This window comes from Streptococcus sp. STR1/CE/0325, assembly GCF_055386095.1.
The window spans coordinates 1,477,994-1,680,000 of sequence record NZ_AP045018.1 but is presented as its reverse complement, the minus strand read 5'-3'; the positions used below and the strand labels follow the sequence as shown (position 1 = coordinate 1,680,000).

Sequence of the window (202,007 nt, the reverse complement as noted above, 5' to 3'; positions counted from 1 at the left end):
ATGGAGGATTACCCAAGTCCGGCTGAAGGGAACGGTCTTGAAAACCGTCAGGCGTGTAAAAGCGTGCGTGGGTTCGAATCCCACATCCTCCTTTAGAATAACGCGGGATGGAGCAGCTCGGTAGCTCGTCGGGCTCATAACCCGAAGGTCGTAGGTTCAAATCCTGCTCCCGCAATTTGGCTCGGTAGCTCAGTTGGTAGAGCAATGGATTGAAGCTCCATGTGTCGGCGGTTCGATTCCGTCTCGCGCCATATTTTGTTGATAAGCGGGTGTAGTTTAGTGGTAAAACTACAGCCTTCCAAGCTGTTGTCGCGAGTTCGATTCTCGTCACCCGCTTTGAACATTGGTTCATATTGCCAAGCAGATATGCTTGGGCGCGTAGCTCAGGTGGTTAGAGCGCACGCCTGATAAGCGTGAGGTCGGTGGTTCGAGTCCACTCGTGCCCATTTTTATAATAATGGAGAATTACTCAAGAGGCTGAAGAGGACGGTTTGCTAAATCGTTAGGTCGGGTAACTGGCGCAAGGGTTCGAATCCCTTATTCTCCGTAATTTGAACGAGTTTATCTTTATAGAGGTAGCTCGTTTTGTTTTACGAATAGATAGTTGGAAGTGGTGTGTCGATGAAACGTGTGAGATGGTCCCGATTGCTGGTTGCAGTGTTAATTTCAATAGTATCCTGTGTTGCGATACTTTTTTTTATATCGAAAATCAACAAAAAAGTGCTGCCGGTTTTTAATCCTGTGAGAGAAGTAATGGCTTCTGTTGATCAAGTGATTCTTTCTCCTTTTACAGGAGTGGTTCACTTGAATAAGGATATTGAGGATTTAATCGGGGCTTATCAAGAAAATCAAGACTTGAAAAAAACCTTATCTGGCTTAAATTCCCAAAAAGCTAAACTCGATAGTTTGGAAGCAGAAAATAAAGCCTTGAAAGAAACACTAGACTTAAAAACGCGTTATGCTAGTTTATCTTCTGTTGCTGGAGAAGTAACTTTGAGGCAGTCAGCCTTATGGTTGGATCGTTTAACAATCAACGTTGGGCGTTCAAAGGGAATTGAAAAAGGGATGTTAGTCTTATCCAATCAAGGGTTAATAGGTCAGATTAGTCTTGTCAATGAAAATAGTAGTCAAGTGACCCTTTTGACCAATCAAGAGAAGAAATTAGCTATTCCAGTAAAGATTGAATCGGAAGGACGTATTATTTACGGATCTCTATCGTCTTACGATGAGGAGAAAGAGGCTTTTGTTATTACAGAGTTAAATAGTTCGGAAGAGATTAAGGAAAAAGCAACGGTGAAAACCAGTGGTCTTGATGGAGATACAGCAGCCAATGTTGAAATTGGTCAAGTTGAGGCAGTCGAGGATAAAGGTGGTTTGTTAAATCGAAAGGTTTATGTTAAGCCTTTGGCGGACTTTACCTCTATTCAATACGTTTTGGTGTTAGGAAAGTAGAGAGATGTGGATTAAAAATAAATGGTTACATGCTGCTGTTTTACTGATTTTATTGATTGGTGATGCCCATTTGTCTTCTTTTTTTAGCCGCCTTGTTCACTTGAATTACCGTTTCGTGGTCTATCTGTTGTTGATGGTTTGGCTGTATGATATGAAATACTTTTCTTTCAAGAGCGTTATTGTGACTTATACCTTACTGGGATTACTATATGATATTTATTATTTGAACCATTTAGGTGTTTTGAGTTTCCTATTTCCAATGGTTTCGATTTTGGCAAAGCTAAGCCCTTTAAGAGGGGTTAGGTATAATCTTTACTCGACCACCCTATTGCTTATATTGACCAACTTTTTCTTTGAACTAGGACTATATGGCTTGGCTTGGTATTATCAGTTAACCCTCTATCCTTTCTTTGCTTTTATTACCTATGAGGTATTTCCTAGTTTATTATTGAATAGCTTCTTTTATCTGTGTTTCTATCGTTTCTTATCTCAATCTTATGAAAAGAGGATTACTTAGTTTTATCACGGAAGTGTAATAGTAGCGTAACATAGGATTGGAAATTTTTTGCTATAATAGTAGGTGTCTTATCAAAGAAAGTGAGAGTAATTTTAACATGAAAAAACGTATTTTATCAGCTGTATTAGTAAGTGGGGTGACCTTAACAGCGGCAACTGCTGTGGCTCATGCCGATGATTTTGATTCAAAAATCACTATCCAAGATAACTTGATTGCTAATTTGGCTAGCCAACAAGCGCTTGTTCAAGATCAAGCAGCAAATGTTCAATCTCAATTGTTGAGTCTTCAATCAGAGCAAGAACGTTTGACTTCTGAGACAGAACGTCTTCAAGAAGAGTCTGCGACCTTGACAAAGCAAATCCAAGACTTGTCTAACAAGATTGTTGCTCGTAATGCTTCTCTTAAACAACAAGCACGTAGTGCACAAAAGAAGAATACTGCAACCAACTATATCAACACGATTCTTAATTCAAAATCAATTTCAGAAGCGATCAACCGCATCGTAGCAATCCGCGAAATTGTTGTGGCAAATGACAACATGTTGGCCCAACAAAAAGCTGATAAAGAAGAACTTGAAGCAAAACAAGCTGAAAATGAAGCAGCTAAAGCAACAGTTGCTGAAAACCAAGCAGCGATTGAAGAAAATGCAGCTGTGTTAGCTAGCCATCAAGAAGAATTGGCAGCAGCCCAAGCTAGCCTTTCTGATGAAATGGCATCTGCTCAAGCTCAAAGAGATGCTCTTGCTTCCCAAAAAGCAGCAGCAGAGCAAGCAGCGGCAGAAGCAGCTGCAGCAGCACAAAGGCAAGCAGCGGCAGAACAAGAAGCAGCTAAGAAAGCTCTTGAAGCAGCTGCAACACCGGAAGCAGCAACTCCTGCGGTTACAACAGAACCTCAAGCAACAAAAGAAATGTTGGAGCGTCCAGTTGATACCGTAGAAGCAGCAACTCAAGCTGAAACAAGTGTTGCTCAAGAAGTGACTCCAGCATCAGAACCAGTTGTTGCTGAAAGTGTAGCTCAACCAGCAGCAGAGCCTGTTGTGGCAGAATCCGTTGCTGAGCCAGTTGTTACAGAGACTGTTGCACAACCTGCAGCCCAAGCAGCGCCACAAGTTTATGATACCAACAATACCTACCCAGTTGGTCAATGTACATGGGGTGTTAAAGCCTTGGCATCTTGGGTTGGTAACTATTGGGGAAATGCTAACCAATGGATTGCCAGTGCACAAGCTGCTGGTCATTCAGTAGGGACAACACCAGTTGTTGGTGCTGTTGCAGTATGGCCTTATGATGGTGGTGGCTATGGCCACGTCGCTTATGTGACAGCCGTAAACAGTTCAACTAGCATCCAAGTTATGGAATCAAACTACAATGGTATTCAATCTATCGGTAACTACCGTGGAGACTTCAATCCAACCAACCCAATCTGGGGTGGCGGTACAGTAATGTACATTTATCCATAAGATATGAGAGAAAGATAGGGTTTCCCTATCTTTTTTGCTTCTTTCACAAAGATTGTTTGAAAAAAACCTAAAAAAGGGTTAGAATAGTAAGTGAAGAAAACTTTGGAGGAAATCATGTCTTATTCTAATTTAAAATTATTTGCGCTGTCGTCAAATAAGGAGTTGGCGGAGAAAGTGGCAGAGAAAATCGGCATTGAACTGGGAAAATCAACGGTTCGCCAATTTTCAGATGGAGAGTTGCAGGTTAATATTGAGGAATCCATTCGCGGTAGTCATGTGTTTATCTTGCAATCAACCAGTTCGCCAGTTAATGATAATCTCATGGAAATCTTAATCATGGTGGATGCCTTGAAGCGTGCTAGTGCTGAAAGCGTTAGTGTGGTGATGCCTTATTATGGTTATGCAAGACAAGATAGAAAAGCGCGTTCTCGTGAGCCGATTACTTCAAAGTTGGTAGCAAATATGTTACAAGTAGCAGGTGTGGATCGTTTAGTCACAGTTGATTTGCACGCAGCTCAAATCCAAGGTTTCTTTGATATTCCAGTGGATCACTTGATGGGGGCTCCTTTGATTGCGGATTATTTTGTGCGTCGTGGCATGATGGGAGATGGTTATGTCGTAGTCAGTCCTGACCATGGTGGCGTGACGCGTGCGAGAAAGTTAGCGCAATTTTTAAAGACACCGATCGCCATTATCGACAAGCGTCGTAGTGTGGACAAGATGAATACCAGTGAGGTCATGAACATTATCGGAAATGTGGAAGGCAAGACCTGTATTTTGATTGATGACATGATTGATACAGCTGGAACGATCGCTCATGCTGCGGATGCTTTAGCAGAAGCAGGTGCGGTTAAGGTGTATGCGTCCTGTACCCACCCTGTTTTGTCGGGGCCTGCTTTGGATAATATTCACAATTCAGCCATTGAGAAGTTGGTGGTGCTTGATACCATTTATCTTCCAGAGGAGCGTTTGATTGAGGAAATCGAGCAAATCTCGATTGCGGACTTGATTGCAGAGGCGATTATCCGTATTCATGAAAAACGCCCACTCTCTCCTTTGTTTGAGTTGGCTGAAGCCAAATAGAGAAGTTAAGTAAGGCGAATTTGCCTTACTTTTTGTGATAATAAGACGATGAAAACAGTTGAAACGAGGGGGTTGGTCCTCTATAACCAAAATTTTAGAGAGAGTGATAAATTAGTTAAGATTTTTACTGAAAAAGCAGGGAAACGCATGTTTTTTGTCAAGCAGGCCAAGCAAAACAAATTGACACCGGTCATTCAACCCTTGGTGGGGGCGGATTTTATTGTTACCTTGAATGAAGATGGCTTGTCCTATATTCAAGATTATAGGGAGGTTCAGGTTTTTCCGAACATTAATCAGGATTTGTTTTGTCTTGCTTATGCGACTTATGTTTGTGCGCTTTCGGATGCCGCTATAACGGACAGGGTCAATGATCCTCATCTTTTTCAATTTGTGGTTAAGACCTTGGAATTGATGGAAGAAGGGCTGGACTATGAGGTGCTCACCTTGATTTTTGAGGTACAGATTTTGGAACGTTTTGGGGTGAGTTTGAATTTTCATGAGTGCGCTGTGTGCCATAGGACCGATCAAGCTTTTGATTTTTCCTTTCAGTACTCAGGAGTGCTATGTCCTAGTCATTATGACCAAGATCCAAGACGCAGCCATCTCCATCCCAATAGTGTGTATTTATTAAATCGCTTTAAGGAAGTGCGCTATCAGGAGTTGAGTTCCATTCGCTTAAATGAGGGCTTAAAAGCAGAGTTGCGTACCTTTATGGATGGGATGTATGATTATTATGTCGGTATTGAGCTAAAGAGTAAGCGGTTTATTCAAAGTCTCAAAGATTGGGGCGAGGTGCTGAAAACACCTGAAGATAAGTAAAGGCTAAGCCTTAATTAAGAGATGGTTAAGAATTGGATAAAAGATAGCTAAGGTCTTTCTGGTAAACTGGTTTTAGTAAAAAATAAGACTTGTATTAAAGGAGAGACTTATGAAACAAACACCCAAATCATACCCATCAGATGCTTTTCGGAAGTTTTCCATCCGTAAAGTGGGTTCTGTTGTTGGTTCGGTCGTAATCGCCAGTGGTTTTTTGGTTCTTTTGAATAGCCCAGTTGCTCAAGCGAACGAAATGACGGCTGCTGACTCAACTGCTATGATGCAACAAGAAACGCAACCGACTTCTGATACTTCTATGACGACAACTGCTTCAGCTATGGAACCTCAAGCGACACCGATGACCAGTGAGAGCGCTGTTCAGCAAGCGGTAGCGGATGGGGTCAAAGCGGAAACGACAGTCCCATCAGAGTATTTGGCTAATGCGCAATATCCTGGCCCTTTTACAGCTGGGGTCAACCAAGTGATTCCTTATCACGCCTTTGGTGGGGATGGGATGCTGACGCGTCTTCTTCTCAAAGATAGTGATCAAGCGCCTTGGTCAGATAACGGCAAGGATCAAAACGCACCACTACTTCCTGTGGAAGGCTTGAGTAAGGGAGATTATTTCTACCAAGTCGCTCTAGACGGTAATGCAGCAGGTAAGGAAGATCAAGCTCTCTTGGATCAACTAAGAGCAAATGGAACCAAGGATTATCAAGCAACTGTGCTAGTTTATGGTCAAAAAGGTGGTCAGGCTGATCTCAATCATGTGGTCGCAAATCGGGCGGTAGTCCTACATATACAAGGAGTGACTCAACCAGAAGCTATTGAAAATGGTGTAGCCACTAACGTGAAAGACCAAATCGATGTTCCCGCCGCTTATCTTGAGCAGGCACAGGTCCCTGGACCTTTCCTAGCTGGTGTGGATAGTGTTATCCCTTATGAATTCTTCGGTGGCGATGGCATGTTGACGCGCCTGCTTCTTAAATCTAGTGACAAGGCGCCATGGTCAGACAATGGTAGCGACCACAATGCGGCACTTGAATCAGTGGCTGGTTTGACCAAGGGTCAATATTTCTACCAAGTGAAGCTAGCCGGTCTTGAAGGCTTGATGGGTCAAGACTACCTCAACCAACTTCGCAACAACGGTACTATGGACTATGATGCGACCATCGAGGTTTATGGTAATAAAGATGGTAAAGCTGATACATCGCATGTTGTGGCTAGCCGCATGGTGAAGGTGCATTTCAATGGTTTGACTTCACCAGCTGCTATTGAAAATGGTGTAGCCACTAACGTGAAAGACCAAATCGATGTTCCCGCCGCTTACCTTGAGGAGGCACAGGTCTCAGGTCCTTTCCTAGCTGGTGTGGATAGTGTTATCCCTTATGAATTCTTCGGTGGCGATGGCATGTTGACGCGCCTGCTTCTCAAATCCAGTGACAAGGCGCCATGGTCAGACAATGGTAGCGACCACAATGCGGCACTTGAACCTGTGGCAGGTTTGACCAAGGGCCAATATTTCTACCAAGTGAAGCTGGCCGGTCTTGAAGGCTTGATGGGTCAAGACTACCTCAATCAGCTTCGCAATAATGGTAGCATGGACTATGATGCGACCATCGAAGTTTATGGCAATAAAGATGGTAAAGCTGATACATCACATGTTGTGGCTAGCCGCATGGTGAAGGTGCATATAAACGGTAAAGAACATGCTGTGGGACAAGCCTTGACCATGGAAAAACCAAAATTTGACCTTGGTTCATTAAAAGACATGTCAGAAAAGCATCATCACATGATGATGTCAGAGCAACCACAAAAAATGATGCTTGATAAAATGCCAATGGAACGCCATCACATGATGGCAGCTCATCACGATCAGATGATGAAGCATCAAGAGATGAAGATGCTCCCTCAAACAGGTGATAAATCATCGGCTACGAGCGTCTTTGGTGTACTGGCACTGGGATTGGCAGGCTTGTTTGGATTCTCCTCTAGCGTTAAGGCTTCTCGCAAGGACTAATCGACTTCATCATTTCTTCCTTTTCGTACACAGATGAACACTAAAACGTTTTCTCTTTAGTTGAAACCCTGTCCTTGTCGTGATATACTAGACCAATAAAAGAGTCTCAAATAGGTCCTCAGTGCCATGTCGGTCATATACCCCCGTAATGAGATTATGGGGGTATATTTGTTCTAATAGAAAAAGGGGAGGGAAAAAGATAATGGGAAAGACGATTTTACTGGTCGATGATGAAATCGAAATCACAGAGATTAACCGCAGGTATTTGCTTCAAGAAGGGTATAGTGTTTTGGTGGCTAGTAATGGTCAAGAAGCCTTGAAGTTGTTTAAGGAGCAGGTGGTTGACTTAATCATTACAGACATCATGATGCCTGTAATGGATGGTTATGATCTCATGAGTGAGGTGCAAAGCCTTGAGCCAGATCAACCGTTTTTGTTTATCACGGCAAAAACGACAGAGCCAGATAAGATTTACTCGCTCAGCATGGGGGCAGATGACTATATCACCAAGCCCTTTAGCCCTAGAGAGTTGGTGTTACGGGTCAATAATATTTTGCGTCGTATTCATCGCCATCAAAAGGTACTAGATAGCCTACGTCTAGGAGATTTGCAGATGGACCGCTCTAGTCGGGCGGTATGTGTGGGAGAACAGGTCCTCGAGTTGACCAATAAGGAGTTTGATTTGCTCTGGCTTTTGGCAAGTCATCCAACGCGTGTCTTTTCAAAAACGGAGCTATATGAGCGGGTTTGGCAAGAGGACTACATGGATGATACCAATACGCTCAATGTGCATATTCATGGTTTGAGAGCAGCTCTGACGAAGTACCGTTCGGATCAAACCCCGACGATTAAGACCGTCTGGGGTCTCGGCTATAAGATGGAAGAATAAAGAATGAAGTTAAAGTATATAATCTTGATGGGACACTTGGTGTCGGCTTGTTTGACGATTTGTCTGGTCTTTTGGGCGGTTCATCGAATGTTGTTGCTAGAAACTGGTGGGCGCGTGGTGATTCTCATCACGATTTTAGCCAGTCTTTTGGGTGCTTTGGTGAATCTGTTCTTGCTTAAGAATGTTTTTCGCTCCTTAAAGGTCATTCAAAACTTGATTGAAAATATTCCCGATAAAAAGTTTGAAACGGTGGATCAGATTAGAACGCCGATTGAATTTCGAGAATTTGCCAAGGCTTATAATAAGATGGCGGTGGATTTGAAATCGACTTTCACGTCCTTAGAAGAAAGTGAGCGGGAGAAAAATATTATGATTGCCCAGCTCTCTCATGACATTAAAACGCCCATTACCTCTATTCAAGCAACGGTGGAAGGGATCATTGATGGGGTGATTGTCGAAGATGAGGAACACCACTATCTCAAGACTATTAGTCGGCAGACCAACCGCCTCAATAAACTGGTTGAGGAGCTGAATTATCTGACCATCAACACCATGGAAGATCGGGCGGATGAGACGCAGGAAGTCATTTTTTTGGATCGATTATTGATTCAACTCATGTCCGAGTTTCAGGTCTTGATTGAAAAAGAACACCGAGATGTGCATATTCAAATTGAGCCAGAATCGGCTAAAATTGTAACCAACTATCATAAACTCTTGCGCATCATGCTCAATCTCGTTAACAATGCGTTTAAGTATTCCGATCCAGGGACTAAGCTGGATATTAGGGCGATTGAAAAAAGCAATCAGCTGGTCATCACGGTGGCAGATGAAGGGCAGGGCATTAAACCTGAAGACTTGGATCAGATTTTCAAGTGCCTCTACCGTGTGGAGTCGTCACGCAATATGACAACTGGTGGGCATGGCTTAGGGCTTTATATCGCCAAGGAGCTGGCTCAACAGTTAGGGGGAGATATTACGGTTAAAAGTCGCTATGGTGAAGGGAGTAGCTTTTCCTTGATCCTTCCCTTGGAACCCTAGGAGTTTAAAATAATTGAAAGGAGGGCTTTGCCCTCCTTTTTGGTTCTAAGAGGTGAAAAAAGAAGGAAATCGTGCTATAATAGGGCAAATATCGTCTTGCTAGTCTGTTTTTATGCCTTTGGTTGTGCCTTTTGCCTAACTTTAGTGGGGGCTGTAAGGATGCGATCTTCTCCTAAAAGCAGATGGCAAGGACTAAAAAGGACGAGGAGAATTGAGATGAAACGGATTGCAATCGATGCGATGGGAGGAGACCATGCGCCTAAGGCGGTGATTGAAGGGGTCAACCGTGCCCTAGCGGAGTTTTCAGATATTACTATTCAGCTATATGGAGATGAGGAGAAGATTCGCCCTTACTTAGAAGCGAATGAGCGTGTGACGATTCATCATACCAAGGAAAAGATTGATTCAGATGATGAGCCAGCCAAAGCCATTCGCAGGAAAAAAGAAGCCAGCATGGTTTTAGCTGCCCAAGCGGTTAAAAATGGTGAGGCAGATGCCGTGCTTTCGGCTGGAAACACGGGTGCTCTTCTGGCTGCTGGTCTATTTATCGTGGGTCGCATCAAAGGAGTGGAGCGTCCTGGCCTGCTTTCCACCCTTCCAACGGTTGATGCAAGAGGGTTTGATATGCTGGATTTGGGTGCCAATGCGGAAAATACCGCCAAACACCTCCATCAGTATGCCATCTTGGGATCTTTCTATGCTAAAACCGTGCGTCAGATTGAACGCCCGCGTGTGGGACTTTTGAATAATGGAACAGAAAAAACCAAGGGCGACCCTCTCAGAAAAGAAGTCTATGACTTGCTAGAAGCAGATGAGCGTATTTATTTTGTAGGCAATGTCGAATCGCGCGATCTCATGGCTGGGGTGGCCGATGTGGTGGTGACCGACGGCTTTACTGGAAATGCTGTCCTAAAGGCGATCGAGGGAACAGCAAGTAGTTTGATGGGGCAAGTCAAAACAGCTCTCCTGTCAGGAGGTGCTTTGTCCAAGTTAGGTGCTTTTCTCCTAAAAGACAATCTCACCGCTCTCAAACAACAACTAGACTACACCAGTGCAGGAGGTGCTGTCCTCTTTGGGGTCAAGGCCCCTGTTGTCAAGGCGCACGGTTCTAGTGACGCTAGAAGCATTTACTACACCATCAAACAAACCAGAACCATGTTGGATAAAGGAACGGTCGCGCAGTTGGTAGATGCCTTTGCTGAAGGGGAATAAGAGATGGAAAAAGCAGCATTACGCCAGCAGTTGCTAAAAACTCTAAAAGAGCAGGACGCAGCCATCAAACGAGCGCGTGATTTGAGTTTGTATGAACAGTTGGTGCAAGAGCCCTTTTATCAAGAGGCGCGCGTGGTGGCAACCTACCTGCCCTTTCCTTTTGAATACCAAACAAAGTATCTCTTAGAACAGGCCCAAAAAGATGGCAAGATAGTTGTTATCCCCAAGGTTCTTTCTAAGGGGCAAATGGGCTTTTTCCCTTATGTGGAAGGAGATGTGGTGCGTTCTTCCTTTGGTATTTTAGAGCCGCGCTCAGACGAGGAAGTGGAGAAATCTGCCATTGATCTGATCCATGTGCCCTTGCTTGGAATCAATGACAAGAATTTTAGAATCGGCTTTGGTGGTGGCTTTTATGACCGTTATTTAGCAGATTATCGAGGCATGACGGTTTCGACCATCTATCCTTTTCAGCTTGTTTCTTTTGAAGAGGAGAGCTATGACATGGCAATTAGAAAGGTACTCATCAGTGATTAAAGAGTTGAAACAATACCCAGCCACGCGTTTTTTATTGGGCTTGACCATCCTCATCTTTTTCTTGATGCAGGTGACTTATCTTGGACAAGCGACATCAGCACAGGTTGTCTATCAATTTGGTGGCATGTATGGTTTGGCGGTAAAGGCTATGCCAGATCAGTTGTGGCGCTTGATTACCCCGATTTTCGTTCATATCGGCTGGGAGCATTTTTTATTGAATAGTGCCACGCTTTACTTTTTGGGGCGTTTAGCTGAGCCGATTTGGGGCTCGGCTCGCTTCTTGGGGCTCTACCTCCTTGCAGGTATCTTTGGTAATCTCATGACCCTTCTGTTCACCCCTGATGTGGTGGCGGCTGGCGCATCAACGTCTTTGTTTGGTGTCTTAGCGGCTTTGGTGGTGCTGGGTTATCATTCTAAAAATCCATATTTGCAACAGCTCGGCAGGACTTATCAAGCCTTTTTGGTCATGAATCTCTTGTTTAACCTCTTTATGCCCAATGTCAGCCTAGCAGGGCATCTGGGTGGCTTAGTTGGTGGTGGGCTTGTGGCTTTATTTTTGCCCAATAAAGCTGTCCCATTTTCTCCTAGAGATCGCCTTTTAGGGTTGGTGGGTTATGTAGGTCTGTCGCTTCTATGCCTTTATCTGGCTTTTGGATGACAATTAAACATTAGCTCCTTGTGTGAGCTAATTTTTTTGTCTTTTTGAAACTAAAATCAGAGCAGGCTCCTCTTGTTGAAACCGATTTCAAAAAGAGGTATAATGAAGGAGCAAAAGGTTTTAGACAAAGGAGAAAAGATCATGACCATTTTAGCCATTGATATTGGCGGAACAGCCATCAAGTATGGTTTGATTAATGAAGAGGGGACCATCTTAGAAAAACATCAAATGCCGACAGAAGCTCATCTGGGAGGCCCTGCTATTTTGGCTAAGGTTTGCCAGTTGGTGGAAGACTATCAAGCAAAAGAAAACCTAAGAGGAGTGGCCCTATCCTCTGCTGGGATGGTGGATCCGATTAAGGGAGAGATTTTTTATTCTGGACCTCAAATCCCTGATTATGCTGGCACGCAGTTTAAGCGGGTCATCGAAGAAGGTTACGGTCTAGCTTGTGAGATTGAAAATGATGTCAACTGTGCTGGTCTGGCTGAGAGTGTTTCTGGCAGTAGTCAAGATGCACCTGTCGCCCTTTGTCTGACCATCGGCACAGGTATCGGGGGTTGTCTGACCATTGACCAAAAGATTTTTCACGGTGGCAGTTTCTCAGCTTGTGAAGTGGGTTATATCGCCCTAAAAGATGGGACTTTTCAAGATTTAGCTTCTACGACCGCCTTGGTTGCTGATGTAGCAAAGAGACACCAGGATCCTGTGGAGAAATGGGATGGCAAGCGCATTTTTGAAGAAGCCAAGGCTGGCAATCTCATTTGCCAAGAAGCGATTGCGCGTTTGGTGGATTATTTGGCTCAGGGCATTGCGACCATCTCTTATGTGGTCAACCCTAATATGGTGGTGCTAGGCGGTGGTATCATGGCGCAAAAAGATTATCTGAAAGAGCCTTTGACGGAGGCTTTGCAGCGTCATCTGCTTCCAAGTCTATGTGAGCGCTTGAGCTTAGCTTTTGCCCAACATGAAAATACAGCTGGAATGCTTGGAGCTTACTATCATTTTAAGTCCAAACATCCAAAAGAATGACAGCTTGTCAAAAACATCAGTAAGGAGAATATCATGATAGAAACCTTATCATTAGAGCAAATGCGGACCTATCTGGGAAGAGATAATCTACCAGAAGATATGGATGCCTTTTGGGAAAAGCAGTTAGAACAAGTGAAAAACCTTCCGTCTTATCAACTGGAGGAGCAGGACTTTCATCTAGGGGAGACCAGAGCTTATTGCTTGACCTTTTCTGGTGTCAACCAAGGGCAAGTCTTTACCAAGTGCCTGTTTCCAAAATCAAGTGATCCTGTGCCTGTTATTTTTCAGTTTCACGGTTATGGCATGCAGAGTCCTGCTTGGTCAGAGCTCTTAAAGTTTACCACAATGGGCTATGGAGTGGTGGCCATGGATGTCAGAGGGCAGGCAGGAAAATCTTTAGACCATGGTCAGTTTGATGGCTGGACGCTGAAAGGACAGGTCATCCGAGGTGCGACAATGGGACCGGAGCACCTCTTTTACAAGGATGTGTTCTTAGATGTTTATCAGTTAATCGAGCTAGTGGCAAGTTTTGACTGGGTCGATCAGGATCATCTCTTGTCTTACGGCTTTTCTCAAGGTGGAGCTCTAGCCCTCGTGGCGGCTGCTCTTTCTCCACGTATCAAAAAGGTAGTCAGTGTTTATCCGTTCTTGTCTGACTTTAGGCGGGTCATGGAGCTTGGCAATCACAGTGAGTCTTATGATGAACTTTTTCGGTATTTTAAGTATGTGGATCCTTTTAGGGAGACCGAGGACAAGGTCTTTGACACATTAGCTTATATTGATGTGAAAAACCTAGCTCACCGTATCCAAGCATCAGTCTATATGGTGACAGACTTAGAGGATAGGACTTGCCCGCCATCAACCCAGTTTGCCATTTATAACCGTTTGTTGGGTGAAAAGGATATGCTTGTCCTTCCTGATTACGGACATGAATCCTTGAGTACCAAGGTGCCAGACTATTTGTTTAATGTCTTGACAGGCAGTCAGATTAGACCTTAAAAAAGTAATAAAAGAAGCTGGATTCCAGCTTCTTTTATTAGTCTTTATTGTCTTCTTTTTCTAACTTTTTCCCCAGTTCGATGATATAGTGTTTGAGGTTGTCCTTGACCTGAGGATGTTTGAGGGCGTAGTCAATGGAGGTGGTCATAAAGCCAAACTTGTCTCCTACATCATAGCGGCTACCAGTAAAGACACGGGCAAAGACACGTTGGGTCTTGTTGAGGGTATCAATGGCATCGGTCAGCTGAATTTCTCCCCCTGCTCCTGGTTTTTGGGTTTCTAGGATGGTGAAAATCTCTGGCGTGAGCAGATAGCGACCAATGATGGCAAGGTCGCTCGGTGCATCTTCTGGCTTAGGTTTTTCCACAAAGGTTTCAACACTATATAGTCCATTGACCCCTTCACCTTGAGGGGCGATAACCCCATAAGCTGATACTTCTTCATGAGGGACAGGCATAACGGCGATGGTTGAGGCGTGGGTAGCCTCGTAGTCATTGATGAGTTGCTGGGTGAGTGGTGTAGCCTTGTCATCTGTGATGTCCATAAGATCATCACCCAGCATGACCACAAAGGGTTCATTCCCCACGAAAGCCTTGGCTTGTAGCACCGCATCTCCTAAGCCTCTGGGATGGCTTTGACGGATAAAGTGCAGGCTGATGCCGGTCGTTTCATCCACCAGTTTTAAGAGATCATTTTTCCCCTTTTCTTTGAGGTTATATTCCAACTCAAAGTTGGAGTCAAAGTGATCCTCAATAGAGCGCTTGGACTTTCCCGTTACGATGAGAATGTCTTCGATTCCTGATTTGAGGGCTTCTTCAACGATAAACTGGATGGTTGGTTTGTCAACGATAGGAAGCATTTCCTTAGCCAGTGCCTTGGTAGCAGGCAAGAAACGGGTGCCTAAACCAGCAGCTGGGATAACAGCTTTTCTAACTTTTTGCATCATAGTAACTCCTTTTTCTTAGTGCCACTCGTTTTCAGAGCGAACTTCATTGGACATCATTTCAAGGATGCCCTCTTTGAGATCAGCCCCCTCATAAATGACACGGTAGAGGGCAGTGGTGATGGGCATATAGACACCCAGTTCTTGGGCTAATTCGTAAGCAACCTTGGTAGTGGAAAGGCCTTCAATGACCATGCCCATATTGGCCTTGATGTCAGAGAGAGCTTGCCCTTGCCCCAGTGCGTAGCCCGCTCGCCAGTTTCTTGAGTGGATGGAGGTTCCCGTGACGATGAGGTCTCCCACACCAGACAGCCCACTATAAGTCAGAGGATTGGCACCGAGGGCGACTCCTAACCTTGTGATTTCAGCCAGACCACGGGTGATGATGGCTGCCTTGGCATTGTCCCCGTAGCCGAGTCCTTTTAGGATACCTGCTCCTACGGCAATGATGTTTTTCAAAGCGCCAGCCGTTTCAACACCGATGACATCCGTATTAGTATAAAGCCTAAAATACGAATTACTAAAGAGAGCTTGAGCGTATTTGGCAGCCTCTAGATCTTTTGAAGCGGCGGTAATCAAGGTGATGTCTTTTTTGATGGTCTCTTCGGCATGGCTAGGACCTGACACCACAACGATTTCACTACGCAAGTTGCTTGGGATTTCTTCTTCCAAAACCGTAGATAGGCGCGCGTGACTGCCCGGTTCTAGTCCTTTTGAGGCGTGCATGACATAGACGGGGTGGTCGAGACACTCAGCCACCTGCCTTGCGACCTCCCGCATAGCCTTGGTCGGAACGACAAATAAGATGCCATCCACACCGTCAAGGGCTGCTTTGATGTCTGTAAAACCTTTGATATCTGAATTGAGGTGAGTATCTTTGATATAGTGGTGGTTGGTGTGATGCGTGTTGATTTCTTCGATTTGTTTGGGGTCGTGTCCCCATAAGCGAACGTCATGTCCGTTGTCACTAAGGACTTGAGCTAGGGTCGATCCCCAAGAACCAGGTCCTAGGACGGCAATGTTTTGTTTAGACATTTGCTTCTCCTTTTCAAACGATTGTAACGGTTTCATTATATCATAATTTTACCAATAAGGCAGGATATAGTATAATAAAAATCAGAAACGAGGTAAGACATATGAACAAAATCAGAGGATTTGAATTAATTACAGCCTATAAAGGTAGAGAGGACTTATTGCCAAAGCGGGCTACCAAGCAAGCGGCTGGCTATGACCTAAAGGTAGCAAAAGATATGACTATCGCTCCTAAGGAGATCGTCCTTGTCCCTACTGGGCTAAAGAGCTACATGCAAGAAGGCGAGGTCTTGTACCTGTATGATCGTTCCTCTAATCCTAGAAAGAAAGGCCTGGTCTTAATCAATTCGGTTGGGGTGATTGACGCTGACTATTATAATAACCCTAATAACGAGGGACATATCTATGCTCAAATGCAAAATATCACGCAAGAACCGGTGACCCTTGTAGCAGGCGAGCGCTTGGTACAGGCTGTCTTTGCTCCTTTTTTACTAGCAGATGGGGACGAGGCATCAGGTGAGCGCTTGGGCGGTTTTGGATCGACCGGACACTAAAGTAAAGGAGAATTATGGCTAAAAAGAAAAAATCCACCTTTATCTGTCAAGAATGTGGTTACCATTCGCCCAAATATTTGGGACGCTGTCCCAACTGTTCTTCTTGGTCCTCTTTTGTAGAAGAAGTTGAGGTCGAAGAGGTCAAGCATGCCCGCGTTTCTTTAACGGGTGAAAAGACTCGTCCTATGAAACTTCATGAGGTCGAAGCGCTAGATGTGGCAAGAACCAAGACGCAGATGGAAGAGTTTAACCGTGTTCTCGGAGGAGGGGTGGTGCCAGGGTCACTAGTCCTTATTGGAGGAGATCCAGGGATTGGAAAATCCACCCTTCTTCTCCAAGTTTCCACCCAACTGGCTGAAAAAGGCACGGTCTTATATGTTTCAGGAGAGGAATCTGCCCAGCAGATTAAGCTCAGAAGCGAACGCTTGGGTGAAGTGGATGACGAATTCTATCTCTATGCTGAGACCAATATGCAAAGTATCCGCCAAGAGATTGAGCAGATTAAGCCTGACTTTCTCATCATCGACTCCATCCAGACCATGATGAGTCCTGAAATTTCTGGGGTACAAGGCTCTGTCAGTCAGGTTAGAGATGTGACGGCTGAGCTGATGCAGCTGGCTAAGACCAACAATATTGCTATCTTTATCGTGGGGCATGTGACCAAAGAAGGTACGCTTGCTGGACCACGGATGCTAGAGCATATGGTGGATACGGTGCTTTATTTTGAAGGGGAGCGCCACCATACCTTTCGGATCTTGCGAGCGGTCAAAAATCGCTTTGGATCGACCAATGAAATCGGGATTTTTGAGATGCAGTCTAGTGGATTGGTTGAGGTGCAAAATCCCAGTCAGGTCTTTCTAGAAGAGCGCCTAGACGGGGCGACTGGGTCAGCCATTGTCGTCACTATGGAAGGCACCCGTCCCATCCTAGCTGAGGTTCAGGCCTTGGTGACACCGACCGTTTTTGGCAATGCCAAGCGTACAACGACAGGGCTTGATTTTAACCGAGTGAGTCTGATTATGGCAGTCTTAGAAAAGCGGTGTGGACTGTTATTGCAAAATCAGGATGCCTATCTCAAGTCAGCCGGTGGGGTTAGACTGGACGAGCCAGCCATTGACCTTTCTGTTGCAGTTGCTATTGCTTCAAGCTACAAGGAAGAACCGACCAATGCGCAAGAAGCCTTTATCGGAGAGATTGGCTTGACAGGAGAGATTAGGCGTGTGACCCGTATTGAGCAACGCATCAATGAGGCCTCAAAATTAGGCTTTACTCGCATTTATGCACCTAAAAATTCCCTACAAGGATTGAAGATTCCAAAAGGCATTGATGTGGTTGGTGTCGCGACCGTCGGAGAAGTTTTGAAGAAAGTTTTCGGTTAGGACTTGCTAAAAGTGCGCAGTCATGGTAAAATCATTGTATTATAAAAATAAAACAAAGGAGAAAAAGAATGGCAGATAATCGAATGCAATTTTCTATTGACAGCAACATGCAGTTTCCCTTAGTTGAGATTGCTCTAGAAAGAGGGGAATCGGTCTATATTCAGCGTGGCAGCATGGTCTATCATCACCCAGATGTGAGCCTCAGTACAGCCCTTAACGGCAGAGGTAGTGGTCTTGGGAAGCTAGTTGGGGCGATTGGTCGCTCTCTGACTTCTGGCGAGTCCATGTTTATCACCCAAGCTGTGTCCTCTAGTGATGAGGGCAAGCTCGCCCTTGCTCCTAGCATGCCAGGGCAGATTATTGCTCTTGAGTTAGGCGCTCAGCAGTACTACCTCAATGATGGTGCTTTTTTAGCTTTGGACGGTTCTGCCCAATACCGCATGGAACGTCAAAGTGTGGGACGCGCCCTCTTTGGTGGTCAAGGTGGTTTCTTTGTCATGCATACAGAAGGAAATGGAACCCTGCTTGCCAATAGCTTTGGTTCGATTAAAAAGCTCAGTCTTTATAACCAAAGCATGACCATTGATAATGCCCATGTGGTGGCGTGGAGTGATACCTTGGACTACGATATTCATCTGGAAAATGGCATGTGGCAATCTTTTGGAACAGGTGAAGGCATTGTCAACACCTTTAGAGGGACGGGTGACATCTATGTGCAAAGTCTGAACTTGGAAACCTTCGCTGAGCGAATCAGTCATTATATTCATACTTCTTCTAATGGATAAGTCAAGACCAATCAGTGGCCCTTTCGGTCACTGTTTTTTTTCTTGCATGCAAAATACCAGACAAGAAAGCAAAAATGATTGAAAAATCATGAAAACTAATGCTTTTATCCTAAAATTTTGCAGAAATCTGTTAAACTAGGTTTAACAATCATGACAAGTAAAGGAGTTTTTTGTGTTTAAAAAAGGATTAACCGGTTATCAGCTCAAATATCTTGGCGCTTTCTTGATGGTGTTAGACCACATCCATCAAATGTTTGTATCCCAAGGTGCGCCCATGTGGTTGACCATGCTAGGACGTTTGGTCATGCCTATCTTTCTTTTCATGTGTGCAGAAGGCTACCACTATACGAGGAGTAAAAAAGCCTATGCTAAGCGCCTTTATATCGCCTTTGTTTTGATGGGGATTGGCAGTCTTTTGTTGCAGCGTCTCTTTGTTTCTGACAATGTGTTGATGAATAACGTGTTTGGAACCATGTTTTTATCTGTTGTGGCCATGTATGGCGTGGATTTGCTTCGTGAAAAGAAAATTGCCAAAGGCCTAGGGATCTTGCTTCTTCCTGTCTTGCCAATTTTCCTTCTTTCTTTATCTAGCCTTCATCCTATTTTTATCTATTCCTTCTTATTTCTTCCATCTTATTTGACGGTTGAAGGTGGTATTCTCTGTGTGGGCTTAGCGGTCTTGTTCTATCTGTTTAGGGGCAATCGCTTGGCGCAATTTATTAGCCTAGCCCTTGTCGCCCTTATTTCGACTGGATTTGATTTCAGCCAGCTCTTTATTGCTAATATCCAGTGGATGATGGTCTTTGCGATTATTCCGCTTTATTTCTACAATGGTCAGCGTGGTAAGGGAAGCAAGTATTTCTTTTACATTTTTTATCCTGCGCATATCTATTTCCTCTACCTTTTGGCTTACTTTTTACAGAAATAATCAAAGTCTTGTTCCTGCTAAAAAGGAACAAGACTTTTTCTTGATTTTTTGGTATAATGAGTAGCGAATACGATTTTAAAAAGACAATAGGAGACAAGATGGAAAAAGCCATTCGTGTGCGCTATGCACCAAGTCCAACAGGACTCTTACACATCGGAAATGCAAGAACAGCCCTATTTAACTACCTCTATGCCCGCCATTATGGTGGTGATTTTATTATCCGGATTGAGGATACCGATAGAAAACGCCATGTGGAGGACGGTGAGCGTTCTCAGCTAGATAACCTGCGCTGGCTTGGGATTGATTGGGATGAAAGTCCAGAAACTCACGAGAACTACCGCCAATCCGAGCGCTTAGACATTTATCAAACCTATATTGATGAACTCCTTGAAAAAGGGCTAGCCTACAAGTCTTATGTGACCGAAGAAGAGTTGGCAGCTGAGCGTGAACGCCAAGAAGCAGCGGGTGAAACACCTCGCTATATCAATGAATTCCTAGGCATGACCGAGGACGAAAAAGCAGCCTATATTGCTGAGCGTGAAGCAGCAGGTATCATCCCAACCGTGCGTCTCAAGGTCAAGGAAGATGCCATCTACAAATGGCAAGATATGGTCAAGGGTGAAATCAGCTTTGAAGGTGGCAATATCGGTGGCGACTGGGTTATCCAAAAGAAAGATGGCTATCCAACCTATAACTTTGCGGTAGTGGTGGACGACCATCTCATGGCTATTTCTCATGTTATCCGTGGGGATGACCATATTGCCAACACACCAAAACAACTCATGGTTTATGAAGCGCTAGGCTGGGAAGCGCCAGAGTTTGGTCACATGACCCTCATCATCAATAGCGAGACAGGTAAAAAGCTGTCTAAGCGGGATACCAATACCCTTCAATTTATCGAAGACTACCGTAAAAAAGGTTATTTGCCTGAAGCGGTCTTTAACTTTATCGCTTTACTCGGTTGGAATCCTGGTGGCGAGGAGGAGATTTTCTCTAAAGACCAATTGATTGAGTTGTTTGATGAACACCGTCTTAGTAAGTCACCAGCTGCTTTTGATCAGAAAAAAATGGACTGGATGAGCAACGACTACATCAAGCACGCAGATACGGATGTGATTTTTGAGTTGGCAAAACCTTATCTGGAAGCAGCTGGTCGCTTGACAGACAAGGCGAGAGATATGGTGGCGCTTTATCAACCACAGATGACAGCTGCTGATGAAATCGTGCCCTTGACTGATTTGTTCTTCACTGATTTTCCAACATTAGACGAAGCTGAAAAAGAGGTGATGGCAGCAGAGACTGTTCCTGTGGTACTTGCTAGCTTTAGGGAAAAATTAGCTGCCCTATCCGAAGAAGATTTTACCGCAGCAGCCATTAGCCCACAGATTAAGGCTGTCCAAAAAGAGACTGGAATCAAGGGTAAAAATCTCTTTATGCCGATTCGGATTGCCGTATCAGGTGCCATGCACGGTCCAGATCTCCCCAATACTATCTATTTGCTAGGCAAGGAAAAATCTCTATCTCACTTGGATAAGGTGTTAGAGCAACTAGAAAAATAAGATCAAAGGGTTGAGGATTGCCTCAATCCTTTTTCCTTGCCCTTATTTGTGCTATACTATGAAGAAAGTGGTGGATGAAAGGGCGCAGAATGAAAACATTTCAGATTTTTCCTCAAAATGGTCGAGTGGTGTCTATGGTGCTGATTGGGATTGGTGGTGCGATTGACCTCTTTTCTCATCAGCATATCGGGTCTTTGGTTGCGACACAGACGGGAAATTTGGTCTTATTGATTGCAGATAGTTCAGCGCATCATTTTGGCTCAGTCTGGATTCATTGTTGGTCTATTTTTTGTTTTTCTCTAGGCTTTCTTTTTGGCCTATTGACCAAGGATCACCTACCGCCTGCTTTTGGTCAGTTGTTTTCAGTTTTTCCCTTACTTCTGACTAGCTTTGTGCTCCCTCTTTTTCCTAAGGTGCTGCTGACCTGGATTGTTCTATTAGCCTTTAGCACAGGTCTTTTTATGCAGGCTTTTACCAATAGTAAGGTCGAATCTCATGCCTTTACCATCATGATGACGTCTGGGAATTTTCGTAAAATGCTTTTGAGCTGGTATTTATATCTGACCAAGGGACACAAGCAAGACGCCCTCAAACGTCAGGCGCTCAATTATAGTTTGATTGTCACAAGTTTTATTTTAGGGGCTTTCTTATTAGCGATTTTCAATGTCTTTTTTGGTGCGAAAAGCCTTTGGCTTGTGAGCTTAGCTTTGCTGTTTGTGATCCAAAATGATTGGCGTTCTTATCTAAAAACAAGAAAAAGCACTTGTGACGAGGCCTAGTCCCTAGTCATAGCTTGCCAAATCAGTGAAATCATGGTAAAATGAAAGTTACGGAGGCGTTATGGCACAGAAAAAAGCAAGTTTAGCCTGTGCGGTTTGCGGCAATCGCAACTACTCGATTAAGGTGAGTAGTAATCCCAAACCCACTCGCTTAGCAGTAAATAAATTTTGTAAGTATTGTAAACAATATACCGAACATAAAGAAACCAGATAGAAAAGGAGATTGCCTTGAAATTTAGTATTTTCAGTGTTTTGAGACACACCACATGGCCCAATCGTAAGCAGCGGTGGAAAGACTTTATCTCAGTTATCCAATATACCGCCTTTTATACCTTGATTATCTATGTTTTCGACAAATTATTGTCACTAGGGATTTTGGAATTAATCAGTCGATTTTAATCAAACGATAAAGCAGAAAGGATAAAAAATGTTAGATAGTTTTGATAAGGGCTGGTTTGTCCTTCAGACCTACTCTGGATATGAAAACAAGGTCAAAGAAAACCTCTTACAACGTGCTCAAACCTACAATATGTTAGACAATATCTTGCGCGTGGAGATTCCGACTCAGACCGTCAATGTAGAAAAAAATGGAAAAGTCAAAGAGGTTGAAGAAAATCGTTTCCCTGGTTATGTCCTCGTTGAGATGGTCATGACTGACGAGGCTTGGTTTGTGGTGCGTAACACCCCAAACGTCACAGGATTTGTCGGCTCACACGGAAACCGCTCTAAACCAACCCCGCTCTTGGAAGAAGAAATCCGCGCTATCCTCTTGTCTATGGGACAAACGGTTGACATTATTGACACCAACATTAAAGCGGGTGACATGGTTCAAATCATCGATGGTGCCTTTATGGGACAAGAAGGACGTGTCGTTGAGATTGAAAACAATAAAGTGAAGATTATGATTAACATGTTTGGTTCTGAAACCCAAGCAGAGCTTGAGCTTTATCAAATTGCAGAAATTTAAGAGAGAAGCAGGCGACTAGCCTGTTTTTTGATGGAAAAGTTTAGAAAAAATCATTGACTTTTTCGAGTGGATTTGATAAGATATTAGTCGGTACTTTTTACTTTTGGTCTCTCAAGAGTGTACAGAGACGTGCTGACAAATGTTGCAAAAGTACACGCCATTCTAGGCAGTCACCATGTGCTAGAATAACCAAAAATAAAAAATTTACAGGAGAAAGTAGATGCCTACAATTAACCAGTTGGTTCGTAAACCACGCCAATCTAAGGTAGAAAAATCTAAATCACCAGCGCTTAACGTTGGTTACAACAGTCTTAAACGTGTTCCAACCCGTGAAAACTCTCCACAAAAACGTGGAGTTGCGACTCGTGTTGGTACCATGACACCGAAAAAACCTAACTCAGCCCTTCGTAAATTTGCCCGTGTACGTCTTAGCAACTTGATCGAAGTAACAGCTTACATCCCAGGTATCGGCCACAACCTTCAAGAACACAGTGTGGTTCTTATCCGCGGTGGACGTGTAAAAGACCTTCCAGGGGTACGTTACCATATCGTTCGTGGTGCACTTGATACAGCAGGTGTTAACGATCGTCGTCAAAGCCGTTCTAAATACGGTACAAAACGTCCTAAAGGATAAGAAGGGAGATAAGAGAACATGAGTCGTAAAAATAGAGCGCCTAAGCGCGAAGTATTAGCAGATCCACTTTACCACTCAACATTGGTGACACGTCTTATCAACCGTGTCATGCTTGATGGAAAACGTGGTGTTGCAGCAAGCATCGTTTACGGTGCCTTTGAACAAATCGCAGAAACAACAGACACAAACGCACTTGAAGTTTTTGAAACAGCTATGGAAAACATCATGCCTGTTCTTGAAGTTCGTGCTCGTCGTGTCGGTGGTTCTAATTACCAAGTCCCAGTTGAAGTTCGTCCAGAGCGTCGTATCACCCTAGGTCTTCGTTGGTTGGTGAACGCTTCTCGTCTTCGTGGTGAGCACACGATGAAAGAACGTTTGGCAAAAGAAATCATGGATGCGGCTAACAACACTGGTGCAGCTGTCAAGAAACGTGAAGACACGCATAAGATGGCAGAAGCTAACCGTGCCTTCGCACACTTCAGATGGTAAGATAAGATGTGAGGGCGTTAAAAAAGTGAAAAGAATTTTAGGAAATCTGATGACGAAGCTTTCGCTTCTAAGAAGATTTATCTAAATTCCGAGCTTTTAGCCCGAACTCAATTACCTGAGGTGTGAGCTGCGGTTTTGACTACCTTAGAAATAATTTTCACTCACATCTCAATTTACGGGTAGGTCTTGCCTATCCGTTTTTTACAAATTATGTTATAATAGCACATGTAAACAAAAATTTATTAGGAGAAACACATGGCACGCGAATTTTCACTTGAAAAAACTCGTAATATCGGAATCATGGCCCACGTTGATGCGGGTAAAACCACAACAACTGAGCGTATTCTTTACTATACTGGTAAGATCCATAAAATCGGTGAAACCCACGAAGGGGCTTCCCAAATGGACTGGATGGAGCAAGAGCAAGAACGTGGTATCACCATCACGTCTGCTGCGACAACAGCGCAATGGGATGGTCACCGCGTTAACATCATCGACACCCCAGGGCACGTGGACTTCACTATCGAAGTACAACGTTCACTTCGTGTCCTTGACGGTGCGGTAACCGTTCTTGACGCTCAGTCTGGTGTAGAACCACAAACAGAAACTGTATGGCGCCAAGCAACTGAGTACGGTGTTCCTCGTATTGTATTTGCTAACAAGATGGATAAAATCGGTGCAGACTTCCTTTACTCTGTCTCTACTCTTCACGATCGTCTTCAAGCAAATGCACATCCTATCCAACTTCCAATCGGTTCTGAAGATGACTTCCGCGGAATCATCGACCTTATCAAGATGAAGGCTGAAATCTATACCAACGACCTTGGTACGGATATCTTAGAAGAAGATATCCCAGCTGATTACCTTGAACAAGCAGAAGAATACCGTGAAAAATTGGTAGAAGCTGTTGCTGAAACAGATGAAGAACTCATGATGAAATATCTTGAAGGTGAAGAAATCACTAACGAGGAATTGAAAGCTGCTATCCGTAAAGCAACCATCAATGTTGAATTCTTCCCAGTTCTTTGTGGTTCTGCCTTCAAGAATAAAGGTGTTCAAATGATGCTTGATGCGGTTATCGACTACCTTCCAAGCCCGCTTGATATCCCTGCGATTAAAGGAATCAACCCAGATACAGATGAAGAAGAAACACGTCCTGCTTCTGATGAAGAGCCATTTGCAGCACTTGCCTTCAAGATCATGACAGACCCATTCGTTGGACGTCTTACTTTCTTCCGTGTGTACTCAGGTATCCTTAACTCTGGTTCATACGTGATGAATACATCTAAAGGTAAACGTGAGCGTATTGGACGTATCCTTCAAATGCACGCCAACAGCCGTGAAGAAATCCAAACCGTTTACGCTGGTGACATCGCTGCAGCTGTAGGTCTTAAAGATACAACAACTGGTGACTCTCTCACTGATGAAAAAGCAAAAATCATCCTTGAGTCTATCAACGTTCCAGAACCTGTTATCCAACTCATGGTTGAACCTAAGTCTAAAGCAGACCAAGACAAGATGGGTATCGCCCTTCAAAAACTGGCTGAAGAAGATCCAACTTTCCGTGTTGAAACCAACGTGGAAACAGGTGAAACTGTCATCTCTGGTATGGGTGAGCTTCACTTGGATGTCCTTGTTGACCGTATGCGTCGTGAGTTCAAGGTAGAAGCAAACGTCGGTGCGCCTCAAGTATCTTACCGTGAAACCTTCCGTGCGCCAACTCAAGCCCGTGGATTCTTTAAACGCCAATCTGGTGGTAAAGGTCAATTCGGTGACGTTTGGATTGAATTCACTCCAAACGAAGAAGGAAAAGGCTTCGAGTTTGAAAATGCTATCGTCGGTGGGGTTGTCCCTCGTGAGTTTATCCCAGCTGTTGAAAAAGGACTCATCGAGTCTATGGCTAACGGGGTACTTGCAGGTTACCCAATCGTTGACGTCAAAGCAAAACTTTATGACGGAAGCTACCATGATGTCGACTCATCTGAAACAGCCTTCAAAGTGGCAGCATCTCTTGCCCTTAAAGAAGCAGCTAAGACTGCACAACCAGCCATCCTTGAGCCAATGATGCTTGTAACGATCACTGCACCAGAAGACAACCTTGGTGACGTTATGGGACACGTGACAGCTCGTCGTGGACGTGTAGACGGTATGGAAGCGCGTGGTAACACTCAAGTGGTTCGTGCCTTTGTCCCACTTGCTGAAATGTTCGGTTATGCGACTGTTCTTCGTTCAGCAACTCAAGGACGTGGTACTTTCATGATGGTTTTTGACCATTACGAAGACGTACCTAAATCAGTGCAAGAAGAAATCATTAAGAAAAACAAAGGTGAATAATCACCGATGGGGAAGGTTTGAAACCAAATGGTTTCAAACCTTTTTTGTTTTCGAAAAATGAAAGGGTTTCCCTAGACAAAAACAGTTGCTTTTTTTTAGAAATCAAGATATAATAGTCATGTTGAAAGGTTGGTTTGTGCTTTTTCAAGTTAATCTTTTCACAAATAATAGGATTACCCTAAATTATAATTGGATTTTCATAAGGAGGAAATCACACATGGTAGTTAAAGTTGGTATTAACGGTTTCGGTCGTATCGGACGTCTTGCATTCCGTCGTATCCAAAACGTAGAAGGTGTTGAAGTAGCACGCATCAACGACCTTACAGATCCTAAGATGCTTGCTCATCTTCTTAAATATGATTCAACTCAAGGTCGTTTCGACGGTACTGTTGAAGTTAAAGAAGGTGGATTTGAAGTTAACGGTAAATTCGTTAAGGTGTCTGCTGAACGTGACCCTCAAAACATTGACTGGGCAACTGACGGTGTAGATATCGTTCTTGAAGCAACTGGATTCTTCACTTCTAAAGAAAAAGCAGAACTTCACCTTCATGAAAATGGAGCTAAGAAAGTTGTGATCACTGCTCCTGGTGGAAACGATGTGAAAACAATCGTTTTCAACACTAACCAAGATATCCTTGATGGTACTGAAACAGTTATCTCAGGTGCTTCATGTACAACAAACTGCTTGGCACCAATGGCTAAAGCTCTTCACGATAACTTCGGTGTTGTAGAAGGATTGATGACAACTATCCATGCTTACACTGGTGACCAAATGCTTCTTGACGGACCACACCGTGGTGGTGACCTTCGTCGTGCTCGTGCAGCTGCAGCAAACATCGTTCCTAACTCAACAGGTGCTGCAAAAGCAATCGGTCTTGTTATCCCTGAATTGAACGGAAAACTTGATGGTGCTGCACAACGTGTTCCTGTACCAACTGGATCTGTAACAGAACTTGTTGCTGTTCTTGAAAAGAACGTAACAGCAGAAGAAATCAATGCTGCAATGAAAGCTGCTGCTAACGAATCTTACGGATACACTGAAGATCCAATCGTATCTTCTGACATCGTTGGTATGTCATTTGGTTCACTCTTTGACGCAACTCAAACAAAAGTACTTGACGTTGACGGTAAACAATTGGTGAAAGTTGTATCATGGTACGATAACGAAATGTCATACACAGCTCAATTGGTTCGTACTCTTGAGTACTTCGCTAAATTGGCTAAATAATTGTAATGAATAAGGAGAGGTGCTAGCATCTCTCTTTTTTTGTTTTCTAAAAAAGAGAGAACATATTTGGTGCTTTCTCAAGAGGTAGAAGAGGGCGTGGTGGAAATTAGCCACTAGAATGACTGATAACTTCTCATTTTGTCAACACCTCTTGACTTTCTCTGAGACTTGCCACAGTTGGGTCTGCCACTGCCCTGATGAAAATGGTGATGAGTAGGGTAGTGTCAATCTCTCGCCAGTTGCTGTGGAATAAATCAACCCCAACTGCTGGGTTATCTGTTTTCCTTTCATAAGATTTTTCAATAATTATTGTTTAACTTTTTGCAATCAATACACGTCGTAATTGGAGTATATTCAAAGAAATAATCAGAACGACCTGTCATTCTGTTTTTACCAGTATACTGGAGGATTGAGTGGACGGTTAGAAAGGTTATCATGGAGTGATTATAAGTTCTCTACCAAAGTGTTTTCATATATCAGACAATAGTATCAATATTTCGCAGTTTGCGCCTATTTTTCTAGACGGTAACAGATTATAATAAAAGTATCAAGCAAATAGGAGTAATAGCATGCGTAAAATTATTTTTTTAGATGTCGATGGTACTCTGGTGGACTATCACAATCGCATTCCAGCATCAGCCATTCAAGCCATTCAGGAAGCTCGTCAAAACGGTCATCTAGTCTACATTTGTACCGGTCGCAGTCGCTCGGAAATTCAGCCGGAACTGTGGGAAATTGGCTTAGATGGTATGATTGGTGGGAATGGTTCTTATATCGAACATCAGGGGCAGGTCATCATGCACCAACTCATCTCAAAAGAAGACAGCAAGGCGATTGTCGACTGGCTTCATGAGCGTGGGCTGGAATTTTACCTAGAAAGTAATAATGGTCTCTTTGCCAGTGAACATTTTCGTGAACGAGCAAGAGATGTCCTTAAACAATATGCCCTGTACAAGGGCAAGACAGCAGAGGAGGTTGCTCATCAAGAAGCAGAAGATGTCATGCACGGTATCGTCTATGGTGGGGAACTTTATCGATCTGATCTCAACAAGGTCAGTTTTATCCTTGACTCCTATCAAGACCATTTAGACTCAAAAGAAGCCTTTCCTCACTTGGTTACAAATACTTGGGGAGGTCGAGGAGAGTCTGCTCTCTTTGGCGATTTGGGAGTAAAGAACATTGACAAAGCTCATGCGGTAGAAGTCTTGCTCCAGCATCTAGGAGCTAGTCAGGCGGACACCATCGCCTTTGGAGATGCCAAAATTGACATTCCAATGTTAGATTATTGTGACATAGGAGTAGCAATGGGAAATGGCGGAGCAGAAATCTTAGCCATGGCAGATATGACTACAGAGGATGTAGAAGAAGATGGTTTATATCATGCCTTTGAACGCTTGGGTCTTTTATAAAAGTAGACCAAAATCCTAGAGGTGAAAAGTTTCTTTTTCCGTAGTGTTAAGGAAAAACATGGCGTTAACATCTTACACGAAAAGCAGTATAATGAAAGTATCAAACTCAGGAGGATAAAAGATGTCTACATTTAAAGATGGATTTTTATGGGGTGGAGCGGTTGCTGCTCACCAACTAGAAGGAGCTTGGCAAGCTGGTGGCAAAGGCATCAGCGTGGCAGATGTCATGACCGCAGGACGACATGGTGTAGCCCGTGAGATAACAGCAGGCGTGCTAGAGGGAAAATACTATCCCAATCATGAAGCGATTGACTTTTATCATCGGTATAAAGAAGACATTGCACTCTTTGCAGAGATGGGCTTTAAGTGTTTTCGTACCTCGATTGCGTGGACACGCATTTTTCCAAAAGGAGATGAGGTGGAACCCAATGAAGCGGGGTTACAATTTTACGATGACCTGTTTGATGAATGCTTAAAACACGGTATTGAGCCTGTCATCACCCTTTCTCATTTTGAAATGCCCTATCACCTCGTCACGGAATATGGTGGCTGGAAGAATCGAAAATTGATTGATTTTTTTGTCCGTTTTGCCGAGGTTGTCTTTACACGCTATAAAGATAAGGTCAAGTATTGGATGACCTTTAATGAAATCAATAATCAAGCCAATTATCAAGAAGATTTTGCACCTTTTACGAACTCAGGAATTATTTATCAAGAAGGGGACAATCGTGAGGAAATCATGTATCAAGCTGCTCACTATGAACTGGTTGCTTCTGCTCGTGCGGTTAAGCTAGGACATGAAATCAATCCAGAGTTTCAGATTGGCTGTATGATTGCTATGTGTCCTATCTATCCTGCAACGTGCAATCCTAAGGATGTATTGCTAGCTCAAAAGGCAATGCAAAAACGCTATTATTTCGCAGATGTGCATGTTCATGGATATTACCCAGCTCACATCTTGAAGTACTGGGAGAGAAAAGGCTTGGAAATAGATGTGACTGAAAAAGATAAGGCGGACTTGCTAGCAGGTTGTGTTGATTATATTGGCTTTAGCTACTACATGTCCTTTGCCATTAGCTACCATAGAGAAAATCCCCACTACGATTACCTAGAAACAGAAGATTTGGTAAGAAATGAGTATGTCAAAGTGTCCGAGTGGGAATGGCAGATTGATCCTGAAGGTTTACGTTATGCTTTGAACTGGTTTACAGATATGTACCACTTGCCACTGTTCATTGTCGAAAATGGTTTTGGAGCCATTGATCAGCTAGAAGCAGATGGTATGGTGCATGACGATTATCGGATTGACTATCTAGCATCTCATATTGCTGAGATGAAAAAAGCGGTGGTAGAAGATGGAGTGGATTTGATGGGCTATACCCCTTGGGGCTGTATTGACCTCGTATCTGCAGGAACTGGGGAAATGAAAAAACGGTATGGCTTTATCTATGTTGATAAGGATGATGCAGGTCAAGGAAGCTATGCTAGAAGTCCGAAGAAATCCTTTGCTTGGTATCAAAAAGTCATCGCAACAAATGGGGAAGTGTTATGATTGGATTTGTAGCGGCCTGTTTGACAACCTTTGGTTTTGTACCGCAGGTTATCAAGGTGATACGGACAAAGGATACCGAAGCGATTTCTCTTGGTATGTATAGCATGTCCGTTACGGGAATTGGGCTGTGGCTCGTTCATGGAGTGATGATAGGAGATATTCCATTGATTTTGGCAAATGGTATCTCTCTTATCTTGTCTGGTACCATCTTGGTCTATAAGCTTAAATACCATTAATTGCTCAAAGAGGTTGAACAGACGAATTCAGCCTCTTTCTTTGTTTTCATCTTTAAAAAACGAATACGGTTACAATTTACGATTTCTTTTCCGTAGCACAACGGAAAAAATTACTATGGAGATAGGAAGCGTTTTCCTTTATAATAGAATTATCAAATAAAAAGGAGACCGATTATGGCAAAAGCACTGATTATTTGTGCAGCAGGCATGTCATCGTCATTGATGGCAAAGAAAACAACAGAATTATTTAAAAGTCAAGGAGTTGACATTGAAGTAGATGCCATCAATGCAACAGAAGGATCTAAAGCGATTGCTAGTGGGGATTTTGATTTATACTTGGTCAGTCCACAAACCAAGATGTACTACAAGCAGTTCGAAGAAGCTACTCAAAAGGTTGGGAAAAAGATTGCCCAGATTCCTCCACAAGCCTATATTCCGATTCCGATGGGAATTGAAAAAATGGCGGCATTGATTTCTGAAAATATTGGGTAAATAAGTCGAGTTGGTGTTACAATAGGGAATATCACACTATTTGGAGGCGGTAAATGCTTAGTCAAAAAGAGCAGCAGATTCTTCATTATCTGATTGAAAAAAAGGAGTCTTATACGACTAGTCAGGAGTTAGCAGACCACCTATCTTGCTCAGATAGGACAGTGAGAACCTATTTGAAACAGTTAAATATACTTATACAAGCAGGGGGAGTAACCTTGACTTCTAAACAGGGACGCGGCTATCGTTTGGATACAGTAGATCCTCCTGCTTTTCAGAAGTGGCTAAAAGAGGCGACATCTTCTTCGGTTGTACGCGATAGCTATGACCGCTATCATTATATTGTGAATAAGCTCTTGTTTGAACAGAGAGAATTGTACCTCGATGATTTAGCAGAGGAATTGTTTATCAGCCGTTCGACCCTATCTCAGGAATTAAAAAAGATTCGCAAGGATTTGGAAGACTACCATCTCCTTGTAAAGAGTAAGGCGAACAAGGGAATCTATATTTCTGGTGATGAGCGAGACAAGCGCCGCTTCATTATGCATCATCTCTTTCGTGGGAACTTTTTTAAGACGATGCACAACTATATTGATAGCGACATCTTTCAGCCAATCATCAGTCTAGAAGAGCTGACCCTCATCGTCTTGGATGAATGCTACGGAGCTCAACTCAAACTATCTGATTTTGTGATTCAAAATTTAGTGGTTCACATTGCCCTTGCCTTACGCCGTATTCAGCAAGGCTTTCAGATATCGCCAATTCAGGAGGTTCATTCTGGTCTGTATCAGACAGAGCAAGAAACGGCTGGCAGGATTTTACACCGCATAGAAAAAATAACCGGTATCAAATGTCCCAAGGCAGAGACAGACTATATTACCCTGCACTTTGTGTCAAAGGGGACAGCAAACGTGGCGCGAGAACAGATGGATGCTAGCAGCGAAGTGCGCAGGCAGCTGATTACGGCTTTGGAGACTTCTCCCAGCGTGGAAGTCTATCGTTTTTATGAAAATAATCAGTTGTTAGAAGGTGTCGTCACTCATCTGATGACCATGCTAATCCGCCTACAGACCAAGGTTCATTTTGACAATCCTTTGAAAGAAGAGGTTCGTAAGCAGTATAGTCATGTGTTTGAACTAACCAGTAATCTCTTGCAGGAGATGCCGATGTTTGAGAGCTATGTCATTTCTGATGATGAAGTGGCTTATGTAGCCTTGCATTTTATGGCAGCGATGGAGAGTGTAAAAGAGAGACAAAAGTATCACATTCTTGTGATTTGTGCGACAGGTTACGGCAGTGCACAGCTGTTGCGCAATCGGATTGAAAGTGAATTGGGCGGTATCGTTCATATCGAAGACGTCATTGGCTACTACGACTTGAGCGATGAGCGGTTGGAAAATATTGATTTTATCATTTCTTCCATTGACCTATCTAACTTGGTCTTTAGCGTTCCTGTCTTTACTGTCAGTGTCTTTTTCACCTCTGATGAGGCAAACCAGATTAAATGTTCTATCAAACAACTTCGTTTCCCACAGGGTATTTCTAGACAAGTTCACTCTCAAGATAAATGGACTGTGGAACAGTTATTTGATCAGTATTTTTCAAAAGACTGTTTTATTCGCTTAGAAGAAGGCGAAAAATCAGAAGTTTTATCCCAGCTAGCTTGTTGTCTATCGTCCGAAGAGGAAGTGGGCTTTTCAGACCTTCTCTTAGAGTACATGAAGCACCGTGAACAAATGAGTTCGGTCGTCTTTAGTCCAACTATTGCAGTTCCTCATCCTATCAAGCCGATTGCAAAACAACATCGCATTGCGGTAGCTGTGGTTTCAAAAGGACTTGACTGGAATCAGCAAGTAAGTCAGATACAGTTAATTTTCTTGTTATCACCGTCTATCTATGAAAATGAAGGAATGGAGCGGTTAACCGCCCAACTGATTGACCTACTAGACGATGATGTCTTACAAGAAAAAATGGTAGCTAGTCAATCTTTTGAAGAATTTAGAGAATTATTTTTACAGATTGGAGGAAACAGATGAATCCGGAAGAATTACAAGTAGTTGCCTTTCAAATTATCCTGCACAGTGGTACAGCTCGAACAGAAGTTCACGAGGCTTTTGCAGCTATGCGTGCACATGATTATAATCTGGCGAGTGAAAAATTAGAAACAGCAAATGCAGAATTGGTAGAAGCGCATCATGCTCAGACGAAGCTACTTCAAGATTATGCGAGCGGGGTTGAGATTGCAATTGAGATTATCATGGTACATGCACAAGATCATCTTATGACGACCATGACACTAAGGGAAGTTGCTCTTGAGATGCTGGAATTGTATAGACGGATTGACTAAAAGGAAGGGATGGAGATGGTAAAAAAAGAGCGAAAGACGCTAGCAGACTATCGAAATGAAAATATCCTAAAGAACATGTATTATAGTCGGTATTTTATAATCCGATATGTGACAGCTGCCTTATTTTTTGCTAATCTCTACTGGGTTATGGCCTTTATTGTATCATCGCCTAAACCTGCGATTATTCTTCCTATCTTACTAACATGTATCGCAGCTTCGGGGATGTGGGAGCAAAGTCGCATGTTTACCACCAAGCAAAAAGAGCCTAGAAGGACACGGCTGGTCTATCAGGCAACGCTTGTTACCAATAGCTTCATTCTCGTTTTGCTCTTTGTAAATAGCTATCAATCCTATTACCCTTTCTTGGCTAGCTCACAACAAGTCAGGATTATCTTGTTTCTTGTTCTCACGTTTGGACTTGGCTTATCCATCTTTATTCTCAAGCGATTAGATAAGATTGGTAGGGGTAGAGATAGACAGTATCTTCGTATTCAACACTATCTGACAACAATGAAAAACAAATAAATAAGGAGAAAATGATGTTTGAATTTTTAGAAAAAAACCTCATGGGACCAATGGGGAAAATATCTCAGTACAAGTTTGTTCGAGCGATTACTGCCGCTGGTATGGCGAGTATTCCTTTTACAATTGTAGGTTCTATGTTCCTGGTATTTAATATCTTGCCCTTGACCTTTTCTCATCCTGTTTTTGTAGAATTTTTCAATAACACCTTTGCAAAATTCTCAGATCTCTATATGTTAGCAAATGCGGCGACAATGGGGATTTTGGCTCTTTACTTTAACCTAGCTTTAGGCTATGAATTTACCAAAATCTACGCAGAAGAAGACGGCTTGAACTTAAGTCCTCTAAACGGGGCCTTGCTTTCTTTGTTTGCCTTCTTCATGACTCTTCCACAACTCGTCTTTCAAGATGGCGCTATTTCATTGGTCAATGATGTCAAAGGAGCTGTTATCAATGGTTGGGCGATTGGAGGCTCTGGTGTAAGCCGTCTAGGGTCGGTTGGGATTTTTACTGCGATTATCATGGCAGTTTTAGCTGTTCAGCTCTACCGCCTTTGTGTCACTAAAAACTGGGTTGTTAAGATGCCTGAGTCTGTCCCAGAAGGTGTATCTCGAGGTTTCACAGCCTTGATTCCAGCCTTTGTCGTCGCATTTGCAGTACTTATCATCAATGGTATCTTTGTTGGTTTTGGAACAGATATTTTCCAAGTTGTTGCCATTCCATTTGGTTTTGTGGCAAATATTACCAATTCATGGCTCGGGCTTATGGTCATCTATTTCCTTATCCAATCACTCTGGATTGTTGGGATTCACGGTGCTAATATTATTTTTGCCTTTGTAACACCGATCGCCTTGGTCAATATGGCTGCAAACAATCAGGGGGCTCATATTCCACTTGCAGGGGAATTCAGCAACATGTTCGTGACTACAGGAGGATCAGGAGCAACACTTGGGCTCATCATTTACTTGGCTTATATGTCAAAAGCAGAACAGTTAAAAGTCCTTGGTCGAGCTTCGATTGCACCAGCAATTTTCAACATTAACGAGCCAATCATCTTTGGTCTTCCGATCATTTACAACCCTGCCCTTGCTATTCCATTTTTCCTTGCGCCAATGGCCTCAGCAACAGTCGGTTACTTTGCCATTAAATTAGGATTGTGTCATCCAGTTGTTGCGCAAATGCCATGGCCATCACCAGTTGGTATCGGTGCCTTTATCGGTACAGGGGGTGACTGGAGAGCAGCAGTTGTCGCACTGGTTTGTGCTGTTGTTGCCTTTCTTGTTTACTTCCCGTTCATCAAGATGTATGACGAAAAACTCTATAAGGAAGAACAAGGCTTGGTGTAATAGAAATCGAGCAGATCTAGAACAGCTAGATCTGTTCTTTTGCTCTTATTATCAGCTGTCACATAAGTCTTGCAAAGCTGCTTTTAATCTGATAAGATAGGGAAAGATTGTGGCAAAAGTGATTCATAAGGAAAGGAAAAATCAAGCACAGTATATCTGTCTGAATAGCTAAGTATTTGATTTTTCTGAGGATAAAAGAAGGAATATACGGTTGATATAGAATGCGTATCGAAAAAGTTTACAATAACAATGTCGTCCAAGTCATCGACTCGCAAGGACGGGAGTTAATTGTCATGGGAAAAGGCTTGGGTTTTCAGAAAAAAGTTGGAGAAGATGTTGATTCAAGCAAGATTGAAAAGACTTTTGTACTTCAACATGATTACCAGATGAACGATTTGGCCAATCTTTACCTGACTATGAAAGCAGATGAACTAGAGGTTGTCAATGACGTGATTGCTCAAGCAGAAGAAGTCTTAGGTATCCAATTTGATCTATCTCTCTATGTTGCTTTGGGAGACCATTTGGCTTATGTCTTTGAGCGAAGCCGTGAGGGTATTGTCATTGAAAATCCCTTATCATGGGAGGTTCGCAAGTTTTACCCTAAAGAATACCGGCTAGGTCTGTGTTCTTTAGACAGGATACGAGAAAAACTTGGCTTGGAATTGGAAACAGCAGAGGCGGCCTCAATTGCTTTGCACCTGATCAATGCCCAAAAGAATGGTGCATTTGGAAAGGAAACTCAGACGGTTGGTAAGATTGTCACGCAAATTTTAGATATTGTGCGCCTTCACTTTGGGTTTATAGTAGATGAGGATGATACCAGCTATCACCGATTTATTACCCATCTTCAATATTTTGCGCAGCGAGTGGCAAGTGAAAGGGCTGAAGGAGGAGATGATGCGTTTTTGTACGAACAAGTTCAGGCAAATTATCCAGATGCTTTTGCGTGTACAGAGAAAATTAGGCAGTACATTAGTCAGGTCTATGATTTTCAGATGTCAAGTGATGAACAAGTCTATTTGACGATTCATATTCATCGTTTGAAGATGAGTTCGAAAAATTAAAAAAGATGTAGAAAACGCTTGCAAGATGAGCCAGAGTATGATAAGATAGACTTATCAAAAGGATTGTTACTGAATAAGCAGGCAAAACCTAAATATATACAAGACATTACAGGTGGTCAGTCTATCTGGTGGTGTTGCGTGTATGTTTGGGTTTTTCTGTTTGTTTGGAAAAGAAAGGAGTCTCAAATGGCAAAAGATTATACAGAGTTAGCAACAGACATTGTTGCTCATGTCGGTGGCAAGGATAATATCAGTAGTCTGAAACACTGCGTGACCCGTCTTCGTTTTGGTCTCAAGGACGAAAGCAAGGCAGATACAGCATATTTGAAAGCGCGTGACGGTGTTGTGACGGTTGTTCAAGCAGGAGGTCAGTATCAGGTAGTCATCGGAAACCACGTTCCAGATGTCTATGCAGCTGTTCAAAAGGTAACAGGAATAGCTGGAGATGGGAGTCTGGATATTGATGAAGGAGATGTTCCAAAAGGTAATCTGTTTGACCGCTTTGTTGACTTGGTGTCAGGAGTTTTTCAACCTTTTCTTGGCGTATTAGCCGCAGCAGGTATTATCAAAGGAGTGGTTGCAATTTTGACAGCTACGCTTGGCTGGAACAATACAAATAGTGCAATCTATGCGATTTTAAACACAGCAGGTGATGGTTTTTTCCAATTTTTGCCGATTGTACTAGGTTATAATGCTGCTCGTAAGTTTAAAATGAATGAATTTACGGGAATGGCGATTGCTATGGCTTTGGTGTACCCAGATTTATCTGCGACGGTTGCTGGTTTGCAAGAAGCAAGGCTCAATCATGTCTTTGGACTTCCATTCGTCCTACCGACAGCAGGTAGTTACTTGTCAACGGTTATTCCCATCATTTTAGCGATAGGAGTGGCTTCTCATATTGAAAAGTTTATGAAGAAAATCACTCCAGATGTCGTTAAGCTCTTCGTCGTACCTTTTGTTACTCTTTTGGTGACAGTGCCTTTGACCTTCTTAGTAGTTGGTCCTGTTGCCAACTATATTTCTGACTTACTGACAGCAGGTTTTACTGCCGTGATGAACTTTAGCCCACTTGTATATGGTCTCTTGCTTGGTCTTTTGTGGCAAGTCATGGTGATGTTTGGTCTTCACTGGGCATTAATTCCAATGGCAATCTTAGAATTTTCACAAAACAGTTCTTCTGTCATTCTTGCTGCTGCCCTTCTTCCTTGTTTCACTCAAACAGGTGTGCTAGGGGCAATTATGCTAAAAACAAAAGAAGCTAAAGTAAAGTCTGTCGCTATGCCAGCTTTCATCTCATCTATTTTTGGAGTAACAGAGCCAGCTATTTACGGAATCACCCTTCCGATGAAAACACCATTTTACATTTCTTGTGTTGTATCTGCAGTAGTCGGAGCTTATGTGCAGGCAATCGGATTGACAACTTACGCTTTTGGAGCGATGGGAGTCTTTCTGTTTCCAGGCTTTGTTAGCCCAGAGGGCAATTTTTCCAATCTAATTGTTAGTTTGATTGGAACTGCTATTGCGATTATTGCTTCCTTTGCAATTCAGATGGTGCTACCTGTTCCCTATCTCTACGGAGAACCAACTGAAGCAGTTACTTCTCGGGAAGTCGTAGATGCAGCTCCAGCCCTAAAAGAAGTCCATCAAGAAATTATCGCAAGTCCTCTAGTCGGTAAGACCATCAAGCTAGAAGATGTTCCAGATGAAGTGTTTGCTTCAGGAGCAATGGGAAAAGGAATTGCGATTGAACCGACTGAGGGTGTGGTGTCAGCACCAACCAATGCAGAAGTGGCCCTCGTCTTTCCAACAGGGCATGCTATCGGTCTTCGGACAGAAAATGGAGCAGAGTTGCTTATTCATATCGGTATGGATACTGTTTCTCTTGAAGGAAAAGGGTTTAAAACCTTTGTCAAGATTGGGGATAAAGTGACCGCAGGACAAAAGCTACTAGAATTTGACCTCCATCAAATCAAAGAGGCAGGTCTTCCTATCGTCTCTCCTATCATCGTCACCAACACAGCTGATTACGAGGATATCTTAGTGACCCAAGAAAGTCAGGTGAAGGGCGGGGACTATCTTATGACAACGCTCCATACTCTTTAGACATAACCTTGCGTCTTGAGTGCTGATAGATAGGATGATTGATCCGAAAACAGATAAAAGTGACTAGCTAGTCACTTTTTGTTTATCTATACTTGTTCATGTTCATGATTAGACTTTTTACCCAGTGATGATTTAAGGGTGGATAAAAGCCTGATCTTGTGCTGGAATACCATCTTGGTCGCTTTGATATCGTTCCGCAGTGACTGTTAGCTGGTATTTGTTTCGTAGTTTTAAAATGTCCTGCATCATAGGTGAAGCATGGTGGTGGTCTAAAGCAGCTTGGTCCACCCAGCTATCTATCAGCAAGATACTATCAGGGTCATCTAGTGGGACAAAGTATTGATAGCGGCTGTTTCCTGCCTGTTTTCTAATGCGCTCTACAAGGCCAGATGTTTCCATTTCTTGAGCAAAAGCAAGGGCATTTCCCTTGGGACCGGTATAGTAAAGGTGCATCGTAATGGTCATTCTTTTCCTTCTTTCTAAAGCCTTTAGGCTGTTACATAGGACTCATTTTTGCGAAATTGTTTGCGGTATTGAGTCGGGGTCAGGTGATAGTAACGCTTGAATTGTCGGTTAAAGTTCGAGAGATTATTAAAACCAACCTGATGGGCGATTTCAAGAATCGGTTTGAGACTGGTCGTGAGTAAGTTGCAAGCTGCTCGTAGTCGCACGCGGATAATAAATTCCATGCAGGACGTTCCAGTATGCTGTTTAAAGACGCTCATAAAATGGGTTTTACTGTAGCCCATATAGTCTGCCATATCTTCAATAGACAGGTTGTCAGTATAGTGATGGTGGATATGATCAATCAAGCCTCGAAGAGTCTCGTTTTTCCGATATAAGTCATCCGTATGCTTTTTTAAGATATAATGGTGCTTGTATAGGAGGTAGAGCAGTTCAAACAGTTTGCTTTTGAGCAGGAGATCAAAGTAGCGCTCCTCTTTTGGTTTCATCTGAAAGAGGGTAAAGAGGCAACTTTTAATTTCTTCGTAGCCCTCCTGATGAGGTTGGATACGATTTACAAATTTGAAAACATCTGTTTGCAAAGGCTGTAAGTAGAGCAGATTCGTCTGATCTACTGTTGATGCTCCCAGCAGATCGAGGTGAAAGAGGATAGTATCTGTTTCATGTTCCATGTTATTAATGGGATGAATGGAATGCATGGCATTTGGACGCATCAAAATAATATCACCTGCAGTGCTATCAAAATAATCATAGTCGATATGATAGCGAGCGCTTCCTCGGTGAACATAGTTAATTTCAAGCTCATTATGCCAATGGAACAAGACGTCAGGAAAACCATTTTGAACGATGATATGCTCCTGTTTAAAAGGGAGCGACTGACTATCGTAATCAATCTGGTGTTGAAAAAATTGGTCTGTCAAATATTCCTTCATAAGAAACTCCGAATCATAGGATAGTATCATTATAGCATATTATTTGAGAAGAAAAAATCGTTTACAGTCGGTATACTAAAGTTGTTAAAAAAATAAAGTAAAAGGAAGATGTACAATGGCAAGATTTCCAAAAAATTTCCTCTGGGGAGGAGCGATTGCAGCTAATCAGGCTGAAGGGGCTTATAATGAAGATGGACGCGGCTTAGTTCAAACAGATGTCACGACAGGAGGGAATGTCCATACTCCTCGCTATACGACCTATATTGGTAAGGACGGGAAACCAGGAAAGGTACCATCTATGGGGCATACAGGTAAGATTCCAGAAGGAGCAGAATTTGCTATTTTAGATGACTATCACTACCCAAATCATCAGGCAGTTGATTTTTACCACCGCTATAAAGAGGATATTAAGCTCTTTGCGGAAATGGGCTATTCTGTTTTTCGTTTGTCCATCTCATGGGCACGCATTTTCCCGAATGGAGATGACCTAGAGCCGAATCAAGCAGGGCTTGATTTTTACCGTTCGGTTTTTGAAGAGTGTCGCAAGTACGGTATTGAACCTCTTGTTTCTATCTGGCACTTTGATACACCGCTTTCCTTAGAAAGCCGCTACGGTGGGTGGACTAACCGCAAACTAGTTGATTTTTACGTCCGCTACGCTGAGACGATTTTTAAGGAATACAAGGGCTTGGTCAAATACTGGATTACCTTTAATGAAATCAATAATACGATTATGTTCCTTGATTTGTTCGATGAAGATTTGACTGACGCAGACTATCAAGAAGCCTATCAACATTTGCATCACCAGTTCCTCGCATCAGCCAAGGCGGTTGCCCTTGGACATGAGATTGATGCTAATTATCAATTTGGCAATATGATTTGTGGCATCACCTTCTATCCAGGAAGCAGTGACCCTTCTGATATTTTGGAAAATCTGCATAAATGGGAACAAAACATTTATTATTGTAGCGATGTTCAGGCCAAGGGGCGCTACGGTAGCTATGCTAAACGTTTGTGGAAAGAACACAATGTTGTCTTGGAAATGGCTGAAGATGATTTGGAAATCTTAGCGAAAGGAAAAGTTGATATGTACACCTTCTCATATTATATGTCAACAGTTGTCACCACTCACGCAGTAGAAGATAAGGTATATGGGAATTTTTCTATCGGTGCTAAAAACCCATATTTAACATACTCCGAATGGGGGTGGGCTCAAGATCCGACAGGTCTACAGTATTATCTTGAGAAAATCTACGATCGCTATGAAATTCCAATTATGATTGTCGAAAATGGTCTAGGAGCTCTGGATACAGTAGAAGAAGATGGCGCTATCCATGATCAGTACCGGATTGATTACCACCGTGCTCATATCAATGCCATGGCGGATGCAATAGCTGACGGAGTGGATTTGATTGCATATACCACTTGGGGCTGTATTGATATTGTTTCTGCTGGGACAGGTGAAATGAGAAAACGTTACGGTTTTATCTATGTAGATATGGATGATGAAGGCAAAGGAACACTTGCAAGGACACCAAAAGATTCCTTCTATTGGTATCAAAAAGTGATTGCAAGCAATGGAGAAGATGTAGAATAAGAAAGGCGGCTCTCAGCCGTTTTTCTTGCAGGAAAGTAAAATTAGGAAAAGCAGATGACAAAAACGATTTATTTAATGCGTCATGGTGAAACTTTATTTAACACTCAAAAACGTGTGCAGGGCTGGTCAGACTCTCCTTTGACAGAAAAAGGGAAAGCTCAGGCGCAAGCGGTGGGTCAATATTTTCAAGACCAAGGTATTGTCTTTACCAGTGCTTATTCTTCTACGCAGGAGAGAGCAACAGATACTTTGCAGTTGGTGACAGATGCTCCCTACAAACAATTAAAAGGGCTAAAAGAGATGAATTTTGGAGTCTTTGAGGCACGAGAAGAAGCGCTCCTTCCAAAGCATCGTCCAGGAGCGCGCTCTTTTGAAGATTTATTAGTTCCTTATGGTGGTGAGGATATTCGAGCAGTGGGTGAGCGTGTGAGAGAGGCTGTTCTTTCTGTAGTGGAAACTGACTCGGCAGATCCTATATTGATGGTGAGTCACGGTGCTGCAATATGGGGCTTGATACAGGTTTTGGATATTTCGTTTCCGCCAGGTGTTTTTCTGGGGAACTGTGCCATTTGTCAACTGGTTTATGAGGAGGGCGGACTTCGGCTGATTCGTCTGATTGATTCTGCTCATGATTTTACAGTCTATACGATAGAATCAGGAGATAAAATATGACCTATCTTTATTTAATGCGTCATGGTCAGACACGTTTTAACTTGCAAGGCCGGATACAAGGAGCTTGTGATTCTCCCTTGACAGAGGAAGGAAAAAAGCAGGCTCGAGCAGCTTACCAGTATTTTCAGGAACAGGGAATTTCGTTTGATCGCATCTATTCTTCCACGCAAGAACGTGCCTGTGATACGGCAGAACTAGCCTCAGGACGAACAGATTATATCCGATTAAAAGGTTTGAAAGAACAGGATTTTGGAGTTTTTGAAGGACAGCCAGAGTATCTCAATCCGCCCTTACAGGGAGATATTGGCTACGGAGACTATTTCGTGACGTTCGGTGGCGAGTCTTATAAAGAGGTTCGGTTACGAATGGCAGATACAATGAGGATGATTTTAGAGGCAAATCAGCATCAATCAGTTCTCGTAGTGAGCCATGGTGCTGCAATCGCCCAGTTTTTTAGGCACGTATTGACAACATATCCAAGAGTACGCATGCGAAATTGTACCATTTTGTGCTTTACCTATGAGGCAGGTCAGTATGATTTGCAAAGCATAGTGGATCCGGTGCAAAAAGAAATACTATATGAGAAGCATTAAAAAGCAGATGAACGATAGAAAGAGGAGACACAAATGACAAGTAACGGATTTCCAAAAGATTTCTTATGGGGTGGTGCGACCGCTGCCAATCAGTGTGAGGGAGCTTATGATGCAGACGGACGGGGTCTAGCCAATGTGGATGTGGTTCCGATTGGAGAGATTCGGTTTGATGTGATTACAGGCAAGCGCAAGATGTTGGATTTTGAGGAGGGCTATTTCTACCCTGCCAAGGAATCCATCGATATGTACCACCGCTATAAGGAAGATATCGCTCTTTTTGCGGAGATGGGCTTTAAGACCTATCGGCTTTCTATCGCTTGGACACGGATTTTCCCTAAAGGCGATGAAGAAACCCCTAATGAAGCAGGTCTCATCTTCTATGAAAATCTTTTTAAAGAATGTAGAAAGTACGGAATTGAGCCTCTTGTCACCATTACTCACTTTGACTGTCCGATTCACCTCATCAAGACCTACGGAGGCTGGAGAAGTCGTCAAATGCTCGTCTTTTACGAACGCTTGTGCAGGACGCTCTTTACCAGATACAAGGGCTTGGTCAAGTACTGGCTGACCTTTAATGAGATTAACATGATCCTTCATGCGCCGTTTATGGGGGCAGGCTTGGTCTTTGAAGCAGGCGAAGATGAGGAGACCATCAAGTATCAGGCGGCTCATCACGAGCTAGTTGCTAGTAGTATCGCAACCAAGCTGGCTCATGAGATAGATCCTGAAAACAAGATTGGCTGTATGTTAGCAGCAGGGGATTACTATCCCTACACGCCAAATCCGAAAGACGTCTGGCGTGCGCTTGAGTTAAACCGTGATAATTACTTTTTTATCGATGTCCAAGCAAGGGGAGAATATCCAAACTATGCTAAAAAAGCTTGGGAAAGAAAGGGTATCAAGGTCGAGATGATCCAAGAAGATTTAGAGCTGCTCAAAAACTACACGGTTGATTTTATCTCTTTTTCTTACTATTCCAGTCGGGTGGCGTCTGCTGATCCTAAGGTCAATGAAGAGACCCAAGGCAACATCTTTGCCTCAGTGAAAAATCCTTACCTAGATGCTTCTGAATGGGGCTGGCAGATTGATCCCTTGGGACTACGCATTACCTTAAATACTATCTGGGATCGCTATCAAAAACCCATGTTTATCGTGGAAAATGGCTTAGGTGCGGTCGATACCCCTGATGAGAATGGCTATGTGGCAGATGATTACCGCATTGATTACTTAAGAAGTCACATCAAGGCCATGCGGGATGCCATCAACCTAGACGGGGTGGAGCTCTTGGGCTATACCACTTGGGGTTGTATCGATTTGGTGTCAGCAGGGACTGGCGAAATGAAAAAACGCTACGGCTTTATCTATGTGGATAGGGACAATGATGGACGTGGCACTCTCAAACGCAGCAAGAAAAAATCCTTTGACTGGTATAAAAAAGTCATCGCAAGTCAAGGGAAAGATTTGGAGTGAAAAAGTAAGAAAATGATGTTTTTTGTGAAAAAATTCCTTAGTTATGATATAATGGGAAGGTACAAAATAAAAAAGGAGTTTTGACACATGGCAAAAATGACGGTCAAAGATATTGATGTAAAAGGGAAAAAAGTTCTCGTGCGCGTGGACTTTAATGTGCCCCTCAAAGATGGTGTGATCACAAATGACAACCGTATCACAGCAGCTCTTCCAACTATTGAATACATTTTGGAAAATGGTGGACGTGCGGTGCTTTTCTCTCACCTTGGACGTGTGAAAGAAGAAGCAGACAAGGAAGGGAAATCACTTGCGCCTGTTGCAAAAGCCCTTTCTGAAAAACTTGGAAAAGATGTTGTTTTCCTTCCAGGTGTGACACGTGGTGCTGAACTTGAAGCAGCCATTGATGCGCTTCAAGACGGTCAAGTCCTTCTTGTTGAAAACACACGTTTTGAAGATGTGGACGGCAAGAAAGAATCTAAAAATGATCCAGAACTTGGAAAATACTGGGCAAGCCTTGGTGATGGCATCTTTGTCAATGATGCCTTTGGTACAGCTCACCGTGCGCACGCATCAAACGTGGGTATCTCAGCTAACGTTGAAAAAGCAGTTGCTGGTTTCCTTCTTGAAAACGAAATTGCTTACATTCAAGAAGCAGTTGACAATCCAGTTCGTCCATTTGTTGCTATCCTTGGTGGTTCTAAGGTTTCTGACAAGATTGGTGTCATTGAAAATCTTCTTAAAAAAGCAGACAAGGTTCTTATCGGTGGTGGGATGACCTACACTTTCTACAAGGCACAAGGTATCGAAATCGGAAACTCTTTGGTGGAAGAAGACAAACTTGATGTGGCTCGTGAGCTTTTGGAAAAAGCAGACGGTAAGCTCATCCTTCCAGTCGATTCAAAAGAAGCAAATGCTTTTGCAGGTTACACGGAAGTTAAAGATACAGAAGGTGAAGCCATTGACCCTGGTTTCCTTGGTCTTGACATCGGTCCAAAATCTATCGCTAAGTTTGACGAAGCATTGACAGGTGCTAAGACTGTTGTCTGGAATGGACCTATGGGTGTCTTTGAAAACCCTGACTTCCAAGCAGGAACGATTGGTGTGATGGACGCTATCGTGAAGCAACCTGGTGTCAAATCTATCATCGGTGGTGGTGACTCAGCTGCAGCTGCGATCAACCTTGGTCGTGCAGACAAGTTCTCATGGATCTCTACTGGTGGTGGAGCGTCTATGGAACTCCTTGAAGGAAAAGTGCTCCCAGGGCTTGCTGCATTGACAGATAAATAAAATCTGTTACAATAGAACAAACGAGAGGCTTGAAGAAGCCTCTTAATTTTATAGCAGAAAAGGAGATTTTGTGTTTAAAAAAGGTTTTTATCGGCAGATTTATCGGGAATTGGACAAGGTTTTGGGCTTGTTTTTCTTCCTCTTTACCTTGACTGAGGTGGTTTTTCTTCCTCTTACGACGTGGTTGTCTGCGTTTTTATTGCAACAAACGGGTCATTTATTTTTATCTTACACCAATGCGTTTGCAGTATTAACCGCTAATCCTCTGATTACCTTAGGTTTTATAGGACTTTTCATCGTCAATCTTCTCTTTGCTTATTGGCAGATTGGCTTTGTCTTTCTGGCTTTTAGGCGACTCTATCAGGGATATGAGGGGTCAGTTGCCTCTTTTTTAAGGGAGACCTTGGTGCGGAGTTTGAAGGTTATAAGGCAGGTGAGTCTTGGTAAGATGGTCTTTACCTTCTTTTATGCTAGCTTACTCTTTCCTTTTATCAGACGGATGTTGAAGGTCGCTTACCTCAATAAGCTCTTGATTCCAGAGTTTATTCTGACCTTTTTGCAGCGTAATCTTTGGGTAGCTCTTCTTTTTGCGGTCTTGACCGTGGTTTTGATTTATCTATCTGTGCGCTGGTTTTTCACACCCTTTGTCCTCTTTTTTGAGGAGACCAGTCTTGCCCAAGCTATCAAAAAAAGTGAGACCCTGACGCAGAACAAACGCTTTAGGCTCTTTCTCCAACTGAATTGGCTAGGGATTAAGGCGATCGTATCTTATGTGATGATGGTCTTTGTCATCGTGGGTCTTCAGTCCTTGGCAGATGAATTGCCTAATCTTTATGCTTTTTTCTTTGGCTTGGTCAATTATGCTCTCTTGCGCTTTTTAGCTTACGGTATGATGACCTATGTCTTGTTTCATGTGCTTTACTTTTATGAGGGCAAACTCCCAGATTTGTCTAGCACCAAGCGTCCTAAGAAGGGCTTACGTTTCTTGGTTTTGGTGTTGAGCAGTCTTTGGTTTATGGCAGAAGGGGTGCTTTACTTGCGTTTGCCGAGTGTGCTTTCTTCGCTAGATTTGCCCCTAACACGTCAGCCTCTAGCCATTTCCCACCGTGGGGTGGACCATGAAAACGGGGTGCAAAATACCCTCCCTTCGCTAAAAGCGACCGCTAAGGAAAAACCAGACTTGATTGAGATTGATATTCAAGAGACCAAGGATGGTCAGTTTGTCATGATGCACGACCCTAATCTCAAGGCCTTAGCTGGTGTGGATGCCAAACCCCAAGAGTTGACGCTTTCTGAGTTGACGGAGCTTTCGGTCAGTGAGAACGGTCATACGGCTAAGATTCCGAGTTTTGATGCTTACCTAAAGACGGCGGATAGCTTGGGACAAAAGCTCTTGATTGAGCTAAAGACCAGTTCCAAGGATTCGCCTGAGATGGTCAAGCACTTCTGGCAGCGTTATGGTGAGAATATTTTGAAACGAGGGCATCAGATTCATTCCTTGGATTACAAGGTCATTGACCAGCTCCATCAGTTGGGTGTCAAAGCCCCAGTCTTTTTCATCCTGCCTTATAATAGCATCTTCCCACAGACTCCTGCGACGGGCTATACCATGGAGCATTCGACCTTGGATGAAAACTTTATCCTCCAAGCAGCACTTGAGCAAAAGCAGGTCTATGACTGGACCATTAATGATGAAGAAACCATTCAAAAATCTCTCGACTTGGGAGTAGATGGCATCATCACGGATGAACTCAGCTTGGTGCAAGAGGCAATCAAGGAGGATCAGGCGCACAAACGCTACCATGATGTGTTGAGAAATCGGGCGGTTGTTTTATTTGGCCTTTAGGAGAAAAGTTGGACCTTTCGTCCAGCTTTTTTTAGATTTGAGGAGAAATGATTGGAAGCGATGACACTTTTAGGATATAATGGAGAAAAGAAAGAGGAGGCTGGGCTGCCATGCGGGTTTGGGAATTGATGGAAAAAGGTGAGGCTTTGGAGTACCAGCTCTTTTTACAGTTGAGAGAAGGTGGTGAGCTATCTTTCAAGATGTTGGGAGAAAAAACAGGGCTATCGCGAGCGACCTTGGTCAAATACTTAAAAAGCCTCCAAGAGAGGCTGGCAAATGAAGCATTGGACTGCACGCTCACTCTAGAGGATGAAAGGGCGTGCTTGGTCTTGGGTCCTGCTTTGGAGCTTGAGGCGGTAATCGCTGGTCTTTTAGAGCAGTCGGTCAAGTATCAGATCTTGCTGGTCTTGTTTGAGCAAGGTCAGCTTAATATACCCGATTTAGCTCTGGAGCTGTCCTTGAGTGAGGCGACCTTGAACCGTCACCTCTATGGTCTTAATCAGCTTCTTGCGGAGTTTGGTCTTGGGATTAGCAAGGGGAGATTACGAGGCGAGCCTTTTCAGATGCGCTATTTTTACTATCTCCTTTTTTTGAAAACCAAGCGGCAAGAAGATCTGGTAGCCACCTTTGGTCTGCTTGGTCAAGAGCAGGTTGCTAGCTTGTCCCAGCTTTTGGGGGTGGAGGACTTTACGGACTATCAGATTTTGCGCTTATCCCTGTTTCTGGCTATCGGAAAAAAAGGACAGCCAGACTCTTCTCAGACGCAGGTATCTCGTCTCCTTTTTTCCTATCCGTCCAATGGTTTCTACCAGCGTTTGAGATTGGCGGCAGTTGATTTGGCTGAGTCGTCTGTTGAGGAACTCTTTATCTTTTTGGTGTCCATGCAGATGCTTCCTAAGGAAACCATGGCTTATGTGCTAGGTTTTGGCGGGCCCCTGCAGCAAGAAACGACTCAAGCAATTTTCCGCTTGAAAGAGGCTGGTTTTATCAAAGGAGAGGTCAGTGATCAGTTGACCTATGGCCTCAGCCAGATTATGGCACACTTGCTCTTTTACCAAGGTTTTTTGATTCAGAGCCTTGAGGAAGAGGATTGGAACAGCCCTCTGCTCTCGACTTTTTTGAGAACGGATGTCAAGCTCTTGGTTGATATGATTTTGAAAGAGAGTAAAAAATCAGGAGCTTTGGCATCTGTCTTGCGGCTTGATTTGGCGCTCTTGCTGGCGTTTGCTTCAACGAGTGAGCCGAGGCACTTGCGAGTTGGTCTTGATTTTGGCGAATACATCACCCAGTATGGTCTAGTACATCAGATTTTATCGCATCAGTTGGGGTATGATCGTCGCATTGAGCTCTTGGCTTATGAGGAAAATGCAAGCTATGATGCCATTTTGACCCATCATCATCGCAGTCACTATCAGACGGATTTGGTCTATCGGTTGACAGGGTCGGTTAATCGGGGCAATCTAGTAGAGTTTGTGAAAAAAATAAAAAGCATAATTGACTAAAAAGCCCAGTAATTGGGCTTCTTTTTTTGCTCTCTCAAAAATTTCACAAACTTTAAAAAACTTGATAAGTCTTTTTGGAGAAAATAAGGTATAATAGAATCAAATGAGAAACCGCTTTCTCAAATAAAATAAGGAGTGACCCACATGGCACAAGAAAAATACATTATGGCAATCGACCAAGGAACAACCAGTTCTCGGGCGATTATCTTTAACCACAAAGGGGAAAAGGTAGCGAGTTCGCAAAAAGAATTTCCGCAAATCTTTCCTGAAGCAGGTTGGGTCGAGCACAATGCCAACCAAATCTGGAACTCAGTGCAGTCTGTTATCGCAGGTGCCTTTATCGAAAGTGGCTTAAAACCGACGGATATTGAGGCGATTGGGATTACCAACCAGCGTGAAACCACAGTGGTCTGGGATAAGGAAACAGGACTTCCTATCTACAACGCTATCGTTTGGCAGTCTAGACAAACAGCTCCTTTGGCTGAGCAGTTGAAACAAGAAGGTTACGCAGACTTTTTCCACGAAAAGACGGGTCTAGTGATTGATGCGTATTTCTCAGCTACCAAGGTGAGATGGATCTTGGACCATGTCCCAGGTGCCCAAGAGCGTGCTGAAAAAGGTGAGTTGCTCTTTGGAACTATTGATACTTGGTTGGTCTGGAAGCTCACTGACGGCAAGGTACATGTGACCGATTACTCCAATGCGGCGAGAACCATGCTCTATAACATCAAGGAACTCAAGTGGGACGATGAGATTTTAGACTTGCTCAACATTCCAAAAATCATGTTGCCAGAAGTGCGTCCTAACTCAGAAGTTTACGGCAAGACGGCTGCCTTTCATTTCTACGGTGGTGAGGTGCCTATTTCTGGGATGGCAGGAGACCAGCAGGCAGCACTATTTGGTCAGTTGGCTTTTGAGCCGGGTATGGTTAAAAATACTTATGGGACAGGCTCGTTCATCATCATGAACACAGGTGAAGACGTGCAAATGTCACAAAATAATCTCTTAACCACCATTGGTTATGGTATTGATGGCAAGGTTTATTATGCCCTTGAGGGATCTATCTTTGTGGCAGGAAGTGCCATTCAGTGGTTGCGTGACGGCCTTCGTTTGATTGAAACGGCGCAGGAAACACAAGCCCTTGCTGAAGCTTCTCACAACAATGATGAGGTCTATGTGGTGCCTGCCTTTACAGGTCTTGGTGCCCCTTATTGGAACCAAGAAGCGCGTGGTGCGGTCTTTGGTTTGACCCGTGGCACCAGCAAGGAAGATTTTGCCAAGGCGACCCTCCAGTCTATCGCCTACCAAGTGCGTGACATCATTGAAACCATGCAGTTGGATTCCGGTATTGACATCTCAACCCTCAAGGTAGATGGTGGTGCTGCCATGAATGCTTACCTCATGCAGTTCCAAGCGGATATTTTGGGTATTGACATCGCACGCGCTAAAAACTTAGAGACGACAGCACTTGGTGCGGCCTTTTTAGCAGGACTTTCTGTGGGGTATTGGGAGGACTTGGAAGAATTGAAGAGCCTCAATGCGACAGGTGCTTTGTTTGAAGCTAGCATGAACCAATCGCGCAAGGAACAACTCTACCGTGGTTGGAAAAAAGCGGTGAAGGCAACTCAAGTGTTTGCTGAGCAGGATTAGAAAGTAGGACAGCATGGAATTTTCAAAAGAAACCAGACAGTTAGCACTGGACAAGATGAAGGAGCGAACCCTTGATTTGCTCATTATTGGCGGAGGGATCACAGGAGCAGGTGTGGCCTTGCAGGCAGCAGCTAGTGGTCTTGAGACTGGCCTTATTGAGATGCAAGACTTTGCCCAAGGAACCAGCAGCCGCTCGACCAAATTGGTTCACGGGGGACTACGTTACCTCAAGCAATTTGACGTGGAAGTGGTGGCAGATACCGTGGGTGAACGTGCTGTGGTGCAACGCATCGCCCCTCATATTCCAAAACCAGATCCTATGTTGTTGCCTGTTTATGATGAACCAGGTAGCACCTTTAGTCTCTTTCGCTTGAAGGTAGCCATGGATCTTTATGATCTCCTAGCTGGAGTGGATCACACGCCACTTGCCAATAAGGTCCTCAGCAAGGAAGAGGTTCTAGAGAGAGAACCAGACTTAAAGCAAGAGGGCTTAGTTGGTGGTGGTGTTTACCTCGATTTTAGAAATAACGATGCAAGGCTGGTGATTGAAAACATCAAACGTGCCAACCAAGACGGAGCCTTGATTGCTAGCCATGTCAAAGCGATTGGCTATCAAAAAGACGAAGCAGGCAAGATTACCGGTGTTACTGTTTATGACCAGCTCACAGGAGAGACCTTTACCATCAACGCGCGTGTGGTCATCAATACCACTGGACCATGGAGTGATGAGGTGCGCTATCTAGGAGCAGGAGCAGATCATCCAAGACAACTGCGCCCCACCAAGGGAGTTCATTTGGTGGTAGATCGCAACAAACTCAAGGTTTCTCAACCGGTTTACTTTGATACCGGTTTAGGAGATGGTCGGATGGTCTTTGTCCTTCCGCGGGAAAACAAGACCTACTTTGGCACGACAGATACTGATTATCACGGGGATTTGGAAAATCCAACCGTAACTAAGGAAGATGTGGATTACCTGCTTTCTATTGTCAATAACCGCTTCCCAGACGCTCATCTTAGCGTTTCTGATATTGAAAGCTCTTGGGCAGGTCTTCGTCCCCTCCTTTCAGGCAATAGTGCTTCTGACTATAATGGAGGCAATAGTGGCAAAATCAGCGATGACAGCTTTGAACAGTTGATCGCCACCGTCAAGGATTATCTCGATGACAAGGTCAAACGTGAAGATGTCGAACAAGCTGTGGTCAACCTTGAAGACAGCACTTCTGAAAAAGTGCTCGATCCTTCTGCGGTTTCCAGAGGCAGCAAGCTCGATGTCGATGACAATGGTCTAGTGACGCTAGCAGGGGGTAAGATTACAGACTACCGCAAGATGGCAGAAGGAGCCATGCAAAAAATTATTAGCATCTTGTCTGAAAACTATGGACGTGACTTTAAGCTCATCAATTCTAAGATTTACCCTGTTTCAGGAGGGGAGTTGAATCCAGCTGCAGTTGATGCCGAGCTCGAAACTTACACGCAGTTAGGGCTTTTGAATGGTTTGACCATGGAAGAGTCTGCTTACCTCGCTAACCTCTATGGTTCCAACGTGCCAAAAGTTTTTGCCCTTGCACGAAGTATTGAGCAAGCCCCAGGGCTTAGTCTAGCCGATACGCTTTCTCTCCACTACGCTATGACCCATGAAATGGCGCTCACACCAGCTGACTTCCTCCTTAGACGAACCAACCACATGCTCTTTATGCGCGATAGCTTGGATGACTTGATCCAACCCGTCGTGGATGAAATGGCTGCTTACTACAAGTGGGACGAGGCTGAAAAAGCCCGTCAGCTAGAGGACTTGAAAGATGTTCTCGCGCAAAACGACCTCAAAGCCATCAAGGAAGGAGTATAAAATGAAAGAATTGATCGGTGAATTTTTAGGAACCCTACTGCTTGTTTTACTAGGAAATGGAGTGGTGGCAGGTGTTGTCCTTAATAAGACCAAAAACCAAAATGCTGGTTGGATTGTCATTGCAACAGGTTGGGGCTTGGCGGTTGCCATTGCAGCCTTTGTGGCAGGAAACTTGGGACCAGCCCACTTCAACCCTGCCTTTACCTTGGCGATGGCCATGACAGGTAAACTAGCTTGGTCTTCGCTTGTCCCTTACATCATTGCCCAATTTTTAGGAGCTATGGTAGGGATGGTCTTGGTTTACCTCATGTACAAACCACACTATGAGGCGACAGAAGATCCAGCTTCTATCCTTGGGACTTTCTCAACAGGGCCAGCGATTCGTGATACCACCTCCAACCTTTTGAGTGAGATTTTTGGGACCTTTGTCTTGGTGCTTGCTCTTATTGCCTTTGGCAAGTACGATATGCCAGCAGGGCTTTCGACCTTTGCAGTAGCAGCGCTCATCATCTCGATTGGTCTCTCCCTAGGTGGAACGACGGGTTACGCTCTCAATCCAGCCCGTGACTTGGGACCAAGATTGGTGCATCAGTTCCTTCCGATCACTCACAAGGGAGATTCAGACTGGTCTTATGCTTGGATTCCAGTGGTTGGACCAGTGATTGGGGCAGTGCTTGCGGTTTTGGTTTCCAATGCTATTTTCTAAAATATGAACAGGGAGTTTGGAGCAGGTTTGCTCCAAGCTCTTTTTTGTTGTTGAAGAGGCTTGCATTTTTCTTGACAAGGCTTTTTGATAGGTATATAATTTATATATAAAATAATAATATATAAAAATTAAACATAAGGAGGGTCTTATCATGAAGCTAGAATGTCAGCAAGTGAGCAAGTCTTATGGGACAAAACAGGTGCTTGGTCAGCTCTCGTTTCAGCTTGAAACTGGGGTTTATGGGCTTTTGGGGCCAAATGGGGCAGGAAAAACCACACTCTTACACTTGATTTGTGGTTTGCTTACTCCTTCATCGGGTCAGATTCGATTAGAAGAAGCAGGGAAAGATTTGACTATTCAGCCTGTGCTGGGATTTTTACCTCAACATTTCTCCTACTATCCTCAGTTTACAGGAATGGATTTCTTGCTTTATCTGGCAAACCTCAAAGGAATGTCACCAAAAGAGGCCGAAAGTGAGGCAGCTGAACTCTTGAAGCTGGTTGGGCTAGAGAAGGTTCAAAACAAGAAACTCAAGACCTATTCTGGTGGCATGAAACAGCGGCTCGGCATTGCCCAAAGTTTGCTCCATGATCCCAAGCTCTTGATCTTAGACGAGCCGACAGTGGGGCTTGACCCTAAGGAACGGATTCGCTTTCGCAATCTCATCAGCCAGCTAGGGAGGGATCGGATTGTCCTCTTGTCCACCCATATCGTCTCAGACTTAGACGCGATAGCTAAGGAGATTTTGATTTTAAAAGACGGTAAGATTGCTAGGCAAGCGTCAGCCCAGGTGCTTCTAGAAGAGCTTGAGGGCAAATGTTGGGAGGTCGTGTTAGAAGAAGGTGAAGCCTTATTAGACCCTTCAGCTATGGTGGTCAATGAACGTCTTCAGACGGAAGGCAGGTGCTTGCGCTTGATCAGTGAAGCAAGACCCAGTCCTAAGGCAAGGACCGTATCACCCAGCTTGGAGGATCTTTATCTCTATTATTTTAAGGAGGAGGTATAGTTATGATGCCCCTGTTAGGTTTTGAAATCAAAAAATTGTTAGGAAAAAAATCAGTGCTGGCTGTCTTTGTGGTTCTTGCTTTAGCCCTCTATGGTCTCCTTTATATCTGGTTTTATAGTAATCCTGTTCTGGTCGGCAGTAAAACCAGCCCCTATCACGGGACAGCTTCTGTGAGGCTCAACCGTCGGATTGCAGAAGAACATTCAGGTTACTTGTCTGATGACCTGATTAGACGTATCATCAAAGATTACACAGACAGGCGCTTATCTGGAGAAGATGTCTTTGATGGTTTTGGTTTTGATGTGACGAGAACCTTTGCGCTGGACTATCTAAGGGATTTTCCCAAGGACAAGGCTAGCGTGGATGTGGCTCACATTAAAATCGCAAGTAGGGAAGACGTGGGCTCAGCCTTTCCTTTAAAGGAGTTGAAACTGGGCAATTTCTATCCTTGGAGTCAGCTTATCGGACTGTTAAATGATTCTTTTAGTCTGGTGCTTCTCGCTATCACCTTTATCCTAGCCCCCGTTTTTTCAGGAGATAAGGCAAGGCAGCTAGAGGGTTTACTCTTTTCTACCTTAAAAGGACGAGACCAACTCACACGGATCAAATGTGGGGTAACTTTTTTAGTTGGAACAACGCTTTTTGTCGTCACGCAAGGAGTGATGGTTCTTGCTTTTTCTCAATTCCTTGGCTTTAGAGGCTGGGATACCAGTGTGCAGCTCAATCTCGCTTGGTTATCGCCCGTTTCTAATATTATGGCCTTTCCCGTTCACTTAAATCTATTGCAGGTGACCATGGGGATGTTGGTTATTCAAGCCCTTAGTTTGTGGCTGGTTTTAAGTGTGTTGCTTTTCATCTCTAGTCGTAGCAGGAGTAGCCTTCTCGTCTTTGCGCTCTCAGCTGGTATTCCTTTTGGTATGAGCTTCCTTCTTCAAGTGACGCAAACAGGCTTCTTTAACAAACTCCTCATGCTCTTTGCTCCTTTGACCGACAGTACGGATACTTGGTTATTGCATTTGGCAAATAGCAGTGGCGCTTTCTTCCCTTCATTTTGGGTCAATCTCAGTTTTCTCCTTTTGGTCAGATTAGCCTTGATCCCGCTTTTCCTCTTTTTGACCTACCGCACAATCCAGAAAGCTCAAGTCTAGTGTCTTTCACTCCTGCTTGCGCAAGGGTGATGAGGTGTTCTTTGCGAGTTTGAAAAACGAATGAAGAACCCAATCACTTTCTGCGTCAGTCGTTTATGCGACAATCAGATAGAGGTTGATTCATTTTTGTCTCAGCCTCTTTTTTGTGTCTTTTTTCTCATGCTAAAGCCTGAAAGTTGTGATAAAATGGTACAGTAAGAAAGGAGACTTATGTTTCAATTCAAGCAACTGTTTAAACAATTTAGTTTTGATAAATCACAATTTAAATTAGGTCTAAGGACTTTTAAGACCGGCTTATCGGTATTTTTGGTCTTGCTGTTGTTTCACTTTTTGGGCTGGGAGGGCTTACAGATTGGGGCTTTGACGGCTGTTTTTAGCTTACGCGAGGATTTTGATAAGAGCGTTCACTTTGGCTTATCTCGTATTTTAGGCAATAGCATCGGCGGCTTTTTCTCCCTGCTCTACTTTTTAATCAACCAAGTGTTTGGAGAGCATTTTATCTTAACGCTCTTTCTCATTCCTATCTTTTGCATGCTGACCATCATGACCAATGTTGCCATGCACAACCAAGTTGGGGTGATTGGTGGGGTGGCAGCCCTTCTCATCATTACCTTATCGATTCCAGCTGGAAATACGATTTTGTACGTTTTTGCTCGCATTTTTGAAACCTTTGTTGGGGTTTTTATCGCTATTTTGGTCAATAGCGATGTGGATAAGGTTCGGAAATTCTTACAAAAAAGATAAAAGCAAGGGTTAATGTTAGATTACCTGACATAAATACTTGACAATCGTTTTTGATGGTTCTATAATAAAAGAGAAAGGAGGTCATCATGCAGGAAAAAGAATTACGGCGCAATCTTGCCATTTTCCCCATCGGTTCGGTCATGAAGTTGACAGACTTGAGCGCTCGCCAGATCCGTTACTACGAGGAGCAAGAACTCATCTTGCCTGAACGCACCAAGGGAAACCATCGGCTCTATTCGTTAAATGATATGGACCGCTTGCTTGAGATCAAGGATTTCCTCTTTGCTGGGCTCAATATATCTGCTATTAAACGCCACTATGATAAGGAAAAACAAAAACAACTTGAGCACAAGCGTCCCCTGTCAGAAGCCGATGTTCGGCATGTCTTGCAGGATGACTTCCTCAAACAAGGTGGTTTTTCTGCACCAACCATTGGTTTTAGAAATTCACGGTTGGGCTAGTTGAAAGGAATAAGGAGCAAGAAATGGTAACAGCAAGCCAGATTCGTCAAGAGATCAAAGAGAAAAATGTCACATTTTTACGATTGATGTTCACAGATATTTTAGGTGTCATGAAAAACGTCGAGATTCCAGCGACCGATGAACAGTTAGACAAGGTCCTCTCCAATAAGGCCATGTTTGACGGGTCATCCATCGAAGGATTTGTCCGCATTAATGAGTCTGACATGTATCTGCGTCCAGACCTTGACACTTGGATGGTCTTTCCTTGGGGGGACGAAAACGGCAGTGTCGCAGGTCTTATCTGTGATGTCTATACGACGGAGGGCGAGCCTTTTCAAGGTGACCCACGTGGCAATCTCAAACGCATGCTCGCCAAGATGGAAAAAGCAGGCTTTAAGTCCTTTAACCTTGGACCAGAACCAGAGTTTTTCCTCTTTAAATTAGATGAAAATGGCAATCCAACGCTGGATGTCAATGATAAAGGTGGCTATTTTGACCTTGCTCCAACAGATCTTGCGGACAACACCCGTCGTGAGATTGTCAACGTCTTGACCCAAATGGGCTTTGAAGTTGAAGCTAGTCACCATGAAGTGGCAGTTGGTCAGCATGAGATTGACTTTAAGTACGATGAAGTCTTGCGGGCTTGTGATAAGATTCAGTTGTTTAAGCTAGTGGTTAAGACCATCGCACGTAAGCACGGGCTCTATGCGACCTTTATGGCCAAGCCAAAATTTGGCATCAACGGCTCTGGCATGCACTGCAATATGTCCCTCTTTGACAAGGATGGCAAAAACGCCTTTTACGATCCAGAAGATCCACGAGGTATGGAGCTATCTGAAACGGCCTACCATTTCCTTGGAGGTCTCATGCAACACGCTTATGGCTATACCGCAATTACCAATCCAACGGTCAACTCTTACAAGCGCTTGGTGCCAGGCTATGAAGCGCCAGTTTATATCGCTTGGGCAGGACGCAACCGTTCACCTCTCATTCGTGTCCCAGCTTCTCGTGGCATGAGTACCCGTCTGGAGTTGCGCTCTGTTGACCCGATGGCCAACCCTTACTTGGCTATGGCAGTGCTCTTGGCAGCAGGTCTTGATGGCATTGCCAATAAGACTGAAGCGCCAGCTCCGGTTGAGAGCAATATTTATGTCATGACACCAGAAGAACGCCGTGAAGCTAGCATTCTTGATCTGCCGTCCACCCTTCACAATGCCCTCAAGGCTTTGTCTAAGGATGAGGTCATCAAGGAAGCCTTGGGACAACACATTTATACCAATTTTGTGGAAGCCAAACGCATCGAATGGAAGAGCTACGCAGCCTTTGTCAGCCAATGGGAAATCGATAATTATTTGGAAATGTATTAAAAATGAAGAACAAGCTATTCTTAGAGTAGCTTGTTTTTTAGCGTCAGATGGTAAGCAGCTAGCAGGAAAAGTTAAGACATAAGATGAAACGTGACTTTTGTCATCTTTTCTTTTGACAAAATTATCTAGTGAGGACGACCCCAAAAAGGTAAACTAAGACTATCAAAAGAAAGGATGTCCCATTATGAAAATCCATATCCCGTTGCGCTCTATTATTTTAGGCATTGTCTTTACGATGGTAGGTGTTTTTGCCTATTATTTCCACTTTTTCTTAGACTTTACTCATCTGATGGATCTTTTGATCAACATGATTGTTCAAGTTTGTGTGTTTGTTTTTATCTTATGTCCTTTATTGGTTCGTATCTACAAGGAGATGTTCCATCATCAATAGATTTTGGTGATGATGGTGAAAAAAGGTTAAGATTTTTGTTTAAAAAGAGGCTGGATGGAGTGTTTTTTAGAAAAAAAACACTCAAAAAATGAACGATTTCTCACTTTCTCTCTCAAATATTTGGTATAATAAAAGGGTAACGCTATTATTGGAGGTTTAGGATGGCCATTTCATCTAAAAAGAGATTGTTGAATCGTTTGCTCATTGCTTCAGGAATTTTAGCCACAGGCTTCTTGGCGCAAGGTCGTGTTCTAGCAGATAGCCAAGAGCTAGCGCAAGGAAATCAAGCCCCTCAGGACACGCAAGCGCTGATGGAAACACAGCCAGCTCCCAAGGTCAATGCTGCTCAACCAGCTGACCAACTTCACTTAGAAGGCTTGGTTATCAGTGATACCAATGTCTGGGGTGGCGGGAGCTTCTTTGTTGAAACGCCAAAAGGCAGCGGTGTTTTGGTCTATCCCAAGGGGCAACTCGCGGTTGAAAAAGGAGACCAAATCGCCCTCAATGGTCAGCTCGAAACCTACAACGGCGCCCCTCAAGTCACTAAGGTTAAAAATCTTGAGGTGAAGTCCAAGGGCAATCCTGTCGAGGCCAAACCAACTGAGATTTCAGCCATCAATGCGGACAATCAAGGAACCTACATTGCCCTAGATGATGTCACGGTTTCAGACTTGAAGGCGGTCGGTAAGTATCAAAGCACCAGCTTTCTTGTGACGGATAAGAGTGGTAATCAGCTCCCTGTCTTTTTGGATAACCGCAGTGGTGCCAGCTATCCGGACGTGACGGCAAAGATTGCAGAGGGTAGCCGCATCAGCATCAAGGGGATTCCCTATCCCAATAAAGGCAAGATGGAGCTAAAACCCTACACGCTTGAGGACATTATCCCTCTCACGGCAGACATCACGAAAAAAGAAGAACTGCCAAGCCTTAAAATCGGTACTATCCAAGGGGAAGGACACCGCTCGCCTTATGAGGGCAAACGGGTCCGTCTAGAGGAAGTGGTCGTGACCAAGCTAGATGGTAAAAAAGGCTTCTACATCCAAGATTTACAACCAGATGGGAATGACCTCACCTCAGATGGTCTTTATGTGACCAGTAAAGAGCCTGTGGCTGTTGGGGACAAGCTCATCTTGGAAGGCGATGTCCTTGAGCTAACAGGCGAGGGCTATGCGGATAAGGACCAGACTGATCTGACCATTACCCAGTTAAAACCCAGCCATGTCGAAAAAGTCGGCACAGCTAGCCTGCCTCTTGCTGTGCTCTTAGACCATGACCGTCTCATTCCTCGTAAGAATATCGATGATGATGGGCTCACCCAGTATCAACCTGATCAAGATGCGATTGATTTCTGGGAGAGCTTAGAGGGCATGCGAGTGGCTATCGAAAAACCGCGTGTACTAGGTCCGCAGCTCCACGGGGAAATCTACGTTTTACCGCAGAGCTACCACGAACAGCCCCTTAATAGTGCTGGTGGTTTGAGTCTAAACCCAGATTATCCCAACACAGAAGTGGTCGGTGTTCTCGTTGGCGATCGCAAATACCGTGCCAAGGCTAAGGATTATTACGATGCCAATATCGAGGGCAATGTGACTTATAGCTACGGTGCTTATAAGGTAGATGCCGCAGGACTTCTTCCAGAAAAGAAAGACGGAGGTCTCACTCGCGAAACGTCCACCTTGCTACCAGCTGAGCATAAGCTCTTGATTGCTTCTTACAACATTGAGAATTTCTCTGCTAACCCATCTGCTAAGGAGACACCAGAGGAGAAGGTCGAAAAGATTGCTAAATCCTTTATCCAAGAAATCCACAATCCTGATATTATCACCCTGATTGAGGTCCAAGATGATAATGGCGGTATTGATGATGGAACGGTTAGTGGCGTAAAGAGTGGCGAACGCTTGGCAAACAAGATTGTCGATCTGGGTGGCCCTCATTATCGCTATATCGAGGTTGCCCCTGAAAATAATCAGGATGGTGGGAAACCCGGAGCCAATATCCGTGTGGCCTTCCTCTACAATCCAGAGCGCGTGACCTTGGTGGGCAAAGAAGCAGGTGCAAGCACTGAAGCTGCTCACTTCACACAAGGTCATTTGGACAAAAATCCATCACGGATTGATCCGACCAACCCTGCCTTTAAAGATGTGCGCAAATCCCTTGCAGCGGAGTTTGAGTTCCAAGGGGAGCATGTGGTGGTCATCGCCAACCATCTCAAGTCTAAGCGTGGGGACGATTCCCTTTACGGGGCGCACCAACCAGCCGTGGAGCATTCGCAAAAAGAACGGATCGAACAAGCTAAAATCATCCATGATTTTGTGCAAAGTGGCTTGGTCCAAAACCCTGATCTCAAGTTTGTCTTGACCGGTGATTTTAACGATTTTGAGTTTTCAAAGACCATCCATGCGCTAGAAGGTGGGGAGTTGACCAGTCTTTTGCCATCACATGACTTTAGCGATCGCTATTCTTATTTCTTCCGTGGCAATAATCAAAGTTTGGACGATATTTTAGTGTCCAACAATTTGCTTGATAAGGCAGCGTTTGATGCAGTCCATGTCAATGCTTCCTTTATGGCAGAAGACGGTAGAGCATCCGACCACGATCCTTTGGTGGTACAGTTGGACTTTACCCCAGCCCCAGTCGTGGAGGATAAAAAAGAAGAGCCAAAAACACCAAATACACCAGAGGAGCCCCCTCATCTTCCTCAAACTAACCAAGCAAGCGAGCCTGAGAAAGACTCAAATGACAAGCAAACACCAAGTGTGTCTCAGCCAGTCGTGATTTTCACCCCAGAGAAAAAAGACAACAAGACCGGCAGAAAAGAAAGTAAAAAAGAAGCTCTCTTTTCAGCTCCTTCATCTGTTGTTTCACCTTCTGTTTCAGTAGAAACAGCTCAAGAAAAAGCCTTGCCAAAAACAGGTGAAAACACCTCTCTTATGCTGATGGTGCTAGGCTTGAGCCTTAGTTTGTCAGGTGCCGTCTTGCTTAGAAAAGAGCAAAAATAGTGGGGATTTTTCCTAACCTAATCCTTAAAAGAAGATAGCTTTTGCCTATCTTCTTTTTGAATGTCACAAGAAGGGACACTTCCTTGTTCAGAAATTGCGCTTTTTTTCACAGACGAAATCGGTTACAATGAAAAAGTAAGAAATGAAAGTAAGGAGTTTCATATCATGGTCAATTATGATAGTAAAGAATACTTAGACAAGGTGGACGCTTGGTGGCGTGCTGCCAACTACATCTCTGTGGCGCAAATGTACCTCAAAGATAATCCCCTTCTTCGTCGTCCTATCAGCCAAGAGGACGTCAAGGTTCACCCGATCGGACACTGGGGAACCATCGCTGGACAAAACTTTATCTATGCCCACCTCAACCGTGCCATTAACAAATACGATTTGGACATGTTCTACATCGAAGGACCGGGTCACGGTGGTCAAGTCATGGTGTCCAACTCATACATTGACGGTTCATATAGCGAGCTTTATCCAAATATCACGCAAGATGAGGAAGGACTAAAAACCCTATGTAAGATCTTCTCCTTCCCAGGAGGAATCGCCTCTCATGCGGCACCTGAAACCCCAGGTTCGATCCACGAGGGTGGAGAACTCGGTTACTCCCTCTCTCATGCCACAGGTGCGATTTTGGATAATCCAAATGTGATTGCAGCAGCCGTTGTCGGAGACGGAGAGTCTGAGACAGGACCTTTAGCCGCTGGTTGGTTCTCAAATACCTTTATCAACCCTGTCAATGATGGTGCAGTTCTTCCTATCCTCTACCTCAATGGAGGTAAAATCCACAACCCAACCATTTTAGAGCGTAAGACAGATGAAGAGTTGACCGAGTATTTCAACGGTCTTGGCTGGAAAGCCTACTTTGTGGAAGGTTCTGACCCTGCCGTGGTTCATGGACAGATGGCTGAAACCATGGATAAGGTGATCGAAGAGATCAAGTCCATCCAAGAAGAAGCTAGAAAACACCCAGCAACACAAGCGACTCAACCAAAATGGCCTGTGTTAATCGTTCGTATTCCAAAAGGTTGGACAGGACCAAAAGAGTGGAATGGCGAGCCAATTGAAGGGGGATTTCGTGCTCACCAAGTCCCAATCCCAGTTGAAGCGGGTCATATGGAACATATCAATCATTTGACCGACTGGTTAGCGTCTTATCGTCCCGAAGAACTCTTTGATGAAAAAGGTTACGTCAAAGAAGAAATCCGTGCTATTTCACCAAAAGGTGAACGCCGCATGTCCATGAACCCAGTTACCAATGCAGGTGTCGTGAAGAAGATGAATCTCGCTGACTGGAGAAAGCACGCCATCGATACCACAAAACCAGGTAGCGTCATGGCTCAAGACATGATCGAGTTTGGTAAATACGCCGCAGACTTGGTTGAAGCCAACCCAGACAACTTCCGTATCTTTGGGCCAGATGAAACCAAGTCCAACCGTCTTAACAATGTCTTTAAAGTGACGGATCGTCAATGGCTTGGTCGTCGTGATGAGAGCTATGATGAGTGGATCTCACCTGTTGGTCGTGTCATTGATTCTCAATTGTCTGAACACCAAGCAGAAGGCTTCCTAGAAGGGTATGTCCTCACTGGTCGTCATGGTTTCTTTGCCTCTTATGAGTCTTTCCTACGCGTGGTTGACTCTATGATTACCCAACACTTCAAGTGGTTGCGCAAGTCTAAGACCCATGCGCCTTGGAGAAAGAACTACCCATCTTTAAACCTCATTGCAACCTCAACTGTTTTCCAACAAGACCATAACGGCTACACCCACCAAGATCCAGGACTTCTCACACACTTGGGTGAAAAACGTCCTGAGTTTATCCGTGAGTATCTCCCAGCCGACTCTAACTCTCTCTTTGCAGTCATGGAGCATGCTCTGGCTGATGAGGACAAGGTGAACCTCATTGTCACCTCCAAACACCCACGCCCACAATTCTACTCTATCGCAGAAGCGGAAGAACTGGTGCGTGAAGGCTACAAGGTGATTGATTGGGCATCCAGCGTTAAGGAAGGCGAAGAGCCAGACTTAGTGGTGGCAGCAGCAGGTACAGAGCCGAACTTAGAAGCACTTGCTGCTATTAGCATTCTTCACAAGAACTTCCCAGATATGAAGATTCGCTTTATCAACGTGGTGGATATCTTGAAACTCCGCTCTCCTAAGGTGGATCCACGTGGTCTATCTGACGCTGAGTTCGATGCTCTCTTTACCACCGATAAGCCAATTCTCTTCTGCTACCACGGCTATGAAGGCCAAATCCGTGACCTCTTCTTTGACCGTCACAATCACAATGTTTACATCCATGGTTACCGTGAAAATGGTGACATCACCACACCATTTGATATGCGTGTTCTTTCTGAAATGGACCGCTTCCATGTGGCAAAAGACGGTGCGCTTGCCGTTTACGGTGAAAAAGCAGCTGACTTTGCAGCGAAAATGGATGAAACCGTTGCTTTCCATAACAGCTATATCCGTGAACACGGGGATGATATCCCAGAAGTACGCGATTGGACATGGGAAAATATTAACGAATAAGACTGAAAAATGCTGAGCACCTTCCCTTTTGGGAGGGTGTTTTTCTGAATCTTTTTCTGAAAAAATCTGTGAATGTTTTAACAAAAAAGAACGTTTACGATTTAGAAAGTAGTTTCAAAAGAAAAATAAATTGGTGAAAGAAGAAAAGTTAATATTTATTTAAAAAAGAGAAAAACTTCACAAGCATTTTATTTGACAATTTAATGTTTTAAATGCTAATATGCTGGGCTCTGACAAAGTTGTATAGACCAATTAGGAAAAAAAGAGAAGTTTTCGATTTTTAAGATAAAATGGGTTATTTTTAAAAGACATTAAATTTTCAAGACAAAACGAACGTTTTTTGTTATAATACGAAAATTAGTCGGTTTTTGACTATTGTCAAAGGCTATCATTTGGTGTATAATGAGTGCGCATTATTCATATCTTAATATGATGTTCATACTTTATGGTTTGGATAAGGAAGGTATGATAGTATTGTTTGCTGTCCCAGAAAATCAGTTTTCAAAGTACACCTTTTCAACAAAAGGAAGAAGGGATCAGACAGTCATAATGCTAGTAAAACCAGCCCTGCTGTGAGCTGTCTTAATTTATAATGCGAACAAATGATGATGGACAAAAACGAAAAACGGCACTCGTTAGTCCCATAGCTGGAGAATAGAAAGGTGGTCAAGCAAGTAACGTCGCATTCTAGAAATTAATGTATATATATCCAAAACGTCACGATATATATATATATATATATAATGGAGGAAATATTGTGTATTTTAATCGTCAGAATACAAGTCTAAAGAATTGGAAAATGAAGAAAAAGGGTAAGCACTTTATTTTTGCTTGCTCGCTTATGTTAACAGGGGTGATGATGAGTCATCATGCAGTGGTTAGCGCCGATGCGCAAACCCCAGAAACAACGGCAACCCCAGCTCCAACAACGGATCTGTCCAGTCAGGAAAACGGCACTTTACCTGCTGAGTCAGCAACAACATCAGAAGCCTCAAGTGAAGTGGCGGCAACATCGGCTGTTGAAGCGACTTCAGAGGCAGCTTCACAAGAAACATCTAACACAGAAACTTCTGCTACGTCAGAAAGCAGTGCTCCAAGTCTTGCTTCAGAGAGTACGGCAACTTCACAAGCAAGCACCAGTGAGCCAACTAGCCCAACCTCATCCGCTGCTTCCACAGGTAAGGCAACCTTCTTTGCAGCAGATGACACTGCTCCAGCTGCTCCAGCCGTAACGGTCAGCAACTGGAATGCCTTAGTTAGCGCCCTTTCAAGTGGCAATAACGCCATCAACGTTAATGGTAACATCACAGCCACAGGTAGCGGTAGCATTAATGGCTACAACAAAACCGTTACCATCAAGGGTAAAGATGGCGCAAGCATTGACTTTGGCAACCACTATCTCACAGCAAGCGGTAATGGTCTTAATATCGTCTTTGATAACCTCACCCTTACAACCGGCAATGCTAAGGGTGTGATCGACATGACAGGTACATCAGATAGTACCGTTACTTTCAAAGATGTTAAACAATCTGGTACCTCTCTTTACGGTGGTGGCGCAAGCGCAGCTGTCGTCATCGATGGAAACACCACCTCAACTGTTAACAATGCTAGTGCAGGAAGGGTTAACACCTATGATGCAACTAGCCGTGAAGCTAACATTCATAGCGCTAAGTCTGTCACAGTAGCCCAAGGTGCGACCTTTACCCTTAACCGTTCATCTATTGGTGATGGGATTAATTTGCAAAGTGGCTCTACTGTGAAAGTTTCTGATGGTGCAACGATGACCATCAATATGAACACATCTAAGAGTACCCAATCAAACCGTTACCATAATGCAGGTATCTTTATGGATAATGGTGGTTATGTGGAAACGGGTCGTGGCTCAACGCTGAATATCAATGGTGATGTCGGACAAGGGATTTCCATTGGTGCTAAACGTCCAAATGATGCTATCAGCGATACTGATCGTTATGGTGGATACACTGTTGTACGAAGTCGTCAGAATGGCCCTGCTAAAGTTTCTATCGGTGAAAATGCCACCTTTAATTTCACTGGTCGTGATGGGATTATTCTGGGAAATAACTCACAATTTGTGACAGGTGAAAACTCAGTTGTTCATTTCAATAATGAAGGCCGTGGTGTCGCACTTGATCTTGCTAACCAATCAAATATCACGATTGGTAAGCACTCTGAAGCTATTTTCCAATCTAATGGTAAAACAACAAAAAATGGGGTGCCATCAGGTTCATACGATGGGTATAATTACATTGGGGTAAATGAAGGTGGTACCATCACGATTGATGAGTATGCGACTTTCCGCGTCATCATGACAGGTCGTGGTGATAACGCTTGGGATGATGTGGTGTCTTTAGACTCACAGCAATCAAATACTGGAGCAGCCTTTACCTCCAAAAAAGGTGCAATTGTCGACATTCGTGACGATAATCGCAACTTCTATGCGGAGTTAATCTCTTTCCCTCTTGGAACTTCAAATGGTCGAATTGATATGGACCAACCACTCTATGTTAACCTTCAACGTTATACAGCTGGAGGGGATACAGTTGGTTGGATGCCAGTTGGTGGACAACATATCCTTGAAACATCAAATAAATACACTGCTAACTTGCTCTATATTTCTGGAACTCAAGGCAGCGTACATATTGGTGGTACAGATTATGTTGTTTATCAAAATATCAAGTCAGATGACACTAAGCAACTATGGCTCAATGTTAATGATGTGACCTACAAAAAAGAAGGTTTCCAAAGTATTCCAAAAACTAATAATGGTGCAAATCCTGACGTTTCTATTTCTGGACCAGAGTTTACAGCAGGTGTTCTTGCTAATAATATTAATGATATTAATGCACCAGTTCGTAACAATGCTTATGGTATTTCATCCATGCGTGCGGGTCACCAAATCTGGTTCCCACACGGTACAGAAAATGAAGCACGTGCAGAACATACTAATACCATCACTTATGTCTATGAAGATGGCCGTCCAGTTTTAGATGCGAATGGTAAACCACTCAAGGTGGTCCAAGAGTCAGACTGGAAGCGTGACATGAAACTGGATATTACTCGTGATGATATTCAAGATATTCAGAATTATGCTAGAAATCATAATGCTGATGAAGTTCTTGATTATATCAAAGATAAATACACTGTAACAACAGATACAGGATGGACAGTTGCGAAAACGGTTGGCACAAATGGCACTTATGATGCAGTCGCATCACCAGTGATTAGTGGTTACACCGCAGAAATTAAGTCAACAAATGCTAATGGTGTGAGCGTCGGCTCTTCTGCGACTAGCGTTAAGGCGAACTTGTCTGCGTCTAACTTTACTGAAACCGTTGTGTCAAACGGTCGTCTGACTGAGGCTTACAAAAACAGCAACACAACTGGCGTTCCTGCTAACTATGAAACGGTTGTTGTTTATAAGCAAGATAAGCAAAAAGCGACCATCAAGTATGTGGATCAATCCACTGGTCAACAACTCGGTGCACTCGATACGGTAGAAGGTAAAGCTGGCGAAACCATCAGTTATAACCCACAAACTCGTATTAGTCAATACGAAAATCAAGGTTATCAACTGGTTTCAAATACCTTCCCAAATAATCCAAGATTTGATAATGTCACTGACACAGACAACAACATTTCTCAAAATTATGTTGTTACTTTGACACCAAAAATTGAAGAAACCGTTGTTTCTAAACCAATTACCCGTATCATTGAATACAAGTATCAAAACGGTACAAAAACTAGTATCCCAGATAACACACAAACGGTTATCTTTGAGCGGACAGATAAGACCAACCAAGTCACTAAGCAAAAGACAGAAGGAACATGGACAGCTAGAGGTCCACAAACGAGCTTTACTGAGGTAGCTTCTCCAGTTCTGACAGGTTATGTAGCGGATACGAAGCAAGTTCCGTCTGAAACGCCTCAAGCAACAGATGCTAATAAAACTGTAACCGTCACTTACAAGCCACTTGGTTCATGGATTCCAAAAGTTCCAGAAGGAACAACACCAGTCGGTTCTCCTGACCCAGTCAAGTATCCAAACAATCCACAAGATCCAACCAAGACTGGTACGCCGACCAATGTGATTCCGTATGTACCAGGTTATACCCCAGAGGGACCAAATGGTAACCTCACACCTAAGAATCCAAACAATCCTGCGGATGGTTACAACCCACCAAGCGTCCCAGCTGATCCAACCAAGGATACGATTATTAACTATGTAGCAGGTGAAGCGAAGGCGAAAATCGTTTATATCGATGGTGGCGTAAATGGTACCAAACTTGGTACACAGTTGGCTGCTGATGAAGTAAACGGTAAGACTGGTGAGGTTATCTCTTACAGCACAAAAGCAAGAATTGATGATTACAAGTCTAAAGGCTATGAGTTGGTGTCAGATGGCTTTACACCAAACACCAAGTTTGATGCCCAAGACGATGCGACAACGCCTTCTCAAGTCTTTGAAGTTGTCTTGAAACAAAAACAAGAAACGACTCAAGAAACCAAGGACGTGACCCGCACCGTTCACTACCGTTACCAAGGTGGGGACAAGGATGGGCAAGAAGCTCATGCGGATGCTAAGGAAACCCTTCATTTCACCCGTACCAACACGACGAACCTCGTGACTAAAGCAGTGACAACAGGCCCATGGCAATCGAATGACACAACCTTTGACAAGGTGACAAGCCCTGTCATCACAGGCTACTTTGCTGATAGCAAGGAAGTTCCTGAAAAGGCAAATGTGCAAGCAACGGATGAAAATAGTGAAGTAACCGTTCACTACAAACCGCTTGGTTCATGGATTCCAGAAATCCCAGCAGGTACGACTCCAGCAACGTCAGGAGATCCTGTCAAATATCCAAATGATCCGCAAGATCCAACCAAGACTGGTACGCCAACCAACGTCATTCCTTATGTTCCGGGCTACACGCCAGTTGGCAACTTGACGCCTAAGGATCCAAGCAACCCTGCTGCTGGTTACAACCCACCAAGTGTCCCAGCCGATCCAAGTCAAGACACCAAGATTCCTTATGTGGCAAATACGGCTAAGGCAACCATCACTTATATCGATGGTGGTCTAGATGGCACAGGAACAACTGTTCTTAAGACCGATGAGGTAACTGGTAAGACTGGTGAAACCATTCCTTACTCAACAGCTGATAAGATCAAGGAATACGAAGCCAAGGGTTATGAGAAATTCTCAGATGATTTCCCAAGTGGCGCAACCTTTGACAATCAAGACGACACCACAAAGGTTTCTCAAGCCTATAAGGTAGTCTTGAAACAAGCGACAACCGTAGTGCCACCAACGGATCCAAAAACACCGGGTGAGCCAATCAATCCAGCCAATCCAGATGGACCAAAATGGCCTGCTGAAACCAGCAAGGATAGCCTCAACCATGATGTGACCCGTACTATCCACTACAAGGAGCAAGGAACAGAAACGACTCTGCACGCAGATGCGACCGACAAGGTATCCTTTAGCCGCAGCGTGACAGTTAACAAGGCAACTGGAGCGGTCGTTAGCACCACTGAATGGCAAGCTAAAGATGGCGACACAACTTTTGATGCAGTGACATCACCAATCATTAAGGGTCACTACCTCGTTAATAGTGCGCAAGCAACGATTCCAGCCTCTACTGGTCTAACAGCAACTAGCCCTAACGAGGAACAAACGGTTTACTACAACAAGCTAGCTAGCTGGATTCCAAAAGTACCGGGTCAAAATACGGATCCTAAGATTCCTTATCCAGACCCAACACCAGACAATCCAACTAAGCCAGGAACACCGACTGAAGTCGTTCCTTATGTTCCGGGTTATACACCAGTTGACCCAGAAGGCCAACCACTTAAACCAGTGGATCCAAGCAATCCAAATAAAGGCTACACGCCACCAACACCAGCTGATCCGGGTAAAGATACCGAAATCCCTTATGTGGCTGATGAGGCCAAAGCAACCATCACCTACATTGACGGCGGTGTGGATGGTAAGGGCACTAAGGTGCTCAAGACCGATGAGGTGACAGGTAAGACTGGTGCGGTTATTGATTACTCAACAGCTGCGTCAATCAAGTCTTATGAAGAACAAGGCTATGAGTTGGTATCAGATACCTTCCCTAAAGCAGCAACCAACTTTGATAACCAAGACGATAAGAATGGGGCAACCCAAGCCTATCAAGTGGTCTTGAAACAACGCACACAAGATGTGCCACCAAGCCCAACACCAAACTGGCCTGATGGTGTCGCAGATAAGGACAAACAAGACCTTGTTAAGGACATCAACCGTACGGTTCACTACAAGTACAAGGATGGTTCTGAGGCGAAACCAGATGTCAAAGACACGGTAACCTTTGAGCGTCACGCGACGGTGAACTTGGTGACCAAGGAAGTGACCTTCGGTGAGTGGACAGCTAAGAACAACGATACGACCTTTGATAAGGTGGATAGCCCAGTGATTACCGGCTACTTGGCTGATAAGAAGGACGTACCAGCCCAAGAAGGCGTGAAACCAACCGATACGGATAGTGAAGTAACCGTAACTTATACCCCACTTGGACACTGGGTACCAGAAGTGCCAGCAGGAACCACTCCAGCAGCACCGATTCCATATCCAAATGATCCAACGGATCCAACTAAACCAGGTGAGCCAACAGAAACCATCCCATATGTGCCAGGTTACACACCTAAGACACCAACGGGAGATGACCTCACACCTAAGACGCCAACAACGTCTGGCTACAACCCACCTGCTATCCCATCTGATCCAAGTGTGGATACTAAGATTCCTTATGTAGCTGATGAAGCAAAAGCTACCATCACTTACATTGACGGCGGTGTCGATGGTAAGGGAACTACGGTTCTTACGACTGATGAGGTCAAAGGTAAGACAGGTGAAACCATCTCTTATTCAACCGCTGATCGCATTAAGGAATATGAAGCCAAAGGCTATGCCCTTGTTTCAGATAACTTCCCAACCAAAGCGACTGCCTTTGATGATAAGGATGATACAGCTGGCGCAAGCCAAAGCTATCAAGTCGTCTTGAAACACACCACCACTGATGTGGATAAGGACAAACCTCAAACACCAGGCACCCCAATCAACCCAGCTGATCCAAATGGACCAAAATGGCCAGAAGAAGTCGCTCAAGTGACGAAGCCGGTGACCTCAACCATCCATTATCAAGATGAAAAAGGCACGAAACTGGCTGATGATAGTGTGCAAACGGCTGAATGGAACCGTACGCTCACGGTTGATAAAGTAACTGGTAAAGTCTTGACATCAAGTGACTGGAAGGCTGATAAGACTCAGTACGCTGAGGTCAAATCCCCAGTGGTTAAAGGATTCTTTACTGAAAAACCAAGTGTAGCCGCTAAGACCGTCACCCAAGAGAACTTGAGTGAAACAGTGGTTTATAAACCACTTGGTAAGGTTATTCCTATCTATGAAGATGGTACGGAAATCCCTGGAGCCGATCACCCAACCTACAACCAAAATCCAAACGATCCAACCAAGGCAGAACCAACACCAAGTCCAGTTGTGCCAGACTACACGCCTAAGATTCCGATTGTGACACCAGAAGAGCCAGGTGCTGATACTAAGGTTATCTACACTAAGAATGCACATCCTCAAAACGCTGTTATCCGTTACATTGACGAAACAGCTGGTGGCAAGGAATTGGCTAAGGATACCGTCACAGGTGAGGCAGGAACTAAGATTAACTACCTCACTGCACCTAAGATTCAAGCCTTTGTTGATAAAGGTTATGAATTGGTGTCAAATGACTTTAGAGAAGATAAAGAACGCTTTGACACAGATGACAATAGCGATCAAACCTTCACGGTAACCCTAAGACATGCGTCAGAAACCGTTACTCCTGAAAATCCTAAGACACCAGGTACGCCAATCAATCCAAATGATCCAGAAGGTCCAAAATGGCCAAAAGAAGCTGGTCAAGTGGTTAATGATGTGACCTCAACTATTCATTACCAAGATGAAAAAGGAAACAAGGTCGCTGATGACAGCGTGCAAAATGCCAAATGGACTCGCACAGTAACCGTTGACAAGGTCACAGGTGAAGTGAAAGCGACCACACCTTGGACGGCTGATAAGGCCAAGTACGCAGAAGTGGCTTCTCCAGTTGTCAAAGGCTTCTTCACGGACAAGGCAAGCGTTCCAGCTAAGGATGTGACCCAAGAAAACTTGAGTGAGACAGTTGTCTATAAACCACTCGGTAAACTCATCCCTGTACTTGAAGACGGTACGCCAATCAAGGACGCACCAACCCCAACCTACAATCAAGATCCAAAAGATCCAACCAAGGCTGGTGAGACTCCAAGTCCAGAAGTTCCAGACTACACACCAAGCAAGGAAACTGTTACACCACAAGATCCTGGTAAGGACACCCCAGTGGTTTACACCAAGAATGCGCACCCACAAAAGGCTGTGGTACGCTATGTGGATACCACAACCAACACTGAGCTTGATCATGTGGACTTGAGCGGTGAAGCAGGCACTAAGATTGACTACACGACGGCTGCTAAGATTGCAGAGTATGTAGCTAAAGGTTATGTCTTCACATCCAGCGACTTTAAGGACGGTGAGGCAAACTTTGACACAGATGACAAAGTGGACCAAGTCTTTACTGTAAACTTCACTCATGCGACTGAAACAGTAACGCCTGAAAATCCTAAGACCCCAGGTACGCCGATTAATCCAAATGATCCAAATGGACCAAAATGGCCAACTGAGGCTGGTCAAGTGGTTAATGACGTCACTTCAACTATCCATTACCAAGACAAGTCTGGTAACAAGGTGGCAGAAGATAACGTTCAAAATGCCAAGTGGACACGCACGGTAACAGTAGATAAGGTCACAGGAGTGGTCACTGAAACAACGCCTTGGACGTCTGATAAGACAACCTACGATGCGGTCAAATCTCCGATTGTCAAAGGTCACTTCACAGAAACAGCAAGTGTTCCTGCTAAGGCTGTAACACAAGAAAACTTGACGGAGACGGTTGTTTATACACCATTTGGTAAGATTATCCCAATCTATGAAGATGGTACGGAAATTCCAGGGGCAGATCACCCAACCTACAACCAAAATCCAAATGATCCAACCAAGGCGGGTGAAACCCCAAGTCCTCTTGTGCCAGATTACACACCTAAGGTACCAATCGTGACACCAGAAGAACCAGGGGCAGATACTAAGGTTATCTATCTCAAGAATGCTCATCCGCAAAATGCTGTTATCCGTTACATTGATGAAACAGATGGTGGCAAGGAGCTTGCAAGCGACAAGGTGACAGGTGAAGCAGGTACTAAGATTAACTACCTCACCGCACCTAAGATTGCAGAGTTGACAGCTAAGGGCTATGAGCTTGTGTCAAGTGACTTTAAGGAAGGAAAAGAACGCTTTGATACGGACGACAATACTGATCAAACCTTTACCGTCACCCTAAGACATGCGACAGAAACCATCACGCCTGAAAATCCTAAGACCCCAGGCACGCCAATCAATCCAGAAGATCCAAATGGACCAAAATGGCCAGCAGAAACGGCTGAATCAGCTGTCAAGAAAGACGTGACCTCAACCATCCATTACCAAGATAAAGATGGTAAGCCAGTAGCTGAGGACAATGTTCAAACCGCAAACTTGACACGCACTGTAACGGTCGATAAGGTCACAGGTGAGGTGAAATCAACCACCCCTTGGACACCGAATAAGGCTAAGTATGATGAAGTGGCTTCCCCAGTGGTTAAAGGCTTCTTCACAGACAAGCCAAGCGTGCCAGCTAAGGACGTAACAGAGGACAACCTCACTGAAACGGTGGTTTATAGCCCACTTGGTCACATTATCCCAGTTGACCCAAGCGGCAAGCCAATTCCAAATGCGCCAACCCCAACTTACAACCAAGATCCAAAAGATCCAAGTAAGACAACGCCAACCCCAACGCCATCTATTCCTGGTATGACCCCACAAGTACCAAGTGTCACACCAAATAAACCGGGTGAGGATACCAAGGTTATCTACACACCAGTTGCCAACCCTCAAAAAGCGGTCATCAACTATGTGGATAGCGAAACGGGTGAAACCATTAAGACAGATGACGTGACAGGTGAAGCAGGTAGCCCAATCAACTACGCAACCGCACCTAAGATTGCTGAGTTGGTTGAAAAAGGTTATGTCCTTGTATCCAATACCTTCAAGGATGGGGCTGAAAACTTTGACAACGATAAGGATGTGGATCAAACCTTCACCGTAACGCTCAAGCATGCGACTGAGGATGTGACACCAAACAATCCTAAGACTCCAGGTACGCCAATCAATCCAAATGATCCAAACGGACCAAAATGGCCGACTGAGGCTGGTCAAGTGATTAAAGACGTGACCTCAACCATCCATTATCAAGATAAGGATGGCAACAAGCTCGCTGATGACAATATTCAACGAGCAGAGTTTACACGCACCGTAACAGTTGATAAGGTGACAGGCGCTGTTAAGGCAACGACACCTTGGACGTCTAACAAGGCTAAGTACGATGAAGTTACATCCCCAGTGGTGACAGGCTTCTTCACGGATAAGCCAAGCGTGCCAGCTAAGGACGTAACAGAGGATAACCTCACTGAAACAGTGGTTTATAGCCCACTTGGTCACATCATCCCAGTTGACCCAAGCGGCAAGCCAATTCCAAATGCGCCAACGCCAACTTACAACCAAGATCCAAAAGATCCAAGTAAGACGACGCCAACGCCAACACCAGCTATTCCTGGTATGACACCAGAAGTGCCAAGTGTGACACCAAATAAACCGGGTGAAGACACTAAGGTCATCTACACGCCAGTTGTAGCAGATCAGCAACGCGCAGTGATTCGTTACGTTGATAAGACAAACGGTCAACTCCTTGCAGAAGATACCGTTACAGGTGAATCTGGTCGTCCAATCAACTACACCACAACCGCTAAAGTGGCTGAGCTTGAAGGCAAGGGTTATGTGCTTGGTTCTTACGACTTCCACAATGGTAAAGAGGTCTTTGACAACAACAGTAGCATTGACCAAATCTACACGATTGGCTTTATCCACGGGGAAGAAACCGTCACAGAACGCAATCCTAAGACACCGGGTACGCCAATCAACCCAAGTTACCCAGAAGGTCCGAAATGGCCAGCTGAAGCAGCTGAATCTCAAGTGAAACATGTGGTGACATCTACTGTTCACTATGTTGATAAGGCTGGTAAGACCTTGGCAGCAGATAGCGTTCAAGAAGCTAAATGGACGCGTATGGTAACGGTTGACAAGGTGACAGGAGAAATCATTGACCAAACAGACTGGAAGGCAAATAAAGTGTCTTATGACAAGGTTGACTCTCCAGTGGTCAAAGGCTTCTTCACAGATAAGCCAAGTGTTCCAGCTAAGGCTGTCACTATGGACAATCTGGAAGAGAATGTGGTTTATAGCCCACTTGGTCACATCATTCCAGTTGACCCAAGCGGCAAGCCAATTCCAAATGCACCAACGCCAACTTACAACCAAGATCCAAAAGATCCAAGTAAGACAACGCCAACACCAACACCAGCTATTCCTGGTATGACCCCACAAGTACCAAGTGTCACACCAAATAAACCAGGTGAGGATACTAAGGTCATCTACACGCCAGTATCTAACCCACAAAAAGCGGTGATCACTTATGTGGATAGCGAGACAGGTAAGACCATCCAAACGGATACGGTGAATGGTGAAGCAGGAACAGCTATCTCCTACACGACGAAAGATAAGATTGCTGAACTTGAGAAGAAAGGTTATGTCCTTGTATCTAATACCTTCAAGGACGGGGCTGAGAACTTTGATAACGATAAGACTGTTGATCAGACCTTTACCGTAACCTTCAAGCACGGTGTTGAAACGATCACCCCTGAAAATCCTAAGGAACCAGGAACACCAATCAATCCAGAAGATCCAAATGGACCAAAATGGCCAGCGTCTGTCGGACGTGTGTCTAAGAAAGTGACCTATACCCTTCACATTGTTGATGCTTATAACGATGAAAAACTAAGAGATGACATCGTTCAAGAAGCGGAATGGAGCCGTTCTATCACGGTGGATAAGGTTACAGGTAAGATTATTTCTAAGACCAACTGGTCACCGGATAAGAAGCACTATGACGCAATTTCTCTTCCAGTGATTAAACGTTACTTTGAAGCGGATATTAGTCCATGGTCTAGAAGCCGTAGCCTTGATGATGCTGATTACGACTATGACTTGAGCAAGTGGGGCTTCACCGAAGATGATCTTGACAGTCTGGATAACCTGCAAGATGAAGAAACGGAAGCAGTGCCAGAAAGTGGTCCAAGAAATCGGGCGACAGATGAGGAGATTACCTTCTTTGAGCCTAAACTTGAAATCTCAGAAAGACGTGTCCTTCCATTTAACATCAAAGAAACGGTTTACTATGCTCCAATTGGTCATGTGATTCCAATCTTTGAAAATGGTGAGGAAATTCCAGGGGCACCAAAACCACGCTATATTCAAGATAAGGAAGACCCACGTAAGGTATTGACTACTCCAGTTCCTGAAATTGAAGGCTACACGCCAGAAGTAAGCAGCGTTGATCCAGAGTACCCAGGAGATGATACCCCAGTTATCTATCGTAAGAATGCTAACCCACAAAATGCGGTGATTACTTACCTTGATACCACAACTGGTCAACCAATTCAAGTGGATAAGGTGACAGGTGAAGCTGGAACGGCTATCGGTTATACAACAGCTGATAAGATTAAAGCGTTGATTGAGAAAGGTTATGTCCTTGTATCCAACAACTTCAAGGATGGCGCTGAAAACTTTGACAACGATAAGACTGTTGATCAAACCTTCACAGTTTCCTTCACTCACGGATCAGAAGACGTGACACCTGAAAATCCTAAGGAACCAGGAACGCCAATTAATCCAAATGATCCAAATGGACCAAAATGGCCAGCTGAAGCAGGTCAAGTGGCAAAAGACGTCACCTCAACCGTTCACTTTGTGGATGAAGCAGGTCATCAGCTTGCTACGGACAATGTTCAGTCAGCCAAATGGACACGGACAGTCACGGTTGATAAGGTGACCGGTCAAGTCATCTCAACCACACCATGGGCGTCTGATAAGACCGAGTACAGCATGGTTAAGGTACCGGTGGTGAATGGCTACTACGCTGATAAAGCACAAGTCGCATCTAAGACGGTTACCCAAGATAACCTTGAAGAAAGTGTGGTTTACCATAAGATTGGTCACATCATCCCAGTGGATCCAGAAGGAAATCCAATTCCAGATGCTCCAACACCAATCTACACCAACGATCCAGAAGATCCAACTAAGGTTATTCCAACGCCAGTACCGTCTATCCCAGGTATGACACCAGAAGTACCAAGCGTGACACCAAATCACCCAGGTGAAGACACCAAAGTTGTTTATACGCCAAATCCAAAACCAACGCCAGAACAACCAAAAGAACCAGAACAAAAACCAATGGTTCATAAACCAGTTGTTCAAGACAAGCAATTACCAGAAACATCTGCCAAAGATTCGTCTATCTTGAATGTGGCTGGTATTGCAGCTCTGATTGGTGTCGGATTGCTCGCTCAAAAACGCAAGAAAGAAGACGAAGCCTAAGATTTTCTTGCAAGAAGAGCAAAAGACACCTTTGATGTATGATGAAAATGGGTAGGTGTCCAGACACGAGTGGTGAAAAATCGTGATAGTAGTAAGGTATGAGTGACACTATTTTTCACGCCGATAAAGACCTAGTTCAATTTGAGCTAGGTCTTTTTGATATGGTATAATAGAAAAAAAGGAGAGAGAATCATGAAATTACATACTTTAGGGTCTTGGGGAGGCTATCCTTTCCAAGATGCAGGAACGACCAGTTTTTTAATCACCAGTCAAGACGGCTTTACGCTTTTGATGGACGCAGGAAGTAGAGCTGTCAATGAACTTGAAAAAGTCCTATCTCCCATGGATTTGGATGCGGTTATTATCAGTCATTACCATCCGGATCATGTGGCGGATTTGGGGGTTTTAGGTCACTACCGCTTGCTCTATCCTAAGAAAGAGAAAAAGGTGTTACCTGTTTATGGTCATGATGAGGATGCCGTTCGCTTTGGTCAAATCACCATGCCAGGGGCACTAGATGGGCATGCCTATGATGTGGCTTCTGGCACGTCTATTGGCCCCTTTGATATTACCTTTATCAAAACGGTGCACCCTGTGGTCTGCTATGCCATGCGCATCACAGAAAGACAAACTGGTCAAGTCCTTGTCTTTACAGGAGATACCGGTTATTTTGAAGGCTTAGCTGACTTTACTAGAGATGCTGACCTTTTTCTTGCTGACGTTTATCTCTTTGAAGGGCATGAAAATCATCCCGCCCACCTGACCAGCAAGGAAGCTGGGGAAATAGCCAAAGAAGCTGGCGTGAAACGCTTGGTCCTCACGCATCTGCCACAATTTCCAGATGAGGGCATGGAGACTAAGGATCATCTAGAGGTGCTGAGACAACAAGCGCAAGTCTATGCTGGGGTTATTCCAGTGGACTTGGCACTTCCTCATAGGGAGTGGGACTTAGGAGAAGGTGCTCAATGATACTCACCCAAGAACAAAAAGAAACCTTCATGCGAGCTGCTCTTGTTGAAGCGAGAAAATCCTTAGAAAAAAATGAAATTCCCATTGGTTGCGTCATTGTCAAAGATGGTGACATCATCGGACGAGGACACAATGCCAGAGAAGAGGAGCAGCAAGCGATCTTGCATGCGGAAATCATGGCCATTCAAGAAGCTAATCGCCACATTGGGAATTGGCGCTTGCTGGATTGTCAGCTTTTTGTCACCATCGAGCCTTGTGTTATGTGCAGCGGAGCCATTGGTCTAGCGAGACTACCAGAAGTTTATTATGGCGCAAAAAATCCCAAGTTTGGTGCGGTGGCTAGTCTCTATGAGATTTTGACCGATACTAGACTCAATCACCGAGTAGTAGTGGAATCTGGTATTTTAGAAGAAGAGTGTGCTAGCATCATGCAGGATTTCTTTAGACAGCGCAGGAGTCAAGGCAAGTAGGTTTTGACTTGCAAATGAGCTAAAATATGCTATAATAATAAATGGAGCAACGATTGTGCGTAAAGCGGGTCAGGGGAGGAATCCAGCAGCCCTAAGCGTTCCAAGCGTGTGCTCTTTTTTTATCAAAAAAATGAAAGAATCAACCATGACAGAAGAACAAACCGATCTGGTTTACGGCGTTCATGCCGTCAAAGATAGCCTCAAGGCAAAAATGGGGCACAAATTATTTATCCAAGAAGACTTGCATAGTCAGCATGTTAAAGAGATAAAGCAACTCGCACAACAGGAAAAGGTTGCAATCTCCTTTGTGCCAAAGAAAACCCTCAATCAGATGACAAAGGGTGTCCATCAAGGCTTTGTCTTAAAGGTTTCAGCTTATGCGTATGCGGATTTAGCGACTATTTTGCAACTGGCTGATAAGGAAGAAAACCCTTTAATTCTAGTTCTAGACGGTCTGAGTGACCCGCATAATTTAGGGTCCATTTTAAGAACAGCCGATGCGACCAATGTCACAGGAGTGATCATTCCAAAACACCGTTCGGTTGGCATTACACCAGTGGTGGCAAAAACCTCGACAGGTGCTGTCAACCACGTTCCCGTCGCGCGTGTGACCAACCTCAGTCAGACCCTCACCCAGCTAAAGGAGGCAGGATTCTGGGTCTTTGGGACAGATATGACAGGAACTCCTGTGCAAAACTGGAATACCAGGGGGAAATTGGCGCTTTTGATTGGTAGTGAAGGCAAGGGCATTTCGCATCAGCTCAAAAAACAGGTGGACGAGATGATTACCATTCCCATGAACGGACATGTCCAAAGCCTGAATGCCAGTGTTGCTGCGGCAGTACTCATGTACGAAGTCTTTCGCAACCGTTAAGAGGACAAGGTCAACTTTTTTGCTCCTCTAGACCTGTTTTTAAAGGAAAACCTGATTTTTGACTTGTTTTTGCCCCTAGATTTGTGGTATAATGGAGAGGTCGCATGATGCGATAATACTCATTTTAGACTAATCGTGGGTCAGTTGCCTTTTTAGGTTAGCCTGCGAGTTGACGTCTAAAAGAGGTCATAAACTATTTTAAAAGGAGACATACTCATGTCAGTTATTTCAATGAAACAGCTTCTTGAAGCTGGTGTTCACTTTGGTCACCAAACTCGCCGTTGGAACCCTAAGATGGCGAAGTACATCTTTACAGAACGTAACGGTATCCATGTGATTGACCTTCAACAAACCGTTAAGTTGGCAGACCAAGCCTACGATTTCATGCGTGAAGCAGCTGCTAACGATGCCGTTATCTTGTTTGTTGGAACAAAGAAACAAGCATCTGAAGCGGTTAAAGAAGAAGCAGAACGTGCTGGTCAATACTACATCAACCACCGTTGGTTGGGTGGAACCCTTACAAACTGGGGCACTATCCAAAAACGTATTGCCCGTTTGAAAGAAATCAAACGCATGGAAGAAGAAGGTGTCTTTGAAGTTCTTCCTAAAAAAGAAGTAGCCCTTCTTAACAAACAACGTGCTCGTCTTGAAAAATTCTTGGGTGGTATCGAAGACATGCCACGCATCCCAGACGTGATGTACGTGGTTGACCCACATAAAGAACAAATCGCTGTTAAAGAAGCGAAAAAACTTGGTATCCCTGTTGTTGCTATGGTTGATACCAACGCTGATCCAGATGACATCGATGTGATCATCCCAGCCAACGATGATGCCATTCGTGCCGTGAAACTCATCACTGCTAAATTGGCAGATGCGATTATCGAAGGCCGTCAAGGTGAAGATGCAGAAGTTGTTTTTGAAGAAAACGCAGAAGCAGACTCAATCGAAGAAATCGTTGAAGTGGTTGAAGGATCAAACAACTAATTTCGTTAATCCAAAAGGTTAAAACCAACTATCCTAAGGGGCGGGCTTAGCCCTTCCCTTTTTTATTTTTAGTGGAGGAATAAAAATGGCAAACATTACAGCGGCTCTTGTAAAAGAATTGCGTGAAAAAACCGGTGCTGGCGTTATGGACGCTAAAAAAGCCTTGGTTGAAGTAGAAGGTGACATCGAAAAAGCAGTCGAATTGCTTCGTGAAAAAGGAATGGCTAAGGCAGCTAAAAAAGCTGACCGTGTCGCTGCAGAAGGTTTGACAGGTATCTATGTGGCAGGAAACGTGGCTGCGCTTGTTGAAGTGAATGCAGAAACAGACTTTGTAGCGAAAAACGCTCAATTCGTTGAACTCGTAAACGAAACAGCTAAAGCACTTGCAGAAGCAAAACCAGCTAATAACGATGAAGCCCTTAAAGTGACTCTTGGCTCAGGCTTGACTCTTGAAGATGCTTATGTTGAAGCAACAGCAACTATCGGTGAAAAAATCGACTTCCGTCGTTTTGCGATTGTTGAAAAAACTGATGAGCAAGTCTTTGGTGCTTACCAACACAATGGTGGTCGTATCGGTGTTGTTGCCGTTATCGAAGGTGGTGACGAAGCCCTTGCTAAGCAAGTGTCTATGCACATCGCTGCGATGAATCCAAAAGTGCTTTCTTATACAGAACTTGATCCAGAGTTCATCCACGATGAATTGGCTCAAATGAACCATAAGATCGAGCAAGATAACGAAAGCCGTGCTATGGTTGATAAACCAGCTCTTCCACTTCTTAAGTATGGATCAAAAGGTCAGTTGACAGATGAAGTGATTGCACAAGCTGAAGCAGACATCAAGGCTGAACTTCAAGCAGAAGGCAAACCAGAAAAAATCTGGGACAAGATCATCCCAGGTAAGATGGATCGCTTCATGCTTGACAACACGAAAGTTGACCAACAATACACCCTTCTTGCTCAAGTTTACATCATGGACGACAGCAAGACTGTAGAAGCGTTCCTTGATTCTGTTGGGGCTAAAGTTGAAGCATTTGTCCGCTTTGAAGTGGGTGAAGGTATCGAGAAGAAAGCCAACGATTTTGAATCAGAAGTTGCTGCAACAATGGCGGCAGCCCTAAATAACTAATAGAGATGAAAGTTGAGAAAAATTCTCAACTTTTTTCTTTTTAGGATTGTATCCTCATCCTTGGCGTAAGTCTTGAAAATATGATATAATAGTCAATAAAGGTCAAGTTAGCCTCTTTTTTATTTTAGAGCAAGATAGAGACAGTCAAAAAAGAGAAAGGAACAGCGAGAGCTATGCCAACAAAAAATACATCGGATAATATTGAAGAATATATCAAAGAGATTTTGGCTCAGTCAGGCTTTGCCGAGATTAAGCGTTCGAGTTTAGCCGATTTTTTTCAAGTCGTACCTAGTCAGATTAACTACGTCATCAAGACGCGTTTTACCGAAAGCCGCGGCTATTCGGTTGAGAGCAAACGAGGGGGTGGCGGTTATATTCGGATCGTCAAAATTTCGTTTTCTGACCATCATCAGCTCCTTGGCAATCTCATGGCTAATGTCGGAGAGACGGTCAGTCAGACAGTGTTTTCAGATATGGTGCAATATTTGTTTGACGAAGGGGTTATAAGTGAACGTGAGGGCAATTTGATGCTAGCCATGAGTACAGATGATGTCTTGGGAGCAGATGCTGCTCATATCAGAGCCAATATGTTGCTCAAATTGTTACAACGCTTAGATAGAAAAGGATGTTAGTATGAAGCAAAATTCAAGTAAATTACAGGAAGCCTTTGCCCTGAGTCAATTTATTGCCGCAGGCTTTGAGAGTCCTTATTTGGAAAGTTGGCACCTCTTGCTAGCTTTAGTCGTAGGCGATCAGTCCATTGCTGGCTTGACATTTTTAGAGTTTGAGCAGGATTTTCCGCTGGAATCTTATCAAGACGCAGCTATTCTTGCTATGGGAAAAGATCCGGTTGAAGTTCCAGAAGAGTTTTCATTTAAGGGGCGCTCGCAAGGTCTAGAGCGCTTGATGGCTTATGCTGAAGCTATCAGTCAAGTGACAAATTCTGATGAGATTGGAACAGAGCATGTGCTAGAAGCCATTTTGTTGAGTAGAGACAATGTTGCCATGCGGATTTTGGAATTAGTTGGCTTTCAGCACGCAGAAGAAGGGGACGGCGTTCGCTTTTTAGAGCTACGTAGAACCTTGGAACGCCATGCTGGGATGACCAAAGAGGATGTCAAGAATATCCATGAGTTGACCCGTCCCAAGCAAACGAAGAGCAATCAATTTTCAGACATGATGAAGCCACCGGGCAGCCAGGTGGGTGATCTTGCAGACTTTACCAGAGATTTGAGCGCTCGTGCAGAAAAAGGAGAGCTAGAGCCCGTTATTGGTAGGGATGAGGAAATCACACGGATGATTCGTGTGTTGAGTCGTAAGACCAAGAATAATCCTGTCTTGGTAGGCGATGCTGGGGTCGGAAAAACCGCCTTGGCTTATGGACTAGCAGAGCGCATCGCTAGTGGTGAAATTCCTTATGAGTTGAAGGACTTTAGGGTTTTAGAGCTAGACATGATGACGGTTCTTGCAGGAACGCGTTTTCGTGGGGATTTTGAAGAGCGGATGAATAAAATCATCTCAGATGTTGAAGAAGATGGTAAAATCATCCTCTTCATTGATGAACTTCACACCATCATTGGCTCAGGTAGTGGCATGGATAGCACGCTGGATGCCGCTAATATTCTAAAGCCTGCTTTGGCTCGTGGTCGTTTGCGTTTGCTTGGTGCAACGACTCAAGAAGAATATCAAAAGCACATTGAAAAAGATGCGGCCCTTAGCAGACGTTTTGCTAAGATTACTCTAGAAGAGCCCAGTGTTGAAGAAGCCTATGCCATTTTAAAAGGGGCTAAAAAAGGGTATGAAGCCTATCACAGGGTGGAATTGTCTGATGATGTTTTGAAAACAGCGGTCAAGTTAGCTCACCGCTATTTAACCAGCAAGCGTCTGCCAGATTCAGCTTTGGATTTGATTGATGAAACCAGTGCTGCGGTTCAGCTTTTGATGAAAAAAGAAGCACAAGAAGAATTGACCCCTCTTGATGTGGCGCTGATGGAAGGTGATAGTCGCTTGGCCAAGCGTCTTTTGAAAAAAGAAACGCAAAAAGCGCATCCAAAAGCCATCACCGTAACCAAGGAAGATTTGCTGGCAACGCTTAGTCGCATGTCTGGTATCCCAGTTCAAAAACTTTCTCAAGCAGATAACAAGCGCTACCTCAACCTTGAAAAAGAACTGCATAAACGTGTAATCGGTCAAGACGAAGCGGTCTCAGCTGTTTCACGGGCTATTCGTCGCAATCAGTCTGGTATTCGTACAGGCAAACGTCCGATTGGCTCCTTTATGTTCTTGGGACCAACAGGAGTGGGAAAAACTGAGCTGGCTAAGGCTCTTGCCGAAGTCTTGTTTGATGATGAGTCAGCCCTTCTTCGCTTTGACATGAGTGAGTATATGGAGAAGTTCGCTGCAAGTCGTCTCAATGGTGCTCCTCCTGGGTATGTAGGATATGATGAAGGGGGAGAATTGACCGAAAAAGTCAAAAACAAGCCTTATGCGGTCTTACTCTTTGATGAGATTGAAAAAGCGCACCCAGATGTCTTTAATCTGCTCTTGCAAGTTCTAGATGATGGAATTTTGACCGACAGTCGCGGTCGTCAGGTTGATTTTTCCAATACCTTGATTATCATGACCAGCAATATCGGTGCTACTGCTTTTCGAGATGAAAAGATAGTTGGCTTTGGCATCAGTCACTCGTCAGATGATAAGGCTATGGCTAGTCGTATCTTAGAAGAATTGAAAAAAGCTTATCGTCCAGAGTTTCTCAATCGGATTGATGAGAAGGTCGTTTTCCATAGCTTGAAAGAAGCAGAGATTGAACAAATTGCGAAGTTGATGTTAAAACCGCTTGAAAAGCAACTCTTGGAGCAAAATATCCGCCTCAAGGTGCAGCCATCTGCCCTTAAATATCTGGCTAAGGATGGCTATGATGTGGAGATGGGCGCAAGACCATTGCGTCGTACGATTCAAACACAGGTCGAGGATCGCTTGGCAGAGCTGATCTTATCTGAACAACTCAAAGAAGGTATGCTGCTAAAAATTGGTATCAAAAAAGGTCAGTTGACGTTTGATGTTACCGAAGACGAAAAATAAGGAATAGGTATTCACCTATTCCTTATTTTTTATTTCGCTTCTCCCAACCTTGATAGAGTTTTTTGGTCCAAGTGCCCTCCATGAGGTCACTGAGTTCTTGGTTTTGCGCACGCAAGAAGCGAACCAGATGGATTTGATTGACTAGAAAAGGTGTGATGGCAAAGACCAAAGCTAGATAAAAGAGGTTATTTCTTACGAGGTATAGGCAAAATCCCATGAGGATGAAGCTAGAAATATAGATGACCCAGTGCTTGGTCTTGAGCTGATAGCGTTCTTTGTTATAGGGTGTCGTTGCTAATAGCCCTGCGTAAAAGAGGAAAATCCCTAGTAAAAAGAGGTTAAAGCCCAATTTTGGACTCAGATAGGGCAGGAGTTCTAACCCAACGGTAAAGAAATTAAGCCCTAAAATTAAAATGTTATGGGCATAAAAGATTAAATGAGTCTTGGTCGCTTGATGGTGATTGATATTGAGGTGGGCTTGGGTGATATAGGATACAAAGAGAAAGCTCATTCCGACAAAGAAGAGTAAGCCAGTGATGAGGAGGTTTCCCTTGTATTCGTTTAAGATTGCGACCACACTTTCCCCAAAGGTGATGATGGTAATCAGCTGGCAGCGTTCCACAATATGAGGGAAATTGACCAAGCGATGGTCATAACGATTGATGAGAAGAGGCGCATAGGCAGGTAGTAAAAAGATGATCAAAGACCACTCGTCAAATCGCCAAAAACCAATCGAAATAGCTAGCATGGATAAGGCAAAGACACCGGTCATGGCGAGATTAAAGCCAAGCGACCACTTAAGGTCAGCAGGAAAAGTGCCCATTCGCTTTCCTCTGAGATAGTACTGCAGAGAAACTAACGCATAAGACAGACCAATATAAAAGGCAAAAGGCAGGGCGATAGGCTCATACCGTAAGCCAAAGTTGGCTGCGATTTGCCCGATGATAAACATCCCAGGGATAATGGTGTAAATATCAATGTGATCCCTCTCTCCGTAGCGGTTCATATAAAAGGTTTCATTGATCCAAATGGCCATGATGATAAAGTTAGCAGTGATAAAGGTCAGTAAAGCCCTTAAACTTAGTTCTTTGACATGGAGCAGGTGGGTCATGCTAGAGGTAGCAATGACAAAGACAAGGTCGTAGAACAACTCATAGTTGGACACCCGCTTAGCAGTAATTGCTGACATAAATTCTCCTTTTTGTTTTTTGGTTAGTATAACATAAAATAAGGGTAAAGAAAAGATGCAAAAAAATTCCCCTGTCATAGTTGCTTAGAGGAATTTAGGAGATTTATGAAAAAGAGGGAGATGGACAGACATCTTTGATGGCGTTGTCCACCTCCCGGCAAGGCTGATGAGAATGGTTCGAACCTAATCTAGGCGAAGAAGTGTTCCATCAGCTACTGCCCTTGTCAAAAAAACACCTCCCAATCGAGTTGGCAGGTGTTTAGGAGATTTATGAAAAAGAAATATATTTAGGATGAAAGTAGTATATCTTTTCTTTCTTAAAAGAACCTTATCTTTTCCTATTTTTTCTATCAAAAAATTCCCCTATCCTAGTTGCTTAGAGGAATTTAGGAGATTTATGAAAAAGAGGGAGATGGACAGACATCTTTGATGTCGTTGTCCACCTCCCGGCAAGGCTGATGAGAATGGTTCGAACCTAATCTAGGCGAAGAAGTGTTCCATCAGCTACTGCCCTTGTCAAAAAAACACCTCCCAATCGAGTTGGCAGGTATTTAGGAGATTTATGAAAAAGAAATATATTTAGGATGCTATTAGTATAACGTGCCTACCTTAAAAGAAACTTATCTTTTCTTATTTTTTCAAGTTTATTTTCCACATAAAAAAAGTTCCTTTCGACGACGAGATCAGAAAAGACTTTGGGAGATTGATCAAAGAGAGGGATATGGATAGGCATCTATGATGTCGGTCGTCCATCAGCTACTGCCCTTGTCAAAAAAACACCTCCCAATCGAGTTGGCAGGTGTTTAGGAGATTTATGAAAAAGAAATATATTTAGGATGATAGTAGTATACCCTTCCTCGCTTAACCTTAGCTTAAACGCGGATGCTGTTAAAGAGCTCCTCGACTTCAGCTAGGCTTTCAGCTCGTGAGACGGCTCCGCGAATTTTTGCTGCTCCAGAAGTCCCTCTGAGATAGTGGGGAGCTAGGCCTCTGAACTCTCGTACCGCAATGTGTTCGCCTTTTAGGGCGACTAAGCGTTTGAGGTGTTCGTGAGCAATGTCAAGTTTCTTTTCAAAAGGCAGATCAGGTAAGACCTCACCTGTCTCAAAGAAGTGGTTGATTTGAGTGAAGATATAAGGATTGTTCATGGCAGCACGTCCAATCATGACAGCATCGGCTCCAATTTCTTCAATCATGAGTTTGGCATCTTGGACAGAGCGGATGTCTCCATTGGCGATGAAGGGAATCTGTGTGACCGCCTTAGCGACACGAGCCAAGGTTTCGTGATCACAGGTTCCAGTGTACATCTGTTCACGGGTCCGACCATGCATGGCAAGGGCAGCCACTCCAGCACTTTCTGCGGCTAAGGCATTTTCAACGGCAAGGCTACTATCGCTCCAGCCGGTGCGCATCTTGAGGGTGAGGGGAATATCAAGGACAGACTTGACGGTCTTGACCACTTGATAGATTTTTTCTGGATCTTTGAGCCACTTGGCACCCGCCTCGTTTTTGACCACTTTATTAACGGGACAGCCCATGTTGATGTCCACAATATCTGTTGTGGTATGGGTTTGAATGAATTCAGCAGCGCGTGCTAGGCTATCACCATCGCTCCCAAAAAGTTGGATGGAAACAGGGTGCTCTCCCTCGTCGATATGTAGCATATGTAGGGTTTTTTCGTTATTGTATTGAATTCCCTTATCAGAGACCATCTCCATGACCACAAGACCTGCTCCAAATTCTTTGGCGATGGTCCTAAAAGCAGAGTTGGTCACCCCAGCCATAGGCGCTAGGACAGTCCTGTGGGGAATCTCCACATTTCCGATGAAAAAAGAAGAATTAAGCTTGGTCATGAATCAAGTCCTCCAAATCGCTTTCTGTAAAGGTGTAGGGAGTGCCGCAGAACTGGCAGGTAATCTCAGCTCCGTGATCTTCGTCTTTCATGGCTTGCAAATCAGCCTTAGGAAGGGTCAAAAGGGCTGCTTCAAAGCGTTCTCTTGAGCAATCACAGTGGAAAGAAAGAGGTTCTTCTGCTAAAATTTTGTAGCTTTCTTCGCCGTAAAGGGCAGCTAAAATAGCCTGTGTCGGATTTTCTTCTTGTAGGAGTTGGGAGAGGGCTGGCATGTCTTGTACACGCTTTTCATAACGAGCAATCTCCTCTTCAGAAGCTCCAGGGAGGACTTGGAGCATGAAACCGCCAGCTACCTTGACCTGATCCTTGTCATCCAAAAGCACATTGAGTCCAACAGCAGAAGGAGTTTGCTCGCTTTCTGTGAGGTAGTAGGCCAAGTCTTCACCAATCTCACCTGAGATGAGCGGAGTAGTTGAGGTATAGGGATTGCCGATGCCATAGTCTACGATGGAGATAAAATGCCCCTGTCCCATGAAAGGGCCGACTAGGACTTCACCTGTCGCTGTTTTTTTGATGTCAACGCCCGTGTTTTGAATGTAGCCTTTGACCTCTCCCTTGTTGCTGGCAACAGAGATGATATGACCAAAAGAGCTATTGCCGATGATTTTTAGGGTCACCTTGCTTTCTCCCTTTTGGTTGCTAGCCAAGATTAGGTTGGCAATCAAAGCACGTCCTAGAGCGACGGTTGAACTAGAAAGGGTGTGATGTTTGTCTTGAGCCGTTTGGACGGTTTTGGTGGCATCTAGGACAAATGCCCTGAAAAAACCAGATTCGGCGATTGATTTAACTAATTTATCCATAACCTTTATTATACCACAAACTGACTGAGTGTGGTTAATTGGTGTTTGAGGCGTGTTGATAAAATAAATCAATTTTTGTAAACTATACTTAACAAAAAGTAATCATAAGATTACAATAAAAGCATAAAGAAGTGGAGGTCAAAGCAAGAAAAGACGGGCAAGATGTATTTTTGGTGGTTATTGGCTATTTAAAAGCGATTACTTACAATGCGGAAAAGGAGATGAAGGTATGGTAGAAAAAAGAAAACAAAGCGACTATGACTATTATGATGAACGTCAGCTTTTAATTCAGTACAAGGGTTATAAGCATGCTTTTTGGCTACTCTTTGGTTTGGTATTTGTTTATAGTATTACTCAAAGTGTTTGGATGGACTTTGGAATCAGTCGCATGGTTTTGCAGATAATTATCTTTGCCTGTTTGTCCTTTTGGTATCTCTATCTTATCAAGAAAGGGGTTGACTTGTCCCGTTGGTCCAAAGGTGGAAACCTACAGCGTGTTATTCTTGGTGGCATTTACCTTGCCCTAGGTGGCTCTATCTTGATTTATCAAGGAACACACTTGTCTTGGTCATCTCTTTTGGATAGCCACTATGGCAGAGGGTTGGGATGGATTGGTGGCCTGTTCTTTTTGATACTGGGCTTGGCTTTCATTAGCCGTTATATCTGGGATAAATATTTGGTTAAAGAAGAGGACTAAGTTGGTAGAAAGAAGGGGATGCAGATGATTTTTGGGTTGTTAATGATTGGTGTAGCTATGCTCGTTTTGTTTGTTAAGAGAGAGCAGCAAGAGAAGCAATATGATGAGAGAGTTGCAGATTGCCAATCAGGCTTACACCTGTGCCTTCTATGTTATTTTTACGGGAGTTTTTGTCCTCGGTGCAACAGGCGATCGTTGTCACTTATCAATGGTTTACCTGTCAACTTTTATAGCGTTTTGGGGAGTTCTAGCTTTGGTGGTCTTTAATCTCTATAAAATTTTCCATGGCGTCTTAGATAAAAACACCAAATCTCTCATATGGCTTAGTGTCATTTTTCCTTTGGCAGCAGTAGGAAAAGGTATCTCAGATGGTGACTTTGACTGGCGTCCTAGCCATGGTAGCTTTCTTCTTTTTCTAGGTCTAGGCTCCGCTATTATTCTAGCAGCTCGGTTTTATAAAGAAAAGCAGCTGACAAAGGAGGGTTAGATGAAAAATTTGCGTCTCAAAGCAGCTAGGGCTAGCAAGGATTTGTCCCAGCAAGGCTTGGCAGACTTAGTTGGAGTCTCAAGACAAACCATCTTAGCTGTGGAAAAAGGGGATTATAACCCTACCGTCAAGCTCTGCATTGCCATTTGTCAGGCTTTGGATAAGACCCTAGATGATCTCTTTTGGCCAGAAGAATGATGGGGAAAAATTTAGTAAAATCAAGTAAAAAGACTTGACGACAAAGGCTTATTTTTGGTAATATAGAATACGGTATTGTTTACCCCATTTGAAAGGCCCCGGAACCCTTCAAATAACCCGTGGACCGGAACATCCACCTTGTAAACAAAAACGATTCGTATAGGAGAAATCATGAACAAAACAACATACATGGCTAAGCCAGGTGAAGTTGAACGTAAATGGTACGTGGTTGATGCCACTGATGTACCTCTTGGACGCCTTTCAGCAGTAGTTGCTAGCGTTCTTCGCGGTAAGAACAAACCAACTTTCACACCACACACTGATACAGGTGACTTTGTCATCGTCATCAATGCTGAAAAAGTGAAATTGACTGGTAAAAAAGCAACAGATAAGATCTACTACACTCACTCTATGTATCCAGGTGGATTGAAGCAAATCACTGCTGGTCAATTGCGTGCGAAAAACCCAGTTCGTTTGATTGAAAAATCAGTTAAAGGTATGCTTCCACACAACACTCTTGGACGCGCTCAAGGGATGAAACTCAAGGTCTTTGCAGGTAGTGAGCACACTCATGCTGCTCAACAACCAGAAGTACTTGACATCTCAGGACTTATCTAAGAGGAAAGGAGTAATATAAGCTATGGCACAAGCACAATATGCAGGTACAGGACGCCGTAAAAACGCAGTTGCACGCGTTCGCTTGGTTCCAGGTACTGGTCAAATCACTGTTAACAAAAAAGATGTAGAAGAGTACATCCCACACGCAGACCTTCGTCTTGTCATCAACCAACCATTTGCCGTAACATCAACTGAAGGCAGCTATGATGTTTTGGTTAACGTTGTTGGTGGTGGTTATGCAGGTCAAGCAGGCGCTATCCGTCACGGAATCGCGCGTGCCCTTCTTCAAGTAGACCCAGACTTCCGCGACGCTCTTAAACGCGCAGGACTTCTTACACGTGACGCTCGTATGGTTGAACGGAAAAAACCAGGTCTCAAAAAAGCCCGCAAGGCTTCACAATTCTCAAAACGTTAATCTGTTTGCTCAGATTATTGTACAAATCAAACACCTTTCGATTTCGAGAGGTGTTTTTTGGCTAAATTAACGCAGCAGTTGATGTAGCTGTTGCGATTTTAGTTGCTTACAGATACGGCTGCACGAAAAACATTGTTTTCGTGCCTCAAAACGTTAAGAAAGGGCGATATATCAGCTTTTCAAAGCACTTCATGGTTCACACCATGGGGTGTTTTTTAAGTGATTTTTAGCAAAATTCACACCATTATTTTTAAGGTTACGGAAGGCAATTTCTCCAACTGCCATTGGAACTACGTTGTTGGTGTTGACGTAAGTTTTAGTGGTGATGGTATCACTATGTGTTAGAGCTTCTGAAATAGCTTCTAAGCTCATACCTGCTTGCTTGGCAAGAGTTGCACCAGTATGGCGTAACTTGTGAGGTGTTGCGTGTGTCAAAAGTGGGTGACGATTTTTAACTGTTCGCATCTTATTGTTAAGATAATCTGCGTGTAGAGGTTTATTGATGTTTCCTTTGGTATCTATATAAGTGAAGACGAACTGTTTAGGATTTGTAATGATTCCAAACTTTGCAAGTTCTTGTCTTTGTTGTTTTTTCCAATTCTGGAGAAGTTGAAGTAAGTCAGCTGAAATAGCAAAGGTTGTTTTCTTGTTCTCTTTGGTTGCTTTCGTATCACCGTATCTGTCTAGTGCCTGTATTAACTGAATTTGAGATTTTTCAAAGTCAATGTGTTTCCATTGCAATGCATAAGATTCAGATTTTCGGTCTCCTAAAAAGAAGGTAAGATAGAAAGAGTAAATAATCTTTGAGAGAAATTTTTTCTCTTTCTAAATCTTCTTAGAATGCAGTAAACCATAACCTTGTTTGTTGCAAGAGATGTTCAGTAAAAAAACTAGTAGTACTGAGTATTAGGACAGATTTTTATGGAACTAGATCAGATGGAGCTTAGATTTATGAAGGATTGTGAGAACTTTGGGTGAGTGTCAAAAAGAAGTTTAGTAAATACAAAATATGTAAACAGAACCGCAGTAAATTATCTGCGGTTTTCTTATATTCTTCTAGTAATATGGTTGTCTGTCGGTATCAGATACAATCTTTGGTATATGAAATTCGAACTCTATTTATACTTTGACTTCGTTTTTTTTGAGAGCTAAGTTATTTTATTTTTGACAGAGTTTCGATGATATCATAAATAGCTAGAGCTAGGCATAGAAAATGGTATAATAGGAAGTAAGATAAACGGTTTCAAGGAGTCGACTTTGAAAGAGAATTTAATCAAATCAAAACAACGAGTTCAAAAACATGGTGAAGTCTTTACGCCTGCTTGGATGGTCCAGAAAATGTTGGATACCCCTGGTGTTAAAGAAGCCTGTGAAAATGTATCAGCAACCTTTTTAGAACCATCAGCTGGAGATGGTAATTTTTTGCAAGCTATTTTAGAGAGAAAGTTAGAGGCTGTTGTCAGACAGTTTGATAAGCGAAATTGGAAAACGAAATCTCTAGTCGCTCTCTCGTCTATATACGGCATAGAGTTTTTAGAAGATAATTTAGAAGTAGCGCGGTCACGGATGTTTCTTTGTTATTTAGATTGGTATGAGAAAAATTTAAGAACCAGATTAAATAGTAAGAATAATGTCTATCGATCAGCGCACTATCTTATTCATAAAAATATTGTGAGGGGAAATACCTTGACTCAGCAACATCCTGTTACAGGAGAGCCTATTTGGTTTAATGAGTGGCAAATGGTCAAAGGTCATCCTAGTTTGGTGAGAAAAATTCCTTTTGCATTATCAGAACTTTTAGGTAAAGAGGTTGAAGATGATAGGACAGTCGTAGAAGGACAACTGAGTTTTTCTGATATCGATGATGAATTTAGAATAGAAGATGAAGCTGTTGAAAAAACAGACAAGATAGAAGAGATAACTATTCAAAAAGTGTATTTGCTAGGAGATTAGGCTATGATTTCAAATTTTGAATTTTTGGTAATTGATATGGATACAGCCGAGCTTTTTAGAACAATTAACATGGCTGAAGAAAACTATACACATGGGGATTACGAAGGCACGCTGACTAAGGTGAGAAAAGTTGCTGAAAATACAGCAAGGTTGGTTGCTGATAGAGAATACCTATGTATTCGTGAACGTGCAACTTTTAACGATGTGCTAAGTGAGATAAGGGGTCTTATTGATAATAAGACTATTATTGATCATTTCTATGACATCAAGGGCAAGGGGAATAATTCTGCTCATGTCCTCAATCCAGAAGATGCGACTAAAGAAAATGCTTTAAAATCGTTGGAACAAGTCTTTGAAATCCTAGCTTGGGTCATGCTGACATATATTGAACCAGATATTAAAGCCAGTGCCATCGGTCAGTTTTTAGAACCACGAGCACAGGAAATGTACACCACGGCTGAGCGGAAGTTTATCTATATTCAAACGGTTAATAATGAAAGTGGGCTGTTTAACGCTTTTGAAGGCACGCAAAAAATCGGTGAGGGGACTGTTTCTTCGGATGACATTGAGACGGATTGGTCACCAAATAGTGACTTTTTGAGAACAGTTGCCCCAAAACGGATCAACCAGTATATGAAAACATCTGGTTTGCCTTACACGCTTGGCTGGGTAGAACTTGCTTATAAAAAGGCAACCAAATCATGGTTTCATGATTACGATGTGCATAATGTCTTGAAGCGATCAGGGATTAAACAGGCTGAACAACTGGAAGGAACCGAGTGGTTCAAGACGGATTTAGAGACCGCTAAGGCTGCCATCAAAGCGGTTAAAGAAGGCAGAAATTCCTTAAATATTACTGCTCAAGAATCCTTTATTGAAGAACCAGGTATCACACTGCGCCCTGAACAAGACGCAGCTGTTGAGCAGACGCAAAAAGTCTTTAAGAAAAAAGATAGGATGCTTTGGAATGCCAAAATGCGTTTTGGTAAAACTCTGACGTCCTTGCAATTAGTCAAGAATGAAGCCTTTCAAAAAGTTCTTATCATGACACATCGCCCTGTTGTGGCAGATTCTTGGTTTGATGATTTCAAGAAAATGAAGATGAGTGAGGCAGGCTACGACTTTGGCTCTGTCAATAAAGGAGAAACGCTTGAAAACCTGAAGCGAGGTGAGAAACCATTTATCTATTTTGCCTCTATCCAACTCCTTCGATACAATGGCGGACAAACCAATCTGAAAGATTTTGCGGATGTGGATTGGGATTTGATCATCATTGATGAGGCGCACGAGGGAACACAAACCGAGCTCAGTGACACCGTTATGAAGGAATTGGTCAAAGAGCATACAAAAATACTAGAACTATCTGGGACGCCATTTAATCTTTTGGATCAATTTGACGAGGAGCAAGTCTATACTTGGGACTATGTCATGGAACAACAGGCTAAGAAGAAGTGGGAATTAGAACGTCCAAATGAGCCAAATCCTTATGAGACTTTGCCCAAAGTATCGATGTACACTTTTGAAATGAAACATAAGGAACGTTTTTCCGATGAGAGTAAATCGTTCAACTTTAGAGAGTTCTTCCGTGTGGCAGAGGATGGCAAACTTGTCTATAAGAAAGAAGTTCGTCAATTCTTAGATAATATCACCAACCCTGATAGAAATACTAACTATCCATTTTCAACAAAATCATATCGTGAGGAGTTGCGCCATACACTTTGGCTCATGCCAGGCGTTAAGGAAGCTAATGCTTTTGAAGACTTGCTTAAAGAACATCCGATTTTTGGAAAAGAGTATAAAGTCGTCAATGTCGTCAGGGGTTCGAAAAGTGATGATGGAATTGCTAACGATGCGGATATAGAGAAAGTTCGTACTGCTATTGGTCAAGACCCATCTCAGACAAAAACGATTACTCTGACTGTTCGTAAGTTGACAACAGGGGTCAATATTCCAGAGTGGACGGCGGTCATGTTCTTGTCAAATACCAATAGCGCCATGAACTACCTCCAAGCTGCTTTTCGAGCGCAGACGCCATTTTCCCATGAAAAGTTGGGGATGAAGACCAATTGTTATGTCTTTGACTTTGCACCAGATCGCGCTTTGACTGTCATGGCGGAGAGTGCTCAGATTAACTCAGGTGTAGGGAAGAAAAATACGCAAGCGCAAAAGCAAGCTATGGCTCGTTTGTTAAACTTTATGCCAATTTTAGGAGCTTCTGAGCATGGTATGAAGACTTACGATGTCGATAGGATGTTGACACAGCTAAAGAAAGTTTATGCTGAAAAGGCAGTGCGGTCAGGTTTCGAAGACGACAGTCTCTATAATGATAATCTTCTAACTTTAACTGCTGATGATGCAAGTATGTTTACCAAACTAAATGCTATCGTTGGTAAGACGCAGAGTCAAAAAACACCTAAGAAAGTTGTTATCAATGAAAATGGATTGACAACTGAAGAGTATGAGCAAGCTGAAAAAGCTAAAAAGAAACCAATAGCTAAGCGGACCCCGGAAGATCTAGAGGTTATCGAAAAACAAAAAGAAGCTAAGAAGCAACGGAAAAACATGATTTCTATTTTGCGTGGGGTTTCTATCCGTATTCCGATGATGATTTACGGTATGGCGGTCGATTTATCAAAAGATATCACCATTCAGGGCTTTATCAAGCAGGTGGATGATGAATCGTGGAAAGAGTTCATGCCAAAAGGTTTCACTAAGGGAATGTTTAGTGAGATTACCAAGTATTATGATGCTGAGGTCTTTATCGAAGCGGGTCGTATTATCCGTCAGCGTGCCAAATCATTTGATGATCTGGACTTCATCGAGCGGGCGGAGCAGATTGCAGAGCTGTTTGGTACCTTTAAAAACCCTGACAAGGAAACTGTACTGACACCTTGGCGCGTGGTCAATCTACAAGTATCTAAGTCAGTAGGCGGTTTGAACTTCTATGATGATAACTTTGAGTCGGTGACAGATGGTGCGATGTCAAATCTTCACTGGGTAGATAATGAGATTACCTCATCTATTTATCAGAAAGAAACTAAAATTTTAGATATCAACTCGAAGACTGGTCTCTATCCTCTTCATAGCGCTATTAGTCTGTATTATCAACGAGTGGTAGAAAATGATGATAATCGTTTTGAAGCTGACCAAGTTTATCAGGAGATTTTAGCGAATAATATCTATGCTATTGCGAAAACACCAATGGCAAAAACCATTACCGAACGGACTCTGACAGGCTATCGGAAGTACAAAACCAATGTGACTTACATTGAGAATCTGACAGATACCCTAAAAACAGATATTGAACAAGGTAAAAAACTAGTCGAGGAGGCATTTGAAAACGTGAAATTTGATGTAGTGATAGGAAATCCTCCGTACCAAGAAGAAACGAAAGGAACAAGTGATAATCCTATTTATCATAATTTTATTGACTTATCTTATCAAATAGCAGAAAAGGTCTGCTTGATCACTCCTGCTCGCTTCCTATTTAATGCAGGAAAGACTCCAAAAGTATGGAATCAAAAAATGCTGGCTGATGAACATCTTAAAGTGATTTACTTCTCTCAAAAGTCAGATGAAGTTTTTCCCAATACAGACATCAAGGGTGGTGTAGCGGTTACTTACCGAGATTCAAACGAAGATTTCGGTGCGATTGAAACATTTACTCCATTTGATGAATTAAATGAAATGTATAGATTAGTTACCCATCATAAAGATTTTTCATCTTTAAGTGAATTGGTATATGCACCTGAAAGTTACAAACTAACAAGCCAATTACACGAAGAATTTCCACAATTGGAATCTCGATTGAGTAGGGGGCATAAATTTGATGTCACAACAAATATTTTTGAGAAACTTCCTGAAATTTTCAAAGATATCAAGTCGGATTCAAATTATGTAGAAATAATTGGACGTCAAAATAATGAGCGAGTAAATAAGTTTGTGAGAGCAGATTATATAAAGGGACCTGATAACTTTGAGAAGTATAAAGTCTTTCTTCCGAAAGCAAACGGAAGTGGGGCGATAGGCGAAGTTCTATCGACCCCACTCGTGGGTACCCCACTCGTGGGTCACACACAGACGTTTTTATCTATTGGATCATTTAATACTGAGTACGAAGCTCATTCATTATTGAAGTACATAAAAACCCCTTTTGCTAGAACGTTGTTAGGTATTTTAAAAATCACTCAAGATAACAAGAAATCAGTTTGGAAATATGTTCCAGTGCAAAATTTTACTAATAAATCTGATGTTCCATGGGATAAGTCAATTGATGAAATTCATGATTATCTGTGCAGTAAATATCATTACGAAGAAAGCCATCGAAAATTTATGGATTCTTATATCAGTAAAATGGATTAGAAATTGCGTCTAACTCGGACATTGATTGGTCGCAATCAGTCGCCGAAATAGACGCACAACTCTATCGAAAATATGGACTTTCGGATGATGAAATTGCCTTTATTGAAAGTAAAGTGAAGGAGATGGGGGAATGATTGTGGATAGAGATTCAGAGTCATAATAATCTGTATCTTTTTTGACAAGATACAATAAAAATATTATAATTTACTGTAGTAAGCTCTGCTTACTACAGTAAATAGTAAATTGAGGTTGTAAGGAGATACTGTTGGAAGGTTATCATGGCACCACTCCTCAAAATGCACAAGCTATTATTCAAACAAACGAAGTAAAAATTAAACCGTTTTATATAAAATCTGATGTAGTTATACCTCCTGGGCAGCGTTTACCGAATGATTTAGGTCAAGGATTATATCTTTTTTTGGACAATGAATTACTAGAATTTGATGGGAAAAAATGCGCAAAGCAATACGCACAGAAATGGAAAAGTGATAGGAATAAAACAGCACTTATTCAATTTTGCTTTGATGAGACGACTCTCTCTATTCTAGATTTTAACCAGCCGGAGAACTCTAAACGATTTGCAAAGCTTCGTGATAAGCTATATCAGAAAATAGAACAGAGTTTGACGACTTTCAAAGAGACTAATTCGTTGAGGCGAGCTAATTTGGATGGTATATTTATAGAGTATCTTATTCAGCATGGGCTAAAAATTCAGGTTGATGGGGTTGTGAAAGACACCTATACACCTTTTTATAGTTCAAGAAGTACATTATCTAATTTTCCAAATGGTCGAGAACTTTGTTTGAGAAATACTGATGCAATAAATTGGGAAGCTACTAAGGAGGTAGAGTAATGACATATAAAAATATTATTTTAGACGATTCAATTCTTGATGTTGATTCCTGGTTTCCCCAAGAAGCAATTGATGAGATTGTTGAGATCATTAAGACTCATGCAAAGACCCCAATTGAAATGCAATCATTTAAAAATAGCCAATACAAACTAGAAACTTTTGATAAAAAAATTTTTCCAGAACCAACTGTAAAAACAAAAGAATACTCAAACACAATGCCTAGTTTTATTGATTATCAACTAACTGGAGGGCAGGTAGCATAGTGGCAGTTATATCATTTGAAAATTATGTCATTGATGAATCTTATTACAGGGTTAATGATTTATTTGAAAATACAGAGGAAAAACTGAGTATGCCTGTATCGTTTTCTGCAGAAATCGGTATAGATAAATCTCAAGAAAAAGCCTATGTCATCATCAATGTTGCCTTAGGTGAATTGGAAGAAGGGTCAGAAAAACACATTCCTTTTACTTGTAAAGTTTCTGTTAGAGGAATCTATGGCTATCAGTCAGAAGATTTTGAAACAAATAATAAATTAAAAGATGTTTTAGGGAAGAATGCTGTAGCTATTCTCTACCCTTATGTGCGCACCTATATTTCTACATTAACTAACTTAGGCAATCAATTCCCTGTGTATACCTTACCAGTTATGAATTTTGCTAAAATAATTCAGGAGGATGATTTGATTACTTTTATTGGTTTTGATGACTAGAAATAGACATTGATTAAGATCTTATAGTTAAAGAATGGGGAGTGACTTGTCATTCCTTTTTCTTTACTGTTACACTATTTGACGGTGTTGTCAATGCCGTCACTCACCGCGATTACTCGGTTTATGGAGATCACATTCGTGTATTGATGTTTGATGATCGTTTAGAAATCCATAGTCCAGGGAAATTACCTAATGTTGTAACAGTTGAAAACATCAAGCATGAAGGGTTTTCACGAAACCCTCGCATTGCTAGAATCTTGACAGAGTTCGGTTGGGTTCGTGAGATGCATGAAGGTGTAAAGCGTATCTATTCTGAGATGGAATCTGTCTTTCTTCATGAACCCAAGTATTCAGGACCTGGAAACAAGGTTGTCCTGACGCTTGAAAATAACATCGTCAGTCGTCATCTGCGCACACGAGACAGTCTAGAAAAGCAGTTTTCTGATTTTGGCGACCTCAATGCCGATGAGCAATTGATTGTCCACTATATGTATAACTCAGGCAATAAAATGACAACCGCAAAAGCCTTGAACTAACAGGCAGAAGTCGTAAGTTTATTGTAAAAACGATGAAAAAATTACAAGAATTGGGTATGGTTGACTGGTATGGTGCAAATAAAAATGACAGAAATCAATACTATACTTTAACGAAAAATTAGTCTATCCTCTAAGAGATAGGAAGCAGTAGGATACAGTAACCGACATTCCTCAATTACATAAACTCCGAAAACTGATTTTTGGTAATCTAATGGTAATCCATTGTTTGTAGGATTAGACCATAAGTGTTTAATTTTTATGAAGATGAGTTTTGAAAGTGTGATTTAATAGGATTTTACAGATATTTGAGCTCTGTCACCCAAAACCAGGTCTTAAGAAAGCACGTAAAGCAAGTCAATTTAGTAAACGTTAATCTGTCTATTCAGATTATCTTACCAATCAAACACTTCTCAAAATTTTGGGAAGTGTTTTTTCTAAATTGGCGTGGCAGTTGACGTAGCTGTTGCGACTTTCGTCGCTTACAGATACGGCTGCACAGAAAACCTGTTTTCGTGCCTCAAAACGTTAAGAAAGGGCGATATATCAGCTTTTCAAAGCACTCAAGAATTTACTTCTTGGGTGTTTTTTTGCTACTTTTTTTAAAATTTGCCCTAAATTACCCTTATTTATTTTTGAGATTTCTAAAGGCGATTTCTGTCCCGCTAATAGTTGCCTTAGAGGCTGGCTTGATGGTGGAAGTTGTTTGCCCTGCCTGATAGGCCTCCCACCAGACAGTCTTATAAAAATCAGAAAAGAGAATGCTTCCGTCCCTAGTTAGTTCGATAGCTTCCCCTGTTTCGAGCTGATGGAGCTTGGTCAGTAGGTCAATCTCAGCGAGTTTGGCCTCCTTTCTTGTCTTGTATCGTCTGACAAAGTGTGTTCCCTTAGTGCCGAGTTTTCTCCTTAGCTCTGATGGGATATAGACTTTTAATTGATACGTGTTACTTTTAGTTTTTGTAATAGGCATGATGATCCTCCTTAAGAGTGATCGGAAACATTATCAAGTATTTCTTGCGTATCATGCAAACAATTCCTATACCACAGTTGACTTTTTTAAGAAATAAAGGTACAATTGGCATAGAAAAAGGAGTTGGTCTGCAAACCAACTCCAAGCAGAACCGTTTAAGACGGTGTCTGATTTTAAGTTATTAAAAAATAACCGTTAACTCGCCAAAGTTGAGACGGTTATTTTTTGTCATCTTTGAAGAGTTTATAGCACAAGCCAACCAGTGCAATGACAAAACTGCCAAAACCTAGAATAGTTTGCACCACTTCAAAAGCTGTCAAAATTTGCCCTCCTTTCTGTCCGATTTTGATGAAGTCCTCATAGGCATCACCACCCTTTCAGAAATTAGAGCTACCGTCTTTACTTTTCTACTTCTCTATTATACCATAGTTGACTTTTTTTAAAAAATAGCTGTAAAATGAAAATAGAAAAAGGTAGTTGCGACAACAGCTACCTGATGTAGAACTGTTTAAGACGGTGGCTAGTTAAAATCAATGACAAAAACAACTGTCTTACTTCGCCAAAGCTATCGACGGTTGTTTTTTGGCTCTTTGTCCACTGTAGTGGACGACAGTGATCCAATAAACAAGAGCGAGTACATCCAATAAGGAAGTACTCGCTCTTTTATTTTGATGAAAGGTACTAATTTCTCTTTCTTCTCATCCCATACACCAAACTTCCTAATCCGAGGGCGATGCCTAGGGTAGTGAGGACTTGGGTGTTTTGCTCTCCTGTATGTGGGAGTTGGTGAGAGTTAGTTGTGACCGTTTGGCTTGGCATTTCTTGTTGCTGTTTACCTGCGAGGGGTTGAGATGCGGTTTTGTTGTTCTTTGCTACTCGCTTTTTAAGTGGAAAGACCGGTTTCTCAAAATTTTCTTCTTTGCCGACTTGATGAACTTTGAGCGGCTCGATAGGCAGTACTGGTTTTTCAAAATTTTCTTCTTCGCCGACTTGATGAACTTTGAGCGGCTCGATAGGCAGTACTGGTTTTTCAAAATTTTCTTCTTCGCCGACTTGATGAACTTTGAGCGGCTCGATAGGCAGTACTGGTTTTTCAAAATTTTCTTCTTCACCGACTTGATGAATTTTGAGTGGCTCGATAGGTAGTACTGTTTTTTCAAAATTTTCTTCTTCGCCGACTTGATGAACCTTGAGTGGTTCGATAGGTAGTATCGTTTTTTCGATAATTGTTGGGTCTTGGTCGACCTTAGCTTGTCGCTTAATCTCCCCTTTTAGTTTAAACTGGTGCTGGTCCTCAAAGACTTGAGCCAGATCGAGCAGGACATCATCCATGCCCCATTTGGCGTTGAGCATGATGCCTAGAGGTAGATTGTCTTTGGTCAGGTGGGTCGGTAGGGAAATGGCGGGTTCACCGGTCAGATTAGCGATTTGGGTGAAGGGCGTGCGGCGTAGCATGGGCTCCCACTGACGATTGAGAAGGCTGATGCGCTCTTCTTGAGGGAGATTTTCGATATTGTAGAGGGCCACTTTGTCCTCGTCCGTCACATAAGGGTCAGTGTTGAGGGGGGCTGGTGTCGCTGTGGTTGGGGTGAGAAAGATAGGATAGTCTTGATGGAAGGTATCCATGGTTTTACTGTACTCTTCCACATGTTTCCAAGCCTCATCAATATCTGCTCTCAAGACTTTTTTATCACTATCACGATAGGTGACATAAACCGCCCAAGTGAGGGGGTCGAGGTCATACTTGGTCAGCTTTTTAGCCGTCAAGTCTTTTTCAATTCGGCTAAAGAAGCCACCGTAGCCGATGGAAACGGTCGTGTAGTCACGCATCACATCACGACCATTGATGGGATAAGCGACTTCTTCGACGTTAAAGCCTTGATCTTTCAAAAAGTTAACAGCTTCTAGCACGGCCGTCTTGGCTTCGTCGCTAACAGGTGTCCCCATAGGGGAGGTCAAATTGTAGCCAATTTTGAGGTTTTTGAGGTTTTCGACGTGTTCTGGGCTAATGTTTGGATGGCGCAAGCCAGCTAGTAGCGCCTTGGTATCTGCGATGGTCTTGGTGAGAGGGAAATGAACGGTAAAGGTTTTGCTGTCTTTTTTGAGGTTATAGGTCATGCCACGGCTGGGTTTGAGCCCGATGACACCCGTCCAAGAAGAAGGAATACGAATGGATCCTCCCGCATCGCTGCCGCTTGCAACAGGGACCATGCCACTTGCGATGGCAGCAGCAGAACCACCAGATGAGCCACCTGGATTACGGCTGGTGTCCCAAGGGTTGCTGGCAGCTCCGTAGAGTTTGGAATCGGTGATATTGCGCCAACCAAACTCAGGGTAGTTGGTTTGACCTAGGATGACAAAGCCCATTTCCTTAAACTTTTTGGCTTCTGAGCCATCGACTTTTGAGAGGACACGAGAGCTGGTCATGAGCCCGTTGGTGTTTTCACCACCTGAGACGATATGACCGAGTCCTTTGAGGAGCATGGGAACGCCTAAAAAGGGCTGCCCCTTGTCGGTTAGTTTTTCCGCTTCTTGGTAGGCCAAGTCTTTGCGCTCTGTGATGACGGCGTTGAGGCTAGGGTTTTCTTGGTCAATGGCTTGATAAGCCAAATCCACCAGTTCTTTGCTGGTAACTTTTTTGTCGCGCACCAGCTGCGCCAACTCGAGGGCGCTTTTTTGTTTGTAATCCTCTAGGGTGAGATTGACCTTTTGTTCCACTAAGGGAGCGCTGGTTTCTTTGTCTGTTGGTGTACCAGTCGTCTGGTCCAAAGGTGTGGCCTCACTCTGGTCTGAGACAGGCATCGTGATTTCCTGGTGCTCAAGGGGTTGAGGGGTATTTAGCTCATCGGCCTTTGCCAGCTGTTGCAGGCTAAGGGCAGAGCTTGAGATGGCTAGGGCGAGCCATAATTTTTTAAATGGGAAAGACATGGGTTTCTCCTTTATACTTAGTCGTTTCCTATTATATCAAATTATGAAAACGATTACTATTTTTTGAAATGAAAAAGCGCATCAAGAAGAAACGGATGCGCTTTGTTTCATGCTTAAAGGGTTTTTCCAGGAATAAGGGTAATGGGTAGGATATACTCTAGGTCAGTTTCCTTGTGTTCGATGCGTTTGATGAGGACATCCACGCAGAGCCTTGCGATTTCCTTGAGAGGTTGTTTGATGGTGGCTAGGTGGGGATGATAGGTCTCGATAAAGGTGGTGCCATCGTAGCCGATGATGGTCAAATCCTTGGGGAAAGATAGTCCCAAATCTTGGGCGATGTCTCTAGCTAAAATCGCGGTCAAGTCATCTGACACGAAGATACCATCCGGCTGGTAACGGGTGAGGATGGTCTTGATTTCCATCTGCTTGCGAATAGGTGAGTAGTCACTTGGCACATTGATGACCGGCGCATCGGGGAGGATCTGCTGGAAGCCCTGATGCCTAAGGCCGGTCGGTGAGTTCGAATTATCATTTCCTGTGATCATGATAATGTTTTTTCGGCCTGCTCGCTTTAAGAAATTGGCAGCCATCTTTCCGCCCTCTAGGTTATCCGAAGAGACGACAGGAACATTTGGAGCGAGGTTGCGGTCAAAGGCCACGATGGGTGCTTCAACCTTTTCATAATCATCAATCCCAAGGTTGTGGCTACTGGAGATGATGCCGTCCACTTGGTTGGCCGCCAGCATCTCGAGGTAGTCTTTTTCTTTTTGGGGGTCTCTTTGGCTGTTGCAAATGATGACCTTGTAGCCACGTTGAAAGAGCTCGATTTCGAGGTACTCGATAAGCTCGGCATAAAAGACATTGCTGATATTGGGAAAGATAAGGCCGATGAGTTTGGCAGACTTGCCTTGGAGGCTTCTGGCGAGGTTGTTGGGCTTATAGCCCAAGGTTTTCATGGCTTCTTCCACTTTTTGGATGGTTTTGGTGGAGAGGTAGCCTTTTTTATTGATGACGCGTGAGACGGTGGTGGGGCTAACCCCAGCCAATTCAGCGACGTCGGTTAGTTTTGCGACCATGAGTTAGGCCCTCATTTCATAGTAAGATCCACTCAGCTCCCCTTCAAGCAGGCGGATGCCGGTTTGACTGTCTGTTGGAAAGACACGGCTGGTGAGGACTTGCTCTCCCTTATTGACAAAGATTTCAATGACAGAGCGGTCCACGAAAATTTGTAAGTGAGCTTCTTGAGTACTGATAGCGCAGGAGCGTGTGGTTCCGTGGTCAAGGTCATAGACCTTACCTGCGCTTGAGCGATCAAGTGTCAACTGCCCGTTTAGCGTATCAATCTCAATCTTAAAGCCCTTGTCCTTGCTATCTGCAAAGAGGAGGAGGCTAGTTTTTTGCTGGGCTGGTACGGTAAGGTTTAGCTCGTAGGTGTTATGGGTGTGGGCTTTGTCGCTAAAATCTTCTTTTTGCCCCCGCCACTTGCTCAAGTCTCCAGCAGGTTCTTGATAGAGTTTGCCGTTTTTGAGGCTGAGTTTTTTAACCAAACTCATGCAGCCTTGGTGGTCAAAGCGATCGCTCGGATAGTCAATGTCAGGCAGTCCTACCCAGCTGATGGCATAGGCAGTGCCGTCTGGCATGTTGAAGGCTTGGGTAGCATAAGCCTCAAAGCCAAAGTCAAGGTTAAAGATAGGTGATGGGTCAGTGAGGCGAGCATTTTTTGTGTCAAACGCTTGACAGATTTTATAGGTGTTGGGATAGATGTTGTGATAATCCAGTTCTTCCTTGGAAAGCCCTTGTGGGCTGTAAAGGAGAACAGGTTTACTGTCAACAAAGACCAGATTAGGGCACTCAATCATGTATTCACTAGCCTTGGCACCAAAGTCGAGATTCCCCACTTCTTGCCAGTTTGTCACGTCATTATCCATAGCACGATAGAGCTTGATAAAGCCGTGTTTGTCATGACTTTGTGCCCCAACGATGGCGTAAAATTGCCCCTCATAGCGGAAAATCTGAGGGTCACGGAAATGCTCGGTGACATCTAAAGGCTGGTCGATGAGGACTTCTGGTAATTTGGTAATCTTGCCCGCCTTGTCCATAAAGGCGCCGACCTGAAGGGGGGTTCTGACCCAGTTTTCATCACGGACATTGCCGGTATAAAAGAGAAAGAGCTGGTCGTCAATCTCATAAGCCGAACCAGAATAAGCCCCGTGGCTATCTAGCGGGCTATCTGGGAGAAGGACAGTCCCTGTTTCTTTAAAAGTGACCAGGTCCTCGCTTTCGGTATGCACCCATTGTTTGAGCCCGTGGGTCGCTGCAAAGGGGAAGTTTTGGTAAAAGAGATGGTATTTCCCATTAAAGTAAGAAAAACCGTTAGGGTCGTTGAGAAGCCCTGTTTTTGGTTCTAAGTGATAGGTGGTGTGCCAAGGAGATTTGGCAACATTGGTTGCAATAGCGTCGCGCTCCTCCTTGGTCCAATCTTGATAAGGTTTATAACGGATTTCTGTTGGTAGATTCATAGCCGTTCCTTTCTATACAAAACATTTTCTCTCTATTATAGTAAACGTTTTCGACCGAAAAATCAATTGTTTAACGTGAGATAAAAAAATTTGTGTAAAACGCTTGACATATCTCCAAATCATGGTAGAATAAAAGTAGAGATTGGTGAAACGCTTTCACTAACCATAAACACATTTTTTAAAAGGAGTTTTTTGCAAATGGATAATAGAGATATTGCAAAAGAAGTCATCGAAGCAGTCGGTGGCCGTGACAATGTCAGAAGTGTTGCCCACTGTGCGACACGTCTGCGTGTGATGGTGCTTGACGAGTCAAAGATTGACAAGGAAAAAGCAGAGAACATCGAGAAGGTCAAAGGGGCTTTCTTCAACTCTGGTCAGTACCAAATCATCTTTGGAACAGGTACGGTTAACAAGATTTATGATGAAGTGGTTGCCTTAGGTCTTCCAACAGCATCAACTGGTGAGCAAAAGGCAGAAGCTGCTAAGCAAGGAAATGCCTTCCAACGTGCGGTTCGTACTTTTGGTGACGTCTTTGTCCCAATCATTCCAGCGATTGTGGCGACGGGTCTTTTCATGGGACTTCGTGGTCTTATCACGCAAGAGCAAGTTCTTTCTCTCTTTGGGGTTAAGGAAGTCAACGCCAACCTCATGCTTTACTTGCAAGTCTTGATTGATACGGCTTTTGTCTTCTTACCTGCTTTGGTCTGCTGGTCTGCCTTTCGTGTTTTTGGTGGAAATCCGCTTATCGGTATCGTCCTTGGTCTCATGATGGTGAGTCCAGCCCTTCCAAACGCTTGGGCAGTGGCTTCAGGTGGTGATGTCAAACCGATCATGTTCTTTGGCTTTATCCCAGTTGTGGGTTACCAAGGAACTGTGCTTCCAGCCTTCTTTGTGGGACTTTTAGGTTCTAAGTTGGAAAAATGGTTGCATAAACGTGTCCCAGATGCGCTTGATCTTCTTGTAACACCATTTGTGACCTTCCTTGTCATGAGTATGCTTGGACTCTTTATCATTGGTCCAGTTTTCCACTCTCTTGAAAATGTGGTCTTGGTCGCAACCAAATCCCTTCTTGGCTTGCCATTTGGTCTAGCAGGTCTCATCGTCGGTGGTGTCCAACAAATCATCGTGGTAACTGGGGTTCACCATATCTTTAACTTCCTTGAAGCGCAAATGATTACCAATACGGGTCGTGATCCATTTAACGCTTACTTTACCGCAGCGATGGCAGCGCAAGCAGGGGCTACTATTGCAGTGGGTGTGAAATCAAAATCAGCTAAGATGAAAGCTCTTGCCTTTCCAGCCGCTCTTTCTGCCATGCTTGGAATTACCGAGCCAGCAATCTTTGGGGTTAACCTTCGTTACGGTAAGCCATTTGTCCTTGGTTTGGTCGGCGGTGCGCTTGCTGGTTGGTTAGCTGGTCTCATGAACCTTGCTGGAACCGGATTTGGTATTACCATCATCCCAGGTACCCTCCTTTATGTTGGTAATGGTCAGCTCTTCCAATACATCTTGATGGTGCTTGTGGCAATTGGTCTTGGATTTGGCTTGACTTATGCCTTTGGTTACAAGGAAGATGATAACACTCAAGAAGAAAATGCTGAAACCGATCGTTTAGTCGAAGAAGCAGAAACAGGACATAATGTCGTAAAACCAGCAGCAGAAGTGGTCAAAGCCCCCCTAGCTGGTCAAGTGGTCGAACTAAAAGATGTGAAAGATCCGGTCTTTTCATCTGGAGCGATGGGACAAGGTCTTGCTATCAAACCAAGTGAAGGCGTGGTTGTTTCTCCAGTCGATGGTCAGGTTGAAATCGCCTTTGAAACCGGTCATGCTTATGGCCTTAAATCTGATAAGGGAGCAGAAATCTTAATCCACATCGGTATTGATACCGTGTCTATGAATGGTAAGGGCTTTGAAGCCAAGGTTAAGGCTGGTCAAAGCATCAAGGCTGGCGATGTTCTAGGAACTTTTGAAGCAGCTGCTATTCAAGACGCAGGTCTTGATGATACGACGATGGTTATCTTGACCAATACAGCTGACTACGCAGGTGTCACTCCTCTTGCAACAGGAACAGTTGCAGCAGGTGATGACTTATTTGAAGCCAAATAATGGAAAAGTAGGGTAGGGACGTTTGAGGCACAACCTCAAGCCTCTCTACCTCTTTCGTTGTTTAGAAAGGAAGAATAATGACAAAATTATACGGCAGTGTTGAAGCAGGTGGTACAAAATTTGTTTGTGCAGTGGGCAATAGCGAGTTTGAAGTCATTGCCAAAACCCAGTTTCCAACCACAACACCAGAAGAGACGCTAGAAAAAGTGATTGCCTTTTTCAAACCTTATGAAGAGCTAGAAGCGGTAGCCGTTGGTTCTTTTGGTCCTATTGATATTGATGAAACTTCGCCAACTTATGGTTATGTGACCAAGACACCAAAACCCTACTGGTCGCATGTGGATATGATTGGTCCTTTAAAAGAAGCCCTGCAAGTGCCGTTTTACTTCACCACGGATGTCAATAGTTCGGCTTACGGTGAGGTCATCGCGCGTGACGGGGTAGAAAATCTGGTTTACTATACCATCGGAACAGGTATCGGTGCTGGTGCTTACCAACATGGTGAGTTTGTTGGTGGGATTGGTCACACCGAGATGGGGCACACTTATCTGATGAAACACCCTAGTGAGCTGGATTTTAGGGGAGTGTGTCCATTTCATGATGGTTGCCTAGAAGGGCTAGCCGCAGGTCCTAGTCTCGAGGCTAGGACAGGTATTCGTGGGGAGAATATTCCTCTTGAGAGCGATGTATGGGAAAAACAAGCCTTTTACATTGCTCAAGCTGCTATTCAGGCGACCATGATGTTTCGTCCGGAAGTCATCGTTTTTGGCGGTGGCGTTATGGCTCAGGAACACATGGTTAAGCTGGTGCACTATCATTTCTTGCGCCTTTTGAACGATTACCTGCCTATTCCTGCGATTGAGGAGTACATCGTGACACCTGCTGTGCCTAATAATGGCTCTGCCACCTTGGGAAATTTTGCCCTTGCTATGAAAGTGGCTGACCAATCACAAGATTAAGGGCAAGAACACTTGAGTCAATGGACTCAGGTGTTTTTTGGTAAAGATAGGAAAAACTCTTGACAGGTCTTTCTAATCGTGGTATATTATTAACCGGTTAAGTAACTGGTTAAGTTTTTAGAAAGAGGACAAGAAATGAAACGCTGTATGAAACTTGTGCTTGTTTTTTTATGTGGGTTGCTGCTTCTAGCGGCTTGCAGTTCTAAAAAAACAAAGCAAAATAAGGGCTTGAGAATTGTGACAAGTTTTTATCCCATCTACGCCATGACCAAGCAAATTTCTGGGGATTTGAATGAAGTGAAGATGATTCAGTCCAAGGACGGGATTCATTCCTTTGAGCCGTCAGTGAGTGATGTTGCTGCCATCTATGATGCAGATGTCTTTGTCTATCACTCTAAAACGCTAGAGTCTTGGGCTAGGGATTTGGATCCTAACCTCAAAAAATCAAAGGTCAAAGTCGTCGAAGCCTCAGAAGGTATGACCCTAGATAAGGTGGCTGGACTAGAAGATGTAGAAGCAGGCGAGGGCATCGACCCCAAAACCCTCTACGACCCCCACACTTGGCTAGATCCAGAAAAAGTTGCTGAAGAAGGCAAGATTATCGCCAAGCACCTAGCTGAGATTGACCCCAAGCACCAAGCGACCTATGAGGACAATGCCAAAAAATTAGCGCAAGATGCCAAGCAACTGACCAAAAAGTATCAACCCTTGCTGGCTAAGGCCAAGCAAAAGACCTTTGTCACCCAGCACACTGCCTTTTCTTATCTGGCCAAGCGTTTTGATTTGCGTCAACTAGGGATTGCAGGAATTTCACCGGAGCAAGAACCTAGCCCAAGGCAGTTGAGTGAGATTAAGGATTTTGTCAAGACTTATGGGGTGACGACCATTTTTGTGGAGAGCAATGCCTCGTCTAAAATTGCGGAAACGGTGAAAAAAGAAACGGGCACGCGCTTAGCGGTGCTCAATCCCTTGGAAGCTGATCCAAGAAATAATAAGACCTACTTAGAAAACTTAGAAGACAATCTACAAACACTAGAGAAGGAGTTAAACAAATGAAACCGCAAAAGAAAAGCTATCTGATTAGCTCAGCCATCCTCTTAGCAGTGGGATTTGGTGGGTATGAGCTGGGTAAACACCAAGCAGAAGTCAAAGAAGATAACCGTGTGTCTTATGTCAAGGGAGATGATAAGGCTCAACAGATCAGCAAAAATAAGGAACTCAGTCCAGATGAAATTAGTGCTAAAGAAGGCATCAATGCTGAGCAAATCGTTGTTAAAATCACGGACCAAGGCTATGTGACCTCCCACGGTGACCACTACCATTACTACAACGGCAAAGTCCCTTATGATGCCATCATTAGCGAAGAGTTGGTCATGAAAGACCCTGCTTATGTCTTTAAGCCATCAGATGTTGTCAATGAGGTCAAAGACGGTTATATCATCAAGGTGGACGGCAAGTACTATCTCTATCTCAAAGACGAAAAGCATGCCACCAATGTGCGCACGAAGGAAGAAATCAAGCGCCAGAAAGAAGAACATGCAGCTAGTAAAGTAGCTAGTCAAGAAAAGGGGCAAGCCCAACTGCCAAAGGCGGTTCAAGAAGCTAAAAAAGCAGGTCGCTACACCACAGATGACGGGTATGTCTTTAGCCCAACGGATGTTATCGAAGACACAGGAGATGCCTTCATCGTTCCTCATGGCAATCACTTCCACTATATTCCAAAGAGTGACTTGTCTGCTAGCGAGCTAGCTGCCGCTCAAAGCTATTGGGATGCCAAAAAAGGAGGAGGACGTGTGCAAGCAGCCGCTCCAGTTTCAACTGCACCAGTTGTCACACCGTCTGCTCCTGTTTATACGGCTACGCCGACACTTGAGACAGCTACTCCTAGTCAACCTCATGTGACTCATCCAAGTTCGTCCGTCCCTTCGTCTATCCATCACGGAGTAAGTGTTCAGCCAAAAGAGGAGCTTTCTTCCCTCTTAGAAAAACTTTATGCGACACCACTTAGTCAGCGCCATGTGGAGTCAGATGGTTTGGTCTTTGACCCGATGAAGATCACCAAGGCGACCGATCACGGGGTGGTGGTTCCTCATGGCAATCATTTCCACTTCATTCCTTTTAGTGACCTATCAGATTTGGAAAGACAAGTCACCAATCTTGTCTTAGGTCGTGGCATGACTCAGCCTGAAGTTACTCCAGTTCTCCCTCAAGAGGAGAGCAAGCCTCTTGTTCAGCCAGAAAAAACGGTTGAAACCAAGAAAGAAAAGGAAGGAGCAACTCCTTCTAAAGAAGAACCAGCCTTTTCCATCATCAAGGGTCTTCCTTTCTTGAACAAGGATTTGCTATCAGGCAAAGATACGACAAAACCAGAGGAGGAAGCTAAACCGAAAGAGGACAAGCAAGAAACCAGTGATGACAAACCGTTTCCTCTCATCTCCCCTCTACGTTTGCTCGATAAAAACCTTTTTGGAAGCGAGGAGGAAAAGACCAAGCCAGCAGAAGCAGAAAAAAATGTGGATCAAGACTTTACAGAAGCGGTCAGTCACTATATTACAGCCCATACCAAGGCAGGTGATAAGGCACAAGAAAAGAGCTTTTCAGACTTGCTTCAACAGTTTGACGAGGGGGACTTATCCAAGGAAGATTTGGTGAGAGAGTTGCTTCTCGTTAGCCATCCAGAAAGAGGGGAACTCTCTAATACTGAGGTCGTCTATGATGCAGACGAGGTGAGTCTTGCTAAGGCGGCGGGTATCTTTACGGCAGAGACAGGCTATATCTTTGCGCCAGATACCATTGTTAGCGACGAGGGGTGGTCTTATCTGGTCAACCATAAGGGACATGGTTACTGGGTGGACAAGGAAAGCCTTTCTAAAAAAGACAGTGAAGCCGCGAAACTCTATACCAAGAGTGCAGGGATTCAACCGCCTAAGGCAGATGACGTGTCTCACTTTGATAGCAGTAAGGAAAGTGCCCTTTCTCTCTTTGAACGTGTTGAAGCCAAAAAGATTGTCCCAACCCTTCACATGCCTTACAATACCGAGCATACGACAGAGGTGAAAAATGGCAGTCTTATCATTCCGCACAAGGACCACTACCACAATATCAAACTGGATTGGTTTAATGATGGCAGCTTCAAGGCACCGGTGGGTTATAGTCTAGCGGATCTCTTCTCCACGATTAAATATTATATCGCTCATCCAGATGAACGCTCTCAAGCAGAAGGTTGGGGACTAAATAGTGATGTTGGTAAGGAAAAAACAGAAAAACCAGCAGACTTTGGTCAAACCTTGCTAGCTTATTTGGAAGGTTTAGAAGGGAAGGTCACTTCAAATACAGATAAGAACATTAAAGAACAGTTGGCAGCTTTGAAAGAAAAAGCCAAGAGCACTAGTGTCCAAAAAGATGCTCTTCTCAAGCAAGCCTTGGAGTTGGCTGCGAAATTGACACATCCAGAGCGTGACGGCAAGCCTAACAGTCAAATCGCCTACACCAAGGAAGAGATTGAATTAGCGAAATTAGCGGGTCGCTATACGACTTCTGATGGCTATATCTTTGATGCGCGTGACATCACTAGTGATGAGGGTGACGGTTATTTGACCCCCCACATGGGGCATAGCCACTACATTCCAAAAGCGGATCTGTCCAAGGAAGAAACTGGCGCAGCCGAACATTACTGGAATAATCAAGCAAGCTCACCAAAAGAGGCGCAGGAAACGACCTCTCAAGCATCAGCGACTCAGCCAGAAACGTCTAAATCAGCTGAAGCTGAAAAAGTGATTTCTGAAGTGCCCGCTAGCCCTACTCCTAGCCTTGAGGAAACTGCGACTGATGAGGACTTAGATCCAGAAGAAGCTGCCCAAGCTGCCTTGGCCAAACAATTTGGCATGAACCTTGACACTTTTCAAGATCAGCTGGTCAAACTAGCGGTGCAGTACCGTATTAGCTTAGATAGCGTGACCTATCACCCTGAAAATGGGACTGTGAGTTTTGTCGGTAAGGATAACAAACCCCTTACCCTATCTCTATTGACCCTAGATGTGGTCAACGAATAGACCTTTGTGACCTTGTTAGGAGAGCCTAGCAAGGTTGCGGTCTTTATCGTCTTTGTTGTAAAGCAAATAGCTAAGGATTTATTTTCATCATCAAATTTTTTCTTGCAATGTTGCTAAAAGTTTGCTATACTTTGAAAGTCAAAGTTTTAATTGAGAGAAGGTGAGAAATCAGTGGATTACAATCAAATCAATGATTATTTGGTCGCTATTTTTAATCGTATCTTGGTCATTGAGGAGTTGAGCCTTAGGACCAGTAGTCGTTTTCATGATGTTTCTATCAAGGAGATGCACACCATTGACATCATTGGAAAAAGCGATCAAGTCAAGCCAAGCGATATCGCTAAAGAGTTGATGGTCACTCTTGGAACCGTGACAACAAGCCTGAATCGATTGGAAAAAAAGGGGTATATCGAGCGACATAAATCCCTAGAGGATCGTCGTATTGTTTACCTGAGTTTGACATCAAAGGGGCGGCTTTTGTTTAAGTTGCACCAAAAATTTCATAAGTCTATGGTGAATCATATCATGAAAGAGATGGATGACAAGGAATTGTCCACCTTGAAAAAAGGCTTGGTCAGCCTACATGACTTTTTGGAGGAAATCTCAAATGACCTATACAAAAATTAGTCAGGTGGCCCACTATGTTCCCAAAAAACAAGTGACCAATGACGATTTGGCGCAGATGATGGATACCAGTGATGAGTGGATTTATAGCCGCACTGGCATCAAGTCAAGGCGGATCAGTCAAGGGGAGAATACTAGTGATTTGGCGATTCATGTTGCTGAGCAGCTTCTTGAAAAATCAGGATTTACCCCTTTGGAGCTTGACTTTATCATTTTAGCGACCATCACACCAGATAGCCAGATGCCAGCGACAGCAACCCGAGTTCAGGCCGCAATTGGTGCTAAGTCTGCCTTTGCTTTTGATGTGACGGCTGCTTGTAGTGGTTTTACCTATGCCTTGTCTGTGGCGGATAAGTTTATCCGTTCTGGTCTTTACCAAAAAGGTTTGGTCATTGGTGCAGAGGTCCTTTCTAAGGTAATCGACTGGTCCGATCGCTCAACAGCAGTCCTTTTTGGCGATGGGGCTGGAGGGGTCTTACTGGAGGCAAGTGAGAAAGAGTATTTCCTCGCTGAATCGCTCACCAGTGATGGGACCAAGGGAGCAGCCTTGCTTTCAGGTCTTAGCCAAGTATCTTCACCGTTTTCACAAGGAAAACCCTCGTCTTGTTCTTTACAAATGGATGGTAGAGCCGTCTTTGACTTTGTGGTCAAGGATGTGTCAAAGAGTCTCAATACCTTGATGGATGAGGAGAAGATTTCGCGAGAAACGATAGACTATGCGATTGTGCATCAGGCCAATAGCCGCTTGTTGGATAAGTTATCCAAAAAAATTGGTATCCCAAGGGAAAAATTTCCCTCTAATATGGATCGCTACGGCAATACCAGTGCCGCAAGTATTCCTATCTTGCTTTCCGAATGTGTGGAAGAAGGCTTGATTTCTCTAGATGGGCAAAAAACCATTTTGCTATCAGGGTTTGGTGGTGGCTTGACATCTGGCCACTTGATTGTTAAAATTTAGACAGAAAGAAAAAAGGAGCAAAATTATGTCAGTATTTGAAAAAGTTCAAGGAATTATCGTTGAAGAACTCGGAAAAGAACCAGAAGAAGTAACGCTTGAGACCACCTTCTCTGATCTTGATGCCGATTCACTAGATGTTTTCCAAGTGATTTCTGAGATTGAAGATGCCTTTGACATCCAAATCGAATCAGAAGACGGTCTTAATACCGTTGGTGACTTGGTGGCTTACGTTGAAGAAAAAACCAACTAAACTAATCTAAACAAGAACAGAAGCTAAGAGCCCCAAAAGAGGCTCTCTCTTCTTACTCCTATAATTTGATTCTCAAATAATTTGAAAATGGAATAATAACGAGGATAGACAAATGAAAACACGTATTACAGAACTATTGGGCATTGACTACCCTATCTTCCAAGGCGGTATGGCTTGGGTGGCAGATGGTGATTTGGCAGGAGCTGTCTCAAAGGCAGGTGGTCTTGGTATTATTGGTGGCGGAAACGCTCCAAAAGAAGTGGTCAAGGGTCATATTGACCGTGTACGCGAACTGACAGACAAGCCTTTTGGGGTTAATATCATGTTGCTTTCGCCTTTTGCAGATGACATCGTGGATTTGGTCATCGAAGAAAAGGTTAAGGTGGTCACCACTGGTGCAGGAAACCCAGGCAAGTACATGGCACGCTTCAAAGAAGCGGGCATTACGGTCATTCCTGTCATTCCAAGTGTGGCGCTTGCTAAGCGTATGGAAAAACTAGGTGTGGATGCTTTGGTGGCAGAAGGTATGGAAGCAGGCGGTCATATCGGTAAGCTCACAACCATGAGTTTGGTGCGCCAAGTGGTTGAGGCAGTGTCCATTCCTGTTATTGCAGCAGGTGGTATTGGAGACGGTCATGGTGTAGCGGCTGCCTTTATGCTAGGTGCTGAGGCGGCTCAAGTGGGAACACGCTTTATCGTTGCCAAAGAATCCAACGCCCATCCGAATTACAAGGCGAAAATCATTGGGTCAAAAGACATTGATACGGTGGTTTCTGCCCAACATTTTGGACATGCGGTACGTGGTCTGAAAAATAAATTGACCAAGCGTTTTGATGAGGCTGAACGAGAAGCTTTTAGACAAGATAATCCTGATGTCAGTATCTTTGAAACTATGGGAGCAGGCGCTCTGCGTGCCGGTGTCGTTGATGGTGATGTGGAAAATGGTGCAGTGATGGCTGGTCAGATTGCAGGTCTCGTCCACAAGGAAGAAACCTGTGAAGAGATTGTCCGTGATCTCTATGAAGGAGCAAGAGAGGTCATTGCACAGGAAGCCAAACGCTGGAGTGAGTAAGGAGAGACGATGACAAAAATCGCCTATTTATTTGCAGGACAAGGGGCCCAAGAGCTAGGTATGGCAAGGGATCTCTATGAGAGATATCCTATTGTTCGAAATACCTTTGATGAAGCCAGTACGCTACTTGGATACAATCTTCGTACCTTAATTGATGAAGATGAGGAAAAACTGCATCAAACATCCTATACGCAGCCAGCTGTTCTCGTTACTTCTCTTGCGATTTATCGTTTATTGCAAGAAAAAGGCGTAAAAGCAGATGTGGTGGCTGGTCTCTCGCTAGGAGAGTATTCGGCTCTCGTTGCAGCAGGGGTCTTATCCTTTGCAGAAGCAGTGAAATTGGTGGCTAGGAGAGGGCAAATCATGCAAGAGGCCGTGCCACCTGGTGAGGGGAAAATGGTGGCGGTTTTGAACACCCCTATTGAGGTCATCGAAAGCGTCTGTGAAACAGCCTCAAAAGCCGGTCTTGGCTGGGTTGCTCCTGCCAACTACAATACACCAAAGCAGATTGTGATTGGTGGTAAAAAAGAGGCAGTTGACTTGGCGCTTGAGCAGTTAAAGGAAAATGGTGCAAAACGCTTGATTCCGCTAAAGGTATCAGGCCCCTTTCACACCAATTTGATGCAAGAAGCTAGCGAGCAATTTGCTGAAGCCTTAAAATCGGTCACTTTTGCTCCTTTTGAGCTTCCCTTGATTAGCAACACGACAGCTGAGGTGATGAGAGATGGAGAGGTAGCGAGTCTGTTAGAACGCCAGATGAAAGAACCTGTTCGATTTTTCGATTCACTTAGCAGCATGAAAGAGCTAGGAGTGACCCGTGTGATTGAGATTGGCCCAGGTCAGGTCTTGGCTGGTTTTGTCAAAAAAACGGACAAGGATCTTCCTGTGTGTTCTGTTTATGATGCGGCGAGTTTGGAGAGTTGCCTAGCCAACCAGTAAAGGATGATAAGATGGAATTAAAAGGAAAAAATGTATTCATAACTGGTTCAACCAGAGGCATTGGTCGTGCGATTGCCCACCAAATGGCTAAAGAAGGAGCCAATGTTGTCCTCAATGGACGCTCAAGCATCACAGATGACCTACTAGATGAGTTTACTGACTATGAAGGACGCGTGATTGGGATTTCTGGAGATGTCTCTGATTTTCAAGATGCCAAGCGTATGGTGGAAAAAGCGATTTCAGAACTGGGAAGTGTAGATGTTTTAGTCAACAATGCAGGTATCACCAAGGATAAGCTTATGCTCAAGATGAGTCAAGAGGATTTTGAAACGGTACTTAGCATCAATCTTACTGGTGCTTTTAACATGACACAATCCGTCTTGAAACCGATGACAAAAGCTAGAAAAGGTGCTATCATAAATGTATCGAGCGTGGTGGGGCTTTTGGGCAATATCGGTCAAGCCAACTATGCGGCCTCAAAGGCTGGTTTGATCGGATTGACCAAGTCTGTGGCTAGAGAAGTCGCTGGACGAAACATTCGTGTCAATGTTGTCGCACCAGGCTTCATCGAGTCTGATATGACGGAGCAGTTGTCCGAAAAGCATAGGGAAGCAGCTATCGAGCGCATTCCCATGAAGCGGATCGGTAAGTGTGAAGAAGTAGCTCAGGTCGTAGCTTTTCTCGCCAAACAAGATTATCTTACCGGTCAAGTCCTTGCCATCGATGGTGGCATGAGTATGCAGTAACAAAAAGGAACAATCATGACAGAAAATAGAGTGGTGGTCACAGGTTACGGCGTAACCTCACCGATTGGAAATACACCAGAAGAGTTTTGGAGTAGCTTGGTCAACGGTAGGATCGGGATTGGACCGATTACCCGTTTTGACAGCAGTGATATGAGTGTGCATTTGGCTGGCGAGGTCAAGGATTTCCCATTTGATAAACATTTTGTGAAAAAAGACAAAAATCGTATGGATCGCTATTCGCTCTATGCCATCTACGCAGCTCTTGAAGCCTTGGATATGGCAGATTTGGATATGGACGAGGAAGATCCAGACCGTGTTGGAGTGGTGGTCTCAAGTGGTATCGGTGGACTTGAAGAGATGGAAGAGCAGATCATCCGTCTCCATGAGCGTGGTCCAAAGCGGGTTCAGCCCATGTTTTTACCCAAGTCCCTTTCCAATATGGGGGCAGGAAATATCGCCATGCGCATTGGAGCGCAAGGGATTTGTAAATCCGTGACGACCGCTTGTGCCTCAGCCAATGATGCTATTGGCGAAGCCTTTCGTAGCATCAAGTTTGGTTATCAAGATGTGGTGTTGGCAGGTGGTTCAGAGAGTTCGATCACAAGGACTGGAGTTGCTGGTTTTGCGAGTTTGACAGCCCTTTCCACCACAGAGGATCCAAATAGAGCCTCGATTCCTTTTGACAAGGCTAGAAATGGTTTTGTCATGGGAGAGGGAGCAGGTGTCTTGGTTCTAGAAAATCTAGATCATGCCCTTAACCGTGGGGCAACGATTTTGGCAGAGGTTGTGGGCTATGGCAATACCTGCGATGCCCATCACATGACTAGCCCACTTCCAGATGGTAGTGGAGCAGCCAAGGCCATGAAACTTGCCATGAAAGAAGCAGGGATTGCCCCTAGCGATGTCGCTTATATCAATGCCCACGGCACGTCAACACAGGCCAATGAAAAAGGTGAGAGCCAAGCCATTGTTGCGGTCTTTGGTGAAAAGACACCGGTGTCTTCGACCAAGTCCTTTACAGGACATTTGCTTGGAGCGGCAGGGGCTGTTGAAGCGATTGCAACCATCGAAGCCATGCGCCATAGTTTTATCCCTATGACTGCAGGGACCAGTGAATTATCAGAAGACATCAAAGCCAATGTCGTTTACGGTCAAGGTCAGGCAGCCGATCTGCCGTATGCCATTTCCAATACCTTTGGCTTTGGTGGTCATAACGCCGTTGTGGCATTTAAACGTTGGGAGGAATAAGTGTGAAACTCAGTGAGATTAAAGAGTTGATGGCACAATTTGATACATCGAGTCTGAGAGAATTTTCTTATAAGGGAGAAGGCGATGAACTGTCTTTTAGTAAAAACGAAAGAACAGAGCCAGTCGTAGCACAACCGCAAGCCTTCGCAGAAGCGCCACTGTCTCTATCCGTGCAAGAGGAGGTAGTTCCTAAAGGGTCTGTTTCAGTAGAAGCGCCTCAGGAACGAGAAGGAGAAGTGGTCGAGTGCCCATTGGTTGGTGTGGCTTATCTTTCCCCATCGCCAGAACAACCGCCCTTTGTCAGTGTCGGAGATACTGTGACCAAAGGTCAGACCCTTCTTATCGTTGAAGCTATGAAGGTCATGAATGAAATCCCATCGCCAAGAGATGGGGTGGTCAAAGAGATCTTAGTGGCAAACGAAGAAGTCGTGGACTACGCGAAAGGATTGGTGATTTTGGCATGATCGATATTCGTGAGATACAAACCATCCTCCCTCATGCCTACCCCATGCTTTTGGTCGATCGGGTGTTGGAGATGACCGACGATACGATTGTCGCTCTTAAAAATGTGACCATCAATGAGCCGTTTTTTACAGGACATTTTCCAGACTATCCTATCATGCCAGGTGTTCTCATCATGGAGGCTTTGGCGCAAGCAGCAGGTGTCCTTGCCCTGTCACAAGAAGGTAAGCGCTTGGTCTTTTACGCCGGGATGGACAAGGTCAAGTTTAAGCGTCAGGTTATCCCAGGGGATCAGTTGATGTTAAAGGTAAGAATTGTCAAAAAGCGTGGTCCTATGGCTGTGGTCGAAGCAAAGGCCGAGGTGGACGGAGAGCTGGCAGCAAAAGGAACCCTGACCTTTGCGCTGGGAGATAAAATAGAGGAGTGAGCTCATGTTTAAAAAAATCCTAGTGGCGAATCGTGGCGAGATTGCTGTGCGCATTATTCGTGCAGCTAGAGAGATGGGGATTGCAACGGTTGCTGTCTATTCTGAAGCAGACAAGGAGGCCCTTCATACGCTTTTAGCCGATGAGGCCATCTGTATTGGAAAGGCACGGGCTAGTGATTCTTACTTAGATATGAACAGTGTCTTGTCTGCTGCCATCGTTTCAGGAGCAGAAGCCATTCATCCAGGATTTGGTTTTTTGAGTGAAAATCCCAAGTTTGTCACCATGTGTGAGGAGATGAATCTGACCTTTATTGGCCCATCTAGTCAGGTCATGAAAAAGATGGGGGACAAGGTTGAAGCTAGAAAAGAAATGGCAAAAGCTGGTGTACCGATCATTCCTGGATCAAAAGGTGAGGTGGAAACGAGTCAAGAAGCCCTAGCCATCGCAGAAGAAATCGGCTATCCTGTCATGTTAAAAGCAGCTGCAGGAGGTGGCGGTAAGGGGATTCGTAAGGTCAACTCCAAAGAGGAGCTGGTCCAAGCCTTTGAGTCTGCTTCCCAAGAAGCCAAGGTTTCCTTTGGCAATGGTGCCATGTATGTGGAAAAAGTAGTCTATCCCGCACGCCATATCGAGGTGCAGATCCTAGCGGATCAGTACGGCAAGACCTTGCATCTGGGGGAGAGAGACTGTTCTTTGCAACGTCACAATCAAAAAGTGCTAGAAGAAAGCCCGTCTATTGCCATTGGAAAAACCTTACGCACCCAGTTGGGAGAGGCTGCTGTTCGGGCAGCTAAGGCAGTTTCCTATGAGAATGCAGGGACTATTGAGTTTCTCCTAGATGAAAAAACAGGACAGTTTTACTTTATGGAGATGAATACGCGGATTCAGGTAGAACATCCTGTGACCGAAGCTGTGACAGGGATTGACTTAGTCAAGGAGCAGATTGCGATCGCAGCTGGTCAGGCCTTAGCCTATGAACAAGCTGAGGTTGGCCTAAACGGTCACGCGATTGAGTGTCGCATTAATGCCGAGGATCCTAGCAAAGGTTTTCAGGCTTCACCAGGGAAGATTACTGATTTGTATCTACCAAGTGGAGGTCCGGGTCTGCGGGTGGATTCGGCTGTTTATACGGGTTACCAGATTCCGCCTTTTTATGACAGCATGATTGCCAAGGTCATCGTTCATGGGGAAAATCGTTTTGATGCTCTGATGAAGATGCAACGTGCCCTCTATGAACTAGAGGTGGGGGGGATTTCGACTAACTGTGATTTTCAAATGTCTTTGATTTCTGATTCGCGCGTGATTGCAGGCGACTATGACACGTCCTTTTTGATGGAGGATTTCCTTCCTGCCTACCAAGCACAGATGGAGGAAGAACATGGCCTTATTTGAAAAGAAAGATAAATTTATCCGCATCAACCCCAATCGTCAGCGGCGTGAAGAAAAGCGCTTGAAACCAGAAGTTCCTGATGAACTCTTTGCCAAGTGTCCGGGGTGCAAACATACCATCTATCAAAAAGACTTAGGTCCAGCCAAGGTTTGCCCGTCTTGTTCCTATAATTTTAGGATCTCAGCTCAAGAAAGGCTAGCTATTACAGTAGATGAAGGTACTTTTCTTCCTCTATTTGAGGGGATAGAACAAAAAGATCCGCTCAAATTTCCTAATTACTTGGAGAAATTAGAGCAGATGAAAGAAAAGACAGGCTTGGATGAAGCAGTTTTGACGGGTCTTGCCCACATCAAGGGGCAAAAGCTGGCCCTTGCCATCATGGATTCTCAGTTTATCATGGGAAGTATGGGGACGGTCGTTGGAGAAAAATTGACCGCCTTGTTTGAATACGCCAGAACAAAAAAGCTGCCAGTGGTCGTCTTTACTGCCTCTGGTGGCGCAAGGATGCAAGAAGGCATCATGAGTCTGATGCAGATGGCAAAGATTTCTGCTGCGGTCAAACGCCATAGCGAAGCTGGTTTGTTTTACCTGACGGTCTTAACGGATCCGACAACAGGAGGTGTGACAGCTAGTTTTGCCATGCAAGGGGATATTATTTTAGCAGAGCCACAGACCTTGATTGGTTTTGCGGGTCGTCGTGTTATCGAAACAACAGTGCGTGAGGACTTGCCAGATGATTTTCAAAAGGCGGAGTTTCTCTTGGAACACGGTTTTGTGGATGCGATTGTCACCCGTCAGGATCTGCCAGATAGAATTGCCGCCTTGCTAAGATTTCATGGGGGAAAAAGATGAGCCAGCGTGTCAATAGAATTTTAAAAGAAGCGAGATCGCAGGAGCGTTTGACCGTATTAGATTATGCCGAGCAGCTTTTTGATGACTTTATCGAACTGCATGGTGATCGTTCCTATGCTGATGATGGGGCGGTTGTTGGAGGGCTAGCCTATTTAGACGGGCGCCCCGTAACTCTCATCGGTATTCAAAAGGGGAAAAATCTCAAGGATAACCTCAACCGTAGGTTTGGTCAGCCCAATCCAGAAGGTTATCGAAAGGCCCTTCGCTTGATGAAGCAGGCTGAGAAGTTTAACCGACCTGTCATCACTCTTATCAATACTGCAGGGGCTTATCCAGGTAAAGAGGCTGAAGAGCGCGGACAAGGTCAGGCGATCGCTCAAAATTTGCTTGAGATGAGTGATTTAAAGGTTCCTATCATTGCGATTATTATCGGAGAAGGTGGTTCTGGTGGGGCGCTTGCCTTGGCTGTGGCGGATCGCGTTTGGATGCTAGAGTACGCTATTTATGCGGTGCTAAGCCCTGAAGGGTTTGCCTCTATCCTTTGGAAGGATGGTAAGCGTGCTACTGAAGCGGCACAACTCATGAAAATCACTGCCTACGATCTCCTTGAGATGGGTGTGATTGACAAGATGATTCCAGAACACGGCTATTTTAGCAGTGAGATTTTGCTCCATCTTAAAGAGAGTTTGGTGACAGAGCTTTCCTATCTTGAAAGTTTGCCTCTAGAGCAGCTATTAGAAGAACGCTACCAACGTTTTCGCAAATATTAGTTTAAAAAACTGCTGGGTAATCACTCAGCAGTTTTCGTTTCTTCTTTGGGCAGGCACCATTGAAAGCTGGGCATGTCCATTAAAATCGTAGTCAACTCTTGTGGGCTTTCCTTGGCATCCGTCATGATCCAAAGAGATACCATTCCTTCAATGATGGCAGAAAAACATTCCAAAGCGTAGTGTTTTGGAGCTTTAAAATGCTGGATGACAAAGTCTTCAGCCCCTGGAGTTTCCTCCAAAATCTGTAGGGTAAAGGTCTTGATAGCATCTGAAAAATTGGTGAAATGACTGGACTGAATGGCTTGAAAAAAAGGCAGATCATTTTTGATATAGCTCAAGGTCAAGAGGAGGTAGGTTTGAAAGTCCTTGTGATGTGCAAGGAAAATCTGATAGAAATCACTGAGGATATCCTCTCGTAATTGTGCGATAAAATCGTATTTATCTAGATAGTGCAGATAAAAGGTGCTCCGATTAACCCCTGCTTTTTGTGTGAGCTGGCTAACGGAAATGGCTTCAAGCTCCTTATCCTGTAATAAGAGGGTCAAGGCTTCTTTGAGATTTTGTTTGGTTTGGGTCTGGCGTTGTTGGGTCATGCTCAAGCTCCTTTTTCCTTATCTAAATCTATCATACTGATTTTAATTAGGCATGTCAAATCATCGGACTATTTTCTTATTTCAACATTTTGTTTGCAACTGTTGTTGCCTTTTTAGAGATTTTCTAGTATGATAAAAAGTATCATATTTTTATCATCTTTGTGATATTATGATGAAATGAAGATGACTGATGGAGGAGAAAAAGAAATGGCTTATATTGAAATGAAGCATAGCTTCAAACGTTATAAGACCGGTGAGACAGAGATTGTCGCCAATAATGACATTAACTTTGAAATTGAAAAAGGGGAGCTAGTGATTATTCTTGGCTCCTCTGGTGCTGGAAAATCAACAGTCTTAAACATCCTAGGTGGGATGGATACCAATGATGAAGGGGAAGTCATTATTGATGGGGTGGACATTAGCCGCTACAATGAAAAAGAATTGACTCACTACCGCAGGACAGATGTTGGCTTTGTCTTTCAGTTTTATAACTTGGTCTCTAACTTGACTGCCAAGGAAAATGTGGAGCTGGCATCTGAGATTGTCAAAGATGCACTGGATCCCAAAGCAACCTTGATTGATGTTGGCTTGGGTAATCGGCTTGATAACTTCCCAGCCCAGCTATCAGGAGGGGAGCAACAGCGGGTGGCGATTGCACGGGCCGTGGCTAAAAATCCTAAAATCCTGCTTTGTGACGAGCCGACAGGGGCGCTTGATTACCGCACAGGAAAACAAGTCTTAAAAATCTTGCAAGATATGGCTAGAAAAAAAGGGGCAACGGTAATCATTGTAACCCACAACGGTGCGCTTGCTCCGATTGCCGACCGTGTGATTCGTATGCATGACGCGAGGGTGCAAAGCATTGACCTCAATCCAAATCCTCAAAAAATTGAGGATTTGGAATATTAGACAAGGAGGTAGGCATGAGTAAAACCTATTGGAAAGATGTCCGATCAGCCTTTTCCACCTCAAAAGGACGCGTGGTCTCTATCGCCTCTCTCATGGCGCTGGGGTCTTTTGCCTTGGTGGGGTTAAAAGTGAGCGCCCCCAACATGGAGCGCTCAGCGCAAGACTTTTTTAAAACCCATAAAACAGCGGATTTAGCGGTCTTGAGTGACTATGGTTTAGCCAAGTCTGATCAAACCTTGATTGGTACCTTGGATAAGCAAGCAGAAATTGAATATGGGTACTTTAAGGACGTCACTATTGAAAATAGCGAAACCGCCTTTCGTGTCTTTTCTGAACCCAAGAACCTCTCCACTTATGAGGTGGTTTCAGGCAGACTTCCTCAAAAACGAGGAGAGATTGCCCTTTCTGCCGCTTATGAAAAGGATTATAAGATTGGAGAGACCATCCGCTTTAGCGAAAAAGAATCCGCTAATGGCAAGACAGTCTTAAAAGACCATGCCTTTCGGATTACAGGTTTTGTCAATTCTTCTGAAATCCTATCACGGGTCAACTTAGGCCCCTCCCAAGCAGGTTCTGGTGAGTTAAAGGGTTATGCGGTAGTTGTGCCATCTAGTTTTGATTCGGACGTGTATATGATTGCACGCCTGCGCTACGGTAGTCTTAAGCATCTCAATCCTTATGGACAGGCTTATCTCGATCAGGTCTATGACAAGAAAAAAGCGCTCAAAAACTTGCTCAAAGATGAACCAGAAAAGCGTCTAGCCCAGTTGAAACAAGATGCTGAGGAGCAGATTCAAACGGGAACCTTCAAACTTTACGAAGCCCAAGAAAAATTGGATCAAGCAGCCAAAGCACTAGCAGATGGTAAGGCACAAATCAAAACAGGCGAAGAGCAGTTGAGTGCTGGTCAAACCCAAATTCAAGAAGGGCAAACGAAGCTCGATCAAGGACGTGCGCAACTTGCTCAAGGCGAGCTCAAGCTCCAACAAAGCGCTGCTCAACTAGCCGCAGCAGGCAGTCAGCTCAGCCAAGGCGAAGCCCAGCTTGCCAGCAAAAGCGCAGAGTTAGCCGCAGCAAGAACGCAGCTCGATGCTGCCCAAGCGCAATTAAGTGCGAGTCGCAAGCAGCTAGATGAAGCCAAAGCCAGCTTAGCTCAAAAAGAAGCAGAACTTCAAGCACAGGGTCAAGTCTTAGCTCAAACACAAACCGAGCTATCTGGCTCTGAAAGTCAGCTAGAGGCCCTAGGGGCGCAGTTGAGTGCCAAGCGTTCTGCCTTAGAGGCTAAGAAAGCCCAAGATCAAGAAGGGAACTATGCTCAAGAAGAAGCAGCCCTTGCCATTCAAGAAGCGGCCTATCAAGAAAAATGGCAGGCCTATCAAGCAGCCAGTCAGCTCTATCAAGAAAAAGCTGCTATCTATCAAGGGCATCAAGCGAGCCTAGAACAAGCCAAGGCAGACTTGGCGCAAAAAGAAACAGCTTACGCTTCAGGACTTGCTAGCTACCAGCAAAAAGAAGCGAGCTACCAAGCTGCTAGCGGGCTCCTCGCGCAAGGCAGACAAGAATTGGCCAATAAAACGAGCCAATATCAAAGCGGTCTTGCAACTTATGATGCAGGACTAGCCACCTATCAAGAAAAAGTGGGCGAGTATGAAGCCGGTAGAACTCAGCTAGAAGCCGCAAAAGCTACTTTTGCTCAAAAATCAGCCCAATTAGAAGCTGCCAAAGCAGAACTGGCACAAAAGGAAAAAGCCTACCAAGAAGCCAAAGCCAAGGCCGATCCTGAACTCGCTAAGAAGCGCTCAGAATTAAAAGCGGCCCAAGAAAAAGTGGACAAATTGCTTGAGCCGACCTACGCGGTTTACACCAGACGTGAAGTGCCAGGCTCAGAAGGTTATATTTCTTATGAAAATAACGCTTCCATTATCGATAATGTCGGTAATATCTTCCCAATTGTGCTTTACTTCATTGCTGCTTTGGTGACTTTTGTGACCATGGCACGCTTTGTGGAAGAAGAACGGATTAAAGCGGGAACCTTTAAGGCACTGGGGTATGAAAATCGTTCGATTGTCAAAAAATTTGTCATTTATGGTTTTGTGACCAGTATGGTCGGAACAGCCGTTGGGGTGGCCTTAGGACATACCCTGCTTCCGATGATTATTTATAGCACCTATAAGGATAAGATTGCGCTCTCTGCTATGAGTTTCCATTTCTATCCTTGGATTACGGTGATTGCTATTTTGGTCGGGCTCCTCTCAGCCGTCTTACCAGCTTATCTGGTGGCGAAAAAAGAACTGGGTGAAAAACCAGCCCAGTTGCTCCTACCAAAACCTCCTGTATCTGGCTCTAAGATTCTCTTAGAGCGGATCACACCGCTTTGGAATCGCATGAGTTTCACCCAAAAGGTAACAGCTCGTAATATCTTTAGATACAAGCAACGCATGTTGATGACCATCTTTGGGGTTTGTGGCTCTATTGCCCTTCTCTTTGCTGGTCTTGGCATTCGCTCATCTATTGCTGATTTGAACAATCGCCAATTCAAAGACATCATTACTTATGATTTGATTGCAGCAAAAAATGCTGATCTCACCTCGGCACAAAACCAAGAGATTCAGAAGGTCTTGGATCAAAAAGCGGTTAAGTCTTCCCTTTCTCTTCATTATGAAACGTTGACCAAGACTGCAGGAGCCAAAAAAGATGAGCAGTCCATTACCTTGTTAGTGGCTAATGAAGCCCAAGAAAAGGACTTGAAAAACTACATCCATCTCTCAAATCGCAAGACCAAGAAAGATCTTTCTCTAGGCGATGAGGGAGCTGTGATTTCTGAAAAGTTAGCTACTCTGACTGGCACCAAGGTTGGTGATCGCTTGAGCGTTCAAGACAGCAGCAATCGCACCATCACAGTTAAGGTGACCGGCATTACAGAAATGTATATGAGTCATTTCATCTTTATGAGTGACCAAGCCTATGAAAAAGCCTTCCATAAGGCAGCTACGGACAATGCCCTTCTGGTTCGACTAGAAAACCCAACAAATCAGGAAACAGAAAAAATCGCTGCTCAATTTGTTGCCCTATCAGGTATCAGAGGCGTGGTGCAAAATACCAGTCTCAAAGAGCAGATTTCAACGATTGTTAACTCCTTGAACCGTGTCATGGGTGTCATGATTGGTGTTTCTGTCCTCCTAGCAGTAGTGGTTCTCTATAATCTCACCAACATCAACGTGGCTGAGCGGGTTAGAGAACTCTCCACCATCAAGGTCCTTGGTTTTTACAATAAAGAAGTTACCCTTTACATTTACCGTGAAACCATTTATCTATCACTCATTGGGATTTTAGTTGGATTTGGCTTGGGACTTATTCTCCATGCTTATATGGATAACATCATCCCACCAGATAGCGTCATGTTTAACCCATCTGTTGGGGCTGTGATTTATCTGGTTCCTGCCCTAGTGGTCATTGTGATCTTGACCGTTCTAGGCTTTATGGTTAACCGTTGGTTGAAACGCGTTAATATGCTTGAAGCCCTAAAATCAGTAGAATAATCAAAAAGCTAAGTTCCTTGATAGGAACTTAGCTTTTTTGTGTTTAATCTGGCTTAATGACTGCAACGCCACCCATGTAAGGGCGAAGCACTTCTGGGATGGTAACAGAACCATCGGCATTTTGATAGTTTTCTAAGATAGCAGCCACGGTACGTCCGACTGCAAGACCTGAACCATTGAGGGTGTGAAGGAGTTTGACCTTGCCTTCTTCATCACGGTAGCGGATTTGCGCCCGTCTTGCTTGGAAATCTTCGGTATTAGAACAGCTAGAGATTTCACGATAAGTGTCCTGAGCTGGCATCCAGACTTCTAAATCGTAGGTCTTAGCTGCTGAGAAGCCCATATCTCCCGTACAAAGGGTGATGACACGGTAAGGCAAGTTCAATTTTTGAAGGATGTTTTCCGCATTAGCGGTCATCTTTTCAAGTTCGTCGTAAGATTCTTCTGGTTTGGCAAATTTGACCATCTCAACCTTGTGGAATTGGTGCAAGCGAATCAGTCCACGGGTGTCACGACCAGCAGATCCTGCTTCAGAACGAAATGATGGGCTCATAGCGGTGAAGTAGATTGGAAGTTCCTTACCATCAAGGATTTCCCCACGGTAGTAGTTGGTGAGGGGGACTTCCGCAGTTGGGATGAGGACAAAGTTGGTATCTTTTAGCTCAAAGGTATCTTCCTTGAATTTTGGATATTGCCCTGTTCCAAACATAGAGTCTTGGTTGACGATATAAGGCGGAATGATTTCAGTATAGCCTTCTTTGGCATGCTCATCTAGCATGAAGTTATAAATGGCACGCTCTAATTTTGCCCCCAAGCCCTTGTAGAAAAGGAATCGTGAACCGCTGACCTTAGCGCCGCGTTCCCAGTCAAGGATATCAAGGTTTTCTCCCAAATCCCAGTGCGCCTTGATGTCAAAGTCAAAGTCACGCGGTGCTCCCCAGCGGCGGACTTCCACATTGTCCTCTTCGTCTGCACCGACTGGCACACTTTCATGTGGCGTGTTGGGAAGGACGGTCACAATGCTCTCTAACTCTTCGTTTAAAGTCACGAGATCGCCGTCAATTTGTTTGATTTTTTGAGAGAGGGCCTGCATGCTAGCGATGGCTTCGTCTGCATTTTCCTTGTCACGTTTTTTCTGTGCGATAGCAGCAGAAGCAAGGTTACGCTCTGCCTTGAGGTTTTCAGACTCCACCAAAAGTTCACGGCGTTTTTCATCCAAAGCCTTTAGGTGAGAAAGGGTTTCTTCTTTGACTCCACGAAGGGCTAATTTTTGAGCGATTTCCTCAAAATCGGTCCGAATACGTTTTAAATCAAGCATGCGTTTGTCCTCCTAAAATACAAAAAGCACAAGATAAGTCTTGCTGGAGCGCCAAAGCGCGGTTCCATCCAGCTTCACAAATCTTGTGCACTTAATTGCTATTTGATTGTTGTTATCACGGTAGAATTTCAAAATCCTTATCGACCTGCTCGCAGCAACCGCAGGCTCTCTGCACGACTCAGCATCTCTACTTATCCGTTGATGTTATTATATCCTTTTTTTTGTAAAAAGTAAAGGGGCATCAGGATTTTCCAAAGAGTTTTTGAGACCATTGTTGTAACAAGGTTGGAATTTTGACAACCTTATCATTTCCTAGGTGCTCCCGTGCGATTTTAAGAATCTTTCCCGAATCCTTAGAGGAAAAGAGAAACTTACCTTGGGAGGTAAAAATATGGAAGTGGCGATCGATTTTACGTTTTCTAACACTAGCGCCCATCTTTTCAATACTAGTCCAAGGAATCTGGATGAATTGCTCGATATTGGAATCAGGGTAAAATTCGATAGCTTGATCGCCAATGAGGAATTTTCCGACCTTACTTCCGATACCGGTATAAGCATTTCCAGTGGTCTGAAACTCCACTTGTTTATTTAAGGATTGTGCCATAGTTATCCCCTCTTGATATGAAAAGAGGACTGAAAACTCAGTCGCTCTTTATGAGATTACATGATACCTGCTAGACGAGCAAGGATACCAACGATGAAAAGTCCGATGATGATGGTGATTGGAGAAACTTTTTTCTTCAACAACCACATACAGATAAAGGTCAAAATTAAGCTCATCAAACCAGGGATAAGACTGTTCAAGTTGTCTTGGAAAGTTGTCACTTTCTCAGGTGTTTGAGAAAGACCTTGTCCTACTTTTTCAAAGGCTTGACGAATACCTTCACCACCTGCTGGAAGTTTGTCCCATTCGATGTAAGCACCTTTAGCCAGTGGAACACTAGAAACGTTGAAGGTAAAGTTGATGGATACCCAACGCTCCGCTAGAACAGCTAAGATGAACATCCCAAGGATAGAAGCACCTTTGGTGATGTCTTGGAGAATACCGCCTGACATGTCTTTGGTAATTTCCTTACCAGATTTGTAACCAAATTCTTGGGTGTACCAAAGGAAAGCCATCCGAATCGCATTCCATCCAAAGAAGAAGATAAGTGGTCCAATGATATTCCCGCTAAGGGCTAGAGAAGCTCCAAGGGCACCAAGAATAGGACGAACAGTAAACCAAAAGACAGGGTCACCGATACCAGCAAGAGGTCCCATCATCCCGATCTTAACCCCTTGGATAGCAGCGTCATCGATGTCTGCACCGTTTGCGCGGTCTTCTTCAAGGGCAAGGGTTACCCCAAAGATAGGCGCAGCTACGTATGGATGGGTATTGAAGAATTCCATGTGGCGTTTAAGCGCTGCTTCTTGGTCTTCTTTTTTCGTGTATAATTTTTTGATAGCTGGTACTAGAGCATAAGCCCAGCCCAAGTTTTGCATCCGTTCATAGTTCCAAGAGGCTTGGAGAAATTGAGAACGGAACCATACTTTTTTACGATCGTTAAGGGATAGTTGAATCTTTTCAGCCATGATCTTCCTCCTCTTAGTAGTCTTCTAAAATGTCGCCGATTGGGTCGTTGCTTGCGCTTGTACCACCACCAGATCCGCCTTTCTTAGAAAGGTTGAGGTAGATGATAGCAATCGCCACACCAATCGTACCAAGTGCGATAAGGGTAAGTTCGTTGACAGCTGCAAGAGCAAAACCAAGGGCAAAGAAAGGCCAAACTTCTCTGGTTGCCATCATGTTGATAACCATGGCAAAACCGACGGCAACAACCATACCACCACCGACTTGCATACCACCAGCAAGCCAAGCAGGCATGAGCTCAAGTGCTGCTTTTACGCTTTCAGCAGGAATAGCTAGAAGGAAAGCAGCAGGAATAGCGATACGAAGACCTTGAAGAGAAAGGGCAATCAAGTGGTAGCGCTCAAGTGCTTTAAAGTCCCCACGAGCAGCAGCAGCATCGGCACCATGCACCAAGGCAACTGAAGTCGTCCGCACAAGCATTGTAAGGAAAAGACCAGCAACAGCAAGTGGGATAGCGAGTGCTTGCGCCACGCTGATACCGTTAGCAGTGAAGTCACCACCTTTGATCAAGATGATAGCAGCCGCTACAGAAGCAAGCGCCGCATCTGGTGCCACAGCAGCCCCGATATTAGCCCAACCAAGGGCGATAAATTGAAGAGTACCACCTAGCATAACACCTGCTGTCAAATGACCAGTGACAAGCCCGATGAGGGTACAAGCAACAAGTGGTTGATGAAATTGGAATTGGTCAAGAATTCCTTCCATACCAGCAAGGAAAGCGACAATGACCACCAAAATCGCAGAAACAATTGAAATATCCATGATAAATCCTTTCGTTTATTATTGAACGTTAGCTTTTTGAATGAGATCAAAGAGATCTTTCTTGGCATCATTTGGAACCTTACGCACATCAAAGGCAACGCCTAGGTCACGTAGTTTCTCAAAGGTTTTCACGTCTTCTTTATCCATAGACAAGACGTTGTTGACCATGGTTTTACCCGTTGAATGAGCCATTGATCCGACATTGAGTTCTTTGATTGGCACGCCACCTTCGATAGCTTTGAGGGCATCTTGTGGGGTTTCAAAGAGGATGAGGGCATGGGTATTACCAAAACGTGGGTCTTTTGAAGCCTCAATCAATTTTTTAATTGGAACAACATTGGCACGAACTCCATTTGGCGCAGCCTGTTTGATGAGTTGTTTGCGTAGCTCATCTTGGGAAACAGTGTCAGAAGCAACGATAATACGGTCTGCCTTAGAAGCTGGGGTCCATCCAGTTGCGACCTGACCATGCAAGAGACGTGTGTCAATCCGAGCCAAGTTAATCTTGAGTTTACCATCTCCGATGACAGTTCCTTCTGGAATTGCTCCTTGAGGTTGAGCGCTTACTTCCTCCTTAGTAGCAGTCTCTTCTGCTGGATTGAGTTCTTCAGGCAAGGCTTTGATGCCGTCTTTTGCTTCCTTGATAATGTTAGCAGCGACCTGCGCTACACCAGCACTAGCGTCCATCATACGCTCGGTGTAGGCTTGAATCAACATTGGCAAGTTGAGACCTGTGATGATAGCAAATTTGCGCTCAGGATTTTCTCCCATGACACGACTTGCTTGGTTAAAAGGTGATCCGCTCCAAAGGTCAGCTAGGACAAGAATCTCGTCTTCTGCATCAAATTGTGCCATCGCTTCTTGAAAATGCGCATACAAATCATCTGGTCCTTCACTTGGCATGAAAGTGACCACTTGAACCTTTTCTTGGTCACCAAAGATCATGGATCCAGATTGATGAATGCCTTTTGCAAATTCACCGTGGCTGGCAATAATAATACCAATACCCATTCTTGATGTTCCTCCTTTTATTTTTTGTTTGATGAGGCGAACGATATTCGCCAGAGTTCAAGAATACACTTTCTATTATAAAACGGTTTCAGTAAAAAGACAAGACCCTTTGATGAAAAAAATCAAAAAAGTGCTCAAAATATGACAAAAAAGTGAAGAGACGTGACAGATTTAGATAGAATTTGAAATAAAATAAATGAATCAGCTCCTAGAAAATGAAAAAGAGCTTGGAACGATGGTCCAAACTCAAGTCTGAGATGAGATTTAAATGGAAAGAAAGTCAGTCGTCGTCATGACAGTCGCAAACTTTTGATGAAGAGAAGCAAGATAAGTGTCATGAACAAAGGAAGCAGGTAGCTGTTGCTTCTGCCACTCCAAATCTTTGGTCGCACAAGCATCGGCGATGAGCGTCACATCATAGTAGAACTGTTTGGCACTTCGCACAGTGGTATCAATGCACATGTGTGTCATCATGCCACAAACAACAAGGTGAGAAATCGCCAGGTCTGTCAGACATTCCTGCAAGCGCGTTTGAAAAAAACTATCTGGAAAGTGCTTGACGATCACGGGCTCTGTCGGTAAGGGAGCAATAGCAGGGTGAATCTCAACTCCGACTGTATTTGGCTTAAAAAAGGTGCCATCGATGGATTCGTGTTGGATATAAATGACAGGGAGCTGTTTTTCCCTAAAAGCATTGAGTAAGCGGATGATGTTAGAAAGAGCCTCTTCTGGCTTAGACAGAGGGTATTTTCCATTTGGGAAATAGTCCTTTTGGACATCGATAATGATGAGTGCTTGCATGGCTACATCTCCTTTCTTGATTCTAACTCAATCATAAGAGATAAGCTAGCCTAAGTCAATACCTTACTTTTTTGTTAGTAAGCAGGTGATTTGCTGATTTAATCCTCCGTGCGTTTTTCAACAGCAAAACCTGAAAATTCCTGTTCGGTCAGATAAGAAATGCCAATGTCTTGTAGGATATTGACAGCTTCCAACATCTTTTCACCTCGAGGTGTTAAAAAATAGTCCACTTTTAAAGGGTAACCGGGATAAGATTTTTTATCAATCAATCCCACTTCTCTAAGCTCGCGCAGATGTTCTAAGAGCATCTTTTGAGTGATGCCTTTGATCTCCCGCATGAGTTCAGAAAAGGAGCGTTTGCCGTGTCTTAATTGGAAAATGATAATCGTCTTCCATTTTCCTTTGATAAGATCATGCGCCAACTCTAAGGGACAGGTGTAATGCTTTCTTAGTTTCATTGTGAGCTCCTTATGGACGAGGTGAGGTTTACTTTTTCGTTTATATTATAAGAAAAGTTCTTCTAATTTTTTAGCAACCCCATCTTCATCATTGGACCAAGCAAGCTGTTCATCAGCATGTGGAAGGAGCGTAGTACTGGCATTTTTCATGGCAAAACCAACTCCAGCCAAATCCAGCATTTCCCTATCATTATGCTCATCGCCAAAGGCGAGCAAATCTTTCGCCTCCATACCATAGTGGGAGAGCAGATACTTGAGTGCGTAGGCTTTATTAACACCTTTTGCAGAAAATTCTAGAATATTTAAAGGCCCACCCCAAGAGTCAACTTCTAAATCATGACGAAAATGCTCACGGATAAAATCAGCCATGGCATATTTATCCTCAGCTCCAGTTTGCAGGAGCAGCCCGTTAGGACCTTCTGTTATCTTATGTGGGATAAGCTCCATTTTGTCAATAATTTTGTCCACCCCAAAGAGCTCAGGTGGGATGGTTTCTTTTTTATCAAAATTAATGAAAAATTTATTGCGGTATTCACTGGCTAAAAAATCAAGTTGAATGGTCTCTTTTAAATCCAGCAATTTCCAGATGTAGTTGTGATCCAGACGAATATCCAGTTCAAAATCCCACTTGCGCTCTGGAAGGTGCGTGAGAGAGCCATTGAAGTTAACCATAGGCGTCTCTAATTTTAGCTGATCGTAATAGCTCTTCGCCATACGGTAAGGTCGTCCGGTTGCAATCACCACCTTGTGACCCAGTTCTTTTACTTTTTGAATGGTTTCGACGGTATAGGAGGAGATGGTCTGGTCGCTATGTAGGAGCGTTCCATCCAAATCAAGAGCAATTAATTTTTTTGTCATGTTTTTATTTTAGCACACTTTAACCCATTTGTCTGTCACGATTAGGAAACTTCCAAAAAGATTCTGAAAATAGAAAGTGTCTTGTATTATAATCATAGGTAGAAAAATCATTTGCAGATAGGAGAATTAGGGAGATGTCAGAAAAAAATTTTGGTCACGTTTTTCGCAGATTCCGTTTGAGCAGAGGTCTTTCTCTAAAGGATATTGCGGTGGACGGCAGAATTTCTATCGCTCAGCTGTCACGATTTGAAAGAGGAGAGTCTGAAATCACTTTAGAGAAACTTTTGATCATCCTAGAGCGGATTCATCTGACTGTGGAAGAATTTCTTTATGCTGCTAGTGATTTTAAGGGGAATCAATTAGAAGATTGGTTGCAGCGTATTGTGAATGATGCCATAAGGAGAGATCAAGCTAGTCTTGAAAAAGAACTGGCTAGTCAAACAGGTGATGATCGCTTTAGTCAGTTAAATCGGACTTTGCTAAAATCCTTACTCTTTTATTGTTCTCACCACAATCCACCCTCAAAAGAGGAAAGGCATCGACGTTTATTATGGTTGTCCTTCTTTGAATAAATGGATTGATTGTGGCGATAATGATAAAGTATTTCTATTTTTGGAGTTTCTCTCGAAAGGGCAGGATAAAGAAGAAATAGCAGCATATCCTCTTTTTTCCGAGGAAGAGAAAGATGTTTTGATAACCTATTACCTTGGGAAGCCTGTCAGCCGTGCTAGCTTTGATTTTTATACCAATACTTTACAAATGGATACACTGCCAACAAAATGATATAGGGGTATCATGACTACAATGTCTGAATAACGAAAATAAAAGAAGTAAGGAGCAAATAAAAAATAAAACCCCCTTGATTTACGAACGTTTATAGGTTATAATGATAACATCGTTCTAAAAAGGAGATAAAATCGTAAATGGAACAGTTGTTTAAACTGAAAGAAAATGGAACAGATGTTCGTACTGAGGTCATGGCAGGTTTGACCACCTTTTTTGCCATGAGTTATATTTTATTTGTTAACCCGCAGATTCTCAGCCAAACTGGCATGCCAGCCCAAGGGGTCTTTTTGGCTACTATTATAGGAACGGTTGCAGGGACCCTCATGATGGCCTTTTACGCCAACATTCCTTATGCTCAGGCGCCAGGTATGGGACTCAATGCCTTCTTTACCTATACTGTTGTTTTTTCCCTTGGTTATACTTGGCAAGAAGCTTTGGCTATGGTTTTTCTCTGTGGGATTATTTCGATTATCATCACATTGACCAATATTCGTAAGACCATCATCAATGAAATTCCTCAAGCCCTTCAACATGCAATTGGTGGTGGAATCGGGATCTTTCTTGCTTATATCGGTTTGAAAAATGCAGGACTGTTGAAATTTACCATTGACCCAGGTAATTATATCGTTGTTGGTAAAGGTGCTCAAGAAGCCAAGGCGACCATCGTTTCCAATGCTTCAGCGGTGCCTGGTCTGATTGACTTTAATAATGTACCGGCCATCTTGGCTTTGTTGGCTATTATCATCACGGCTTTCTTCTTGATTCGTCAAATCAAGGGGGGGATCATTCTTTCTATGCTAGCGACAACCGTTTTGGCGATTTTGCTTGGTGTGGTCAACCTTTCTCAGATTGATTTTGCAGCCAACAATCCAGTCGCTGCCTTCAAAGATTTGGGTCATATTTTTGGTGTTGCACTTGGTAGCCAAGGTTTAGGTAGCCTCTTTTCTAACCCAGCGCGCTTGCCAGAAGTCTTGATGACTATTTTGGCTTTTGCTTTGACCGATATCTTTGATAATATTGGAACCCTTATTGGAACTGGTCGTAAGGCAGGAATCTTCAATCTTGAAGACGAACAGTCTGCTTCCCAATCATCAGGTCTAAAGACTAAGATGGATAAAGCACTTTTCTCCGATATGGTCGGAACAACGGTCGGTGCCATTGCAGGAACCTCTAATGTGACTACTTACGTAGAAAGTGCTGCGGGTATTGGTGCAGGAGGACGTACAGGTCTTACAGCCCTTGTGGTAGCCATTCTCTTTGCCGTCTCTAGTCTCTTTAGTCCACTACTTGCCATTATCCCAACTCAGGCGACCGCTGCCATCTTGATTATGGTTGGGATCATGATGATTTCAAGCCTTAAGGATGTTAATTGGGGACAAATGGATGAAGCCATCCCAGCCTTCTTTGCTTCTGTCTTTATGGGACTTTCTTACAGCATCACGCACGGGATTGCAGCAGGTTTCTTGTTCTATACCCTAGCTAAACTTTTCAAAGGCCAAGCTAAGGAAGTTCATCCTATTATTTGGATTTTGGATGCTCTCTTTATCCTCAACTTTGCTAGTCTAGCCTTGTTATAAAAAACATCAAAATAAATCAACGGATGTTTGATATACTCCCCTTATAGTGGACAGTGAAAAAACAAAAATTTTCACTAGAAACGATAAAGGGAGTTTTACTATGTCCAAAAGAAGTCCAAAGTCTGTCTCTGAGAAACTAGAAATTGTTCTACTCCACTTGGAAGCTGGGCAATCACTTAGCTGGTTAGCTAAGCACCATGGTGTGTCTAAAGACACCCTATCGAACTGGGTTCGGAAGTACAAAGAAGCTGGTATTGAAGGGCTAGAGGAAAGCCGTCACTGGACGAAGTATAGTAAGGAACTAAAGGAACAAGCTGTTTCCGACTATCTCAGTGGCTTGGGAAGTCTCAAAGATTTGACTGAAAAATATGGAATTTCTTGTCATTATGTTCTCAGCTCATGGATAAAACGTTAGACTAGTGGTAAAGAATTGAAAGCTACTAGTAGAGGAATGAGTCGTATGAAACAAGGACGCAAGACAACATTTGAAGAACGGGTTGAGATTGTCAATTTTACTCTTGCCCACGAGAAAGATTACCAAGGAGCTGTTGAGAAGTATGGTGTTTCCTACCAACAGGTCTATTCTTGGGTGAGAAAGTTCGAGAAGGACGGTTCTAACGGCCTCCTCGACCGACGTGGAAAAGGCCTTGAAAGTAAACCAAACCTTACTCCAGAAGAAGAGTTACGCCTCAAAATCAAGCAACAGGAAGAACGGATTAAGTATCTTGAAATGGAGAACGGCCTGCTAAAAAAGTTAGAAGACATCAAACGACGAAACCGACGGTAAGACTAGGTCGCCACTTAGAATCCTTCAAAGCGATTAAAGAATACAGGAAAGAACAAGAAGAGGCTTCTATCAGCCACTTGTGCCGTATTCTAAAGGTATCTCGCTCGGGCTATTACAAGTGGTTACATCATCAAGAAACTCCTTCGGAACAAGAAAATACAAGATTGATAGACGTCATCAAGGACCTTCATAGTCAACCTAATGACATTCTTGGCTATCGTCGTATGACGCTATTTGTCAATCGCAAGCTTGAAACAAACTACAACAAGAAGCGGATTCGTCGCTTGATGCACATTTTAGGCATTCGTTCCATTATCAGAAGGGCTAAGGGCTACTGTACCAAGACCAGCTTTGTCAATGTAGAAGACAACATTCTCAATCGTGATTTTACAGCTACTGCCCCCAATCAGAAATGGTGTACAGATGTGACGTTCTTGAAGTATGGTCTCGGCTGTAAAGCCTATTTGAGTGCTATTAAGGACCTTTATGACGGCTCTATTGTCGCTTATGTGGTTGGTCAGTTTAATGATAATGAGTTGGTGTTAGAAACGCTTCGTAAAGCACGAACAGCTAATCCGGATGCGACACCATTAATTCACAGCGACCGAGGTTCGCAGTATACTTCGAAAGATTATTACCGTTTAACGCCCCAGTATCAGATGACACGCTCTATGTCTCGTGTTGGCAAATGTATTGACAACGCACCAATTGAAAGTTTCTTTGGGCACTTTAAGACGGAGTGCTATGATTTGAAGAAATATAAGACCTTTGAGGAGCTGGTGTCAGATATTGATGCCTACATCTATTTTTATAATCATCAACGTTTTCAAGAACGCAACAACGGCCTTGCCCCTCTTGAAATGAGGAACAAGGCCGTCGCCTAATCTTTTATTATTTCATTGTCCACTTGACAGGGAGCAGTTCAGTTCCCGTTGATTTATTTTTTTGCTCAAACAAGTCTAAAATAGAAAAAGAAACAGCTCTAACCCCCTTTGGAATAGGGTATTTGAGAATAGTTGATAAAAAAGCTAAAAAAAGTTAAAAAAAGTATTGACAGTCAGGAATAAGTTTGCTAGAATATAATAGTTGTCGCTTGAGAGAGCGATAGAAAGACCTTTGAGAACTAAATAAGAAACAACCAAGTAAGGGTTACACAAGTAACCCGTCAATAAAGAAAAAGCTAGCAATAGCATGAGTAAGATTTAAACGAGAGTTTGATCCTGGCTCAGGATGAACGCTGGCGGCGTGCCTAATACATGCAAGTAGAACGCAGAGGAGAGGAGCTTGCTTCTCTCTAATGAGTTGCGAACGGGTGAGTAACGCGTAGGTAACCTACCTCTTAGCGGGGGATAACTATTGGAAACGATAGCTAATACCGCATAACAGCTTATGCTGCATGGCATAGGTTTGAAAGGCGCAAGAGCGTCACTAAGAGATGGACCTGCGTTGTATTAGCTAGTTGGTAGGGTAAAGGCCTACCAAGGCGACGATACATAGCCGACCTGAGAGGGCGATCGGCCACACTGGGACTGAGACACGGCCCAGACTCCTACGGGAGGCAGCAGTAGGGAATCTTCGGCAATGGGGGCAACCCTGACCGAGCAACGCCGCGTGAGTGAAGAAGGACTTCGGTTCGTAAAGCTCTGTTGTAAGCGAAGAACGGGTGTGAGAGTGGAAAGCTCACACTATGACGGTAACTTACCAGAAAGGGACGGCTAACTACGTGCCAGCAGCCGCGGTAATACGTAGGTCCCGAGCGTTATCCGGATTTATTGGGCGTAAAGCGAGCGCAGGCGGTTTCGTAAGTCTGAAGTAAAAGGCTGTGGCTTAACCATAGTACGCTTTGGAAACTGCGGGACTTGAGTGCAGAAGGGGAGAGTGGAATTCCATGTGTAGCGGTGAAATGCGTAGATATATGGAGGAACACCGGTGGCGAAAGCGGCTCTCTGGTCTGTAACTGACGCTGAGGCTCGAAAGCGTGGGTAGCGAACAGGATTAGATACCCTGGTAGTCCACGCCGTAAACGATGAGTGCTAGGTGTTAGGCCCTATCCGGGGCTTAGTGCCGTAGCTAACGCAATAAGCACTCCGCCTGGGGAGTACGACCGCAAGGTTGAAACTCAAAGGAATTGACGGGGGCCCGCACAAGCGGTGGAGCATGTGGTTTAATTCGAAGCAACGCGAAGAACCTTACCAGGTCTTGACATCCCTCTGACCGGCCTAGAGATAGGCTTTCTCTTCGGAGCAGAGGTGACAGGTGGTGCATGGTTGTCGTCAGCTCGTGTCGTGAGATGTTGGGTTAAGTCCCGCAACGAGCGCAACCCCTATTGTTAGTTGCCATCATTAAGTTGGGCACTCTAGCGAGACTGCCGGTAATAAACCGGAGGAAGGTGGGGATGACGTCAAATCATCATGCCCCTTATGACCTGGGCTACACACGTGCTACAATGGCTGGTACAACGAGTTGCGAGTCGGTGACGGCAAGCTAATCTCTTAAAGCCAGTCTCAGTTCGGATTGTAGGCTGCAACTCGCCTACATGAAGTCGGAATCGCTAGTAATCGCGGATCAGCACGCCGCGGTGAATACGTTCCCGGGCCTTGTACACACCGCCCGTCACACCACGAGAGTTTGTAACACCCGAAGTCGGTGAGGTAACCGTAAGGAGCCAGCCGCCTAAGGTGGGATAGATGATTGGGGTGAAGTCGTAACAAGGTAGCCGTATCGGAAGGTGCGGCTGGATCACCTCCTTTCTAAGGAACAGTAGAGATACTGGAACGGATTTACTTGGTTCTTATTTAGTTTTGAGAGGTCTTGTGGGGCCTTAGCTCAGCTGGGAGAGCGCCTGCTTTGCACGCAGGAGGTCAGCGGTTCGATCCCGCTAGGCTCCATAGGGTACATTTGTTATCCTAAGTTTAGTCCATTGAAAATTGAATATCTATATCAAATAGTAACAAGAAAATAAACCGAAACGCTGTAATACGAGACTTAAGAGTAGAGTCAAAAAATAAGGTTAAGTTAGTAAGGGCGCACGGTGGATGCCTTGGCACTAGGAGCCGATGAAGGACGTGACGAACAACGAAATGCTTTGGGGAGCTGTAAGTAAGCGCTGATCCAGAGATGTCCGAATGGGGGAACCCAACAGGTTATGCCTGTTATCCCTACCTGTTAAGGGTAGAGGAGGGAAGACGCAGTGAACTGAAACATCTAAGTAGCTGCAGGAAGAGAAAGCAAAAGCGATTGCCTGAGTAGCGGCGAGCGAAACGGCAGGAGGGCAAACCGAAGTGTTTACACTTCGGGGTTGTAGGACTGCGATGTGGACTTAAAGAATATAGAAGAATCATCTGGGAAGATGAGCCAAAGAGAGTAAAAGCCTCGTATTCGAAATAGTCTTTATACCTAGCAGAATCCTGAGTACGGCGGGACACGAGGAATCCCGTCGGAATCTGGGAGGACCATCTCCCAACCCTAAATACTCCCTAGTGACCGATAGTGAACCAGTACCGTGAGGGAAAGGTGAAAAGCACCCCGGGAGGGGAGTGAAATAGAACCTGAAACCGTGTGCCTACAAGAAGTTCGAGCCCGTTAATGGGTGAGAGCGTGCCTTTTGTAGAATGAACCGGCGAGTTATGATATGATGCGAGGTTAAGTGGAAGAAGCGGAGCCGTAGGGAAACCGAGTCTGAAAAGGGCGAGTTAGTATCATGTTATAGACCCGAAACCATGTGACCTACCCATGAGCAGGTTGAAGGTGCGGTAAGACGCACTGGAGGACCGAACCAGGGCACGTTGAAAAGTGCTTGGATGACTTGTGGGTAGCGGAGAAATTCCAAACGAACTTGGAGATAGCTGGTTCTCTCCGAAATAGCTTTAGGGCTAGCGTCGACATTAAGATTCTTGGAGGTAGAGCACTGTTTGGGTGAGGGGTCCATCTCGGATTACCAATCTCAGATAAACTCCGAATGCCAAAGAATTATGGTCGGCAGTCAGACTGCGAGTGCTAAGATCCGTAGTCGAAAGGGAAACAGCCCAGACCACCAGCTAAGGTCCCAAAATAATTGTTAAGTGGAAAAGGATGTGGGGTTGCACAGACAACTAGGATGTTAGCTTAGAAGCAGCTATTCATTCAAAGAGTGCGTAATAGCTCACTAGTCGAGTGACCCTGCGCCGAAAATGTACCGGGGCTAAAACAATTTACCGAAGCTGTGGATACCTTTATGGTATGGTAGGAGAGCGTTCTATGTGTGGTGAAGGTGTACCGTGAGGAGCGCTGGAACGCATAGAAGTGAGAATGCCGGTATGAGTAGCGAAAGATGGGTGAGAATCCCATCCACCGTAAGACTAAGGTTTCCAGGGGAAGGCTCGTCCGCCCTGGGTTAGTCGGGACCTAAGGAGAGACCGAAAGGTGTATCCGATGGCCAACAGGTTGATATTCCTGTACTAGAGTATGAAGTGATGGAGTGACGCAGAAGGCTAACTCAAGCGTGCGATTGGAAGAGCACGTCTAAATAGTGAGGGGTGGTATGAGTTAAATGCTTGTACCTATAACCTTGAGCTATGATGGGGAGCGAAGTTTAGTAGCGAAGTGAGTGATGTCACGCTGCCAAGAAAAGCTTCTAGCGTTGTATCATACTCTACCCGTACCGCAAACCGACACAGGTAGTCGAGGCGAGTAGCCTCAGGTGAGCGAGAGAACTCTCGTTAAGGAACTCGGCAAAATGGCCCCGTAACTTCGGGAGAAGGGGCGCTGATTTAGGTCAGCCGCAGTGAATAGGCCCAAGCAACTGTTTATCAAAAACACAGCTCTCTGCGAAATCGTAAGATGAAGTATAGGGGGTGACGCCTGCCCGGTGCTGGAAGGTTAAGAGGAGTGCTTAGCGTAAGCGAAGGTATGAATTGAAGCCCCAGTAAACGGCGGCCGTAACTATAACGGTCCTAAGGTAGCGAAATTCCTTGTCGGGTAAGTTCCGACCCGCACGAAAGGCGTAATGATTTGGGCACTGTCTCAACGAGAGACTCGGTGAAATTTTAGTACCTGTGAAGATGCAGGTTACCCGCGACAGGACGGAAAGACCCCATGGAGCTTTACTGCAGTTTGATATTGAGTATCTGTACCACATGTACAGGATAGGTAGGAGCCGATGAGAGCGGGACGCCAGTTTCGCTGGAGGCGCTGTTGGGATACTACCCTTGTGTTATGGCTACTCTAACCCAGATAGGTGATCCCTATCGGAGACAGTGTCTGACGGGCAGTTTGACTGGGGCGGTCGCCTCCTAAAAGGTAACGGAGGCGCCCAAAGGTTCCCTCAGATTGGTTGGAAATCAATCGCAGAGTGTAAAGGTATAAGGGAGCTTGACTGCGAGAGCAACAACTCGAGCAGGGACGAAAGTCGGGCTTAGTGATCCGGTGGTTCCGTATGGAAGGGCCATCGCTCAACGGATAAAAGCTACCCTGGGGATAACAGGCTTATCTCCCCCAAGAGTTCACATCGACGGGGAGGTTTGGCACCTCGATGTCGGCTCGTCGCATCCTGGGGCTGTAGTCGGTCCCAAGGGTTGGGCTGTTCGCCCATTAAAGCGGCACGCGAGCTGGGTTCAGAACGTCGTGAGACAGTTCGGTCCCTATCCGTCGCGGGCGTAGGAAATTTGAGAGGATCTGCTCCTAGTACGAGAGGACCAGAGTGGACTTACCGCTGGTGTACCAGTTGTCTCGCCAGAGGCACAGCTGGGTAGCTATGTAGGGAAGGGATAAGCGCTGAAAGCATCTAAGTGCGAAGCCCCCCTCAAGATGAGATTTCCCATAACGTTAAGTTAGTAAGAGCCCTGAGAGAAGATCAGGTCGATAGGTTAGGAGTGGAAGTTGTGTGAGCAATGGAGCGGACTAATACTAATAGCTCGAGGACTTATCCAAATGAAGTAATGAGAACGTTAAGAAGAGCGTATGATTTTAGGAAAACGGCAAGAAATCCTGATTTCTTAGACGGTTTATCTAAATCACTAGCTTTTTAGTTCGAATACAATTTAAGAAGTATTGACAGTTGGTTTAGAAGTTGTTATAATGATAAGGTATTCAATTTTGAGTCGATTAAGCGACTTAGAGAGTTAAGTGATGATAGCCTAGGGGATACACCTGTACCCATGCCGAACACAGCAGTTAAGCCCTAGAGCGCCGGAAGTAGTTGGGGGTTGCCCCCTGTGAGATATGGTCGTTGCTTAGCGTTAATCCGCCATAGCTCAGTTGGTAGTAGCGCATGACTGTTAATCATGATGTCGTAGGTTCGAGTCCTACTGGCGGAGTATGAAAACCTTGGTATATCAAGGTTTTTTCGTGTTTTGGTCAACTTTTGGTCAACCATTTTTTGACTTATTTTAAGCTAGTCAATAAAGCTCTGATTTTGTTAGACTCCGCTTCGGACTTTTCATGAATGAGATGTCCGTAGGTTTCTGTAATTTGGGTAATATCCTTATGTCCCATAATTTTTGAGAGTGCCCAAATATCGATACCTTCTGCTAACATTATACTTGCATAAGTGTGTCTGATACCAGTAGCAGTCATGTTAGTGGGGAAGATATCTAATGTTTTGAGAATACTTTGTAGGTGTTTGTTTACCGTACTGTTATAAGGAATCCCATACTCTGGGCTAATAAAAATTATGTTGTCTGGATTCTCAAGTTTTAATTTTTCTTGTTTCGTTCTAAGCAATTTTAGAAATGTAATCAGTTCTGCATTGACAGGAATAGTGCGAACAGATGTGTCTGTTTTAGCTTCTGTCCATGTTCGTCTCATGCTATCATATCGTCTGTAGGTTTTGATAGTTTGATTTTTCCAAGAAATACAATCCCAAGTTAATCCTAAGACTTCACCAAAACGCATCCCTGTATGAATTTGAACATAGAGTAATGCAGAAATAACACATTTAGGATATTGAAAATCTTCTTTTAGATAGTTAATAAAGCGAATATAGTCTGCTTTACTATGGATATACTTTTCTTCTTCCTTTTTCTTAGGAGGAAGACCTGTAATTTGAACACCTAAAGTAAAATCATGAAAATCCAGTTGATTTTGTTTGGCAAAAGTTAAAACTTTTTTGACTTCAGAATTTAATCGCCCAACATTGTCTTTACCATTAGTCTTAGCAAATTCATTGATAAAATGTTGGTAGCGGTTTGCCTTGATATTTGTTAAAGGCATATCTCCAAAAAATTCTTTGATGAGTTGTCCACGCTTATGATGTCTATAAAGAGTGGATTCTTTTTTATTTTGGGGAAGTATTTGAAGTTCAAACCATTCTTTCCAAAGCGCATAGAGACTAACACGTTTATCTATAATATGACCTTGTAGTAATTTTATCTCAATTTGCAAGGCTTCGATTTCTGCCTCTTTTTTGGTTCTGAATCCTGATTTAGATGCTACCACTTTTTTGTTATTATCAAAGACGCGGTAGTCCCATAAATTTTGTTTACCTCTTTTTCTGTATGAAATAGCCATTGATTACCTCTTTCTAAAAAGTGATAACCAAGATTTTGTCTTGGTTATCGTATCATGTTTTTAATCATTTGTAAATAATGAGGCAAAATTTTCCTCAAAAAATTGTTTTGTTTTACTAGCTAAAAAATAATAACGTCCTCCTTGGTTATAGGGATATTTGACAAATCCGTTAGAATTACGGTCAATATCGATTTTATCTCTAATATCTTGACGATAGAGTACATTTTCTATCAGCCAAGGACGAGAAACGGATAAAAGGTCAAGAACCTCTTGTAAGCTCATATAATGCCCTAGAGAGGCTTTTTTTTGCAGTGAATCGTATTCATCTTTGGACACAATAACATGCGTATCGGGTATTTGGACTGTGATATCACCTAAATTAATTTTAAGTTCATTCATCATTGGATTTCTCTCTTTCTTTTTAGAATATAAAATGAGATAATAAGGCTAGGGATAAGCTGTCAAGCCCCAGATAAAATGGACAGTTAAAAAAGTTAGTTTTTTAGAAGGTATGCTTCCCTAAATTCTAAGGGAGTCATACCTTTTAATTTTTCTTGTGGTCTGTGGCAATTATACCAGTCGATGTATTCCCTGATTTGTTGGACGAGGGCTTCCCTATCCTCAGGTGGAAATAGTCTCAAGGATTCACTCTTCAAGTGGGAAAAGAAATTCTCGCATGCCGCATTATCATAACAATTTCCCTTGCCAGAATGAGAAATGGTCACACCGTATTGATCTAATTTTCGGAGATACTGTTGATTGGTATATTGAAAACCTTGGTCAGAATGAAGAACACAGACTTTGGTTGAATCCCAAGAATCGTGAAAGACCTGATCTATATTGTCAAAAACTAACTTGTTATCATTGAAATCTGATAGCGTATAGGCTAAAATGGAATTGTCATAACAATCTTTTATGACACTTAAGAACATCCTCCCTTGTTTGTGGTAAACGTAGCTAACATCTGTCGTCAGTTTTTGGAGAGGGCGTTCTGCTTTAAAGTTTCGGGCAAGCATGTTGTAGTGGACGTGTCTTGCCTTTTCATTTATCTCTCGTTGCGTGCAGGATTGGTACCGCTTCTTCCGAATCGGAGACCGATGACCAAGAATACGCATATAGCGCAAGACAGTTTTAGGGTTAGGATAAAGTTGATAGTGTCTTCTCAGTTGATAAGAGATGAAGCGATAGCCTTTTTGAGTGTCATGGAAGATAGCTGTAATCTTTTGGGCTAAGTTCGCATCAAACTGCTTATAGATTGGTCTCCCCTTGCTCAACCAAAGGTAGTAGGAAGACCTAGGAAAGCCCAAATAGGCACATAAAGAGGAGACTGAGTAACGATCTTTCAACTGCTCCACGACTTGATAGAGGTGGACTCTTCTCACGGATTGAGGAGAGTCCTTAAGGTCTTTAAAATTGCATTCTCCATTCGTAGATAAGCATTCTGTTCCTCTAGGGTCATCTCCTCTATATTCCTTGTCTTGGGACGACCAGTGGACTTCCTACCTCGTAAATCTTGGGAGAGTAAAGTAGGGTCTTCTCGGTATTTTCTTGTCCAAGTCAAAACTTGGTTGTCTGATTTTAACCCATATTTTTTGACAATAGAAGGCATCCCTCCGCTCTTTCCACTGAGGTAGTCTTCCACTACCTGTAATTTGAACTCGGGTGGATATTTGGTGAACTTGCTTCCTTTTTTAGCCATAAAAAAAGAACCTCCTTATATGAACAGTATATAACTTTTTTATACTGTCCATTATAAGCGGTTCTTTTCAAGCTAGCCTTATCTCTTATTTTCTAGTCTTCTTCTGACGCACTCTTGGCGGATTGGTTGTCAGAAGAGGCTGTTTTTGTATAGAATAATTCAATAATGGATTCTAGGTATTCCTCAAAGTTTAGTTTTTGAAGTTCGAGCCTGTTTTTATTTATCCAATACTTGGTATCCTTGTTAGGATTGAAATTATGCTTGTATTCCTTTAAGAGACGAGTTAAAGCATAAACGCTTGTTCCTTCGCCCCAAATGTCATCTATTTTATAAAGTAATGGAAAGAAGCCTGACCCCTTCATGATATAGTGGATAGAATTTTCAAGTCTATTATTGCGACTGCTTAAAGACTCTAAAGGAGATGTAAACTGTGAAGAATAATATAATTCTTTCGAGAAGCTAGTCATATCATTCTTAGTAATATCAATAAAGGTATATTTTTCTAAGATTTTAGAGGCGATATAATCTTGTAACTCTTCCGAACTTGAAATATCCATCAGATGCTCAGTGATTTGCCTAGCGTAATTACCTTTATAGGTTGCTTCAAAACGTATCCATGAATCTATATCATTAAGTAAATGGCTATATCGTCCGTTCTGTTCAGATTGTTCCTCATACTTATCATAGATTTTTAAATACGATTGAGAACCTTTTTTTCTTGAACCAATGGTGATTGTTTTTGCTTGTCTATTACGTTCAATGGCAGAAATTGCAGAGATATTTTTACGTAGCTTAGAATTAACCACGACATAGTCTCTATTTTTCACTTTATGGTAAATATCTTCGACTGAATAATCCGTATTGAAGTAATCTGCAACTAAATCAATCCGAGTGAGATGGAAATCCCAGTAAGGTTCATTAAGCCCTTGAACAATATTCTGGACATTGATTGTTTCATTGAATAGTTCTTTATAGCAGGTTTTGTAATAGTCAAGACTACTAGCTGAGAATTTGATGATAATTCCCATGTTAACCATTTTGTTATGATAAGCAATACGGAAGTAATAGGGGAGATTTTCAAAGCTGTAAGCAACTGTATATCCTTGAGGAGCAGTGTTCTCCTCTATTCTATCTCCAAATAATAGGGGCAAGGAAAGCTTGTCAGCAATGTTGTCTATCATAAGCTCCGCTATGCCTGCCCAAACATCAGAAGATGGGAAGTCGTCTCCGATAGTGTCTTCTGTGGGCTGAACAACAGCTGTAATTTCGTCTACACCTAGATGGAGTGTTCTATGAGGAATAGCTAGTGAAGTTAGTTCATGTGTCATTGGTATATACCTCTTTAAAATTGTAACAAAAAGGGGGAAGTCGGACCTGGGTAATTACCCTACCCCAGACGATAGCCAGCTAAAGCTGGCGAGCCTGTAAGTCTTATCCTTCGCCCCGCCTTAGGCGAGCTACGTCAGACAACAGGCTCACATAATAATGGAAGTCTCTTCTACTGCATACAGTATCCACTCTTTAAGATTTTGCAAGATTTCCTCTCTAGGAGAAGGAACAATGATGCTACGGGTAGGTTTGCCAGCAACCTTCAAATACCCTTCACCTCGTGGATTCGAGAGTGTTATCAACTCTTTGTCTTCACTGAAGAACATTTGAGCTGTCTCTTTGGAAAATGTCCCTAATACAATAACGCTTCCAAAATTATCTCGGATTTTTCCAAAATATTCAGCGTCTCCGCGTTGATTTGATAGAATTATCTGAATATTAAACGACCTGCCGAGCATCATGAGGCGAGAAAGCTTTTGAATAGCTTTACTCTTTTCCTTATTGTCAAGGCTTGAGAGATGAGACCCCCACTCATCTATAAACACGAGTACAGCTCTTTTGGTTTTGTCTGTACCAGCTTGACGAGCTTCCAAAATCTCAATGGCTTTATCCAAAGCTTTAGTAACAGCATCGAAGCGATAAAAGCTTTTTAGCGAGGATAAGAAATCGAAATCAGAATCACCTTTATAATCGGCGACAAGCATCAAAGGTGCTTTATTATCTCGTTGGAATATTTCTTGTATTGCAATACCTAATAACAACGTGGAAAAGTAAGTTTTGCCACTGCCACTAGCGCCCAGGATAAGAGCATGTGGTTTAGAAATATCTAGAGGAATCTCTAGCGGAAATATAGTTCCTCTATTATTATTATAAATCTCCTTACTCATAACAGCTCTAATCATTTAATTCCTCCTTGTAAATAAGCGTAATCTTGAGGATTGTAATAAAATAGTAAATCAATATCAAGATAGTTTAGTCCCTTACGTCTGCTTGTTCTCTCAGTGAAGATAATCTTAATTTTTAAAGATGAAAAATTAGAGTATAACTGATAATTGGCCTTAGCTAATTTATTAAATTCAGTCTGAAATAGTTTTTTAAGATAAGCGAAATCTTCTCCATCAAGTTCCTCTTCTACCAAAATAGGTACACGATAACGAAAAGCAGTCTCTTTATCTGTTGCTTTGAGCAGTTGGACATCTTCTAGGTCAAAAGAAAGAGTTTTGCCCACCTTTTTGCTTACTCTATGACAAGCAGACTCTATATCAGTGGCTATTAAAGACCCATTCAACTCTAGCTTTTGTTTTACTTCTTTCTTTTTTATCTCCTCATAGAGGTAAGACAAGCTACAAATAACAATAATGATAAATGCAATAAATATATTCATAGAATACCTTCTTTCTTTATAAAAATAAGGGGAGGAGAGGCTTTCCCCTCCCTAAAGTGACACGATTAGAGGCTGATTAGACTTTCGATATCCGCCTGTTCCGCTTTAATAGATAAAGCAGCTCGACCATTTCCAACAACATAAGCAGAAATAGAGCAATCAGTTAGCGTAATCTGAACCTTGGTATCTAGGTATTCAGTAAACTGTTTTTGAGATGCTCCAATAATCTTCAGTGATTGTGTGATGAAACGACCAGAATCATTTCGTGCTCCTAAGTCTAAAGACACACCAATTTTGTTTTGTGTGTCATAGTCTAAATAATCCGACACACCAATAAGCATGCCTTCAAGAGTTGACTGTGTAAACATCGTCTTTACCTTTCTATTCCCCCTACCTTTTCAAAGAAGAAGTAAAGTGGGGAGACTTAACTTCCTCTTATTGTCGAACTTTTCTTAGTACATTGGAATCACCTCCTTTCAATTTTGTTAAATCTTTATGATAATAGACTACCACAAGGCTATTGTAAAAAATACTTAAATGAAACCCCTTGATATTATGGGATTTTAGAGAACTTATTTCTTTTTCCCTAAAATTATCTCCTTTTTCAAAGTGGGAAATATGAGATGTTAAAAATCGCTAGTGTTTAACTTTTATAAGACTATGATACAGCAAAGAAACGAGCTAGTATCCCTAAATAAATACTTTTATAAACCTTGATATGATAGGCTTTTAAGATGGTTATTTCTTTTTCCCTAAAAAATTTTTATCCCTTGCAAAATAAAAAATAATAGTCTAAGATATAAGAAAAAATATAAGGAGTTTAGCTTATGGAATTTTTTGAAGAACTTAGTCCGAAAGAACAAAACTTATGGGTAGCTTGCGTTTTATTGAATTTTGTAGATGAATTAGATGAGTATGAAGAGCATTGTAAAGAGCATAGTATCGGAGAAACGAATAAGTATAATTCTAAATTGAGCTATCTCGAGGAATTATTTGAAGGACGTTTAAGCAGAGGAACACTTGAGAAAGTGCTACTTGGAAAATTTACGACAAAGAATACGCCTATTAGTGAGAAAACATTCTCAACAATTATAGAAGATGATATTATTGATGGATTATCCGAAAAACTATCTGAAAAAATACAAGAAAAAGACCCAGAAACGATTTCCAAAATAAATGATATTTTGGCGGTTAGAAAAGAAAATGAACTTTTGGTAGAAATATTAGAAAGAGAAATTAGTAAGCTAAAAAAACACAAAGCAGCTCCTCATAATGGTATGTATCATTTACTAAAGAATAAAGAACTTTCAGATAGACTATTTTCTAACATAGCATTGGCGGAAAAAATGTTTACATCAGACGAAGAAGTTATAAAAAATGTCAAGATATTCCGTTTAGAAAATATCTACCATAACCGTATAAAAAATTTGATAGATAAACTCTATAATTTAGAGTGTAGTGAATATGAAGAACTCTTAGATGTCTGTGATATTCTTTCAATAACAGAAGAATTACTAGACCAAAATTCTGCTCAAGATTATATTTGGGCAATCAGAAAATTAAAAGAAAATAGCTACTATTATGACCTTCTTGAATTAGTTAACGAAGATAATGTGGGTGAACTCATTACTGTGGCGATGAAGCATAAAAGTTATAGGCATAGTCAAGATGAAGCACAACTAGTTATCAATGACTATCTTGAATCAAAAAGAGATGAATCAGAAAACTGATTTTTAGACAACAAAAAAGGCTTCAGAATGGTATATCCTGAAGTCTTTTGCGTTAGTTTATTTCATTGATAAGTCCGACAAAAAGAGAGATGAGCCGTTCTTGTTTGGTATTTGGGAGTTCGTTTAAACGTTCTAAGAGATAGGCAATTTGTGGGTTATTTTCTTTGAGTGTAATATCGAAAAAATCTTCTATATCAACATCTAAAGCAAGTAGTACTTTTTCTAGGGTTTGAATTTTCAGATTAGGTTCTTGCTTTTCCAATTTGTAGATATACTTTTGGGGTAAGTCTGCTAATTCTTCTAGTTGGCTTTGTGTGAGCCCTTTTTGTAGTCGCAAAAGTCTGATGCGCTTGCTGATATAGGTTTGTAAGTTACTTATTGCCATATTTTCTCCCTTTATTACTATTTTACTGTTTCTATATTAAGAAAAAACTCTTTTTAAGGAGGAAAACAGCAATAAGGGGTTGCAAAAGTATATAATATGTGATAGAATATCTCTATAAAGTTATTTTAGAATAAAATAAGTCAAAATAAAACATGAAAGTTCTTTGTGTTATTCTACTTTTATAATTTTAGTAGCTTTTTAAAGATAAAAAATAAAAAAAGGGTTGCAAAGAGTTATAACATGTGATAGAATACCATTAAAGAGTTACTTGAGGTTGAAATACGTGCGAAACAAGAACTCAAATATCAAATCCCACGGAACCATCAAAAAGTCTAAAGCCTACGGCGCAGTAGGGGTACTAGCTCTTACGGCTTTGGGTATGGTGGCTAGTGCTTCGTCTGTATATGCTGATGATGTTACTACATCTCCTGTAGTTACTGAAGGTTCTAAGGTAGTAGAAAAAGCTCCAGTATCAGAAGAGGTTAAAACTCCTGTTACTGAGGCTCCAAAGGTTACTGAAGCTGATGTTACTACGGCTAAGGCTAGTGCTGATAAGGCGGCTACTGATGTTACTGCTCAGGAAGCGGTGGTGTCTGGTACTCGTTCTAAGATTGCTTCTACTGAGAAGGTCGTATCTGATACGGCGATGCAGTTGTCTGAGTATGATAAAATTAGCCAATCTGATGTAGATAAAGCTAAAGAGGTTGCCGATAAGGCGGTGTCTAATGCTGATGAATCTGCTAAACGTGTAGAATTGGCTAATGCAGTTCAAGCTACGGCTGAAAAATCTCTTGAAGATAAAAAGGCTGACGTTGTTACTGCTCAAAAAGCGGTAGATAACGCTCAAACTTTGGTAGATACGCTTTCTGGTGGTAATGGGGTAGCTGACCTTGAGGATAGGGTTAATGATTTGAAAGCTACTGTTGATTCCTCTACTGAAAAGGTAGCTGATGCTGATAAGGCTCTAGATTCTGCTAAACTTGCGGAAACAAATAAAGCTGAAGCGACTGCTAAAGCTCAAGAATTGGTAGCTAAGGCTCAGGGTGACGTAGCTGATGCGGCTAGTGCGGTTACGGTTGCCAATAATGGGGTATCCGAAGCGACTAAGGCTAAGAATGATGCTCAAACTGCCCTAGATACGGCTAAGGCAGGTAAAGAAGTTACTGAGACAGTGACTGAAACGGTTCCTGATGGTAGTGGTCAAACTTCAAAATTGAATATTCCTTTGAAAGACCCTAGTAAACCAAAGAAATATGGAAATCAAATTGATTCTGATCAAGCTCACTTGGTAACTTCTCCTGACTATCTAAAAGCTATTAAGGCTTTGGCGGATGGTACGGGTACGGTTGATGCGGTTAAACAGGCTATTAAAAAGGGTAGTTCAGAGACCCAGTATGACCCAACTTTTTATGGTTTAAATGAAAGGGATTACCCATTAAATAAACGTTATGCTGAGTTGGATAATAGTTGGAAGTCAATGACAGATGTTTACGATATTAGTAAAGGTATTCCAAAGGATGTGTTGAAAGAACTCTCTCTTTACGGGGCTGCTTTGATTAACTCTATCCGTAGTCAGTTGGGTACTCCGCTACTTGATGTTACTCCTGAATCTGTAGATTTCATTTCTAATGCTCAACGTTGGGTAGGTTCTTTTGGAGATGGGGGTAGTCATGAGTATAAGTTGTATAATGTAGACATTACTTCTATTAAACGTCCTTTAAGCTATACTTATTATACCACATTAGCAGATACCTTGCAACATCTTTCTCCAAAAATTTCAGAAAAAGTTTATGTTTCAAGTACTGGGGGTAATTATACAACTTTAGATAATCAGTTAGCAAAAGATTATAATTATAAATTGACTAAGGGTCAACTATTTTCTCAAGTATATAAAGCAGTGGTTGACGCTTTATATGGCACTAATACTGAAGATTTCCAACGTACTCTGTCTGTTTTAGGGTTGAAGGATAGTGGGATAACTGAATTTGCTTTATCTCCGGCTATTCAGTTAGATTCTCATGGTGCGCATATTAAATCTACTGAAATGTTCCTTGTAAAATCTGGTGGTAAGGCTTACGCTAATCCTTATGAAGTTCGTAGTGGTTCTACGGGTACTAAGACGCTGACTCGTGAGGTTAAGCATACGGTTGTCGATGAGGCTGAAGTTGCTAAGGCTCAGGAGGGGTATGATACTGCGGTAGCTAACCTTTCTAAGGCTCAAGATGCTAAGGATACGGCTGAACAAACCTATACTGATGCTCGTATGGCTTTGGAACAAGCTCAACAACACTTGTCTGATGTACAAAGTGGTCATGTTGACGTGTCTGCTTTGGAAACTGCGCTTGCGGATGCTAAGGCTAAGTTGGGTAGTGATAAGGCTGCCTTGGCTGAGGCTGAAAATACCTTGGCGGTAGCTAAGAAAGCTAGTGCTGATAATGCTGCGGCTTTGGCTCAGGCTACAAAGGCTCTTGATGTGGCTAAATCTAAACTTGCTGATGACCAAGAAGCTTTGAAGGTACTTGAAAATGCGCTCTCTGTTGCTAAACAAGCGGTAGCTGAGGCTTCTCAACAGGCTGTATCTGATAAGGATTTAGTAGACAGTTCTCGTAAGGCTTATGACCGTTTGGCTGATTTGTTGGCTAAGAAGGGTACTGAGGTTCCTCGTTTGCAAGAACTTCTTAAGGCTTCTAATGATAAACTCGCTGACTTGCGTACTCGTTTGTCTGATGAGTTAGCTAAACTCGAAAAGCTAAAGGGGGTATCTGCTGAGGCGACTGCCTTGTATAACTCCCTTAAGGCTGAATACGATGCTATCCTTAAGGACGAAGCCCTTACTAAGGCTAAGGATGAAATCATTTCTAAGGGTGGACGAGTAGAAGAGGTACGTAACGATAAGGGTCAACTCGTAGCGGTGCGTGATGTTGATGGGGTGTTGACACCAAAAGCTATCCGCTCACAACACATGGCAGACACTAACAAGCAAACCCCAGTCACAGAAAGCTATGCTAAACGTAGCGAACGCCATCTACCAAATACAGGTGACACAAACTCACTAGCACTCACCGCCCTAGGTCTTATGACCCTAGGTTTAGTCGGACGCAAAAAGAAAAGAGGGTAAATGGTGAAAGAAGTACATAAACTAGCTGAATCTAAAGGATTAAGCCCAGAAACAGTATTAGATATTCATCTCCTTCATGCTCAAGCAAATGGAAATAAAGTGCTATATACAACAGATTTACATTCTGCTGATAAGTATAGTACAGAAAAAAGTGGTAAAGAGACTAAAGATGAGATTATCTTAGTGACGTCAAAATTTGAAAAAGGTTTGAAAGGTATCCCTGTCAATTATAGTAATAAAGATATGAAAAGACCTATTCCTCAAGGCTATATCGTACCATCTATTTGGAATGATGAAAAGATTGATGAGATGTCTTGGTTTGCTCTTGATAATGTTGAGGAATTATCTAAGAGTGATTTAGAAGCTTTGAATATTCCAGAACTTTTAGCTGGTAGACCTAATAGAAAACAGATTTAAAATTAGCTCCTTGATAGTTTTCAAGGAGCTTTTTGTGATACAATAGATAGGTAGAAAAGTAAAGACGGTGGCTCTAATTTCTGAAAGGGTGGTGATGCCTATGAAAGTAGGTGATAAAATCCAATTAGAAAGGAGTAGCCTGTTGACTGTAGCAGAAGCTCTAGGGTTGATGATTGCTTTTGGTAGTTTGCTTGTATCAATTATCACAGCAGTTATTGCTTTAGTCAGCTATATGGAAAACAAAAACAACCGTCGATAACTTTGGCTGAAGTGAGACGATTGTTTTTTTACAATTAAAACTAAGCCACCGTCTTAAACGGGTTCTACATAAGGTAGTTGTTAGCGCAACTGCCTTTTTCTATACCTATTGTATCTTTATTTCTCAAAAAAGTCAATTTTGATTAAAATTTTAGCGAACAATTTTTCTAACTTTTCTATATTCCCGTAGACAGTGCCATCCATATAGAGATTGTAAATCTCATCATTTTGTTCTATTCGTATTTGTGCGGAGTATCCTTTTGATAAGGCTAATGAACGAATCACTTCTCTTTGAGTTCGTCCATTTCCTTCACGAAAAGGGTGAAAATAATTAAGATTATCAAGAATTTTTGCTAAATATTTGATAATGTCGTCTTTTGAGTTGGCAGATTGATAGTAAGAATGAATGAGATGGTTAATGTAAGTTTCTGCTGTGCTAAATGATTGGATTGACATAAAAGGATTACCACTTTTTGAAATATTGACTTTGCGGTATTGTCCTGCCCAAGTATAGACGTCTTGAAATAGATATTTGTGTATAGATAAAATATCTCTGATAGAATGAACTTCAATCGCTGTTAATCGTAAATCTGTAAGTCGTCTTGTTACCAATGAATGTTCCTTACGAAAGGCTTCTTCGGGATTGGTAATATTTAGTTTATTGATTAGGACTTTAGAATGTGGATAGGTATATTGCTGTTCAAGGTCAATATAGGTATAATCATCGTAGCGATTTTTAACCAATAGTCATTTCCTTTCGTTTGCTAATAACATAGCTTTTTAAATCAATGACATCTTGTACGGAAGGTTCATAATTTTCAATCATTGATGAACCAATAGCGTACCAAACAGCATCAAAGTCTAAAAAATTATCAAATGGAACGCCAAGAATAGTTAATTTTTCTTTATTTACATCAAGTGTCATAGTATACCTCCTTATAAGCTAATATTATTATACCACAAAATTTGTTACAGATATGAGAAGAGGAGAAAACTGCTATTAAAACATTGCATTAGTTATTATTTTGAGCATAGATGAAAAAATAATTATTGATAATAGGTCTAAAATATATAAAGATATTTTGAATTTTGTAGAAAATTACTGATACAAAATAGAAAACTTGGTCAACTATTTTTGCTGACCAAGCTATTTTTTATAGTCCCTATACGGCGTTTTTTAGTAGTTGGTCAACTTTTGGTCAACTTTTTAAAATTTCGTATGAGGGAGAAGATAACAAAATCTTGATTTAATCACTTTCTTATTTTTCTATTTAACTCAATTTAACGTACTTTTAACTACTGGCGGAGTAGAGGAAGGCCTTGGTAAGCAAGGCTTTTTTTATTTTCCATGGCTGATCTATGATGAGCAAGGAGGGAGAACCAAATGCGTTCTCTCTTTTTTTGGTTTTCTCTTTTTTGAAGTTGTAGAATCAAAAGGCTCGGAGTTTGACATCTTAGGTGAGTTTGTTTGTGGTTTCGCGTTTAGTGTTGGAAGAAGGAAGTTTGAGGACGTTGGTGATATAAGTTCTAAAGTTATGATAGACTCAATCTAAAATCCCTATCAGATGTTGATAGGGATTATTTTGTTATTGAGAAGTAGGGAGATGGTTTTCTAGTTGATTGACTTGTTGTTTGATTTGTCCTAAAAGCGCTTGTGATTCTTGGTTATAGAGGCGCAAGCGATAAGACAGGTCTTGGTTGATGGTGGTAAGGTTTTGCTTTTGGCTTTGGATGCGGTTAAGGGCATCAGATATTTGATCTAAGGACTCTTGGACTTGACTAGCGTCTTGTTTTAAGGTACGGAAGGTTTTGCTTAATTGTTCACGGTGACGATAAGTCTGGTATAAGCCGAATCCAAGGGCACTGATGAGAAATAGTTTGTTTAATTTCATGAAAGGATCTCCTTTTTGATTGTTTCTGATAGGGTGTTTAAGGCATCGAAATCAGGTTGATTGGTGGTAAATTGGATATCTAAGCCGTCTTTTTCATCAAAGCGCGGAAGCAGGTGGATATGTGCATGAAAGACCGTTTGACCTGCGATTTCTTCGTTGTTATTGATGATGTTAAGGCCATTAGCCTGTGTAGCTTTTAAGAGCGCGCGAGAAATCTCAGGGATATGGCTAAAGAGCTCTTGTGCAGTCTGGCTGTCCATTTCTAGGACATTTCTGACATGTTTTTTTGGGATAACAAGGGTGTGTCCTTTGGTCACTTGGGTAATATCGAGAAAGGCAAGAACGTGCTCATCTTCGTAGATTTTACTAGCGGGGATACTTCCATTTACAATTTGACAAAAGATACAATTTTCCATTTGGAACACCTCATTTTTCTTATTTTATTATATAATTAAAGTATAACAAAATTTTAGAGAGAATCCTATGTTAAAACTTAAAAATGTGACGGGGGGATATGTGAATATCCCTGTTTTAAAAGGGGTGAGCTTTGAGGTTCACGCAGGAGAATTAGTTGGTTTAATCGGGCTTAATGGGGCTGGGAAATCCACAACCATCAATGAGATTATTGGTTTGTTACGCCCTTATGAGGGGGAAATCGAGCTAGATGGGCTGACCTTGTCTATGGATGTGGAGGGCTATCGCAGGAAAATCGGCTTTATTCCAGAGAGTCCGATTTTATATGAGGAATTGACCCTAAGAGAGCACATCGAAGTAGTAGGCATGGCCTATGATATAGACAAAGAAGTCTTATTTCAAAGAGCAGAGCCGTTACTATCCATTTTTCGCTTGTCTGATAAGTTAGACTGGTTTCCGGTGAATTTTTCAAAAGGCATGAAGCAAAAGGTGATGATTATCTGTGCCCTCATCATTGAACCGAGTCTTTTGATTGTGGATGAGCCGTTTTTGGGATTAGACCCCTTAGCTATTCATGATTTGATTGCCTTATTGGATGAAGCGAAAAAGCGTGGGGTGGCGATTTTGATGAGCACCCATGTTCTTGATTCGGCTGAGAAGATGTGCGATCGTTTCGTCATTTTGCATCAAGGTCAAGTTCGATTGGACGGTGATTTGAGTCAGATGCGTCAAGCTTTTGGCGATTCTCAGGCTAGTCTAACCGATATTTATATGGCATTGACAAAAGAAGAGGAGATGGGATGAAAGAGTTATTTGACAAACGCCGTCTAAAATTTCATCAAGAATGCCTCAAGTACTTAAGATATGTCTTTAACGATCATTTTGTTTTGGTTTTAATCTTTTTAGTCGGCTTTTTGATGGTCGAGTATCAGCAGTTATTGACGCATTTTCCTAAGGAAAATGTCTTGATTCATATCTTGGTCTGGTTGGTTTTTATTTTTTCTCTTGGCTTTGGACGCGTAGCGACTTATCTCGAAGAGGCAGATCGTCAGTTCCTATTGCCAAAAGAGGGGGAAGTGATGGCTCAAATCAAGCGCGCCAAGCAGGGCTATTTATGGTTATTTAGTGTTTTGCAGCTCGCTATCTTTTTCTTATTGGTTCCCCTGTTTCTGGCTTTGGGCTATCAGACTTGGAGCTTAGTTGTGGTAGGTCTATTAAGTGTCGGAGCGAGATTTTTTTGGATACGCTATCAGTTGCGGTCTTTTTGGCAGGCTGATGGTTCCTTAAATTGGGATGAAGCGATTCGTTATGAAAAAAAGCGCAAGGAAAGGCTTTTGACCTTTTTCTCTTTATTTACAACGGTTAAGGGGCTATCCTCACAGGTGAAACGACGTGCTTATTTAGACCGTTTACTTGGCTTATTTCCTTATCGTAAGGAAAAGACCTGGACCATGCTTTATGCTAGAGCTTTTCTACGAAGTGGTGATTACTTTGGAATTAGTTTACGTTTGGTCTTTTTGGCGCTGTTAAGTTTATGGTTTGTTGATCAGCCTTTGTTGGCACAAGGATTGGTTGCGCTTTGGAATTATCTCTTGATTTTTCAATTATTAGCGCTGGGGAAGCATTTTGATCACTATGTCTGGGTGCAACTCTACCCATTAAAGTCAGAATGGAAATGGCAAAATTTGCGTGATTTTTTGCGTGTCATTTTATTAGGTCTAACGCTTGTAGAAGGTCTTGTGGCTGTTTTTCATCAGTCGTTTTGGCTTTTATTGGGGATAAATTTGGCTTTGGCTTATCTTTATTTGCCTTATCAATTAAGGCGGATGAAGTGAGGTTGACGGCTGTCTAAAAAACAAGTAAAATAGTATGAAGGAAAAAACAAAGAAGGAGATGCCGTATGGCCGCAACTGATCAAGATTTAGTATTGACGCCTCTTCGTGGCAATAGTGGCAAAGCCTACATGGGGACTTATCCAACAGGTGAGAGGGTTTTTCTCAAGATGAATACCACTCCTATTTTAGCAGCGCTTGCTAAGGAGCAGATTGCCCCCCCTCTTTTGTGGGCAAAGCGTATCGGAAATGGCGATATGATGACGGCTCAAGAATGGTTGGATGGACGAATTTTGACCAAACAAGAGATGACGAGTAAACAGATTCCTCAGACCTTTCAGCGGATGCACCGTTCAAGAGCCTTGGTCAATCAATTATTGCAGTTGAACTACAAAATTGAGAACCCGTATGATCTTTTAATGGACTGGGAAAAGAATGCCCCTGTGCAATTATTGGAAAACAGTTATTTGCAAGGAGTCATTCGTGAATTAAAACGCAGTCTTCCTGACTTCAAGTCAGATCTTGCGACCATTGTTCACGGCGACGTTAGACACAGTAACTGGGTGATTACGACGACAGGGGTGATTTATCTGGTGGACTGGGACACGGTGCGTTTGACCGACCGGATGTATGATGTGGCGCAGATACTAAGCCACTACATTCCAAGAGTCTTTTGGGAAGACTGGTTGAGTTATTATGGATATAAGATTAATGAAAAAGTCATGAGTAAATTGTACTGGTATGGTCAATTTTCTTATTTGGCACAGATTTTGCGCTGTTTTGATAACCGAGATATGGAACATGCCAATCAGGAAATTTATGGCTTGAGAAAATTTAGAGAGATGATGAGAAAGTAAGCATGCGAGTGAGAAAACGAAAAGGGGCGATGGAGCATTTAGAAAATCACCCCGAATATGTGATTTTAGAGCCAGAAAAGGCTAAAGGCTATTGGCAGGATATCTTTGGCAATAGTAATCCTGTCCATATTGAAGTGGGAAGTGGCAAGGGCGCCTTTATCACGGGGATGGCAGCACAAAATCCTGATATTAACTATATCGGAATAGATATACAAGTGTCTGTTTTGTCTTATGCGCTGGATAAGGTGCTAGAAAGTGGGCTTTCTAATATCAAGCTGCTTTTGGTGGATGGGTCTAGTTTGACCAATTATTTTGAGAACGGTGAAGTGGGTCTTATGTATTTGAATTTTAGTGATCCTTGGCCAAAGACCCGTCATGAAAAGCGTCGTTTGACTTATAAGAGCTTTCTTGAGACTTATCAACAGATTTTACCTCCTAGGGGAGAAATTCATTTTAAAACAGATAATCGCGGATTATTCGAATATAGCTTGTCATCTTTCTCTCAATATGGTATGATATTAAAGAAGGTATGGTTAGACCTTCATGCCAGTGATTATGAAGGTAATGTGATGACCGAATACGAGAAAAAATTCTCAAGTAAGGGTCAAGTGATTTACCGAGTTGAAGCGCAATTTAAAGATTAGGAGGTTTTCCTCCTTGTTATGGAGAGGTCGCATAGAGGCCGAGTGCGCACGCTTGGAAAGCGTGTAGTCCTTAACGGGGCTCGGGGGTTCGAATCCCCTCCTCTCCTTTTCTGACCCTGTCACCATGCGGTTTTAGAGGGTTGTATCATGAGAGAGCGGTTGGTTGTTTTTAAACCAAGCGTTTTTTTAATTTGTGTTGGTCTTCTCCTCTAGAATATGATACAATAAGAACATGTTACAAAGTCGAAATGAAAATGAGCTGATTGTTCTTGGTCAGTTGATTGGCCATCATTTAACTAAAGGAGATGTGCTGGTTCTAAGCGGTGACTTGGGGGCGGGAAAGACAACCCTAACGAAAGGGATTGCTTCGGGACTTGGCATTGGTCAGATGATTAAAAGTCCTACTTATACCATTGTGAGAGAGTATGAGGGAAGGCTTCCGCTTTATCATTTAGATGTCTATCGCACTGGAGGAGATGCGGATTCCATTGATTTGGATGATTTTCTCTTTGGTGAGGGTGTTACCGTGATTGAGTGGGGAGAGCTGCTAGCTGAGAGCCTGCCGGATGATTACTTAGAGATTACCATTGAAAAGGTAGAAGAAGGAAGACAGCTCACTTTATCCGCTAAGGGGCCACGTTCCTTGCAATTACAAAGAAAGGTAGAGGAAAATGGCGCAGGTTGATATTTTGATAGGCCCAGCTGAACCATCTGATGCCAAGGGGTTGTTGGAATTATTTCAACACCTTGGAAGCGAAAGTGAATTTTTAACCGTTGATGAGGATGGTCTTTTGATGGCAGAAGCTCAGTTGGCAGACATCTTGGCCAAACAAGCCGACTCGCCCAATCAGATTTGTCTTGTGGCAAAAAGAGGGGAGCAGATTATCGGTGTTCTCAACCTCTCAAGTTCAAAGAGGGACCGAATCAATCATATTGGTGAGATTTGCATCGGTGTTTTGTCGGCTTATCAAGGACATGGCATTGGTCGCATTTTGATGGAGGAAGCCCTTCTTTTTGCGCAAAAAAGTGGTGTGCTCAGACGCTTAGAATTGACGGTGCAAAAACGCAATGAAAGAGCCCTTCGTTTATATGAATCCTTTGGCTTTGAGATTGAAGGGGTCAGAGCGCGTGGTGCAAAAACCAGAGATGGTGAATTTTTAGATGTCTATTATATGGGACTGTTAGTGGATTAGAAACGAGTGAGAACAAAGAAGATGACGATTGGAAAGAAGATTTTTTTCATGATTGTGGCGCTTTTTGTGACCACCATCGCAGCTGGTTTGATTTACCTGTATTCTGTGTCAGGTTTTACCAATAACCAGTTTGCCAAGACCTTTAAGAATTATCAAGGTTCAGGCCAGGTCAGCAAGGCCATTCAGCAGACCAAGCCTTTTTCAATCCTTTTGATGGGAGTGGATACAGGAAGTGCAGACCGAACGGACAAATGGCAAGGAAATAGTGACTCCATGATTTTGGTGACGGTCAATCCCAAAACCAAGAAAACGACCATGACCAGTCTTGAGAGGGATATTCTCATCAAGCTTTCTGGCCCATCGGATAACAGTATGGATGGTGCGGAAGCCAAGCTCAATGCGGCCTATGCTTCAGGTGGCGCCGAGATGGCCATCATGACGGTAGAGGATTTGCTGGACATCAAGATCGACTATTACATGCAGATTAACATGCAGGGCTTGGTTGATTTGGTCAATGCTGTTGGCGGAATTACCGTAACCAATTCCTTTGATTTCCCTATCCAGATCAGCGAGCAAGAGCCAGCCTATACCTCAACGGTAGCGCCTGGAACGCATAAGATTAATGGGGACCAAGCCTTAGTTTATTCGCGCATGCGCTATGATGACCCAGAAGGCGACTATGGTCGCCAGAAACGTCAGCGTGAGGTCATCCAAAAGGTGATGGCTAAGATTTTAGCCTTAGATAGCATTAGTAACTACAAACGCATCCTATCAGCTGTCAGCAACAATATGCAGACTAATGTGGAGATTTCAACCTCAACCATCCCTCAGCTCCTAGGCTATAAGGATGCCCTTGAAAATATCAAGACCTATCAACTGCGTGGGGAGGGTGTGACTTTGGATGACGGTGGCTCTTACCAGATTGTCACAGCGGAGCATTTGCTTGAGGTTCAAAACCGTATTAAAAAAGAACTGGATTTGCCAACTAAGACCGATAGCATTACAACGACTGCTATTTTGTATGAAACCTTATATGGTGGCGATAGTAAGATTAAGATCAATGGTAGCAAGTCAGAGCATAAAGCGACAGGAAGTGCTAGTAGTGAGAGTTATAGCCGTGAGGAATCGGTACCAGTAGAAACGCCAGCTTTTGAAGAGAGTGTCCCAAGTTATAGTCAGCCGGCTCAGTCAAACAGCAGCTCCACAACCGTGACACCTCAGCCTGCGCCAGCTCAACCGACACCGAGTACCACGGAAACACCAGCTCCAAGCGTTACGCCAGCACCTCAAGAAACACCAGCCGCTTCTCAGTAGGAAATAGGAAAAAGCTCTTCGTTTGAAATGAACTGCACCCCAAAAGTTAGACACAAAATCTAACGATTGGGGGGCTTTTCTTATGAAATTAAGTTATGAAGATAAACGAGGTATATACAAGTTGAGAAAGAGAGGTGTATCATGGCCTCAGATCAGTCAGCGATATGAAGTCTGTCCTTCCAATCTCAAGTACATGGTTAAACTCATGGATAAATATGGTGTTGAGATTGTTGAAAAGGGTAAAAATCGGTATTATTCACCCGAATTAAAGCAGGAAATAATGGATAAAGTCTTGATTCATGGTTGCTCTCAACTCTCAGTTTCCCTTGATTATGCCTTGCCAAATCGAGGGATGCTCCCAAATTGGATAGCCAAATACAAGAAAAACGGTTATACTATTCTTGAAAAATCAAGAGGGAGACCACCAAAGATGGGACGTAAACCAAAAAAGACTTTGGACCAAATGACAGAGTTAGAACGACTAAAACATGAAAATGAATACCTTAGAGCGGAGAATGCTGTGCTAAAAAAGCTGAGAGAATACCGCTTGAGGGACGAAGCAAAGCGCAAAGAGCAACAGAAATCATTCAAGCATTAACGAATCAGTTTTCCCTAGAAACGCTACTCGAAATCCTTGATTTGCCACGCTCCACCTATTACTATCAAGTGAGGCGACTGGCTAAGCCAGATAAGGAGAAAACTATCAAGGATGAAATACAATCTATTTATGATGACCATAAAGGTAATTACGGCTATCGTCGGATTCATTTAGAATTACGAAATCGTGGCTTTATCATCAATCACAAAAAGGTGCAGCGCTTGATGAAAGAGTTAGGCTTGACCGCTCGTATTCGTCGTAAGCGCAAGTATTCTTCTTACAAAGGTGAGGTTGGTAAGAAGTCTGATAATCTGATTAAACGTCAATTCGAAGGCTCTAAACCTTACGAGAAGGGCTATACCGATGTGACGGAGTTTGCCTTACCTGAAGGGAAACTTTATCTCTCCCCTGTTCTTGATGGCTATAACAGTGAGATTATTGATTTTACCCTATCTCGCTCACCTGACTTGAAACAGATTAAAACCATGCTTGAGAAGGTTTTTCCAGCAGATTCATATAGCGGAACCATTCTTCACAGCGATCAAGGCTGGCAATACCAGCACCAGTCTTATCATCACTTTTTGAAAACCAAAGGAATTCGTTCCTCTATGTCTCGCAAGGGAAATAGTCCAGATAATGGGATGATGGAGTCCTTCTTTGGCATTCTCAAATCTGAAATGTTTTATGGATTTGAGAAGTCTTATCAATCCCTTGATGACCTTGAGCAAGCTATCACAGATTACATTTTTTACTACAACAACAAACGAATCAAAGCAAAACTAAAAGGACTTAGTCCTGTGGGGTACAGAACTAAATCCTTTAGATAAATAAAATGTCCAACTTTTTGGGGTCAGTACAGAAACGAGAGCTTTTTTTGTATGGTGGTGTAAAAAGAGCTATCTCATCAAAAAAACGTCAGTTAAACTGACGTTTTTAGCTATTAGCGACCTGGTGTCAGGGCATTTTGAACATTGAGTTTGCGACGGAGATAGTAGGTCCCAGCAAAGCTAGCTGCAGAAATGAGAAGGACAAGAAATGGTGGAAGGATAGGGTTAATAGCCGCTGGTAGAAGGGTTGAGAAGGTGTAAGCCAGCATCCAGACGATCATGGTTAAAAAGATAATACCCATGGATTTCCACATGTTGGGACGTTCGCTCCTTGGCTTGTCACGAAAACGATAGAGGTAACGGTAAGTCACATAGAAAGATAGACCGCCAAGCCCAGCTAGGACCAAGAGGGTCAAAAGACCAGATGACGTGGTGGCTTTGGGATTAAAAATGCTCATGGCACTGTTGGCTAGGGTGATGATACCAAGTAAAAAGACGCTGCTGTCTAGCCACATGAGCCAAGGATTGGTGTTTTTTTCTGGTTTTTGGGTGGCTGTTGCGGCTTTATTTTCGATAAAGCTGGCTGCCCAAACGGTTGGAGCGCCGAGGAAACTTCTGGCTGGGATGCCTTTTTTCTGATTTTCCAAAATATCAGGCATCACATTTTTTAACAGTTCTGCGATTTCTTCTTCTGATTTGCCTGCTTTTTTTAAGGTTTGGCTAGCGATGTTGATAAATTCTTGGTTTTTTTTGGTTAAGTGTTGCATAGGTTGGTATTTTCTCCTTTTTGATTAGAACCAGCGTTTTTTAAAGAAATAAATAAAGACAGAAGCACTGCCAATGGCAGCCATGAGAATGACAATCCAAAAGGCGTGTGGCAGGTCATTAAAGGGCATGGTATTGTCCTTGAAGTTCATCCCGTAGGCAGAAAAGATCACGGTCGGAATGTCGAGAGCCATAGTCATGAGAGCTAAGGTCTTCATGATGGTGTTCTGATTGTTTGAAATGATGGAAGCCGATGTTTCCGTCATGACATTAAGGACGTTTTCATAGATACTCGCCATCTCAATGGCCTGTTGGGTCTCAATCAAGGTATCTTCTAAGAGATCGTCATCTTCAGGGTATTTTTTAAGGCTTGATGCGTGACTGGATAGCTTTTTGACGATTCGCTCGTTGATTTTAAGAGAAGCCTTTAGATAGATGATAGACTTCTCCAGCTCCATCATGTCAATGAGCTGGGCATTTCTGGTGGCATCTTCGAGTTGGGCTTCAATCTTGTCACTTTGGCGATCGATAGATCGTAGGGCGGTTAGAAAAAGCTCGGCATTGCGATAGAGCAGCTGAAAAACAAAGCGTGTCTTCATAAAGGTGTAGAAATTGCGAATCCTACGATTGAAGAAATTATCAAAAAGGGCTAGTGGCACCAAGCAAGTCGTGATGACGGCATGTTTGGTCACGATGATGCCAAGCGGAATCGTGACGTAATAGCTCTTGTTGTTGCGTTCTTCTTGGGTGGGGACATCGACGATGATGAGGGTATAGTTATCCTCTGTGGCGATACGAGAACTTTCTTCGGCATCGAGTGGTGCGCGCAAATCGGTGATGTCGATGTTAAATTGCTCCGCTATTTTTAGCGATTCTTCCTGGGAAGGGTTAACGAGGTTAATCCAAGCCCCTGGTTGGAACTGATCAATTTCCTTGAATTCGATTGCATTTGAGAGAAACATTTGTTTCATCGTCAAGTCCTCCTTCATTCCCAAGCATACCTCTCTATTATACACTAAAATGCTGTCTTTTGCTCAAAAAGTTGAAAGAAAAATCAAGCGATAAGCATTTTGTTTTTAGGGTGAGATCGTGATTGGGGTCAATATTTTTGTGTCTTTATCATGAAAAAGTCCCTCCTTATTTATCTATAAGGAGGGGGTATTTTAGGCTGTGATTTTCTTTTTGGCGCGGTAGAGTTCAATCAAGCACCAGATGAGTCCTGCGAGGATGAGCGCTGTGAGACCATAAGAGAGGTTTCTTGCGAGCATTTCTTGTGCTGGACTTGGATGGTCGCCAAAGAAGGCGAGGACTTGGTCAGGCAGTCCTTTTAAGTTGAGGTAAATGAGGACTAGAACAGATAGCCAGCCCAACCCTTTAATCAACCAACTATTTTTAAAGGCTTTTCCCATTTTATCTTCGCTATTGGTAAAGATGAGAAGAGGAAGGATGGAAAAAGGTAGCGCAAAGGCGAGGAAGATTTGCGAGTTGTTCATGAGATTGTTAATAGCCGTATGCTCAACAATCTTGTTGCTATGCTGGGTGGCAAAGATGGACAGAAGAACAGGAATGACGGATAAAAGACGTGTCACCAAGCGTCTGAGCCAACTTGGTAATTTGATATGGATAAAGCCTTCCATGATGATTTGCCCAGTCAGGGTTCCTGTGATGGTGGAGTTTTGCCCAGAAGCAAGAAGCGCAACGGCAAATAAAACGGACAAAAGACCAGTGCTAGCCAGTTGAGCAAGGACGCTATTACTCATTGTAGCAGGATTAGAGAGAGCTTCGTAGAGCCCAAAGAAAGAGGGATCAGAGACGCTACCAGACTTGAAAACGGCTGCTCCCATAATGAGCAAAAGACTGTTGACAAAGAAAGCCACGGTCAGCTGGATATTAGAATCCCAAGTGAAAAAGCGTAGGGTTCGCTTGATGCTCGCTTGGTCCTTGTGGTTGGTCTTTCTGCTTTGTACCAGCGAGGAGTGCAGGTAGAGGTTATGGGGCATGACCGTTGCTCCAATGATGCCAAGTGTGCCAGAAAGGGGCGTCATGCCAGCCACTTCGTGATGTGTTGAAAGGCTCTCGGCATTGGGGATCATCCCTTTTAGCACCGCCCCCCAGTTGGGGTCAGATAGGATAACCTGATAGGCAAAGATTAAGAAAATAACGGCAATCAAGGCCACGACTAGCCCTTCAATCTTGCGAAAGCCTAGCTTGGTCAAAAAAAGCAGTAAAAAGACATCGAAGACGGTAATAAAGACCGCTACAGTCAGTGGGATATGAAAGAGCAGGTAGAGAGCGATAGCTCCTCCGATGACTTCTGCAATGTCTGTTGCCATGATGGCAAGCTCGGTCAAAATCCACAGCATGATGTTGAGCGGTTTACTGGTATTGGCGCGGATGGCCTGTGCTAAGTCCATCTGATAGACAATGCCCAGCTTAGCCGACATGTACTGAAGTAGCATGGCAATCAGGCTGGACATCAAAATCACAGAGATGAGCAAGTATTGAAAATTTTGCCCACCTGTGATAGAGGTGGACCAGTTGCCGGGGTCCATGTAGCCGACAGCCACTAGGGCGCCTGGTCCAGAGTAGGCAAGGAGGGTCTTCCAAAATCCTTTGCCTTCAGGGACCTCGATGGTTTGATGGATTTCTTCTAAAGAGGGGCCATTGGCATAAAATTTGGAGGATTGAGATGAAGTGGTCATAGTAAAATCCTTTCGCAAATCAATTCAGTTTCTTTTAAAATTAAGCATGGTTAAATTATAAAATAAAGCAACTTATTTTGCAAGGCTTTTTCTTGTTTTTTAAAATTTTTCTTAAAAAAGAATGTCCTAAAATGTGATATAATAAAAGGAAACACGATTTTAGAAAGGAAATCCATGCAAGATAAGATTATCGTGCGCGGTGCGCGTGCCAATAATTTAAAAAATATAGACGTGACGATTCCACGAGATAAATTGGTTGTGATGACGGGTCTTTCTGGTTCAGGCAAGTCTAGTCTGGCGTTTGATACCATTTATGCTGAAGGGCAAAGGCGCTATGTTGAGAGCTTGTCTGCTTATGCGAGGCAGTTTTTGGGCAATATGGATAAGCCAGATGTGGATGCCATTGATGGGCTGAGTCCTGCCATTTCTATCGATCAAAAGACCACTAGCCGCAATCCCAGATCAACCGTGGGGACAGTTACGGAAATCAATGACTATCTAAGGTTGCTCTATGCGAGGGTGGGGACGCCTTACTGTATCAATGGGCATGGTGCGATTACCGCTACTTCGGTGGAGCAGATTGTCGATCAGATCTTGGCTCTGCCAGAAAAAACACGGATGCAGATCTTAGCGCCTGTGGTTAGAAAGAAAAAAGGCCAGCACAAGCCTGTTTTTGAGCGCATTCAAAAGGATGGATATGTGCGGGTTAGAGTCGATAGCGAGATTTTTGACATCACAGAGGTGCCAGAGCTGTCCAAAACCAAAAAGCATGACATCGAGGTCGTGGTGGACCGCTTGGTCAATAAAGATGGCATCAGAAGTCGGCTCTTTGACTCCATCGAGGCAGCCCTGCGTCTGGGTGAGGGCTACGTCATCATTGATACCATGGACGGCAAGGAGTTGCTGTTTTCAGAGCATTATTCTTGTCCCATTTGCCATTTTACGGTACCAGAGCTTGAGCCTCGTCTCTTTTCCTTCAATGCGCCGTTTGGGTCTTGTCCGGTGTGTGATGGGCTAGGCAGTAAGCTAGAGGTTGACTTGGATCTGGTGGTGCCCGATAGCAAGAAAACGCTGCGTGAGGGTGCTTTAGCGCCGTGGAATCCTATTTCCTCTAACTACTATCCCATGATGCTAGAGCAAGCCATGGAGCAGTTTGGGGTGGATATGGATACAGCCTTTGAGGACTTGGATGCGGCAGAAAAAGACCTTATTTTGTATGGTTCTGGTGAAAAGACCTTCCATTTTCATTATGAAAATGAATTTGGTGGGGTGAGAGATATTGATATTCCTTTTGAGGGAGTGGTCAATAATATTGAACGCCGTTACCGTGAAACCAGCAGTGACTACACCCGTGAAGCCATGCGGGTCTATATGAATGAGCTACCGTGTTCTAGCTGTCACGGCTACCGCCTCAATGAGCAGGCGCTTTGTGTGCGTCTGGAAAGTGAGCAGGGGCCTCATATCGGTCAGTTGTCAGATCTTTCTGTCGCTGATCATTTGGAAACCTTAGAGGCGCTTGATCTAAAAGACAATCAAGCCGTCATTGCCCAGCCGATTTTAAAGGAAATCAAGGATCGCTTGACCTTCCTCAATAATGTTGGACTCAATTATCTGACCCTCTCACGGACGGCAGGGACCCTTTCTGGGGGAGAGAGCCAGAGGATTCGCCTCGCAACGCAGATCGGTTCTAACTTGAGTGGTGTGCTTTATGTCCTTGACGAGCCCTCCATCGGGCTCCATCAACGTGATAATGACCGTTTGATTGAAAGCCTGAAAAAGATGAGAGATTTAGGTAATACCTTGATCGTGGTGGAACACGATGAGGACACCATGCGAGAGGCGGATTACTTGATTGATGTGGGACCAGGAGCTGGTGAGTTTGGCGGAGAAATCGTCGCAGCAGGCACGCCTAAGCAAGTAGCGAGAAGCCGCAAGTCCATCACTGGGCAATACCTGTCTGGGAAAAAGTTTATCCCAGTGCCTGAAAAAAGGCGAGCAGGCAATGGCAGCTATCTTGAAATTAAGGGAGCAAAAGAGCATAATCTTAAAGATGTGGATGTGATTTTTCCGCTTGGGACCTTTATCGCTGTGACAGGCGTGTCGGGTTCTGGGAAATCAACCTTGGTCAATAGCATTTTGAAAAAGGCGATTGCACAAAAGCTCAATCACAATTCGGATAAGCCGGGTCGCCACGAGGCGCTTCTAGGTGTGGAGCATGTCGAACGCTTGATTGATATTGACCAAAGTCCTATCGGACGAACCCCACGCTCCAACCCAGCCACTTATACGGGAGTCTTTGACGATATTCGCGAACTCTTTGCCCAAACCAATGAAGCGAAAATCAGAGGCTATAAAAAGGGCCGCTTTAGTTTTAATGTCAAGGGAGGACGTTGTGAAGCCTGCTCGGGTGACGGGATTATCAAGATTGAGATGCACTTCTTGCCTGATGTGTATGTGCCATGTGAGGTCTGCCACGGAACGCGCTACAATAGTGAGACCCTAGAGGTTCACTATAAGGAGAAAAATATCGCCCAAATCCTAGCTATGACCGTTGATGATGCGCTCAAGTTTTTCTCTGCCATTCCAAAGATTGCAAGAAAACTCCAGACCATCCAAGATGTGGGACTAGGCTATGTGACCTTGGGACAATCTGCGACCACCCTATCTGGTGGAGAAGCCCAGCGTATGAAGCTAGCCAGTGAGCTGCATAAGCGCTCCACTGGAAAGAGCCTCTATATCCTCGATGAGCCGACCACAGGGCTGCACACCGATGACATCGCAAGACTAATCAAGGTGTTAGAGCGTTTTGTGGAAGAGGGAAATACGGTTTTGGTCATTGAACATAACTTGGATGTGATTAAAACAGCCGACTATTTGGTGGACCTTGGTCCAGAAGGTGGGGTCGGTGGCGGTCAGATTATCGCCACAGGCACACCAGAAGAGGTGGCAGCAGTCAAAGATAGCTATACTGGCCAGTATTTGCGGGAAAAATTAGGCATGACAGATGAGAAAAGGAGTTTGTAGGATGACACGTGTGAAACGATTTTTAGAAAAGTTAGATCAATCAGCTGTTGATGGAATCTTGGTCACTGGGCAAAATAATATTTACTACTTGACGGGCTTTTGGGGAACAGAAAGCACGGTCTTTATCAGTAAAGACCACCGCCTCTTTTTGACCGATGCCAGATATACCCTCATCGCCAAGGAAAAGGTCAAGGGATTTGACATCATTGAGACCCGTGAGCCCTTGGTTGAGATTGAAAAAATTATTTCGTCTGCTGGTTTAGCCAGTCTTGGATTCGACGCAGAAGTGACCTATCATTATTATGAGCAATTAAAGGCCATCTTTTCCAAACAAACCTTGCAGGCCATGACCAATTTTGTAGAGGATTTGCGCATGATTAAGGACGAGCAGGAGATTTTGACCATTCGGGAAGCCTGCCGTATTTCAGACCAAGCCTTTTTAGATGTGCTGGACTATCTCAAGCCCAATGTCCACACTGAAAAAGAGATTGCGGATTTCCTTGATACTCGCATGCGGCAGATGGGGGCCTCAGGAGCTTCGTTTGAGTTTATCGTGGCGAGTGGCTACCGCTCTGCCATGCCCCACGGTGTGGCCAGCAGCAAGGTCATTGCGTCTGGCGAGAGCTTGACCCTTGATTTTGGTTGTTACTATGACCACTATGTCAGCGACATGACCAGAACCATCCATATCGGTCAGGTGAGCGATGAGGAGCGTGCCATTTATGATATCGTCTTGCGAAGCAATCAAGCCTTGATCGCAGCAGCCAAGGCAGGCATGACCTACACAGACTACGATGGTGTGGCAAGACAGGTCATCGAAGACGCTGGCTACGGCAGCTACTTTACCCACGGTATCGGTCACGGGATGGGATTAGATATTCATGAGTTGCCTTTCTTTAGAAAGACGGACGAAACGCTAAAAGCTGGTATGGTGATAACGGATGAACCGGGGATTTATCTGCCTGAGCGTTTTGGGGTGCGCATCGAAGATGATCTCCTCATCACAGAAACCGGCTGTGAGGTCTTGACCCATGCGCCCAAGGACTTGATTGTGATTGGAGGTTAGGATGGATCGTCTGTCTTGGCAGGATTATTTTATGGCCAATGCTGAACTCATCTCCAAGCGTTCTACTTGCGACCGGGCTTATGTGGGAGCAGTTTTGGTGAAAAATAATCGCATCATTGCCACCGGCTACAATGGTGCTGTGTCTGCGACCAAAAACTGTAACGAAGTCGGACATCAGATGGATAAGGGCCACTGCATCAGGACCGTCCATGCGGAGATGAATGCTCTCATCCAGTGTGCCAAAGAAGGCATCTCAACCAACGATACAGAGATTTATGTGACCCATTTTCCTTGTATCAACTGCACCAAGGCTTTGCTGCAAGCGGGGATTAAAAAGATTACTTATAAAACCACCTATCGTCCCCATCCCTTTGCGATTGAGCTCTTGGAGGAAAAAGGCGTACCTTATGTGGAGCATCTGGTTCCCAAGATTCATCTGGGCGAAGATGTCTGAAAATCAGAAAGTTCAAGCAAATGAGGCTTGAACTTTTTGACTTTATCAGAAAAAATGTCTAGATTTGAGGACATTTTCCTATTTTTTTAAATAATTTTGTGCAAAAAATAATCTTTTTTGTTATAATAAAATTGAAGAGAAAGAAAAGTAGTGATAATAAAAAATAGAAGAGAGGAACAATGACAACCTTATTAACTAAAACAAGGAAGATTTCAGCGATTTTGCAACGTTCAATGGAGCGTGCAGAAGGTGATCTTCCCTATAATATTATGGCTGCCCAATTATCTGATATCATTGACTGTAATGTCTGTATCGTAGATGATAAGGGTGCCTTTTTGGGTTATGTGATGAAACACAAGACCCACAATGACCGCACGGAAAAACTCTTTGAAACGCACCAATTTCCAAGTGATTATTTGAGTGGGATTAATCGTATGTTTGAAACGGAAGCGAATCTTCCGATTAGCCATTCGTTGACTATTTTCCCTTATGAGTCGCATGAACTTTATCCTAATGGCTTTACCACGATTGTGCCGATTTATAGCAGCGGTATTCGTCTTGGAACCCTCATCATTTGGAAAAATGAGCAACCCTTTAATGATGACGATCTCATCTTAGCAGAGTTGGCTGCGACCGTTGTAGGTCTGCAACTTCTCAACCATCAAAGTGAAACGCTAGAAGAGTCTATCCGTAAGCAAACGGCTGTTACTATGGCAGTCAATACCTTGTCTTATTCGGAGCTCAAGGCAGTAGCTGCAATTTTAAATGAATTGAATGGCACAGAAGGTCGCTTGACAGCGTCTTTGATTGCAGATAGTATCGGCATTACCCGCTCTGTTATCGTTAATGCCCTAAGAAAACTGGAAAGCGCTGGTGTGATTGAAAGTCGCTCGCTCGGTATGAAGGGGACTTACATCAAGGTGCTCAACGAAGGGCTCTTTGATGAAATCAAGGAACACAGCTAATGACAAGAGCGTTATTGTCCATTGATTATACCTTTGATTTTGTAGCTGATGAGGGAAAGCTGACAGCAGGAACTCCTGCTCAAGCGATTGCGACTGCGATTTTTGAGGCGACAAGAAAAGCCTATCAGGCAGGGAATGTGATTGTCTTTTGTATTGACCGACATGAGGAAAATGACCAGTATCATCCAGAAAGTCGGCTCTTTCCCCCTCACAATATCGCAGGTACCAAGGGGCGTGACCTGTACGGTCAGCTAGGTGACTGGTATGAAGAGGTCAAAGGAGACGAGCAGGTTCTCTGGTTAGATAAACGTCGTTATTCTGCTTTTGCTGGAACAGGGCTTGACCTCTATTTGCGTGAGCGAGGAGTGAAAACGGTCGTGCTCACAGGCGTTTTGACAGATATTTGTGTCTTGCACACGGCGATTGATGCTTATAATCTCGGCTATGAGATTGAAGTGGTGGCAGATGCCGTCGCAAGTCTTGATGAAGCGCGGCACAAATTTGCTCTAGAGCACATGAGAGACGTTCTTGGCGCAAAAATCGTGACAGGATAATAGAAATAGGGAAAAGAGGCTAGACTGGATGTCCAGCTTCTTTTTTTGCCCTAACGGTTGATAAGGGTCTTTGTTGGTGTTTTTCTTTTTTTGTTAGAGAATTTGGAAAATATGGTATAATAAAGCCACCCTAAAAACAGAAAGAAGGACATGACATGACGTTTTTTGACAAATCAAAAAAACTCGAACACGTAGCTTATGACATCAGAGGACCAGTCTTAGAAGAAGCCATGCGGATGAAGGCCAATGGAGAAAAGATTCTGCGCCTTAACACAGGAAATCCAGCTGAGTTTGGTTTTACAGCACCAGATGAGATTATTCGTGATTTGATTGTTAATGCGAGAGATAGTGAGGGTTATTCGGATTCTAAGGGAATTTTTTCAGCTAGAAAAGCGATTATGCAGTATTGCCAGCTCAGAGGTATCCCTGATGTGGATCTGGAGGACATTTATTTGGGCAATGGGGTGAGTGAACTAATCGTGATGGCCATGCAGGGCTTGCTTGATACGGGCGATGAAGTTCTTGTGCCCATGCCGGATTATCCCCTTTGGACAGCTGCCGTTAGTCTAGCTGGTGGGAATGCGGTGCATTATTACTGTGATGAAGCGGCGAGCTGGTATCCAGACCTTGCGGATATGGAGGAAAAGATCACGCCTAGAACCAAGGCTATTGTCCTCATCAATCCCAACAATCCAACAGGGGCGCTCTACCCTAGAGAGGTCTTGGAAGGCATCGTAGCTCTGGCTAGAAAATATGGTCTCATCCTCTTTTCAGATGAGATTTATGACCGTGTGGTCATGGACGGGGAGGAGCATATTCCCATTGCCAGCCTTGCACCAGATGTGTTTTGTGTCACCATGAATGGGCTTTCTAAGTCCCACCGCATCGCAGGTTTTCGTGTGGGCTGGATGGTTCTGTCTGGCGATAAGAAGCAAGCCCAAGGCTACATTGAGGGGCTCAATATGCTAGCGAATATGCGCCTTTGCTCCAATGTTTTGGCCCAACAGGTCGTCCAGACCTCACTAGGTGGTCACCAGTCCGTGGATGAGCTTTTGCTACCGGGGGGCAGAATCTATGAACAGCGCAATTTTATCTATCAGGCGATTGAGAATATCCCAGGGCTTTCTGCAGTTAAACCCAAGGCCGGTCTTTATATTTTCCCTAAAATTGACCGCAACATCTATGCCATTGATGATGACGAAGATTTTGTCCTTAACTTTTTGAAACAAGAGAAGGTTCTCCTTGTTCATGGACGTGGGTTTCATTGGAATGAACCTGATCATTTCCGCATCGTTTACCTGCCAAGGGTGGATGAACTCGCCCAGTTGGAAGAAAAATTGACCCGCTTTTTGAGACAATACCGCCGCTAAAGCAAGAGGGAGCGGATGGTTTTGAGCGGCCTTCTTTCTTGGAAGATGAGGAGGCGTTTTCAAAGTGGCGCTACACCTCCCCAAGTCTTGAAAAATATGGTAGAATAAGAAAGATAAGAAAAAAGGAGAATCTCATGGAAATCACCAAAGAAGAAGTGACCCATGTGGCAAAACTGTCTAAGCTCGCTTTTGATGAAGAGAAGACAGCAGAATTTGCTACGACGTTATCAAAGATCGTTGATATGGTTGAATTGCTCGATGAAGTGGATACAACTGGTGTGCCATTTACCTCAAATGTGGCTGAAAACCTTAACCGCATGCGTGAAGATGAGGCAAAACCAGGCTGGAATCGTGATGAGCTGTTTGAAAATGTCCCAGAAAGAGAAGGCTACTATATCAAAGTGCCAGCCATTTTAGATGAGGGAGGAGATGCCTGATGCGTTTGCATGATAAGACCGTTTTTGAACTACACGACCTCTTGGTTAAAAAGGAAATCTCAGCAGAAGAATTAACTGGGGAAACCTTAAAAGCTATTGAAGCGCGTGAGCCTGAGGTGGAGAGCTTTATCACGATCTCAGGTGATAAGGCACTTGAGCAAGCCAGAAAAATTGATGAAAAAGGCATTGATGAAAGAAACGTCCTAGCAGGGATTCCCCTTGCGGTCAAGGATAACATCTCTACGCGTGGGATTTTGACCACAGCAGCCTCTAAAATGCTCTATAACTACGAGCCGATTTTTGATGCGACAAGTCTTGAAAAAGCTTATAGTAAGGACTTGGTAGTGATTGGAAAGACTAACATGGACGAGTTTGCCATGGGAGGATCGACTGAAAGCTCTGCCTTTAAAGTGACCAAGAACCCTTGGGACGTGACCAAGGTTCCTGGAGGGTCATCAGGTGGCTCTGCAACGGCTGTGGCTTCTGGTCAGGTGAGACTTTCTCTTGGTTCTGATACGGGAGGTTCGATCAGACAGCCAGCTAGCTTTAACGGTGTGGTTGGTATGAAGCCGACTTACGGCCGTGTGTCCCGTTTTGGTCTCATCGCCTTTGGTAGCTCTTTGGATCAGATCGGACCCTTTTCTCAGACCGTGAGGGAAAACGCTGCGCTTCTTGGTGCCGTTTCAGGGCATGATGAGAGGGATGCGACCTCAAGCAAGCGTGAAGTGCCTGATTTTACAGCTAAGATGGGAGAAAGTCTAAAAGGCATGAAGATTGCCCTTCCTCGTGAGTACATGGGCGAAGGCATTGACGAGAAAGTCAAGGAAGTGATCCTTGCTGCGGCTCGTCACCTAGAAAGTTTGGGGGCTGAAATCCATGAGGTTAGTCTTCCTCACAGCAAGTACGGGGTTGCGGTTTACTACATTATCGCGTCTTCAGAAGCCTCTTCAAATCTCCAGCGTTTTGACGGCATTCGCTATGGCTTTAGGGCTGAGGGGATTGAAAATCTAGAAGATGTCTATGTCAAGACCAGAAGTGAGGGCTTTGGAGATGAGGTGAAACGTCGGATTATGCTTGGAACCTTTAGTCTCTCATCTGGTTATTACGATGCTTATTTCAAAAAAGCGGGTCAGGTCAGAACCTTGATTTGCGAGGACTTTAGAAAGGTCTTTGAGGATTATGATGTGATCTTGGGGCCTACGGCACCGACGGTGGCTTACGGTCTAGGCACGCAGCTTGACGATCCGGTGACCATGTATCTAGGTGACCTGTTGACCATTCCGGTCAATATGGCTGGGCTACCTGCTATCTCTATCCCAGCAGGCTTTGCACACGGTCTTCCAGTGGGACTTCAGCTCATCGGTAAAGCCTTTGATGAAGCGACCATTTATCAGGTGGCAGAAGCCTTTGAGGCAACGACGGATCATCACACCAAGAAACCACACATTTTTGAAGGGAGCAAGTAAATGAATTTTGAAACCATTATCGGACTAGAGGTCCATGTGGAGTTAAAGACGGATTCTAAGATCTTTTCACCTGCTCCAGCGCATTTTGGAGAAGATCCAAATGCCAATACCAACATCATTGACTGGGCCTTTCCAGGGGTTCTTCCTGTCATGAATAAGGGTGTGATTGATTTTGGGATCAAGGCGGCTCTAGCGCTCAATATGGATATTCACCAAAAGATGCATTTTGATCGCAAGAACTATTTCTATCCAGACAATCCCAAAGCCTATCAGATTTCTCAGTTTGATGAGCCCATTGGCTACAATGGATGGATTGAAATTGAGCTAGAAGATGGCTCAACCAAGAAAATCCGTATCGAAAGAGCGCACTTAGAAGAAGACGCAGGGAAAAACACCCACGGGACAGACGGCTATTCGTATGTGGATCTCAACCGTCAAGGAGTACCGCTTATCGAAATCGTCTCAGAAGCCGATATGAGAAGCCCAGAAGAGGCCTATGCTTATCTGACTGCCCTCAAGGAGATTATCCAATACACTGGTATTTCAGATGTCAAGATGGAGGAAGGGTCCATGCGGGTGGATGCCAATATCTCTATTCGCCCTTACGGTCAAGAGGAATTTGGAACCAAAACCGAGCTCAAAAACCTCAACTCCTTTAATTTCGTGAGAAAAGGTCTGGCTTTTGAGGAGAAACGTCAGGCAGAAATCTTGCGGTCTGGTGGTCAGATCCGCCAAGAGACTAGACGCTACGATGAAGCGACTGGTGAGACCATTCTCATGCGGGTCAAGGAAGGTTCGGCGGATTACCGCTATTTCCCAGAGCCAGATCTTCCAATCTTTGAGATCGAAGACGAGTGGATTGAGCGTGTGCGTGAGGGACTTCCTGCCTTTCCAAAGGAAAGACGTGCCAAATATGTGGCAGACTATGGGCTAACAGACTATGATGCCAAGCAACTAACCGCAAGCAAATCTGTTTCAGATTTCTTTGAAAAAGCAGTTGTACTGGGTGGCGATGCCAAACAGGTCTCCAACTGGCTACAAGGTGAGGTGGCTCAGTACCTCAACAGCGAGCAAAAGACCTTGGAAAATATCCAGCTCACTCCAGAAAACCTCGTTGAGATGCTTGCTCTTATCGCAGATGGAACCATTTCGTCTAAGATTGCCAAAAAAGTCTTTGTGCATCTGGCAAAAAATGGTGGCTCTGCTAAGGAATACGTAGAAAAAGCAGGACTTGTGCAAATCTCAGATCCAGCCGTCTTGCTTCCGATTATCCATCAAATTTTTGAAGAGCAGGTGGCTGCTGTTACAGATTTCAAATCTGGAAAACGCAATGCCGATAAAGCCTTTACTGGATTTTTGATGAAGGCGACAAAAGGACAAGCCAACCCACAAGTGGCGCAAAAACTCCTTCAAGAAGAATTGGCTAAATTAAAAGAAGACTAAAAAGAGTTGGGAAATCCCAACTCTTTTTGAGGTAGTAGATGAGTCTCTTAATCCATTTCAATCAAGCGCCAAAAGACCTGTGTCATCGGCTCGATCAAGCTATCAGGAAAATCAAACGGTGTGGTGTGGAGTTTAGGATAGTCCACACCGTCTCCCATAAAGATCATAGCTCCCTTGACCTGATGGAGAAAATGCCCAAAATCTTCGGAAGCTCTAAAGGGTTCATCGAGGACTTTGCTGTCTTGCTGAATATCCTTGCAGGCTTGAAAGACCTTATCCACGGCGTCTTTATGGTTGATGGTTGCTGGAAAAACATCTTGTTCTTCCCATTTAAATTGGAGTTGATGAAGCTTGGCCAAGCGTCTAGCCTCATCCAGGATGAGCTTTTCGAGTTGAGCCAGATCTTCTTCAAGAGCAGCCCGAATGGTCAAACGTAACACCCCCTCGCCAGCTGACACTCCAAAGGCTGCTTCACCGACCAAGACGTGAATGATAGTCATTCGCACCAAATCTTGAAATAGATCAGGCGATTGTGAGAGGGTATCGATGTGTTGCACCAGCTCTGCGATGGCAAAGGCAGGATTGATGCCTGCTTCTGGCTGACTGGCATGAGAGGCCTTGCCTTGAAAAGAAAGGATCACCCCCTTTGAGGTCAGGCACATGACGCCTGATTTGATGGCGATGGTTTGAAAAGGCTCGCCGGGGTAGTTGTGATAGGCGTAGAATTCTGAGATGTTTTCCTCCTCAAAAATAGGTAGGCAGCTCTTAGCCCCTTGTCCAGTTTCCTCAGCAGGTTGAAAGAGGAAGATACAGCTGCGCTTGGGAGGTTTTTGATCAGCCATGAGAGCTAGAGCACACAGTGTCGCAGCGTGTCCGTCATGTCCGCATTTGTGCCCCACACCTTGAATTTTTGAGCGATAGGGAGCGTCGATTTCATCTGCAATAGGCAAGGCATCAAAGTCTGCTCGAAAGGCGATGCTTGGCTCTTGCCCTAGCGTCTTGGCGTAGAAATAGTTGCCTTTATCAACGATGATGAGATTTTGGCTACGCTCTTTGAGAAAGTCGATCAAGGTCGCCTTAGTCCAGACTTCCTGACCAGAGAGCTCGGGATGGGCGTGAAGTTGATGTCTGAGCTGGATACATTGGGTGATGATGTCAGTCTTGTCCATCTTGGTTCCTCATTTCTTTAGGGTTTACAAGGGCATTATAGCACAAAAGGTAAACGGTTGCAAAACAAAGAGATTTGCGGTTTTTTAGGGTTTCTACCTGCTTTTTTTAGCGATTTATGATAGAATAAAATGGACTATATCAAGTGGAGTATGTTTTGAGTATCGAAGATTATCGACCAGATTTTGTTGTTGAAGCGGTGTATGATTTAAAACCAGATAGCCTGCGCCGTCATGGCATTGAGGCGGTTTTAGTGGATTTGGATAATACCCTCATTGCTTGGAATAATCCAGATGGCACGCCAGAGTTGCGCCAGTGGTTGGATGACATGACCAAGGCAGATATTCCCGTTGTGGTGGTGTCTAATAACAATCACGCACGGGTCAAACGGGCGGTGGAAAAGTTTGGTGTGGACTTTGTCAGCAGGGCGATGAAACCTTTTACCAGAGGGATCAATAAGGCGATTGAGCGCTATGGTTTTAACCGTGAAGCGACCGTGATGGTGGGGGATCAGCTGATGACAGATATTAGAGCCAGCAAGCGTGCAGGGATTCGCTCTATCTTGGTGAGACCCTTGGTTCAGTCAGATGCTTGGAATACCAAGTTTAACCGAGCTAGAGAAAGGCGCGTTTTGGCGCAAATCGAAGCCAAGTATGGCAAATTAGACTATAAAAAGGATATTTAAGGTGGCAGAAGAATTACATTGTATCGGGTGTGGGGTTCTTATCCAAACAAAGGATAAGGATGGCCTTGGTTATACGCCAAAGGCAGCCTTAGAAAAGGGCTTGGAGACAGGGGATGTTTATTGCCAACGTTGCTTCAGGCTACGTCATTATAATGATATTGCTGATGTGAGCTTGACGGACGAGGATTTTTTGCGACTGCTCCATGAGGTTGGTGAGAGCCAGGCCTTAATCGTTCATGTGGTGGATATCTTTGATTTCAATGGATCGGTCATTCCCAATCTCCCTCGTTTTGTTGCAGGGCAAGATATTCTCCTTGTGGGAAATAAAAAAGACATCCTGCCTAAGTCCGTTAAGGATGCAAAGATTAAGCATTGGCTCTTGGAGAGGGCTAAAGAAGAAGGCTTACATCCTTTGGATGTGGTCTTGACCAGTGCTAAGAATAGGCAATCCATCAAAGAGGTGATCGAGGCGATTGATCACTACCGTAAGGGCCGTGATGTCTATATTGTTGGGGTAACCAATGTGGGCAAATCCACCCTCATCAATGCCATCATCCAAGAGGTCACCGGCACCAAGGATGTCATCACCACCTCACGTTTTCCAGGGACGACGCTGGATAAGATTGAGATTCCGCTTGACGATGGTAGCTACCTCTATGATACACCGGGGATTATCCATCGCCACCAGATGGCCCATTACCTTGAGGCCAAGGACCTTCGCTTGGTAAGTCCACAAAAAGAAATCAAACCCAAGACCTACCAGCTCAACAGTGATCAAACCCTCTTTTTAGCAGGTCTTGCCCGCTTTGATTATATCGAAGGGGAAAAACAAGGGATGACCGGCTATTTTGAAAATGGCCTTCTCATCCATCGGACCAAATTAGAGGGAGCGGATGCCTTTTATGACAAGCATAAAGGTGATTTACTTTCCCCACCAAGAGCGAATCAATTAGCTGATTTTCCCCCTTTGGTGAGGCACGAATTGACCATTACAGCCAAATCGGATGTGGTCTTTTCAGGTCTTGGCTGGATTCGGGTCGCAAAACCAGGAAAGATAGCTGCTTGGGCACCAGCAGGAGTTGGGGTGCTTCTTCGCGAAGCCATTATTTAGAAAGAGGATAGTGATGTTAACCAGTAAACAACGGGCATTTTTAAAGAGTGAAGCCCATAGCTTAAAACCCATCGTTCAGATTGGGAAAAATGGTCTCAATGACCAAATCAAAACCAGTATCAGACAGGCGCTTGATGCTAGAGAACTCATCAAGGTGACTTTGTTGCAAAATACGGATGAGGATATTCATGACGTGTCTGAGATTTTGGAAGACGAAATGGGGATTGATACGGTCTTAAAAATCGGGCGGATCTTGATTCTTTACAAGGAATCCGCTAAAAAAGAAAATCGCAAGCTCTCACCAAAGGTGAAAGCCATTTAAGCGTCTAGGAGGTTATATGGCTATTGAACTCTTAACCCCTTTTACCAAGGTGGAGTTAGAACAAGAACCCAAAGACACCAACCGCCGTCAAGTCGGCATTTTAGGGGGGAATTTTAACCCTGTCCATCAGGCGCATTTGGTCATTGCAGACCAAGTCAGGCAACAGTTAGGTCTCGATGAGGTCTTGCTTTTGCCAGAATACCTCCCACCACATGTGGATAAAAAAGAGACCATCGATGAAAAACATCGGGTCAAGATGCTTTCGCTAGCCATTTCAGACAATCCAGACCTGCATCTTGATAGGACAGAGCTGGACCGAAAAGGGGTCAGCTATACCTACGACACCATGAAAGCATTGACGACTGCCAATCCTGATGTGGATTACTACTTTATCATTGGAGCGGACATGGTGGACTACCTGCCCAAGTGGCACCGGATTGATGAGCTGCTTCAGCTAGTGCAATTTGTTGGGGTACAGCGTCCCAAGTATAAGGTCGGGACCTCTTATCCCATCATTTGGGTGGATGTGCCCTTGATGGATATTTCCTCTAGTATGATTAGACGAGCGATTAAGGAGGGGAAGAAACCCCACTATCTCCTCCCTCAGCCAGTGTTGGACTATATTGAGAAAGAAGGCTTATACCGATGATGACCTATGAATCTTATGTGCCCCAAGGACGTGAGGAACTCTTGCGCCAATTATGGCGCAGGATGAGCGACAAACGCTTCAAGCATTCCCTAGCGGTGGAAAAAGCAGCTATCGAACTAGCGAAACGCTATGATTATGACCCAGAAAAAGCAGGTCTGGCTGCTCTTCTTCATGACTATGCCAAGGAATGTTCAAACGAGGATTTTCAAGCCTATGACTCAGATCAGACCTTGTCAAAATGGGGGAATAATATCTGGCATGGGCTTCTAGGCAGTTACTTGGTTTCTGAGGAACTAGGAATAACAGATACGGACATTTTGCGGGCAATTGCCCTTCATACGGTTGGTTCAGCTGAGATGACAACTCTAGATAAGATTGTCTATGTGGCAGACTATATTGAGGAGACCAGAGATTTCCCAGGTGTGGAAATTGCTAGACATTTGGCAGAGATCTCCTTGGATCAAGCAGTCGCTTTTGAAGCATCTAAGACCCTAGCTTACTTGATCGAGCAGGGCAAACCCATCTATCCCCAAAGTTTAGAAACCTATAATGCCTTTATCGGCTATTTAGATAAACAGGGCCGTTAAATAGGGCCTTGACAGCATAAAACAGAAAATGAGGTAATGTGTGAAGGAAAATCAATTGATTCAAACCATGGTTCAAGCCATGGATGAAAAACGTGCCGAAGACATCTTGGTGATGGATCTTCAAGCCTTGACGACGGTCTGTGATTATTTCATCCTAGCGACTGCGATGAATACCCGTCAGCTAGATGCTATTTCAGATCATATCAGAGAAAGTGTTAAAGAAAAAGATGGGCTAGCTGTTTCTATTGAGGGCGATAGTCAAGCAGGCTGGGTCCTTTTGGATGCTGGAAGTATCGTGGTACATCTCTTCTTAGAAGATGAACGTAGCCACTATAATCTCGAAAAATTATGGCATGAGGCCATAACAGCAGAAGGTAGCGCATTTTTATAGAAGATGAAAGGAGTTGACCAAGCTAGTGCAACTCCTTCTTTGCTTGAAAGATGGCTTTGGGTCTTTTATCTTGTTGTGAGTGACCTTTATCACTGACAAGTGAAATTGAACCCCACCCTACGGCATTTGTATCTTGTTTAAGAGAGAGGAGAAAAAATGAGGAGTTACGAGACTTTTGCTCAGGTTTATGATGCGATTATGGACGATAGTCTTTACGATCAGTGGACAGATTTTAGTTTACGCCATATCCCTAAAGGGAAGAAAGCGCTCTTGGAACTGGCTTGTGGCACAGGGATTCAGTCCCTACGTTTTTCGGAGGCTGGTTTTGAGGTGACGGGTCTAGACTTGAGTGCTGAGATGCTGGCACTCGCCCAAAAACGTGCGCAGGAAGCTAAGGCAGACATCACCTTCGTTGAGGGGAATATGCTTGATTTGTCTGCTCTGGGGCAGTTTGATGCAGTGACCTGCTATTCGGATTCGATTTGCTACATGGCAGATGAGGTAGAGGTGGGCGATGTCTTTGTCCAAGTGGCAGAGCATTTGAATGAGGGGGGCATCTTTATCTTTGATGTCCATTCGACCTACCAGATTGATGAGGTCTTTCCGGGTTATAGTTATCATGAAAATGCTGAGGATTTTGCCTTTGTCTGGGACAGTTACCCAGATGAGCCGCCACATTCCATCGTTCATGAATTGACCTTTTTTGTCAAGGACAAGGACGGTCGTTTTACCCGTTTTGATGAATACCATGAAGAGCGGACCTATGAACTGTTGACCTATGATATCTTACTAGAGCAGGCCGGTTTTAAGCAGGTTGCGGTCTATGCCGACTTTACCGATCAGGCTCCAGATGACACCAGCAAACGTTGGTTTTTTGTGGCGCAAAAATGACAGTAACCGGTATTATTGCAGAATTTAATCCCTTTCATAATGGCCATCAGTACCTCTTAGAGCAGGCAAAGGGGACTAAAATCATTGCCATGAGCGGCAATTTCACACAACGTGGGGAACCGGCTCTGGTGGACAAGTGGACGAGGGCTAAGATGGCGCTGGCTCAAGGAGCAGATGTAGTGGTGGAGTTGCCTTTTTTGGTGAGTTGTCAGTCGGCTGATTATTTTGCTCAAGGAGCGGTGTCGATTTTAGATCGCCTAGAGATTGAGCAGTTGACCTTTGGCACCGAAGAAATGGTGGACTATAACCATTGTCTAGCTATCTACAAGGAAAAAAAAGAGGAGATGACGGCTTTTCTAGCAAGTCTCCCTTCGCATCTCTCCTACCCTCAAAAAACGCAGGCCATGTGGCAGACCTTTACAGGTCTTGCTTTTACAGGCGAGACTCCCAATCATATCTTGGCGTTAGCTTATGTCAAAGCCTGCGTGGATCGCTCCATCTATTTAGCTCCTGTTCAGCGTCTGGGCGCTGGTTTTCATTCGCTGGAAAAGGAGACCGATTTGGCGTCCGCCTCTGCCATTCGTCACCATCTCGATGATAAGGCGTTCTTGAGTCGGGTCATGCCAGATGCAGACCTCTTACTGTCTTCAACTTTGGTGTCTTGGGATAATTATTGGGAACTTCTGCGTTATCAGATTTTAGTGACACCTGATTTGACCGACTTTTTCCAAGTTAATCAAGAAATCGCTAGTCGCATCAAGGAAGCCGTCAAAACAGCGACCAACCTAGAGGACTTAGTAGCCAAGGTCGCAACCAAACGTTACACCAAGGCAAGAATTAGACGCCTACTGGCTTATATTTTGGTCGGTGCCAAAGACAGCCCCCTGCCCAATGCAGTGCGAATCCTTGGCTTTTCTCAAAAAGGCAGAGAACACTTATCTAGCATCAAACATCAGGTGGAACTGGTGACACGGATTGGTCAAAAACCTTGGGATAGCACCAGCCAAAGAGCTGATCAGATCTACCAACTCGGACATGCCAATATCTCCGAACAGAATTTTGGCCGACGGGTCTTGTGGCAGGAAGGATAAAATGAGAGTATAAAGGAAGAAAAATCAAAAAAAATTGACAAAGTCTTATCAAATGGATGGCTTCCGATTATAAGAGGTGCTTCTATTGGTTTAATAGTTGATGTTATTCTTATTGTCGGCAAGTTTTATTCTTGTTATATTCCTCTCATAGGGAGTTTTGTGAAAAATCTATGTGAACAATTATCACAAGGTGAAATTCTAGCAACTATTTTAATTGCTTTTCCAACAGCGATAACTTGGAAGGAAGAAATCAAGAAAAATAGGGAAGAAAAGTTATCGAGAATGAAAGATGAACTGCAAGAACATTTTCAAGATATTTTAAAGTTGATGCAGGATAAGAAAGATACGATGATTGTAATCAGTCAGATTGATTTTTTATTAGCTGGAATAGAAAGTAGAAAAAAAGATTTTGAACATAATTTTCCAGACGCTTCACTACTAATAGATTACTATTATCTATTTTATTCTTTTCAAAGTTATCTCGCGAAATTAGAAGATCCTGAATCTGATTCTGATGTTAAATTTGATATGGAGTTGATTGATTCTGTAACGAAGACGAACGATAAGATTTTAGAGTATCTAGGTTTTGAAGAGAAAAAGAAGAAGGAAGAAGAGGAAGAAAATAAGGAAGAGAAAGAAGAAAGGAAGAAAGCGGAAGAGAAGAAAGCGGAAGAGAAGAAAGAAAAAATCAGAAAACTTACGAGAACTAATAAACATCTAATATTAGGTATTGATTTCACTACATCGAGAGTTAATGACCTATTTAATGATATTAGTAATCAAGATAGCTTTACTCTTAAATATTGTAAATTAAACAAAGTAAAAGATGAAGATAGTATAAGTTACATCTATTGTCAAGATAAAGACGGAAATCCATATCCACCTGAAGAAACACGGAGCGAAGCTACTAAGCCTACAGAGAAACAAACTCAAAGTAGCAAGTCTGCCGAGTTTACAGATACGCAAACTCAAAATAGCGAAGAAGTAACAGAAAATCCAAATGATTCTGGGAAGATTGATAAATTCGATGAGGAAATTAGAGAAACACGAGATAAGAAAATTAATCTTTCAAATCCAAAGTATGACATAAAAGCTTATAAAATTTCTGATATTTCATTGAGAACTAACAAAGCTGTCAAGAATAAGATTATAGAGTTGATAAAGAGTAAGCAAGATTTAGAAGGCAAAGAATGTTGGGTATCATTAAGTGCCAATTATAATGAAGAAAATGACAAAACTTACGAGCAAACAGGAATAAGATCTTGGCATGGTTTATCACCAGAGACTATTGAGAAGAATGATGTGTTTATTTTTGCTATTCGCTTGAGTAAAAAAGAAGAAGATAAACAAGAGTTTCTCAGTATTGTCGTACCAAAAGAGACGTGGAGACAAATGGAAATTGATGGTGAGAAAAAACTTTCCAGAAAATCTTATGATTTATACTTCGCAGTTGATAAAATTAATGCTTAATTTATATCTGATTTTTGACAGAATTTTGTTAGAAAAATTATCTAACCATTTACCATTTTTGGACAACGTGATATAATAAAAAGGACTGATAAAAGAAGAAGGAGACTCTTTATGGGACGCAAATGGGCCAATATTGTGGCGAAAAAAACCGCCAAAGACGGCGCAAATTCTAAAATTTATGCCAAATTTGGTGTGGAAATCTATGTAGCAGCAAAACAAGGGGAGCCAGATCCAGAATCCAACTCAGCCCTCAAATTTGTCTTGGAACGTGCCAAGCAAGCACAAGTGCCAAAACACGTCATTGATAAGGCTATTGACAAGGCAAAAGGCAATACTGATGAGACTTTCGTAGAGGGACGTTATGAAGGCTTTGGACCAAATGGTTCGATGATTATCGTCGATACCCTCACGTCAAACGTCAACCGTACTGCGGCAAATGTACGTGCTGCTTATGGTAAAAATGGCGGTAACATGGGGGCAGCTGGTTCTGTTTCTTACCTTTTCGATAAAAAAGGAGTCATCGTTTTTGCAGGAGAGGATGCAGATAGTATCTTTGAGCAACTGCTTGAAGCGGACGTTGATGTGGAAGATGTAGAAGCAGAAGATGGGACCATCACGGTTTACACTGCCCCAACCGATTTGCATAAGGCTATTGTAGCCCTTCGTGAATCTGGCATTGCAGAGTTCCAAGTGACCGAGTTAGAAATGATTCCTCAATCAGAAGTGACCTTGGAAGGGGATGACCTTGCCACCTTTGAAAAACTCGTTGATGCTCTTGAAAGCGACGATGATGTTCAAAAAGTTTACCACAATGTAGCTGATTTTTAAAATAGATAAAAACCGTTTGGAAAACTCCAAACGGTTTGATTTTTTAGTCACAATCTGAAGAGCTTGAAGCTTTCAGATGTTCTGATTATTGAATCCCTGCCATCAATTTTTTGATGCGTGGGACCATGAGAAAGAGGATGAGACCAAGTCCGATAGCCATACCACCGATGATACCAAAGTACGCCATTTCAGTTTCTTTGGTGTAGAATTTAACGACCTGTGCGTTAAAGGCTTGGGCAGCTGCACTAGTCAAGAACCAAATACTCATCATTTGTGCCTTGAAGGCTTTTGGTGCGAGCTTGGTCGTTACTGATAGACCGATTGGAGAGATGAGCATCTCACCGATAATGATGATAGCCCAGCTACCGACCAACCACCAAGGGCTAACCTTGGCATTGACACCATGAAGGGCAATCGGAAGCATCATCCAGATGAAAGAAAGCCCAGCTGCAACAAGTCCGTAAGAGAACTTGGCAGGTGAAGATGGTTGCTTGTCACCTAATTTAGACCAAAGGCTGGCAAAGATTGGGACATAAAGCATGACAAAAAGTGGGTTCAAACTTTGGAAGAAGCTTGATGGAATGCTGATGTTGTTCCCAAAGATGTTAAAGGCAAGCTGTGTTTGCTCGTCTGCAAAGAGAGCCAAAACGACCGCTCCTTGCTCCTCAATCGCCCAGAAAAGTGCTCCTGCAATGAAAAGCGGGATATAAGAGAGAACGCGTGAACGCTCATCACTGGTGATTTTTGGACTAGAGAGAATCTTGATAAAGTAGTAAACAGGTATAACAAGCGCCACAATGGTGAAGAAGTTAACCACGTTTTCAACATTAAAGGAATTAGTCAACCAAGCAACAAGTACCAAGCCAGCGAGGGCAAGAAGGGCAATGATTGTATTGCGGGTAAAGGTTGCTTTTTCTTCTGGTTTTAGTGGGTCAGTTGGTTTTAGTGTGCTTTCTGGAAGGTATTTGCGTCCGTCAATCACATATTGGACCAAACCAAAGAACATTCCGATGGCAGCGAGTGAGAAACCAAGGTGGAAGTTGACATCTTGACCAAGGTAGCCAACCGCGTAAGGCGCGATAAAGGCACCGAAGTTAATCCCAAAGACGAAGATAGAAAATCCAGCATCACGACGGGTGTCGTTTTCCTTATAAAGGCTTCCGACCATTTCAGAAACGTTTGGCTTCAAAAAACCAGTTCCGATGATGATGAGGGCCATAGAAGCAAAGAGGGCTGAGGCACCAAATGGTAGGGCAAGAGCGATGTGACCAAGCATGATAAGAACCCCACCGTAAAAGACGGTTTTACGGGTACCAAGTAGCCTGTCTGCTACAAAACCACCGATGGTTCCAGAAAGGTAAACCAAAGAACCATAGATGGACATAATAGAAGCAGCAGTCGCCTTGTCAAATCCTAATCCACCCTTAGACACGCTATAATACATGTAAAAGAGGAGGATAGCGCGCATACCGTAGTAACTGAAACGCTCCCACATCTCTGTGAAGAAGAGCGTCGCAAGACCTCTAGGATGTCCTAGAAAAGTCTTTTCGTTATTTTGCATAACAATCTCCTTATAAAAATAATAATACAATCTATTATAGGCTAAAAGGTCGCTCTTGTCAATGATATTTGAGTTTTCAGTTTTTTCAAAGGAAAAAAATACGCTTTTTTAGTATAAAATACGGCTCCATACTTGGCTTTGATAACTTGACCCTATCACTCTGATAAGGAAATGGTATTGGTCAAAGACCATCAAACATGGTAGAATAATGAGAAAGAACAGCAAAGGAGTAAACGTATGTCTTTGAAAAAAATCTTGAGTTTTGGTGCCTTATCCCTTGCAACCGTAGCGCTTCTAGCGGCATGTGGCTCAAATAACAGCAAGTCATCAGATAGTAGCTCAAAAGGAAAAGAAAAAATCACCCTAGCAACTGTTGGAACAACTCGTCCCTTCTCTTATGAAGATGAAAAAGGCAACCTCACTGGCTATGACATTGAGGTAGCAAAAGCGATCTTTAAGGATAGCGACAAGTATGAAGTGACCTATCAAAAGACAGAATGGTCTTCTATCTTTACTGGACTAGATAGCGATAAGTTCCAAATGGGTGCCAACAATATCAGCTACACCAAGGAGCGGGCAAATAAGTACCTCTACTCAAACCCTATCGCTTCTAACCCTAACGTTTTGGTCGTACCAAAAGACAGTAACATCAAGTCTTATGACGATATTGTCGGGCACTCTACTCAGGTTGTTCAAGGAACGACCTCAGCTGCCCAGCTAGAGGCTTTCAATAAAGAGCATGACAGCAACCCTGTCAAACTCAACTACACCAGCGAAAACATCAGTACCATGCTTCGTAATGTCAATGAAGGGCAATACGACTTTAAGATTTTTGATAAGATTGCCGTGAACGCCATCATCAAGAGCCAAGGTCTAGATAACTTGAAGGTGATTGATATGCCAAGCGATCAACAACCTTACGTTTACCTCATCTTTGGTCATGACCAAAAAGACCTCCAAGCCTTTGCGGATAAACGCATCAAGGAACTCTACAAAGATGGCACCCTCGAAAAGCTATCTGAAAAATACCTCGAAGGCAACTACCTGCCAAAAGAAGAGGATGTGAAATAATCATGAGACCAGTCTGGGAGAGTATCTCTCAGACTTTTTTGGTACGGTCAGATTCATAAAAAGATAACCATATAGTTTAAAACTATAATAATGACTAAAAAATAACACTTTGATTTTTATAATCCCCTGTGAGATAATAGGACCATCAAACAAGAAGGGGTGAGACCTTATGAATTGGAAAAAACTATTAGGAATCGCTAGTGTCTCTTTGGCAGTCGGCTTGGTACTCGTGGCTTGCGGGGCAAAGAAGTCTGCAGATGATAAAAATACCATCAAGATTGGGGTCATGACCAAGAGTGAGTCAGACGAAGCCAGATGGAAGAAAATCGAGGAGCTTCTTAAAAAAGAAGATGTGACCTTGAAGTTCACCGAGTTCACGGATTATTCACAGCCCAATAAGGCGCTGGCTAATGACGAGATTGATGTCAATGCCTTTCAGCACTACAATTTCATGAACAACTGGAACAAGGAGCACAAGGGTGATATTGTAGCGGTGGCAGACACCATTATCAGCCCGATTCACCTCTTCTCAGGCATTGATGGTAGTGGTAAAGCCAAGTACAAAGATGTGAAGGATCTTCCAGACGGTGCCACCATTGCCATTCCAAATGATCCGACCAATGAAAGTCGTGTTCTCTATATCTTAGCAGATGCAGGGCTCATCAAGCTCAATGTGTCTGGTGATAAATTTGCGACAATCGCCAATATCACAGACAATCCAAAGAAATTTAAAATCGAGGAGTTAGAGGCTAGTCAAACAGCACACGCCCTTAGCTCAGTGGATGCAGCCTTTGTCAACAACAACTATGCTGTAGCCGCTAACCTAGACTATAAGACCTCTATCTTAACGGAAAAAGTTGGGGAGAACTCTAAGCAGTGGATTAACGTGATTTCCGCTCGTAAGGGTTGGGAGAAATCACCAAAAGCTGATGCCATCAAAAAATTGGTCAAGGCTTATCATACTGATGAAGTGAAAAAAGTGATTGACGAAAGTTCAAAAGGCATTGATGTGCCTGTTTGGTAGAAAGAAGGAAAGATATGAACATCAAAAAATGGTTGGGATTAGCAGCAGTAGTAACAGTAGCAGGACTTGGTCTAGCAGCTTGTTCTAGTGGTAATAAAGAATCGGATAATAAGACCGTTAGAGTCGGCATCATGGCTAAAAATGCTTCTGAGGAGGCACGCTGGAATAAGGTCAAAGAATTGGTTGAAAAAGATGGAGTGAAACTTGATTTTAAAGAGTTTACAGACTACTCTCAGCCCAATAAAGCCCTTGCCAACAATGAAGTGGATATCAATGCCTTCCAACACTATAACTACTTGAATAACTGGAATAAGGAAAATAAAAAAGATTTGATTGGCATTGCTGAGACTTATCTCTCACCAATGCGCCTTTATTCAGGTATCAAGGACGGTAAAAATCGCTACACCAGCCTAGACCAATTACCTGATAAGGCTAGTATTGGTATTCCAAATGATGCGGTCAATGAAAGTCGTTCCCTTCGCCTCTTGCAACAAGCAGGACTGTTGACCTTAAAAGATTCCAAAAAAGAATTGGTCACCGTAGCAGACATCAAGGATAATCCAAAACACTTGGAAATCAAAGAACTTGATGCCAGCCAAACGGCTCATTCGCTGTCTTCGCTTGATGCGGCTATTGTCAATAATGACTTTGTGTCAGAAGCTAAGATTGACTACAAAAAAGCCCTCTATGTGGAAAAAGCAGATGGTGACAGCAAACAATGGATTAACTTGATTGCAGCTCAAAAAGATTGGGAAAAATCACCAAAAGCTGATGCCATTAAAAAGGTGATTGAAGCCTACCACACAGATGAAGTGAAAAAGATTATCGAAAAGAGTTCTGATGGCTTAGATCAACCGGTTTTCTAAAGCCGTTGTCATAAAGAACAATGAAGAGGAGTGGACGCTTGGTTTCGCCTCTTCTTTCATGTAGGAGGAGTAAGGATGCTGTTAGAGGACATACGAGCACTTGAGTTGGACCCAGTGGTCAAGGACTATCTCTTGGTTTTAGAGAAGCTCATTGCCAAACGCTCGATTTTTGCACAAGAGGTTGGTTTAAAGGAGGCTGCCCTTTATTTGAAGGAGATTTTTGAGGCGGCAGGTGCTGAGGTGACTTTAGATGATGCTTTTAGCGCCCCTTTTGTCCTAGCGCGTTTTGCTTCGCCTCGTAAGGACGCTAAGACCTTGATTTTTTACCAGCATTACGATACGGTACCAGCCGATTATGCTGAGGAATGGACGACCCCTCCTTTTTCACTACGTTACCGAGAAGGCAAGCTCTACGGACGTGGGGTGGATGATGACAAGGGGCATATCATTGCACGCTTGAGCGCGGTGGTGTCTTACTTGCAGGAAAATGAGGAACTACCTGTTCACATTGTCTTTATGATGGAGGGGGCTGAAGAGTCGGCTTCGGTGGACTTGGAGCGTTATCTCAAGCGCTATAAAGGCCAGCTGGCTGGATCGGATTTGCTGATCTGGGAACAGGGCGGTCGCAATGAAGCAGAACAACTGGAATTTTCAGGTGGAAATAAGGGCATTGTGACTTTTGACTTGCGGGTCAAAAGTAGCGATGTGGATTGCCATTCGAGTTTGGGGAGTGTGATTGAGTCTAGTTCTTGGTATCTGATTCAAGCCTTGTCCAGTTTGAGAGACAAAGAAGGTCGGATTTTAGTGGATGGGCTTTATGAGAAAGTTATTCCGCCAACGCAAAGGGAACGAGATTTAGTTAAGCAGTACGCCAGACATCAGGCAGAGGATTTGCAACAGGTCTATGGTCTTCGTTTACCGCTTTTGGTTGAAGAGCGTGAAGCCTTTTTGGAACGGCTCTTCTTTGAGCCATCTCTCAATATTGAGGGCATCACATCTGGTTATCAAGGACAAGGGGTCAAAACCATTTTACCAGCAAAAGCTAGTGTGAAAGCAGAGGTGCGCTTGGTTCCAGGTCTAAAACCCAAGGAAGTGCTAGACTTGATTCGGGCGCAGTTGGTGAAAAATGGCTTTGATCAGGTTGAGGTGGTCTATACGTTGGGTGAGGAGAGCTACCGCAGTAGCCTGTCTGCACCGTCTGTCTTAGGCTTGGTTGCGCTAGCCCAAAAGGCTTCTGAAAAAGGGGTGAGTTTGCTGCCGACTAGTCTTGGGACAGGTCCCATGCACACGGTCTTTAGCGCCTTAAAGGTACCGATGGTGGCTTTTGGTCTGGGTTATTCAGGCAGTCGCGATCACGGCATAGATGAAAATATCCGCTTGAGTGATTATGTGGAACATGTGGCATTAGTAGAGGAGTTGATTGCAAGTTATGAGTAAAGAAATTATCACGTTAGACCATATTGATGTGGTTTTTGAACAAAAAAAACGTCGGATAGAGGCGGTCAAGGATGTGACCATTCATATTAATCAAGGGGACATTTATGGGATTGTGGGGTATTCAGGAGCTGGGAAATCTACCCTTGTTCGTGTCATCAATCTCTTGCAGGTACCGACCTCAGGTACCATCGTAGTCGATGAGGATGTGCTTTTTGATGAGAAAAAAGTCCAGTTGACGACAACGAGCCTGCGTGAAAAACGTCGGGATATTGGAATGATTTTTCAGCATTTCAACCTGATGAATCAGCTAACTGCAGAAGAAAATGTCGCCTTTGCCCTCAAACATTCCTCCCTTTCTAAAGAAGAGAAAAAAGAAAAGGTCAAACGCCTGTTAGACTTAGTGGGCTTGTCTGAGCGAGCGGAAAATTATCCCTCCCAGCTCTCTGGTGGTCAAAAACAGCGGGTGGCGATTGCGCGTGCCTTGGCCAATGATCCTAAGATCCTCATCTCAGATGAGGCAACCTCAGCCCTTGATCCCAAAACGACCAAGCAGATTTTGGCGCTTCTACAAGAGCTTAATCAAAAACTAGGTTTGACAGTGGTCCTCATCACCCATGAGATGCAGATTGTCAAAGACATTGCCAACCGTGTTGCGGTCATGCAAGACGGAAACTTGATTGAAGAAGGATCAGTGCTTGACATCTTCTCAAATCCCAAAAAAGATTTGACCAAAGACTTTATCAATACCGCAACAGGAATCGAGGAAGCCTTGGTCAAAATCGAGAAACAAGCCTTGGTACAAAATCTACCTGCCAATAGCTTACTCGTGCAGATGAAGTATGCTGGCAACTCTACGGATGAGCCGATTTTAAATCAAATCTACAAACGCTTTGAGGTGACGGCTAATATCCTCTACGGCAATATCGAGATTTTAGATGGAACACCAGTTGGCGAGATGGTCGTGGTTCTCTCAGGGGAGAAAGAGGCTCTAAAAGAAGCCCAAGATGCTATTACTCAAGCTGGTGTCAGCTTACATGTGTTAAAGGAGGGAAAGTAAGATGCTAGACTTGATACAAACTTATATGCCCAATGTGTATCAAATGGGATGGAGCGGCCAAGCTGGCTGGGGAACAGCTATTTATCTGACCCTTTATATGACAGTGGTTTCCTTTTTAATCGGAGGCAGTGTGGGCCTTGGTGTGGGCTTGCTCTTGGTCCTTACGCGTCCAGGTGGGGTGCTGGAAAATAAGGTGGCTTATTGGCTCTTAGACAAGGTGACCTCTATCTTTCGTGCCATTCCTTTCATCATCTTGCTGGCCTTTTTGTCACCATTTGCTTATCTGATTGTTGGGACAGGGATCGGTCCCAATGCGGCCTTGGTTCCCCTATCCTTTGCGACCTTTGCTTTTTTTGCCCGTCAGGTGCAGGTGGTTCTCTCAGAGCTGGACAGTGGGATCATTGAGGCGGCTCAGGCCAGTGGGGCGACTTTTGGCGATATTGTCGGGGTGTATCTCAGAGAGAGTCTGCCTGACTTGATTCGGGTGACGACGGTGACCTTGATTTCCCTCGTGAGTGAAACCGCCATGGCAGGCGCGGTTGGTGCAGGAGGGATTGGAAATGTCGCGATTTCCTACGGTTATAACCGCTTCAATCATGATGTGACCTTGCTTGCGACCTTCATTATCGTGGTTATCATTTTCATCATCCAGTTTATCGGTGATTTTTTGACCAAAAAAATTAGTCATAAATAAAGCAAAACAGCCTAAAGATAGCATCTTTGGGCTGTTTGTTATGCTGTGGGATTAGAGCTGGAGCAGGTCTTGGATGATGTGAATCATTTGATCAGGGTCTTGAGTGGAAACGACGGTAGAAAGTTCTGGTTTGTGACTGGTGGTGTCAAAGGCGAGGATGGGCTTTCCTTGCAGGTGAGCTTGTGCTAGAATATCATCCACTTCGTTCCAATGATTGATGTCCAGATAGACATCTGCTTTTTCGAGGAGAAATGCAATGAGATCCGTTTGGATATTGGGGTAGAGGGTGACATTTTCATGCTCTCCAAAGGCTTCTAGACTGGGTGACATGGAGGTTTTGGCAGCGATATGAAAGGCGACATCTGGTAGAGCGGCAATGAGATGAGCCAGGTGCTCAATCTGATCGGAATTGGTTAGGATAAAGGCGTGGTGCTGGTGTTGACGTCTTTGGCTGATGAGGAGTTGGGTGCCATTTTTTACGATGGTATTAGAGGCGATGTCCTTGTAGATGAGGCAATTCGCCCCGATGATGACATTGTCACCAATCGTGACACCTGCTAAAATGGTGCTATTTGCCCCAATCCAGCAGTTGCGCCCAATGTGGATGGGAGCTGTGGTAAAATCACCTTTAGCCGTATGGTAGTTGGTGTAGCGATGATTGTTGTCAAAAAGACAAACCCCGTCACCAAACATGGTGTCCTTTCCAACGTGAATCTTCTCCAAGCATTTGATGGAGCAACGGTTATTAAAAAAGACCCCATCTTCAAGGATAAGCTCAGCCTCCCCACCTACCCAGACCGAAGAAAAAGGATAGAGAAAGACCTCTTTGCCAATCTCTACCTTGGCGCTAGGGTCAATATAGATATGGTAAAAATCCCCATTAATAATAAAATCGTGGCTCATAGAAAGCTCCTTTCTGCTTAGGCGTGACTGCTTTTTTCTATTGTAGCATAAAATGAGAGAAGCGGAGAAAAAATCCCAGAGTTATCATAACTTTGGGATAGTTTTTGGGAAGTAAAGATTAGTCTTTTTTCTCCCAATAGAAGGTTTTGTCGCTTCTTTTAAATCGTTCAGCAGTAATAGATCGACAAACGACCGTCATAGAAAGAGTTGTCAAGTCAATATCGAATTTGAAGAATTCAGGTTCTTCTTGGTAGATACTGGGACGAATCCATTGAATATCAAATACTGGACAATAGCCAGATTTTTCTTGATTTGTTTTTAAATAATCATCACTCCAATCACCGTCCGTTTCGTAGTTGACCTTATAGCAGTGAAAAAAGCTGATTTTCCAATAGTAATCATACCCTTCGTAGTCATCAAAATAAATGGAGAGTTTATCTAAGTGATAATTTATAGTTACATCGAAAGTATGCATATCGTGTAAATGTATAGAGTTGAGTTTTTCTTGAATGGCTTCGAGAGTAGTCAAGTACTCGTTTTTCATTTTATTTCCCCCTGTATTGTAGGTAAGTTTCTTCTGTCCAAGGGATGTGAGACTCGGGACTGGTACGGTCAACAATATTTCCCTTAATGTCTAAAGGATTTCCATCTTTATCGTAGATGTGGATGTGCTGATAAGGTGTATTAGCATCAGAGCCTGCTGGATCCACTCGGATACGGAAGTACCTAGGATCCTTTTTGTTTTCATAAGATCCTTCAGGCCGTTTGATATGAATTCGTCCATTATTCTCCAAAGCCTCCCATCCTGTCGCATCGGCGATTGCCTTCCATTCTCCAGCAGATAGGGTGAGGAGTTGTTGCTAGTCCTTGATCCAGTACATTTGAAAGGATTTGAGCTGTTTTGGTCTATCCCCGATAAACTCATCTTTGGAGAGCCAGTATCCCAAATCACCTGACCAAAAATGTAGGGTATCTAGGAACAAGAGAGAAAGAAATTGATATTTACTTGGATCCTCTTTCATAAAGTCCTCAAATTGTTTGATGATGAGGACATAGCCTGAGGCATCTATCCATGAGAGGTCACGTAGCCCTTTTTTAAGATCGTCCAGATTTTGACAAGGGGGGAGTTGGTAGGCGTTTTCTAGGATGGCTAGAAGTTCCCTCTCAGACTGGATGGTTGCCCCGTCTAGGATGACCACATGCTGGTCGTCTGGGATGGGGATGTCGTCTAGGTGATGAGCCAGCTGGACTTGGTTGTTGATCCGCTCTTGATTGGGTGAGGGAGCTGGGAGTGAGAGGGGGCTGTTGTTGACCAAGTAAACTTGGAAACTTTTTGTTTCACCTCCAACCATACAATTCAGAATTTCTCCTTCCCACCATGGTAGGACAGAACCAGATAGAATATATAAAAAGAGATTTTTAATATCACTATCCTCACTCATAAAATTATTAAACTGATCAATGGCTAGTACGTACCCCTCAGCGTTTAGCCAATCTAAGTCTCTAATCCAGTCACTTACAGCAGCCCAATTGTGGTAGTCTGGCATGTGATAGAGGTGTCCTAGGGCTGTTAGGATATCTGAATCAGATTTTAGATAGAGTGCTTGATCAAGGACAGCCAAGTGATGATTGTCTGGGATGGGGATCTGGCTTAAGTCCTCAACGATGTGGATGTTGTTTTGCATAGTTGCCTCCTAGGGTAGAAAAATATGGAGCTGTTACGCATAAGAATATAGGAGATTTTACCATTTTTTTCCGTTGCCGTAAGGAATAACTCCGTCAAAATTATTTTCTTGCCAAAAAAAGTGATGTTCTTTTCGTTTGACTCTTTTAACAGACACTTGACGACAAACGACTGTTAAAAATAATTTTCGAGTTGTTAGAGAAATTTTCATAAAATGTGGTTCTTCAACATAGATAGGCTTCCATTCTGTTTGTTCTTCAGGGCTTGGTGACATTATAATATCTGTTCTAGGTTCTTTGTCAAAAATGTTCACCTCAACATTTGCAAAGCCTAAATGTCCTAGCTCTGGTAAGGAGCTATCTGAAACATGCGTTAAGGATCGATAGTGGGCATCTGTTTCATAGTGAACTTCTCCACAGGATAAAAAGGTTATCTGCCACATCTCATCGTTTACTTCTTTTGTGTCTAGATAAATGACAATTTCATCTAAAAAGTAATGTGCCTCAATGTTAAAAATAACAGGATCATAAGCGAAGAGTTGATTAAGTAACTCTTCGACTTTCTCGACTTTTTCTTTAGTGATAACAGGTTGAGAAAACTTTTTAGCTTGAGAATAGACTTGTCTCATATTTTGTACCTTTCTTTTATTAAAGATAGATTAATGATAGTAAGTCAATTTTACCACCATTTTGCCCAAGGAATATGTCCTTTTTCGTCTGATTCTTGAACGATATTTCCATCAATATCCAGTAAATTTCCGTCTATGTCATAGACGTGAATATGATCATATTTTGTTACTTTATCTGGTGGATCAGTCCGAATCTTGAATTTTCCGTTATGTTTGACATGGATAAATTTTCCATGTTCGTCTATAGTCCATCCCTTGTCTGCATTCGCTTTTACAAGTTTTCTCCAATCAGAGACACTCATATCATGAATTTCTTTAACAGTGAGGTCATCTAATGTTTTGTGAAGTAGTAGAAGAGTAGCCGTATCCACTTGAGGCGGATGAACGGTGATATGTCCTTCTTCTTCTGGCAGTGGATCTGCGATCACGCCTCCATTTTCCAGTCCCACAGTTGGTGGGTTAGGTTGTTTGGTGATCGGATTTTCAGGTTCAGGTAGGGGTTCTGTGGTGATATGGGGCTCGGCTTCAGGGAGTGGAAAACCTGTCACAGGAGGGTGTGTGAGAGCAGGGTCTGGGTCTAGGAATTTCTCAATGATCAGGCTTTGCCCAGGGTGGATGAGGTTATTGGCGATATTGTTCCACTTGATGAGATCGCTCATCTTGATGCGAAATCGGTTGGCGATGCCCCAGACGGAGTCTCCAGACTTAACTTTGTAGGTCTTAGCCCCTTTTGGAATGGAGCGGATGTTACGTCCTGTTTTGATGGTTAGGATTTGCCCCGGATGGATGAGATTGCTGGTGAGGCCATTCAAGTTTTTCAACTGCTCAATCGTCACCCCGTACTGATGACCGATGAGCCAGAGAGATTCGCCAGCATTGACCACGTGTTGCACGGGTGGGATAGTGGTTGGTTTAGCGATTGGGGTTTCACTGGCTTTGGTGATGGGCGCACCGATTGTGATCACTTGCCCCGGATGGATGGTGTTGTTGATGATCCCATTCCACTTGATCAGATCTGCCATAGAGATCCCAAACTGATGGGCAATCCCCCAAACGGAGTCCCCCGGTTTAATGGTATAAGTGGGTCTAGCAGGGGTAGTAGTGGTTGGTTTTGCCACCGGTTTAAGGGCAGGAGTTGTGATCCCCATCTTGACAATCACGGGTTGCCCTGGGTGGATGAGGTTGTTGACAATATGGTTCCACTTGATAAAGTCTGCCATGGAGATCCCGTATTTGTGGGAGATGGACCAAACGGACTCTCCGCTGAGGACGGTGTGGAGGAGATTGCCTGCCTCTTCGATCGTTTTTTCACCGACAATGAGTTGATCCCCAGGATAAAGGACATTGTCCACAATACCGTTCCACTGTCTGAGATCGCTCATGGAAATGCCGTATTTGTGAGCAATAGACCAAACAGACTCACCTGAAACCACAGTATGGAAGGTGATGGCAGCTTCAAGCTTAGGAGCGAGAGAACTGGTGTCTGCTGTGAGTTGTGAGAGAATACCAGACTGTCTGAGACCGCCTGCTGTTAGTTTGGCTCTAGCACGTTGCGCCGTCCCTGAGGAAGAAGCAGTTCCTGTAAATTGGGAGATGGCGTTGCTGATCATAGTTCTAGCCAAAATAGGCGTTGTTCTGCGAAATTGCTGGTAGGCATTTCCGTAGAGTTGTTCTTGTTCTCTGGCGGTGATCCGCTGTTGGATGATCTGGCCAGAAGAGATCTTAGCGGCTTGATAAGTTGGTGGATTATAGTGGACGGGCTGGGCCGAATGGAAATGTTGATAAAGGAGATAGCCTCCATATGCAGCGCCCGCAACAACTGCAGCTCCAAGGATAACAGGAGCTGATACAACGGCTTCCACTGCAGCAAACCCCTCGATTGCCGTTTCAACAACAGCACCGAGAACAGCTCTGCCAGCATTGAGAATGGCACCTCCATTACTCATCAGTCCAGAGAAAAGGCCTCCTAAAACACCAGCGTTTCGAAAGGCAGAAGGGTGAGTCGGTGCCTCGTCTTTGATGGTGCCGTCTCGTTTTTGTGCCATGTCAAGGAGAGTATCAGCTAGTTCATCTTGTGTCTTGGCGTGAATGATCTGGTCAAACTCTTCCTTAGAACTGTCCGAGATTAGGTAGCTGACCAGGTCAGTGAGGTCGCTCGTCCGCTTGTAGGCTTAAAAGTATTCCTTAACCAGCTCTTTGTAGCGAGTTGGGTCTGTTTCTTTGTCTAAGGCCTCTAGCTGTTCAGTGGACAGGTAGGGCTTGATGTGGTCTAAAAAGTTAAGGGCTAAATCTTCCTCGGCTTGATTATCAAAGAGGTAGGTGAGAACCTTCTCTTTTTCGTCATCGTTTTTGGCCAAGTGAAAGAGGTGTCGCTCTTGTTGGTTAGCATTTTCGAGGTATTTTTTAGCGGTTTGTTCCAACTCCGCTTGATTCAAGGGCGATGAAGGATTAACCTCCTC

175 protein-coding genes, 9 tRNA genes, 3 rRNA genes, 1 other RNA gene and 5 pseudogenes (1 of these 193 cut by a window edge) are annotated in these 202,007 nt (G+C 43.5%); 146 read left to right on the top strand and 47 right to left on the bottom strand.

Translation table 11 applies throughout. The annotated features are described in order from the left end of the window. Nucleotides 1–2 precede the first annotated feature (2 nt). The 19 genes from ACZ49W_RS08090 (at nt 3) to ACZ49W_RS08000 (ending at nt 13,706) form a co-directional block, all read left to right on the top strand. Nucleotides 3–92, top strand: a tRNA-Ser gene (locus tag ACZ49W_RS08090). A gap of 9 nt (nt 93–101) precedes the next feature. Next, nucleotides 102–175 (top strand) — tRNA-Met (locus tag ACZ49W_RS08085). A gap of 3 nt (nt 176–178) precedes the next feature. Beyond that, nucleotides 179–251, top strand: a tRNA-Phe gene (locus ACZ49W_RS08080). A gap of 14 nt (nt 252–265) precedes the next feature. Next, nucleotides 266–336 (top strand) — tRNA-Gly (locus ACZ49W_RS08075). 36 nt (nt 337–372) lie between these two features. Continuing rightward, nucleotides 373–446, top strand: a tRNA-Ile gene (locus ACZ49W_RS08070). A gap of 13 nt (nt 447–459) precedes the next feature. Beyond that, a tRNA-Ser gene (locus tag ACZ49W_RS08065) sits at nt 460–547 on the top strand. Between the two features lie 74 nt (nt 548–621). Next, nucleotides 622–1,452, top strand: coding sequence for a rod shape-determining protein MreC (gene mreC, locus ACZ49W_RS08060; protein WP_464814789.1), 831 nt, complete (start codon nt 622–624; stop codon nt 1,450–1,452). A 4-nt stretch (nt 1,453–1,456) separates the two neighbouring features. Beyond that, nucleotides 1,457–1,969, top strand: a complete 513-nt coding sequence (gene mreD, locus ACZ49W_RS08055; RefSeq protein WP_464814788.1) for a rod shape-determining protein MreD — start codon at nt 1,457–1,459, stop codon at nt 1,967–1,969. A 97-nt stretch (nt 1,970–2,066) separates the two neighbouring features. Continuing rightward, on the top strand, nt 2,067–3,428 hold the full coding sequence (locus ACZ49W_RS08050) for a CHAP domain-containing protein (RefSeq protein WP_464814787.1): 1,362 nt from the start codon (nt 2,067–2,069) through the stop codon (nt 3,426–3,428). A gap of 114 nt (nt 3,429–3,542) precedes the next feature. Continuing rightward, entirely contained in the window at nt 3,543–4,511 is a 969-nt protein-coding gene (locus tag ACZ49W_RS08045; RefSeq protein WP_464814786.1) for a ribose-phosphate diphosphokinase, read from the top strand. Between the two features lie 48 nt (nt 4,512–4,559). Further along, the gene (gene recO / locus ACZ49W_RS08040) at nt 4,560–5,330 is read left to right on the top strand and encodes a DNA repair protein RecO (RefSeq protein WP_464814785.1); all 771 of its coding nucleotides are present in this window, start codon (nt 4,560–4,562) and stop codon (nt 5,328–5,330) included. A gap of 109 nt (nt 5,331–5,439) precedes the next feature. Continuing rightward, complete coding sequence (locus ACZ49W_RS08035) at nt 5,440–7,347, top strand: SSURE domain-containing protein (protein ID WP_464814784.1); 1,908 nt, start codon at nt 5,440–5,442, stop codon at nt 7,345–7,347. Between the two features lie 202 nt (nt 7,348–7,549). Further along, the gene (locus tag ACZ49W_RS08030; protein WP_464814783.1) at nt 7,550–8,236 is read left to right on the top strand and encodes a response regulator transcription factor; all 687 of its coding nucleotides are present in this window, start codon (nt 7,550–7,552) and stop codon (nt 8,234–8,236) included. Nucleotides 8,237–8,239: 3 nt separating this feature from the next. Further along, a complete protein-coding gene (locus ACZ49W_RS08025) occupies nt 8,240–9,274 on the top strand; it encodes a sensor histidine kinase (protein WP_464814782.1) in 1,035 nt (344 codons plus the stop codon). 216 nt (nt 9,275–9,490) lie between these two features. Further along, nucleotides 9,491–10,486: a phosphate acyltransferase PlsX gene (gene plsX, locus ACZ49W_RS08020; RefSeq protein ID WP_464814781.1), complete on the top strand. Its 996-nt coding sequence runs from the start codon at nt 9,491–9,493 to the stop codon at nt 10,484–10,486. A 3-nt stretch (nt 10,487–10,489) separates the two neighbouring features. Then, nucleotides 10,490–11,020, top strand: a complete 531-nt coding sequence (locus ACZ49W_RS08015; RefSeq protein ID WP_464814780.1) for a 5-formyltetrahydrofolate cyclo-ligase — start codon at nt 10,490–10,492, stop codon at nt 11,018–11,020. Further along, entirely contained in the window at nt 11,016–11,678 is a 663-nt protein-coding gene (locus ACZ49W_RS08010; protein WP_464814980.1) for a rhomboid family intramembrane serine protease, read from the top strand. Before ACZ49W_RS08015 ends, ACZ49W_RS08010 begins: the two co-directional genes overlap by 5 nt. Before the next feature lie 141 nt (nt 11,679–11,819). After that, nucleotides 11,820–12,707, top strand: a complete 888-nt coding sequence (locus tag ACZ49W_RS08005) for an ROK family protein (RefSeq protein ID WP_464814779.1) — start codon at nt 11,820–11,822, stop codon at nt 12,705–12,707. Nucleotides 12,708–12,740: 33 nt separating this feature from the next. Then, entirely contained in the window at nt 12,741–13,706 is a 966-nt protein-coding gene (locus ACZ49W_RS08000; RefSeq protein ID WP_464814778.1) for an alpha/beta fold hydrolase, read from the top strand. 37 nt (nt 13,707–13,743) lie between these two features. On the opposite strand, the gene galU is transcribed toward ACZ49W_RS08000, so the two are convergent. Together galU and ACZ49W_RS07990 are read right to left on the bottom strand one after the other, a co-directional pair. Next, entirely contained in the window at nt 13,744–14,649 is a 906-nt protein-coding gene (gene galU / locus ACZ49W_RS07995; protein ID WP_464814979.1) for a UTP--glucose-1-phosphate uridylyltransferase GalU, read from the bottom strand. A gap of 18 nt (nt 14,650–14,667) precedes the next feature. After that, nucleotides 14,668–15,684, bottom strand: coding sequence for an NAD(P)H-dependent glycerol-3-phosphate dehydrogenase (locus ACZ49W_RS07990; protein ID WP_464814777.1), 1,017 nt, complete (start codon nt 15,682–15,684; stop codon nt 14,668–14,670). 101 nt (nt 15,685–15,785) lie between these two features. Between ACZ49W_RS07990 and ACZ49W_RS07985 the strand changes: the two genes are divergently transcribed. From ACZ49W_RS07985 to ACZ49W_RS07875, 23 genes are all read left to right on the top strand, one after another. After that, the gene (locus ACZ49W_RS07985; protein ID WP_464814776.1) at nt 15,786–16,235 is read left to right on the top strand and encodes a dUTP diphosphatase; all 450 of its coding nucleotides are present in this window, start codon (nt 15,786–15,788) and stop codon (nt 16,233–16,235) included. Between the two features lie 14 nt (nt 16,236–16,249). Beyond that, the gene (gene radA / locus ACZ49W_RS07980; RefSeq protein ID WP_464814775.1) at nt 16,250–17,614 is read left to right on the top strand and encodes a DNA repair protein RadA; all 1,365 of its coding nucleotides are present in this window, start codon (nt 16,250–16,252) and stop codon (nt 17,612–17,614) included. A 68-nt stretch (nt 17,615–17,682) separates the two neighbouring features. Next, a complete protein-coding gene (locus ACZ49W_RS07975; RefSeq protein WP_464814774.1) occupies nt 17,683–18,399 on the top strand; it encodes a TIGR00266 family protein in 717 nt (238 codons plus the stop codon). Between the two features lie 172 nt (nt 18,400–18,571). Beyond that, entirely contained in the window at nt 18,572–19,327 is a 756-nt protein-coding gene (locus ACZ49W_RS07970) for a TraX family protein (protein WP_464814773.1), read from the top strand. A gap of 98 nt (nt 19,328–19,425) precedes the next feature. Then, entirely contained in the window at nt 19,426–20,886 is a 1,461-nt protein-coding gene (gene gltX / locus ACZ49W_RS07965; RefSeq protein ID WP_464814772.1) for a glutamate--tRNA ligase, read from the top strand. A gap of 89 nt (nt 20,887–20,975) precedes the next feature. Beyond that, a complete protein-coding gene (locus tag ACZ49W_RS07960; RefSeq protein WP_464814771.1) occupies nt 20,976–21,665 on the top strand; it encodes a DUF1275 family protein in 690 nt (229 codons plus the stop codon). A 61-nt stretch (nt 21,666–21,726) separates the two neighbouring features. After that, entirely contained in the window at nt 21,727–21,879 is a 153-nt protein-coding gene (gene rpmG, locus ACZ49W_RS07955) for a 50S ribosomal protein L33 (protein ID WP_464814770.1), read from the top strand. A gap of 8 nt (nt 21,880–21,887) precedes the next feature. Further along, nucleotides 21,888–22,064 (top strand): preprotein translocase subunit SecE, encoded by a 177-nt coding sequence (gene secE / locus ACZ49W_RS07950; RefSeq protein WP_464814978.1) that lies wholly within the window; start codon nt 21,888–21,890, stop codon nt 22,062–22,064. A gap of 28 nt (nt 22,065–22,092) precedes the next feature. Further along, nucleotides 22,093–22,632, top strand: a complete 540-nt coding sequence (gene nusG / locus ACZ49W_RS07945; protein WP_464814769.1) for a transcription termination/antitermination protein NusG — start codon at nt 22,093–22,095, stop codon at nt 22,630–22,632. A 220-nt stretch (nt 22,633–22,852) separates the two neighbouring features. Then, a complete protein-coding gene (rpsL, locus tag ACZ49W_RS07940; RefSeq protein WP_464814768.1) occupies nt 22,853–23,266 on the top strand; it encodes a 30S ribosomal protein S12 in 414 nt (137 codons plus the stop codon). 18 nt (nt 23,267–23,284) lie between these two features. Then, nucleotides 23,285–23,755 (top strand): 30S ribosomal protein S7, encoded by a 471-nt coding sequence (gene rpsG / locus ACZ49W_RS07935; protein ID WP_464814767.1) that lies wholly within the window; start codon nt 23,285–23,287, stop codon nt 23,753–23,755. Between the two features lie 255 nt (nt 23,756–24,010). Further along, entirely contained in the window at nt 24,011–26,089 is a 2,079-nt protein-coding gene (gene fusA, locus ACZ49W_RS07930) for an elongation factor G (protein ID WP_464814766.1), read from the top strand. Nucleotides 26,090–26,306: 217 nt separating this feature from the next. Next, entirely contained in the window at nt 26,307–27,317 is a 1,011-nt protein-coding gene (gene gap, locus ACZ49W_RS07925) for a type I glyceraldehyde-3-phosphate dehydrogenase (protein ID WP_464814765.1), read from the top strand. 569 nt (nt 27,318–27,886) lie between these two features. Further along, entirely contained in the window at nt 27,887–28,726 is an 840-nt protein-coding gene (locus ACZ49W_RS07920) for an HAD family hydrolase (protein WP_464814764.1), read from the top strand. Between the two features lie 121 nt (nt 28,727–28,847). Next, the gene (locus ACZ49W_RS07915; RefSeq protein WP_464814763.1) at nt 28,848–30,278 is read left to right on the top strand and encodes a 6-phospho-beta-glucosidase; all 1,431 of its coding nucleotides are present in this window, start codon (nt 28,848–28,850) and stop codon (nt 30,276–30,278) included. Further along, nucleotides 30,275–30,514 (top strand): SemiSWEET transporter, encoded by a 240-nt coding sequence (locus tag ACZ49W_RS07910; RefSeq protein ID WP_464814762.1) that lies wholly within the window; start codon nt 30,275–30,277, stop codon nt 30,512–30,514. Before ACZ49W_RS07915 ends, ACZ49W_RS07910 begins: the two co-directional genes overlap by 4 nt. A 174-nt stretch (nt 30,515–30,688) precedes the next feature. After that, nucleotides 30,689–31,006 carry a PTS cellobiose transporter subunit IIB gene (locus ACZ49W_RS07905; RefSeq protein WP_464814761.1) on the top strand — a complete coding sequence of 106 codons (318 nt, stop codon included), beginning with the start codon at nt 30,689–30,691 and terminating at the stop codon, nt 31,004–31,006. A gap of 53 nt (nt 31,007–31,059) precedes the next feature. After that, entirely contained in the window at nt 31,060–33,039 is a 1,980-nt protein-coding gene (locus ACZ49W_RS07900; RefSeq protein WP_464814760.1) for a BglG family transcription antiterminator, read from the top strand. Beyond that, a complete protein-coding gene (locus ACZ49W_RS07895; protein ID WP_464814759.1) occupies nt 33,036–33,350 on the top strand; it encodes a PTS cellobiose transporter subunit IIA in 315 nt (104 codons plus the stop codon). The genes ACZ49W_RS07900 and ACZ49W_RS07895 overlap by 4 nt, the downstream gene beginning before the upstream one ends. Nucleotides 33,351–33,365: 15 nt before the next feature. Continuing rightward, entirely contained in the window at nt 33,366–33,875 is a 510-nt protein-coding gene (locus tag ACZ49W_RS07890) for a hypothetical protein (RefSeq protein WP_464814758.1), read from the top strand. A 14-nt stretch (nt 33,876–33,889) separates the two neighbouring features. After that, nucleotides 33,890–35,218 carry a PTS cellobiose transporter subunit IIC gene (celB, locus tag ACZ49W_RS07885; RefSeq protein WP_464814757.1) on the top strand — a complete coding sequence of 443 codons (1,329 nt, stop codon included), beginning with the start codon at nt 33,890–33,892 and terminating at the stop codon, nt 35,216–35,218. Nucleotides 35,219–35,439: 221 nt separating this feature from the next. Continuing rightward, nucleotides 35,440–36,282, top strand: coding sequence for a BglG family transcription antiterminator LicT (gene licT / locus ACZ49W_RS07880; protein WP_464814756.1), 843 nt, complete (start codon nt 35,440–35,442; stop codon nt 36,280–36,282). Between the two features lie 186 nt (nt 36,283–36,468). Then, entirely contained in the window at nt 36,469–38,385 is a 1,917-nt protein-coding gene (locus ACZ49W_RS07875) for a beta-glucoside-specific PTS transporter subunit IIABC (RefSeq protein WP_464814755.1), read from the top strand. Between the two features lie 132 nt (nt 38,386–38,517). Here ACZ49W_RS07875 and ACZ49W_RS07870 read toward each other — a convergent pair whose 3' ends face one another. Further along, nucleotides 38,518–38,850, bottom strand: coding sequence for a putative quinol monooxygenase (locus tag ACZ49W_RS07870; RefSeq protein ID WP_464814754.1), 333 nt, complete (start codon nt 38,848–38,850; stop codon nt 38,518–38,520). A gap of 23 nt (nt 38,851–38,873) precedes the next feature. Beyond that, nucleotides 38,874–39,782: a helix-turn-helix domain-containing protein gene (locus ACZ49W_RS07865; RefSeq protein WP_464814753.1), complete on the bottom strand. Its 909-nt coding sequence runs from the start codon at nt 39,780–39,782 to the stop codon at nt 38,874–38,876. Between the two features lie 115 nt (nt 39,783–39,897). Between ACZ49W_RS07865 and ACZ49W_RS07860 the strand changes: the two genes are divergently transcribed. The 27 genes from ACZ49W_RS07860 to ACZ49W_RS07730 all read left to right on the top strand — a co-directional run bounded on the left by ACZ49W_RS07860 (nt 39,898) and on the right by ACZ49W_RS07730 (nt 84,778). Beyond that, nucleotides 39,898–41,379 carry a family 1 glycosylhydrolase gene (locus ACZ49W_RS07860; RefSeq protein ID WP_464814752.1) on the top strand — a complete coding sequence of 494 codons (1,482 nt, stop codon included), beginning with the start codon at nt 39,898–39,900 and terminating at the stop codon, nt 41,377–41,379. Between the two features lie 54 nt (nt 41,380–41,433). Next, a complete protein-coding gene (locus ACZ49W_RS07855; RefSeq protein WP_464814751.1) occupies nt 41,434–42,051 on the top strand; it encodes a histidine phosphatase family protein in 618 nt (205 codons plus the stop codon). Further along, nucleotides 42,048–42,644, top strand: coding sequence for a histidine phosphatase family protein (locus tag ACZ49W_RS07850; RefSeq protein WP_464814750.1), 597 nt, complete (start codon nt 42,048–42,050; stop codon nt 42,642–42,644). Before ACZ49W_RS07855 ends, ACZ49W_RS07850 begins: the two co-directional genes overlap by 4 nt. Nucleotides 42,645–42,677: 33 nt before the next feature. Beyond that, nucleotides 42,678–44,114 carry a 6-phospho-beta-glucosidase gene (locus ACZ49W_RS07845; RefSeq protein WP_464814749.1) on the top strand — a complete coding sequence of 479 codons (1,437 nt, stop codon included), beginning with the start codon at nt 42,678–42,680 and terminating at the stop codon, nt 44,112–44,114. Nucleotides 44,115–44,201: 87 nt separating this feature from the next. Next, on the top strand, nt 44,202–45,401 hold the full coding sequence (locus ACZ49W_RS07840) for a phosphoglycerate kinase (protein WP_464814748.1): 1,200 nt from the start codon (nt 44,202–44,204) through the stop codon (nt 45,399–45,401). Nucleotides 45,402–45,471: 70 nt separating this feature from the next. After that, a complete protein-coding gene (locus tag ACZ49W_RS07835; protein ID WP_464814747.1) occupies nt 45,472–47,247 on the top strand; it encodes a glycerophosphoryl diester phosphodiesterase membrane domain-containing protein in 1,776 nt (591 codons plus the stop codon). 110 nt (nt 47,248–47,357) lie between these two features. Next, a complete protein-coding gene (locus tag ACZ49W_RS07830; protein ID WP_464814746.1) occupies nt 47,358–48,749 on the top strand; it encodes a helix-turn-helix domain-containing protein in 1,392 nt (463 codons plus the stop codon). A gap of 144 nt (nt 48,750–48,893) precedes the next feature. Then, entirely contained in the window at nt 48,894–50,399 is a 1,506-nt protein-coding gene (gene glpK / locus ACZ49W_RS07825) for a glycerol kinase GlpK (protein ID WP_464814745.1), read from the top strand. 13 nt (nt 50,400–50,412) lie between these two features. Further along, nucleotides 50,413–52,245: a type 1 glycerol-3-phosphate oxidase gene (glpO, locus tag ACZ49W_RS07820; protein ID WP_464814744.1), complete on the top strand. Its 1,833-nt coding sequence runs from the start codon at nt 50,413–50,415 to the stop codon at nt 52,243–52,245. Between the two features lies 1 nt (nt 52,246). Then, nucleotides 52,247–52,951 carry an MIP/aquaporin family protein gene (locus tag ACZ49W_RS07815; RefSeq protein WP_464814743.1) on the top strand — a complete coding sequence of 235 codons (705 nt, stop codon included), beginning with the start codon at nt 52,247–52,249 and terminating at the stop codon, nt 52,949–52,951. 151 nt (nt 52,952–53,102) lie between these two features. Then, complete coding sequence (locus ACZ49W_RS07810) at nt 53,103–53,957, top strand: ABC transporter ATP-binding protein (protein ID WP_464814742.1); 855 nt, start codon at nt 53,103–53,105, stop codon at nt 53,955–53,957. Nucleotides 53,958–53,959: 2 nt separating this feature from the next. Further along, nucleotides 53,960–55,105 (top strand): hypothetical protein, encoded by a 1,146-nt coding sequence (locus tag ACZ49W_RS07805; protein WP_464814741.1) that lies wholly within the window; start codon nt 53,960–53,962, stop codon nt 55,103–55,105. Between the two features lie 210 nt (nt 55,106–55,315). Then, a complete protein-coding gene (locus ACZ49W_RS07800) occupies nt 55,316–55,849 on the top strand; it encodes an FUSC family protein (RefSeq protein ID WP_464814740.1) in 534 nt (177 codons plus the stop codon). 86 nt (nt 55,850–55,935) lie between these two features. Continuing rightward, on the top strand, nt 55,936–56,310 hold the full coding sequence (locus ACZ49W_RS07795) for a MerR family transcriptional regulator (RefSeq protein ID WP_464814739.1): 375 nt from the start codon (nt 55,936–55,938) through the stop codon (nt 56,308–56,310). A gap of 23 nt (nt 56,311–56,333) precedes the next feature. After that, nucleotides 56,334–57,677: a type I glutamate--ammonia ligase gene (gene glnA / locus ACZ49W_RS07790; protein ID WP_464814738.1), complete on the top strand. Its 1,344-nt coding sequence runs from the start codon at nt 56,334–56,336 to the stop codon at nt 57,675–57,677. Between the two features lie 184 nt (nt 57,678–57,861). After that, on the top strand, nt 57,862–58,068 hold the full coding sequence (locus ACZ49W_RS07785; protein WP_464814737.1) for a hypothetical protein: 207 nt from the start codon (nt 57,862–57,864) through the stop codon (nt 58,066–58,068). Between the two features lie 161 nt (nt 58,069–58,229). Next, nucleotides 58,230–61,067: a DUF5689 domain-containing protein gene (locus tag ACZ49W_RS07780; protein ID WP_464814736.1), complete on the top strand. Its 2,838-nt coding sequence runs from the start codon at nt 58,230–58,232 to the stop codon at nt 61,065–61,067. 165 nt (nt 61,068–61,232) lie between these two features. Beyond that, nucleotides 61,233–63,602, top strand: coding sequence for a phosphoketolase family protein (locus ACZ49W_RS07775; protein WP_464814735.1), 2,370 nt, complete (start codon nt 61,233–61,235; stop codon nt 63,600–63,602). A gap of 859 nt (nt 63,603–64,461) precedes the next feature. Beyond that, a complete protein-coding gene (locus ACZ49W_RS07770; RefSeq protein WP_464814734.1) occupies nt 64,462–77,271 on the top strand; it encodes a mucin-binding protein in 12,810 nt (4,269 codons plus the stop codon). 192 nt (nt 77,272–77,463) lie between these two features. Next, complete coding sequence (locus tag ACZ49W_RS07765; protein WP_464814733.1) at nt 77,464–78,240, top strand: MBL fold metallo-hydrolase; 777 nt, start codon at nt 77,464–77,466, stop codon at nt 78,238–78,240. Further along, nucleotides 78,237–78,710 (top strand): tRNA adenosine(34) deaminase TadA, encoded by a 474-nt coding sequence (gene tadA, locus ACZ49W_RS07760; protein WP_464814732.1) that lies wholly within the window; start codon nt 78,237–78,239, stop codon nt 78,708–78,710. Before ACZ49W_RS07765 ends, tadA begins: the two co-directional genes overlap by 4 nt. Nucleotides 78,711–78,743: 33 nt before the next feature. Then, an RNA gene (gene ffs, locus ACZ49W_RS07755) (signal recognition particle sRNA small type) lies at nt 78,744–78,838 on the top strand. 2 nt (nt 78,839–78,840) lie between these two features. Further along, nucleotides 78,841–79,584 carry a 23S rRNA (guanosine(2251)-2'-O)-methyltransferase RlmB gene (rlmB, locus tag ACZ49W_RS07750; protein WP_464814731.1) on the top strand — a complete coding sequence of 248 codons (744 nt, stop codon included), beginning with the start codon at nt 78,841–78,843 and terminating at the stop codon, nt 79,582–79,584. Nucleotides 79,585–79,800: 216 nt separating this feature from the next. Further along, complete coding sequence (rpsB, locus tag ACZ49W_RS07745; protein ID WP_464814730.1) at nt 79,801–80,568, top strand: 30S ribosomal protein S2; 768 nt, start codon at nt 79,801–79,803, stop codon at nt 80,566–80,568. 85 nt (nt 80,569–80,653) lie between these two features. Beyond that, entirely contained in the window at nt 80,654–81,694 is a 1,041-nt protein-coding gene (gene tsf, locus ACZ49W_RS07740) for a translation elongation factor Ts (protein ID WP_464814729.1), read from the top strand. A 173-nt stretch (nt 81,695–81,867) separates the two neighbouring features. Continuing rightward, nucleotides 81,868–82,326: a CtsR family transcriptional regulator gene (locus ACZ49W_RS07735; RefSeq protein ID WP_464814728.1), complete on the top strand. Its 459-nt coding sequence runs from the start codon at nt 81,868–81,870 to the stop codon at nt 82,324–82,326. A 1-nt stretch (nt 82,327) separates the two neighbouring features. Continuing rightward, the gene (locus ACZ49W_RS07730; RefSeq protein WP_464814727.1) at nt 82,328–84,778 is read left to right on the top strand and encodes an ATP-dependent Clp protease ATP-binding subunit; all 2,451 of its coding nucleotides are present in this window, start codon (nt 82,328–82,330) and stop codon (nt 84,776–84,778) included. 22 nt (nt 84,779–84,800) lie between these two features. Here the strand turns inward: ACZ49W_RS07730 and ACZ49W_RS07725 are convergent, their stop codons facing one another. The 3 genes from ACZ49W_RS07725 to hslO form a co-directional block, all read right to left on the bottom strand. Then, entirely contained in the window at nt 84,801–85,967 is a 1,167-nt protein-coding gene (locus ACZ49W_RS07725; protein WP_464814726.1) for a low temperature requirement protein A, read from the bottom strand. Nucleotides 85,968–86,839: 872 nt separating this feature from the next. After that, on the bottom strand, nt 86,840–87,820 hold the full coding sequence (gene dusB / locus ACZ49W_RS07720) for a tRNA dihydrouridine synthase DusB (protein ID WP_464814725.1): 981 nt from the start codon (nt 87,818–87,820) through the stop codon (nt 86,840–86,842). After that, nucleotides 87,807–88,679 carry an Hsp33 family molecular chaperone HslO gene (gene hslO / locus ACZ49W_RS07715; protein ID WP_464814724.1) on the bottom strand — a complete coding sequence of 291 codons (873 nt, stop codon included), beginning with the start codon at nt 88,677–88,679 and terminating at the stop codon, nt 87,807–87,809. The genes dusB and hslO overlap by 14 nt, the downstream gene beginning before the upstream one ends. A gap of 229 nt (nt 88,680–88,908) precedes the next feature. On the opposite strand from hslO, the gene ACZ49W_RS07710 reads away from it, so the two are divergent. The 5 genes from ACZ49W_RS07710 to rpsI all read left to right on the top strand — a co-directional run bounded on the left by ACZ49W_RS07710 (nt 88,909) and on the right by rpsI (nt 91,094). After that, on the top strand, nt 88,909–89,376 hold the full coding sequence (locus ACZ49W_RS07710; RefSeq protein ID WP_464814723.1) for a DUF6773 family protein: 468 nt from the start codon (nt 88,909–88,911) through the stop codon (nt 89,374–89,376). A gap of 100 nt (nt 89,377–89,476) precedes the next feature. Continuing rightward, nucleotides 89,477–89,863 carry a hypothetical protein gene (locus ACZ49W_RS07705; RefSeq protein WP_464814722.1) on the top strand — a complete coding sequence of 129 codons (387 nt, stop codon included), beginning with the start codon at nt 89,477–89,479 and terminating at the stop codon, nt 89,861–89,863. Beyond that, the gene (locus ACZ49W_RS07700) at nt 89,864–90,061 is read left to right on the top strand and encodes a helix-turn-helix transcriptional regulator (RefSeq protein ID WP_464814721.1); all 198 of its coding nucleotides are present in this window, start codon (nt 89,864–89,866) and stop codon (nt 90,059–90,061) included. Nucleotides 90,062–90,232: 171 nt separating this feature from the next. Beyond that, nucleotides 90,233–90,679: a 50S ribosomal protein L13 gene (gene rplM, locus ACZ49W_RS07695; RefSeq protein ID WP_464814720.1), complete on the top strand. Its 447-nt coding sequence runs from the start codon at nt 90,233–90,235 to the stop codon at nt 90,677–90,679. Nucleotides 90,680–90,701: 22 nt separating this feature from the next. Continuing rightward, nucleotides 90,702–91,094, top strand: a complete 393-nt coding sequence (gene rpsI / locus ACZ49W_RS07690; RefSeq protein WP_464814719.1) for a 30S ribosomal protein S9 — start codon at nt 90,702–90,704, stop codon at nt 91,092–91,094. A 189-nt stretch (nt 91,095–91,283) separates the two neighbouring features. Here the strand turns inward: rpsI and ACZ49W_RS07685 are convergent. Further along, nucleotides 91,284–91,959, bottom strand: a pseudogene (locus tag ACZ49W_RS07685) (tyrosine-type recombinase/integrase); the annotation flags it as partial. Between the two features lie 392 nt (nt 91,960–92,351). On the opposite strand from ACZ49W_RS07685, the gene ACZ49W_RS07680 reads away from it, so the two are divergent. The 6 genes and pseudogenes from ACZ49W_RS07680 to ACZ49W_RS07655 form a co-directional block, all read left to right on the top strand. Beyond that, nucleotides 92,352–93,047, top strand: coding sequence for a DNA methyltransferase family protein (locus ACZ49W_RS07680; RefSeq protein WP_464814718.1), 696 nt, complete (start codon nt 92,352–92,354; stop codon nt 93,045–93,047). Between the two features lie 3 nt (nt 93,048–93,050). Beyond that, the gene (locus ACZ49W_RS07675; RefSeq protein ID WP_464814717.1) at nt 93,051–97,409 is read left to right on the top strand and encodes an Eco57I restriction-modification methylase domain-containing protein; all 4,359 of its coding nucleotides are present in this window, start codon (nt 93,051–93,053) and stop codon (nt 97,407–97,409) included. A 265-nt stretch (nt 97,410–97,674) separates the two neighbouring features. Further along, a complete protein-coding gene (locus tag ACZ49W_RS07670) occupies nt 97,675–98,262 on the top strand; it encodes a hypothetical protein (protein ID WP_464814716.1) in 588 nt (195 codons plus the stop codon). Continuing rightward, nucleotides 98,262–98,525, top strand: a complete 264-nt coding sequence (locus tag ACZ49W_RS07665) for a hypothetical protein (RefSeq protein ID WP_464814715.1) — start codon at nt 98,262–98,264, stop codon at nt 98,523–98,525. The genes ACZ49W_RS07670 and ACZ49W_RS07665 overlap by 1 nt, the downstream gene beginning before the upstream one ends. Further along, nucleotides 98,525–98,974, top strand: a complete 450-nt coding sequence (locus tag ACZ49W_RS07660) for a protein-export chaperone SecB (protein WP_464814714.1) — start codon at nt 98,525–98,527, stop codon at nt 98,972–98,974. Before ACZ49W_RS07665 ends, ACZ49W_RS07660 begins: the two co-directional genes overlap by 1 nt. Nucleotides 98,975–99,051: 77 nt before the next feature. Further along, nucleotides 99,052–99,632, top strand: a pseudogene (locus ACZ49W_RS07655) (ATP-binding protein); the annotation flags it as partial. A 500-nt stretch (nt 99,633–100,132) separates the two neighbouring features. Here the strand turns inward: ACZ49W_RS07655 and ACZ49W_RS07650 are convergent. The 5 genes from ACZ49W_RS07650 to ACZ49W_RS07630 all read right to left on the bottom strand — a co-directional run bounded on the left by ACZ49W_RS07650 (nt 100,133) and on the right by ACZ49W_RS07630 (nt 105,924). Beyond that, nucleotides 100,133–100,477, bottom strand: coding sequence for a hypothetical protein (locus ACZ49W_RS07650; RefSeq protein WP_464814713.1), 345 nt, complete (start codon nt 100,475–100,477; stop codon nt 100,133–100,135). A 218-nt stretch (nt 100,478–100,695) separates the two neighbouring features. Beyond that, nucleotides 100,696–100,827 (bottom strand): putative holin-like toxin, encoded by a 132-nt coding sequence (locus ACZ49W_RS07645; RefSeq protein ID WP_464814977.1) that lies wholly within the window; start codon nt 100,825–100,827, stop codon nt 100,696–100,698. 331 nt (nt 100,828–101,158) lie between these two features. Further along, nucleotides 101,159–103,405 carry an amidase family protein gene (locus ACZ49W_RS07640; protein ID WP_464814712.1) on the bottom strand — a complete coding sequence of 749 codons (2,247 nt, stop codon included), beginning with the start codon at nt 103,403–103,405 and terminating at the stop codon, nt 101,159–101,161. A 113-nt stretch (nt 103,406–103,518) separates the two neighbouring features. Further along, a complete protein-coding gene (locus ACZ49W_RS07635; RefSeq protein ID WP_464814711.1) occupies nt 103,519–104,481 on the bottom strand; it encodes a LacI family DNA-binding transcriptional regulator in 963 nt (320 codons plus the stop codon). A gap of 3 nt (nt 104,482–104,484) precedes the next feature. Next, nucleotides 104,485–105,924, bottom strand: a complete 1,440-nt coding sequence (locus ACZ49W_RS07630) for a sucrose-6-phosphate hydrolase (RefSeq protein ID WP_464814710.1) — start codon at nt 105,922–105,924, stop codon at nt 104,485–104,487. A gap of 198 nt (nt 105,925–106,122) precedes the next feature. Between ACZ49W_RS07630 and ACZ49W_RS07625 the strand changes: the two are divergent. The 17 genes and pseudogenes from ACZ49W_RS07625 to ACZ49W_RS07545 form a co-directional block, all read left to right on the top strand. Next, nucleotides 106,123–107,431 (top strand): annotated as a pseudogene (locus ACZ49W_RS07625) (sucrose-specific PTS transporter subunit IIBC); the annotation flags it as partial. Between the two features lie 167 nt (nt 107,432–107,598). Beyond that, nucleotides 107,599–108,030 (top strand): annotated as a pseudogene (locus ACZ49W_RS07620) (PTS sugar transporter subunit IIA); the annotation flags it as partial. A 77-nt stretch (nt 108,031–108,107) separates the two neighbouring features. Next, nucleotides 108,108–108,989 carry a fructokinase ScrK gene (gene scrK / locus ACZ49W_RS07615; RefSeq protein WP_464814709.1) on the top strand — a complete coding sequence of 294 codons (882 nt, stop codon included), beginning with the start codon at nt 108,108–108,110 and terminating at the stop codon, nt 108,987–108,989. Between the two features lie 135 nt (nt 108,990–109,124). Beyond that, nucleotides 109,125–110,045 carry a metal ABC transporter solute-binding protein, Zn/Mn family gene (locus ACZ49W_RS07610; RefSeq protein WP_464814708.1) on the top strand — a complete coding sequence of 307 codons (921 nt, stop codon included), beginning with the start codon at nt 109,125–109,127 and terminating at the stop codon, nt 110,043–110,045. Further along, nucleotides 110,042–113,041, top strand: coding sequence for a pneumococcal-type histidine triad protein (locus tag ACZ49W_RS07605; protein WP_464814707.1), 3,000 nt, complete (start codon nt 110,042–110,044; stop codon nt 113,039–113,041). The genes ACZ49W_RS07610 and ACZ49W_RS07605 overlap by 4 nt, the downstream gene beginning before the upstream one ends. Before the next feature lie 171 nt (nt 113,042–113,212). Next, nucleotides 113,213–113,668 carry a fatty acid biosynthesis transcriptional regulator FabT gene (gene fabT / locus ACZ49W_RS07600; RefSeq protein ID WP_464814706.1) on the top strand — a complete coding sequence of 152 codons (456 nt, stop codon included), beginning with the start codon at nt 113,213–113,215 and terminating at the stop codon, nt 113,666–113,668. Next, nucleotides 113,649–114,623, top strand: a complete 975-nt coding sequence (locus ACZ49W_RS07595) for a beta-ketoacyl-ACP synthase III (RefSeq protein ID WP_464814705.1) — start codon at nt 113,649–113,651, stop codon at nt 114,621–114,623. Before fabT ends, ACZ49W_RS07595 begins: the two co-directional genes overlap by 20 nt. A gap of 25 nt (nt 114,624–114,648) precedes the next feature. Beyond that, nucleotides 114,649–114,873, top strand: coding sequence for an acyl carrier protein (locus tag ACZ49W_RS07590; protein ID WP_464814704.1), 225 nt, complete (start codon nt 114,649–114,651; stop codon nt 114,871–114,873). A gap of 112 nt (nt 114,874–114,985) precedes the next feature. Next, on the top strand, nt 114,986–115,945 hold the full coding sequence (gene fabK / locus ACZ49W_RS07585) for an enoyl-[acyl-carrier-protein] reductase FabK (RefSeq protein ID WP_464814703.1): 960 nt from the start codon (nt 114,986–114,988) through the stop codon (nt 115,943–115,945). Nucleotides 115,946–115,954: 9 nt separating this feature from the next. Next, nucleotides 115,955–116,884 (top strand): ACP S-malonyltransferase, encoded by a 930-nt coding sequence (fabD, locus tag ACZ49W_RS07580; RefSeq protein WP_464814702.1) that lies wholly within the window; start codon nt 115,955–115,957, stop codon nt 116,882–116,884. A gap of 11 nt (nt 116,885–116,895) precedes the next feature. After that, complete coding sequence (gene fabG / locus ACZ49W_RS07575; RefSeq protein WP_464814701.1) at nt 116,896–117,630, top strand: 3-oxoacyl-[acyl-carrier-protein] reductase; 735 nt, start codon at nt 116,896–116,898, stop codon at nt 117,628–117,630. Between the two features lie 15 nt (nt 117,631–117,645). Further along, entirely contained in the window at nt 117,646–118,878 is a 1,233-nt protein-coding gene (gene fabF, locus ACZ49W_RS07570; RefSeq protein ID WP_464814700.1) for a beta-ketoacyl-ACP synthase II, read from the top strand. A gap of 2 nt (nt 118,879–118,880) precedes the next feature. Then, the gene (gene accB, locus ACZ49W_RS07565; RefSeq protein WP_464814699.1) at nt 118,881–119,342 is read left to right on the top strand and encodes an acetyl-CoA carboxylase biotin carboxyl carrier protein; all 462 of its coding nucleotides are present in this window, start codon (nt 118,881–118,883) and stop codon (nt 119,340–119,342) included. Beyond that, entirely contained in the window at nt 119,339–119,767 is a 429-nt protein-coding gene (gene fabZ, locus ACZ49W_RS07560; protein WP_464814698.1) for a 3-hydroxyacyl-ACP dehydratase FabZ, read from the top strand. Before accB ends, fabZ begins: the two co-directional genes overlap by 4 nt. 4 nt (nt 119,768–119,771) lie before the next feature. Continuing rightward, nucleotides 119,772–121,160, top strand: coding sequence for an acetyl-CoA carboxylase biotin carboxylase subunit (accC, locus tag ACZ49W_RS07555; protein ID WP_464814697.1), 1,389 nt, complete (start codon nt 119,772–119,774; stop codon nt 121,158–121,160). Then, a complete protein-coding gene (accD, locus tag ACZ49W_RS07550; RefSeq protein ID WP_464814696.1) occupies nt 121,147–122,010 on the top strand; it encodes an acetyl-CoA carboxylase, carboxyltransferase subunit beta in 864 nt (287 codons plus the stop codon). The genes accC and accD overlap by 14 nt, the downstream gene beginning before the upstream one ends. Next, on the top strand, nt 122,007–122,780 hold the full coding sequence (locus ACZ49W_RS07545) for an acetyl-CoA carboxylase carboxyl transferase subunit alpha (protein WP_464814695.1): 774 nt from the start codon (nt 122,007–122,009) through the stop codon (nt 122,778–122,780). Before accD ends, ACZ49W_RS07545 begins: the two co-directional genes overlap by 4 nt. Nucleotides 122,781–122,800: 20 nt before the next feature. Here the strand turns inward: ACZ49W_RS07545 and ACZ49W_RS07540 are convergent, their stop codons facing one another. Then, entirely contained in the window at nt 122,801–123,373 is a 573-nt protein-coding gene (locus tag ACZ49W_RS07540) for a TetR/AcrR family transcriptional regulator (protein WP_464814694.1), read from the bottom strand. Nucleotides 123,374–123,580: 207 nt separating this feature from the next. Between ACZ49W_RS07540 and ACZ49W_RS07535 the strand changes: the two genes are divergently transcribed. Together ACZ49W_RS07535 and ACZ49W_RS07530 are read left to right on the top strand one after the other, a co-directional pair. After that, nucleotides 123,581–124,282, top strand: coding sequence for an ABC transporter ATP-binding protein (locus ACZ49W_RS07535; RefSeq protein ID WP_464814693.1), 702 nt, complete (start codon nt 123,581–123,583; stop codon nt 124,280–124,282). A 14-nt stretch (nt 124,283–124,296) separates the two neighbouring features. Continuing rightward, nucleotides 124,297–127,821: an ABC transporter permease gene (locus ACZ49W_RS07530; protein ID WP_464814692.1), complete on the top strand. Its 3,525-nt coding sequence runs from the start codon at nt 124,297–124,299 to the stop codon at nt 127,819–127,821. Between the two features lie 43 nt (nt 127,822–127,864). Here the strand turns inward: ACZ49W_RS07530 and serS are convergent, their stop codons facing one another. From serS to ACZ49W_RS07490, 8 genes are all read right to left on the bottom strand, one after another. Continuing rightward, a complete protein-coding gene (serS, locus tag ACZ49W_RS07525) occupies nt 127,865–129,139 on the bottom strand; it encodes a serine--tRNA ligase (RefSeq protein WP_464814691.1) in 1,275 nt (424 codons plus the stop codon). A 241-nt stretch (nt 129,140–129,380) separates the two neighbouring features. Continuing rightward, the gene (locus ACZ49W_RS07520; RefSeq protein WP_464814690.1) at nt 129,381–129,743 is read right to left on the bottom strand and encodes a DUF956 family protein; all 363 of its coding nucleotides are present in this window, start codon (nt 129,741–129,743) and stop codon (nt 129,381–129,383) included. A gap of 56 nt (nt 129,744–129,799) precedes the next feature. Further along, nucleotides 129,800–130,711 carry a PTS system mannose/fructose/sorbose family transporter subunit IID gene (locus tag ACZ49W_RS07515; RefSeq protein ID WP_464814689.1) on the bottom strand — a complete coding sequence of 304 codons (912 nt, stop codon included), beginning with the start codon at nt 130,709–130,711 and terminating at the stop codon, nt 129,800–129,802. Between the two features lie 13 nt (nt 130,712–130,724). Beyond that, nucleotides 130,725–131,525 (bottom strand): PTS mannose/fructose/sorbose transporter subunit IIC, encoded by an 801-nt coding sequence (locus tag ACZ49W_RS07510; RefSeq protein WP_464814976.1) that lies wholly within the window; start codon nt 131,523–131,525, stop codon nt 130,725–130,727. A 24-nt stretch (nt 131,526–131,549) separates the two neighbouring features. Further along, a complete protein-coding gene (locus tag ACZ49W_RS07505; RefSeq protein WP_464814688.1) occupies nt 131,550–132,542 on the bottom strand; it encodes a PTS sugar transporter subunit IIB in 993 nt (330 codons plus the stop codon). A 264-nt stretch (nt 132,543–132,806) separates the two neighbouring features. Continuing rightward, on the bottom strand, nt 132,807–133,343 hold the full coding sequence (locus tag ACZ49W_RS07500) for a cysteine hydrolase family protein (RefSeq protein WP_464814687.1): 537 nt from the start codon (nt 133,341–133,343) through the stop codon (nt 132,807–132,809). 98 nt (nt 133,344–133,441) lie between these two features. Next, entirely contained in the window at nt 133,442–133,801 is a 360-nt protein-coding gene (locus ACZ49W_RS07495; protein WP_464814686.1) for a winged helix-turn-helix transcriptional regulator, read from the bottom strand. 45 nt (nt 133,802–133,846) lie between these two features. Continuing rightward, a complete protein-coding gene (locus tag ACZ49W_RS07490) occupies nt 133,847–134,659 on the bottom strand; it encodes a Cof-type HAD-IIB family hydrolase (RefSeq protein WP_464814685.1) in 813 nt (270 codons plus the stop codon). Nucleotides 134,660–134,793: 134 nt separating this feature from the next. On the opposite strand from ACZ49W_RS07490, the gene ACZ49W_RS07485 reads away from it, so the two are divergent. The 9 genes and pseudogenes from ACZ49W_RS07485 to ACZ49W_RS07445 all read left to right on the top strand — a co-directional run bounded on the left by ACZ49W_RS07485 (nt 134,794) and on the right by ACZ49W_RS07445 (nt 144,102). After that, nucleotides 134,794–135,231 carry a helix-turn-helix domain-containing protein gene (locus ACZ49W_RS07485; RefSeq protein WP_464814684.1) on the top strand — a complete coding sequence of 146 codons (438 nt, stop codon included), beginning with the start codon at nt 134,794–134,796 and terminating at the stop codon, nt 135,229–135,231. Beyond that, nucleotides 135,224–135,442 carry a hypothetical protein gene (locus ACZ49W_RS07480; protein WP_464814683.1) on the top strand — a complete coding sequence of 73 codons (219 nt, stop codon included), beginning with the start codon at nt 135,224–135,226 and terminating at the stop codon, nt 135,440–135,442. The genes ACZ49W_RS07485 and ACZ49W_RS07480 overlap by 8 nt, the downstream gene beginning before the upstream one ends. A gap of 140 nt (nt 135,443–135,582) precedes the next feature. Further along, a complete protein-coding gene (locus ACZ49W_RS07475) occupies nt 135,583–137,022 on the top strand; it encodes an NCS2 family permease (RefSeq protein ID WP_464814682.1) in 1,440 nt (479 codons plus the stop codon). 100 nt (nt 137,023–137,122) lie between these two features. After that, a pseudogene (locus ACZ49W_RS07470) lies at nt 137,123–138,693 on the top strand (IS3 family transposase). 318 nt (nt 138,694–139,011) lie between these two features. Then, a 16S ribosomal RNA gene (locus tag ACZ49W_RS07465) occupies nt 139,012–140,559 on the top strand. A gap of 65 nt (nt 140,560–140,624) precedes the next feature. Next, nucleotides 140,625–140,697 (top strand) — tRNA-Ala (locus ACZ49W_RS07460). A gap of 120 nt (nt 140,698–140,817) precedes the next feature. Continuing rightward, a 23S ribosomal RNA gene (locus ACZ49W_RS07455) occupies nt 140,818–143,716 on the top strand. A gap of 191 nt (nt 143,717–143,907) precedes the next feature. Further along, nucleotides 143,908–144,023: ribosomal RNA gene (gene rrf, locus ACZ49W_RS07450) — 5S ribosomal RNA — on the top strand. The 16S, 23S and 5S rRNA genes sit together here with 2 tRNA genes alongside, the layout of an rRNA operon. Before the next feature lie 5 nt (nt 144,024–144,028). Beyond that, a tRNA-Asn gene (locus ACZ49W_RS07445) sits at nt 144,029–144,102 on the top strand. Between the two features lie 67 nt (nt 144,103–144,169). Here ACZ49W_RS07445 and ACZ49W_RS07440 read toward each other — a convergent pair. The 8 genes from ACZ49W_RS07440 to ACZ49W_RS07405 form a co-directional block, all read right to left on the bottom strand. Next, nucleotides 144,170–145,294 (bottom strand): tyrosine-type recombinase/integrase, encoded by a 1,125-nt coding sequence (locus ACZ49W_RS07440; protein WP_464814681.1) that lies wholly within the window; start codon nt 145,292–145,294, stop codon nt 144,170–144,172. Nucleotides 145,295–145,354: 60 nt separating this feature from the next. Beyond that, nucleotides 145,355–145,693 (bottom strand): DUF771 domain-containing protein, encoded by a 339-nt coding sequence (locus ACZ49W_RS07435; RefSeq protein ID WP_464814975.1) that lies wholly within the window; start codon nt 145,691–145,693, stop codon nt 145,355–145,357. 95 nt (nt 145,694–145,788) lie between these two features. After that, entirely contained in the window at nt 145,789–146,676 is an 888-nt protein-coding gene (locus ACZ49W_RS07430; protein WP_464813868.1) for an IS3 family transposase, read from the bottom strand. Beyond that, nucleotides 146,673–146,993, bottom strand: a complete 321-nt coding sequence (locus ACZ49W_RS07425; protein ID WP_464813867.1) for a transposase — start codon at nt 146,991–146,993, stop codon at nt 146,673–146,675. Before ACZ49W_RS07425 ends, ACZ49W_RS07430 begins: the two co-directional genes overlap by 4 nt. 92 nt (nt 146,994–147,085) lie before the next feature. Further along, complete coding sequence (locus ACZ49W_RS07420) at nt 147,086–148,321, bottom strand: replication initiation factor domain-containing protein (protein WP_464814680.1); 1,236 nt, start codon at nt 148,319–148,321, stop codon at nt 147,086–147,088. Nucleotides 148,322–148,468: 147 nt separating this feature from the next. Continuing rightward, nucleotides 148,469–149,224 carry a type IV secretory system conjugative DNA transfer family protein gene (locus tag ACZ49W_RS07415; RefSeq protein WP_464814679.1) on the bottom strand — a complete coding sequence of 252 codons (756 nt, stop codon included), beginning with the start codon at nt 149,222–149,224 and terminating at the stop codon, nt 148,469–148,471. Continuing rightward, on the bottom strand, nt 149,221–149,706 hold the full coding sequence (locus tag ACZ49W_RS07410; RefSeq protein WP_464814678.1) for a hypothetical protein: 486 nt from the start codon (nt 149,704–149,706) through the stop codon (nt 149,221–149,223). The genes ACZ49W_RS07415 and ACZ49W_RS07410 overlap by 4 nt, the downstream gene beginning before the upstream one ends. 65 nt (nt 149,707–149,771) lie before the next feature. Next, complete coding sequence (locus ACZ49W_RS07405) at nt 149,772–150,074, bottom strand: hypothetical protein (RefSeq protein ID WP_464814677.1); 303 nt, start codon at nt 150,072–150,074, stop codon at nt 149,772–149,774. A gap of 459 nt (nt 150,075–150,533) precedes the next feature. Between ACZ49W_RS07405 and ACZ49W_RS07400 the strand changes: the two genes are divergently transcribed. Further along, nucleotides 150,534–151,436: a hypothetical protein gene (locus ACZ49W_RS07400; RefSeq protein WP_464814676.1), complete on the top strand. Its 903-nt coding sequence runs from the start codon at nt 150,534–150,536 to the stop codon at nt 151,434–151,436. Between the two features lie 52 nt (nt 151,437–151,488). On the opposite strand, the gene ACZ49W_RS07395 is transcribed toward ACZ49W_RS07400, so the two are convergent. Continuing rightward, nucleotides 151,489–151,821: a helix-turn-helix domain-containing protein gene (locus tag ACZ49W_RS07395; protein WP_464814675.1), complete on the bottom strand. Its 333-nt coding sequence runs from the start codon at nt 151,819–151,821 to the stop codon at nt 151,489–151,491. Nucleotides 151,822–152,104: 283 nt separating this feature from the next. Here ACZ49W_RS07395 and ACZ49W_RS07390 point away from each other — a divergent pair, with 283 nt between their 5' ends. The 3 genes from ACZ49W_RS07390 (at nt 152,105) to ACZ49W_RS07380 (ending at nt 155,615) form a co-directional block, all read left to right on the top strand. Then, a complete protein-coding gene (locus ACZ49W_RS07390) occupies nt 152,105–154,939 on the top strand; it encodes an LPXTG cell wall anchor domain-containing protein (RefSeq protein WP_464814674.1) in 2,835 nt (944 codons plus the stop codon). Beyond that, nucleotides 154,940–155,356 carry a hypothetical protein gene (locus ACZ49W_RS07385; protein WP_464814673.1) on the top strand — a complete coding sequence of 139 codons (417 nt, stop codon included), beginning with the start codon at nt 154,940–154,942 and terminating at the stop codon, nt 155,354–155,356. Between the two features lie 100 nt (nt 155,357–155,456). Next, complete coding sequence (locus ACZ49W_RS07380) at nt 155,457–155,615, top strand: putative holin-like toxin (RefSeq protein WP_464814672.1); 159 nt, start codon at nt 155,457–155,459, stop codon at nt 155,613–155,615. A 116-nt stretch (nt 155,616–155,731) separates the two neighbouring features. Here the strand turns inward: ACZ49W_RS07380 and ACZ49W_RS07375 are convergent, their stop codons facing one another. From ACZ49W_RS07375 to ACZ49W_RS07360, 4 genes are all read right to left on the bottom strand, one after another. Continuing rightward, nucleotides 155,732–156,358 carry a Fic/DOC family protein gene (locus ACZ49W_RS07375; protein WP_464814671.1) on the bottom strand — a complete coding sequence of 209 codons (627 nt, stop codon included), beginning with the start codon at nt 156,356–156,358 and terminating at the stop codon, nt 155,732–155,734. After that, nucleotides 156,351–156,539, bottom strand: a complete 189-nt coding sequence (locus tag ACZ49W_RS07370; RefSeq protein WP_464814670.1) for a hypothetical protein — start codon at nt 156,537–156,539, stop codon at nt 156,351–156,353. Before ACZ49W_RS07370 ends, ACZ49W_RS07375 begins: the two co-directional genes overlap by 8 nt. 661 nt (nt 156,540–157,200) lie before the next feature. Continuing rightward, a complete protein-coding gene (locus ACZ49W_RS07365) occupies nt 157,201–157,506 on the bottom strand; it encodes a hypothetical protein (protein ID WP_464814669.1) in 306 nt (101 codons plus the stop codon). Beyond that, on the bottom strand, nt 157,503–157,922 hold the full coding sequence (locus ACZ49W_RS07360) for an HIT family protein (RefSeq protein WP_464814668.1): 420 nt from the start codon (nt 157,920–157,922) through the stop codon (nt 157,503–157,505). The genes ACZ49W_RS07365 and ACZ49W_RS07360 overlap by 4 nt, the downstream gene beginning before the upstream one ends. A 67-nt stretch (nt 157,923–157,989) precedes the next feature. Here ACZ49W_RS07360 and ACZ49W_RS07355 point away from each other — a divergent pair, with 67 nt between their 5' ends. The 9 genes from ACZ49W_RS07355 (at nt 157,990) to ACZ49W_RS07315 (ending at nt 165,185) form a co-directional block, all read left to right on the top strand. Beyond that, nucleotides 157,990–158,724 carry an ABC transporter ATP-binding protein gene (locus ACZ49W_RS07355; protein ID WP_464814667.1) on the top strand — a complete coding sequence of 245 codons (735 nt, stop codon included), beginning with the start codon at nt 157,990–157,992 and terminating at the stop codon, nt 158,722–158,724. Further along, nucleotides 158,721–159,755 (top strand): ABC transporter permease, encoded by a 1,035-nt coding sequence (locus ACZ49W_RS07350; RefSeq protein ID WP_464814666.1) that lies wholly within the window; start codon nt 158,721–158,723, stop codon nt 159,753–159,755. Before ACZ49W_RS07355 ends, ACZ49W_RS07350 begins: the two co-directional genes overlap by 4 nt. Nucleotides 159,756–159,820: 65 nt before the next feature. Then, nucleotides 159,821–160,609 carry a cell cycle regulator CcrZ gene (gene ccrZ / locus ACZ49W_RS07345; protein ID WP_464814665.1) on the top strand — a complete coding sequence of 263 codons (789 nt, stop codon included), beginning with the start codon at nt 159,821–159,823 and terminating at the stop codon, nt 160,607–160,609. 2 nt (nt 160,610–160,611) lie between these two features. Further along, on the top strand, nt 160,612–161,253 hold the full coding sequence (trmB, locus tag ACZ49W_RS07340) for a tRNA (guanosine(46)-N7)-methyltransferase TrmB (RefSeq protein WP_464814664.1): 642 nt from the start codon (nt 160,612–160,614) through the stop codon (nt 161,251–161,253). Nucleotides 161,254–161,273: 20 nt separating this feature from the next. Continuing rightward, nucleotides 161,274–161,360, top strand: a tRNA-Ser gene (locus ACZ49W_RS07335). A gap of 125 nt (nt 161,361–161,485) precedes the next feature. Further along, on the top strand, nt 161,486–161,938 hold the full coding sequence (gene tsaE, locus ACZ49W_RS07330; protein ID WP_464814663.1) for a tRNA (adenosine(37)-N6)-threonylcarbamoyltransferase complex ATPase subunit type 1 TsaE: 453 nt from the start codon (nt 161,486–161,488) through the stop codon (nt 161,936–161,938). Then, nucleotides 161,925–162,446 (top strand): GNAT family N-acetyltransferase, encoded by a 522-nt coding sequence (locus tag ACZ49W_RS07325; RefSeq protein WP_464814662.1) that lies wholly within the window; start codon nt 161,925–161,927, stop codon nt 162,444–162,446. Before tsaE ends, ACZ49W_RS07325 begins: the two co-directional genes overlap by 14 nt. A gap of 21 nt (nt 162,447–162,467) precedes the next feature. Further along, nucleotides 162,468–163,760 carry a glycopolymer--peptidoglycan transferase LytR gene (lytR, locus tag ACZ49W_RS07320; RefSeq protein WP_464814661.1) on the top strand — a complete coding sequence of 431 codons (1,293 nt, stop codon included), beginning with the start codon at nt 162,468–162,470 and terminating at the stop codon, nt 163,758–163,760. 82 nt (nt 163,761–163,842) lie between these two features. Then, nucleotides 163,843–165,185, top strand: a protein-coding gene (locus ACZ49W_RS07315) for an IS3 family transposase (RefSeq protein ID WP_464814660.1) whose coding sequence is annotated in 2 segments (ribosomal slippage) — nt 163,843–164,293 and nt 164,293–165,185 — 1,344 coding nt in all. Because the reading frame shifts where the segments join, the coding sequence is not laid out codon by codon here. Nucleotides 165,186–165,298: 113 nt separating this feature from the next. Here the strand turns inward: ACZ49W_RS07315 and ACZ49W_RS07310 are convergent. The 3 genes from ACZ49W_RS07310 to ACZ49W_RS07300 all read right to left on the bottom strand — a co-directional run bounded on the left by ACZ49W_RS07310 (nt 165,299) and on the right by ACZ49W_RS07300 (nt 168,652). Beyond that, on the bottom strand, nt 165,299–165,952 hold the full coding sequence (locus ACZ49W_RS07310; protein WP_464814659.1) for a DUF1129 domain-containing protein: 654 nt from the start codon (nt 165,950–165,952) through the stop codon (nt 165,299–165,301). Between the two features lie 24 nt (nt 165,953–165,976). Beyond that, complete coding sequence (locus ACZ49W_RS07305; RefSeq protein WP_464814658.1) at nt 165,977–166,921, bottom strand: magnesium transporter CorA family protein; 945 nt, start codon at nt 166,919–166,921, stop codon at nt 165,977–165,979. Nucleotides 166,922–167,113: 192 nt separating this feature from the next. Next, nucleotides 167,114–168,652 (bottom strand): Nramp family divalent metal transporter, encoded by a 1,539-nt coding sequence (locus ACZ49W_RS07300; protein ID WP_464814657.1) that lies wholly within the window; start codon nt 168,650–168,652, stop codon nt 167,114–167,116. A 174-nt stretch (nt 168,653–168,826) separates the two neighbouring features. Here ACZ49W_RS07300 and uvrA point away from each other — a divergent pair, with 174 nt between their 5' ends. The 9 genes from uvrA (at nt 168,827) to gatB (ending at nt 179,431) form a co-directional block, all read left to right on the top strand. Continuing rightward, nucleotides 168,827–171,676, top strand: coding sequence for an excinuclease ABC subunit UvrA (uvrA, locus tag ACZ49W_RS07295; RefSeq protein WP_464814656.1), 2,850 nt, complete (start codon nt 168,827–168,829; stop codon nt 171,674–171,676). A 1-nt stretch (nt 171,677) separates the two neighbouring features. Continuing rightward, entirely contained in the window at nt 171,678–172,742 is a 1,065-nt protein-coding gene (locus tag ACZ49W_RS07290; RefSeq protein ID WP_464814655.1) for a M24 family metallopeptidase, read from the top strand. A 1-nt stretch (nt 172,743) separates the two neighbouring features. Beyond that, nucleotides 172,744–173,196 (top strand): deoxycytidylate deaminase, encoded by a 453-nt coding sequence (locus tag ACZ49W_RS07285; RefSeq protein ID WP_464814654.1) that lies wholly within the window; start codon nt 172,744–172,746, stop codon nt 173,194–173,196. A gap of 179 nt (nt 173,197–173,375) precedes the next feature. After that, complete coding sequence (codY, locus tag ACZ49W_RS07280) at nt 173,376–174,161, top strand: GTP-sensing pleiotropic transcriptional regulator CodY (protein WP_464814653.1); 786 nt, start codon at nt 173,376–173,378, stop codon at nt 174,159–174,161. After that, nucleotides 174,161–174,715 (top strand): cysteine hydrolase family protein, encoded by a 555-nt coding sequence (locus ACZ49W_RS07275; protein ID WP_464814652.1) that lies wholly within the window; start codon nt 174,161–174,163, stop codon nt 174,713–174,715. Before codY ends, ACZ49W_RS07275 begins: the two co-directional genes overlap by 1 nt. A 155-nt stretch (nt 174,716–174,870) precedes the next feature. Next, nucleotides 174,871–176,085, top strand: coding sequence for a pyridoxal phosphate-dependent aminotransferase (locus tag ACZ49W_RS07270; RefSeq protein WP_464814651.1), 1,215 nt, complete (start codon nt 174,871–174,873; stop codon nt 176,083–176,085). Between the two features lie 134 nt (nt 176,086–176,219). Further along, nucleotides 176,220–176,522 carry an Asp-tRNA(Asn)/Glu-tRNA(Gln) amidotransferase subunit GatC gene (gatC, locus tag ACZ49W_RS07265; RefSeq protein ID WP_464814650.1) on the top strand — a complete coding sequence of 101 codons (303 nt, stop codon included), beginning with the start codon at nt 176,220–176,222 and terminating at the stop codon, nt 176,520–176,522. Next, nucleotides 176,522–177,988, top strand: a complete 1,467-nt coding sequence (gene gatA, locus ACZ49W_RS07260; protein WP_464814649.1) for an Asp-tRNA(Asn)/Glu-tRNA(Gln) amidotransferase subunit GatA — start codon at nt 176,522–176,524, stop codon at nt 177,986–177,988. Before gatC ends, gatA begins: the two co-directional genes overlap by 1 nt. Continuing rightward, nucleotides 177,989–179,431 carry an Asp-tRNA(Asn)/Glu-tRNA(Gln) amidotransferase subunit GatB gene (gatB, locus tag ACZ49W_RS07255; protein WP_464814648.1) on the top strand — a complete coding sequence of 481 codons (1,443 nt, stop codon included), beginning with the start codon at nt 177,989–177,991 and terminating at the stop codon, nt 179,429–179,431. A 47-nt stretch (nt 179,432–179,478) separates the two neighbouring features. Here gatB and ACZ49W_RS07250 read toward each other — a convergent pair whose 3' ends face one another. After that, a complete protein-coding gene (locus ACZ49W_RS07250; protein WP_464814647.1) occupies nt 179,479–180,600 on the bottom strand; it encodes an amidohydrolase in 1,122 nt (373 codons plus the stop codon). A gap of 155 nt (nt 180,601–180,755) precedes the next feature. On the opposite strand from ACZ49W_RS07250, the gene ACZ49W_RS07245 reads away from it, so the two are divergent. From ACZ49W_RS07245 to ACZ49W_RS07200, 10 genes are all read left to right on the top strand, one after another. Next, nucleotides 180,756–181,283, top strand: coding sequence for a YqeG family HAD IIIA-type phosphatase (locus ACZ49W_RS07245; protein ID WP_464814646.1), 528 nt, complete (start codon nt 180,756–180,758; stop codon nt 181,281–181,283). A 1-nt stretch (nt 181,284) separates the two neighbouring features. Beyond that, on the top strand, nt 181,285–182,394 hold the full coding sequence (yqeH, locus tag ACZ49W_RS07240; protein WP_464814645.1) for a ribosome biogenesis GTPase YqeH: 1,110 nt from the start codon (nt 181,285–181,287) through the stop codon (nt 182,392–182,394). 13 nt (nt 182,395–182,407) lie between these two features. Beyond that, nucleotides 182,408–182,716 carry a ribosome assembly RNA-binding protein YhbY gene (yhbY, locus tag ACZ49W_RS07235; RefSeq protein ID WP_464814644.1) on the top strand — a complete coding sequence of 103 codons (309 nt, stop codon included), beginning with the start codon at nt 182,408–182,410 and terminating at the stop codon, nt 182,714–182,716. 16 nt (nt 182,717–182,732) lie between these two features. Beyond that, a complete protein-coding gene (locus ACZ49W_RS07230) occupies nt 182,733–183,365 on the top strand; it encodes a nicotinate-nucleotide adenylyltransferase (RefSeq protein WP_464814643.1) in 633 nt (210 codons plus the stop codon). Then, entirely contained in the window at nt 183,365–183,952 is a 588-nt protein-coding gene (yqeK, locus tag ACZ49W_RS07225) for a bis(5'-nucleosyl)-tetraphosphatase (symmetrical) YqeK (RefSeq protein WP_464814974.1), read from the top strand. Before ACZ49W_RS07230 ends, yqeK begins: the two co-directional genes overlap by 1 nt. 40 nt (nt 183,953–183,992) lie before the next feature. Then, a complete protein-coding gene (gene rsfS / locus ACZ49W_RS07220; protein ID WP_464814642.1) occupies nt 183,993–184,343 on the top strand; it encodes a ribosome silencing factor in 351 nt (116 codons plus the stop codon). Between the two features lie 156 nt (nt 184,344–184,499). Continuing rightward, nucleotides 184,500–185,234, top strand: a complete 735-nt coding sequence (locus ACZ49W_RS07215) for a class I SAM-dependent DNA methyltransferase (RefSeq protein ID WP_464814641.1) — start codon at nt 184,500–184,502, stop codon at nt 185,232–185,234. Next, nucleotides 185,231–186,325, top strand: coding sequence for a nucleotidyltransferase (locus ACZ49W_RS07210; RefSeq protein ID WP_464814640.1), 1,095 nt, complete (start codon nt 185,231–185,233; stop codon nt 186,323–186,325). The genes ACZ49W_RS07215 and ACZ49W_RS07210 overlap by 4 nt, the downstream gene beginning before the upstream one ends. A gap of 159 nt (nt 186,326–186,484) precedes the next feature. Beyond that, nucleotides 186,485–187,795 (top strand): hypothetical protein, encoded by a 1,311-nt coding sequence (locus ACZ49W_RS07205; protein ID WP_464814639.1) that lies wholly within the window; start codon nt 186,485–186,487, stop codon nt 187,793–187,795. A gap of 111 nt (nt 187,796–187,906) precedes the next feature. Continuing rightward, on the top strand, nt 187,907–188,623 hold the full coding sequence (locus ACZ49W_RS07200) for a YebC/PmpR family DNA-binding transcriptional regulator (protein ID WP_464814638.1): 717 nt from the start codon (nt 187,907–187,909) through the stop codon (nt 188,621–188,623). Between the two features lie 85 nt (nt 188,624–188,708). Here ACZ49W_RS07200 and ACZ49W_RS07195 read toward each other — a convergent pair whose 3' ends face one another. Beyond that, nucleotides 188,709–190,118, bottom strand: a complete 1,410-nt coding sequence (locus tag ACZ49W_RS07195; protein WP_464814973.1) for a peptide MFS transporter — start codon at nt 190,116–190,118, stop codon at nt 188,709–188,711. 303 nt (nt 190,119–190,421) lie between these two features. Between ACZ49W_RS07195 and ACZ49W_RS07190 the strand changes: the two genes are divergently transcribed. From ACZ49W_RS07190 to ACZ49W_RS07165, 6 genes are all read left to right on the top strand, one after another. Further along, nucleotides 190,422–191,255 (top strand): amino acid ABC transporter substrate-binding protein, encoded by an 834-nt coding sequence (locus ACZ49W_RS07190; protein WP_464814637.1) that lies wholly within the window; start codon nt 190,422–190,424, stop codon nt 191,253–191,255. 169 nt (nt 191,256–191,424) lie between these two features. Beyond that, nucleotides 191,425–192,279, top strand: coding sequence for a MetQ/NlpA family ABC transporter substrate-binding protein (locus ACZ49W_RS07185; RefSeq protein WP_464814636.1), 855 nt, complete (start codon nt 191,425–191,427; stop codon nt 192,277–192,279). Nucleotides 192,280–192,293: 14 nt separating this feature from the next. Continuing rightward, entirely contained in the window at nt 192,294–193,145 is an 852-nt protein-coding gene (locus ACZ49W_RS07180; protein ID WP_464814635.1) for a MetQ/NlpA family ABC transporter substrate-binding protein, read from the top strand. A gap of 75 nt (nt 193,146–193,220) precedes the next feature. Then, entirely contained in the window at nt 193,221–194,582 is a 1,362-nt protein-coding gene (locus tag ACZ49W_RS07175) for a M20/M25/M40 family metallo-hydrolase (protein WP_464814634.1), read from the top strand. Continuing rightward, on the top strand, nt 194,575–195,639 hold the full coding sequence (locus ACZ49W_RS07170) for a methionine ABC transporter ATP-binding protein (RefSeq protein ID WP_464814633.1): 1,065 nt from the start codon (nt 194,575–194,577) through the stop codon (nt 195,637–195,639). Before ACZ49W_RS07175 ends, ACZ49W_RS07170 begins: the two co-directional genes overlap by 8 nt. Before the next feature lies 1 nt (nt 195,640). Then, nucleotides 195,641–196,333 carry a methionine ABC transporter permease gene (locus ACZ49W_RS07165; protein WP_464814632.1) on the top strand — a complete coding sequence of 231 codons (693 nt, stop codon included), beginning with the start codon at nt 195,641–195,643 and terminating at the stop codon, nt 196,331–196,333. A 51-nt stretch (nt 196,334–196,384) separates the two neighbouring features. Here ACZ49W_RS07165 and ACZ49W_RS07160 read toward each other — a convergent pair whose 3' ends face one another. From ACZ49W_RS07160 to ACZ49W_RS07130, 7 genes are all read right to left on the bottom strand, one after another. Next, nucleotides 196,385–197,236 carry an acyltransferase gene (locus ACZ49W_RS07160; RefSeq protein WP_464814631.1) on the bottom strand — a complete coding sequence of 284 codons (852 nt, stop codon included), beginning with the start codon at nt 197,234–197,236 and terminating at the stop codon, nt 196,385–196,387. Between the two features lie 118 nt (nt 197,237–197,354). After that, on the bottom strand, nt 197,355–197,780 hold the full coding sequence (locus ACZ49W_RS07155; protein ID WP_464814630.1) for a hypothetical protein: 426 nt from the start codon (nt 197,778–197,780) through the stop codon (nt 197,355–197,357). Nucleotide 197,781: 1 nt separating this feature from the next. After that, complete coding sequence (locus tag ACZ49W_RS07150; RefSeq protein WP_464814629.1) at nt 197,782–198,030, bottom strand: hypothetical protein; 249 nt, start codon at nt 198,028–198,030, stop codon at nt 197,782–197,784. 66 nt (nt 198,031–198,096) lie between these two features. Then, nucleotides 198,097–198,921, bottom strand: a complete 825-nt coding sequence (locus ACZ49W_RS07145; protein ID WP_464814628.1) for a barstar family protein — start codon at nt 198,919–198,921, stop codon at nt 198,097–198,099. 57 nt (nt 198,922–198,978) lie between these two features. Continuing rightward, the gene (locus ACZ49W_RS07140; RefSeq protein ID WP_464814627.1) at nt 198,979–199,548 is read right to left on the bottom strand and encodes a hypothetical protein; all 570 of its coding nucleotides are present in this window, start codon (nt 199,546–199,548) and stop codon (nt 198,979–198,981) included. Between the two features lie 50 nt (nt 199,549–199,598). After that, on the bottom strand, nt 199,599–201,593 hold the full coding sequence (locus tag ACZ49W_RS07135; protein WP_464814626.1) for a LysM peptidoglycan-binding domain-containing protein: 1,995 nt from the start codon (nt 201,591–201,593) through the stop codon (nt 199,599–199,601). Between the two features lie 126 nt (nt 201,594–201,719). After that, a protein-coding gene (locus ACZ49W_RS07130) for a hypothetical protein (RefSeq protein ID WP_464814625.1) crosses the window boundary here: on the bottom strand, nt 201,720–202,007 show its final stretch. 372 nt of this gene lie beyond the right edge of the window; the window shows 288 of its 660 coding nt (coding positions 373–660); its start codon lies off the right edge, out of view; the stop codon is at nt 201,720–201,722.

Excerpts from the sequence above, each read along its gene's own strand:
- mreC (WP_464814789.1), top strand. The coding sequence starts at position 622 with ATGAAACGTGTGAGATGGTCCCGATTGCTGGTTGCAGTGTTAATTTCA.
- mreD (WP_464814788.1), top strand. The coding sequence starts at position 1,457 with ATGTGGATTAAAAATAAATGGTTACATGCTGCTGTTTTACTGATTTTA.
- ACZ49W_RS08050 (WP_464814787.1), top strand. The coding sequence starts at position 2,067 with ATGAAAAAACGTATTTTATCAGCTGTATTAGTAAGTGGGGTGACCTTA.
- ACZ49W_RS08045 (WP_464814786.1), top strand. The coding sequence starts at position 3,543 with ATGTCTTATTCTAATTTAAAATTATTTGCGCTGTCGTCAAATAAGGAG.
- recO (WP_464814785.1), top strand. The coding sequence starts at position 4,560 with ATGAAAACAGTTGAAACGAGGGGGTTGGTCCTCTATAACCAAAATTTT.
- ACZ49W_RS08035 (WP_464814784.1), top strand. The coding sequence starts at position 5,440 with ATGAAACAAACACCCAAATCATACCCATCAGATGCTTTTCGGAAGTTT.
- ACZ49W_RS08030 (WP_464814783.1), top strand. The coding sequence starts at position 7,550 with ATGGGAAAGACGATTTTACTGGTCGATGATGAAATCGAAATCACAGAG.
- ACZ49W_RS08025 (WP_464814782.1), top strand. The coding sequence starts at position 8,240 with ATGAAGTTAAAGTATATAATCTTGATGGGACACTTGGTGTCGGCTTGT.
- plsX (WP_464814781.1), top strand. The coding sequence starts at position 9,491 with ATGAAACGGATTGCAATCGATGCGATGGGAGGAGACCATGCGCCTAAG.
- ACZ49W_RS08015 (WP_464814780.1), top strand. The coding sequence starts at position 10,490 with ATGGAAAAAGCAGCATTACGCCAGCAGTTGCTAAAAACTCTAAAAGAG.
- ACZ49W_RS08005 (WP_464814779.1), top strand. The coding sequence starts at position 11,820 with ATGACCATTTTAGCCATTGATATTGGCGGAACAGCCATCAAGTATGGT.
- ACZ49W_RS08000 (WP_464814778.1), top strand. The coding sequence starts at position 12,741 with ATGATAGAAACCTTATCATTAGAGCAAATGCGGACCTATCTGGGAAGA.
- galU (WP_464814979.1), bottom strand. The coding sequence starts at position 14,649 with ATGCAAAAAGTTAGAAAAGCTGTTATCCCAGCTGCTGGTTTAGGCACC.
- ACZ49W_RS07990 (WP_464814777.1), bottom strand. The coding sequence starts at position 15,684 with ATGTCTAAACAAAACATTGCCGTCCTAGGACCTGGTTCTTGGGGATCG.
- ACZ49W_RS07985 (WP_464814776.1), top strand. The coding sequence starts at position 15,786 with ATGAACAAAATCAGAGGATTTGAATTAATTACAGCCTATAAAGGTAGA.
- radA (WP_464814775.1), top strand. The coding sequence starts at position 16,250 with ATGGCTAAAAAGAAAAAATCCACCTTTATCTGTCAAGAATGTGGTTAC.
- ACZ49W_RS07975 (WP_464814774.1), top strand. The coding sequence starts at position 17,683 with ATGGCAGATAATCGAATGCAATTTTCTATTGACAGCAACATGCAGTTT.
- gltX (WP_464814772.1), top strand. The coding sequence starts at position 19,426 with ATGGAAAAAGCCATTCGTGTGCGCTATGCACCAAGTCCAACAGGACTC.
- ACZ49W_RS07960 (WP_464814771.1), top strand. The coding sequence starts at position 20,976 with ATGAAAACATTTCAGATTTTTCCTCAAAATGGTCGAGTGGTGTCTATG.
- rpmG (WP_464814770.1), top strand. The coding sequence starts at position 21,727 with ATGGCACAGAAAAAAGCAAGTTTAGCCTGTGCGGTTTGCGGCAATCGC.
- nusG (WP_464814769.1), top strand. The coding sequence starts at position 22,093 with ATGTTAGATAGTTTTGATAAGGGCTGGTTTGTCCTTCAGACCTACTCT.
- rpsL (WP_464814768.1), top strand. The coding sequence starts at position 22,853 with ATGCCTACAATTAACCAGTTGGTTCGTAAACCACGCCAATCTAAGGTA.
- rpsG (WP_464814767.1), top strand. The coding sequence starts at position 23,285 with ATGAGTCGTAAAAATAGAGCGCCTAAGCGCGAAGTATTAGCAGATCCA.
- fusA (WP_464814766.1), top strand. The coding sequence starts at position 24,011 with ATGGCACGCGAATTTTCACTTGAAAAAACTCGTAATATCGGAATCATG.
- gap (WP_464814765.1), top strand. The coding sequence starts at position 26,307 with ATGGTAGTTAAAGTTGGTATTAACGGTTTCGGTCGTATCGGACGTCTT.
- ACZ49W_RS07920 (WP_464814764.1), top strand. The coding sequence starts at position 27,887 with ATGCGTAAAATTATTTTTTTAGATGTCGATGGTACTCTGGTGGACTAT.
- ACZ49W_RS07915 (WP_464814763.1), top strand. The coding sequence starts at position 28,848 with ATGTCTACATTTAAAGATGGATTTTTATGGGGTGGAGCGGTTGCTGCT.
- ACZ49W_RS07910 (WP_464814762.1), top strand. The coding sequence starts at position 30,275 with ATGATTGGATTTGTAGCGGCCTGTTTGACAACCTTTGGTTTTGTACCG.
- ACZ49W_RS07905 (WP_464814761.1), top strand. The coding sequence starts at position 30,689 with ATGGCAAAAGCACTGATTATTTGTGCAGCAGGCATGTCATCGTCATTG.
- ACZ49W_RS07900 (WP_464814760.1), top strand. The coding sequence starts at position 31,060 with ATGCTTAGTCAAAAAGAGCAGCAGATTCTTCATTATCTGATTGAAAAA.
- ACZ49W_RS07895 (WP_464814759.1), top strand. The coding sequence starts at position 33,036 with ATGAATCCGGAAGAATTACAAGTAGTTGCCTTTCAAATTATCCTGCAC.
- ACZ49W_RS07890 (WP_464814758.1), top strand. The coding sequence starts at position 33,366 with ATGGTAAAAAAAGAGCGAAAGACGCTAGCAGACTATCGAAATGAAAAT.
- celB (WP_464814757.1), top strand. The coding sequence starts at position 33,890 with ATGTTTGAATTTTTAGAAAAAAACCTCATGGGACCAATGGGGAAAATA.
- licT (WP_464814756.1), top strand. The coding sequence starts at position 35,440 with ATGCGTATCGAAAAAGTTTACAATAACAATGTCGTCCAAGTCATCGAC.
- ACZ49W_RS07875 (WP_464814755.1), top strand. The coding sequence starts at position 36,469 with ATGGCAAAAGATTATACAGAGTTAGCAACAGACATTGTTGCTCATGTC.
- ACZ49W_RS07870 (WP_464814754.1), bottom strand. The coding sequence starts at position 38,850 with ATGACCATTACGATGCACCTTTACTATACCGGTCCCAAGGGAAATGCC.
- ACZ49W_RS07865 (WP_464814753.1), bottom strand. The coding sequence starts at position 39,782 with ATGAAGGAATATTTGACAGACCAATTTTTTCAACACCAGATTGATTAC.
- ACZ49W_RS07860 (WP_464814752.1), top strand. The coding sequence starts at position 39,898 with ATGGCAAGATTTCCAAAAAATTTCCTCTGGGGAGGAGCGATTGCAGCT.
- ACZ49W_RS07855 (WP_464814751.1), top strand. The coding sequence starts at position 41,434 with ATGACAAAAACGATTTATTTAATGCGTCATGGTGAAACTTTATTTAAC.
- ACZ49W_RS07850 (WP_464814750.1), top strand. The coding sequence starts at position 42,048 with ATGACCTATCTTTATTTAATGCGTCATGGTCAGACACGTTTTAACTTG.
- ACZ49W_RS07845 (WP_464814749.1), top strand. The coding sequence starts at position 42,678 with ATGACAAGTAACGGATTTCCAAAAGATTTCTTATGGGGTGGTGCGACC.
- ACZ49W_RS07840 (WP_464814748.1), top strand. The coding sequence starts at position 44,202 with ATGGCAAAAATGACGGTCAAAGATATTGATGTAAAAGGGAAAAAAGTT.
- ACZ49W_RS07830 (WP_464814746.1), top strand. The coding sequence starts at position 47,358 with ATGCGGGTTTGGGAATTGATGGAAAAAGGTGAGGCTTTGGAGTACCAG.
- glpK (WP_464814745.1), top strand. The coding sequence starts at position 48,894 with ATGGCACAAGAAAAATACATTATGGCAATCGACCAAGGAACAACCAGT.
- glpO (WP_464814744.1), top strand. The coding sequence starts at position 50,413 with ATGGAATTTTCAAAAGAAACCAGACAGTTAGCACTGGACAAGATGAAG.
- ACZ49W_RS07815 (WP_464814743.1), top strand. The coding sequence starts at position 52,247 with ATGAAAGAATTGATCGGTGAATTTTTAGGAACCCTACTGCTTGTTTTA.
- ACZ49W_RS07810 (WP_464814742.1), top strand. The coding sequence starts at position 53,103 with ATGAAGCTAGAATGTCAGCAAGTGAGCAAGTCTTATGGGACAAAACAG.
- ACZ49W_RS07805 (WP_464814741.1), top strand. The coding sequence starts at position 53,960 with ATGATGCCCCTGTTAGGTTTTGAAATCAAAAAATTGTTAGGAAAAAAA.
- ACZ49W_RS07800 (WP_464814740.1), top strand. The coding sequence starts at position 55,316 with ATGTTTCAATTCAAGCAACTGTTTAAACAATTTAGTTTTGATAAATCA.
- ACZ49W_RS07795 (WP_464814739.1), top strand. The coding sequence starts at position 55,936 with ATGCAGGAAAAAGAATTACGGCGCAATCTTGCCATTTTCCCCATCGGT.
- glnA (WP_464814738.1), top strand. The coding sequence starts at position 56,334 with ATGGTAACAGCAAGCCAGATTCGTCAAGAGATCAAAGAGAAAAATGTC.
- ACZ49W_RS07785 (WP_464814737.1), top strand. The coding sequence starts at position 57,862 with ATGAAAATCCATATCCCGTTGCGCTCTATTATTTTAGGCATTGTCTTT.
- ACZ49W_RS07780 (WP_464814736.1), top strand. The coding sequence starts at position 58,230 with ATGGCCATTTCATCTAAAAAGAGATTGTTGAATCGTTTGCTCATTGCT.
- ACZ49W_RS07775 (WP_464814735.1), top strand. The coding sequence starts at position 61,233 with ATGGTCAATTATGATAGTAAAGAATACTTAGACAAGGTGGACGCTTGG.
- ACZ49W_RS07770 (WP_464814734.1), top strand. The coding sequence starts at position 64,462 with ATGAGTCATCATGCAGTGGTTAGCGCCGATGCGCAAACCCCAGAAACA.
- ACZ49W_RS07765 (WP_464814733.1), top strand. The coding sequence starts at position 77,464 with ATGAAATTACATACTTTAGGGTCTTGGGGAGGCTATCCTTTCCAAGAT.
- tadA (WP_464814732.1), top strand. The coding sequence starts at position 78,237 with ATGATACTCACCCAAGAACAAAAAGAAACCTTCATGCGAGCTGCTCTT.
- rlmB (WP_464814731.1), top strand. The coding sequence starts at position 78,841 with ATGAAAGAATCAACCATGACAGAAGAACAAACCGATCTGGTTTACGGC.
- rpsB (WP_464814730.1), top strand. The coding sequence starts at position 79,801 with ATGTCAGTTATTTCAATGAAACAGCTTCTTGAAGCTGGTGTTCACTTT.
- tsf (WP_464814729.1), top strand. The coding sequence starts at position 80,654 with ATGGCAAACATTACAGCGGCTCTTGTAAAAGAATTGCGTGAAAAAACC.
- ACZ49W_RS07735 (WP_464814728.1), top strand. The coding sequence starts at position 81,868 with ATGCCAACAAAAAATACATCGGATAATATTGAAGAATATATCAAAGAG.
- ACZ49W_RS07730 (WP_464814727.1), top strand. The coding sequence starts at position 82,328 with ATGAAGCAAAATTCAAGTAAATTACAGGAAGCCTTTGCCCTGAGTCAA.
- ACZ49W_RS07725 (WP_464814726.1), bottom strand. The coding sequence starts at position 85,967 with ATGTCAGCAATTACTGCTAAGCGGGTGTCCAACTATGAGTTGTTCTAC.
- dusB (WP_464814725.1), bottom strand. The coding sequence starts at position 87,820 with ATGACCAAGCTTAATTCTTCTTTTTTCATCGGAAATGTGGAGATTCCC.
- hslO (WP_464814724.1), bottom strand. The coding sequence starts at position 88,679 with ATGGATAAATTAGTTAAATCAATCGCCGAATCTGGTTTTTTCAGGGCA.
- ACZ49W_RS07710 (WP_464814723.1), top strand. The coding sequence starts at position 88,909 with ATGGTAGAAAAAAGAAAACAAAGCGACTATGACTATTATGATGAACGT.
- ACZ49W_RS07705 (WP_464814722.1), top strand. The coding sequence starts at position 89,477 with ATGATGAGAGAGTTGCAGATTGCCAATCAGGCTTACACCTGTGCCTTC.
- ACZ49W_RS07700 (WP_464814721.1), top strand. The coding sequence starts at position 89,864 with ATGAAAAATTTGCGTCTCAAAGCAGCTAGGGCTAGCAAGGATTTGTCC.
- rplM (WP_464814720.1), top strand. The coding sequence starts at position 90,233 with ATGAACAAAACAACATACATGGCTAAGCCAGGTGAAGTTGAACGTAAA.
- rpsI (WP_464814719.1), top strand. The coding sequence starts at position 90,702 with ATGGCACAAGCACAATATGCAGGTACAGGACGCCGTAAAAACGCAGTT.
- ACZ49W_RS07675 (WP_464814717.1), top strand. The coding sequence starts at position 93,051 with ATGATTTCAAATTTTGAATTTTTGGTAATTGATATGGATACAGCCGAG.
- ACZ49W_RS07665 (WP_464814715.1), top strand. The coding sequence starts at position 98,262 with ATGACATATAAAAATATTATTTTAGACGATTCAATTCTTGATGTTGAT.
- ACZ49W_RS07650 (WP_464814713.1), bottom strand. The coding sequence starts at position 100,477 with ATGCCTATTACAAAAACTAAAAGTAACACGTATCAATTAAAAGTCTAT.
- ACZ49W_RS07640 (WP_464814712.1), bottom strand. The coding sequence starts at position 103,405 with ATGTCTTTCCCATTTAAAAAATTATGGCTCGCCCTAGCCATCTCAAGC.
- ACZ49W_RS07635 (WP_464814711.1), bottom strand. The coding sequence starts at position 104,481 with ATGGTCGCAAAACTAACCGACGTCGCTGAATTGGCTGGGGTTAGCCCC.
- ACZ49W_RS07630 (WP_464814710.1), bottom strand. The coding sequence starts at position 105,924 with ATGAATCTACCAACAGAAATCCGTTATAAACCTTATCAAGATTGGACC.
- scrK (WP_464814709.1), top strand. The coding sequence starts at position 108,108 with ATGACAAAATTATACGGCAGTGTTGAAGCAGGTGGTACAAAATTTGTT.
- ACZ49W_RS07610 (WP_464814708.1), top strand. The coding sequence starts at position 109,125 with ATGAAACGCTGTATGAAACTTGTGCTTGTTTTTTTATGTGGGTTGCTG.
- ACZ49W_RS07605 (WP_464814707.1), top strand. The coding sequence starts at position 110,042 with ATGAAACCGCAAAAGAAAAGCTATCTGATTAGCTCAGCCATCCTCTTA.
- ACZ49W_RS07595 (WP_464814705.1), top strand. The coding sequence starts at position 113,649 with ATGACCTATACAAAAATTAGTCAGGTGGCCCACTATGTTCCCAAAAAA.
- ACZ49W_RS07590 (WP_464814704.1), top strand. The coding sequence starts at position 114,649 with ATGTCAGTATTTGAAAAAGTTCAAGGAATTATCGTTGAAGAACTCGGA.
- fabK (WP_464814703.1), top strand. The coding sequence starts at position 114,986 with ATGAAAACACGTATTACAGAACTATTGGGCATTGACTACCCTATCTTC.
- fabD (WP_464814702.1), top strand. The coding sequence starts at position 115,955 with ATGACAAAAATCGCCTATTTATTTGCAGGACAAGGGGCCCAAGAGCTA.
- fabG (WP_464814701.1), top strand. The coding sequence starts at position 116,896 with ATGGAATTAAAAGGAAAAAATGTATTCATAACTGGTTCAACCAGAGGC.
- fabF (WP_464814700.1), top strand. The coding sequence starts at position 117,646 with ATGACAGAAAATAGAGTGGTGGTCACAGGTTACGGCGTAACCTCACCG.
- fabZ (WP_464814698.1), top strand. The coding sequence starts at position 119,339 with ATGATCGATATTCGTGAGATACAAACCATCCTCCCTCATGCCTACCCC.
- accC (WP_464814697.1), top strand. The coding sequence starts at position 119,772 with ATGTTTAAAAAAATCCTAGTGGCGAATCGTGGCGAGATTGCTGTGCGC.
- accD (WP_464814696.1), top strand. The coding sequence starts at position 121,147 with ATGGCCTTATTTGAAAAGAAAGATAAATTTATCCGCATCAACCCCAAT.
- ACZ49W_RS07545 (WP_464814695.1), top strand. The coding sequence starts at position 122,007 with ATGAGCCAGCGTGTCAATAGAATTTTAAAAGAAGCGAGATCGCAGGAG.
- ACZ49W_RS07540 (WP_464814694.1), bottom strand. The coding sequence starts at position 123,373 with ATGACCCAACAACGCCAGACCCAAACCAAACAAAATCTCAAAGAAGCC.
- ACZ49W_RS07535 (WP_464814693.1), top strand. The coding sequence starts at position 123,581 with ATGGCTTATATTGAAATGAAGCATAGCTTCAAACGTTATAAGACCGGT.
- ACZ49W_RS07530 (WP_464814692.1), top strand. The coding sequence starts at position 124,297 with ATGAGTAAAACCTATTGGAAAGATGTCCGATCAGCCTTTTCCACCTCA.
- serS (WP_464814691.1), bottom strand. The coding sequence starts at position 129,139 with ATGCTTGATTTAAAACGTATTCGGACCGATTTTGAGGAAATCGCTCAA.
- ACZ49W_RS07520 (WP_464814690.1), bottom strand. The coding sequence starts at position 129,743 with ATGGCACAATCCTTAAATAAACAAGTGGAGTTTCAGACCACTGGAAAT.
- ACZ49W_RS07515 (WP_464814689.1), bottom strand. The coding sequence starts at position 130,711 with ATGGCTGAAAAGATTCAACTATCCCTTAACGATCGTAAAAAAGTATGG.
- ACZ49W_RS07505 (WP_464814688.1), bottom strand. The coding sequence starts at position 132,542 with ATGGGTATTGGTATTATTATTGCCAGCCACGGTGAATTTGCAAAAGGC.
- ACZ49W_RS07500 (WP_464814687.1), bottom strand. The coding sequence starts at position 133,343 with ATGCAAGCACTCATCATTATCGATGTCCAAAAGGACTATTTCCCAAAT.
- ACZ49W_RS07495 (WP_464814686.1), bottom strand. The coding sequence starts at position 133,801 with ATGAAACTAAGAAAGCATTACACCTGTCCCTTAGAGTTGGCGCATGAT.
- ACZ49W_RS07490 (WP_464814685.1), bottom strand. The coding sequence starts at position 134,659 with ATGACAAAAAAATTAATTGCTCTTGATTTGGATGGAACGCTCCTACAT.
- ACZ49W_RS07485 (WP_464814684.1), top strand. The coding sequence starts at position 134,794 with ATGTCAGAAAAAAATTTTGGTCACGTTTTTCGCAGATTCCGTTTGAGC.
- ACZ49W_RS07475 (WP_464814682.1), top strand. The coding sequence starts at position 135,583 with ATGGAACAGTTGTTTAAACTGAAAGAAAATGGAACAGATGTTCGTACT.
- ACZ49W_RS07440 (WP_464814681.1), bottom strand. The coding sequence starts at position 145,294 with ATGGCTATTTCATACAGAAAAAGAGGTAAACAAAATTTATGGGACTAC.
- ACZ49W_RS07435 (WP_464814975.1), bottom strand. The coding sequence starts at position 145,693 with ATGAATGAACTTAAAATTAATTTAGGTGATATCACAGTCCAAATACCC.
- ACZ49W_RS07425 (WP_464813867.1), bottom strand. The coding sequence starts at position 146,993 with ATGGCTAAAAAAGGAAGCAAGTTCACCAAATATCCACCCGAGTTCAAA.
- ACZ49W_RS07420 (WP_464814680.1), bottom strand. The coding sequence starts at position 148,321 with ATGACACATGAACTAACTTCACTAGCTATTCCTCATAGAACACTCCAT.
- ACZ49W_RS07415 (WP_464814679.1), bottom strand. The coding sequence starts at position 149,224 with ATGATTAGAGCTGTTATGAGTAAGGAGATTTATAATAATAATAGAGGA.
- ACZ49W_RS07410 (WP_464814678.1), bottom strand. The coding sequence starts at position 149,706 with ATGAATATATTTATTGCATTTATCATTATTGTTATTTGTAGCTTGTCT.
- ACZ49W_RS07405 (WP_464814677.1), bottom strand. The coding sequence starts at position 150,074 with ATGTTTACACAGTCAACTCTTGAAGGCATGCTTATTGGTGTGTCGGAT.
- ACZ49W_RS07400 (WP_464814676.1), top strand. The coding sequence starts at position 150,534 with ATGGAATTTTTTGAAGAACTTAGTCCGAAAGAACAAAACTTATGGGTA.
- ACZ49W_RS07395 (WP_464814675.1), bottom strand. The coding sequence starts at position 151,821 with ATGGCAATAAGTAACTTACAAACCTATATCAGCAAGCGCATCAGACTT.
- ACZ49W_RS07385 (WP_464814673.1), top strand. The coding sequence starts at position 154,940 with ATGGTGAAAGAAGTACATAAACTAGCTGAATCTAAAGGATTAAGCCCA.
- ACZ49W_RS07380 (WP_464814672.1), top strand. The coding sequence starts at position 155,457 with ATGAAAGTAGGTGATAAAATCCAATTAGAAAGGAGTAGCCTGTTGACT.
- ACZ49W_RS07370 (WP_464814670.1), bottom strand. The coding sequence starts at position 156,539 with ATGACACTTGATGTAAATAAAGAAAAATTAACTATTCTTGGCGTTCCA.
- ACZ49W_RS07365 (WP_464814669.1), bottom strand. The coding sequence starts at position 157,506 with ATGAAATTAAACAAACTATTTCTCATCAGTGCCCTTGGATTCGGCTTA.
- ACZ49W_RS07360 (WP_464814668.1), bottom strand. The coding sequence starts at position 157,922 with ATGGAAAATTGTATCTTTTGTCAAATTGTAAATGGAAGTATCCCCGCT.
- ACZ49W_RS07355 (WP_464814667.1), top strand. The coding sequence starts at position 157,990 with ATGTTAAAACTTAAAAATGTGACGGGGGGATATGTGAATATCCCTGTT.
- ACZ49W_RS07350 (WP_464814666.1), top strand. The coding sequence starts at position 158,721 with ATGAAAGAGTTATTTGACAAACGCCGTCTAAAATTTCATCAAGAATGC.
- ccrZ (WP_464814665.1), top strand. The coding sequence starts at position 159,821 with ATGGCCGCAACTGATCAAGATTTAGTATTGACGCCTCTTCGTGGCAAT.
- trmB (WP_464814664.1), top strand. The coding sequence starts at position 160,612 with ATGCGAGTGAGAAAACGAAAAGGGGCGATGGAGCATTTAGAAAATCAC.
- tsaE (WP_464814663.1), top strand. The coding sequence starts at position 161,486 with ATGTTACAAAGTCGAAATGAAAATGAGCTGATTGTTCTTGGTCAGTTG.
- ACZ49W_RS07325 (WP_464814662.1), top strand. The coding sequence starts at position 161,925 with ATGGCGCAGGTTGATATTTTGATAGGCCCAGCTGAACCATCTGATGCC.
- lytR (WP_464814661.1), top strand. The coding sequence starts at position 162,468 with ATGACGATTGGAAAGAAGATTTTTTTCATGATTGTGGCGCTTTTTGTG.
- ACZ49W_RS07310 (WP_464814659.1), bottom strand. The coding sequence starts at position 165,952 with ATGCAACACTTAACCAAAAAAAACCAAGAATTTATCAACATCGCTAGC.
- ACZ49W_RS07305 (WP_464814658.1), bottom strand. The coding sequence starts at position 166,921 with ATGAAACAAATGTTTCTCTCAAATGCAATCGAATTCAAGGAAATTGAT.
- ACZ49W_RS07300 (WP_464814657.1), bottom strand. The coding sequence starts at position 168,652 with ATGACCACTTCATCTCAATCCTCCAAATTTTATGCCAATGGCCCCTCT.
- uvrA (WP_464814656.1), top strand. The coding sequence starts at position 168,827 with ATGCAAGATAAGATTATCGTGCGCGGTGCGCGTGCCAATAATTTAAAA.
- ACZ49W_RS07290 (WP_464814655.1), top strand. The coding sequence starts at position 171,678 with ATGACACGTGTGAAACGATTTTTAGAAAAGTTAGATCAATCAGCTGTT.
- ACZ49W_RS07285 (WP_464814654.1), top strand. The coding sequence starts at position 172,744 with ATGGATCGTCTGTCTTGGCAGGATTATTTTATGGCCAATGCTGAACTC.
- codY (WP_464814653.1), top strand. The coding sequence starts at position 173,376 with ATGACAACCTTATTAACTAAAACAAGGAAGATTTCAGCGATTTTGCAA.
- ACZ49W_RS07275 (WP_464814652.1), top strand. The coding sequence starts at position 174,161 with ATGACAAGAGCGTTATTGTCCATTGATTATACCTTTGATTTTGTAGCT.
- ACZ49W_RS07270 (WP_464814651.1), top strand. The coding sequence starts at position 174,871 with ATGACGTTTTTTGACAAATCAAAAAAACTCGAACACGTAGCTTATGAC.
- gatC (WP_464814650.1), top strand. The coding sequence starts at position 176,220 with ATGGAAATCACCAAAGAAGAAGTGACCCATGTGGCAAAACTGTCTAAG.
- gatA (WP_464814649.1), top strand. The coding sequence starts at position 176,522 with ATGCGTTTGCATGATAAGACCGTTTTTGAACTACACGACCTCTTGGTT.
- gatB (WP_464814648.1), top strand. The coding sequence starts at position 177,989 with ATGAATTTTGAAACCATTATCGGACTAGAGGTCCATGTGGAGTTAAAG.
- ACZ49W_RS07250 (WP_464814647.1), bottom strand. The coding sequence starts at position 180,600 with ATGGACAAGACTGACATCATCACCCAATGTATCCAGCTCAGACATCAA.
- yhbY (WP_464814644.1), top strand. The coding sequence starts at position 182,408 with ATGTTAACCAGTAAACAACGGGCATTTTTAAAGAGTGAAGCCCATAGC.
- ACZ49W_RS07230 (WP_464814643.1), top strand. The coding sequence starts at position 182,733 with ATGGCTATTGAACTCTTAACCCCTTTTACCAAGGTGGAGTTAGAACAA.
- yqeK (WP_464814974.1), top strand. The coding sequence starts at position 183,365 with ATGACCTATGAATCTTATGTGCCCCAAGGACGTGAGGAACTCTTGCGC.
- ACZ49W_RS07215 (WP_464814641.1), top strand. The coding sequence starts at position 184,500 with ATGAGGAGTTACGAGACTTTTGCTCAGGTTTATGATGCGATTATGGAC.
- ACZ49W_RS07210 (WP_464814640.1), top strand. The coding sequence starts at position 185,231 with ATGACAGTAACCGGTATTATTGCAGAATTTAATCCCTTTCATAATGGC.
- ACZ49W_RS07200 (WP_464814638.1), top strand. The coding sequence starts at position 187,907 with ATGGGACGCAAATGGGCCAATATTGTGGCGAAAAAAACCGCCAAAGAC.
- ACZ49W_RS07195 (WP_464814973.1), bottom strand. The coding sequence starts at position 190,118 with ATGTGGGAGCGTTTCAGTTACTACGGTATGCGCGCTATCCTCCTCTTT.
- ACZ49W_RS07190 (WP_464814637.1), top strand. The coding sequence starts at position 190,422 with ATGTCTTTGAAAAAAATCTTGAGTTTTGGTGCCTTATCCCTTGCAACC.
- ACZ49W_RS07185 (WP_464814636.1), top strand. The coding sequence starts at position 191,425 with ATGAATTGGAAAAAACTATTAGGAATCGCTAGTGTCTCTTTGGCAGTC.
- ACZ49W_RS07180 (WP_464814635.1), top strand. The coding sequence starts at position 192,294 with ATGAACATCAAAAAATGGTTGGGATTAGCAGCAGTAGTAACAGTAGCA.
- ACZ49W_RS07175 (WP_464814634.1), top strand. The coding sequence starts at position 193,221 with ATGCTGTTAGAGGACATACGAGCACTTGAGTTGGACCCAGTGGTCAAG.
- ACZ49W_RS07170 (WP_464814633.1), top strand. The coding sequence starts at position 194,575 with ATGAGTAAAGAAATTATCACGTTAGACCATATTGATGTGGTTTTTGAA.
- ACZ49W_RS07165 (WP_464814632.1), top strand. The coding sequence starts at position 195,641 with ATGCTAGACTTGATACAAACTTATATGCCCAATGTGTATCAAATGGGA.
- ACZ49W_RS07160 (WP_464814631.1), bottom strand. The coding sequence starts at position 197,236 with ATGAGCCACGATTTTATTATTAATGGGGATTTTTACCATATCTATATT.
- ACZ49W_RS07155 (WP_464814630.1), bottom strand. The coding sequence starts at position 197,780 with ATGAAAAACGAGTACTTGACTACTCTCGAAGCCATTCAAGAAAAACTC.
- ACZ49W_RS07145 (WP_464814628.1), bottom strand. The coding sequence starts at position 198,921 with ATGCAAAACAACATCCACATCGTTGAGGACTTAAGCCAGATCCCCATC.
- ACZ49W_RS07140 (WP_464814627.1), bottom strand. The coding sequence starts at position 199,548 with ATGAGACAAGTCTATTCTCAAGCTAAAAAGTTTTCTCAACCTGTTATC.
- ACZ49W_RS07135 (WP_464814626.1), bottom strand. The coding sequence starts at position 201,593 with ATGGCACAAAAACGAGACGGCACCATCAAAGACGAGGCACCGACTCAC.